Annotated in this window: 217 protein-coding genes (2 of these 217 running past the window's edge); 127 read left to right on the top strand and 90 right to left on the bottom strand. The window is 72.3% G+C overall.

Annotated elements, in window-relative coordinates; genetic code table 11:
* The 3 genes from rlmN to ACULK2_RS17035 form a co-directional block, all read right to left on the bottom strand.
* Positions 1-895, bottom strand: the 5' portion of a protein-coding gene (rlmN, locus tag ACULK2_RS17045; protein ID WP_445967945.1) for a dual-specificity RNA methyltransferase RlmN. Its footprint begins 416 nt before the window's first position; only the first 895 of its 1,311 coding nucleotides appear in the window; it begins with the start codon at positions 893-895; its stop codon lies off the left edge, out of view.
* 46 nt (positions 896-941) lie between these two features.
* Positions 942-1,502 (bottom strand): hypothetical protein, encoded by a 561-nt coding sequence (locus tag ACULK2_RS17040; RefSeq protein ID WP_445967946.1) that lies wholly within the window; start codon positions 1,500-1,502, stop codon positions 942-944.
* A 513-nt stretch (positions 1,503-2,015) separates the two neighbouring features.
* The gene (locus tag ACULK2_RS17035) at positions 2,016-2,918 is read right to left on the bottom strand and encodes a putative endonuclease domain-containing protein (protein WP_445967947.1); all 903 of its coding nucleotides are present in this window, start codon (positions 2,916-2,918) and stop codon (positions 2,016-2,018) included.
* A 528-nt stretch (positions 2,919-3,446) separates the two neighbouring features.
* Between ACULK2_RS17035 and dnaK the strand changes: the two genes are divergently transcribed.
* The 5 genes from dnaK (at position 3,447) to ACULK2_RS17010 (ending at position 8,421) form a co-directional block, all read left to right on the top strand.
* A complete protein-coding gene (gene dnaK / locus ACULK2_RS17030; RefSeq protein ID WP_445967948.1) occupies positions 3,447-5,327 on the top strand; it encodes a molecular chaperone DnaK in 1,881 nt (626 codons plus the stop codon).
* Positions 5,328-5,329: 2 nt separating this feature from the next.
* Complete coding sequence (locus tag ACULK2_RS17025) at positions 5,330-5,992, top strand: nucleotide exchange factor GrpE (protein WP_445967949.1); 663 nt, start codon at positions 5,330-5,332, stop codon at positions 5,990-5,992.
* Between the two features lie 92 nt (positions 5,993-6,084).
* Positions 6,085-7,086 carry a DnaJ C-terminal domain-containing protein gene (locus ACULK2_RS17020; protein WP_445967950.1) on the top strand — a complete coding sequence of 334 codons (1,002 nt, stop codon included), beginning with the start codon at positions 6,085-6,087 and terminating at the stop codon, positions 7,084-7,086.
* Positions 7,086-7,508, top strand: a complete 423-nt coding sequence (locus ACULK2_RS17015; protein WP_445967951.1) for a heat shock protein transcriptional repressor HspR — start codon at positions 7,086-7,088, stop codon at positions 7,506-7,508. The genes ACULK2_RS17020 and ACULK2_RS17015 overlap by 1 nt, the downstream gene beginning before the upstream one ends.
* A 130-nt stretch (positions 7,509-7,638) precedes the next feature.
* A complete protein-coding gene (locus ACULK2_RS17010) occupies positions 7,639-8,421 on the top strand; it encodes an EAL domain-containing protein (protein WP_445967952.1) in 783 nt (260 codons plus the stop codon).
* On the opposite strand, the gene ACULK2_RS17005 is transcribed toward ACULK2_RS17010, so the two are convergent.
* The 4 genes from ACULK2_RS17005 to ACULK2_RS16990 all read right to left on the bottom strand — a co-directional run bounded on the left by ACULK2_RS17005 (position 8,406) and on the right by ACULK2_RS16990 (position 10,955).
* The gene (locus tag ACULK2_RS17005; RefSeq protein WP_445967953.1) at positions 8,406-8,684 is read right to left on the bottom strand and encodes a hypothetical protein; all 279 of its coding nucleotides are present in this window, start codon (positions 8,682-8,684) and stop codon (positions 8,406-8,408) included. The two genes, ACULK2_RS17010 and ACULK2_RS17005, sit on opposite strands and share 16 nt — an antisense overlap.
* A gap of 75 nt (positions 8,685-8,759) precedes the next feature.
* A complete protein-coding gene (locus ACULK2_RS17000; RefSeq protein ID WP_445967954.1) occupies positions 8,760-9,074 on the bottom strand; it encodes a DUF7882 family protein in 315 nt (104 codons plus the stop codon).
* A 46-nt stretch (positions 9,075-9,120) separates the two neighbouring features.
* Positions 9,121-9,423 carry a DUF7882 family protein gene (locus ACULK2_RS16995; RefSeq protein ID WP_445967955.1) on the bottom strand — a complete coding sequence of 101 codons (303 nt, stop codon included), beginning with the start codon at positions 9,421-9,423 and terminating at the stop codon, positions 9,121-9,123.
* An 80-nt stretch (positions 9,424-9,503) separates the two neighbouring features.
* Entirely contained in the window at positions 9,504-10,955 is a 1,452-nt protein-coding gene (locus ACULK2_RS16990; protein ID WP_445967956.1) for a GGDEF domain-containing protein, read from the bottom strand.
* Between the two features lie 337 nt (positions 10,956-11,292).
* Between ACULK2_RS16990 and arsA the strand changes: the two genes are divergently transcribed.
* The gene (arsA, locus tag ACULK2_RS16985; protein WP_445967957.1) at positions 11,293-13,056 is read left to right on the top strand and encodes an arsenical pump-driving ATPase; all 1,764 of its coding nucleotides are present in this window, start codon (positions 11,293-11,295) and stop codon (positions 13,054-13,056) included.
* A 69-nt stretch (positions 13,057-13,125) separates the two neighbouring features.
* Here the strand turns inward: arsA and ACULK2_RS16980 are convergent, their stop codons facing one another.
* The 4 genes from ACULK2_RS16980 to ACULK2_RS16965 all read right to left on the bottom strand — a co-directional run bounded on the left by ACULK2_RS16980 (position 13,126) and on the right by ACULK2_RS16965 (position 16,657).
* Complete coding sequence (locus tag ACULK2_RS16980) at positions 13,126-13,791, bottom strand: arsenate reductase ArsC (protein WP_445967958.1); 666 nt, start codon at positions 13,789-13,791, stop codon at positions 13,126-13,128.
* Complete coding sequence (locus ACULK2_RS16975) at positions 13,788-14,204, bottom strand: arsenate reductase ArsC (protein ID WP_445967959.1); 417 nt, start codon at positions 14,202-14,204, stop codon at positions 13,788-13,790. The genes ACULK2_RS16980 and ACULK2_RS16975 overlap by 4 nt, the downstream gene beginning before the upstream one ends.
* 81 nt (positions 14,205-14,285) lie before the next feature.
* Positions 14,286-15,179, bottom strand: a complete 894-nt coding sequence (locus ACULK2_RS16970; protein WP_445967960.1) for a metalloregulator ArsR/SmtB family transcription factor — start codon at positions 15,177-15,179, stop codon at positions 14,286-14,288.
* A 161-nt stretch (positions 15,180-15,340) separates the two neighbouring features.
* Positions 15,341-16,657, bottom strand: coding sequence for an FAD-dependent oxidoreductase (locus tag ACULK2_RS16965; RefSeq protein WP_445967961.1), 1,317 nt, complete (start codon positions 16,655-16,657; stop codon positions 15,341-15,343).
* A 90-nt stretch (positions 16,658-16,747) separates the two neighbouring features.
* Between ACULK2_RS16965 and ACULK2_RS16960 the strand changes: the two genes are divergently transcribed.
* Entirely contained in the window at positions 16,748-17,125 is a 378-nt protein-coding gene (locus ACULK2_RS16960; RefSeq protein WP_445967962.1) for an ArsR/SmtB family transcription factor, read from the top strand.
* 39 nt (positions 17,126-17,164) lie between these two features.
* On the opposite strand, the gene ACULK2_RS16955 is transcribed toward ACULK2_RS16960, so the two are convergent.
* Both ACULK2_RS16955 and ACULK2_RS16950 read right to left on the bottom strand, forming a co-directional pair.
* Positions 17,165-17,953, bottom strand: a complete 789-nt coding sequence (locus ACULK2_RS16955) for a hypothetical protein (protein WP_445967963.1) — start codon at positions 17,951-17,953, stop codon at positions 17,165-17,167.
* A 79-nt stretch (positions 17,954-18,032) separates the two neighbouring features.
* On the bottom strand, positions 18,033-21,179 hold the full coding sequence (locus tag ACULK2_RS16950; RefSeq protein ID WP_445967964.1) for a hypothetical protein: 3,147 nt from the start codon (positions 21,177-21,179) through the stop codon (positions 18,033-18,035).
* 188 nt (positions 21,180-21,367) lie between these two features.
* Between ACULK2_RS16950 and ACULK2_RS16945 the strand changes: the two genes are divergently transcribed.
* From ACULK2_RS16945 to ACULK2_RS16915, 7 genes are all read left to right on the top strand, one after another.
* On the top strand, positions 21,368-22,750 hold the full coding sequence (locus tag ACULK2_RS16945) for an ion channel protein (protein WP_445967965.1): 1,383 nt from the start codon (positions 21,368-21,370) through the stop codon (positions 22,748-22,750).
* Positions 22,751-22,758: 8 nt separating this feature from the next.
* On the top strand, positions 22,759-23,892 hold the full coding sequence (locus ACULK2_RS16940) for a class I SAM-dependent methyltransferase (protein WP_445967966.1): 1,134 nt from the start codon (positions 22,759-22,761) through the stop codon (positions 23,890-23,892).
* A gap of 69 nt (positions 23,893-23,961) precedes the next feature.
* Positions 23,962-26,631, top strand: coding sequence for an adenylate/guanylate cyclase domain-containing protein (locus tag ACULK2_RS16935; protein WP_445967967.1), 2,670 nt, complete (start codon positions 23,962-23,964; stop codon positions 26,629-26,631).
* 70 nt (positions 26,632-26,701) lie between these two features.
* Positions 26,702-26,998 carry an ATP-dependent Clp protease adapter ClpS gene (gene clpS / locus ACULK2_RS16930; RefSeq protein ID WP_445967968.1) on the top strand — a complete coding sequence of 99 codons (297 nt, stop codon included), beginning with the start codon at positions 26,702-26,704 and terminating at the stop codon, positions 26,996-26,998.
* On the top strand, positions 26,995-27,492 hold the full coding sequence (locus tag ACULK2_RS16925; protein WP_445967969.1) for a DUF2017 family protein: 498 nt from the start codon (positions 26,995-26,997) through the stop codon (positions 27,490-27,492). Before clpS ends, ACULK2_RS16925 begins: the two co-directional genes overlap by 4 nt.
* Positions 27,493-27,598: 106 nt before the next feature.
* Entirely contained in the window at positions 27,599-28,006 is a 408-nt protein-coding gene (locus ACULK2_RS16920; protein ID WP_445967970.1) for a DUF7144 family membrane protein, read from the top strand.
* A 124-nt stretch (positions 28,007-28,130) separates the two neighbouring features.
* Positions 28,131-29,258: a hypothetical protein gene (locus tag ACULK2_RS16915; RefSeq protein WP_445967971.1), complete on the top strand. Its 1,128-nt coding sequence runs from the start codon at positions 28,131-28,133 to the stop codon at positions 29,256-29,258.
* Positions 29,259-29,308: 50 nt separating this feature from the next.
* On the opposite strand, the gene ACULK2_RS16910 is transcribed toward ACULK2_RS16915, so the two are convergent.
* Positions 29,309-29,704 (bottom strand): SHOCT domain-containing protein, encoded by a 396-nt coding sequence (locus ACULK2_RS16910; RefSeq protein ID WP_445967972.1) that lies wholly within the window; start codon positions 29,702-29,704, stop codon positions 29,309-29,311.
* A gap of 182 nt (positions 29,705-29,886) precedes the next feature.
* Between ACULK2_RS16910 and ACULK2_RS16905 the strand changes: the two genes are divergently transcribed.
* The 10 genes from ACULK2_RS16905 to ACULK2_RS16860 all read left to right on the top strand — a co-directional run bounded on the left by ACULK2_RS16905 (position 29,887) and on the right by ACULK2_RS16860 (position 39,987).
* Positions 29,887-30,318 (top strand): DUF6325 family protein, encoded by a 432-nt coding sequence (locus ACULK2_RS16905; protein WP_445967973.1) that lies wholly within the window; start codon positions 29,887-29,889, stop codon positions 30,316-30,318.
* Between the two features lie 8 nt (positions 30,319-30,326).
* The gene (locus ACULK2_RS16900) at positions 30,327-30,671 is read left to right on the top strand and encodes an SHOCT domain-containing protein (RefSeq protein ID WP_445967974.1); all 345 of its coding nucleotides are present in this window, start codon (positions 30,327-30,329) and stop codon (positions 30,669-30,671) included.
* Positions 30,672-30,680: 9 nt separating this feature from the next.
* Positions 30,681-31,304 (top strand): hypothetical protein, encoded by a 624-nt coding sequence (locus tag ACULK2_RS16895; RefSeq protein ID WP_445967975.1) that lies wholly within the window; start codon positions 30,681-30,683, stop codon positions 31,302-31,304.
* A 4-nt stretch (positions 31,305-31,308) separates the two neighbouring features.
* Positions 31,309-33,057 (top strand): SulP family inorganic anion transporter, encoded by a 1,749-nt coding sequence (locus tag ACULK2_RS16890; protein WP_445967976.1) that lies wholly within the window; start codon positions 31,309-31,311, stop codon positions 33,055-33,057.
* Positions 33,038-33,709 (top strand): GAP family protein, encoded by a 672-nt coding sequence (locus ACULK2_RS16885; protein WP_445967977.1) that lies wholly within the window; start codon positions 33,038-33,040, stop codon positions 33,707-33,709. The genes ACULK2_RS16890 and ACULK2_RS16885 overlap by 20 nt, the downstream gene beginning before the upstream one ends.
* A 58-nt stretch (positions 33,710-33,767) precedes the next feature.
* Entirely contained in the window at positions 33,768-35,642 is a 1,875-nt protein-coding gene (locus tag ACULK2_RS16880; RefSeq protein WP_445967978.1) for an alkyl/aryl-sulfatase, read from the top strand.
* Between the two features lie 35 nt (positions 35,643-35,677).
* Complete coding sequence (locus ACULK2_RS16875) at positions 35,678-36,838, top strand: AI-2E family transporter (RefSeq protein WP_445967979.1); 1,161 nt, start codon at positions 35,678-35,680, stop codon at positions 36,836-36,838.
* Positions 36,839-36,899: 61 nt separating this feature from the next.
* On the top strand, positions 36,900-38,048 hold the full coding sequence (locus ACULK2_RS16870) for a type III polyketide synthase (RefSeq protein WP_445967980.1): 1,149 nt from the start codon (positions 36,900-36,902) through the stop codon (positions 38,046-38,048).
* 3 nt (positions 38,049-38,051) lie between these two features.
* Positions 38,052-38,813, top strand: a complete 762-nt coding sequence (locus ACULK2_RS16865; protein ID WP_445967981.1) for a methyltransferase — start codon at positions 38,052-38,054, stop codon at positions 38,811-38,813.
* Positions 38,806-39,987 (top strand): FAD-dependent oxidoreductase, encoded by a 1,182-nt coding sequence (locus ACULK2_RS16860; RefSeq protein ID WP_445967982.1) that lies wholly within the window; start codon positions 38,806-38,808, stop codon positions 39,985-39,987. Before ACULK2_RS16865 ends, ACULK2_RS16860 begins: the two co-directional genes overlap by 8 nt.
* A 22-nt stretch (positions 39,988-40,009) precedes the next feature.
* On the opposite strand, the gene ACULK2_RS16855 is transcribed toward ACULK2_RS16860, so the two are convergent.
* Positions 40,010-40,519 carry a nitroreductase family deazaflavin-dependent oxidoreductase gene (locus ACULK2_RS16855; protein WP_445967983.1) on the bottom strand — a complete coding sequence of 170 codons (510 nt, stop codon included), beginning with the start codon at positions 40,517-40,519 and terminating at the stop codon, positions 40,010-40,012.
* A gap of 169 nt (positions 40,520-40,688) precedes the next feature.
* On the opposite strand from ACULK2_RS16855, the gene ACULK2_RS16850 reads away from it, so the two are divergent.
* Positions 40,689-42,908 (top strand): ATP-dependent Clp protease ATP-binding subunit, encoded by a 2,220-nt coding sequence (locus tag ACULK2_RS16850; RefSeq protein WP_445967984.1) that lies wholly within the window; start codon positions 40,689-40,691, stop codon positions 42,906-42,908.
* On the opposite strand, the gene ACULK2_RS16845 is transcribed toward ACULK2_RS16850, so the two are convergent.
* Positions 42,895-44,208, bottom strand: coding sequence for an MFS transporter (locus ACULK2_RS16845; RefSeq protein ID WP_445968220.1), 1,314 nt, complete (start codon positions 44,206-44,208; stop codon positions 42,895-42,897). The two genes, ACULK2_RS16850 and ACULK2_RS16845, sit on opposite strands and share 14 nt — an antisense overlap.
* 104 nt (positions 44,209-44,312) lie before the next feature.
* Here ACULK2_RS16845 and ACULK2_RS16840 point away from each other — a divergent pair, with 104 nt between their 5' ends.
* Positions 44,313-45,869: a carboxylesterase/lipase family protein gene (locus ACULK2_RS16840; protein WP_445967985.1), complete on the top strand. Its 1,557-nt coding sequence runs from the start codon at positions 44,313-44,315 to the stop codon at positions 45,867-45,869.
* 100 nt (positions 45,870-45,969) lie between these two features.
* The gene (locus ACULK2_RS16835; protein WP_445967986.1) at positions 45,970-47,019 is read left to right on the top strand and encodes a zinc-dependent alcohol dehydrogenase family protein; all 1,050 of its coding nucleotides are present in this window, start codon (positions 45,970-45,972) and stop codon (positions 47,017-47,019) included.
* Between the two features lie 77 nt (positions 47,020-47,096).
* Here the strand turns inward: ACULK2_RS16835 and ACULK2_RS16830 are convergent, their stop codons facing one another.
* The gene (locus ACULK2_RS16830; RefSeq protein ID WP_445967987.1) at positions 47,097-47,684 is read right to left on the bottom strand and encodes a nitroreductase family protein; all 588 of its coding nucleotides are present in this window, start codon (positions 47,682-47,684) and stop codon (positions 47,097-47,099) included.
* 1 nt (position 47,685) lies between these two features.
* Between ACULK2_RS16830 and ACULK2_RS16825 the strand changes: the two genes are divergently transcribed.
* Entirely contained in the window at positions 47,686-48,288 is a 603-nt protein-coding gene (locus ACULK2_RS16825; protein WP_445967988.1) for a cell wall-binding repeat-containing protein, read from the top strand.
* A 70-nt stretch (positions 48,289-48,358) separates the two neighbouring features.
* On the opposite strand, the gene ACULK2_RS16820 is transcribed toward ACULK2_RS16825, so the two are convergent.
* Positions 48,359-49,450: a threonine aldolase family protein gene (locus tag ACULK2_RS16820; RefSeq protein WP_445967989.1), complete on the bottom strand. Its 1,092-nt coding sequence runs from the start codon at positions 49,448-49,450 to the stop codon at positions 48,359-48,361.
* A 192-nt stretch (positions 49,451-49,642) separates the two neighbouring features.
* On the opposite strand from ACULK2_RS16820, the gene ACULK2_RS16815 reads away from it, so the two are divergent.
* The gene (locus tag ACULK2_RS16815; protein WP_445968221.1) at positions 49,643-50,983 is read left to right on the top strand and encodes an MFS transporter; all 1,341 of its coding nucleotides are present in this window, start codon (positions 49,643-49,645) and stop codon (positions 50,981-50,983) included.
* A gap of 4 nt (positions 50,984-50,987) precedes the next feature.
* Here the strand turns inward: ACULK2_RS16815 and ACULK2_RS16810 are convergent, their stop codons facing one another.
* From ACULK2_RS16810 to ACULK2_RS16800, 3 genes are read right to left on the bottom strand one after another with little or no spacing between them, the layout of a single operon-like run.
* Positions 50,988-51,548, bottom strand: coding sequence for a dihydrofolate reductase family protein (locus ACULK2_RS16810; RefSeq protein WP_445967990.1), 561 nt, complete (start codon positions 51,546-51,548; stop codon positions 50,988-50,990).
* The gene (locus tag ACULK2_RS16805; RefSeq protein ID WP_445967991.1) at positions 51,548-52,012 is read right to left on the bottom strand and encodes an SRPBCC family protein; all 465 of its coding nucleotides are present in this window, start codon (positions 52,010-52,012) and stop codon (positions 51,548-51,550) included. Before ACULK2_RS16805 ends, ACULK2_RS16810 begins: the two co-directional genes overlap by 1 nt.
* Positions 52,009-52,347 carry an ArsR/SmtB family transcription factor gene (locus tag ACULK2_RS16800; RefSeq protein ID WP_445967992.1) on the bottom strand — a complete coding sequence of 113 codons (339 nt, stop codon included), beginning with the start codon at positions 52,345-52,347 and terminating at the stop codon, positions 52,009-52,011. Before ACULK2_RS16800 ends, ACULK2_RS16805 begins: the two co-directional genes overlap by 4 nt.
* A gap of 262 nt (positions 52,348-52,609) precedes the next feature.
* On the opposite strand from ACULK2_RS16800, the gene ACULK2_RS16795 reads away from it, so the two are divergent.
* The 3 genes from ACULK2_RS16795 to ACULK2_RS16785 all read left to right on the top strand — a co-directional run bounded on the left by ACULK2_RS16795 (position 52,610) and on the right by ACULK2_RS16785 (position 56,456).
* Positions 52,610-53,629 carry an extracellular solute-binding protein gene (locus ACULK2_RS16795; RefSeq protein ID WP_445967993.1) on the top strand — a complete coding sequence of 340 codons (1,020 nt, stop codon included), beginning with the start codon at positions 52,610-52,612 and terminating at the stop codon, positions 53,627-53,629.
* A 74-nt stretch (positions 53,630-53,703) separates the two neighbouring features.
* Positions 53,704-55,311 carry an ABC transporter permease gene (locus ACULK2_RS16790; RefSeq protein ID WP_445967994.1) on the top strand — a complete coding sequence of 536 codons (1,608 nt, stop codon included), beginning with the start codon at positions 53,704-53,706 and terminating at the stop codon, positions 55,309-55,311.
* Entirely contained in the window at positions 55,308-56,456 is a 1,149-nt protein-coding gene (locus ACULK2_RS16785) for an ABC transporter ATP-binding protein (protein WP_445967995.1), read from the top strand. Before ACULK2_RS16790 ends, ACULK2_RS16785 begins: the two co-directional genes overlap by 4 nt.
* A 20-nt stretch (positions 56,457-56,476) precedes the next feature.
* Here the strand turns inward: ACULK2_RS16785 and ACULK2_RS16780 are convergent, their stop codons facing one another.
* The 3 genes from ACULK2_RS16780 to ACULK2_RS16770 form a co-directional block, all read right to left on the bottom strand.
* The gene (locus ACULK2_RS16780; RefSeq protein WP_445967996.1) at positions 56,477-56,869 is read right to left on the bottom strand and encodes a phage holin family protein; all 393 of its coding nucleotides are present in this window, start codon (positions 56,867-56,869) and stop codon (positions 56,477-56,479) included.
* Positions 56,870-57,066: 197 nt separating this feature from the next.
* The gene (locus tag ACULK2_RS16775; protein WP_445967997.1) at positions 57,067-59,829 is read right to left on the bottom strand and encodes a PQQ-dependent sugar dehydrogenase; all 2,763 of its coding nucleotides are present in this window, start codon (positions 59,827-59,829) and stop codon (positions 57,067-57,069) included.
* Between the two features lie 100 nt (positions 59,830-59,929).
* Positions 59,930-61,072: a sugar phosphate isomerase/epimerase family protein gene (locus ACULK2_RS16770; RefSeq protein WP_445967998.1), complete on the bottom strand. Its 1,143-nt coding sequence runs from the start codon at positions 61,070-61,072 to the stop codon at positions 59,930-59,932.
* A gap of 366 nt (positions 61,073-61,438) precedes the next feature.
* Here ACULK2_RS16770 and ACULK2_RS16765 point away from each other — a divergent pair, with 366 nt between their 5' ends.
* Positions 61,439-62,746, top strand: a complete 1,308-nt coding sequence (locus ACULK2_RS16765; protein WP_445968222.1) for an MFS transporter — start codon at positions 61,439-61,441, stop codon at positions 62,744-62,746.
* 60 nt (positions 62,747-62,806) lie between these two features.
* Positions 62,807-64,207: an FAD-binding oxidoreductase gene (locus ACULK2_RS16760; protein WP_445967999.1), complete on the top strand. Its 1,401-nt coding sequence runs from the start codon at positions 62,807-62,809 to the stop codon at positions 64,205-64,207.
* A 16-nt stretch (positions 64,208-64,223) separates the two neighbouring features.
* Here ACULK2_RS16760 and ACULK2_RS16755 read toward each other — a convergent pair whose 3' ends face one another.
* Both ACULK2_RS16755 and ACULK2_RS16750 read right to left on the bottom strand, forming a co-directional pair.
* Entirely contained in the window at positions 64,224-65,039 is an 816-nt protein-coding gene (locus ACULK2_RS16755) for an alpha/beta fold hydrolase (protein WP_445968000.1), read from the bottom strand.
* A 50-nt stretch (positions 65,040-65,089) separates the two neighbouring features.
* Positions 65,090-65,932 (bottom strand): PIG-L deacetylase family protein, encoded by an 843-nt coding sequence (locus ACULK2_RS16750; RefSeq protein WP_445968001.1) that lies wholly within the window; start codon positions 65,930-65,932, stop codon positions 65,090-65,092.
* A 222-nt stretch (positions 65,933-66,154) separates the two neighbouring features.
* Here ACULK2_RS16750 and ACULK2_RS16745 point away from each other — a divergent pair, with 222 nt between their 5' ends.
* Positions 66,155-66,643, top strand: a complete 489-nt coding sequence (locus ACULK2_RS16745) for a hypothetical protein (RefSeq protein ID WP_445968002.1) — start codon at positions 66,155-66,157, stop codon at positions 66,641-66,643.
* 14 nt (positions 66,644-66,657) lie between these two features.
* Here the strand turns inward: ACULK2_RS16745 and ACULK2_RS16740 are convergent, their stop codons facing one another.
* Positions 66,658-67,317: an SDR family NAD(P)-dependent oxidoreductase gene (locus ACULK2_RS16740; RefSeq protein WP_445968003.1), complete on the bottom strand. Its 660-nt coding sequence runs from the start codon at positions 67,315-67,317 to the stop codon at positions 66,658-66,660.
* A gap of 102 nt (positions 67,318-67,419) precedes the next feature.
* The gene (locus tag ACULK2_RS16735; protein ID WP_445968004.1) at positions 67,420-68,883 is read right to left on the bottom strand and encodes a DUF6421 family protein; all 1,464 of its coding nucleotides are present in this window, start codon (positions 68,881-68,883) and stop codon (positions 67,420-67,422) included.
* A 335-nt stretch (positions 68,884-69,218) separates the two neighbouring features.
* Here ACULK2_RS16735 and ACULK2_RS16730 point away from each other — a divergent pair, with 335 nt between their 5' ends.
* From ACULK2_RS16730 to ACULK2_RS16715, 4 genes are all read left to right on the top strand, one after another.
* A complete protein-coding gene (locus ACULK2_RS16730) occupies positions 69,219-69,809 on the top strand; it encodes a hypothetical protein (protein ID WP_445968005.1) in 591 nt (196 codons plus the stop codon).
* 119 nt (positions 69,810-69,928) lie between these two features.
* Positions 69,929-71,500, top strand: a complete 1,572-nt coding sequence (locus ACULK2_RS16725; protein WP_445968006.1) for a polysaccharide deacetylase family protein — start codon at positions 69,929-69,931, stop codon at positions 71,498-71,500.
* Positions 71,501-71,651: 151 nt separating this feature from the next.
* Entirely contained in the window at positions 71,652-72,116 is a 465-nt protein-coding gene (locus ACULK2_RS16720; protein WP_445968007.1) for an LpqB family beta-propeller domain-containing protein, read from the top strand.
* The gene (locus ACULK2_RS16715) at positions 72,074-73,798 is read left to right on the top strand and encodes a DUF5671 domain-containing protein (RefSeq protein ID WP_445968008.1); all 1,725 of its coding nucleotides are present in this window, start codon (positions 72,074-72,076) and stop codon (positions 73,796-73,798) included. The genes ACULK2_RS16720 and ACULK2_RS16715 overlap by 43 nt, the downstream gene beginning before the upstream one ends.
* Positions 73,799-73,885: 87 nt before the next feature.
* Here the strand turns inward: ACULK2_RS16715 and ACULK2_RS16710 are convergent, their stop codons facing one another.
* The 4 genes from ACULK2_RS16710 to ACULK2_RS16695 all read right to left on the bottom strand — a co-directional run bounded on the left by ACULK2_RS16710 (position 73,886) and on the right by ACULK2_RS16695 (position 77,504).
* A complete protein-coding gene (locus ACULK2_RS16710) occupies positions 73,886-74,899 on the bottom strand; it encodes an ABC transporter permease (RefSeq protein ID WP_445968009.1) in 1,014 nt (337 codons plus the stop codon).
* A gap of 34 nt (positions 74,900-74,933) precedes the next feature.
* Positions 74,934-75,959 (bottom strand): aliphatic sulfonate ABC transporter substrate-binding protein, encoded by a 1,026-nt coding sequence (locus ACULK2_RS16705; protein WP_445968010.1) that lies wholly within the window; start codon positions 75,957-75,959, stop codon positions 74,934-74,936.
* 68 nt (positions 75,960-76,027) lie between these two features.
* A complete protein-coding gene (locus ACULK2_RS16700) occupies positions 76,028-76,906 on the bottom strand; it encodes an ABC transporter ATP-binding protein (RefSeq protein WP_445968011.1) in 879 nt (292 codons plus the stop codon).
* 127 nt (positions 76,907-77,033) lie between these two features.
* Complete coding sequence (locus ACULK2_RS16695) at positions 77,034-77,504, bottom strand: GNAT family N-acetyltransferase (protein WP_445968012.1); 471 nt, start codon at positions 77,502-77,504, stop codon at positions 77,034-77,036.
* 68 nt (positions 77,505-77,572) lie between these two features.
* Between ACULK2_RS16695 and ACULK2_RS16690 the strand changes: the two genes are divergently transcribed.
* On the top strand, positions 77,573-78,409 hold the full coding sequence (locus ACULK2_RS16690; protein WP_445968013.1) for an SDR family NAD(P)-dependent oxidoreductase: 837 nt from the start codon (positions 77,573-77,575) through the stop codon (positions 78,407-78,409).
* Between the two features lie 33 nt (positions 78,410-78,442).
* Here ACULK2_RS16690 and ACULK2_RS16685 read toward each other — a convergent pair whose 3' ends face one another.
* The 5 genes from ACULK2_RS16685 to ACULK2_RS16665 form a co-directional block, all read right to left on the bottom strand.
* Positions 78,443-78,913, bottom strand: coding sequence for a hypothetical protein (locus ACULK2_RS16685; protein WP_445968014.1), 471 nt, complete (start codon positions 78,911-78,913; stop codon positions 78,443-78,445).
* Positions 78,910-80,181 (bottom strand): serine/threonine-protein kinase, encoded by a 1,272-nt coding sequence (locus tag ACULK2_RS16680; RefSeq protein WP_445968015.1) that lies wholly within the window; start codon positions 80,179-80,181, stop codon positions 78,910-78,912. The genes ACULK2_RS16685 and ACULK2_RS16680 overlap by 4 nt, the downstream gene beginning before the upstream one ends.
* A gap of 66 nt (positions 80,182-80,247) precedes the next feature.
* A complete protein-coding gene (locus ACULK2_RS16675) occupies positions 80,248-81,096 on the bottom strand; it encodes an exodeoxyribonuclease III (RefSeq protein WP_445968016.1) in 849 nt (282 codons plus the stop codon).
* A 51-nt stretch (positions 81,097-81,147) separates the two neighbouring features.
* Complete coding sequence (locus ACULK2_RS16670) at positions 81,148-81,672, bottom strand: DUF6328 family protein (RefSeq protein ID WP_445968017.1); 525 nt, start codon at positions 81,670-81,672, stop codon at positions 81,148-81,150.
* Between the two features lie 95 nt (positions 81,673-81,767).
* Complete coding sequence (locus ACULK2_RS16665; RefSeq protein WP_445968018.1) at positions 81,768-82,136, bottom strand: hypothetical protein; 369 nt, start codon at positions 82,134-82,136, stop codon at positions 81,768-81,770.
* Positions 82,137-82,237: 101 nt separating this feature from the next.
* Here ACULK2_RS16665 and cofE (ACULK2_RS16660) point away from each other — a divergent pair, with 101 nt between their 5' ends.
* The 6 genes from cofE (ACULK2_RS16660) to fgd all read left to right on the top strand — a co-directional run bounded on the left by cofE (ACULK2_RS16660) (position 82,238) and on the right by fgd (position 87,663).
* Positions 82,238-83,020, top strand: coding sequence for a coenzyme F420-0:L-glutamate ligase (gene cofE, locus ACULK2_RS16660; RefSeq protein WP_445968019.1), 783 nt, complete (start codon positions 82,238-82,240; stop codon positions 83,018-83,020).
* 103 nt (positions 83,021-83,123) lie between these two features.
* Positions 83,124-83,897, top strand: coding sequence for a GntR family transcriptional regulator (locus ACULK2_RS16655; RefSeq protein WP_445968020.1), 774 nt, complete (start codon positions 83,124-83,126; stop codon positions 83,895-83,897).
* A 169-nt stretch (positions 83,898-84,066) separates the two neighbouring features.
* Entirely contained in the window at positions 84,067-85,038 is a 972-nt protein-coding gene (locus ACULK2_RS16650; RefSeq protein WP_501045001.1) for a TIGR03557 family F420-dependent LLM class oxidoreductase, read from the top strand.
* Complete coding sequence (cofE, locus tag ACULK2_RS16645; RefSeq protein WP_445968022.1) at positions 85,035-85,886, top strand: coenzyme F420-0:L-glutamate ligase; 852 nt, start codon at positions 85,035-85,037, stop codon at positions 85,884-85,886. The genes ACULK2_RS16650 and cofE (ACULK2_RS16645) overlap by 4 nt, the downstream gene beginning before the upstream one ends.
* Entirely contained in the window at positions 85,883-86,641 is a 759-nt protein-coding gene (gene cofC, locus ACULK2_RS16640; RefSeq protein WP_445968023.1) for a 2-phospho-L-lactate guanylyltransferase, read from the top strand. The genes cofE (ACULK2_RS16645) and cofC overlap by 4 nt, the downstream gene beginning before the upstream one ends.
* A complete protein-coding gene (gene fgd, locus ACULK2_RS16635) occupies positions 86,638-87,663 on the top strand; it encodes a glucose-6-phosphate dehydrogenase (coenzyme-F420) (RefSeq protein WP_445968024.1) in 1,026 nt (341 codons plus the stop codon). The genes cofC and fgd overlap by 4 nt, the downstream gene beginning before the upstream one ends.
* A 72-nt stretch (positions 87,664-87,735) precedes the next feature.
* Here the strand turns inward: fgd and ggt are convergent, their stop codons facing one another.
* Positions 87,736-89,580: a gamma-glutamyltransferase gene (ggt, locus tag ACULK2_RS16630; protein ID WP_445968025.1), complete on the bottom strand. Its 1,845-nt coding sequence runs from the start codon at positions 89,578-89,580 to the stop codon at positions 87,736-87,738.
* Positions 89,581-89,800: 220 nt separating this feature from the next.
* Here ggt and ACULK2_RS16625 point away from each other — a divergent pair, with 220 nt between their 5' ends.
* From ACULK2_RS16625 to ACULK2_RS16615, 3 genes are read left to right on the top strand one after another with little or no spacing between them, the layout of a single operon-like run.
* On the top strand, positions 89,801-91,030 hold the full coding sequence (locus ACULK2_RS16625; RefSeq protein WP_501044938.1) for a LolA family protein: 1,230 nt from the start codon (positions 89,801-89,803) through the stop codon (positions 91,028-91,030).
* 10 nt (positions 91,031-91,040) lie between these two features.
* Positions 91,041-92,003: an ABC transporter ATP-binding protein gene (locus ACULK2_RS16620; protein WP_445968027.1), complete on the top strand. Its 963-nt coding sequence runs from the start codon at positions 91,041-91,043 to the stop codon at positions 92,001-92,003.
* Positions 91,990-92,883 carry an ABC transporter permease gene (locus ACULK2_RS16615; RefSeq protein WP_445968028.1) on the top strand — a complete coding sequence of 298 codons (894 nt, stop codon included), beginning with the start codon at positions 91,990-91,992 and terminating at the stop codon, positions 92,881-92,883. The genes ACULK2_RS16620 and ACULK2_RS16615 overlap by 14 nt, the downstream gene beginning before the upstream one ends.
* Positions 92,884-92,928: 45 nt before the next feature.
* Here the strand turns inward: ACULK2_RS16615 and ACULK2_RS16610 are convergent, their stop codons facing one another.
* From ACULK2_RS16610 to ACULK2_RS16590, 5 genes are read right to left on the bottom strand one after another with little or no spacing between them, the layout of a single operon-like run.
* The gene (locus ACULK2_RS16610) at positions 92,929-93,555 is read right to left on the bottom strand and encodes an MSMEG_1061 family FMN-dependent PPOX-type flavoprotein (RefSeq protein ID WP_445968029.1); all 627 of its coding nucleotides are present in this window, start codon (positions 93,553-93,555) and stop codon (positions 92,929-92,931) included.
* Entirely contained in the window at positions 93,552-94,049 is a 498-nt protein-coding gene (locus ACULK2_RS16605) for a nucleoside/nucleotide kinase family protein (protein ID WP_445968030.1), read from the bottom strand. Before ACULK2_RS16605 ends, ACULK2_RS16610 begins: the two co-directional genes overlap by 4 nt.
* Before the next feature lie 53 nt (positions 94,050-94,102).
* A complete protein-coding gene (locus ACULK2_RS16600) occupies positions 94,103-94,966 on the bottom strand; it encodes an ATP-binding cassette domain-containing protein (protein WP_445968031.1) in 864 nt (287 codons plus the stop codon).
* The gene (locus tag ACULK2_RS16595; protein WP_445968032.1) at positions 94,963-96,051 is read right to left on the bottom strand and encodes a putative F420-0 ABC transporter permease subunit; all 1,089 of its coding nucleotides are present in this window, start codon (positions 96,049-96,051) and stop codon (positions 94,963-94,965) included. Before ACULK2_RS16595 ends, ACULK2_RS16600 begins: the two co-directional genes overlap by 4 nt.
* A 25-nt stretch (positions 96,052-96,076) precedes the next feature.
* Positions 96,077-97,099, bottom strand: coding sequence for a putative F420-0 ABC transporter substrate-binding protein (locus tag ACULK2_RS16590; RefSeq protein ID WP_445968033.1), 1,023 nt, complete (start codon positions 97,097-97,099; stop codon positions 96,077-96,079).
* A 236-nt stretch (positions 97,100-97,335) separates the two neighbouring features.
* Here ACULK2_RS16590 and ACULK2_RS16585 point away from each other — a divergent pair, with 236 nt between their 5' ends.
* The 11 genes from ACULK2_RS16585 to ACULK2_RS16535 all read left to right on the top strand — a co-directional run bounded on the left by ACULK2_RS16585 (position 97,336) and on the right by ACULK2_RS16535 (position 107,270).
* Entirely contained in the window at positions 97,336-98,286 is a 951-nt protein-coding gene (locus tag ACULK2_RS16585; protein WP_445968034.1) for an alpha/beta hydrolase, read from the top strand.
* Positions 98,283-99,695 carry a dihydroorotase gene (locus tag ACULK2_RS16580; RefSeq protein WP_445968035.1) on the top strand — a complete coding sequence of 471 codons (1,413 nt, stop codon included), beginning with the start codon at positions 98,283-98,285 and terminating at the stop codon, positions 99,693-99,695. The genes ACULK2_RS16585 and ACULK2_RS16580 overlap by 4 nt, the downstream gene beginning before the upstream one ends.
* A gap of 2 nt (positions 99,696-99,697) precedes the next feature.
* The gene (locus ACULK2_RS16575; RefSeq protein WP_445968036.1) at positions 99,698-100,705 is read left to right on the top strand and encodes an LLM class flavin-dependent oxidoreductase; all 1,008 of its coding nucleotides are present in this window, start codon (positions 99,698-99,700) and stop codon (positions 100,703-100,705) included.
* Between the two features lie 38 nt (positions 100,706-100,743).
* A complete protein-coding gene (locus ACULK2_RS16570; RefSeq protein WP_445968037.1) occupies positions 100,744-101,580 on the top strand; it encodes an ABC transporter ATP-binding protein in 837 nt (278 codons plus the stop codon).
* Complete coding sequence (locus ACULK2_RS16565) at positions 101,577-102,410, top strand: ABC transporter permease (RefSeq protein WP_445968038.1); 834 nt, start codon at positions 101,577-101,579, stop codon at positions 102,408-102,410. The genes ACULK2_RS16570 and ACULK2_RS16565 overlap by 4 nt, the downstream gene beginning before the upstream one ends.
* Positions 102,407-103,246, top strand: a complete 840-nt coding sequence (locus tag ACULK2_RS16560; protein WP_445968039.1) for an ABC transporter permease — start codon at positions 102,407-102,409, stop codon at positions 103,244-103,246. The genes ACULK2_RS16565 and ACULK2_RS16560 overlap by 4 nt, the downstream gene beginning before the upstream one ends.
* A gap of 10 nt (positions 103,247-103,256) precedes the next feature.
* Positions 103,257-103,691, top strand: a complete 435-nt coding sequence (locus ACULK2_RS16555) for a RidA family protein (protein WP_445968040.1) — start codon at positions 103,257-103,259, stop codon at positions 103,689-103,691.
* A gap of 354 nt (positions 103,692-104,045) precedes the next feature.
* Positions 104,046-104,264, top strand: coding sequence for a hypothetical protein (locus tag ACULK2_RS16550; protein ID WP_501044937.1), 219 nt, complete (start codon positions 104,046-104,048; stop codon positions 104,262-104,264).
* Positions 104,261-104,605, top strand: a complete 345-nt coding sequence (locus tag ACULK2_RS16545) for a type II toxin-antitoxin system PemK/MazF family toxin (protein WP_445968042.1) — start codon at positions 104,261-104,263, stop codon at positions 104,603-104,605. The genes ACULK2_RS16550 and ACULK2_RS16545 overlap by 4 nt, the downstream gene beginning before the upstream one ends.
* Before the next feature lie 291 nt (positions 104,606-104,896).
* A complete protein-coding gene (locus tag ACULK2_RS16540) occupies positions 104,897-105,643 on the top strand; it encodes a leucine-rich repeat domain-containing protein (RefSeq protein WP_445968043.1) in 747 nt (248 codons plus the stop codon).
* A 235-nt stretch (positions 105,644-105,878) separates the two neighbouring features.
* Complete coding sequence (locus ACULK2_RS16535; protein WP_445968044.1) at positions 105,879-107,270, top strand: DUF1254 domain-containing protein; 1,392 nt, start codon at positions 105,879-105,881, stop codon at positions 107,268-107,270.
* Between the two features lie 63 nt (positions 107,271-107,333).
* Here the strand turns inward: ACULK2_RS16535 and arfB are convergent, their stop codons facing one another.
* Together arfB and ACULK2_RS16525 are read right to left on the bottom strand one after the other, a co-directional pair.
* Entirely contained in the window at positions 107,334-107,771 is a 438-nt protein-coding gene (gene arfB, locus ACULK2_RS16530) for an alternative ribosome rescue aminoacyl-tRNA hydrolase ArfB (protein ID WP_445968045.1), read from the bottom strand.
* A gap of 116 nt (positions 107,772-107,887) precedes the next feature.
* Positions 107,888-108,976 carry an ABC transporter substrate-binding protein gene (locus tag ACULK2_RS16525; RefSeq protein WP_445968046.1) on the bottom strand — a complete coding sequence of 363 codons (1,089 nt, stop codon included), beginning with the start codon at positions 108,974-108,976 and terminating at the stop codon, positions 107,888-107,890.
* Between the two features lie 231 nt (positions 108,977-109,207).
* Between ACULK2_RS16525 and ACULK2_RS16520 the strand changes: the two genes are divergently transcribed.
* From ACULK2_RS16520 to ACULK2_RS16495, 6 genes are read left to right on the top strand one after another with little or no spacing between them, the layout of a single operon-like run.
* Positions 109,208-110,239: an alcohol dehydrogenase catalytic domain-containing protein gene (locus ACULK2_RS16520; protein WP_445968047.1), complete on the top strand. Its 1,032-nt coding sequence runs from the start codon at positions 109,208-109,210 to the stop codon at positions 110,237-110,239.
* On the top strand, positions 110,229-110,825 hold the full coding sequence (locus ACULK2_RS16515) for an OsmC family protein (protein WP_445968048.1): 597 nt from the start codon (positions 110,229-110,231) through the stop codon (positions 110,823-110,825). The genes ACULK2_RS16520 and ACULK2_RS16515 overlap by 11 nt, the downstream gene beginning before the upstream one ends.
* The gene (locus ACULK2_RS16510) at positions 110,822-112,084 is read left to right on the top strand and encodes a CaiB/BaiF CoA transferase family protein (protein ID WP_445968049.1); all 1,263 of its coding nucleotides are present in this window, start codon (positions 110,822-110,824) and stop codon (positions 112,082-112,084) included. Before ACULK2_RS16515 ends, ACULK2_RS16510 begins: the two co-directional genes overlap by 4 nt.
* Complete coding sequence (locus ACULK2_RS16505) at positions 112,081-112,944, top strand: amidohydrolase family protein (RefSeq protein WP_445968050.1); 864 nt, start codon at positions 112,081-112,083, stop codon at positions 112,942-112,944. Before ACULK2_RS16510 ends, ACULK2_RS16505 begins: the two co-directional genes overlap by 4 nt.
* 7 nt (positions 112,945-112,951) lie before the next feature.
* The gene (locus ACULK2_RS16500) at positions 112,952-113,794 is read left to right on the top strand and encodes a DODA-type extradiol aromatic ring-opening family dioxygenase (protein WP_445968051.1); all 843 of its coding nucleotides are present in this window, start codon (positions 112,952-112,954) and stop codon (positions 113,792-113,794) included.
* Entirely contained in the window at positions 113,791-114,138 is a 348-nt protein-coding gene (locus ACULK2_RS16495; protein ID WP_445968052.1) for a hypothetical protein, read from the top strand. Before ACULK2_RS16500 ends, ACULK2_RS16495 begins: the two co-directional genes overlap by 4 nt.
* 87 nt (positions 114,139-114,225) lie before the next feature.
* Here the strand turns inward: ACULK2_RS16495 and kynU are convergent, their stop codons facing one another.
* The 9 genes from kynU to ACULK2_RS16450 are packed head-to-tail and all read right to left on the bottom strand — an operon-like array spanning position 114,226 to position 122,664.
* On the bottom strand, positions 114,226-115,500 hold the full coding sequence (gene kynU / locus ACULK2_RS16490; RefSeq protein WP_445968053.1) for a kynureninase: 1,275 nt from the start codon (positions 115,498-115,500) through the stop codon (positions 114,226-114,228).
* A 37-nt stretch (positions 115,501-115,537) separates the two neighbouring features.
* On the bottom strand, positions 115,538-116,530 hold the full coding sequence (locus ACULK2_RS16485; RefSeq protein WP_445968054.1) for an amidohydrolase family protein: 993 nt from the start codon (positions 116,528-116,530) through the stop codon (positions 115,538-115,540).
* A 5-nt stretch (positions 116,531-116,535) separates the two neighbouring features.
* On the bottom strand, positions 116,536-117,060 hold the full coding sequence (locus tag ACULK2_RS16480; protein WP_445968055.1) for a 3-hydroxyanthranilate 3,4-dioxygenase: 525 nt from the start codon (positions 117,058-117,060) through the stop codon (positions 116,536-116,538).
* Positions 117,057-117,506 carry a RidA family protein gene (locus tag ACULK2_RS16475; RefSeq protein WP_445968056.1) on the bottom strand — a complete coding sequence of 150 codons (450 nt, stop codon included), beginning with the start codon at positions 117,504-117,506 and terminating at the stop codon, positions 117,057-117,059. The genes ACULK2_RS16480 and ACULK2_RS16475 overlap by 4 nt, the downstream gene beginning before the upstream one ends.
* On the bottom strand, positions 117,503-118,330 hold the full coding sequence (locus ACULK2_RS16470) for a 2-keto-4-pentenoate hydratase (RefSeq protein ID WP_445968057.1): 828 nt from the start codon (positions 118,328-118,330) through the stop codon (positions 117,503-117,505). The genes ACULK2_RS16475 and ACULK2_RS16470 overlap by 4 nt, the downstream gene beginning before the upstream one ends.
* Positions 118,327-119,385, bottom strand: coding sequence for a 4-hydroxy-2-oxovalerate aldolase (dmpG, locus tag ACULK2_RS16465; protein WP_445968058.1), 1,059 nt, complete (start codon positions 119,383-119,385; stop codon positions 118,327-118,329). Before dmpG ends, ACULK2_RS16470 begins: the two co-directional genes overlap by 4 nt.
* The gene (locus tag ACULK2_RS16460) at positions 119,382-120,323 is read right to left on the bottom strand and encodes an acetaldehyde dehydrogenase (acetylating) (RefSeq protein ID WP_445968059.1); all 942 of its coding nucleotides are present in this window, start codon (positions 120,321-120,323) and stop codon (positions 119,382-119,384) included. Before ACULK2_RS16460 ends, dmpG begins: the two co-directional genes overlap by 4 nt.
* Positions 120,320-121,138 carry a 2-keto-4-pentenoate hydratase gene (locus ACULK2_RS16455; RefSeq protein WP_445968060.1) on the bottom strand — a complete coding sequence of 273 codons (819 nt, stop codon included), beginning with the start codon at positions 121,136-121,138 and terminating at the stop codon, positions 120,320-120,322. Before ACULK2_RS16455 ends, ACULK2_RS16460 begins: the two co-directional genes overlap by 4 nt.
* Positions 121,139-121,149: 11 nt before the next feature.
* Positions 121,150-122,664 carry a 2-hydroxymuconic semialdehyde dehydrogenase gene (locus tag ACULK2_RS16450; protein WP_445968061.1) on the bottom strand — a complete coding sequence of 505 codons (1,515 nt, stop codon included), beginning with the start codon at positions 122,662-122,664 and terminating at the stop codon, positions 121,150-121,152.
* Between the two features lie 82 nt (positions 122,665-122,746).
* Here ACULK2_RS16450 and ACULK2_RS16445 point away from each other — a divergent pair, with 82 nt between their 5' ends.
* The 7 genes from ACULK2_RS16445 (at position 122,747) to ACULK2_RS16415 (ending at position 132,043) form a co-directional block, all read left to right on the top strand.
* A complete protein-coding gene (locus ACULK2_RS16445) occupies positions 122,747-123,715 on the top strand; it encodes a LysR substrate-binding domain-containing protein (protein ID WP_445968062.1) in 969 nt (322 codons plus the stop codon).
* Positions 123,716-123,850: 135 nt separating this feature from the next.
* Positions 123,851-125,455 (top strand): LVIVD repeat-containing protein, encoded by a 1,605-nt coding sequence (locus ACULK2_RS16440; RefSeq protein WP_445968063.1) that lies wholly within the window; start codon positions 123,851-123,853, stop codon positions 125,453-125,455.
* A gap of 27 nt (positions 125,456-125,482) precedes the next feature.
* On the top strand, positions 125,483-127,009 hold the full coding sequence (locus tag ACULK2_RS16435) for a DHA2 family efflux MFS transporter permease subunit (RefSeq protein ID WP_445968064.1): 1,527 nt from the start codon (positions 125,483-125,485) through the stop codon (positions 127,007-127,009).
* A gap of 82 nt (positions 127,010-127,091) precedes the next feature.
* Positions 127,092-128,303 (top strand): ABC transporter ATP-binding protein, encoded by a 1,212-nt coding sequence (locus ACULK2_RS16430; RefSeq protein ID WP_445968065.1) that lies wholly within the window; start codon positions 127,092-127,094, stop codon positions 128,301-128,303.
* Positions 128,304-128,380: 77 nt separating this feature from the next.
* The gene (locus ACULK2_RS16425; RefSeq protein WP_445968066.1) at positions 128,381-129,526 is read left to right on the top strand and encodes a hypothetical protein; all 1,146 of its coding nucleotides are present in this window, start codon (positions 128,381-128,383) and stop codon (positions 129,524-129,526) included.
* Between the two features lie 3 nt (positions 129,527-129,529).
* A complete protein-coding gene (locus ACULK2_RS16420) occupies positions 129,530-131,458 on the top strand; it encodes an ABC transporter permease (RefSeq protein ID WP_445968067.1) in 1,929 nt (642 codons plus the stop codon).
* Positions 131,459-131,575: 117 nt separating this feature from the next.
* Positions 131,576-132,043 (top strand): hypothetical protein, encoded by a 468-nt coding sequence (locus ACULK2_RS16415; protein WP_445968068.1) that lies wholly within the window; start codon positions 131,576-131,578, stop codon positions 132,041-132,043.
* Between the two features lie 43 nt (positions 132,044-132,086).
* Here ACULK2_RS16415 and cofD read toward each other — a convergent pair whose 3' ends face one another.
* Together cofD and ACULK2_RS16405 are read right to left on the bottom strand one after the other, a co-directional pair.
* Positions 132,087-133,163: a 2-phospho-L-lactate transferase gene (gene cofD, locus ACULK2_RS16410; protein ID WP_445968069.1), complete on the bottom strand. Its 1,077-nt coding sequence runs from the start codon at positions 133,161-133,163 to the stop codon at positions 132,087-132,089.
* Between the two features lie 45 nt (positions 133,164-133,208).
* The gene (locus tag ACULK2_RS16405; protein WP_445968070.1) at positions 133,209-134,198 is read right to left on the bottom strand and encodes a zinc-binding alcohol dehydrogenase family protein; all 990 of its coding nucleotides are present in this window, start codon (positions 134,196-134,198) and stop codon (positions 133,209-133,211) included.
* An 84-nt stretch (positions 134,199-134,282) separates the two neighbouring features.
* On the opposite strand from ACULK2_RS16405, the gene ACULK2_RS16400 reads away from it, so the two are divergent.
* The 3 genes from ACULK2_RS16400 to ACULK2_RS16390 all read left to right on the top strand — a co-directional run bounded on the left by ACULK2_RS16400 (position 134,283) and on the right by ACULK2_RS16390 (position 137,970).
* Positions 134,283-134,930: a phosphoribosyltransferase gene (locus tag ACULK2_RS16400; RefSeq protein ID WP_445968071.1), complete on the top strand. Its 648-nt coding sequence runs from the start codon at positions 134,283-134,285 to the stop codon at positions 134,928-134,930.
* A 10-nt stretch (positions 134,931-134,940) separates the two neighbouring features.
* Positions 134,941-135,810, top strand: a complete 870-nt coding sequence (locus ACULK2_RS16395) for an LLM class flavin-dependent oxidoreductase (RefSeq protein WP_445968072.1) — start codon at positions 134,941-134,943, stop codon at positions 135,808-135,810.
* 99 nt (positions 135,811-135,909) lie between these two features.
* Positions 135,910-137,970 carry an elongation factor G gene (locus tag ACULK2_RS16390; RefSeq protein ID WP_445968073.1) on the top strand — a complete coding sequence of 687 codons (2,061 nt, stop codon included), beginning with the start codon at positions 135,910-135,912 and terminating at the stop codon, positions 137,968-137,970.
* A 135-nt stretch (positions 137,971-138,105) separates the two neighbouring features.
* Here ACULK2_RS16390 and ACULK2_RS16385 read toward each other — a convergent pair whose 3' ends face one another.
* Positions 138,106-139,506, bottom strand: a complete 1,401-nt coding sequence (locus ACULK2_RS16385; RefSeq protein ID WP_445968074.1) for an aminotransferase class I/II-fold pyridoxal phosphate-dependent enzyme — start codon at positions 139,504-139,506, stop codon at positions 138,106-138,108.
* 271 nt (positions 139,507-139,777) lie between these two features.
* Here ACULK2_RS16385 and ACULK2_RS16380 point away from each other — a divergent pair, with 271 nt between their 5' ends.
* From ACULK2_RS16380 to ACULK2_RS16340, 9 genes are all read left to right on the top strand, one after another.
* A complete protein-coding gene (locus ACULK2_RS16380) occupies positions 139,778-140,626 on the top strand; it encodes a nitrilase-related carbon-nitrogen hydrolase (RefSeq protein WP_445968075.1) in 849 nt (282 codons plus the stop codon).
* A 23-nt stretch (positions 140,627-140,649) separates the two neighbouring features.
* Positions 140,650-142,113 carry a dihydropyrimidinase gene (hydA, locus tag ACULK2_RS16375; protein WP_445968076.1) on the top strand — a complete coding sequence of 488 codons (1,464 nt, stop codon included), beginning with the start codon at positions 140,650-140,652 and terminating at the stop codon, positions 142,111-142,113.
* A 35-nt stretch (positions 142,114-142,148) separates the two neighbouring features.
* Positions 142,149-143,165, top strand: coding sequence for a TIGR03842 family LLM class F420-dependent oxidoreductase (locus tag ACULK2_RS16370; RefSeq protein WP_445968077.1), 1,017 nt, complete (start codon positions 142,149-142,151; stop codon positions 143,163-143,165).
* Entirely contained in the window at positions 143,162-144,148 is a 987-nt protein-coding gene (locus ACULK2_RS16365) for an ABC transporter permease (protein WP_445968078.1), read from the top strand. The genes ACULK2_RS16370 and ACULK2_RS16365 overlap by 4 nt, the downstream gene beginning before the upstream one ends.
* The gene (locus tag ACULK2_RS16360) at positions 144,145-145,041 is read left to right on the top strand and encodes an ABC transporter ATP-binding protein (protein ID WP_445968079.1); all 897 of its coding nucleotides are present in this window, start codon (positions 144,145-144,147) and stop codon (positions 145,039-145,041) included. Before ACULK2_RS16365 ends, ACULK2_RS16360 begins: the two co-directional genes overlap by 4 nt.
* Positions 145,041-145,853 (top strand): ABC transporter permease, encoded by an 813-nt coding sequence (locus ACULK2_RS16355; protein WP_445968080.1) that lies wholly within the window; start codon positions 145,041-145,043, stop codon positions 145,851-145,853. The genes ACULK2_RS16360 and ACULK2_RS16355 overlap by 1 nt, the downstream gene beginning before the upstream one ends.
* A gap of 160 nt (positions 145,854-146,013) precedes the next feature.
* Entirely contained in the window at positions 146,014-147,165 is a 1,152-nt protein-coding gene (locus ACULK2_RS16350; RefSeq protein ID WP_445968081.1) for an ABC transporter substrate-binding protein, read from the top strand.
* 87 nt (positions 147,166-147,252) lie between these two features.
* The gene (locus tag ACULK2_RS16345) at positions 147,253-148,572 is read left to right on the top strand and encodes an aspartate aminotransferase family protein (protein ID WP_445968082.1); all 1,320 of its coding nucleotides are present in this window, start codon (positions 147,253-147,255) and stop codon (positions 148,570-148,572) included.
* 89 nt (positions 148,573-148,661) lie between these two features.
* A complete protein-coding gene (locus ACULK2_RS16340; RefSeq protein WP_445968083.1) occupies positions 148,662-150,197 on the top strand; it encodes a CoA-acylating methylmalonate-semialdehyde dehydrogenase in 1,536 nt (511 codons plus the stop codon).
* A gap of 14 nt (positions 150,198-150,211) precedes the next feature.
* On the opposite strand, the gene ACULK2_RS16335 is transcribed toward ACULK2_RS16340, so the two are convergent.
* The 3 genes from ACULK2_RS16335 to ACULK2_RS16325 are packed head-to-tail and all read right to left on the bottom strand — an operon-like array spanning position 150,212 to position 153,979.
* Positions 150,212-150,676 (bottom strand): CinA family protein, encoded by a 465-nt coding sequence (locus tag ACULK2_RS16335; protein ID WP_445968084.1) that lies wholly within the window; start codon positions 150,674-150,676, stop codon positions 150,212-150,214.
* A gap of 54 nt (positions 150,677-150,730) precedes the next feature.
* Positions 150,731-151,555: an enoyl-CoA hydratase/isomerase family protein gene (locus ACULK2_RS16330; RefSeq protein WP_445968085.1), complete on the bottom strand. Its 825-nt coding sequence runs from the start codon at positions 151,553-151,555 to the stop codon at positions 150,731-150,733.
* Between the two features lie 57 nt (positions 151,556-151,612).
* A complete protein-coding gene (locus ACULK2_RS16325) occupies positions 151,613-153,979 on the bottom strand; it encodes a sulfatase-like hydrolase/transferase (RefSeq protein ID WP_445968086.1) in 2,367 nt (788 codons plus the stop codon).
* 183 nt (positions 153,980-154,162) lie between these two features.
* Between ACULK2_RS16325 and ACULK2_RS16320 the strand changes: the two genes are divergently transcribed.
* Entirely contained in the window at positions 154,163-154,621 is a 459-nt protein-coding gene (locus tag ACULK2_RS16320) for a DUF6325 family protein (protein ID WP_445968087.1), read from the top strand.
* A 318-nt stretch (positions 154,622-154,939) separates the two neighbouring features.
* On the top strand, positions 154,940-155,326 hold the full coding sequence (locus ACULK2_RS16315; protein WP_445968088.1) for an SHOCT domain-containing protein: 387 nt from the start codon (positions 154,940-154,942) through the stop codon (positions 155,324-155,326).
* Between the two features lie 45 nt (positions 155,327-155,371).
* Here the strand turns inward: ACULK2_RS16315 and ACULK2_RS16310 are convergent, their stop codons facing one another.
* Positions 155,372-156,319 carry a LysR family transcriptional regulator gene (locus ACULK2_RS16310; RefSeq protein WP_445968089.1) on the bottom strand — a complete coding sequence of 316 codons (948 nt, stop codon included), beginning with the start codon at positions 156,317-156,319 and terminating at the stop codon, positions 155,372-155,374.
* Positions 156,320-156,457: 138 nt separating this feature from the next.
* On the opposite strand from ACULK2_RS16310, the gene ACULK2_RS16305 reads away from it, so the two are divergent.
* The 9 genes from ACULK2_RS16305 (at position 156,458) to ACULK2_RS16265 (ending at position 166,235) form a co-directional block, all read left to right on the top strand.
* On the top strand, positions 156,458-156,580 hold the full coding sequence (locus ACULK2_RS16305) for a hypothetical protein (RefSeq protein ID WP_445968090.1): 123 nt from the start codon (positions 156,458-156,460) through the stop codon (positions 156,578-156,580).
* A 201-nt stretch (positions 156,581-156,781) separates the two neighbouring features.
* Positions 156,782-158,191 (top strand): threonine/serine exporter family protein, encoded by a 1,410-nt coding sequence (locus ACULK2_RS16300; RefSeq protein WP_445968091.1) that lies wholly within the window; start codon positions 156,782-156,784, stop codon positions 158,189-158,191.
* 78 nt (positions 158,192-158,269) lie between these two features.
* Entirely contained in the window at positions 158,270-159,679 is a 1,410-nt protein-coding gene (locus ACULK2_RS16295) for a threonine/serine exporter family protein (RefSeq protein ID WP_445968092.1), read from the top strand.
* A 9-nt stretch (positions 159,680-159,688) separates the two neighbouring features.
* Positions 159,689-160,258, top strand: coding sequence for an orotate phosphoribosyltransferase (gene pyrE / locus ACULK2_RS16290; RefSeq protein WP_445968093.1), 570 nt, complete (start codon positions 159,689-159,691; stop codon positions 160,256-160,258).
* Positions 160,255-163,344, top strand: coding sequence for a septum formation family protein (locus ACULK2_RS16285; protein ID WP_445968094.1), 3,090 nt, complete (start codon positions 160,255-160,257; stop codon positions 163,342-163,344). Before pyrE ends, ACULK2_RS16285 begins: the two co-directional genes overlap by 4 nt.
* Positions 163,341-164,279 carry a ribokinase gene (locus ACULK2_RS16280; protein WP_445968095.1) on the top strand — a complete coding sequence of 313 codons (939 nt, stop codon included), beginning with the start codon at positions 163,341-163,343 and terminating at the stop codon, positions 164,277-164,279. The genes ACULK2_RS16285 and ACULK2_RS16280 overlap by 4 nt, the downstream gene beginning before the upstream one ends.
* The gene (locus tag ACULK2_RS16275) at positions 164,276-165,223 is read left to right on the top strand and encodes a nucleoside hydrolase (RefSeq protein ID WP_445968096.1); all 948 of its coding nucleotides are present in this window, start codon (positions 164,276-164,278) and stop codon (positions 165,221-165,223) included. Before ACULK2_RS16280 ends, ACULK2_RS16275 begins: the two co-directional genes overlap by 4 nt.
* 9 nt (positions 165,224-165,232) lie before the next feature.
* Positions 165,233-165,490 carry a hypothetical protein gene (locus ACULK2_RS16270; RefSeq protein ID WP_445968097.1) on the top strand — a complete coding sequence of 86 codons (258 nt, stop codon included), beginning with the start codon at positions 165,233-165,235 and terminating at the stop codon, positions 165,488-165,490.
* A 34-nt stretch (positions 165,491-165,524) separates the two neighbouring features.
* Entirely contained in the window at positions 165,525-166,235 is a 711-nt protein-coding gene (locus tag ACULK2_RS16265) for an NUDIX hydrolase (protein ID WP_445968098.1), read from the top strand.
* Positions 166,236-166,256: 21 nt separating this feature from the next.
* Here the strand turns inward: ACULK2_RS16265 and ACULK2_RS16260 are convergent, their stop codons facing one another.
* The 7 genes from ACULK2_RS16260 to ACULK2_RS16230 form a co-directional block, all read right to left on the bottom strand.
* Positions 166,257-167,054: an HAD-IIA family hydrolase gene (locus ACULK2_RS16260; RefSeq protein ID WP_445968099.1), complete on the bottom strand. Its 798-nt coding sequence runs from the start codon at positions 167,052-167,054 to the stop codon at positions 166,257-166,259.
* Between the two features lie 112 nt (positions 167,055-167,166).
* Entirely contained in the window at positions 167,167-167,595 is a 429-nt protein-coding gene (locus tag ACULK2_RS16255) for a UBP-type zinc finger domain-containing protein (protein ID WP_445968100.1), read from the bottom strand.
* Positions 167,592-169,235 carry an FAD-dependent oxidoreductase gene (locus tag ACULK2_RS16250; protein ID WP_445968101.1) on the bottom strand — a complete coding sequence of 548 codons (1,644 nt, stop codon included), beginning with the start codon at positions 169,233-169,235 and terminating at the stop codon, positions 167,592-167,594. The genes ACULK2_RS16255 and ACULK2_RS16250 overlap by 4 nt, the downstream gene beginning before the upstream one ends.
* Positions 169,236-169,306: 71 nt before the next feature.
* On the bottom strand, positions 169,307-169,645 hold the full coding sequence (locus ACULK2_RS16245) for a hypothetical protein (protein WP_445968102.1): 339 nt from the start codon (positions 169,643-169,645) through the stop codon (positions 169,307-169,309).
* A complete protein-coding gene (locus ACULK2_RS16240; protein WP_445968103.1) occupies positions 169,642-170,613 on the bottom strand; it encodes an MvdC/MvdD family ATP grasp protein in 972 nt (323 codons plus the stop codon). The genes ACULK2_RS16245 and ACULK2_RS16240 overlap by 4 nt, the downstream gene beginning before the upstream one ends.
* A 2-nt stretch (positions 170,614-170,615) precedes the next feature.
* On the bottom strand, positions 170,616-171,941 hold the full coding sequence (locus ACULK2_RS16235) for a M12 family metallopeptidase (protein ID WP_445968104.1): 1,326 nt from the start codon (positions 171,939-171,941) through the stop codon (positions 170,616-170,618).
* Between the two features lie 124 nt (positions 171,942-172,065).
* Positions 172,066-172,725, bottom strand: a complete 660-nt coding sequence (locus ACULK2_RS16230; protein ID WP_445968105.1) for a metal-dependent transcriptional regulator — start codon at positions 172,723-172,725, stop codon at positions 172,066-172,068.
* Positions 172,726-172,891: 166 nt separating this feature from the next.
* On the opposite strand from ACULK2_RS16230, the gene ACULK2_RS16225 reads away from it, so the two are divergent.
* Positions 172,892-175,417: a rhamnogalacturonan lyase gene (locus ACULK2_RS16225; protein ID WP_445968106.1), complete on the top strand. Its 2,526-nt coding sequence runs from the start codon at positions 172,892-172,894 to the stop codon at positions 175,415-175,417.
* 111 nt (positions 175,418-175,528) lie between these two features.
* Here the strand turns inward: ACULK2_RS16225 and ACULK2_RS16220 are convergent, their stop codons facing one another.
* From ACULK2_RS16220 to ACULK2_RS16210, 3 genes are read right to left on the bottom strand one after another with little or no spacing between them, the layout of a single operon-like run.
* On the bottom strand, positions 175,529-176,434 hold the full coding sequence (locus tag ACULK2_RS16220) for a metal ABC transporter permease (protein ID WP_445968107.1): 906 nt from the start codon (positions 176,432-176,434) through the stop codon (positions 175,529-175,531).
* A 2-nt stretch (positions 176,435-176,436) separates the two neighbouring features.
* Positions 176,437-177,210 (bottom strand): metal ABC transporter ATP-binding protein, encoded by a 774-nt coding sequence (locus ACULK2_RS16215; RefSeq protein WP_445968108.1) that lies wholly within the window; start codon positions 177,208-177,210, stop codon positions 176,437-176,439.
* The gene (locus tag ACULK2_RS16210) at positions 177,207-178,133 is read right to left on the bottom strand and encodes a metal ABC transporter substrate-binding protein (RefSeq protein ID WP_445968109.1); all 927 of its coding nucleotides are present in this window, start codon (positions 178,131-178,133) and stop codon (positions 177,207-177,209) included. The genes ACULK2_RS16215 and ACULK2_RS16210 overlap by 4 nt, the downstream gene beginning before the upstream one ends.
* 159 nt (positions 178,134-178,292) lie before the next feature.
* Between ACULK2_RS16210 and ACULK2_RS16205 the strand changes: the two genes are divergently transcribed.
* The 5 genes from ACULK2_RS16205 (at position 178,293) to ACULK2_RS16185 (ending at position 181,611) form a co-directional block, all read left to right on the top strand.
* Complete coding sequence (locus tag ACULK2_RS16205) at positions 178,293-178,604, top strand: hypothetical protein (RefSeq protein WP_445968110.1); 312 nt, start codon at positions 178,293-178,295, stop codon at positions 178,602-178,604.
* 175 nt (positions 178,605-178,779) lie between these two features.
* Entirely contained in the window at positions 178,780-179,385 is a 606-nt protein-coding gene (locus tag ACULK2_RS16200) for a TrmH family RNA methyltransferase (protein WP_445968223.1), read from the top strand.
* A gap of 137 nt (positions 179,386-179,522) precedes the next feature.
* Positions 179,523-180,155, top strand: a complete 633-nt coding sequence (locus ACULK2_RS16195) for a TetR/AcrR family transcriptional regulator (protein ID WP_445968111.1) — start codon at positions 179,523-179,525, stop codon at positions 180,153-180,155.
* A gap of 54 nt (positions 180,156-180,209) precedes the next feature.
* Positions 180,210-181,226, top strand: coding sequence for a magnesium and cobalt transport protein CorA (locus ACULK2_RS16190; protein WP_445968112.1), 1,017 nt, complete (start codon positions 180,210-180,212; stop codon positions 181,224-181,226).
* Between the two features lie 16 nt (positions 181,227-181,242).
* Complete coding sequence (locus ACULK2_RS16185; protein ID WP_445968113.1) at positions 181,243-181,611, top strand: nuclear transport factor 2 family protein; 369 nt, start codon at positions 181,243-181,245, stop codon at positions 181,609-181,611.
* 30 nt (positions 181,612-181,641) lie between these two features.
* Here ACULK2_RS16185 and cls read toward each other — a convergent pair whose 3' ends face one another.
* Positions 181,642-183,117, bottom strand: coding sequence for a cardiolipin synthase (cls, locus tag ACULK2_RS16180; RefSeq protein ID WP_445968114.1), 1,476 nt, complete (start codon positions 183,115-183,117; stop codon positions 181,642-181,644).
* Between the two features lie 225 nt (positions 183,118-183,342).
* Positions 183,343-184,770, bottom strand: a complete 1,428-nt coding sequence (gene argG, locus ACULK2_RS16175; protein WP_445968115.1) for an argininosuccinate synthase — start codon at positions 184,768-184,770, stop codon at positions 183,343-183,345.
* A gap of 235 nt (positions 184,771-185,005) precedes the next feature.
* On the opposite strand from argG, the gene ACULK2_RS16170 reads away from it, so the two are divergent.
* Positions 185,006-186,448, top strand: coding sequence for a S8 family peptidase (locus ACULK2_RS16170; protein ID WP_445968116.1), 1,443 nt, complete (start codon positions 185,006-185,008; stop codon positions 186,446-186,448).
* A gap of 95 nt (positions 186,449-186,543) precedes the next feature.
* On the opposite strand, the gene ACULK2_RS16165 is transcribed toward ACULK2_RS16170, so the two are convergent.
* Both ACULK2_RS16165 and ACULK2_RS16160 read right to left on the bottom strand, forming a co-directional pair.
* The gene (locus ACULK2_RS16165) at positions 186,544-186,768 is read right to left on the bottom strand and encodes a helix-turn-helix domain-containing protein (protein ID WP_445968117.1); all 225 of its coding nucleotides are present in this window, start codon (positions 186,766-186,768) and stop codon (positions 186,544-186,546) included.
* Positions 186,768-187,265, bottom strand: coding sequence for a DUF2975 domain-containing protein (locus ACULK2_RS16160; RefSeq protein WP_445968118.1), 498 nt, complete (start codon positions 187,263-187,265; stop codon positions 186,768-186,770). Before ACULK2_RS16160 ends, ACULK2_RS16165 begins: the two co-directional genes overlap by 1 nt.
* Before the next feature lie 172 nt (positions 187,266-187,437).
* Here ACULK2_RS16160 and ACULK2_RS16155 point away from each other — a divergent pair, with 172 nt between their 5' ends.
* From ACULK2_RS16155 to ACULK2_RS16145, 3 genes are read left to right on the top strand one after another with little or no spacing between them, the layout of a single operon-like run.
* Positions 187,438-188,325, top strand: a complete 888-nt coding sequence (locus ACULK2_RS16155) for an NAD(P)H-hydrate epimerase (protein WP_445968119.1) — start codon at positions 187,438-187,440, stop codon at positions 188,323-188,325.
* A gap of 2 nt (positions 188,326-188,327) precedes the next feature.
* Entirely contained in the window at positions 188,328-188,867 is a 540-nt protein-coding gene (locus tag ACULK2_RS16150; RefSeq protein ID WP_445968120.1) for a DUF3151 family protein, read from the top strand.
* Between the two features lies 1 nt (position 188,868).
* Positions 188,869-190,155, top strand: coding sequence for an adenylosuccinate synthase (locus tag ACULK2_RS16145; RefSeq protein ID WP_445968121.1), 1,287 nt, complete (start codon positions 188,869-188,871; stop codon positions 190,153-190,155).
* An 81-nt stretch (positions 190,156-190,236) separates the two neighbouring features.
* Here the strand turns inward: ACULK2_RS16145 and ACULK2_RS16140 are convergent, their stop codons facing one another.
* Positions 190,237-190,458 carry a hypothetical protein gene (locus tag ACULK2_RS16140; protein WP_445968122.1) on the bottom strand — a complete coding sequence of 74 codons (222 nt, stop codon included), beginning with the start codon at positions 190,456-190,458 and terminating at the stop codon, positions 190,237-190,239.
* A 187-nt stretch (positions 190,459-190,645) separates the two neighbouring features.
* Here ACULK2_RS16140 and ACULK2_RS16135 point away from each other — a divergent pair, with 187 nt between their 5' ends.
* Entirely contained in the window at positions 190,646-191,254 is a 609-nt protein-coding gene (locus ACULK2_RS16135) for a GNAT family N-acetyltransferase (protein ID WP_445968123.1), read from the top strand.
* A gap of 13 nt (positions 191,255-191,267) precedes the next feature.
* Here ACULK2_RS16135 and ACULK2_RS16130 read toward each other — a convergent pair whose 3' ends face one another.
* The 4 genes from ACULK2_RS16130 to ACULK2_RS16115 form a co-directional block, all read right to left on the bottom strand.
* Positions 191,268-192,734, bottom strand: coding sequence for a sodium/solute symporter (locus ACULK2_RS16130; RefSeq protein WP_445968124.1), 1,467 nt, complete (start codon positions 192,732-192,734; stop codon positions 191,268-191,270).
* Positions 192,731-193,099, bottom strand: a complete 369-nt coding sequence (locus ACULK2_RS16125; RefSeq protein ID WP_445968125.1) for a DUF485 domain-containing protein — start codon at positions 193,097-193,099, stop codon at positions 192,731-192,733. The genes ACULK2_RS16130 and ACULK2_RS16125 overlap by 4 nt, the downstream gene beginning before the upstream one ends.
* Positions 193,100-193,185: 86 nt before the next feature.
* Entirely contained in the window at positions 193,186-193,923 is a 738-nt protein-coding gene (locus ACULK2_RS16120) for a LytR/AlgR family response regulator transcription factor (protein WP_445968126.1), read from the bottom strand.
* Complete coding sequence (locus ACULK2_RS16115; protein WP_445968127.1) at positions 193,920-195,152, bottom strand: sensor histidine kinase; 1,233 nt, start codon at positions 195,150-195,152, stop codon at positions 193,920-193,922. Before ACULK2_RS16115 ends, ACULK2_RS16120 begins: the two co-directional genes overlap by 4 nt.
* Before the next feature lie 180 nt (positions 195,153-195,332).
* Here ACULK2_RS16115 and ACULK2_RS16110 point away from each other — a divergent pair, with 180 nt between their 5' ends.
* Both ACULK2_RS16110 and ACULK2_RS16105 read left to right on the top strand, forming a co-directional pair.
* Positions 195,333-195,707 (top strand): DUF485 domain-containing protein, encoded by a 375-nt coding sequence (locus ACULK2_RS16110; protein WP_445968128.1) that lies wholly within the window; start codon positions 195,333-195,335, stop codon positions 195,705-195,707.
* Positions 195,707-197,320 (top strand): monocarboxylic acid transporter, encoded by a 1,614-nt coding sequence (locus tag ACULK2_RS16105; protein ID WP_445968129.1) that lies wholly within the window; start codon positions 195,707-195,709, stop codon positions 197,318-197,320. The genes ACULK2_RS16110 and ACULK2_RS16105 overlap by 1 nt, the downstream gene beginning before the upstream one ends.
* Before the next feature lie 185 nt (positions 197,321-197,505).
* On the opposite strand, the gene lpdA is transcribed toward ACULK2_RS16105, so the two are convergent.
* Positions 197,506-198,906 carry a dihydrolipoyl dehydrogenase gene (gene lpdA / locus ACULK2_RS16100; protein ID WP_445968130.1) on the bottom strand — a complete coding sequence of 467 codons (1,401 nt, stop codon included), beginning with the start codon at positions 198,904-198,906 and terminating at the stop codon, positions 197,506-197,508.
* A gap of 128 nt (positions 198,907-199,034) precedes the next feature.
* Between lpdA and ACULK2_RS16095 the strand changes: the two genes are divergently transcribed.
* The 12 genes from ACULK2_RS16095 to ACULK2_RS16040 all read left to right on the top strand — a co-directional run bounded on the left by ACULK2_RS16095 (position 199,035) and on the right by ACULK2_RS16040 (position 209,502).
* Positions 199,035-200,054, top strand: a complete 1,020-nt coding sequence (locus ACULK2_RS16095) for a DMT family transporter (RefSeq protein ID WP_445968131.1) — start codon at positions 199,035-199,037, stop codon at positions 200,052-200,054.
* A 66-nt stretch (positions 200,055-200,120) separates the two neighbouring features.
* Entirely contained in the window at positions 200,121-201,584 is a 1,464-nt protein-coding gene (locus tag ACULK2_RS16090; protein ID WP_445968132.1) for an amidase, read from the top strand.
* Between the two features lie 119 nt (positions 201,585-201,703).
* The gene (locus ACULK2_RS16085) at positions 201,704-202,063 is read left to right on the top strand and encodes a GntR family transcriptional regulator (RefSeq protein ID WP_445968133.1); all 360 of its coding nucleotides are present in this window, start codon (positions 201,704-201,706) and stop codon (positions 202,061-202,063) included.
* Positions 202,060-202,977 carry an ABC transporter ATP-binding protein gene (locus ACULK2_RS16080; RefSeq protein ID WP_445968134.1) on the top strand — a complete coding sequence of 306 codons (918 nt, stop codon included), beginning with the start codon at positions 202,060-202,062 and terminating at the stop codon, positions 202,975-202,977. The genes ACULK2_RS16085 and ACULK2_RS16080 overlap by 4 nt, the downstream gene beginning before the upstream one ends.
* The gene (locus tag ACULK2_RS16075; RefSeq protein ID WP_445968135.1) at positions 202,974-203,747 is read left to right on the top strand and encodes a hypothetical protein; all 774 of its coding nucleotides are present in this window, start codon (positions 202,974-202,976) and stop codon (positions 203,745-203,747) included. The genes ACULK2_RS16080 and ACULK2_RS16075 overlap by 4 nt, the downstream gene beginning before the upstream one ends.
* A gap of 187 nt (positions 203,748-203,934) precedes the next feature.
* Positions 203,935-204,144: a heavy-metal-associated domain-containing protein gene (locus ACULK2_RS16070; RefSeq protein ID WP_445968136.1), complete on the top strand. Its 210-nt coding sequence runs from the start codon at positions 203,935-203,937 to the stop codon at positions 204,142-204,144.
* Positions 204,145-204,146: 2 nt separating this feature from the next.
* Positions 204,147-205,172, top strand: a complete 1,026-nt coding sequence (locus tag ACULK2_RS16065; protein ID WP_445968137.1) for a DUF8832 domain-containing protein — start codon at positions 204,147-204,149, stop codon at positions 205,170-205,172.
* Entirely contained in the window at positions 205,169-207,493 is a 2,325-nt protein-coding gene (locus ACULK2_RS16060) for a heavy metal translocating P-type ATPase (protein WP_445968138.1), read from the top strand. The genes ACULK2_RS16065 and ACULK2_RS16060 overlap by 4 nt, the downstream gene beginning before the upstream one ends.
* A gap of 44 nt (positions 207,494-207,537) precedes the next feature.
* A complete protein-coding gene (locus ACULK2_RS16055; protein WP_445968139.1) occupies positions 207,538-207,900 on the top strand; it encodes a chorismate mutase in 363 nt (120 codons plus the stop codon).
* Entirely contained in the window at positions 207,897-208,862 is a 966-nt protein-coding gene (locus ACULK2_RS16050; RefSeq protein ID WP_445968140.1) for an SDR family NAD(P)-dependent oxidoreductase, read from the top strand. The genes ACULK2_RS16055 and ACULK2_RS16050 overlap by 4 nt, the downstream gene beginning before the upstream one ends.
* 44 nt (positions 208,863-208,906) lie before the next feature.
* Complete coding sequence (locus ACULK2_RS16045; RefSeq protein WP_445968141.1) at positions 208,907-209,059, top strand: hypothetical protein; 153 nt, start codon at positions 208,907-208,909, stop codon at positions 209,057-209,059.
* 23 nt (positions 209,060-209,082) lie between these two features.
* Positions 209,083-209,502: a pilus assembly protein CpaE gene (locus ACULK2_RS16040; protein WP_445968142.1), complete on the top strand. Its 420-nt coding sequence runs from the start codon at positions 209,083-209,085 to the stop codon at positions 209,500-209,502.
* Between the two features lie 46 nt (positions 209,503-209,548).
* On the opposite strand, the gene ACULK2_RS16035 is transcribed toward ACULK2_RS16040, so the two are convergent.
* Positions 209,549-209,932, bottom strand: coding sequence for an SHOCT domain-containing protein (locus tag ACULK2_RS16035; RefSeq protein ID WP_445968143.1), 384 nt, complete (start codon positions 209,930-209,932; stop codon positions 209,549-209,551).
* Positions 209,933-210,069: 137 nt separating this feature from the next.
* On the opposite strand from ACULK2_RS16035, the gene ACULK2_RS16030 reads away from it, so the two are divergent.
* Entirely contained in the window at positions 210,070-210,612 is a 543-nt protein-coding gene (locus tag ACULK2_RS16030; protein ID WP_445968144.1) for a hypothetical protein, read from the top strand.
* A gap of 12 nt (positions 210,613-210,624) precedes the next feature.
* On the opposite strand, the gene ACULK2_RS16025 is transcribed toward ACULK2_RS16030, so the two are convergent.
* The 4 genes from ACULK2_RS16025 to ACULK2_RS16010 all read right to left on the bottom strand — a co-directional run bounded on the left by ACULK2_RS16025 (position 210,625) and on the right by ACULK2_RS16010 (position 213,476).
* Entirely contained in the window at positions 210,625-211,221 is a 597-nt protein-coding gene (locus ACULK2_RS16025) for a TetR/AcrR family transcriptional regulator (RefSeq protein ID WP_445968145.1), read from the bottom strand.
* A complete protein-coding gene (locus ACULK2_RS16020) occupies positions 211,196-212,050 on the bottom strand; it encodes a redoxin domain-containing protein (RefSeq protein WP_445968146.1) in 855 nt (284 codons plus the stop codon). Before ACULK2_RS16020 ends, ACULK2_RS16025 begins: the two co-directional genes overlap by 26 nt.
* A 120-nt stretch (positions 212,051-212,170) precedes the next feature.
* Entirely contained in the window at positions 212,171-212,440 is a 270-nt protein-coding gene (locus ACULK2_RS16015; RefSeq protein WP_445968147.1) for a hypothetical protein, read from the bottom strand.
* A 10-nt stretch (positions 212,441-212,450) separates the two neighbouring features.
* Positions 212,451-213,476: an NUDIX domain-containing protein gene (locus ACULK2_RS16010; protein WP_445968148.1), complete on the bottom strand. Its 1,026-nt coding sequence runs from the start codon at positions 213,474-213,476 to the stop codon at positions 212,451-212,453.
* Positions 213,477-213,686: 210 nt separating this feature from the next.
* Between ACULK2_RS16010 and erm the strand changes: the two genes are divergently transcribed.
* Positions 213,687-214,499, top strand: coding sequence for a 23S ribosomal RNA methyltransferase Erm (erm, locus tag ACULK2_RS16005; RefSeq protein WP_445968149.1), 813 nt, complete (start codon positions 213,687-213,689; stop codon positions 214,497-214,499).
* A gap of 79 nt (positions 214,500-214,578) precedes the next feature.
* Here the strand turns inward: erm and purL are convergent, their stop codons facing one another.
* Both purL and ACULK2_RS15995 read right to left on the bottom strand, forming a co-directional pair.
* Complete coding sequence (gene purL, locus ACULK2_RS16000; RefSeq protein WP_445968224.1) at positions 214,579-216,873, bottom strand: phosphoribosylformylglycinamidine synthase subunit PurL; 2,295 nt, start codon at positions 216,871-216,873, stop codon at positions 214,579-214,581.
* A gap of 171 nt (positions 216,874-217,044) precedes the next feature.
* Positions 217,045-217,860 (bottom strand): shikimate 5-dehydrogenase, encoded by an 816-nt coding sequence (locus tag ACULK2_RS15995; protein ID WP_445968150.1) that lies wholly within the window; start codon positions 217,858-217,860, stop codon positions 217,045-217,047.
* A 296-nt stretch (positions 217,861-218,156) separates the two neighbouring features.
* On the opposite strand from ACULK2_RS15995, the gene ACULK2_RS15990 reads away from it, so the two are divergent.
* Positions 218,157-221,357 carry a carbohydrate binding domain-containing protein gene (locus ACULK2_RS15990; RefSeq protein ID WP_445968151.1) on the top strand — a complete coding sequence of 1,067 codons (3,201 nt, stop codon included), beginning with the start codon at positions 218,157-218,159 and terminating at the stop codon, positions 221,355-221,357.
* 89 nt (positions 221,358-221,446) lie between these two features.
* On the opposite strand, the gene ACULK2_RS15985 is transcribed toward ACULK2_RS15990, so the two are convergent.
* On the bottom strand, positions 221,447-221,998 hold the full coding sequence (locus tag ACULK2_RS15985; RefSeq protein ID WP_445968152.1) for a DUF3817 domain-containing protein: 552 nt from the start codon (positions 221,996-221,998) through the stop codon (positions 221,447-221,449).
* Between the two features lie 79 nt (positions 221,999-222,077).
* Between ACULK2_RS15985 and ACULK2_RS15980 the strand changes: the two genes are divergently transcribed.
* The 3 genes from ACULK2_RS15980 (at position 222,078) to ACULK2_RS15970 (ending at position 224,086) form a co-directional block, all read left to right on the top strand.
* Positions 222,078-222,653, top strand: coding sequence for a hypothetical protein (locus ACULK2_RS15980; protein ID WP_445968153.1), 576 nt, complete (start codon positions 222,078-222,080; stop codon positions 222,651-222,653).
* Between the two features lie 60 nt (positions 222,654-222,713).
* Positions 222,714-223,247, top strand: a complete 534-nt coding sequence (locus ACULK2_RS15975; protein ID WP_445968154.1) for an adenine phosphoribosyltransferase — start codon at positions 222,714-222,716, stop codon at positions 223,245-223,247.
* 104 nt (positions 223,248-223,351) lie between these two features.
* Complete coding sequence (locus tag ACULK2_RS15970; RefSeq protein WP_445968155.1) at positions 223,352-224,086, top strand: flavodoxin family protein; 735 nt, start codon at positions 223,352-223,354, stop codon at positions 224,084-224,086.
* A 15-nt stretch (positions 224,087-224,101) separates the two neighbouring features.
* Here ACULK2_RS15970 and ACULK2_RS15965 read toward each other — a convergent pair whose 3' ends face one another.
* Positions 224,102-224,494, bottom strand: partial view of a formylglycine-generating enzyme family protein gene (locus ACULK2_RS15965; protein ID WP_445968156.1) — the end only. It continues 516 nt past the right edge of the window; 393 of the gene's 909 nt are visible here — the last part of the coding sequence; its start codon lies beyond the right edge, outside the window; the stop codon is at positions 224,102-224,104.

Genomic DNA, 224,494 nt, shown 5'->3' with positions numbered 1-224,494 from the left:
GGCTGAGCGCGAAGGTCACGGGGATGTGCTCCTCGGCGAGCTTGCGGATGGCGGGCACGAGGCCCACCGTCGAGACGGTGATGTTGCGCGCCGACATGCCGAGGCCGTTCGGGGCGGGCGCCGCCATGGTGCGCACGGCGCGCATCAGCCGCGCGTAGTTCGCGAGCGGCTCGCCCATGCCCATGAAGACGATGTTCGACACGCGCTCGGGCGTGCCGTCGTCGGCCCGCTTGCCGTGCAGCGCGCCGGACGCGATGACCCGGTTCGCCTCGACGACCTGCGCGAGGATCTCGGCGGCCGACATGTTGCGCGTGAGGCCGGCCTGGCCGGTGGCGCAGAACGGGCAGTTCATGCCGCAGCCGGCCTGGCTCGACACGCACAGGGTGATTCGGCCCGGATAGCGCATGAGCACCGACTCCACGAGCGCGCCGTCGTGCAGCTTCCAGAGGAACTTGATCGTGTCGCCGCGGTCGGTCTCGAGCCGCTTCACCTCGGTGAGGAGCGGCGGAAGGAGCCCGGCGACGAGCTCGTCACGGCCCTCCGCGGGGAGGTCCGTCATCTCGGCGGGGTCGCTCGTCCAGCGCGTGAACCAGTGACGCGCGACCTGCTTGAGCCGGAACGCCGGCATGCCGAGCTCCTCGGCCTTCGCCTTCCATTCCTCGGGGGCGAGGTCGGCGAGGTGGGCCGGCGGCTTGCCGCGCTTGGGCGACGCGAACTGCAGCAGGGGGCGCCCCTCGGCGTCCTTCGCCTGCTGCCAGCCCTCGGTCTTCGGGCGCACCTGACGGGGCGTGGTCGAGCGGATGCCGCTTCCGCTCGTCTCGCGGACCGCGCCGCCGAGCGGGGTCGCCGCGGCCTCCGCGGGGCGTGCGGGGGTCTCGGGCGCGTCGGTCGGCATGAGCCCAAGGGTACGCGCCGGGTCCGAGCGTCGGCTGGACGGGCGCTCAGCTCGTCGGGCGCAGGAATTCCGCGTAGATCGGCGTGCTGACGTAGACCAGGGTTCCGGCGTCGATGACGACGACGGGGCTGATGCCGTTCGCTTCGTCGGGCTGCCCACGGTAGCCGCCCGGCACCGGGTCGTCGCTCGGCGTGTAGCCGGCCGCCTCGAGCTGCGACAGCCACTCCTGCTCGTCGTCGCCGACCGCGATCTGCGCCACGTCCACCACGTTGTCGGTGTTCGGCTCGCCCCACGAGCAGACCAGACCGCCCTCGTCGGCGATCGCGAGGGCGACCGGGTCGAACAGGGTTGCGGCCCGCGCCTCGAGCCCATCGGCCTCGAGCTTCGCGTAGGCGGCGGGCGTGAGCACCGTCTCGCAGGTCGCCGGGATCGTGGTCGAGTCGGCCGTCGGCTCGTCGCTCGGCGAATCGGCGGGCGCAGTCGAAGCGCTCGCGGATTCCGGCGAGGCCGACGGGGCGGGGTCCCCGCCGGTGCATCCGACGAGACCGAGCACGAACAGGGCGGCGAGGACCGGCGCGACGGTGCGCGGGTGCGTGAGGCGGGTCATCCGCCCAGCGTACGGCGACGGGAACGCCCGGGCGGGTCGTTCCGCACAGCGACCGGCCCGCGCACCCGATGCCGTGCCCCGGCGCGGGCGTCGTCCAGTCGGCCGGCGGCTTCGCCTGGTCGTGCAGCCAGATCTGGAAGAACTCGTCGAGGTCCTCGCCGGAGACCTCCTCGGGCCGCCGCGCCGGCCGCGCCGGCCGCGCCGGCCGCACCGGCCGCTCCCAGTGCCAGCCTCGCGACCGCGATCCCGCCGACCCATCTCCTGCTCGACCTCATCGCTGCCGCTCCCCTCGCGCCGCCCCTCGCTCCGCCCCTCGCTCCGCCCCTCGCGCCGCCCCTGCTCCGCCCCTGCGCCGCCAGCCTCCCGCCCGTCGCGCAGCTCGAGATGCCACCTGTGCACGGTGTCGCGGCGTCGCGCCGTGCACAGGTGGCATTTCGATCGGGGCTCGGGCGCGCAAGCGGGGCTCGGGCGCGCAAGCGGGGCACACGGCGCGCGGGGCGCCGCGGTCGACGGTCAGGCGTCGCGCTCGCCCGTCCATCCGCGTGAGCGGAGCGCGCGTCCGAGTTGCGCGAGTGCGCGCTGCGGCGGGAGCATCCGGCCGATCCGGACCACGATCCAACCGTCGGCCGCGAGGTCGTTCAAGCGCTCCACGTCTCGGTGGAACTGCCGGTCGTCGAGGCGATGCTGCTCGCCGTCGTACTCCAGGAGGACGCGATACGGGCGGAACACGAGATCGCCGTGCACCGTCCAGCCCGAGCCCAGCTCGATGGGGGCGTTCAGCTCGGGTTCGGGGAAGCCGGCCCTCACGACCCGCAACCGGAGCAGCGATTCGCGCCGCGACGCCGATCCGGGGCGGACCTCGGCGAGGGCTTCGCGCAACCGGACCGCGCCGCGTCGAGACCCATGCCTCCGGACCGCGAGCCGAAGTTCCTCCGGCGTCGCGAGCGGCCGACGCCAGCCGACGAGTCGGTCGCCCGCGGCGATGAGGTCGTCTGCGCTGAGCGAAGCAGCCAGCTGACACCAGGCGTCCGCCGGAGCGACGAGGCGGACACCCCGGTGCTCAGCGGTCGGGATGCCGGTGCCCAGGCGGTGCCCGACGACGTCGCGCATGCGGGGCTCGCGGTGCGGCGCGGGGACCGCGACGTGCAACGGAAGGAGTCCGCGCCCGGGGAGCGGCAGACCCCAGAGCCGTGCGGCGGTCGCATGGCTGAACACATGCCCCGGAGCCATCCGCTCTGCGTAGGCGAGGCAGAGCTCGTCGAGCGTCTCGGTCCCGGCAGGCGCGCGCACCGCACGGAACGGGATCTCCAGGTCTCGCGCCCGGAGGCGGACACGCGAGACGCCGAGCTCGGCGGCCCGATGCACGTGGAACGGTCGGCCGACGATCGCGGGAGGGAGGGGCGACGGGGACTTCACGCGGTCAGCCTCCCGGTGGGGCACCGCAGGATGTCGCGGCACGACCGGACGAGTCGTGCGACCCGTCGGCGGCCGTCGTGTGCAGGACGGCTCGGCGAACGCGCACCCCCGCCTCCGCGGCATCCGCCCGCGCGCCCGCCCGGCCCAGCCGCCCCCGCCCCGCCCCGCCGCCACCCCCGCCCCGCCCAGCCGCGCCGGTCCTACACCGAGATGCCAGCTGCGGCGGAGAAGGAGGGCCCGGACGCATGCAGAGGTGGCATCTCGATCGATGGGGCGAGGGGAAGGAGTGGAACGGAGAGGAGAAGGGGGAGGTGGTTGGGCGCCGGAATACTGTGAGCCGACCGAGAGTTGAGTCGAGTAGGCTCAAGTTCAGCTGTTCCGACTTGACATCGATTCGGGCGCGCTCGACACTTGAGTCGGCGAGGCTCAAGTCTCGCCGAGCTACGGACTTCGGCCGCGGGCGGGCACCGCCGGGCCGATCGCCGGAGGGCGACTACCGCGAGACCCCCGGCAGAAGGAGAGACACACATGTCACGTGCAGTCGGAATCGACCTGGGCACCACGAACTCGGTCGTCAGCGTCCTCGAGGGCGGCGAGCCCGTCGTCATCGCGAACGCCGAGGGCTTCCGCACCACCCCGTCGGTGGTCGCGTTCACGAAGGACGGCGAGGTGCTCGTCGGCGAGACCGCCAAGCGCCAGGCCGTGACCAACGTCGACCGCACCATCTCGTCGGTCAAGCGCCACATGGGCACCGACTGGAAGTCGGCGGCCATCGACGGCAAGGAGTACACGCCGCAGGAGATCTCGGCGCGCATCCTCCAGAAGCTCAAGCGCGACGCCGAGCAGTACCTCGGCGACACCGTGACCGACGCGGTCATCACCGTGCCGGCGTACTTCAACGACGCAGAGCGGCAGGCCACGAAGGAGGCCGGAGAGATCGCGGGCCTCAACGTCCTGCGCATCATCAACGAGCCCACGGCCGCCGCGCTCGCGTACGGCCTCGACAAGGGCAAGGAGGACGAGCTCATCCTCGTCTTCGACCTCGGTGGCGGCACCTTCGACGTCTCGCTCCTCGAGGTGGGCAAGGACGACGACTTCTCGACCATCCAGGTCCGCGCGACGGCCGGCGACAACCGCCTCGGCGGCGACGACTGGGACCAGCGCATCGTCGAGCACCTCATCAAGCGGTTCAAGGACTCGACGGGCGTCGACGTGTCGAAGGACAAGATCGCCCTCCAGCGCCTGAAGGAGGCCGCCGAGCAGGCCAAGAAGGAGCTGAGCTCGAGCATGAGCACCAGCATCCAGCTGCCCTACCTCTCGCTCACCGAGAACGGCCCGGCCAACCTCGACGAGACGCTCACGCGCGCGCAGTTCGAGAACATGACCACCGACCTGCTCGACCGCACGAAGAAGCCCTTCGAGGACGTGATCCGCGAGGCCGGCATCAAGCTGTCCGACATCGCCCACGTCGTGCTCGTCGGCGGCTCGACCCGCATGCCCGCCGTCTCCGAGCTCGTCAAGAAGGAGACCGGCAAGGAGCCCAACAAGGGCGTGAACCCCGACGAGGTCGTCGCCGTCGGCGCCGCCCTCCAGGCGGGCGTCCTCAAGGGCGAGCGCAAGGACGTGCTGCTCATCGACGTCACCCCCCTGAGCCTCGGCATCGAGACCAAGGGCGGCATCATGACCAAGCTCATCGAGCGCAACACCGCCATCCCCACCAAGCGGAGCGAGACCTTCACGACCGCCGACGACAACCAGCCGTCGGTCGCGATCCAGGTCTTCCAGGGCGAGCGCGAGTTCACCCGCGACAACAAGCCGCTCGGCACGTTCGAGCTGACGGGCATCGCCCCGGCGCCCCGCGGCATCCCGCAGATCGAGGTCACGTTCGACATCGACGCCAACGGCATCGTGCACGTGTCGGCGAAGGACAAGGGCACCGGCAAGGAGCAGTCGATGACGATCTCGGGCGGCTCGGCGCTGCCCAAGGAGGACGTCGAGCGCATGGTCCGCGACGCCGAGGAGCACGCAGCCGAGGACAAGAAGCGCCGCGAGTCCGCCGAGACCCGCAACCAGGCCGAGCAGCTCGCCTACTCGGTCGAGAAGCTCATCAAGGACAACGACGACAAGCTCCCCGCCGACGTCAAGTCGGAGGTCCAGGGCGACGTCGACGCGTTGAAGTCGGCCCTCGCCGGCGACGACGACGACGCGGTGAAGTCGGCGTTCGAGAAGCTCTCGCAGTCGCAGGGCAAGCTCGGCGAGGCGATCTACTCGCAGGGCCAGCAGGCGGATGCCACGGCCGGCGCCAACCCCGGCGAGGACGCGAACGCGTCGGGCGCCGAGGGTGCCGAGTCCTCCGATGAGGACGTGGTCGACGCCGAGGTCATCGACGACGAGGACGAGAAGAAGTAACCATGGCCGACGAGAACCAGAACCACGACGAGCCGATCATCCGGGACAAGCGGCGGATCGACCCCGAGACGGGTGAGGTTCGCAAGGCGCCCGAGGGGGCGGATGCGTCCGCTCCCGCGGGGGCGCCCGGTGCGACGGATGCCGCGGCATCCGCTTCACCGGACGCAGCCGACGCCGACACGGTCGCCGAGGGCGACGAGGAGCTGACGGTCGACGACATCCTCAACGCGGCGCAGGCCGAGGTCGAGGATCCGTCGGCGGAGCACCTCGCCGACCTCAAGCGGGTGACGGCGGAGTACGCCAACTACCGCAAGCGCACCGAGGCGAATCGCGAGGTGGAGCGGGAGCGCGCGATCGGCGCGGCGGTCGCGGTGCTGCTGCCGGTGCTCGACGACCTCGACCGGGCCGAGAAGCACGGCGACCTCGACGGGGACACCCCGTTCGCGACGATCGCGGCGAAGCTGCGCGCCTCGGTGGAGAAGCTGGGCCTCGCCAAGTTCGGCGAGGTCGGCGAGCCCTTCGACCCGCAGCGCCACGAGGCGATCTTCCAGCAGCACTCCGACGAGATCGAGGTCGACACGGTCGCCGACGTCGTGGAGACCGGGTACCTGCTCGGCGGCACGCTGCTGCGCGCGGCCAAGGTCGTCGTCAAGACGCCCGCGTGACGCACGGCGGCCGGCCCGCGGCATCCGGTCATCGACCGGACGCTGCGGGTCGGCCGCTCATCACCCGCTAGATTTCGAGGGAGGAGGCGCCGATGGCCAGCCAGGATTGGTTCGACAAGGACTTCTACGCCACGCTCGGCGTCTCGAAGGACGCCAGCGACGCCGACATCAAGAAGGCGTACCGCAAGCTCGCGCGCAAATACCACCCCGACCAGAACCCGGGGGATGCCGCGGCCGAGGCGAAGTTCAAGGAGATCAGCGAGGCGAACTCCGTGCTCTCCGATCCCGAGGAGCGCAAGGAGTACGACGCGGTCCGCGCCATGGGCGGCGGCGCCCGCTTCACGGCGCCGGGCGGTGCCGGCGCAGGCGGCTTCGAGGACGTCTTCGGCGGCATGTTCGGCCAGCAGGGCGGCGGCACCCGCTACACATTCCGCCAGGGCGGCGCGCCCGGCGGCGACTACGACGACCTGCTCGGCGGGCTCTTCGGCGGCGGCCGCTTCGGCCAGCCGACCGGCGGCTACCGCGGCTACGGCGGCCCGACGAAGGGCCGCGACGTGACCGCGTCGACCACGCTCGACTTCATCACCGCGACCAAGGGCGACCGCATCACGCTGCAGACCGCCGAGGGCCGCGAGATCAGCGTGAACGTGCCCGCGGGCGTCGCCGACGGCCAGAAGATCCGCCTGCGCGGCAAGGGGCACCCGTCGCCCGACGGTGGCGAGGCCGGCGACATCGTGCTCACGGTGAAGGTGCGCAAGCACCCGGTGTTCGAGCGCGACGGCCTGAACCTCCGCGTCACGGTGCCCGTCACCTATGCGGAGGCCGCGCTCGGCGCGACCATCCAGGTGCCCACCCTCGGCGGCGAGCCGGTGAAGCTGCGTGTCGCGCCCGGCACCCCGAGCGGGCGCGTGCTGCGCGTCAAGGGTCGCGGCGTCGAGACAAGGAAGGGCACGGGCGACCTGCTCGCGGTCGTCCAGGTCGCGGTGCCGGCGCACCTGTCGAAGGACGCGGAGGAGAAGCTCCGCGAGTTCTCGGGCCTGCTGCCCGACGAGGACCCCCGCGAGGACCTCCTCGCCAAGGCCCGGAGCGCCTGATGCAGGTCGATGGCGAGAGCCCGCTGTTCGTCATCTCGGTCGCGGCCGAGCTGGCGGGCATGCACCCGCAGACGCTCCGCCAGTACGACCGCATGGGACTCGTCTCCCCGAAGCGGACCGCCGGCAAGTCCCGTCGCTACTCGATGCGGGACGTCGCGCAGCTCCGTGAGATCCAGCAGCTCTCGAGCGAGGGCGTGAGCCTCGAGGGCATCCGCCGCGTGCTCGGGCTCGAGAATGAGGTGAACGAGTTGCGCGTGCGCGTGCGGGAACTCGAACGCGCGCTCGCCGACGAGATGCTGAACCGCCCGGGCCGCCGCGTGTTCGCAGCCGGCTCCGAGGGCGAGGTCGTCACGCTCCGGTCGGGCACGCGCGTGCGGCGCGAGAACGCGGTCGTGGTGTGGCGACCGCTCGAGCGGGGCTGACACCGGGCGCGCGCCGATCCCACTGCAGCGGGATTATACAGATCTCGATCCTGATGCCAAGCGCTTTGACCGATTCCGGATACCGTGGGCAGAATGCTCAGGTCCCCATCCGGGGCGGGGAAGGTGCGACATGCGATCCGAGCAGTGGGTGATCCGCGAGTTGCCGCGCGCGGCGGCCCGCGGTGAGATCGCCGCCGTCTTCCAGTCCCAGGTCGATGCGACGAGTGGCGACACCGCGGCGCTCGAGGCGCTGAGCCGCTGGTACCACCCCGAGCGCGGCGTCATCCCTCCTCAGGACTTCATCCCCATCGCGGAGGAGAGCCGGTCGATGGACGCCCTCGGCGACGCGATGCTCCGGGCGGCGTGCCGGTACGGTGCCGCCCTCCTCGCAGCCGATCGGCGCATCGAGATCGCCGTGAACGTCGCGGCCGTCCAGCTCGCGAACGCCGGTTTCGCCGACGGAGTGCTGCGCCGGCTCGGCGAGTTCGCGCACCCTCCGGCACTCCTCACGCTCGAGCTCACGGAGTCCCGTCCGTCGCCGGCATCCGCCACCGATGAGCTCCACCGGCTGCGCGCGCTCGGCCTCGGGATCTCGCTGGACGACGTCCGGACCGTGGACGAGGCCGAGTTCCGAGCTCGAGGCCTGCCGATCAGCGAGGTCAAGGTCGATCGCTCGGTGATCGAGCGCCTCCCGGAGGACGACGAGGTCGCCGCCGCACTGGTCGCGTACGCCCGGCGACACGGCCTGCGTTCGGTCGCCGAGGGGGTCGAGAACGAACGGCAGTGGGACGCGGTCCGGCGCCTCGGCTTCGATCGCGCGCAGGGCTTCCTGTTCGGGCGTCCGATTCGGCCCGAGCAGATGTCCGAGCGCCTCGCCGCCGAGGCCGCCGGTCCGGGTCAGAGGGAACTGTAGGGGTCCGGGAAGGTCTCGTCGGGGCCGCCGCTCGAGCCCGACCCGGTGCCGGGGCCCTCGCCCTCGCCGATGTCGAGCTGCGTCCAGGTGACGGGCATGCCCGGCGAGAAGAGGATGTCGACGCCCGGGCCGCCGCGCAGCGGCGGGATGTTGACGTAGCCGCCGCCGGCCTTGACGGCCTCCAGGACCTTCGCACGCAGCTCGTCGACGGGGTCGGGGAGGAAGTAGTCCTTGCCGTCGACGGTCAGACGATGGATCAGCACGATGTGTCTCCGTTCTGTGGGAGGTGGGAGGTGGGAGGTGGTCGGGGAATCGGCGCCGGAACCGAACCGGGCGGATCAGCTGGGTGCGCCCTCGGCCGGTTCCGGCACCCAGTGCAGGCCGGCGCGGCTGTTCGCGCTGTCCATGAGCACTTCGAGCCAGACCCGATTGAGCTGCGGCGCGCGATTGCCGCTGAACCGGAAATGCACCTGCGCGGAGGGGCTGATCCAGATCGCGCTGCGACCGCTGCCGCGCTCGACCCCGTGGCTCCAGGTGAACATGAACTGCTCCCCCCGTTGCAGCTTCGCCGCGATGACGAACTGGAGGTGCGCGAGTGTGCGGTCCTCGATCTCGAACTCGGAGATGCGCGGACCGTAGATCAGCGTGCCCATGCCATTCCTCTCGATGTCAGCCGGTGCGGGGGCGTGCGGTGCGGCGTCATGCGCCCGTGTCCGGTTCGGGGAGCAGTCGGAGCCCGCCGGCCGAGTTGGCGGCCTTGGTCAGCAGTTCCAGCCATTGCGGGTTGAGCTCGGGGACCTCCGCCTGCTCGAACTGGAACGTCATCGGGATCGTCGGACTGCACCAGACCGACGTCCGGGGTGATGCGGCCTCCTCGTCGACCCAGGTGAACGCGAAGTGCTCACCGCGTCGAAGCTTCGACCAGATCACCACCTGCAGGTGCGCGAGCGTCCGGTCGTCGAACGCCGCCGAGAGCTTGGAGTCGTACTCCAGGGTTCCCATGTCGCCTCCTTCCTCAGGCATCGGGTGCACGGGTGTGCAGGGCACCGACGGGGTGGGTCGGCGCCGGATCGTCTCGGCTGCTACGCCGAGACCGAGGTCACGCGATTGCGACCCGTCCGCTTCGAGACGTACATCGCCTCGTCGGCCAGGTGCAGGAGCCGGTCGGTCTCCACCGGTCCGGACCGGAGTCCGGGATCCCACGTCGCGACGCCGATGCTCGCGGCCACGGCGTACCTCGCCGGGAGGCTCCGCAGCGGCCGCTCGACCTCGAGCCTGAACCGCTCCGCGAGCACCCCAGCGGACGTCGCATCCGCGTTCCGGCACACGACCACGAACTCGTCCCCACCGTACCGGGCGACCAGGTCGGACGCCCGGGCCGCATGGCGCAGCCGCCCGGCGACCTCGACGAGGACGTCGTCCCCGAGCCGGTGGCCGAGTTCGTCGTTGATCGGCTTGAAGCCGTCGAGGTCGATGAACACGACCGAGAGGGGTCGCCCGTCGCGTTCGGCGCCCGAGATCTCGGCGTCGAGTCGCTCCTCGAGCAGCTTCCGGTTGCCGAGTCCCGTGAGCTGGTCGTGGAGCGCCCGGTGCGCGAGCTCGTCCTGGAGCCGGACCCGACGGAGCACCTGGGCGGCGTGGCGCGCGATCGCGGCCTCGACGGCGAGGGTCTCGGCGTCGAAGTCCTGGTCGCGATCGTAGAAGCACAGGAGGATGCCCTTCGTTCCCGTGGCGCCGCGGAGCGGGGCGATGCTGAGCGCGGAGAGGTGCTGCTCCCGCATCGCGGAGCCGAGGTCGGGGGCGATCGCGTCCGCCTGCTCGAGCCGTTCGACGGTGACGATCTCACCGGTCTCGATCGCCTGCGACACGAGACCGACGATCGCGGTCGAGAGCAGCGGGTCGACCTGCACGCCGTCGGCGATCACCCCGGTCTCCTGATTGCCGTTCAGCAGCAGCACGGCCGCGCCGACCGCGAGGAGGCCGGTCCGCGCGCGCGAGATGAGGGCCTCGGCGAGCTCCTGCTCGTTCATGGCGAGGCCGAAGGCGATCGAGGCGTCCTGGAGGAGTCGCACCCGTGCCTCGGACGCCTCCGCCTGCCGGCGGGCCAGGAGGAGCTGGCGTTCGCGTTCCTGCCGCTCGGTGGCGTCGAACACGGCCGTCCGGATCTCCTCCTGCCGTCCGTCCTCGGCGGGTACGCGGATGGCGTTCACGAGCACGGGAAGGTCGCGTCCGTCGGCGCACCGGATCGACAGGGCGACCTCACGCGCCTCGCCGGACTGCTCGAGCACCGTGGCGTAGCGCGTCTCGTAGAACAGCTGGCCGGCCGTCGCGAGCAGGTCGACGAATCGGGATCCCACCAGCTCCGCGGCGCAGCGCCCGGTCCAGGCCTCGAGCGTGCCGTTCACGCGGGTGATGACGCCGTCGGGCGTCGTGGTGAGGTAGCCGCAGGGGGCGACGTGGAAGAGATCGGCGTACGACGAGTCCAGTTCGCGAGCGCCGCCGCCGATCGAGGTCTGCGTGTCGGAGATCGTCATCGGACGCGTCCGAGCGACCGTGCCGGTCGAGGGATGACCCGGGCGTGCACCGCAACGGCGTCGCCGCGGCATGCGGGCGTACTGAAGCTCATGCGGACCCCCAGGTGATCGGGTCGGCGCGAACGCCGGCGAGGTTTCGGTCGCGCAGAAGCGAACGCTGCACGTCGGTTCAGTGACTCTATCCGGCCCGCAGCATCAGGCCCGTATTCTTCCGGATCGAGTCAAGAGGGGTTGACCCGAGCCATGCTCGCGTGTAGTGGATCGGAGCGGTGAGACCGAGGTCCCGATGTCGGCGTCCCGGGTGCGTCAGGATCGTCGAGGATCCGAAGGAGGTCGCATGCGGTTCCTCGAGGATGCACCACGATTCCTGTTCTTCACTGGGAAGGGCGGCGTGGGCAAGACCTCCGTCGCCTGCGCGGCGGCGGTGGCGCTGGCGGATGCCGGGAGGCACGTCCTCCTCGTGAGCACCGATCCCGCCTCGAACATCGGCGAGGTGTTCGGGGCGACGATCGGGAACGTGGTCACCGCGATCGCGTCCGTGCCGCGGCTGTCGGCCCTCGAGATCGATCCCGAGCAGGCCGCGGAGGCGTATCGGCAGCGCATCCTCAGCCCGTTGCGGCACGCGATGCCGGACTCCGAACTCGAGGGCGTCCGTGAGAGCCTGTCCGGCTCGTGCACGACCGAGATCGCCTCGTTCGATCAGTTCACCGACCTGCTCCTCGATGGCGGCGAGGCGGCCGGCTTCGACCACGTCGTCTTCGACACGGCGCCGACCGGCCACACCATCAGGCTCCTCCAGCTGCCCGGATCCTGGAGCGAGTTCCTCACCGCTGGCGGCGATGCATCGTGTCTGGGGCCGCTCTCCGGCCTGGAGCGCCACACGGCGACGTACGCGAACGCCGTGGACGTGCTCACCGACCCCGATCGCACGAGACTCGTCCTCGTCACCCGTGCCCAGCGATCCTCGCTCGCCGAGCTCGAGCGCACCTTCGGCGAACTCGGCGAGATCGGGATGACGGGAGGGTACGTCGTGGTGAACGGCGTGCTTCCCGCTGACGCCGGCGACGAGCCGCTCGCATCGATGGTTCGGCGTCGCGAGGCGGAGGCGATCGCGGCCCTCCCGCCCCGCATCGCGGCGCTGCCCCGGGATGTGATCGACCTGCAGGCCGAGAACATCGTCGGCGTCGACGCCGTGCGGGCCCTGTTCGCCGGCGAGGGCCGTCGCTCCGCCGGCCGCGCCAGCCGGATGGGCGGCACCGCCCCGCAGCCGCCGCCGCAGTACCCGCCCTTGTCCTCTCTCGTCGACGAGATCGAACGCGACGGTCACGGTCTCGTGCTCTGCATGGGAAAGGGTGGTGTCGGCAAGACGACGATCGCCGCGGCGATCGCGGTCCGGTTGGCCGATCGTGGCCACTCGGTCCTGCTCACGACGACGGATCCCGCGGCCCACCTCACGCGGACCATGGACGGCGGGACCATGCCGAACCTCGCGGTCGAGCGCATCGATCCGGATGCCGCGGTGCGGGCCTATCGCGAACGGGTCATGGCCACGAAGGGGAAGGCGCTCGACGACGACGGGCGTGCGGCGCTCGCCGAGGACCTGATGTCGCCGTGCAACGACGAGGTCGCGGTGTTCCACGAGTTCTCCCGTGCGATCTCGGAGGCGCGCCGCCGGTTCGTGGTCGTCGACACCGCACCGACCGGTCACACCCTGCTCCTGCTGGACGCCACCGGCTCGTACCACCGCGAGATCGCACGTCAGATGGGTGGCGCCACGGGGTTCATCACGCCGCTCATGCGTCTGCAGGATCCGGGGCTGACCAAGGTCGTGCTGGTCACCTCGCCGGAGACCACGCCGGTCCTCGAGGCCGAGCGACTCGCCGCCGACCTCGAGCGAGCCGGCATCCACCCGTGGGCGTGGGTGGTCGACGGTTCCATCGCCGCGGCCGGCCCGCAGTCCCCGTTCCTCCGACGACGTGCTGCGAACGAGCTCGCGCAGATCGCCCGGGTGGGCGGCATCGCGAAGCGCATGGCGCTCGTCCCGTTGCTGGCCGAGGCGCCGGTGGGCGTGCCTCGTCTCGCGGCCTTGACGGTCGGCTGATCAGGTGAGCGCCTCGACGGCCCGCGCCTCTCCCGGTCCGTCCGGCTCATCGCGATCGCGGATCGGCCATCACTGCGCCGGGACGTTCGCCGCCGCAGGCGCGATCTCGGCGAGCAGCCGCTCGACGTGGTCGCGGATGTCGTCGCGCACCCGTCGGACGCCGTCGAGGTCGAGGCCGGCGGGGTCCTCGAGGTGCCAGTCGAGGTACCGCTTGCCGGGGTAGACCGGGCAGGCGTCGCCGCAGCCCATGGTGATGACCGCGTCGGCGGCGCGCACGACGTCGTCGGTCAGCGGCTTCGGGAACTCCTCGCCGAGGTCGATGCCCTGCTCGGTCATGACCTCGACGACCGAGGGCAGGATGGCGCCCCCCGGCTCAGAACCGGCCGAGCGGACGTGCACGCGGCCGCCGCCGAGCTCGCGCATGAGCGCCGCCGCCATCTGCGAGCGCCCCGAGTTCTGCACGCACACGAACAGCACCTCGGGCACGGCCTTGGGGATCGCGCCCTTCGCCTGCGCCAGCGCGGTGAGCCGCTCGTTCGCGAACCGGTAGGCGAGGCTCGGCAGGTGCACCGTGATCTTCGCGGTGCGGAGGAGCCCGGCGTACGACTCGAAGACCACGCGCTCGACGGTCTCGGCGTTCACGATGCCGTCGAAGTGCGCCGCGAGCCGCTCGGCGCTGCGGTGCAGCACCTCGTGCGGGTCGTCGAGGGCGGCCTGGCCGGTGCGGGCGGTCATGCGCGGGCCGCCTCCGGGAGGATCTCGCCGAGCAGTTCCTCGATGCGGCGGCGGATCTCGTCGCGGATGGGGCGCACGGCCTCGATGCCCTGGCCGGCCGGGTCGTCGAGCTCCCAGTCCTCGTAGCGCTTGCCCGGGAAGATCGGGCAGGCGTCGCCGCAGCCCATCGTGATCACGACGTCGGATTCGCGCACGGCCTCGGTGGTGAGCACCTTGGGCGTGTTGCCGGCGATGTCGATGCCCTCCTCGGCCATAACCTGCACGGCGACGGGATTGATCTCGTCCTTCGGTGCGGAGCCGGCCGAGAGCACCTCGACGCGGTCGCCGCCGAACTCGCGCAGGTAGCCGGCGGCCATCTGCGAGCGGCCCGCGTTGTGCACGCACACGAACAGGACGGTGGGCTTGTCGGACATGGTGACCTCTTTCGCTCGATCTCCCCAAAGCATAGATCGTAATCTATGCGTTGTCGAGCGGATGCCGCGGGCTCGCCGCCCTCAGGCGAGGCTCGCGATGAGCTCGCGCACCCGGCGATCGATGTCGTCGCGGATGCCGCGGACGTCCGAGAGCGGACGGCCGACCGGATCGTCGAGTTCCCAGTCCTCGTAGCGCTTGCCCGGGTAGACCGGGCAGGCGTCGCCGCAGCCCATCGTGATCACGACGTCGGCGGCACGGACGACCTCGTCGGTCAGCGGCTTGGGGTACGCGCCGCCGACGGGCACGCCGATCTCGTCGAGCACCCCGACGACGGCGGGCGACACGGCATCGGCGGGCTCGGAGCCGGCCGTGCGCACATGCACGCGATCGCCCGCGAGGTGCCGCAGGATCGCTGCGGCCATCTGCGACCGCCCGGCGTTCTGCACGCACACGAAGAGCACCTCGGGCGTGGTCGAACCGGCCCCCCTGCCCTGCGCCGCGAGTGCGGCGAGGCGCTCGGCGGCGAAGCCCGCCGCACGTGACGTGAACCGCGTCGACACCCCGCTGCGCTCGGCGAGCAGGTCGCGGCTCTCGCGCACGTAGCGCTCGACGGTCTCGCGGCCGAAGGTGCCCGCGAAGCGGGCGGCGAGGTCGTCGACCACGCGCTCGATCGCCGCCTGGTCGGGCGCCGACACGGGTGCGCCGAGGAGCTCGGTGACGCGGTCGAGCCGATCGGGGGCGATCGAGTACCAGGCGCGGCGCCCCTCGGGCTCGCGCACGAGCAGGCCATCGTCGAGCAGCGCCTTCGCGTGGTGCGACACCGTCGGCTGCCGGAGCCCGAGCTCGTCGGCGAGCGCGGTCACGGTGGCGCGACCGTCGGGGCTCGCCAGGATGAGCGCGAGCATGCGCGCGCGCGTCGGGTCGGCGATCAGCGCGAGGCCGCCGGCCGCGGCATCCGTCCCGCCCATCTGCATAGACGTCAGTCTATGCGAGCGCGGTGCGCCGAACCCCGGTGCAGGAGAATCCGCGCGATGCGCCCCCAGGCCGGGCCGTCCACCGGATGCTCATGCACGCGTCGAGCTGGGCGACGCCGCGGCTGGCAGGCGGGCAGGCGGGCAGGCGGCAGGCGGGCGGATCAGCAGCAGCCGCTCGACCCGTCGAGGCTCGTCGAGCACACCCCCGTGGCCGGCAGCGCGAGCTGCACGTTCGCCGCGCCGGCGGTGTCGCCCGCGAGCCACGCCGCGATCGAGCGGACCTGCTCGTACCCGGTCGCGAGGAGGAACGTCGGCGCCCGGCCGTAGCTCTTCATGCCGGCGAGGAAGAAGCCGTCCTCGGGCTGGCGCAGCTCGGCGAAGCCGTGCGGCTCGACGGTGCCGCACGAGTGCACGTTCGGGTCGATGAGCGGTGCGAGGCGCCTCGGCGCCTCGACCACGTCGTCGAGCTCGAGGCGGACCTCGCGCAGCATGCCGAGGTCGGGCCGGAAGCCCGTGGCGTTCACCACGACGTCGGCCTCGTGCTCGACGAGTTCGCCGCCGCGCGAGCCGACCATGCGGACCCCGCCGTCGGCGGCCCGGCCGAGCCGGACGATCTCGAACCGGTCGAGCACGTCGATGCGTCCGGCCGCGACGAGGTCGTCGACGCGACGCCCGATCGAGGCGCGCGCGGCGAGCCCGTCGTCCTCCGAGGTCGTCACGCGCACGGCGGTGGCGTTGCGGATCGCCCACGTGACGCGGGTCCCAGGCACCTCGCGCGCGAGCGCGGCGAGGGCGAGCAGGGTGTTCGCGGCGGAGTGCCCGGCGCCGACCACGGTCACGCGGCGGCCCGCGAAGCGGGCGCGGTCGGCGCCGAGCACGTCGGGCAGCGCGTGCGTCACCGAGTCGGCGACCTCGTCGAGCCCGAGCGGGTCGAGGCCGCTCGAGCCGAGCGGGTTCGGGGTGCGCCAGGTTCCCGACGCGTCGATGACGGCGCGCGCCGCGACATCCTGCACCGCACCGGATGCCTCGCGCACGCGCAGCACGAACGGCGTCGCCGCCCGCCCCGCGGTCCGGGTGCGGTCCATGCCCTCGCGCCCGACGGCGGTGACGTCGACCCCGAGGCGGATGCGCGACGCGATCGGTTCGAGCGCGGCGAGCGGCTCGAGGTACTGCTCGACGAGCTCGGCACCGGTGGGCAGGCCGTCCTCGGTGGGGTGCTGCCATCCGGACGCCTCGAGCAGTCGCCGCGAGGCGGGGTCGACGAGCATGCGCCACGGCGAGAAGAGGCGGATGTGGCCCCACTCGCGGATGCTCGCGCCGACCCGGTCGCCGGCCTCGAAGACGAGGACGTCGATGCCGCGCTCGATGAGGTTCGCCGCGGCGGCGAGCCCGATCGGGCCGGCGCCGATGATCGCGACGGGCAGCGTGTCGAGGCGCTCGGAGCGCGTCGCGGGGCGGGTGAGGTCGAGCAGGGTCATGTCGGGCCTTTCCGGAATATCGAAGTTCGTCGATGCCCAGTGTCGTCCCATCCATCGAAGTTTGTCAATATTCAGGATAGGATCGATCACATGAGGACCTTGGAGCTCACTCCCGTCGCCACCGGCGTCGGCCCGTCCACGGGCGCGAGCGGCGGCGCCTGCTGCAGCCCGCTCGTCACCGAGCCGATGGACGCCGAGCGCGCCGATCAGCTCGCCGCCTCGTTCAAGGCCCTCTCCGATCCCACGCGACTGCGACTGCTGTCGATCGTCGCGAAGTCGGAGGGCGAGGAGGCGTGCGTGTGCGACCTCATCGAGCCCGTCGGCCTGAGTCAGCCGACCGTCTCGCACCACCTGAAGATCCTCACGACGGCGGGGTTCCTCGAGCGCAGCAAGCGCGGCACGTGGGCCTACTACAGGCTCGTGCCTGGCGCCCTCGACCGGATGTCGCAGCTCCTCGCCGACGCCTGACGCCTGACGCCCGACGCGTGCGGCGCGCGACAGGCCGGCTCAGCGACCCCAGGCCGACGCGGGCGCCGCGACGACGGGCACGGGGGACGTCGACCACCACGCGCCGTTGCCGTAGTGGCTCGACGCCCAGGGCGATGCCCAGATCGCCCGCGCAGTGGCATCCGCCGACGTGCCGGCCTCGAGGCCCGCGACGATGCCCGCGTAGAACGAGCGCTTCTCCAGGTTGGAGGCCGCGTACTCGGCGGCCGTGACGAGCGTGTCGTAGCTGCCGAGCCCGCTGCCCCCGCCGGAGCCGTACCCGTTGTTCAGCGGGTTGTTTCGGTTCCACCAGTTGTCGGGCCCGTTCTCCTCGCGCATCCACTCGACCATGAGCCGCACGTTCTCGTCGGTGAGCGGCCAGTCGCCGAAGACCAGCACGAGCTTCGCCCAGTCGTAGTTCGTCCCGGAGTCCACGAGCGTCTCGGGCCCGGTCGTCGTCGAGTAGCCCTCGCGCGAGACGCTGGCGGGCGCGATGTCGCCATCGACCTCGACCGCCTGGACGTCGCCGGCGAACGGCGAGAGCGAGGTGACGGACGCCTCGGCGACCGGCAGCTCGGCGCGGGGGAGCGGTGCGAGCGCGAGCGTCGAGAGCAGGCCGGCGACGGCGAGGGTGGCGCCCGGTGCGGCACCGATCCGGCGGCGAGGGCGGGCGGATGCCGCAGCCCGGCGCGGCGAGGGCGGCGCGACCCGAGGACCGGATGCCGCGGCGCGGCGTCCCGACGGCGCAGACGACGGACGCCGCGTGGTCGATCCCCTCGCCGCGCGGCGCTCCCCCGGTGCTCCCGCCATGCCTCGCATTCGGGGGCCGAACCTACCAAACGAGGCTGATGGCCGCCACCGGGTCGCGCGGCCGGGCGCGAGCTGTCGCTCAGTCCTCGGTGAGCGAGCGGAGCGTGTGGAGGTTCGGCACCTCCGTGGTCGACGGCTGCGTCTGCACGAGCATCGCCCGGTCGAGGCTCTCGATGCTGAACCCGCTCAACGCCCAGCCGAGCGGCGGCATCACGGCCGGCACCGTGGAGGGTGCGACGATGACCTCCAGGCCCGGCAGGCATCCGTCGTTGGCGCAGTCCTGCACCTCCTCGATGACGGCCGCGCCCGCGCGGTCCTCCTCGCCGATCGTGACGAACGCCGCCGTCGCGCGCTGACGCAGCGCCTGCTCGGTGCTCGCCTTGGTCAGCGCCGGGTACCCCACGAGCGGCACGAGCGGCTCCGCGGTCACGTCCTCGAGGCTGCGCCGGAGGTCGTAGCCCGCCGAGTTCCTGAGGTACACGAGGATCGGCACGATCGGATCCGCGTTCGGGTGCTGCCGGTTCCACGCCGCGATGCGATCGGCGATGACCGGTGCCAGGTCGGCGGCCGTGCCGAGGCCCGTCGGTTCGGCGTACCCGCCGTCGACGAGCTGCATGCTCGCGTCACCGCAGACGCTCTCGCCGGGCATGCGTGCGGCCGGCGTGATCACCGCGAAGCGCGCGGAGAGCATCGCGGCGGTCGCCCAGTCCATCTCCGAGAAGCACGCGGACGCCACGGGGAGGCTCGCGGCCGGCGCCGTCGCGGGCATCTCGCAGCCGACGCTCGGGTCGGCCTCGACGGCGGCTGCGGCGGCCTCCGCGTCGGCGTCGGGCGCCGCTCCGGCGGCGCCGGATGTCGAGGGCGGCGCGGGCGACGGCCCGGCCTCTGTGGTGAGCCCGTTCGAGACGAGCACCTTGCACTTCGAGCGGATGTCGGTGGAGTTCAGCACCGGGATCCCGACGCGACCCGGCTCATCGAGTGCCACGGTCTCCTCGAGGCCGTTGACGGAGTCGACCCAGATCCCCTCGATGAGGGACGCCCGGTCCCGCCACGCCCATTCGCCCGCCACGTTCGACGGCATCCGCAGCCCGGTCACCGAGGCGACCAGGTCGCCCACCAGCAGCGAGGCGGCGCCGGTGCCCACGGCGTCGGGACCGGCCAGCGCCTCGAGCTCCTTCGCGCTGCGACGCTCGGTCGCGGCGACGGCCAGCCCGACCGAGCCGCCGCTGACCCCGCTCGAGGCGAGCACCGAGGCCGACATGCAGTCCGCGTCGTCGACCGGGCCGCGGAGCTGGTCGAGCGCCCGGGCGGTCCAGTACGCCGCGCGGATGCCGCCGCCCTCGGCGACGACCACGAGGGCGGGCGTGAACTCCGCGTCGCCGACGCGGGCGGTGCAACCGGACGTCGCGAGCTGGTCGAGTCGGTCATCGACCTGGTCCTCGAACGACGTGTCGGCCTCCCGCGCCGCAGCGGCGTCGCCGCCGTTCGCGACCGCACCGGTGCGCGTGCCGTGCAGGCCCGGGTCGTCCGCACCGATCACGGGCGCGATGATCGCCCAGATCAACGGGATCGTGATGGCGAGCGTCAGCACCGGGTCGGCGCGGAGTCGGAGGAACCGGAAGACGGGCGCCGGTGGATGGTCCTGCAGCACGACCGTGAACGCACCGAGCACCGCGCCCCACGCGGTGAGCAGCAGCACCGCGAGCGCCGGCGCCCCGAACAGCGCCGCGGTCTGCACGGGCAGGAGGCCGATCAACGCCAGGAACGCGAGGCCGGCGACGAACCCGAGCACGATCACCATGAGGTGGATGCGCCGCCGCCGCGGCACGCCGGCGTCCGCATCCACGCGGACGGTCGGATCGAGGAGCAGCGGGACGTGCCACCTCCACCGCAGCAGCCACGGCGAGCCGACCGCCATGGCGAGCCCGAGCAGCAGGAGGACGACGGAGAACGGGTAGGTCAGTCCGCTCTCGTACCGGAGCTGACCGGCGAACACGGGCGCCGTGAACGATCGCACGAGGCCGAGTCCCGCGATCACCGGGATGGCGACGGCGATCGCGTCTCCCGTCAGCCACGCCCAGCGGGCGCGGTCGAGGCGGTCCGGCCGCGGAGTGATGCGCCACCCGGCATCCCACCACAGCAGCCAGGTGAGCATGACGAGCGCGGGCACCGCCAGGAACGCGATCGCCGCCCACCCCGGAAGCCAGGCCCCGGTCAGCCACCCGGTCGATCCCCAGAGCACGAGCCAGACGATGATCGGGGCGAGCCACCACAGCGCGTGCTTCCGGTGCGGCTCCACCTTCGTCACGTCGAATCCACGGACGCCTGAGGCCAGCGCGCGCGTGCGCGCCCGTCCGAGGGCCCATGCGCACAGCACGGCGATCGCGATCGCGATGAGGCCCCACGCCATGTGCAGCCCGGCCGTCGGATCCAGGTCGACCTGCGCCCACCGGCGCTGCAGGTCGGGCAGCTGGTCGAGCACGCCCTCGGTCGGGATGCACGTGAGGACCGCGAGCGCGAGGACGAGCACGGTCGAGAGGCGATGCAGCCAGAGCGCCTGCGCGAGACGGCGCACGGCGGTCCAGATCACCCGCCGCGCGAGCGCGTCCCGGAGGACGAAGATCCCGAGCAGCACCACGAGCGCGCACTTGAGCGTGCCGAGCACCGCCTCGGTGATCGCGATCGGCCCGAGCGGTGCCAGCAGGCCGGCCTGGTCGGCGGGGACCGGCGCTCCGCCGAACACGAGCAGCAGCGCGCCCCCGAGCAGCACGACGAACTCGGCGGCTTCGACGCCGAGCAGCACGATGAGGGCCGTGCGCGCGTACCGGCGCGGATCCTCGTCCCCCATCCGGGAGATGAGGCGCCTCGCCAACCAGAAGTACGCGGCGATGAGCGCCAGGTCGATGAGGATCGACGCGATGATCCATCCGCCGATCGAGCCGCGGCTCGCGCTCGACGCCCACTCGGCCCAGCTCTCCCGGGAGAGCAGCGCGAGGGGGCCGATCGTGCCGTTGAGCGACGCGCTGCGCCCCGACGCGCTCAGGGCGCCCGCGATGAGCCGGTCGATCTCGGCGAGCGCGATGATGGCCGCGAGCGCGACGGCCACCGCGACGATGGCGCGCAGCGCGCGCGGGCGCCTGGACCTCACCCAGCGCTTCAGCGACGCCGCGGCCCGCGCCTGCGCGGCCACGGTCGACGCCGAGGCGGGTTCGACGATCACGGCCATGGTCCCCCCTCCCGGCCTGGGCGTGACGATAGTCCTGCGACGGATGGCGCGCCGCGCCCCGTTCGGGGGCGAAATCCGCATCGCGGGCCGGGCCGCAGCGCCCTATCGTGGGCGGAGGGTCGTCGCCCGGGGGCGGGCGAGCACGACCTCGAGGTCGCGGGAGAGGCCCGCGCAGTGGGGGAGCGGCGATGAGCGAGCCATCCGACGAGGCCATGCCGGCGCCGACGCCGGCGCAGCTGGCGCTGCTGGCGGTGCCCGCGATCGTGATCGGCGTGCTGTCGGCCCTCGTGCTTCGCCTGCTCGACGTCAGCGCGGGCGCGCTGGAGGACCTCGTCTGGACCACGGTGCCGGAGGCGCTCGGCATCGCGCCCGACGGGTGGTGGATCGTCGTCGTCCTGACGGCGACGGGTCTCGCCGTCGGCGTCTGCCTGCAGTTGCTCCCGGGCCACGGCGGCCCGGACACCGCGACGACGGAGCTCGTCGAGCCGCCGCTCCGGCTCCGTGTGCTGCCCGGACTCGCCGTCGTGACCGCGCTGGGCCTGGCCGGCGGGGTGAGCCTCGGGCCGGAGAACCCGATCATCGCGATCAACGTCGCACTCGCCGTGGCCGTGCTCGGGAGGTTCATGCCGCGCGTCGGCGCGAAGCTCGCGATGCTCATGGCCGGCGCGGGCACGATCGGCGCGCTGTTCGGCTCGCCCGTCGCCGCGGCGCTGCTGTTCACGGGCATCCTCGCCGCGGTGCGCGGGGGCGGTGCGCTCTGGGACAAGCTGTTCCTGCCGCTGGCTTCGGCGGCGGCTGCGGCGCTCACGATGCACCTGCTCGGCGCGCCGCCGCTCGAGTTCCAGATCCCGCTCGAGGCGCTGGAGCCCATCGACCTGCTCTGGGGAACGCTCATCGCGATCGCCGCCGTGATCGTCGGGCTCGCCGCGACGTACCTCTTCCCACTGGTGCACCGCGCGTTCCACGGCCTGCGGCACCCGATCCTCATCGCCACCGCGGGCGGGTTCGTCCTCGGGCTGCTCGGCCTGCTCGGCGGACCGATCACCCTCTTCAAGGGTCTCGACCAGATGGGCGAACTCCTGGAGAACCCGGACGACTACGACGCGCCGACCCTCGCGCTCATCGTGGGGGTGAAGATCCTCGCGCTCCTCGTGGCGGCGAGCGCGGCGTTCCGCGGCGGCCGCGTCTTCCCCGCCGCCTTCATCGGCGTCGCATTCGGCATGCTCGGGCACGCGCTGTTCCCCGACATCCCGCTCGCGTTCGCCGTCGCGTGCGCCCTGCTCGGGATCCTGCTCGTCGTGACGCGCGACGGCTGGCTCGCGCTCTTCCTCGCGGTGGCCGTGTCGGGCGACATCTCGCTGCTGTCGTGGCTGTGCGCGATCGTGCTGCCGACGTGGCTGCTCGTCTCGAAGGCGCCGGAGTTCCGGATCACGTCGCGAGCGCCGGCCGGGGGGTCGCCGGCCGCACCCGACACCCAACCGGCCGCGACGCCCGCGCCGGCCGCGACGCCCGACGCGGCAGCGCCCGACCGCGACGACCCCGCGGACGCACCGCGCGACGACCGCGGGTAGGGTTCGGGGTGGATCTCGACGCCCTCCGCCGGCACCCCGACCTCGAGGCGCCGGGCCTGGCCGCCGCGGATGCCGCGGACCGCCTGATCCTCGACGAGTCGGCGCCCGCGCTCGCCGAGGCGGCCTCCGTCCCGGCCGCGGTCGTCGTGGTCGACGACGCCTACGGCGCGCTCGCGCTCGGCGCCGTCGCGGCCGGAGCACGGGACGTGCGCGTGCACCAGGACCCGATCACCGGCGAGCGCGCGCTCGCCGAGAACGCGGTCCGGCTCGGCATCCCCGACGCGGACCGTCCACGCAGCCTTCCGCTCGCGCCCGAGCTCGTGGAGGGCGCCCGGATCGTCCTCATGCGCCTCCCCCGTTCGCTCGACCGGCTCGACGAGGTCGCCGGTCTCATCGCGCGGCACGCCGCGCCCGACGTCCGCGTCGTCGCCGGAGGTCGCATCAAGCACATGTCGGTCGCGATGAACGACGTGCTCGGCCGGTGGTTCGACCGCGTCGACGTCTCGCACGCGCGGCAGAAGTCGCGCGTGCTCGTCGCGACGGCGCCGTCGGCCGAAGGGGGCGCCACGATCGCGTCGTGGCCGCGGGCGGCGCGCGACGACGCGCTCGATCTCGAGGTCGTCGCCCACGGCGGCGTGTTCGCGGGCGCGACGGTCGACATCGGCACCCGCTTCCTGCTCGGCGTGCTCGGCGATGCGGTGCCGGACGCCCCGACCGCCGTGGATCTCGCGTGCGGCTCGGGCGTGGTCGCCGCCTGGCTCGCTCGCGAGCGCCCGGGGCTCGTGGTGCGCGCCTCGGACCGGAGTGCGGCGGCCGCGGCATCCGCTCGTCTCACCGCCGTCGCGAACGGCGTCGCCGAGCGCGTCGAGGTGACCCGCGCCGACGGTCTCGAGCACCTGCCCGACGCGAGCGAACGTCTCGTCGTGCTGAACCCGCCGTTCCACTCGGATGCCGCCGTCCACACGGGCATCGCCACGCACCTGTTCGGCGAGGCCGCGCGCGTGCTCGCTCCCGGCGGCGAGCTCTGGTGCGTCTGGAACTCGCACCTGCGCTACCGCCCGCTGCTCGAGCACATCGTCGGGCCCACCCGCCAGATCGCCCGCAACCCGAAGTTCACCGTCACCGCCTCCACCCGCCGCTGACGCCCGGGGCGGGTCGCGCGCCCGGAACTGGGGCGTGCGGGAGCGCCGCGAACCTGTCAGGCTCGGAGGGTGACCACCACGGCCGCGACGAGCCGTCGTCGTCTCCCGACGGGGACGGTCACCTTCCTGTTCACGGATGTCGAGGGGTCGACCCGTCTCGTCGAGGCTGCCGCCGAGCGCTGGCCCGCGCTGCTCGAGGAGCACGACCGAATCGTGCGCGACGCGATCACCGGGTGCGGCGGCACGGTGGTCAAGACCGAGGGCGACGGCTTCTTCGCCGCCTTCGCGTCCGCCGTCGACGCGGTGGCCGCAGCGGTCGCCGCCCAGCGCGCGATCGCCGGCCACGTGTGGCCCGAGGGCCTCGCGCCCAAGGTCCGCATGGGGCTCCATACGGGCCTCGGCCTGCTCGGTGGCGACGACTACATCGGGCTGGACGTCCACCGCGCATCCCGGATCACGGCCACCGCGCACGGCGGGCAGGTCGTGCTCTCGGCCGCGACCGCCGCGCTCGTCGAGCACGAACTGCCCGGCGGGGTCGCGCTGCGCGACCTCGGGCGGCACCACCTGCGCGACCTCTCGCAGCCCGAGCGGATCTTCCAGCTCGACGTCGACGGCCTCGCCAGGAGCTTCCCCGCATTGCGGTCGCTCGAGGTCGTGCGGAACAACCTGCCGTCGCAGGTCACGCACTTCGTGGGCCGCCGGCGCGAGTGCGCACGCGTGCGCGAACTCCTGGAGTCCTCGCGGGTCGTGACCATCACGGGCACGGGCGGAACGGGCAAGACTCGCCTCGCCCTCCAGGTCGGCGCCGAGTTCGGCGACCGGTTCCGCGACGGCGTGTGCTTCGTCGACCTGGCGCCACTCGACGACCCCGACGTGGTGCCGTCGCAGGTGCTGCGCTCGCTCGGCGAGGACTCGGCTCCGGGGAACCGGCCGCCGCGCGACGCGCTGCTCGACCGGATGGCCGACCGCGAGGTGCTGATGATCCTCGACAACTTCGAGCAGGTCATCGCCGCGGCATCCCTCGTCGCCGACCTGGTGACGGCGTCGCCGAGGTCGCGCTTCCTCGTCACCTCCCGAGGGCCGTTGCGGATCGCCGCCGAGCAGGAGATGCCGCTCGAGCCGATGGAACTCCCGGACCGGCGCGATCCCGCTCGCGTGACGCAGGCGGACGCGGTCGCACTGTTCGTCGACCGGGCGACGGCCGTGCGCCCCGACTTCGCGGTGACGCCCGAGAACGCCGCCGCGGTGTCCGACCTCGTGCGCGGGCTCGACGGCCTCCCGCTCGCGATCGAGCTCGTCGCGTCGCGCGTACGACTGCTGCCGGTCCCCGAGATCCTCGCGCGACTCGATCCGGCGAGGCCCGGTACCGGGTCGATCGACCTGCCGGAGCGCCAGCGGACGATCGAGGGGGCGATCGCGTGGAGCCACGACCTCCTCGACCCGCCCGTCCAGGAGCTCTTCGCACGACTCGGGGTGTTCGCCGGCGGCGCCGACCTCGAGCAGATCGAGCGCGTCTGCGGCGACGTCGGCATCGACCTGCTGAGCGGGCTCTCCGAGCTCGTCGACCAGGGCCTGCTGCGCCAGGTCTCGGCGCCCGGCGGCTGGGCGCGCTTCCGAACGTTGCACGTGATCCGCGAGGTCGCCCTGCTGAAGCTCGAGGCGAGCGGCGAGGCGGCGGCGATCCACCGCCGTCACCTCGAGGCGTACGCCGACTGGGCCGAGGAGGTCGCCGCGCACGTCATGGGGGAGGACCGCTCGGAGTGGCTCGACCGGTTCGACGCCGACCACGACAACGTGCGCACCGCGCTCGACTGGGCGGCCGTCCACGGCGAGACCGACTTCGCGCTGCGGCTGGCCGCCGCGTCGTGGCGGTTCTGGCAGTCCCGCGGTCACCTCCACGAGGGCCGCAGCCGACTCGAGACCGTGGTGTCGTTGCCGGGCGGCGAGCCCCGGCACCGCGCCCTGGCACTCGAGGCGCTCGGCGGCGTGTACTGGTGGCAGGGCGAGATCGACCGGTGCATCGCGCCCTACCGTGAGGCGCTCGTGATCCAGCGCGAGCTCGGCGATCCCGCCGAGATCGCCAACGCGATCTACAACTCGGCCATCGGGCAGTCCGTGGCGGCGGTGACGGCGGGCGTCACCGACGAGGTCCGCCGTGAGGTGTTCGGCCTCTACGACGAGGGCGAGGCGATCTACCGGCGGCTCGGCGATGAGAACGGGCTCGGCAACATCACCTGGGGGCGCGGGCTCGCGGTCTCCGACCTCGATGACGACATCCCGCGCGCGCTCGAGCTCTTCAACGAGAGCATCGAGCACTACCGGCGCGCCGGCAACGAGTTCGGCATGGGCTGGGGCATGTTCGAGGTCGCCATCTTCAGCGCCCGGCTCGACGACATCGATACGTCGTGGGTCTACCTCGAGCAGGGACTCGAGCTCTTCACCCGTCACCGGGACGTCTCGGCCGTCGTGCTGTTCCTCTCGCTCGCGGCCGCGCTCGCGCAGGCCGCCGGAGACGACGAGCGCGCGGCGCGCCTCGCCGGGGCGGTGCGCGGCCTCCGCAACTCGTCCGGCGCGAAGATCGTGGACCACGAGATGACGCGCATCCGCGGGCTCTCGATCGATGAGCTCGATCCGACGCGCGAGGACCTGGCGCCGCTCTACCGGGCGGGCCTGAAGATGGACCTGTCGCAGGCCGTCGCGTACGCCCTCGGTCGCGACCCCACGGCCGACGCCGGGTGACGGCGCGGGCGCCGTGCGTCCTGACGAAGGGGGACGTGCGAGCGGGCCGGGAGCGTGTCAGTCTGGGATCGTGACGTCCACCATCGAGCAGCTCGACGCCGACCTCGTCACCGACGAGGCCGTGCGGCCCGACCTGCCCTGGCAGACCATCGTGTGGGACGACCCGGTGAACCTCATGACCTACGTCACCTACGTCTTCCGCAGCTACTTCGGCTACCCCCGCGAGGATGCAGAGCGGCTCATGCTGCAGGTCCACAACGAGGGGCGGGCGGTCGTGGCATCCGGCAACCGCGAGGCCATGGAGCGGCACGTGCACGCCATGCACGGATACGGCCTGCAGGCCACCGTCTCGAGGGTCGAGCCGTGATCGTCGCCGGACGCGAGGGGGGCGCCGACGGCGTGCGGATCGTGCTGGAGACCGAGGAGGCGATGCTCCTCTCCGAGCTCGCCGACCAGGTCGACTCGGTGCTGCTGCTCGGCGGCGACGACGATCCGGCGCTCGGCCGGCTGTTCCCCTCTGCGTACCCCGACGACCAGGAGGCCGCGAACGACTTCACGCGCTACACGCGCGACAGCCTGGTCGACGGCAAGCGGCAGGCCGCCCAGTCGGTCCGCGACGCGACCGCGACCGAGCGCGACGCGGGTCTCGTCGAGATCGAGCTCGACCAGGCGGAGGCGTGGGGCTGGCTCACCTTCCTCACCGACCTGCGGCTGATCCTCGCCGAGCGCGTCGGCGTGACGGACCCCGACGAGGCCCAGCCGGCCGACGACGAACGCGACGACTACCTGCGCGCCGCCTACGAGTGGGCGGGCATCGTGCAGGGATCGATGCTCGAGGTGCTCGACCCCATCGGGCGGTAGCGGATGCCGCGGGGCGACGGGCCGAAAGTCCCGTCGCCGCCTCCTCCGGGAGGGGACGATGCGCGTGAGCACGCCCATCGGGGGGCGTGCCGGAGGGAGGCGTGCCATGTCCGACACGAATGTCACCGGCTGGGTCGGCTGGGGCTGGTTCGCCGGGGTGATGATCATCATCTCCGGCGCGATCGGCTCCATCTACGGGCTCATCGCGATCCTGCTGCCGGACAACACGTACTTCCTGAAGCCGTCCGACGGCGAGCTGCTGATCCTCGACGCCGCGGGCTGGGGATGGCTGCACCTCTTCCTCGGGATCTTCCTCATCCTGGTCGGCATCGCCCTGCTCGCCGGCGCCGGCTGGGCCCGGGTCGTGGCGATCATCCTGGCGGCGTTCAGCGCGCTGGCGAACCTCATGGTGCTGCCGCTCCAGCCCTGGTGGTCGGCCATCGTCATCGCGGTGGACATCTTCGTGATCTACGCGCTGACCGTTCACGGCAGGGAACTCGCCGTCAAGCGCTGACACGCCGAACGGCCCCGAGAGGCCCATGCTCGACCCCGCGGCGCTCGGACTGGCAGTCTGGGTGCCGCGGGTCCGGCGCCTGCGCCGTGGAACGGCGCGACGGGTCCCGCTGAGCGGAGGAGCGATGTCCCAGCCGTCGTCGATCTCGGGGATCCTGCGGGAGCCCACGCGGACGACCGAGTCCACCGAGTCATCCGCGCTGATCATCGGCGCGCTCGTGTTCGTGATCGCGGCGCCCGTCGGCCTGATCATGTTCTGGGGGCGGAACCTGCCGATCGCCGGACCGGGCTCGCTCGGCACGATCGTCGCGATCGGTTCGGCGATCGTGGCGATCCTCGCGTTCGTCGCCGGTCGGGTCCTGCTGAAGCGCCGCTTCGGTCCGGCGCCCGCTGATCCGACGATCGAGGATGCCGCGGCCACGCGCAGCGCGACCGGCCCGCGCGGCGCGGAGGCACCGCCCCTGCGCTGGTTCGACGTGCTCGCCCTGTCGCTCGCGCACGCCGTGATCGCACTGCTCGGCTGGACGGGGCTCGCCGACGTGCTCGAGCAGAGCTTCCTCGGCGCGGAGGTCTTCCCCATCCCGGGCGCGCTCCTGTTCGGCGTGGCGCTGGCGCTGACCGCCTACATCTGCTTCCTGTCGTCGGTGCGGATGACGCCGATGCTGCTGTCGATCGTGCTCGCCGCGTTCCTGGTGGTCGGCGTCATCACCGCCATGCTCAGCTCGAGCGATCCGCTGTGGTGGGAGAAGAACCTCAGCGCCCTCGGCATGACCGACGACGTGTCGGCGCTCGCGTTCAACCTCACGCTCATCATCGCCGGCGCGATCGTGACGATCGTCGCCAGGTACGCCACCGCCGGGCTCCCGGCGACGACCGACCGCGATCGGCGCGGCCGCGACTTCGTCCGCTACGGTCTCGTGGCCATCGGGATCCTGCTCGCGTGCGTCGGCATCTTCCCCGTCGACGAGTTCTTCGCCGTGCACAACACGGTCGCGACGGGAATGGCCGTGGTCTACGCGGTGATCGTGATCGGCCTCCCGCGCTTCCTGCCCTCGATGCCACGCGTCTTCGTGATGCTCGGCTGGGTCTACGTCGGCGTGATCGTCGTGCTGGGCGTGTTCTTCGCGATCGGCTACTACAACCTGACCGCGGTCGAACTCGTGGCCGGGCTGCTCATCTTCAGCTGGATCATCCTGTTCCTCCGGAACACCGGCACGGTCGGAGCGAGACGGGTCGTGGCGGTCACCGCCTGAGACGACGAACGGCCGGGCCCCGCGGGTGCCCGGCCGTTCGCGATGCCGTGTCAGACGCTGAGGGCCTTGGCCTTGATGGCCTCGTACTCCTGCGCGGTGATGGTGCCCGCGTCGAGCAGCGCCTTCGCCTTGGCGATCTCGTCGGACGGGCTCGCCGCCCCGCCCGCCGTCTGGCGGATGTACGCCTCGGTCGCCGCCTGCGCCTCGGACGCCTGCTTCGCGGAGCGCCTGGCCATGCCGTCACCGCGCGCGATGAGGTAGATGAGCGCCGTGAGGAAGGGCAGGAAGACCAGGAAGATGATCCAGACCGCCTTCCACCAGCCGTTGAGCTGGTGGTCGCGGAACAGGTCGCCGATGATCGCGAACAGCGCGAAGAGGTAGGCGATGAATGCGAAGCTCCAGAAGAAGATCCACACGAAGCTCCAGAAGTTGTCCCAGAAGTCCACGGGGGTGCGCCTTTCCAGTCGTTGACGGGGACGCCGGATGTCGCCCCCGAGCGTCACCCTAGCGGCGTGGGAGGCCGGAGCGGGATGAATTCACGCGAAACGCGTGAACTTCCGCCGTACGTCCGTATCGGCTCTGGCGCCGTGCGACGGACGCCCATAGGGTTCTCGACGAGGGGGTAACAATGGCTGCATTCGAATACGGTCCGGTCGACGTCTACGTCGTGAGTTTCGAGGGCGATCGCCTCGACACGGCGACGGCGACTGCGCTGGGTGAACTCATGGTCGGCGACGAGATCCGGTTGCTCGACCTGTTGATCGTCTCGCGGGGCGACGGCGGCGAGGTCACGGTCCGCGAGTACGAGGAGTTCCGCGACGAGGCCGGGTTCACGGTCGTCGAGCTCGAGGCGTCCGGCGTCATCGGCGACGAGGACATCGACGAGCTGGCCGACACGATCCCGCCGGGCACGTCCGGGGCGATCATGGCGGTGGAGCTGCTGTGGGCGAAGAAGCTCGCGTCGGCGTTCGCCGAGTCGGGCGGCGAGGTGCTGCAGGTCGAGCGGATCCCCGCGTCGGTCGTGAACGAGGTGCTCGCCGAGGCGAGCGACGAGGAGTAGGGGGAATCATGCCGATTCGGAGGATGGGACGACCCGGGCTGATCGGGATGGCCGCGCGCACCGCGGTGGTCGCGGGCACCGCGACCGCGGTGAGCGGCAACGTCGCTCGTCGTCAGCAGGCGAGGGCTGCCGACCAGCAGGCCGAGCAGCAGGCTGCGGCGCAGCAGCAGTGGGAGGCCGAGCAGTACCAGGCCCAGCAGGCGGCGGCGCAGCAGGCGCCTCCTCCGCCCGCGCCGGCGGCCGGCGGTGGCGTCGATGTCGTCGCCGAGCTGCAGAAGCTCGCGACGCTGAAGGAGCAGGGCATCCTGAGCGACGCCGAGTTCGCGGCGGCGAAGGCGAAGCTGCTCGGCTGAGGCGCGTCCGTGGGGGAAGAGGAGTCGCACCCCGGGTGGAGGCGCGCGACCGAGATCGTCGGCGTCTTCCTGCTCTCCGTCGTCGCCGTGCTGACGGCGTGGTGCGGGTTCCAGGCCTCGAAGTGGGGCGGCGAGATGTCGATCGCCTTCAGCCAGGCCTCCAGCGCGCGCATCCAGGCGGCGAGCGCCGAGGGCGAGGTGCGGTCGGCCGAGGCGTTCGACCTGACGATCTACGCGGCCTACGTCGAGGCCGTCGGCAACGGCAACGAGGAGCTCGCGGAGTACATCCGCGCACGGTTCACGCCCGAGTTCGAGGTGGCCTACATCGAGTGGGTCGCCGACGGCGAGGTCGAGCGGGCACCGTTCGCGCGCGAGGAGTACGTGCCCGAGGGCACGTTCGAGGCGAAGGAACTGAGCGATCGCGCGGACGAGAAGTTCGCCCTGGCGCTCGAGAACAACCAGCGCGGCGACAACTACTCGCTGCTGACCGTGCTGTTCGCGCTCGTGCTCTTCCTCACCGCGATGTCGCAGCGCGAGATCGCGCCCTGGGTGGCACGAACCCTGCTCGGGCTCGCCTTCGTCGTCACCGTGGTCGGCATCGTCATCATGGCGACCTTCCCGATCCGGATCTGATCGGATGACCACTCGCCGCACCGCCTCCGGCGCGCCCCGCGCGCCGCGTGCGCGCCCGTTCGCCGGCCTGAACCGCGGGAACCTCGTCCGCGAGCTCGGCGCCGGCGTGACGCTGCTCGCCATCGCGGTGCCGCTGAACATCGGCTACGCGCAGATCGCGGGGCTCCCGCCGACGGCGGGCCTCTACGCGCTCGTGGTCCCGTCGATCGTGTTCGCGCTGACGGCCTCGTCGCGGCAGCTCGTCGCGTCACCGGATGCCGCGGCATCCGCCCTCGTGGCGTCGTCGATCGGCGGCCTCGCCGTCGCCGGGAGCGCCGACTACGCGACGATGGCGCTCGCCCAGGCGATCATCTGCGGCGTCGTGTTCCTGCTGTGCGCGGTGTTCAGGCTCGGCTTCCTCGCGAGCTTCCTGTCGAAGCCCGTGCTCGTCGGGTTCATCGGCGGACTGGCACTCGACATCCTCGTCAGCCAGCTCGCGAAGATGCTCGGCGTGCCGATCGACTCGGGCAGGGAGTTCGTCGACAAGGTCGCGGAGCTGGCCGGCAACCTCGGCGAGGCCGATCTCTGGTCGGCGGTGATCGCGATCGCGTCGGTGCTCGTCCTCGTCATCGGCCGACGCGTGGCGCGGCTCGTGCCGTGGGCGCTCGTCGTGCTCGTGTGCTCGACGATCGCGGTCGTGCTGCTCGACCTCGACGACGCCGGGGTCGACGTGCTGGGGGAGGTGCCCGCCGGGCCGCCCGTGCTGACGTGGCCGATCCTCGACTGGGCGACCTGGGGCGCGCTCGTGCCCTCCGCGCTCGCGCTGGTGCTCGTGACCATCGCCGAAGGGCTCCTCGTCGCCCGGGCCTACGCCGAGCGCCACGGCTACCGCGACGAGCCGAACCGCGACCTCTTCGCGTTCGGGCTCGGCAACCTCGCGGCGGGAGCGAGCGGCGGGTACGTCGTGGGCGCCTCGGCGTCGCGCACCGCGGCGGTCGACCTCGCGGGGTCGCGCACGCAACTGCCGGCCGTCGTGGCGGCCATCGGCACGCTGCTCCTGCTGCTCTTCGGCACGGCGGTCCTCGCCGACATCCCGTCGCCCGCGATCGGCGCCGTCGTCGCCGTCGCGGTCGCCCCGCTCCTCGGCATCCGCGACTTCCGCCAGCTGTGGCGCACCTCCCCGTTCGAGTTCTGGATCGCCGTGATCTGCTTCGCGGCGACGCTGTTCATCGGAGCCATCCCCGGCATCCTGGTCGCGTTCGTGCTCGCGCTCGTGAACCTCGCCCGCCGGGCCGCGCGGCCCGCGCTCGACGTGCTCGCCGACGACGGCGAGCCCGCGGACTCGCTGCTCGACCCTGCACCGAAGGGCAGCGTCACCGCCCCCGGGGTGGTCGTGCTGCGTCTCGCGGCGCCGCTCTTCTTCGCCAACGCCGCGTCGTTCGTCGATGCCGCGAAGCGAGCGGTGACGGATGCCTCGGAGCCGGTGCACCGCCTGGTGCTCGACGCCGAGGCGATCACGGATCTCGACGTGACCGGCGCCGAGGCGTTCGCCTCGCTCCGCGACTGGCTGCGCGAGCGGGACGTCGCGCTCTCGATGAGCCGCATGCGTCCGGGAGTGCGGGCCGTGTTCGGGCGGTTCGGACTGCTCGACGGCGTCGAGGTGCACCCGACCAACCGGGAAGCGCTGGCGGCCGCCGCCACCCCCGCGACCGCGGCGCCCGCCCCGGTCGCACCGGACGACGAGGAGGACGCCCATGGGCCAGACGATCGGTGACATCCTGCCCCTCGCGGTGGGCATCGCGATCAGCCCGATCCCGATCATCGCCGCCATCCTGATGCTGCTCTCGCCGAAGGCGCGCGTGACGAGCGTCGGGTTCCTCGGCGGGTGGGTGCTGGGCATCGCGGTCGCGGCGACGGTGTTCACCCTGCTGTCGTCGGTGCTGCCCGAGGGCGACGAGGATGCCTCGAAGCCCGTCACCGCCGTCATGCAGCTCCTGCTCGGGGCCGGCCTGCTGTTCCTCGCCCTCCGCCAGTGGCGAAGCCGCCCCGCACCCGGCGAGGAGCCGCCGCTGCCGAAGTGGATGGCCGGCATCGACGCCATGACCGCCCGCCGGGCGTTCGGGCTCGGCTTCCTGCTCGCGGCGGTCAATCCGAAGAACCTCCTGCTCGGTGCGGCGGCGGGCCTCGCCGTCGGTTCGGCGGGGCTCGACCTGGGTTCCGTCGTCGTCGTGCTCCTGGTGTTCACCGTGATCGCCGCGGCATCCGTCGCCGTGCCGGTGATCGCCTACCTCGTGGCATCCGACCGCATGGCGGCCCCGCTCGAGCGACTCCGCGGCTGGCTCGTGCACAACAACGCGACCGTCATGGCCGTGCTCCTGCTCGTGATCGGCGTCGTGCTGATCGGCAAGGGCATCGGCAACCTCTGACCTCGGCGCCGCGAGACGGCGCCGGAACGACCATCCCGGAATGGAAGGAATGCACCACATGTCGAACAACGACGCCACCGAGACGATCCGCGAACAGCAGCGGGAACTGGCCGACGCCCTGCCGTTCGCCGACCGGCGGGACTTCGAGGCCGCGGAGCGCGGGTTCGTCGCCGCGCTGGACCCGAGCGAGATCCGCGACGCGGACGGGAACGTCGTCTGGGACGCGAACGAGTTCGCCTTCATCACGGGCGACGCGCCCGACACGGTGAACCCGAGCCTCTGGCGGCAGTCGACGCTCGTGTCGAAGCAGGGCCTGTTCGAGGTGACCGAGGGCATCTACCAGGCCCGCGGACTCGACCTCTCGAACGTCAGCTTCATCGAGGGCGACACGGGCGTCATCGTGATCGACCCCCTCATCTCGAAGGAGACCGCGGCCGCCGCGCTCGCGCTGTACCGCGAGCACCGGGGCGACCGGCCGGTCGTCGCGGTGATCTTCACGCACAGCCACATCGACCACTTCGGCGGCGTGCTCGGGATCGTGGACCCCGAGGACGTCCGACCCGACCGGGTGCAGGTCGTCGCGCCCGTCGGGATCGTCGGCGAGGCCGTGGCCGAGAACGTGTACGCGGGAACGGCGATGGGTCGCCGCGCCGGGTACATGTACGGCGCGGCGCTGGAGCGCGGCCCGCGCGGCGCGGTCGGCGCCGGCCTCGGCCAGTCGACCTCGACCGGCCACCCGGGCATCGTGGTGCCGACGCTCGAGATCCGCAGCACGGGCGAGACCCACGTGATCGACGGCGTCGAGATCGAGTTCCAGATGGCGCCGGGCACCGAGGCGCCGGCGGAGATGCACTTCCTGTTCCCCGGGAAGCGCGCGCTGTGCATGGCCGAGAACGCCACGCACAACCTGCACAACCTGCTGACCCTGCGCGGCGCGCTCGTCCGCGATCCGCACGTGTGGTCGAAGTACCTCACCGAGGCCATCGAGCGGTTCGGCGACCGTGCCGACGTCGTGTTCGCCTCGCACCACTGGCCCACCTGGGGCTCCGACGAGATCCGCGAGTTCCTCGGCCTGCAGCGCGACCTCTACGCGTACCTGCACGACCAGACGCTGCGCATGCTGAACCGCGGCATGACCGGCGCCGAGATCGCCGAGGAGATCCAGCTGCCGCCGGCGCTCGAGAACGCCTGGCACGCGCGCGGCTACTACGGTTCGGTCAGCCACAACGTCAAGGCCATCTACCAGCGCTACATGGGCTGGTTCGACGGCAACCCCGCCCGCCTCTGGCCGCACCCGCCCAAGGCGCAGGCCGAGCGGTACGTCGCCGCGATCGGCGGGGTCGACCGGGTCGTCGAGCTCGCTCGCGAGGCGTTCGACGCGGGCGACTTCCGGTGGGCGGCGACGCTGCTCGACCACGCCGTCTTCGCCGAGAGCGACCATGCCGCGGCCCGGGCGCTGTACGCCGACACGCTCGAACAGCTCGCCTACGGCGCCGAGAACGGCACCTGGCGCAACTTCTTCCTCTCGGGGGCCACCGAACTCCGCGGTGAGAACTTCGGCACGCCGACCTCGACGGCGGCACCCGAGATCCTCGCCCAGCTCACGCCCGAGCAGCTCCTCGACGCGATCGCGATCACCGTGGACGGGCCGCGCGCATGGGACCTCGACCTCGCGCTCGACCTGACGTTCGCCGACCTCGGGCGGAACTACCGCGTGACGCTCCGCAACGGCGTGCTCGTCTACGTCGAGAAGCCCGCCGACGAGTCGACCGCGCAGGCGACGGTCTCGCTCGCCAAGCCCCGAATGCTCGCCCTCCTCGGGGGCGACCGCGAGAGCCCGGGGATCGAGAAGTCCGGCGACGACACGGTGCTCGACCGGCTGATGTCGGTGCTGCAGCCGGGCGACCCGTCCTTCGACATCGTCGTGCCGTGACCGTCCGACGGGAGGCGCCGCCTATCGTGGGGTCCGTGACCGAGCAGGCGCTTCCCGTCCCCGCGTCCGGCGGCCCGAGCGCACGCGGGAGCGTGACCGTCATCGCCGTGCTGCTCGTGCTCGTCGCACTCTGGTTCGCGCGCGAACTCGTCGCTCCGCTCGCGCTCGCGCTGGTGCTCGTCGTGATCGTGCACCCGATCCGCCATCCGCTCGAGCGCCGCGGCTGGCCGCGCTGGGCGGCGACCACCGTCGTCATCGCGGTCGCCTACCTGATCCTCGCGGTCCTCGCGGCGCTGCTCGTCTTCGCCGGTGTGCAGTTCGCCGACCTCGTGGTCGACGTCGTCGACGAGCTGCAGGCCGCCGTGGCATCCGTCACCGGCGCCCTCGCCGCGGCGGGCCTCGGGGACCAGCTGGCGGACGCCACGGCATCCGCGCTCGACCCGTCCGCGCTGCTCGACCTCGCGCAGGGCCTCGGCGGGTGGCTGATCGCGTTCCTGACGGCTGCCTTCTTCGTGCTCGCCTACGTGATCTTCATGGCCGCCGACGCGGCACGGTACCGGCGTGCCGAACAGGCGTTCGGCACGGGCATCCGCCCGCGGCTGGATCGCGTCCGGGCCCTGAACTCGTCGGTGCGGCGGTACTACGTCGTCAATGCGACCTTCGGAGCGATCGTCGCGGTCCTCGACGGGCTCGCACTCTGGGCGCTCGGCATCCCCATCCCCGCGGTGTGGGCGATCCTCGCGTTCGTCACGAACTTCATCCCCAACATCGGGTTCGTGCTGGGGCTCATCCCGCCGGCCGTGCTCGCGTTCGTCGTCGGCGGGGTGCCGCTGCTCCTCGCCGTGATCGCGATCTACTCGGTCGTGAACGTCGTGCTGCAGGTGCTCGTTCAGCCGAAGTTCGTCAGCGACGCGGTCGACCTCTCGCTCACGCTGAGCTTCTTCTCGGTCGTGTTCTGGACCTTCGTGATCGGCCCGCTCGGCGCCATCCTGTCCATCCCGCTCACCCTGACGGCACGCGAGGCGTTGCTCGGGGATCGAGACGGCTGGTTGCGCTGGTTGTCGGGCAACGCGGCGATCGGCGCGCCGTCGGATGCGCCGCCCGGCACGGTCGGCGCGCCGGCTTCGGGGTCGGCGGGAACCGGCCAGCCTGAGCCTCCGCCGGGAGCTCTGGATCACGACCGCCCCGCCGGTTAGTCTGCAAGCGGGGAGAGGGGGCACCCATGCCGCAGCGACCGAACGATCAGAGGACGGCCGGATGAGCGCGGGGGTGCACCTCAGGGGCCTCTCGACCGCGGTGCCCGTCACCGAACTCCCACAGCCCGCCGTCCGCGACGTGTTCGCGGCGCAGCCCGGGCTCAATCGGCTCGCGCAGCGCATCATCACGACCTCGTTCGACGTGTCGGGCATCGAGCGTCGGTACACCGTGCTCGAAGAGCTCACGTTCGACGACCTGGGCGACCAGCCCGTGTTCTTCGATCGCGCCACGGGCGACCTGCTCCTGCCGGGCACCAAGGCGCGCAACGAGATCTACGCTGTCGAGGCCACGAAGATGTACCTCGAGGCGGGCCGGCGCGCCATCGCCGCGACGCCCGGCATCGAGGCATCCGACATCACCCATGTCGTGACCGTCTCGTGCACCGGGTTCTACGCGCCGGGCCCCGACTACATGCTGGTGCGCGACCTCGGCCTCGGCCCGGCCGTGCAGCGCTACCACCTCGGATTCATGGGCTGCTACGCGTCGATGCCCGCGCTGCGGACCGCGGCGCAGTTCTGCGTCGCCGACCCCGACGCGGTCGTCCTCGTCGTGAGCGTCGAGCTCTGCACGCTGCACCTGCGCTCGTCGAACGATCCCGACACCATCGTCGCGTCGTCGCTCTTCGCCGACGGGGCCGGCGCCGGCATCGTGACCGCGCGCCCGCTCGAGGAGGGCGAGCGCGCGTTCGCGCTCGACCGCTTCGAGACCCGCATCACCCCCGTCGGCGAGGGCGACATGGCCTGGAAGATCGGCGACCACGGCTTCGAGATGGTCCTCTCGAACGCGGTGCCCGCGATCATCGACGACCACATCACGGGCGCCCTCGAGCCGCTGTTCTCGCCCGACGACGACCTCGCCGAGGCGTTGGCGACGGATGCCGCGGGCGACGCGGTCGCGCACTGGGCCATCCACCCCGGCGGTCGCAGCATCCTCGACAAGGTCGAGTCGCGACTCAGCCTGAGCGAGCCGCAGCTCGAGCCCGCACGCGAGACGCTCCGCGACTTCGGCAACATGTCGAGCGCGACGGTGCTGTTCGTGCTCCGCAACATCCTCGACCGTTCATCGTCGCAGGACGGCGACCGGGTCGCCGCGATGGCGTTCGGCCCGGGACTCACCGTCGAGTCCGCCCTGATGACCGTGAAGGGGTGACGGATGCCGCGAGCCGATGCCCGCGAACCGGGGCTGCTGCGCGCGCTCGCCACGCTCGACCACCGCGATGTCGACTCCCGGGAACTGATGGACGACCCTGCCGCCGACCCGGACGCCCTCGCGCGCACGTTCCGCCGGTTCGGCATCGTGAACCGCATCGTGTCGCGTCCCGCGGCGGTGTACGAGGAGTGGGTGCGGCCGAGGCTCGCGACGACGCACCGCGCCCGCCTGCTCGACGTCGGTGCGGGCGGTGGCGACCTGCCCTTCCGCATCCTGGAGCTCGCGCGCCGCGACGGGCTGCGGCTCGAGGTCGTGGCGATCGACCCCGACGAGCGCGCCGTGCGCGCCGCCGGCCGCTTCGCCGCGCCGGGGCTCGAGTTCCGCGTCGCGACGACGGCCGACCTCGTCGCCGACGGCGAGACCTTCGACGTCGTCTGGTCGAACCACGTGCTGCACCACCTCGGCGCCGCCGAGCTCGGGGCGCTCCTCGCCGACACCGAGCGGCTCGTCGCACCGGGCGGAATCGGCGTGCACGGCGACATCGAGCGCAGTCGCGGCGCCTACCTCGCGTTCTGGGCGGCGACGCTGCCGTTCGCGTGGAACGTGTTCGCGGGCTCGTTCATCCGCCCCGACGGGCTCACCTCGATCCGGCGCAGCCACACCGCGCCCGAGCTGGCGCGGGCCATCCCGCGCGGTTGGCGCGTCAAGCGCGGTTTCCCGTCGCGGCTCGAACTCGTCTGGGGGAGCGAGATCCCGGATGAGTGAGGTCAGGGGCGCACCGACCGCACCGGTCGCCGACCGCCCGATGCACGACGTGGTCGTGGTCGGCGGCGGCGCCGTCGGATTGCTGCTCGCCTGCCTGCTGTCACGGCGCGGGCTCGACGCGGTGGTGCTCGAGCGCCGCCCTGCGGCCGACCCGCTCGCGACGCCCTCGCGGGCGATCGGCATCCATCCGCCGGGGCTCCGCGCCCTCGCCGCCGCGGGCATCGGCGACGAGGTGCGCCGCCGGGCCGTCGTCATCCGCGACGGCCGGGTCACGTGCGACGGGCGGACGCTCGGCAGGCTGCGGTTCCCGCGCTCCGGGCTCGTGCACTCGCTGCCGCAGCGCGAGGTCGAGGCGCTGCTCGAGGAGCGGATCGACGGTGCCCGGACCGTCTCGATGCGCCGCGGGGTCGAGGTCACCGGGCTCACCGACCGCGGCACGCACCTCGTGGTGCACGCGCGCGACGGCGAGCAGCGCGTGGACGTCCCGGCGCGCTACGCGGTGGGTGCCGACGGCGTGCGCAGCGGCATCCGCTCGCTCATCGGCGCCGACTGGAAGCCCCGCCGCGGCCGCGCCTCGTACGTGATGTGCGACACCCGCGACGACACGGGCGCGCCCGAGACGGCGCTGCTGCACTTCGAACCTGCCGGCGTCGTCGAGTCGTTCCCGATGCCCGGCGGGCGGCGGCGGTGGGTCGCGCGCGTCCGGCGCGAGCCGACCGAGCTCGACGCCGCCACGGTCGCGACCGTCGTCGAGGCGCGCACGGGTTCGACGTTCGACACGGATGCCGCGACCGCGCCGACCGCGTTCGAGGCCGCGCAGCACGTCGCCCACCCGATGGCCGCGGGCCGCGTGGCGCTCGTCGGCGACGCCGCGCACGAGATCAGCCCGATCGGCGGGCAGGGCATGAACCTCGGATGGAGCGACGCCGTGCACCTCGACCGGGAGCTCGCCGCTGCGCTCGCCGCGGCCGCGCCGATCGACGTGTTCGCCGCCTACGACCGGTCGCGGCGGGCGGCCGCGCTCCGCGCGACCCGGCAGGCCGCGTTCAACATGCGCATGGGCGCGCCCGCCACCGGCCTGCGGCTGCGCTCCCGGAACGCCGCGGTGCGCGTGCTCGGGCTGCCCGGGCTGCGCGGCGTGCTGGGCCGGGCGTTCACGATGCAGTGGCTGTGACGCCCCGCGGCATCCGTTCGTGTCAGGCGGCGGTGCCGTCGTCGGCGGTTGCGGTCGGCTCCGCCTCGTCCGCCGCCGGCGCGCCCGCCGTCTCCGCCTCGAACGGCGTGAGCACGAAGATCGGGATCTCGCGGTCGGTCCTGGCCTGGTAGCCGTCGTAGTCGGGCCAGACCTCGGTGGCGCGCGACCACCAGGCGTCCTTCTCGGAGCCTGTGACCTCGCGCGCCAGGTAGTCGCGCTTGACGTCGCGGTCCTGCAGCTCGACGTGGGGTTGCTGCTTCATGTTGAAGTACCAGGCGGGGTGCTCGGGCTCGCCGCCCTGCGACGCGACGACGGCGTACTCGCCCTCGTGCTCGATGCGCATGAGCGCGGTCTTGCGCAGCTTCCCGCTCTTCGCGCCGACCGTGGTCAGCACGATGACGGGCCGGCCGCGCAGCGAGTTCGCCTCGCGCCCTCCCGTCGCCTCGTACGTCTCGGCCTGGTCGCGCGCCCACTTCGATGTGCTCGGCGCGTAGTCGCCCTGCAGCGGCATCCGTTCCTCCTCGTTCGGGTCCGTCGTTCCACGGTAACGTGCGCCGTCGGCCCCCGATTCCCGGAGCGCGGGGACCGGCGAGGGCGCGGCCGATCGGGCACGGGATCGGAATACTGCTCGCGGCGACGAAGTTGAGCGTAGTAGACTCAACTTTGTCGAAAGGAGCCCCGTGGCCAACATGCAGGGCGCGCCGAGCTCGCAGGAGGAGCAGAAGTCGGCGCTCGAACAGTACGGCGTCAACCTCACCGAGATCGCCCGCCAGGGCAAGCTCGACCCCGTGATCGGCCGCGACGCCGAGATCCGCCGGGTCAGCCAGGTGCTCACGCGGCGCACCAAGAACAACCCCGTGCTCATCGGCGAGCCGGGCGTCGGCAAGACCGCCGTCGTCGAGGGCCTCGCACAGCGCATCGTGGCCGGCGACGTCGCCGACTCCCTGAAGGACAAGCAGCTCGTCGCGCTCGACATCTCCGCACTCGTCGCCGGTGCCATGTACCGCGGGCAGTTCGAGGAGCGGCTGAAGGCCGTCCTGAAGGAGATCAACGACGCCGAGGGCCGCATCATCACGTTCGTCGACGAGCTGCACCTGCTCATGGGCGCCGGTGGCGGCGAGGGCTCCGTCGCGGCGTCCAACATGCTGAAGCCCATGCTGGCCCGCGGCGAGCTGCGCCTCATCGGCGCGACCACGCTCGACGAGTACCGCGAGTACATCGAGAAGGACGCCGCGCTCGAGCGCCGCTTCCAGCAGGTGTTCGTGGGCGAGCCCAGCGTCGAGGACACGGTCGCGATCCTCCGCGGGCTCAAGGGCCGGTACGAGGCCCACCACGGCGTCACGATCACCGACGCCGCGCTCGTCGCCGCGGCCGCGCTGTCGAACCGCTACATCTCCGCCCGGCAGCTGCCCGACAAGGCGATCGACCTGATCGACGAGGCCATGAGCCGCCTCAAGATGGAGATCGACTCGAGCCCCGTCGAGATCGACCAGCTCAAGCGCCAGGTCGACCGCATGCGGCTCGAGGAGCTCGCCCTGAAGAAGGAGAAGGACGAGGCGTCGAAGGAGCGCCTCGAGCGCCTGCACGAGTCGCTGCTCGAGAACGAACGCGAGCTCGCCGCGCTCGAAGAGCGCTGGTCGAGGGAGCGGATGTCGCTGAACCGCGTCGGCGAACTGAAGAAGCAGCTCGACGAGGCGATCACCCAGCGCGACCGCGCGATGCGCGAGGCCGACTACGCCACGGCGTCCAAGCTCGAGTACGAGACCATCGCGCAGCTGCAGCGCGACCTCGAGGCCGCCGAGCAGGCCGAGCAGGCGCCCGACGAGCCGCGCATGGTCAACGAGCAGGTCACCGAGGAGGACATCGCCGCCGTCATCGCCCAGTGGACGGGGATCCCCGTGGGCCGCCTGATGCAGGGCGAGACCGAGAAGCTGCTGCATCTCGAGCAGGAGCTCGGCCGCCGCGTGATCGGCCAGCGCCGGGCCGTCGAGGCGGTCGCCGACGCCGTGCGCCGTGCGCGCGCCGGCGTCTCCGACCCCGACCGGCCGACGGGCTCGTTCCTGTTCCTCGGCCCGACCGGCGTGGGCAAGACCGAGCTCGCGAAGGCGCTCGCCGCGGTGCTCTTCGACGACGAGCACGCCATGGTGCGCATCGACATGTCGGAGTACGGCGAGAAGCACACCGTCTCGCGCCTCGTCGGCGCCCCTCCCGGCTACATCGGCTACGAGCAGGGCGGCCAGCTCACCGAGGCCGTGCGGCGCCGGCCGTACTCGGTGATCCTGCTCGACGAGGTCGAGAAGGCGCACCCCGAGGTCTTCGACGTGCTGCTCCAGGTGCTCGATGACGGGCGGCTGACGGATGGCCAGGGCCGCACGGTCGACTTCCGGAACGTGATCCTCGTGCTCACCTCCAATCTCGGCTCGCAGTTCCTCATCGACCCGACGCTGTCGTGGAGCGAGAAGGAGCAGGCGGTGATGGCCGCGGTGCGGCAGGCGTTCAAGCCCGAGTTCGTGAACCGGCTCGACGACCTCGTCGTGTTCTCGGCGCTCACGCAGGAGGAGCTCGGCGAGATCGTCAACCTCTCGATCGACCGGCTCACCGCGCGGCTGCACGAGCGTCGCCTCGAGCTCGGCGTCACGCCGGATGCGCGGACCTGGCTCTCCGAGCGCGGCTACGACCCGCTCTACGGCGCGCGTCCGCTGCGCCGGCTCATCCAGACCGAGGTCGCCGACCGGCTCGCGCGGGCGCTGCTCGCGGGCGAGATCCGCGACGGCGACACGGTCGTGGTCGCGCTCGGCGACGACGGCGAGCACCTGGCCGTCACGCGTGCGCCCGAGCCCGGCGACGTGCCGGAGGGCGGCGACCACGACGTGATCGACGCCGAGATCATCGAGGAGTAGGCGGTTCCGGAAGCTCCGTCGCGGCCCCGGCTCCCGACGCGGTCGCCGGGGCCGCAGCCTCGACCACGCCGTTCGCGGTCGGCGGGACGCGGCGTTCCAGTGCGATCGCGAGCACGGCGATCGCGGCGCAGCCGGCGACCATCGTCGCGATGTACCCGGCGTTCCAGCCCTGGTCGAGCAGCAGGCCGGCGGCGATCGGGCCGGTGATCGCGCCACCCTGGAAGGCCGCCGCGTTGACCGCGTTCACGCGGCCTCGGTTCCGGTCGGTCGCGAGGTCGTTGTACATCGCGGGGACGGTCGGCTGCAGCATGGTCTCGCCGAAGGCGAAGACGCCCATGAACGCCAGCACGCCGATCGCGGCGGCGAGCGAGCCGGGCAGCAGCCCGGTCGCGCCGAGGATCAGCCACGAAATCGCCCAGACGAGCGCCATGACCTGCATGACGCGGGTTCGGCGATGCCCGGCGATGAGCTTGAGGACGGCGAACTGGAGCAGCACGATCACCGCCGTGTTGACCGCGAACGAGAAGCCGACGACCTGCGTGGAGACCCCGGACACCTGCCGGGCGAACGCGGGGAAGCCGGCCTCCATCTGGCCGTAGCCGATGAACATCGCGATGAACGTGAGCAGGGTCAGCCAGAGGATGGCCGGACGGCGGAGGATCGCCCGGTAGCTCACCGCCTCGCCGTCGTCGCCGGACGGCCCCTCGTCGGTGCCCTGCGTGCGGACGTGGCGGAGCGGACCGAGCAGCAGCGCCATCGGGATGAGCTGGCTCGCCGCGTCGGCCAGGAAGATCGTCGTGAACGTCGCCGGTTCGTCGACGTCGACGTAGAAGCCGCCGATGATGCCGCCGACGCCGATGCCCAGGTTGACCAGGGCGAAGTTGATCCCGAAGTACTGCTGGCGGACCTCGCCGTCGACGACCGTGGCGATGAGGGCGTTGAACCCCGGCCAGGAGACGCCGAAGTTCACGCCCATGAGCGCGAGCGCCACCGCCGCCACCGCCGGGTGCGTCGCGTACGCGAGCAGCGCGCAGCCCGCGATCATCGCCGTGAGGCCGACGAGGAGCACCGAACGTGCGCCGTAGCGGTCGATGAGCGTGCCGCCGGGCCCCGTCACGACGAGCGCGGTGACCGCGATGATGCTCATCAGCGCGCCCGACAGCGCGAGGTCGAACCCCCGTACCTCGTGCAGGTAGATGATCGTGAAGGGCAGCGTCAGCCCGCGGCCAAGGGTCTGGATGGCGACGGTCGACAACAGCCATCGCCCCTCGGTCGGGAGCGCGCGCCAGAAGGTCGCCATGCCGGTCACCAGTGCAGTCTGCCCCAGCCCGCCGACACGCCGCGACCGGCCGGGCCGCGGCATCCGCCACCGTCCGTTCACCCGGGCGACCTAGCTTCGAGGGCATGCCGGTGGGGGTGCGGACGGACGACGACCTCGTGGTCGAACTGGACGGCGGTGCGGTCCGCGGGCGGCGGCGGCGCGGCACTCGGCAGTGGCGGGGCATCCCGTACGCCGCAGCGCCGACCGGTGAGCGGCGGTTCCGCGCCCCGGTCCGCGCCGAGCCCTGGGATGGCATCCGCGATGCCGCGGCGTTCGGCCCGGTCGCGCCGCAGCACCGCCGGGGCCAGTTCCTCGGCGCCGCCGAACACCTCACCCGGAGCGAGGACTGCCTCGACCTCAACGTCACCGCCCCGGACCACGCCCGCGACGGCGACCTCAGTCCGGTGATGGTGTTCGTCCACGGCGGCGCCTACAGCGTGGGGTCGGCCGCCGAGTACCCCAGGCAGGGCGAGCGGATGGCGCGCGAGCACGGCGTCGTCTACGTCGGGATCGACTACCGGCTCGGTGCGCTCGGCTGGCTCGACCTGCGCGCCTACTCGCGGCCGGGGCATCCGATCGAGGTGAACCTCGGCCTTCGCGACCAGGTCGCCGCGCTGGAGTGGGTGCATCGCAACATCAGGGCGTTCGGCGGCGACCCCGGCCGCGTCACGCTCTTCGGCGAGTCGTCCGGCGGCAATTCGGTGACGACCCTGCTCACGGTACCGGCGGCCGAGGGGCTCTTCGCGCGGGCGATCGCGCAGAGCTCGCCCGCGAACGCGGTCTACCCGCCGGAGGTCGCCCAGCGGTGGGCGGCGGAGTACGTGCGCATCCTCGCGCGGCTCGTCGACGACGACGACCTCGACAGCGAATCGCCCGAGGACGCCGCGGCGATGCTGCGGTCGACCGACCCGATGCGCCTCGCCGACGCGACGACCGAGCTCACCGTTCGCACGCCCGACGAGAACCCGGGCACCATCGCGCTCGCGCCCGTCATCGACGGCGACTTCCTCCCGCACCGGCCGCTCGACGCCTTCCGTGACGGGCTCGCGCAGCGCGTGCCCCTCATCATCGGGACGAACGACCGCGAGGGCTCGCTGTTCGAGGGGCGCATCGACATCCTGCCGACGACCAAGCCGCGCATCCGCGCCATCTTCGCCAATACCCGCAAGAAGGCGCGGAAGGCGATAACGGCGCGCTACCCGGGCCTGCCCGAGCGCCGCGCCGCGGCCGACTTCGCGGGCGACTTCACGTTCTGGTTCCCGAGCGTCAAGGTCGCCGAGCGGCACTCCCGGTACGCCCCGACCTGGTGCTACCGGTTCGACGCGGCCCCGCGGATGCCCCGACTCCTCGGCCTCGACGCGACGCACGGTCTCGAGCTCTTCGCCCTGTTCGAGAAGTTCGACACCCCCGTCGGCGCCGGGCTCACGCTGCTCGGCGGGCGGCGGATGTTCCGTGCGGTCGGGCGGCGGATGCAGGCGCACTGGACCGGCTTCGCGGCATCCGGAGCCCCCGGTGGCGACTGGCCCCGCTACGACGAGGCGCACCGTCGCACGCTCGTGTTCGACGGCGTCGACCGGATCGTCGCCGATCCGCGCCGGAGGAAGCGCCTCGCGTGGCAGGAGTTCGTGCCGCACGTGTAGGCGCGAGCGCGGGGCGCTCGGCTCGACGCCCCTTCGGGCGGCGCGACGGCAGGGGTCGACGGATGCCGCGGCGCGACGAGGCGCGCGTAGGCTCGGAGGCATGCTCGCCACCGTGATCCACGCCGCCAGGGACATCCGCGTCGAAGAGGTGCCCGATCCCGAACTCTCGACCGGCGGCGACGCCATCGTGCGCGTCGTGGCCGCATGCGTCTGCGGCTCCGACCTCTGGCCGTACCGCGGCGTCACGCCGACGCACGAGCCGCACCGCATCGGGCACGAGTTCGTCGGCGTCGTCGAGTCGGTCGGGCCGGAGGTCTCCCAGGTGAAGCCGGGGGACTTCGTGATCGCTCCCTTCTACGTCTGCGACGGCACGTGCGCGAACTGCCGCAACGGCGTGAGCACGTCGTGCCTCGCGGGCAGCTGGTGGGGCGGCGAGGACCGCGTCGGCGGGGTCGCCGACGGCGGCCAGGGCGAGCGCGTTCGCGTGCCCCTCGCCGACGGCACGCTCTTCGTCGTGCCCGGGCCGGTGGCGGACGACGAGATCCCCGGCCTGCTCACCCTGTCCGACGTGATGGGCACCGGGCACCACGCCGCCGTCTCGGCGGGCGTCGGCCCGGGCGACTCGGTCGCGGTCGTCGGCGACGGCGCCGTCGGGCTCTGCGCGATCATCGCCGCGAAGCGCCTCGGCGCGACGACGATCATCGCGATGTCGCGCCAGGCCGACCGGCAGGCGCTCGCGCGCGAGTTCGGAGCGACGCACGTCGTCGAGGAGCGCGGAGACGAGGGCATCGCCCGGGTGAAGGAGCTCACGGGCGGCATCGGCGCCGACCGCGTGCTCGAGTGCGTCGGCACCAAGGAGTCCATGGACCAGGCGCTGCGCTCGGCCCGCCTCGGCGGCATGGTCGGCTACGTCGGCGCGCCGAACGGCGGGCCCGAGCTGCCCGTGCGCCCCATGTTCAACCGCAACGTCGGCGTGAACGGCGGCGTCGCACCGGTGCGCGGGTACATCGGCGAGCTCCTGCCCGACGTGCGCTCCGGCGCCATCCGCCCGGGTCTCGTCTTCGATCTCGAACTGCCGTTGGCGGACGCCGCCGAGGCCTACGCCGCGATGGACGAGCGCCGCGCCGTCAAGGTGCTGCTGCGGCCGTAGGCACGCCGGGCGGTGACGGGAGAACGGGGCGGATGCCGCGGCTCGCGACATCCGCCCCGTTCTCGAAGCTCGGCAGGTCAGGCCGCGGCGATGACGATCTCGTCGAGCGGCTTCCGGCTGCGCGGGGCGACCTCGCGCTCGCGCAGCGGCTCGGGGAGGGCCGACGCGTCGCCGACCTTGCCGATCGCGGTGACCGAGACGACGTCGAGGCCGGCGCGCAGGCCGAACACCTCGGCGAGGCGGACCGCGTCGAAGCCGCCCATCTGGTGGGTGTGCAGGCCGTCGTGCTGCGCCTGCAGCGACATGTAGGCGACGGCCTGGCCGAGGTCGTACTTCGCCCACGGGCGCGCGGCGCCGGCCTCGTCGACGGTCTCGGCGACGTTCACCACGAGCGCCGCGGCCGAGTCGGCCCAGGCCTGGTTGAAGCCCATGAGCGCGTCGTGGATCGCGGTGAACGCCTCGCTGCCGCGCCGGGCGACGATGAAGCGCCAGGGCTGGACGTTGTTCGCCGACGGCGCCCAGCGGGCGGCCTCGAGCAGGGTGCGCAGGCTCTCCTCGGAGAGCTCGGCGGTGGGGTCGTAGGCGCGGGGGCTCCAGCGCTCCACGAGGGGAGCGATGAGCGGGGCGTCGGTGGGGACGTGGCGCGAGGTGTCGACGAGGGTCATGATGACGGTGCCTTCCGAGTGGTTCCTGTTCTGTCGGGACACCGTCGTCCCGGTGCATTACAACGCATGGAACCTGCGGGTATTCCGTGCGCCCACGTCGCTCGCCGCGGCGGCACTCGCAGCTGCGCACGGTGCACCGCTGCTCGCGGTCGCGTCGGACGACGTTCCGGCGGCGACGGCGGCTGAACTCGATCGCCTGGGCGCCCGGCGGATCGTCGTGATCGGGACGGCCGACGCCGTCTCCGACTCCGTCGTGGATGCGCTCGGCGCGTTCACCACGGGAACCGTCGAGCGGCTGGACGCCGCCGGCCGCCTCGGCACCGTCGCCGCGATCTCGGCCGACGGTTGGCCGACCGGTGCGGACGCCGTCTACGTGGTCAACGGATCGGACAAGGCGGCGCTCGCCGCCGGAGCGGCACTGTCCGCGTCGGCCGGGGCTCCGCTGCTGGCCGTGAAGCGGTCGTCGGTGACATCCGAGATCCGGGCAGAGATCGAACGGCTCGCGCCGGCTCGCGTGGTGGTGCTGGGCGACACCAACGCGGTCGACGGCTCGGTGCTCGCCGAGCTCTCGGGGCTCGTAGGAGCGGCCGCGGCCGGATCCTGACGACGGACGCCGCGGGGCTCCCGTCGGAGTTCCCGCGGCGTTCGAGGCGTTCGCGTGGCGGGTCGGACAGCTACGCCGCCGCGCGCGCCAGTTCCTCGCGGATGCCGGCGACGAAGGCGTCGATGTCGCCCTCGGTCGTGTCGAACGAGCACATCCAGCGCACCTCGTTGCGTGCGGCGTCCCAGTCGTAGAACTTGAAGCCGCGCTCGCGCAGGCGGTCGGCGACGCCCGCAGGCAGCACCGCGAAGACGCCGTTCGACTGGGTCTCCTGCGTGAACGACAGGCCGGGCAGCTCGCCCGCGGCGATGCCGGCGTCGAGCGCGTCGCGAAGGCGCCGGGCCATGGCGTTCGAGTGCGACGCGTTGCGCAGGTACAGGTCGCCGTCGAGCAGGGCGATGAGCTGTGCCGACACGAAGCGCATCTTCGACGACAGCTGCATGTTGAGCTTGCGCAGGTACTTCAGGCCCTCGGATGCCTCGGGGTTCAGCACCACGATGGCCTCGCCGAGCAGCGCTCCGTTCTTGGTGCCGCCGAAGCTCAGCACGTCGACGCCCGCGTCGCGCGTGAAGGCGCGGAGCGGCAGCCCGAGTGACGCGGCCGCGTTCGAGATGCGCGCGCCGTCCATGTGCAGCTTCATGCCGCGCTCGTGCGCGTGGTCGGCGAGCGCTCGGATCTCCTCCGCGGAGTACGCCGTGCCCAGCTCGGTGGTCTGCGTGATCGACACCACGAGCGGCTGCGCACGGTGCTCGTCGCCCCAGCCCCACGCCTCGCGGTCCACGAGCTCCGGCGTCAGCTTGCCGTCATCCGTCGGCACGGTCAGCAGCTTGATGCCGCCGACCCGCTCGGGCGCACCGCCCTCGTCGACGTTGATGTGCGCGGTCGACGCCGCGATGACCGCGCCCCAGCGCGGCAGCATGGACTGCAGGGCGGTGACGTTCGCGCCCGTGCCGTTGAACACCGGGTACACCTCGACCGGGTCGCCGAACTGGCGCGCGAACACCTCGTGCAGGTGCCCGGTGTAGTCGTCGTCGCCGTAGGCGACCTGGTGCCCGCCGTTCGCGCCGGCGATCGCGGCGAGCACCTCGGGGTGCACGCCGGAGTAGTTGTCGGAGGCGAAGCCGCGGAAGGCGGTGTCGTGCAGGGGCTGGAACTCAGGGGTCACCGGACGATTCTCCCAGACGCGCGGCGGCGGTCGCCGGCACCGTCGATCGGGGTCTACCGGATGTCGGTGGCCCGACGTACGCTCACCCTCATGTCCGAGAGGGTCGACCGGGCCGCGGAGCGTGCGGCGGGGGAGTCGAGCGAGGCGGGCGCCGCGTCGCCGCCGGGCGCCGTCGAACCGCCGCCGAACGGCATGCGCACGTTCATCCAGGTGCTCGTCAACACCGCGCTGGCGAACGTCACCACGAGCTTCCTGTGGTTCGCACTGACGTTCTGGGTGTACCTCGAGACGCGGTCGGTGCTCGCGACGGGCATCATCGGCGGCGCCTACATGCTGCTCATCGCGTTCTTCGCGATGCTGTTCGGAACGATCGTCGACCGGCATCGCAAGTTGCGGGTCATGCGGTTCTCGAGCCTCGTCACGCTCGGCTCGTTCCTGGTGGCCGCGGTCATCTACCTGCTCCAACCGGAATCCGCGCTCGTCGACCTCGGCGGCCCGTGGTTCTGGGCGTTCTCCGGCATCATCCTGTTCGGCTCGGTGGTCGAGCACATGCGCAACATCGCGCTGTCGACGACCGTGACCCTGCTCGTCCCCGTCGAACGCCACGCCAACGCCAACGGACTCGTGGGCACGGTGCAGGGCGTGGCGTTCATCGTGACGAGCGTGTTCAGCGGGCTCGCCATCGGGTTCCTGGGAATGGGGTGGACCCTCGCCATCGCGATCGCGCTGACGCTCGTCGCGCTCGTCCACCTGTTCTTCCTGCGCGTCCCGGAGGAGCGCCCGGAGCGCGAGGGCGACCGTGAACCCGTGATCGACGTGCGCGGCAGCATCAGCGCCATCCGCGTCGTGCCCGGACTGTTCGCCCTCATCATCTTCGCGACGTTCAACAACCTGATCGGCGGCGTCTACATGGCGCTCATGGATCCGTACGGCCTCACGATCTTCGCCGTCGAGGTCTGGGGCATCGTCCTCGGGGTCACGGCGACCGGGTTCATCATCGGCGGAGCGGTGATCGCGAAGTTCGGCCTCGGGCGGAACCCGATCCGTACGATGCTCCTCGTGATCGTCGCCATGGGCGTGCTCGGCGCGGCGTTCACGATCCGCGAGCAGTGGTGGCTCTACGCGGCGGGCATCTGGCTCTACATGTGCCTCATCCCGGTCGTCGAGGCATCGGAGCAGACCGTCATCCAGAAGGTCGTGCCGTTCCGCCGACAGGGCCGTGTCTTCGGCTTCGCGGCCGCGGTCGAGGCGGCAGCCGCGCCCATCACGGCCTTCCTCATCGCACCGATCGCCGAGTTCTGGATCATCCCGTACATGGAGGGCGACTCCGGGCAGGCGACCTGGGGCTGGCTGCTCGGCGACGGCGACGCACGCGGCATCGCGCTCGTCTTCCTCTTCGCCGGCCTCGCGATGGTCGTGCTCGCGCTCATCGCGTTCACGACGAAGTCGTACCGGCTGCTGTCGGCCGTCTATGCCGATACGGAGTCGTCCGTGCCCGCCGCCGAGCCCGTCGCGCCCGAGTCGACGGCCTGACGACTCAGCGCAACCGGTAGTGCAGGCTCACGTGGCCGGTCGGATGCGTGTACGCGTGGTGGAGTTCGAGCGCGTGCTGCCCGAGACCTGCGGGCGTGAAGGAACGGCCCGAACCGATGAGCACGGGGACGATGCGCAGTCGCACCTCGTCGACCAGGCCCGCCGAGAGCAGGGCATCGGCGAGCTCGAGGCTGCCCCAGAGCACGACGGCGGCGAATCGCCCCTTCAACCGGGCGACGGATGCCGCGGCATCCCCTCGCAGGACCTCGATCTCGCCGTCACCCCACGGCGCCCGGTCCAGCGTGTTGGAGACGACGTGCTTCGGAAGACGGGCGATGGGCTCGGCCACCGCCTCGACGGAAGGATCGACGTCCGGCCAGTACGCCGCGAACATGCGATACGTGTTCGCGCCGAGGAGGATCGCGTCGACGCCCTCCAGGAACGCGAGCTGATCGTGGTCGGTGGACTCGAGGCCGGGGACGGCCTCGAAGAACGCGATCCCGCCGTCGGCGTCGGCGGCGTACCCGTCGGCGGAGACGATCTGCTCGACGATGAGCCGGCCCATCAGCGCACCTGTGCCGCGAGCTGCTCGCCGAGCAGGTCGAACGCCGAATCCCAGCCGTCGTACACGTTCGCGTCGCCGGGTCGCCCGGGGAAGCCGCGCAGGTGGAACAGCATCTCGGTCCGGTCGTCGTCGAGTTCGCGCAGGTCGACGGTGACGACCGGCGCAGTCTCGTCGGGCTCGCCGGGCGACGCCCAGGTGAAGACGAGCCGCCGCGGCGGCACCACCTCGCGGTAGACGCCCACGGTCGGGTACTCCGTGCCGTCGGCCGGGTTCACCATCGTGTAGGCGTACCGGCCGCCGGGGCGGGCGTCGACCGCGACGCTGCCGTCCTTGATGACGATGTCGCGCGGATGCCACCACTCGGCGGCGTCGGCCGATTCGGTCCAGGCTCGCCACACGAGTTCGCGCGGGGCGTCGAAGACGCGCGTGATCGTGAACTGCGCGTCGGGGCTGCGGTCGTTCATCGGGTCTCCCCCTTCATCCGGCGGAGTTGCTCGTCGAGCAGGTCGAACCGGTCGTTCCACTCGCCGCGATGGCGCTCGACCCAGTCGGACGCCTCGTCGAGGGGCTCCGTCCGCAGGGTGCACGTCCGCCACTGGGCCGTGGCGGTTCGCTCGATCAGTCCGGCGCGCTCCAGCACCGCGAGGTGCTGCGAGATCGCCGGACGGCTCATCGTGAACGGCTCCGCCAGTTCGCCGACCGTCGCGGGACCGCGATGCAGGCGCGAGAGCATCGCGCGCCTGGTCGGGTCCGCGAGGGCGCGGAACACGAGGCTGAGCTCGTCCGAGGGATCGGCCACGTAAGCAACTCCTTAATTAATGATGTGCTTAACCATAGGCCGGCGACCCGGTCCGGTCAAGGGCGAGCAGGAGTGCATGAAGACCCGGTCGATGCCGTTCAGACGGGCGCATTCGGCCGGATCTTCGTGCACCCGAGCGGGACGCAGTCGTGCGGCCGGCGTGACGCACCGAGTAGGCCGCGAAGCAAGGTGAGGCTAAGCTGAGTTCGCCCGCATTCGACGGGCCCTCACCTTTCCACCGATCGTTGGAGCCAGTACGCCAATGCGCGCACGACGCGGAATCGTCCTCGCCGGAGCCGGCCTCGCGGCCGCGACCCTCGCCCTGACCGGCTGCACCGCGCCGGCCGACGACGGAGAGACCCTCACCGTCTACGTCGGACGCGACGAAGGCCTCGTCGGTCCGCTCATCGACCGGTTCGAGGAGGAGACCGGCATCACCGTCGAGGCGCGCTACGCCGCGACGCCCGAGCTCACGGCGCTGCTCCTCGAGGAGGGCGACCGCACGCCCGCCGACGTCTTCCTCTCGCAGGACGCGGGCGCGCTCGGCGCGCTCGCCGACGCCGACCTCCTGAGCGAGATCCCGTCCGACCTCGCCGAGCTGATCCCCGACGGATTCACGTCGCAGGACGACTCGTGGATCGGCGTCACCGGTCGCGCTCGCGTCATCGCCTACGACGGCGAGCAGCTCACGGAGGACCAGGTTCCCGACACGGTCGACGTGCTCACCGGCGAGGAGTGGTCCGGCGAGGTCGCCTTCGCGCCCGGCAACGCCAGCTTCCAGTCGTTCATCACCGCGCTGCGCGTGCTCGAGGGCGAGGAGGCCGCGGCCGCCTGGGTCGAGGGCATGGCCGCGAACGACCCCGAGCTCACCGAGAACAACCTCGCTTCGCTCGACCTCGTGAACACGGGCCAGGCGCAGCTCGGCCTCATCAACCACTACTACTGGTTCCGCCAGGCGGCGGAGGTCGGCGCCGACAACATGCGCGCCCAGCTGAAGTTCCTCCCGGGCGACCCCGGCGGCATCGTGAACGTCACGGGCGCCGCCATCCTCGACGGCGCGGAGGACGACGAGGCCGCGCGCACGTTCGTCGAGTTCCTGGTGTCCGAGCAGGCGCAGCGGTACTTCGTCGAGGAGACCTTCGAGTACCCACTGCTGCCCGGCGTCGACGCCCCCGAGGGCCTGCCCGCGATCGACACGCTCGTGAACCCCGGGCTCGACCTCAGCGACCTCGACTCGGTCGGCGAGTCCCAGCAGCTGCTCGCCGACAACGGCCTGATCTGAGCCGAGGGCGAGCGGATGCCACGGCCGGCGGCCCCGGCAGGAACCCGGGCCCGCACGCCTACGCTTGACCTGAGATGACCGATCGAGTCGCGACCGCGAGCCCCCGCCGTCCGTGGGGGCTCATCGCGGCATCCCTCGTGGCCGTCGCGCTCGCCGCGATCCCGGTCATCCACCTCGTGGTCCGCGTGCTCTCCGCCGACGCCGGCGAGATCGCGGGCGTGTTCGACCGGCCGCGGATCCCGCTGCTCGTCGGCAACTCGGTGCTGCTCGCGGCATCCGTCACCCTGACCGCGGTCGCACTCGGCGTGCCGAGCGCGTTCCTGCTGGCGCGCGCGCGCCTGCGCTGGCGCGGCGCATGGGCCGTGCTCGCGGCGCTCCCGCTCGCGATGCCGTCGTACCTCGCGGCGTACGGATGGCTCGCCTGGCAGCCGTCGATGCGGGGTTTCTGGGCCGCGTGGCTCGTGCTCAGCTTCGTGTCGGTCCCGTACGTCACGCTCCCCGTCGCGGCGGCGCTGCGGATCGGCAGCACCGGACTCGACGACGTCGCCCGCACGCTGGGGCGCGGCCCCCTCGGGTCGTTCATGCTCGGCACGTGGCCGCAGATCCGCCCGGCGGTGCTCGCGGGGGCGCTGCTCGTGTGCCTGTACACGCTGAGCGACTTCGGCGGCGTCGCGCTGTTCCGCTTCCCGGTGCTGACGACCGCGATCCAGCAGGCGTACTCGGCGAGCTTCAGCCGTGACGAGGCCGCGGTGCTCGCGGTGCTCCTCGTCGCCCTGGCGCTGCTCGTCGTGATCGGCGAGCAGGTCGCGCGCGGGCGCGCGGCACGCCGCATCCAGGCCGCGCCGGCGGTGGGGCGGCGACGGATGGTCCGGCTCGGGCCGTGGACCGCGCCCGCCCTGTTCCTGCTCGCGCTCGTGCCCGTGGTGGCGGTCGTCGTCCCGGTGACCGTGCTGCTCTCGCGAGTGCTGACCGCCGAGACGCTGCAGGCGTTCGACGTGGCGAACCTCGCGCAGGCGATCGGCAACACCGTGCTCCTGTCGGCCGGCGGCGCGATCGTCGCGGTCGCACTGGCGCTGCCGATCGGAGTGCTGGCCGCGCGGCATCGGGGGCGGATGGTGCGCGGCATCGAGTCCGCGGGGTACCTCGCGCTCGGGCTGCCGGGCATCGTCGTCGGCCTCTCCCTCGTGTTCTTCTCTCTCAGCGTCGTGCCGGCCCTGTACCAGACGGCGCTCGTGCTCGCCTTCGGCTACGGGATCCTCTTCATGCCGAAGGCGATCGGCTCGATCCGAGCGGCGACCGGACAGGTGCCGACCTCGCTCGAGGACGTCTCGCGCACGCTCGGCAACTCCCGCGCGCGCACGTGGTGGTCGGTGACGGCGCGCCTCGCGCGACCGGGCATCTTCGCCGCCGCGCTGCTCGCCGCGGTGTCGGCGATGAAGGAGCTGCCGGCGACGCTCATGCTGCGCCCGACGGGCACCGACACGCTCGCCGTCGAGCTCTGGCAGCGCACGGACATCTCGGCGTACGGCGCCGCCGCGCCCTACGCGGTCGCGCTGCTGCTGGTCGCGGCGGTGCCCGCGTTCCTGCTCTCCGACGTCCGGGCCGGGCGCGAGGCGACCCGGGAGGCGATCGCGCCGCAGCCCGTGGCCTCGGGCGAGGCGACCAGGGAGGTCATCGGATGAGCCGGCTGGAGGTGCGCGACCTCACGGTCGGCTACGAGGGCGGCCCCGTGCTGCACGCCGTCGACGTCGAGGTGCCGCACGGCGAGCTGCTCGCGATCGTCGGGCCGAGCGGGTGCGGCAAGACGACGCTGCTTCGCACCATCGCCGGCCTGCTCCGTGCCCAGTCCGGCGAGATCCGCATCGGGCAGCGGATGGTGACGACGCACGGCATCCACCTCGCCCCCGAGAAGCGTCGCATCGGCTGGGTGCCGCAGGACGCCGCGCTCTTCCCGCACCTCACGGTCGCCGAGAACGTGGCGTTCGGCATGCTCGCCGGCCGCGGCTCGGCGCGCGCCGCACGCCGCGCGGCGACGTCCGACGAGGTGCGACGCCTGCTCGACCTCGTCGACCTCGCGCCGCTCGCGGATCGCGCGCCCGGCCAGCTCTCGGGCGGGCAGGCGCAGCGCGTCGCCCTCGCCCGGGCCCTCGCCGCCGCCCCCGAGCTCGTGCTCCTCGACGAGCCCTTCGGCGCGCTCGACCCGATGCTGCGCGCCGACCTCCGCGCCGCGGTGCGCGAGCTGCTGCGCGCCGAGGGCGTCACCGGCATCCTCGTGACGCACGACCAGGCCGAAGCGCTCTCGGTGGCCGACCGCGTGGCGGTCATGCGCGGCGGCGAGGTGCTGCAGCTCGGCACGCCGGAGGAGGTCTACCGGACGCCCGCGACGCCGTGGGTCGCCGGGTTCGTCGGCGACGCCGTCTTCCTCTCCGGGGTGCTCCACGGCGACGAGGTCGCGACGGCCATCGGCCGGCTCCGGGCGGTGCCCGTGGCGGATGCCGCGGGGCTCGCGCCCGACGACGGAGCCGAGGTGACGGTGCTCGTGCGCCCGGAGGAACTGCACGTGGAGCGCGCGGACGCGGCATCCGCAGCCCCCGCCCCGGCCGACCGGGCTGCCGCAGCCGTCGGTGCCGGGCCCGTCGCCGCCGTGCTCGACGCGGTCGTCGCCGACGTCGAGTACACCGGCCACGACGCCATGCTCGCGCTCGCGCTCGCCGACGGCCCGCGCCTGCGGGCGCGGGTGACCGCGTCGGGCGTGGTGCCGCGCGGCACCGAGGTGCGGGTGTCGGTCGACGGCCCCGTGCTGGCCTACCGCCCCGAGCCGGCCTGAGCCGACGCCGCGCCTGCCGGTCAGGACGCGGCGCGGCGGTCCTCGACCCGGCCCTTGAGCCACCAGAGGCCGAGCAGCCAGGTGCCGAGCGCCGTGATGATCCACATGATGAGGGTTGCGAGGATCCAGGTCACGATCCCGTCCACGCGGATGCCGTTCGGGAAGAGCGACGCGATGAGGAGCGCCACGAACGTCGACACCAGGCCGATGCCGCCGAGGATCGCCGAGGCGTACTGCCGGGCCACGTTGAAGATGAACGGCGCGAGGATCGCCTGCGCGATCGTGAACACGAGCACCGCCACGATGAACCCGGCGGCGTCGATGTGGAAGTCCGGGAGGATCCAGGATGTGACGAGCAGCCCGACGGCCGCCGTGACGAGCGAGATCGCGATGTTGATCAGGAAGCGGATCATGGGCGAAGGCTATCGCCGCGCGGGCCTTGCGAGACAGAGCCGGACGGCCCGCCGCGAGCATGGGAACGGGCCGTGCTCCGTCAGGAGCACGGCCCGATCCGTTCTTGGTGCGGCCGGCGGATCCCGCCAAGGTCGTTGTCCGACCGCACCGGTCTGCGACGCGGCGGCGGGGGACGAGCCCCGCCGCCGCGAGGGTGTCACTCGAGCTCGGCGATCACCGCCTCGGCCGCCCGGATGATGAGCGCCGCCGCATCGGCGTCGGTGCGCACCCGCTGGGGGGTCTTGTCCGCGATGAACTGGAGCCCGGCGATCGCCGCCGCCGTGTCGCCCGCCTCGAGCGCCGCGTCGACCTCGTCGAGCACGTCGCCGAAGGACGCCTCCACGCCGCGGAGGATGCGGTCGTCGTCGACGAGTGCGCCGAGCAGGGCGCGGACGTCGTCGGCGGAGGTCGTGAACACGAACTGGTCGAGGGCGACCCCGCCCGTCGAGGTCACGACCACGCGACCGGTGCCCTCGGGCACGGTCACGAGCGGCACCGAGACATCCGCCCAGCCCTCGGAGTCGACCGCGAAGGTCGCGAAGGCCTCGGATTCGGCGTCACCCCAGTGCAGCGACACCTCGCCCTCGCCCGCGGCCCGGACGGTGGCGCCCGTGATGCCGCCGAACTCGACCGGCTGGTACGCGATCCACTCGCCGGCGTCGAGTCCGGCCAGGTGGCGGAAGCCCGCCGCCGACTCGTCGTCGACGACCGTGAGGTCGCCGCTGCGGGCGTCGTTGTGCTCGGCCTGCAGTGCACGCGGGTTGAGCAGCGTGACGTCGTCACCGGTCAACGCGGGAGCGGTGTCGGTGCCGGCGTCGGTGTACGAGGCTCCGATCTGGGCGTAGATGTTCTCGGTCTCGCCGTGTCCGGCCTCGAGTGCCATCTCGACGGTGGCGGTGCAGCCGTTGCCCGTGAACAGCGGGTGCGTGTGCGTGTTGTCGTGGCCGAGGCCGTAGCTCCACAGCACGCGCTCGCAGTCGATCTCCTCGTCGGGGTCCGTCACGCGGATCTCGAGCTCGACCTCGTCGCCCCAGTCGGCGAACGAGCCGTTCGCCGGGGTGAGGATCTCGACCACGGGCGCCGTGTTGCCGACCGTGATGGTGACCGAGGCGAGGCTCACGCGGCCGCCTTCGTCGGTGACCCGCACGCGGGCCTGGTACTGGCCGTCCTCGGCGTAGGTGTGCGACGCCGTCGCCTCACCGTCCTCGAACGTGCCGGTGCCCTCGAAGTCCCACGCGAAGCTCAGCGCCAGGCCGTCGGGGTGGCTGGACTCCGACGCGTCGAACTCGACCTCGAGCGGACCGTCGCCCGAGGTGACGGAGGCGTCGAGGATGACGCGCGGACCCTTGGTGCCCTCGACGTAGTCGACCCGGTAGAGGCCGGCGTCGGCGTTCGGGCGGAAGAACCCGTCGCCGTAGTCGAGCACGTAGAGCGAACCGTCGGAACCGAACTCGAAGTCGATCACGTTGTCCCACGGCGGCATGCCCGCCGCGTTCAGCGACGCGTTCGGGAGGAAGTCCTCGATCTTCGTGACGGGTCCGTCACCGGTCTCCTGGGAGAAGGCGAAGACGCGGTCGCGCGAGAACTCGGCCATGAAGGTCTTGCCGTCCCAGTACTTCGGGAACTTCGTCTCCGAGGGGTTCTCCTCGTCGTACACGTAGGTCGGTCCGCCCATCGGGGCCTGGCCGCCCGAGCCGAACTCCGGCCAGGGCTGGTGCTCGGGACGGTCGCCGTACCAGAGCTGCGGCTCGGTCGCCGTCGGGAGCTGGTCCAGGCCGGTGTTGTAGACGCTCGTGTTGATGAGCGTTCCCTCGCAGTCGAACCATTCGCCCTGGGTCGCGGTCTCGAAGTCCCAGTCGTTGTAGTCGGCATTCGGGCCGTGGCAGTACGGCCACCCGCCGTTGATCGCCGTGGTCGTGGACTGCCACTCGACGTAGCCCATCGGTCCGCGCAGCTCGTTCGCCGTGCCCGCGTCGGGGCCGTAGTCGCCCCACGTGACGGCACCGGTGACCGTGTTGAAGTCCATGCGGAAGGGGTTGCGGACACCCATCACGAAGATCTCGGGTCGCGTCTCCGCCGTGCCCGGCGCGAACAGGTTCCCCTCGGGGATCGTGTAGCTGCCGTCATCCTGCACGTCGATCCGCAGGATCTTGCCGCGCAGGTCGTTCGTGTTGCCCGCACCGCGCCGCGCGTCGAAGCCGGGGTTGTACCCGGGGCGGTCGTTGTTCGGCGCGTAGCCGCTCGCACCGGGCGTGCTGGCCGGCGTGTTGTCGCCGGTCGAGAGCAGCAGGTTGCCCTCGTCGTCGAAGGCGACGTCGCCGCCGACGTGACAGCACTGCCCGCGCTGGACCTCGACGCGGATGATGTCCTGCTGCGTCGACAGGTCGAGCGACGAGCTCTCGGCGTCCCACTTGAACCGGCTGAGCTGGTTGTAGCCCTTCCACTGGTCCCAGTACGACGCGTCGGCGCCCGCGGGAAGCGTGTTGGGCGCCGAGCCGACCGGCGTCGTCGCCGGGTAGGGCGCGTCCATCTCACGCGGTGCGTAGTAGAGGTAGACCCAGCTGTTCTCCTCGAAGTCCGGGTCGAGGGTCACGGTCTGCAGGCCGTCCTCGGAGTTCGAGTAGACGTCGATCGTGTTGACCGTCGTCGTCGTGCCCTGCGCGGGGTCGGTGAGGCGGACCTGGCCGTTCCGCGTCGTGTGCAGGACCCGTGAGTCGGGGAGGACCGCGAGATCGATCGGCTCTCCGACGCCCTGGGTGCCGGCGAGCCTGACGCGCTCGTAGTTGGCCCAGGTCGTGGCGGAGACCTCGTCACCGTGGTCTTCGCCGTCGTGGGCGGCAGCGGGCCCGGCGACGATGACGGATGCCGCGACGGCGGCTCCGATCACCAGGGTCGCGAGGCGCGAACGTGCGATGTGCATGGATGTGCTCCAGTCAACGAATGGAAGGAGGTTCGGCGGGATCCATGTGGTGCCGGGCCGCGCGGGGGGTTCTGGTCACCCGCGCGGCCCGGGGCTCGCGTCAGCCGCGGAGGGCGGCGAGGTTCTGGTACGAGGAGGCGGCGTTCTCGAGCGACATCGTCGGCGACGACATGGGCACGCTCGAGGCGTTGTCCTGCTCGTACATGGCGTTGTGGTAGCCCTTCGCGCCGATCCGCTGGAAGAACGTCGTGTAGTCGATGTCCCCCGCGCCGAACGGCACGATCGAGTAGCCGGCGGCGCTGTCGTTCTTCGCGCCGTCCTTGGCGTGGAAGAGCGGGAACCGCGTGGTCTGCTCGGCGACCAGTCCGGCCGGGTCGAACCAATCGTCGACGACCGACCCGTCCGGCGCCGTGAAGCTCTGGTACCGGTGCTGGGCGACGTGCGCCCAGTAGACGTCCATCTCGAGGTAGACGTAGTTCGGGTCGGTGTTCTGGAGGAACCACTCGAGGCGGCGAAGGCCGCTCGAGCGCGTGGGGTTGCCCGATGCGTCGAGCGGGCCGCTGTCGAGCAGGAAGCTGTAGGCCTGGTCGTGGTTGTGCGTGTACAGCTTCAGGCCGTGCGACGCCGCGCGCTCGCCGAAGGTGTTCCAGACCTCGGCCGCGGTCTGCCAGTCGGCGAGGTAGGAGCTCCGGGTCGGGTCGTTGCCGGTGCCGATGTGACCGAATCCGAGGATGTTGGCGATCTCGCACTGCGCGTCGAACTGCGCGAGCGTGGCGTCGGTGACGACGCTCGGGATCGAACCGTGGTTGCCCTCGGCCTCGAGCCCGTTGTCGTCGAGCCAGGTGCGCAGCAGGTGGGCGCCGTCGACGCTGTTGAGGTTGCCGCCCTCGGCGTTGGCGTTCTGGTTGTAGCCGGCGAACTCGATCTGCTTGTAGCCCTGGCGCGCCAGCTCCTCGAGGACCTGCTTGAAGCCCGAGGGCAGGCCCGGGTTCGTCAGCGGGTTGCGGCTGATCGCGTCGCGGACCGTGTAGAGGATGATGCCCCGCTTGCCGGGCGGGACGAGCACCCCGTTGCCGCCCGTTGCCGCGGTCGCGGCGTGGGCGTGCGTGTGGCCGCCGGCCAGGCCCACCGCGGCGGCGGCGGCCATGCCCGTCGTGGCGGCGAGCAGTTGCCGGCGCGTGAGACCCAGCCGGGTCCCGAGGAGCCGGGCGTCGTGCTCGGCCTGTTCCGTCAGTTCATCCATGATGCTCCCTTGCACTGAACCGTTTCCTGAGGTCGGGCCGGAGGCCCGCGACGCGGTGGGACCGCGCCGGATGCGGAGGTCGACCATCTGCCACTCTTCGCACCGTTGCTCGTGAGTTGGCGTCCACGAACTTTTTCGGACACTACGGCATTTGTCTTCGCGCGGTCAAGCAAAAGAATCCGTCTGGCGCGCGGCTTTTAACGTCGCACGGCAAAAGAACCGCGAATGGGGGGTGTGCGGTCATGCGAACCCGGACTGTGGCGCGGCGCGCACCCGCACGGCATGATGGAGCCCGTGGGGAGCCAGAGGCGTTCGGCCGAGGCCGCCGCCGATTCCGGCGATGACGGCGGACGCGCCGCGCGCCGGGTGCAGGGCACCTACTACACCCTGACCCTCGGCAACACGCTCGCCGCCTCGTTCATCTGGGGCATCAACACGCTGTTCCTGCTCGACGCGGGCCTCACGAACCTCGAGGCGTTCGCCGCGAACGCGTTCTTCAGCCTCGGCATGTTCATCTTCGAGATCCCGACCGGTGTCGTGGCCGACACCGTCGGTCGTCGCGCGTCGTACCTGCTCGGCACGGTGACCCTCGCGGCCACGACGGCGATGTACTGGATGCTCTGGGTGTGGCAGTCGCCGTTCTGGGCGTGGGCCGTCGTGTCGGTGCTCCTGGGACTCGGCTTCACGTTCTTCTCCGGCGCCGTGGACGCGTGGCTCGTCGACGCGCTGCAGGCGACGGGATACACGGGCAGCCTCGAGGCGGTCTTCGGCCGGGCGGTCGTCGTGGGCAACGTCGCCATGCTGGGCGGCTCCGTGCTCGGCGGCGTGATCGCGCAGCTGTCGAACCTGGGAGTGCCGTTCCTCATCCGTGCCGGGATCCTCGTCGTGATGTTCGTCGTCGCCGCGGTGCTCATGCACGACCTCGGCTTCACCCCCGAGCGCGGCCTCGGCCCCGTGAAGGCGACCCGCGAGGTGCTCCGCGCCTCCGTGAAGTACGGCCTCGGCCGGCGCCCGGTGCGCTGGCTCATGTTCACCACCCCCTTCACCACCGGCGTCGGCTTCTACGCGTTCTACGCGCTCCAGCCGTACCTGCTCGAGCTCTGGGGGGACGAGGGCGCGTACTCGATCGCAGGGCTCGCGGCGGCGCTCCTCTCCGGGGCGGGGATCGTCGGCGGCTTCCTCGCGCCCGTCGTCCGCCGTCGCTTCCGCAAGCGGACGTCGGTGATCCTCCTCGCGACCATCCTCAGCACGGTCGTGCTCCTGCTGCTCGGGCTCGTCGCGAACTTCTGGGTGGCGGTCGTGCTCATCGCGTTCTGGGGCGTGGCCTCGTCGATCGACGACCCCGTGCATCGCGCCTACCTCAACGACATGATCCCGTCGAGGCAGCGGGCGACGGTGCTCTCGTTCGACTCGCTGCTCGGCAGCGCGGGCGGTGCGGCGATCCAGCCTGCGCTCGGCCGCGCGGCCGACCTCGGCGGATACGGCTTCTCGCTCCTGTGCAGCGGCGCGGTCCAGCTGCTCGCAGCGCCGTTCGTGCTCCTCAGCCGGGCCGAGCACGACCCCGCCGACACCGCGATCGCGGTCGCGTCCGGGGAGGACGGCACGACGGCGGGGGCCGCCGAGGGCTCCGACGACGGTCCTGCGACGGATGCCACGCTGCCGCCGACCACGTGATGACCCGACCCGTCGCGGTCGGAGCCGGCCGAACCCGACCCACCTGAGGAGCCGCACCCGATGCCCCACTCCCCCGCCGCGCCCGCCGACGCCCTCGCCGACCTGCGGGGCACGATCGCGCCGGACCGCCTGCTCACCGAGCCGGCCGATCTCGGCCGCTACGCGCACGACGACGCCGAGTGGGCCGAATTCGCCGACCCGGTCGCCGTGGTGCTCGCCCAGTCCGTCGACGACGTCGCCGCCGCGGTGCGCGCGGCCGCGGCATCCGGCCTGAAGGTCGTCCCGCGCGGCGCCGGGACCGGGCTCTCCGGCGGTGCGAACGCGATGCCCGGCTCGATCGTCGTCTCCCTCGAGCGGATGACGCGGATCGTCGAGATCGACGCCGACGAACGACTCGTCGTCGCCGAGGCGGGCGTGCTCAACGACGACCTGCGCCGGGCCGTCGCCGCGCACGGCCTCTGGTATCCGCCGGACCCCGCGAGCTACCGGATCTCGACGATCGGCGGCAACGCCGCGACGAACGCGGGCGGCATCTGCTGCGTGAAGTACGGCGTCACGCGCGACTACGTGCTCGGCATGACGGTCGTCCTCGCCGACGGCGAGGTCGTTCGGCTCGGACGGCGCACGGCGAAGGGCGTCACGGGCTACGACCTCACGGCGCTCATGGTCGGGTCGGAGGGCACGCTCGGCATCATCGTCGAGCTCACGCTCAAGCTCCTGCCGCTCGGCGGCCGCGAGGACCGCGCGATCGTCGGCTCGTTCGACTCGCTCGAGGCCGCGGGCGAGGCGGTGGCCGCCATCAGCGCGGCCGGCGTCGTGCCGTCCGCCCTCGAACTCATCGACCGCACCTGCATCGAGGCGGTCGACGCCTGGAAGTCGCTCGGCCTGCCGCACGGCGTCGAGGCGATGCTGCTCGCCCGCGTCGACGAGGTGGGCGCGGCCGGCGAGTCGCTCGCCGCGGCGGTGGCCGAGCGGATGTCGCGGGCCGGCGCCCTGACCGTGGAGCGCGGAGCCTCGACCGACGAGGCGGACCGGCTCTTCCTCGCACGCCGGCTCGCCTACCCCGCACTGGAACGGCTCGGGCCGGTGCTCACCGAGGACATCTGCGTGCCGCGCGGGCGTGTGCCCGAGATGCTCGCACGCATCCAGGCGAGCGCCCGCGACCACGACGTCGTGATCGCGAACATCGCGCACGCCGGCGACGGCAACCTGCACCCGCTGATCATCGCGCCCGAGGGCGACGACGCCGCGAAGGGGCGGGCGAAGCGCGCGTTCGACCGCATCGTCGACGACTGCCGCGCGCTCGGCGGCACGGTCACGGGCGAGCACGGGGTCGGTCTGCTGAAGCTGCCGGGTGCGGCGCATGAACTGAGCCCGCGGGTGGTCGACCTGCACCGGGCGGTCAAGCTGGCGCTCGACCCGAACGGCGTGCTGAACCCGGGCAAGGCGTTCCCGGCCTGAGCGGCGCGCCCCCGACTCAGGGCGTGCGCTGCAGTCGCTCGAGCAGGATCCGGTTGAACATGAGCGGCTGCTCGATGTTCGCGGCGTGCCCGTCGCGCGGGATCACGACCGATTCGGCCAGCGGGTTCAGCGCGGCTGCGGCCGCCGCGTGATCGGCCGGCCACAGCTCGCTCTCGGCCCCCGCGACGAACAGCACGGGCACGTCGCACGCCGCGACGACCGGCCGCCAGTCGCGCTTCGCGTGGTCGTCGAGCAGGGCCAGCTCGGCCTCGGTGAACGCGGGCGCGCCGCCGCGCGGCACGTCGAGCGACGTGAGCAGTCGCCCGATGCGCACGAGGCCCTTCGACTTCGCGGGGAACCGGCCCGGGTCGGGGATGCCCGTGGCGAAGAAGGTGTCGCGGTTGCCCGCGTCGTAGTCGTAGAACCCGTGCGGCCAGTCGTCGGCGTTCGCCATGCACGGCGTCTGGTCCACGATCACGAGGTCGCGGATGCGGTCGGTGCCGCGCTCGGCGATGAGCGCCCAGATCGCGTTCCCGCCCATCGACTGGCCCACGAGGGTCGCGTCGCTGAGGTCGAGCCCCTCGAGCAGGTCCAGGATGTCGCGTCCGTGCCGTTCCATCGTCGGCTCGCGGTCGCCCGGCTCGGACTTCCCGTGGCCGCGCCGGTCGAGCGCGATGACGCGGTACCCGGCCCGGGCGAGGGGCTTCACCTGGTACCGCCAGCTCGTCGCGGGCGCCTTGAACCCCGCGACCAGGACCACCGGCCGCCCGCTCGGGTCGCCGTACTCGAGGTAGTTCAGCCGGGTGCCGTCGGATGCGATGAGGTCGACCATGCTCCGCCCCCTTCCGCATCGTGTGGATGCACCCTATCGGGTGCGGGACGTCAGGCGAGCGGCTCGGCCCCGAGATCGCGCACGTGGTAGAACTCGTGGTCCCAGAGCGCGTAGACGAGCCAGGTCGGCAGGATGTACGACGCGGGCATGAAGTCGCGCTGCGAGGCGTGGATCTGCCACCCCTCGAACTTCTTGCCGACCTCGGCGGGCATCGCGTACTCCGGGTTCGGCTGGTTGGCGACGACGAAGGCGCCGGTCTCGCCGCCGAAGGTCGTGAGCGCCTTCGCGGGGCTGATCGTGTAGACGAGGTGGTCCGGCCCGCTGTACGAGCCTCCGGAGGCCTCGAGCTCGGCGATGGCGAGTTCGGTGACGCGGCCCATCTCCATGTGGTCGGCGTGCCCGGTCGCGCCGCTCTCGGGCCAGAAGGCGACCACGACGTCGGGCCGGAACTCGCGCATCACGCCGGCGACGCGCTCGACGAGCTCGTCCTCGTCCTCCTCCGGAAGGCCGCCGTCGGGGTAGTCCCAGACCTCGTGCTCGTCGACGCCGAGGTTGAAGCTGTTCCTCAGCGCCTCGGCCGCGCGGACCGTGCCGAGGTCCTCCTGCCGCGCGACCACGGGCACCTGGTGCCCGGCCTCGCCGCGGGTGGCGGTGATCATCGCCGTCTCGGCCCCCTCCTGCGCGGCGCGCCAGAACAGGCCGTTGACCGTCTGCTCGTCGTCGGGGTGGGCGAAGACGCCGAGCACGCGCTCACCGCCGAGCTCGCCGACGACCGAGTCGACGCCGCGGGCCGTCGGCTCGTGGAACAGGTCGCGACCCGCCCAGTAGGCGGCGCCGATCGAGGCGACGACGACGGCGGAGACGGTGATGAGCGCGACGGTGCGCTTGCGCATGGGCGGGACTCTCGTTCGGGTGGCCGTGGGGAGCGGCGCTGCAGGGGGTGCGCGGGAATGCTACCCGCACGCGCGTCGAATCCCGAATCGCGCTCGGGCGCCGGTCGTCGGCACGGCATCGACGATTCACCGGCGATCCATAGCCGACGCACACGCATCGCCCGTAAGGTCGGTCGAGTCCGAACCGACGCGCCGCGTCGCCCCCATGAAACCGAGGTCCCCATGCCCGCGCCCCGCCGTTCCATCTCACTCGCCGCACTGGTCATCCCGCCGGCCGCGCTCCTCGCGTCCGTCGCGGTCCTCGTGCTCGGCATCTGGATGACGATCGCGGAGAACGACGCGCTCGTCGCCGCCCTGAACAGCCCGGATGCCACGGCCGCCGACGTCTACGGCGGGCAGTCGCGTGTCGTGGTGGCCGGTGCCGTCCTCACCGCGGGCATCCTCGCGGTCGTGATCTCGCTCGCGACCGTCGCGGTCACCGGCACCATCCGGGCGTTCGCGCCGCGCCTCGCGCCGGCCGCGGCGCCGGCGAGCGACCAGGAGGCGGACGGCTTCGGCGACATCGACGACCTCGACACCGACGATCTCGACATCGACGACCTCGACACCGACGATCTCGACACCGACGATCTCGACACCGAGGCGGACCTCGACGGCGTCGAGGCCGTGCCCCGGCCCGCGCACCCGGCCGACGCCGCCGACCCGCGCTGAGGGCGGAGCCGGCGTCAGCCGGCCAGCGTCGTGATGCGCCCGTTCAACTCCGGCACCGCGGCATCCGTCGACCACAGGGCGACCACCTCGTCGGCGAGCCGCTGCTCGAGACCGGCGAGCGCCTTCACGCGGAACGTCACGGCCGCGGCCGGCGCCTCGGCCTTGGCGAAGCCGTCGGCGAGCGAGCGCATCCACGACTCGCTGGCGGCCTTGATCGCCGTGTAGTTCGCGCCGCCCGCGGTCGGCTTCTCGACGGTCGTCGACGAGACGATCGCGACGCGTCCGGCGCTCGAGGCGACGAGGTCGTCCCAGAACACGCGGCTGGCATGGCGGAGCGACGTGAGCGAGCGCTCGAGCAGGCGGTAGTCCTCCTCGGTCTGGCCGGGGATGCCGCCGCCGCCGCGCCATCCGCCCACGAGGTGCACGAGGCCGTCGATGTCGCCGACCTTCGCGTGCACGCGCATGGCGAGCTCGAGCACGTCGTCGCCGTCGGTGAGGTCGGCGCGTTCGCCGACGACGCCCGGGATCTCGACCTCGAGCTCGTCGAGGCGGCCCTGGTGGGTGCCGACGACGACCACCGTCGCGCCCCCCTCGACGAGCGCGCGAGCGACGGCGCGGCCCGAGGCGCTCGTGGCGCCGGCGATGACGATGACCTTGTCCTGCAGGGTGTTCACGGTAGGGGATCCTCTCATGCGTCGCGGTGCGCGCGCTGCGCGCTCCTCGACCACCGGCGCCGGGCACGGTGGTCGAGGAGGCCGCGGCCGAATCGGGACCCGTCAGGCGTCGGCGGCGGTGATGCCCACCGTCGACTCGATGACCGGCTTCATCTTCTTGTCGAGCGCCTCGAAGAACATCGAGAGCGGGAACTCGTCGTCCATCACGAGGTCGGTGTAGCCCTTCGGCGGCCCGGCGAGCACCTCGCGCGGCAGTCCCTCGGCCCAGACCGAGGCCGGGTTCGGCGTGAGCACGCCCCGCACGAGCTCGTACGCGGCGAGCCAGTGCGCGGTCTTCGGCCGGTCGATCGACTTCCAGTAGAGCTCGTCGATCGCGTCCCCGAGCTCGACGACGGCGTCGGGCACCGCGGCCCAGTCGAAGGTGAGCTTCACGTCGGTCCAGTCGAGCACGTGCTTCTGGTGCAGCCACGCGAACAGCAGCTGGCCGCCGAGCCCGTCGTAGTTGCGCACCCGCGACCCCGTGATCGCGAACCGGAAGATCCGGTCGAAGATCACGGCGTACTGCACGAGCTTCGCGTGCTCGAGCAGTTGCTCGTCGATCGCGTCGAGCTCGTCGCCGCGATCGACCCGTGCGCGGAGGCCGCGCTCGATCGTCACCGACTCGCGGAACGCGGTGAGGTCGCAGCGCAGTTCCTCGAGCGAGTAGAGGAAGAACGGCATCCGCTGCTTGATCATGAACGGGTCGAACGGCAGGTCGCCGCGCATGTGCGTGCGGTCGTGGATGATGTCCCACATCACGAACGTGCGCTCGGCGAGCTCCTGGTCGTCGAGCAGCGACGCCGCGTCATCGGGCAGCTCCAGCTTGGTGATCTCGGATGCCGCGCGGACGACCCGGCGGTACCGGGCGGCCTCGCGGTCCTGGAAGATCGCACCCCACGTGAACGGCGGGATCTCTCGCATCGCGACGGTCTCGGGGAACAGCACCGCCGAGTTGGTGTCGTAGCCGGGCGTGAAGTCGACCAGCCGCAGGCTCACGAACAGCTTGTTGCCGTAGTCGCCCGCCTCGAGGGCGGCGATGAACTCGGGCCAGATCGTCTCGACCACGAGCGCCTCGACGTGCCGATCGGACGAGCCGTTCTGCGTGTACATCGGGAACACCACGAGGTGCCTGATGCCGTCGACGCGGTGCAGCTGCGGCTGGAACTCCAGGAGCGAGTCGAGGAAGTCGGGCACGCCGAGCCCCTCGGCCTGCCACTTCCGGAAGTCGGCCTGCAGCGCATCGAGGTACGCGGCCTCGTGCGGGAAGCGCGGTGCGAGCGCGGCCACCGACTCGACGATGGCGTCGACGAGGTCGGATGCCTCGCGGTGATCGGACGCCTCGGGGACCGAGCCGTCCTTCACCTGCAGGGACTGCAGGGACGTGGCCGACTCCTTGAGGCGGAGCCAGGCGGCGTCGTGCTCGACGCCGTCGGCGAGGGCGATGAGCTCGGGGGTGATCTCGATGCGGGCCTCGTCCTCGAGGACCTCGGGTTCGCCAACGATCGTCTGGACACTGCTCTGTGACATCGGAAACCTCCGTTCCTCGTGGGTCGGGCCGCCAGAAGCGGCGTCGCGTGGCGCGGCGGATCCGCGCGCCTTCCAAGGCTACGGGCGAGGGCTCCGCGATTGATTGCGGTCGGGCGCGGGAATGTTGCGTGCCCGAGCCGATCGGCGCGCACTTCCTGCGGTGATCGGCGCGCACGATTCGTCCATCCGGAGCGGCTCGGCGACGCCTTGTACTGAGGAAACCTCGGGAAAACCGGGCGGCGATCCGCGGGGACCCACGGATCCGGGCCGGTCGTCGCCTTCGTAGCGTGATCGTCATCCCGACAGATGGCCCGATCGATGGAAGGAATGGAGCCATGAACAAGAGGACGGCGGCCACGGTGATCGTCACCGGGTCGCTCGCACTGCTGATCGGCGGTGGAACGGCGTCCGCAGCATGGGGCGGTCCGGTCCGAGAGGACCGCGTCCCGTCGGCCGTGGGCCTTGCCCGGGGGCACGTCGTCATCCGAGACGACCTCTCGCCCGCCGTGGCGCAGGGACCGATCTCGGCCGCCGTGGAGCGTGCCGCATCTGCGCCGGAGTTCAGCGCCGACGCGCTGCGCGAACTGCACTCGGCGACGCGGCCGAGCGCCGCGGTCCCGTTCAGCACCGACGCGCTGCGCGAACTGCACTCGGTCGCGGTCCCGGCAGCGGCGTCGTCGTTCAGCGCAGAGGCCCGTCGCGAGCTGCACTCGCAGGCGACCGCGACGAGCAGCGCCGACCTGCAGGGCACGCGGCTCTCCGAGCTCGCCGAGGCGATGCGCTCCTCATCGGCGAACGCCGCGACGATGCAGGGTCAGCGGCTCACCGCCCACGCCGACGCGATGCGCGAGCTGCACTCCGGGGCTCCGGCGACGGAGTCGCCCGCGAGCGACGACGACCTCTCCCCGCTGGGGAGCGGCCGATGAGCCCGGGTCGTCAGCGCACCGACGACGGGCGCGGCAGGTCGGATCGGCCGCCGCGCCCGTTCGCGTCGCGCCCGGCCGTGCGCCGTCGCGCGCCGGGCGTCAGCGCGTAACCTGATCGGGTGAGGGCGGCCACGGTGCGACGCCGACGGACGCGGGGCGCGTTCGCGATCGCCGCCGCGGCGACCCTCCTGCTCGGCCTCGCGGGGTGCGATTCCGCACTCCGAGCCCCCACGACCGATTCCTCCGTGACCCCCGGCACGGCACCGCCCTCCGCGACGCCGACGCACGCCCCGGGCGTCGAGGGCGCGCTGCCCGGTCCGCGCATGGTCCCGGGCCCGGTCGCGCTCGGCGCCGACCGGGTCTCCGCCCTCGTTCCCCGGATCGCGGCGATGCGCACCGAGGGGTTCGTCGCGAGCGCGCGATGGGCGATCCCCCCGGGCGCGAGCGCGTTCGGCGAGGCGCTCACCGCCCGCGTCGCGGCGGCGCTGCGGGGGTACGCCGACGAGCACGGTGTCGCGTGGTCGCCCGGCGTCGACCTCGTGGCGGGCGGCGCGAGCGCGCCGTGCGCGGGCGGGAGCACGTTCTCCGCGAGTCCGACCCGGCTGACCGTCGACTGCACGATCGTGCTGGCCTCCGGCACCGTCGTCGCCGAACGCATCGTCGTCCTCCGGGCGGCGGCCGGCGCGGCGACGCAGGTCGTCCGCGAGGTCTGGTACGCGGATGCCGCCGGCGGCGCGCCGCATGACGGCGCCGCGCTCTACGCCGACGGGGCCGAGGCGAGAGTGCTTTCCCTCGTCGCCGAGGCGCTCCGATCCGCCGGACGCATGGCCGCCGGCGAGGACCCGTTCGCCGGGCTGTCTCGCGAGGCCGCTCGAGCGGCGCTCGCCGATTCGGCGGCCGGGGACGCGGGCGTGGTCGTGACGCTCGTGGTCGCGGGCGGGACGGGGTCGCGGCCGGTGTCGGCACACCTGCCGTGGCGCCTGCTCGCCCCGTTCCTCTCCGAGACGGGAACGGGCGTTCGCGACGCGGCGGTCTCGGGTGCGGCGTACGCGCCGCCGACGGGACCGGCCGCGGCCGACCCCGTCGACTGCGCCCTCCTCGCGTGCGTCTCGCTGACGTTCGACGACGGGCCGAGCTCGCTCACCCCGGCCCTGCTCGATGTCCTCGACCGCGATCGCGTGCCTGCGACGTTCTACGTCCAGGGTGCGTCGGTGGTGAGGAATCCCGAGCCCACGGTGCGGGCGGCAGCGGCCGGCCACGAGGTCGCCAACCACACGTGGGCGCACCCGAACCTCACGAGACTGACGGACGACGAGGTCCGCGACGAGGTGCGCCGGACGCAGGAGGCGATCGAGCAGGCGACCGGCGTGCGGGCGACGAGCCTTCGGCCGCCGTACGGTGCGTCGAACGCGAAGGTCCGCGAACTCGTCCGGCTGCCCTTCGTCGTGTGGGACGTCGACACCCGCGACTGGCAGGACCCGGGCGTCGAGGTCGTGATCGAGCGCGCGGTGGGCGGCGCATCGCGCGGCAGCATCGTCCTCATGCACGACACGCACGAGGCGACGGTCCAGGCGGTGCCGTCCATCATCGCCGGACTCCGGGCGAGGGGCTTCGCGCTCGCGAGCGTGACCGGGCAGTTCTCCGGCTCGCTCCCCGGTGCCGGCGCGCTCGTGAGTCACGGCCCGCGCTGACGACCTCGGCGAGCGCTTCCGAGGTGCCCCGTTCGGCGGGCGGGCACGGGCCGACGAGCCGCACGGGACGGCGCCGGGGGCCGTCCGACACGATCGACCCGCGTGACCTTCGGTCCGCCGCGGGGTGCGGGCGCCGCGGCAGGATACGAGCATGGCCGCCCCGCGCTCGAGACCCGACCGTACGCTCATCGTCATCCTCGCCGTGCTCGCGGCGCTCGTGATCGTCGCGCTCGTCGTGGTGTTCACGCGCGGGGAGCCCGAGCAACTCGACGAGTCGACGCCGGAGGGCGTCGTGCAGCAGTACTCGTCGGCGCTCATCGAGGGGGACGAGGCCGCGGCGATGGAGTACCTCGTGCCGGACCTCGCGGACGACTGCGTCCGCATGACGCTCGGCGACCCCGCCGGCATCCGCGTCACGCTCGTGGACACGACCGAGCGCGACGATACCGCAGACGTCGAGGTGCTCATCGTCACCACCTACGGAGACGGACCGTTCGGCTCGTCGGAGTACGAGGAACGCGGCGTCTTCGACCTCGTGCTCGTCGACGGCGACTGGCGCATCGAGAACGCGCCATGGCCGCTGACCATCTGCGACCCGACGGCGGTGAAGCCGTGAGCGGCTCGCCGGGTGCCGCACCGGCGACCGTCCCACCGGTCCCCACCCGACCCGGCGGTTCGGCGCAGGGCGCCGTGCGCCGGCTCATCGTCTTCGTCCTGCTCTTCGTGCTCGTCACGATCACCGCGATCGGCGTCAGCGGCCTGCTCGAGCGCGTGATCGACGTCGGGCGACCGCTCGCGGGCGGAGGCACCGACGAGCTCGCGCTGCAACTCGCCTTCGCCCTCATCGGGGGACCGCTCGCGGCGCTGCTGTGGTGGGCCTCGTGGGGGCGCCTCGCGGAGCCGGCCGAGCGCGACTCCGTCGCGTGGGGACTGTACCTGGCCGCCATGCTCACCGTCGCGCTCGTGAGCGCGACCACCGCGATCGCGGGGAGCCTCACGACCCTCGTCGACGGCGAGTGGGACCCCGCCGGACTCGCCGTGGGTCTCGTGTGGGCCCTGGTCTGGCTCTGGCACCGATGGATGCTGGGTCACCCCGTGAAGGGTCCGACGCGCCTACGCGGGGTGCCGCTCGTGATCGGCGCCGCGTACGGCCTGATCGTCGGTGCGGGCGGAGCCGTCACCGCCCTTGGTACGGTGTTCGACGCCGCGATCCGCGGTGCCCTGGAGACCCCCATCGTCGGCCGCGACCTGTGGGCCCGGGCGGCGCTGAGCGCGCTGGCGTGGTCGGTCGTCGGCGTGGTGGTCTGGTGGTGGCACTGGGTGCACGACGGCGTGCGTCGCATCCCCACCGCCTTCGCGGCGGTCGCGCTGGTCGTGGTCGGCGTGCTCGGCGGCGGTGCGGCGATGCTCGGCGGCATCGGCACGGCGCTGTTCGTCGGTCTCCGCCTGGCGTTCGACCCGAGCGAGCCGCCGAGTGCGATCGTCGCGCCGCTCGGCACGGCGGTCGCCGCCGCCGGAGTCGGCGCGCTCGTGTGGCTCGTGCACGCCCGCATCGCCGCGGCGCACTCCGACGGCACGCGCCGCGCGGCCGTGCTCGTGATGTCGGGCCTCGGCCTGGTCGCGGCCGCGTCCGGCATCGGCGTCGTCGTGAACGCGCTCCTCGCCGAGCTCGCCGCGCCGATCGCGTCGTCGGGCAACCGCGCGCTGCTCCTCGGCGGCATCGCCGCGATCGTGGTCGGCGGGCCGACCTGGTGGGCGAACTGGAGGCCGCTGCGACGGCCCGACCCCGCCGACGCCGCCGACGTCGGCCGCCGCGTCTACCTGATCGCCGTCTTCGGCGCGAGCGCGGTCGTCGCGGTCATCACGCTCCTCGTGATCGGCTACCGCGTCTTCGAGTTCGTGCTCGACCCGCCGAGCGTCGCCACGTTGGTCGACCGCGTCCGCGCGCCGCTCGGCCTGCTCGTCGCGACCGCGCTCGTGTCGGCCTACCACTTCGCGGTCTGGCGCCGCGATCGGGTCATGATCGCCGAGACCGGGGTGGTGCCGACGCGCCGCATCGATCGCGTCGTGCTCGTCGCCGCGGGCGACACGCGCGCGATCGAGCGCGCGATCGCCGAGGCGACCGGCGCGGGCGTCATCGTGTGGCGGCCCGCGGTCGAGCCCGTCGCCGGGGCCGGGGCCGCGGTCGTGCCGACGGCCGAAGCGGTCGCCGCGGCGCTCGACGGCGTCGTGGCGCGCCGTGCGCTGGTGCTCGTCGGCCCCGGCGACCGCGTCGAGGCGGTCCCGCTCGCCGAGTGAGCCCGAGGACGGATGCCGCGGCATCCGTCGCGCCGACCGTACCGCCGCCGCGCTCAGCCCGCGCGGCCCACGCCCGGCCCGCCCGGCTCACGCCCAGCGGCGCACCGCCCAGCGCTCGAGCAGCCCGACGAGCGCGTCGCTCAGCTTGCCGAGCACGGCGAGCAGGATGATCGCGAGGAAGATCCGGTCGATGCGGCCCGTGTTGCCCGAATCGCTCAGCAGGAAGCCGAGGCCCATCGACGACGCGATGAGCTCGGCGGCGACGAGGAACAGCCAGGCCTGCGCGAGGGCGAGCCGCAGCGCCGCGATGACCGACGGCACGACGGCGGGCAGCTGCACGGTCGCGAAGAGCGTCGGGCCGCGCAGTCCGAACGCGCGGCCGGCCTCGAGGAGGCGCTTGTCGACGTGCCGGAGGGATGCGGCGACGATCGTGTAGACGGGGAAGAACGCCCCGATGGCGATGAGGATCACCTTGGAGTCCTCGCCGATGCCGAACCAGAGGATGAGCAGCGGCACCCAGGCGAGCGACGGCACCGCGCGCACCGCTCCGAGCGTCGGCGAGAACAGCACGTCGCCGAGCCGGGAGAGGCCGACGACCGCGCCCGCGAGGAGCCCGAACAGCGCGCCGAACGCGAAGCCGATGAAGACGCGCTGCGTCGAGATCGCGACGTAGAGTCCGAGCAGCCCGCGCTCGGCGAGGTCGACCGCGGCGAGCCACACCATCTCGGGGCTCGGCAGCTGCGAGACCGGCACCGCGCCGGAGGTCGAGACGAGCTGCCAGGCGGCGAGCAGGGCGAGGGGGATGAGCGCGCCGCCGACGATGCGGAACCAGCGGCGCGAGGTCAGCGGGCGCCGGTCGTCGCGCCCGGCCCGCTGGGCTCCCCCACCCGCTCGGCCGCGGCGGCGAGGGGCGACGGATGCCGCGGCGCGCCGGTCCCCGTCGCCCGCGGGCCGGGCGTCGACGCCGGCCGGCCCCGTGGCATCCGCCGTCGCCACCGGGCGACCGCCGACCACGACGGGTGCCGCGAAGGCCGACCCGACCGACCCGTCGGGCAGGCCCGAGCGTTCCGTGTCCGTCGTCCTCGCGGCATCCGTCGTCATGGTCTGCTCCTGCTTCGAGAACCGGCGCCGCCGGTTACTTCGCGAACCGCTCGGGGTCCGCCTGCGTGACGAACGAGTCGTCGATGAGGGTCGAGAGGGCCTCGTCGACCTGGTCCTGCGAGGCGACGTCGCCGAGCTCGACGAACACCGGGCCGATCTTCTCGAGCAGCGCGACCTGCGCGTCGCCGGGGACCGGGTCGACGTCGAGGTTCGAGCGCTCGAGGATCACCTTCGAGGCGATGGCCTCGTCGAGGCCGGCGACCTCGGCGAGGATCGCAGCGGTCTCCTCGGGGTTCTCGGCGGCCCACGCGCGGGCGCGCTCGTACGCGTCGACGACGAGCTGCGCGAGCGCGGGCTTCTCCTCGAGGAAGGACTCGGTCGCGTTCAGGAAGCCGTAGCTGTTGAAGTCGACGTTGCGGTAGATGAGCGTCGCGCCCGCCTCTTCGGCGCCGGCCATGATCGGGTCGAGACCCGCCCACGCGTCGACGGCGCCGTTCTGGAGCGCGGCCCAGCCGTCGGCGTGCTGGAGGTTCTCCACCGTGATGTCGTCGGGGGTCAGGCCCTCGGCCTCGAGCGTCTGCAGGAGGAAGAAGTACGGGTCGGTGCCCTTTGTCGCCGCGACGGTCTTGCCCTCGAGGTCGGCGACCTCGTCGATCTCGCTGCCCGGCCCGGCCACGATCGCCGACCACTCGGGCTGCGAGTAGATGTCGATCGTCCGGATGGGCGAGCCGTTGGCGCGTGCGAGGAGGGCGGCCGAGCCGGCCGTCGAGCCGACGTCGATCGCGCCCGCGCGGAGCGCCTCGTTGGCCTTGTTCGAACCGGCCGACTGGACCCAGGTGACCTCGAGGCCCTCGTCCTCGAGCCAGCCCTGGTCCTTGATGATGAGGCTCAGCGGGTTGTAGGTCGCGAAGTCGATGTTCAGCGCCTGGCCCTCGAGCGAGTCGCCCTCGGCGACGGCCTCTGCGGGCTGGTTCTCGCCGGCGACGCAGCCGGACAGCAGCAGGGCGGTCGCGGCGGCGCCGGCGACGAGCGCGGTGCGGAAGACGGTGGTGCGGGACACGGGTGGCTCCTTCTGGGTGGGATGGTGCGGCGTCGACGGCGAAGCTGTGGTCGGGCCGTCGCCGCCCGTCAGTACGGGTAGTGGGGGATGGTCGTGGTGGCCTGGATGCCGCGTGCGGCACCGTGCCGGTCGATGCCGAGGCCGTCGAGCAGGCGGCCGCGGAGCTCGGCGAGCTCGGCCGAACCGCGGTCGCGCGGGCGGTGGCCCGGCACGACGACGGTCTGGCGGATGCCGGCTCCCGGCGCGTCGCCGTCGGTGCCGAGCAGCACGATCCGGTCGGCCAGCTGCAGGGCCTCGTCGACGTCGTGCGTGACGAGCAGCACGGTGGTCGGCTCGGCCGCGTGCACGTCGAGCAGGAGGTCCTGCATCTTCAGGCGCGTGAGCGCATCGAGCGCGCCGAACGGCTCGTCGAGCAGCAGCACCTCGGGATTGCGCGCGAGGGCGCGGGCGAGCGACGCGCGCTGCGCCATCCCGCCGGAGACCTCGTGCGGGCGGTGCCCGGCGAACTCGGCGAGGCCGACGAGCTCGAGGAGGCGGGCGACCTGCGCGCGCCCGTCGCGTCGCGCAGTGCCGCGCGGCAGGCCGAGCGCGACGTTCCGCTCGATGCTCCGCCACGGCAGCAGGCGCGGCTCCTGGAAGCCGACCGCGCAGCGCACGTCGTACGGGCGCACCGGGGCGTCGTCGATCGCGACCTCGCCGGAGGACGGGTGGTCGAGGCCCGCGACGATCCGCAGCAACGTCGACTTGCCGCATCCGCTCGGCCCGAGGATGGCGACGATCTCGCCGGCGGCCACGTCGAGGTCGACGCCGCGCAGCACGTCGCGGGTGCCGCCGTCGGGCGCCGTGAACGCGCGCCCGACGTCGCGCAGCGCGACCGGAGCCGCGGGCGCGGCGGTCGCATCACCGGCGGAGGCGGCTCCGGCGGGTGCGGCGGGTGCGGTCGTCATGTCGTGCTCCGGATGGTGGCGGGCGGATGCTCGACGCTAACCGGAACGCGTTCTCCGCCGTCGCGCGCGCGAAGCACGACGTAACACCCGGGCGACACGGAGCGTCACACGGGATCCGGTGCGAGGTTCAGAGCGGCTTGGCCATGTGCAGCGAGGCGACCTCGTAGCCGAGCCCCTCGTAGAGGGCGATCGCGCCGTCGTTGTATCCGAAGACGTTCAGCATGAGCCGCGACGCCCCGTGCTCGCGCGCGACCTCCTCGCCGAGCAGCATCGCGCGCCGGGCGATGCCGCGCCTGCGGAAGGCGGGATGGACCTCGAGGTCCCAGATCCACCAGAGCTCGCCGCGTTCGTTCCAGGGCCCGAGCCAGAGCCATCCGGCTTCGTCGTCGCCGGCCCGGATCGCGTGCAGCAGCTGTCCCTCGACGAGCCGGCCGTCCGGGAAGAAGCGCTCCTCCGACGCGCGGCGCCCCGCGGCCGCCTCCTCGGGGGTGTCGCCGGCCTCCAGCCGGGCCTGCTCGTAGTGGGCCATCGCCGCAGGGAGCCAGGCGGCCACCTCGTCATCGGTCATCCGGACGAGCCGCACGTCGGGTTCGGTCATACGGGGATTCTGCCCCGCGCGCCCGCCGGCGGTGCGGCGAGGCTCGCGGGGTTGCCAGAATGATCCGCATGGCGAGAACCGTTCGGGGCGCGAACCTCCTGATCACCGGTGCTGCAGGCGGCATGGGCCGCATGTACGCCGAGCGTGCCGTGGCAGAGGGCGCGGCATCCGTCGTGCTCTGGGATCGCGCCGCCTCGGCGCTCGCGCGCACCGCCGACGAGGTCGGACAGCAGGCGCGGGGGCGCACGCGCGTGCGCTCGTACGTCGTCGACGTCGCCGAGCCCGGCGGGATCGCGAAGGCCGCCCACAAGGTCCGGCGCGAGGTGGGCGACCCGGACGTCCTGATCAACAACGCCGGCATAGTCCGCGGCAACCGCTACTTCTGGGAGAGCCACGCGGGCGACGACGTCCGGCCCACGATGCTCGTCAACGCGCTCGCGCCGATGTACGTCGCGCACGAGTTCCTGCCCGCGATGATCCGCTCCGGCCGCGCGGCGCGGATCGTCAACATCGGCAGCGCAGCCGGCACGCTCGCCAACCCGCGCATGGCGGTGTACGCCGCGTCGAAGGCCGCGCTCAACGGGTGGAGCGACTCACTGCGCCTCGAGCTCCGCCAGGCCGGGCACCATCACGTCGCCGTGACGACGGTCACGCCGTCGTACATCGCCACGGGCATGTTCCGCGGCGCACGCGGACCGTTGCTGGCGCCCATCCTCGAGCCCGAGTACGTGGTCGACCGGGTGTGGCGCTCCATGCTCGACGGCCGCGCCCTGGTCGAACTGCCCCGGAGCGTGCGACTGTCGCGGGCCCTGCGCGGTCTGCTGCCGACCCGGGTGTTCGACCGCGTCGTCGGGCAGGGGTTCGGGGTGTACCGCTCGATGGAGGGGTTCCGCGGCCGCGACTGAGCGTTCGCCGCGACCAGGTGGGGGCCGAGCGACTCAGTCGTCGCTCTTGCCCTTGTCGTCGCTCTTGCCCTTGTCGTCGCTCTTGCCCTTGTCCTCGCTGTTGCCCCTGCCGCTGTTGTCCGAGTCGTCGTCTCCGTCGTCGTCGGCGTCGTCGTCCGGGTCCTCGACCGGCGCGGAGGGCGGGGTCGGCGTCGACGCGGCGATCGCCGCCTCGAGGTCGGCCCGCACGAGGGCGATCGCCTCGGTGATGGCCGCCGCGCGGTCCGCATCGAGGCTGCCGTCGGCGGCCGCCGCGTCGACCTCGGCCTGCAGCGTGTCGAGTCGCGCGAGCGCGTCGGCGAAGTCGCCGGCCGACGATGACTCGGCGATCGAGACGACCTGCGACCGGAAGCCGGTCGCGTCCTCGTTCGAGGCCTCCGGCCCCGGTGCGCAGCCGGCGAGTCCCCCGGCGAGGGCGATGGTGACGGATGCCGCGGCCACCGCGCGGCGCAGGCGAGCGGTCATGGCGACACCGCCTCCTCCAACTGGTCGAGATGCACGCCGAGGTCGCCCTCGACGCTCGGCATCGGCGCTTCGGACGGCGTCGTCGGCGTGGACTCCGCCGGGGTGCCGCCGCCCGCGAGTGCGCCCACGGTGACCGGGATGACGATGGCCGCACCGACGACGACCGCGGCCGCCGAGAGGCCGAGGACCAGGCGTCGCGGCAGCCGGCGCCGCTCGCCGCCGTCCTGCGGTGCGGTCGACGGTGCGGGTGCCGCGCCGACTCCCGTGAGCACGCGCGTGGCCGCCGTGGCGTCGTCCGGTTGCGCTCCGACGTCCGTCCGCGTGGCGGGGAGGATGCGGGTGTCGTCCTCGGCCGCCGGCGGGTGCAGGAGTGCGGTGGTCGCGCCGGTCGAGGCGTGCGACTGCTCGTCGATCCCGAGCGACTCGGTGGCGAGCGCCACGTCGAGCGCCGACGGCCGGTCGGCGGGGTCGCGCGCGGTCATCGCGGCCAGGAGCTCACGCCACTGGGCGGGCAGGTCGCCGGGGATCTCGGGGTCGCGCACGAGGCGCGCGCTCGCCGACTCCAGCGCCGGCCCGGGGAACGGCTGCCGGCCCGTGAGCGACTCGAGCACGAGCAGCCCCAGCGCGTACACGTCGGCGCTGCTGCCGACCGCCTCGCCCCTGACCTGCTCGGGACTGAGATAGCCGGGCGTGCCGATGATGCGGCCCGTGGCGGTCAGCCGCGACTCGTCGAGCAGGCGTGCGATGCCGAAGTCGGCGAGCTTCGCGTTCCACCGGCGGGTCGGCAGGTGGGCGGATGCGAGCAGGACGTTCGCGGGCTTCACGTCGCGGTGCACGATGCCGCGCGAGTGGATGACGTGGAGGCCCTCGGCGAGGTCGGCCAGCATGCGCGCCGTGTCGCGGCGGGGGATCGGTCCCCGCTCGAGAACCTTGCGGAGATCCTCGCCCTCGACGAGCTCCATCACGAGGAACTCGCGCCGCGTGGCACGATCCTGCGCCGCGTCGTAGAGCGTGACGAGCGCGGGGTGCGTGAGGCTGGCGAGGAGCGCCGTCTCGGAGCGACGGCGGTCGGCGTCGTCGATGCCCTCGGTCGAGGCCGTGAAGACCTTGACGGCGACGCGTCGCCCGAGTGCGAGGTCGTCGGCGCGGTATACGGCGGCCATGCCGCCCCGGCCGATCAGGCCGTCGACCCGGTACCGATCGTCGAGGATCGACCCGACGACCGGGTCGGTCGCCGCGCCCGCGACCTCTTCCGTGGGGGAGTCCATCCCACGAAGGGTAGCCCGTCAGCCTGAACGCCAGAACGGGGTTGCGGACGACCGCCGACGGGACCTTCAGCCGAAGATCATCGGCAGGTCGTCGTCGTCGTCCTCCGAGGCGCCGCGATCGAGTTCCACGAGCACGGGCACGTGGTCGCTCGGCGCATCGCCCTTGCGCTCGTTGCGGTGGATCGAGGCATCCGTCACCTGGTCGGCGAACGCCGGCGACCCCAGGACGAAGTCGATGCGCAGGCCCTCGTTCCGCGGGAACCGCAGCTGCTTGTAGTCCCAGTAGGTGTACCCGGTCGGGACGATCGGTCGGACCACGTCGGTCATCCCGGCCTCCTCGAGCGCGCGGAACGCGGCGCGCTCGGGCGGGGAGACGTGCGTGGTGACGCCCTCGATGACCGTCGGGTCGCCGTTGTCCTCGTCGAGCGGCGCGATGTTGAAGTCGCCCATGAGCGCGAACGGGCGCTCGGGGCGACCGGTCGTCTCGGCGCGGGCGAGGTCGGCGAGCGCGGCGAGCCAGTCGAGCTTGTACGTGTAATGCGGGTCGCCGAGCGAGCGGCCGTTCGGCACGTAGAGGCTCCAGAGGCGGATGCCGTCGACCGTCGCGCCGATCGCGCGCGCCTCCTTCGGGAGGTCGGGCCCTTCCTGTCCCTTGAGGAAGCCGGGCATGCCGGGGAACTCGGTCTCGACCTCGGCGATCGGCAGGCGGCTCGCGATCGCGACGCCGTTCCACTGGTTCAGGCCGTGGAGCGCGACGTCGTACCCGGCCTGCTCGAACGCCTCGTGCGGGAACTGATCGGCCCTGCACTTGATCTCCTGCATCGCCAGCACGTCGACGTCCTCGCGGACCATCCAGTCGACCACCCGGCCGTGGCGGGTGCGGATCGAGTTGACGTTCCAGGTGGCGATGCGCATGGATTCCAGCCTAGGGTCGCCCGCCGACCCCGGATGCGCGCTCGCCCCGGGTCAGGCCGCCTGCGGGTCGCGAGGCTCGCGCTTGCCGATGCGGGGCACCACGATCCAGAAGATCAGCAGCAGCACGAGCGCCACGCTGCCCGCCGTGTACCCCGCCTCCCGGCTGACCGTGACATCGAAGATCAGCATCGCGACGCCGGCGGAGACGAGTGACACCACGACGAGCAGGCTGAGCAGCAGGCCGTTCGCGATGCGCACGACGCGCTCCTTCTGCTTCTGCCCGCTGAGCTGTCGATGCAGGATCACGGGCGCCAGGCCGAGCATCGTCGAGGTGGTCGCGAGCACGACGAGGATGAGGTAGATGGTGACCTCGCGCTGCTCGAGTTCCGCGAACTTCGGCTGGAACGCCACCGCGAGCAGGAAGCCCGTGATGAGCTGCGTGCCCGTCATGACGACCCGGAGCTCCTGCAGGATGTCGTTCCACTTGCGGTCGAGGCGCTCGCCGGGAGTCTCGTCGCGGTACTCCTCGGGATTCCCGTCCTCTGACAGCTGCTCTCGTGCCGGATCGTACGCCATGCGTGGATGCTACTGCCGGGCCATTCGGCGCCGCAGGCCCTTGTGCCCGGGCACGGCCGTGGTGCAGGCCTCCGGCGCGCACCGCGCGTCGCGGCTCAGCCGTTCGGCTGCACGCCGCTCGCGGCGATCGCCGCCCCCAGCACGAACGCCCCGACCATGAGCACCATGCCGACGAGCGGGATCCAGAACGCGATGCGCCTGAGGACCAGCAGGATCACCGCGCCGACGAGCGCGATCACCGCCACGCCGATCGGCAGGATCATCGCCACGAGCATGCCCGTGGCGATCAGGTCGGTGTCGCACGTCGACGACGCGCCGCACGAGTCGCCCGCGAAGGCGAGGAAGAACGAGAAGAACAGCAGCAGCAACGCCAGGCCCGCCATGACCACCAGCATCGCGATGGTGAGCACGAGGTCCCACACGATGACCGGACGCTTCACCGGCGCGGCGACGACCTCGGACATCACACCCCTCCCCGGCGCGCACCCCCGTGCGCCCGACCGAAGTCTGACAGCGGCGGGGGCTGCTGCCAAGATGTGAGGAGAGCCGAGCGGAGGGCGGGGACGTGAGGTACAGCATCGAAGGCGTCGAGGGCCTTCCCGAGATCACGGTCGGCGCCGACCTGGCCGAGCTGATCGTCGGCGCGGTCGACGAGCCGCTCGCCGACGGCGACATCCTCGTCGTGACGTCGAAGATCGTCTCGAAGGCCGAGGGCCGCGTCGTCCGGGCCGACGACCGGGAGCAGGCGATCACCGACGAGACCGTCCGCGTCGTCGCGACCCGGCAGACGGGCGACTCCACCACCCGCATCGTCGAGAACCGCCTCGGCATCGTCGGCGCCGCGGCCGGCGTCGACGCCTCGAACGCGCCGGAGGGGACCGTGCTGCTCCTCCCGGTCGACCCCGACGCCTCCGCGCGGGCGCTGGCCACCGGAATCCGGGCGCTCACGGGCGCGCGCGTGGGCGTGCTCCTCTCCGACACGCTGGGCCGGCCCTGGCGCGAGGGCCAGACCGACATCGCGATCGGCGCGGCCGGCGTGCACGTCTTCGACGACCTCCGGGGGCGGTCGGATGCCTCGGGGAAGCCGCTCGCGGTGACCATGCCGTGCGTGGCCGACGAACTGGCCGGCGCGGCGGAGCTCGTCAAGGGCAAGTCCGCAGGAGTGCCCGTGGCGGTCGTGCGCGGGCTCGGCCGGTTCGTCGGCGACCTCGACCTGCCGGGAGCGCGATCGATCGTGCGGCCCGCCGACCGCGACATGTTCCGGCAGGGCGCCGAGGAGGCCTACGACGAGGGCTACCGCGCGGGCTTCGACGAGGCGCAGGCCGAGGGGCCGCTGCGCACGCAGTGACGCCCCCGGCGCCCGCTCGGCGAACCTGCTCGATCTCGCCTGCGGCGATTTCTGGATCCAAGATGCAGACTTCACCGTGATCTTTCCGATACATTCGGGATCCATGACGGCAGGCGACAGCAACGGCGAGCGTGAGATCACCGACGTGGATGCGACCCGCGACCCGGAATCCGCGCTGGCCCGACTCGCCGGGCGTCACGCCGTCGGGTATCGGTCGGTGGGCGTGATGGCCTACGACATCATCCGCGAGGCGATCCTCGACGGGACCCTCCCTCCGGGCCACAAGCTGCGACAGGAGACGCTCGCGGAGCTGATCGGCGTCTCCCGGCTGCCGGTGCGATCGGCGCTGATCCAGCTCGAGTCCGACGGTCTCGTCGAGTTCCACGACCGACGCGGCGCCGTCGTCAAGTCGCTCTCGGTCGAGCAGGCGAGAGAGGTCTACCAGCTGCGCATCCTGCTGGAGACCGACGCGCTCCGGCAGTCGATGGCCGACATGACCGACCAGCGCCTCGCGCGTCTGCGCGAACTCGGTCGCGTCGCCGACGCGAAGCAGGAGGGCGGCGACTTCGTCGATGCCAGGACCGCGTTCTACGCCGAGCTCTACGACGCGGCACGCCGGCCGATCCAGTGGGAGCTCATCGAGCAGCTCCGGCTGAAGGTCGGGCGGTACATGCTGGGGTGGCGGCTCGTCGGCGACGACACGCACCATCATTCGCACGACGAGCTGACGGACGCGGTCGCCGCGGGTGAGGTCGGGCCCGCCGTGCGCCTGCTGCAGCATCACCTCGAAGGGGTGCGCGACGGCGTGCTCGAGATGCTCGAGGCGGAGTCGCCCGCCCAGGCCGCCCCGGCTCGTCGTCGGCGACCGCGGAGCTGAGACGGTCGGCTCCACGCATCCGCACGTTACGCTTGCATTCTGGATCCAGTATCCGAAATAATGGGCGAGCGGGGGGTGGACCCGCCGTTCGGGCCGACCGGCCCCGAATGACACCACTGCGACGACGCGTCAGGATGGAGGGGTGTCAGTGCACATCGGCTACGCCGCGATGCTCGAGCAGTTCCCTCCATCCGACGCGGTCGCCTACGCGGAACTGGCGGAGCGGCACGGCTTCTCGGGCACCATGGCGACCGATCACTTCCAGCCGTGGTTGCCGCAGCAGGGCCAGTCGGCGCACGTCTGGAGCGTGCTCGGTGCGATCGGCGCGCGGACGCGCGGCGATTTCGGTCCCGGGGTCACGACGCCGACCTTCCGCACGCACCCCGCCGTGGTCGCCCAGGCCAGCGCGACGCTCGCCTCGATGTACCCGGACCGGCACTGGCTGGGGATCGGATCCGGCGAGGCGCTCAACGAACACGTCGTCGGCGAGTACTGGCCCGAGGCCCACGAGCGCATCGCGCGCATGTTCGAGGCCGTCGAGGTCATCCGCAAGCTGTTCGCCGCGTCGATCGCCGGGCGCGAGGTCCGGCACCACGGCCCCCACTTCCGGATGGAGACCACTCGGCTCTGGACCATGCCGCCGGTCGCGCCCCAGGTGCTCGTCGCGACCGCGGGCCCCGTCACGGCGCGACGTGCGGGCAAGGCGGCCGACGGGCTGATCACCACGGGAGGTCCGTACGAGCGGCTGGCGGCGCTGGTCGCCCGGTTCGCCGAAGGGGCGCGCGAGTCGGGCCGCGACGCGAGCGCGATGCCGCGCGTCCTGCAGCTCCACGTGTCGTGGGCCGAGACCGACGCCGAGGCGATGCGCAACGCCCTGACCGAATGGCCGATCGGCGGGATGCGGTTCTCGCGCAGCGACATCCGGTCGCCCTTCGAGTTCGAGCAGCTCGCGCGCAGCGTGCGCCCCGAGGACTTCGAGGGTCGGATGCTCGTGTCCGCCGACCCCGACGTTCACCGTGCGCATCTCCAGCGGCACCTCGACCTGGGGTTCGACCGGATCTACCTCCACAACGTCGGCCGCAACCAGGAGCGGTTCCTCGAGGTGTTCGGGCGCGACGTGCTTCCGGGACTGCGGGCATGACCCGGAACGCACGAGCCTTCGCAGTGCGGGTGCTCGAGGGGATCGGCGAGATCCGGCAGGGCGACGACCTCGTCGAGGTCATCCTCGCCGCCGCCGGCGGCACGCTCGCCGACGGCGACATCCTCGTCGTCACCTCGAAGGTGGTCTCGAAGGCCGAGGGCCGGATCGTCCGCGCGGCCGATCGCGAACGGGCCATCAGCGACCAGACGGTGAGGGTGGTCGCGACCCGGGTGCACGAGGGCGGCGTCACCCGCATCGTCGAGAACCGGCTCGGCATCGTGGCCGCCGCCGCGGGCGTCGACGCGAGCAACACCGAGGAGGGCACCGTGCTGCTCCTCCCCGAGGACCCCGACGCGTCCGCCCGTGTCATCGCCGAGGGCCTGCGTTCGCGCACCGGCCGGCGAGTCGGCGTGGTCCTCAGCGACACGCTCGGCCGCCCATGGCGCGAAGGCCAGACCGACGTCGCGATCGGCGCGGCCGGCGTGCACGTGTTCGATGATCTCCGAGGCACGACGGATGCAGCGGGAAAGCCGCTCTCGGTCACCATGCCGTGCACCGCCGACGAGCTCGCCGCGGCGGGCGACCTCGTCAAGGGCAAGGCGAGCGGATGCCCCGTGGCCGTCGTCTCGGGCCTTGGGCACCTCGTCGGACCGCTCGACCTCCCCGGCGCCCGTTCGATCGTCCGGCCGCCGGAGCGCGACCTGTTCCGCCTCGGCGCCGATGAGGCGATGGCGCAGGGGATGACCGCCGGCCGGACCGCCGGCTACTCGGCAGGTCGATCGATCGGCTTCGCGGAGGGGTTCGCCGCGGCCCTCGCGGCCGCCGAGCGGGAGCGGGTGCGCCCGTGACGGGCCGCGCGGATGCCTCGGGCTGGACCGTCGTCGTCCCCGTGAAGTCGCTCGCGGGCGCCAAGACCCGGCTCGCGCCCGAGCTCGGGCCCGCGGAGCGGGCGGCGCTCGCCCGGGCGTTCGCGCTCGACACGATCGACGCCGCGCGCGCGTCCCGGGCCGTGCGGCGCGTCGTGGTCGTGACCGACGAGCCCGCGATCGAGCTCGCGCTGCGCGGCGTCGACGGGGTCGAGGTCGCGCCCGAGTTCGGTCCGCGCGGCCTCGCCGCCGCGATCGCGCACGGCATCGCCGTCGCCCGTGCCGAGATCTCATCCGGCACGGCCGTGCTGCTCGGCGACCTGCCGGCGCTCGCCCCGGGCGACCTCGATGCGGCGCTCGAGGCGGCGTCGCGGCATCCGCTCGCCTTCGCCGCCGACGCCGAGGGAACGGGCACCACGCTCGCGACCGCGCTCGCCGGGGTGCCGTTCGTCGCCCACTTCGGGCCGGGCTCTGCCGCACGGCACCGTGCGGCCGGCTTCACCGACCTCGTCGTCGTGCACTCCCGGGCGATCGCGCCGAGCCTCCGACGCGACGTCGACACGGCCGCCGAGCTCGACGAGGCCGGCGCACTCGGGACGGGCGTGCGCACGGCCGCGGTGCTGCGGGCGCTCGGCGCTCTCCCGGACGTCGCGCCGCGACATCCGCTCGACCCATCGACCGCGCCCCCGGGCGCCGCAACCGCGCCCCATGGCGCAGACAGGAAGGCAGCATCGTGACCCTGACCCTCGGATACAAGGCCAGCGCCGAGCAGTTCGACCCCCGCGAGCTCGTCGAGATCGCCGTCGCGGCCGAGGCGCACGGCATGGAGTCCGTCTGGACGAGCGACCACTTCCAGCCGTGGCGCCACACGGGCGGGCACGCGCCGTTCTCGCTGACCTGGATGGCGGCGGTCGGCGAGCGCACGTCGAACGTCAAGATCGGCACGAGCGTGATGACGCCCACGTTCCGGTACAACCCGGCCGTGCTCGCGCAGGCGTTCGCGTCGCTCGGCGTGCTCTACCCGGATCGCGTCGTCGCGGGCTTCGGCACCGGCGAGGCGCTCAACGAGATCGCGACCGGCTTCCAGGGTGCTGGCGAGCAGCAGTGGCCCGAGTTCCGCGAACGCTACGCGCGCCTGCGCGAGGCCGTTCGACTCATGCGCGCCCTGTGGAACGGGGAGCGGGTGAACTTCGAGGGCGAGTACTACTCGACGCACGACGCGTCGATCTACGACCGACCGGATGGCGGTGTGCCGATCTACATCGCCGCCGGCGGGCCGCAGGTCGCGAAGTACGCCGGCCGAGCCGGCGACGGCTTCATCTGCACCTCGGGCAAGGGCGCCGGGCTCTACGTCGACCAGCTCATGCCGGCCGTGAAGGAGGGCCTCGAGGCCCGGAACGACGGTCTCGCGTTCGACGGGTACGACCGCATGATCGAGATCAAGCTGTCGTACGAGGAGGACGAGGACGACGCACTCGACAACTGCCGGTTCTGGTCGCCGCTGTCGCTCTCGAAGCAGCAGAAGCACGACATCACCGACCCGGTCGAGATGGAGCAGGCCGCCGACGCGCTGCCCATCGAGGAGATCGCAGGGCGCTGGATCGTCGGCACCGACCCCGACCAGGTCGTCGCCGAGATCGGGCAGTACGTGGAGTGGGGCTTCAACCACCTCGTGTTCCACGCGCCCGGACACGACCAGCGGCGGTTCCTCGAGCTGTTCGAGCGCGACCTCGCGCCGAGGCTGCGGGCGCTGGGGTAGTCCGGTCGCGCCGGTGGTCGAGCCGGACGCTTCGCGCCCGACCCGACCACCGGCGGCCGGCCCGGGCCGGGCTCACCCGGCCGGCTCGAGCACCAGCCCCGTTCCGCCGCCGCGTCGCTCGGGCTCGGCCGCGGCGATCATGAGGCCGTCGGCAGCCACCTCGATCGTCGCCGCCGCGCCGATCTCCCCGGTCGGGGTGATCAGGTGACCGTAGGGAGCCAGGTCGTCGGCGTACTCCGCGATGAAGTCGGCCTCGGCGAGGACCGCGGCGGTGTTGCGCTGCGTCGCGCGCGGTGCGGCCACCGCCTCGGGCATCGTCATGCCCAGGTCGATGCGGTTCAGCAGGATCTGCACGACCGTCGTGATGATGGTCGATCCGCCGGGCGAGCCGAGGACGTAGCGGACGTCGCCGCCGTCGAGCACGATCGTCGGCGACATCGACGAGCGCGGTCGCTTGCCGGGCTCGACGATGTTCGGGTCGTCGGGGTTCGGCACGAAGCTGAAGTCGGTCAGCTCGTTGTTGAGGAGGAACCCGCGGCCCGGCACGGTCATGCCCGATCCGCCCGTCTGCTCGATCGTGAGCGTGTAGGCGACGGCGTCGCCCCACCGGTCGACGACCGAGAGGTGCGTGGTCGAGACGCCCTGGTCGACGGATGCCGCGGCCGCAGCGACCTCGCAGCCGGTCGCGTCGAGGTCGCCCGGTGCGACCGGCTTGACCGACGCCTGCTCGGGGTCGATCTCGCAGGCCCGCGAGTCGGCGAACCCCTGGCTGAGCAGCGTCTCGGTCGGAACGTCGACGAACGCGGGGTCGCCGACGTACGCGTTGCGGTCGGCGAACGCGTGCGCGGTCGACTCGAGGTACAGGTGCAGCGCCTGCCCCACGTCATCCGCCGACGGCTCGAAGTTCTCGAGGATGTTCAGCGACTCGCCCACGGTCGTGCCGCCCGACGACGACGGCGCCATGCCGTAGACGTCGAGGCCGCGGTACTCGACGTGCGTCGGGTCCTGCAGGAGCGTCTCGTAGTCGGCGAGGTCGTCGGCGGTCATGAAGCCCGGGTAGGCGGGCAGCATCGCGTCGTCGGTCGTGATCGGTTCCTGCACGAGCTCCGAGATCTCGCCGGCGATCGCGCCCTCGTAGAACGCGTCGGTGCCGCGCAGCGCGATCTCGCGGAGCGTCCTCGCCAGGTCGGGGTTGCGGAACGTCGAGCCGACCACGGGCAGCTCGCCGTCGGGCAGGAACAGCTCCGCAGTCGCCGGGAACTGCGCGAACCGCGCCTGGTTCGCCTCGGTCTGCGCCCGGAACGTCTCGTCGACCGTGAACCCGCGCGTGGCGAGCAGGATCGACGGCTTCAGCATCTCCTTCAGCGACTCGGTGCCGAACTCCTCGAGCGCGGCCTCCCAGGTCGCGAGCGTGCCGGGCACACCGACCGAGAGCCCGGACGAAACGGCGTTCGAGAAGGAGTACGGCGCCCCGGTCGCGGGATCGATGAACGCGTCGCTCTCCATCAGGGCCGGCGCCGTCTCGCGCCCGTCGATCGTCCGCACCTCCCCGGTGGCGGCGTCGAAGTGCACGAAGTACCCGCCACCGCCGATGCCGGCGCTGTACGGCTCCGTGACGCCGAGCGCTGCGGCCGTCGCGACGGCGGCATCCGCGGCGTTGCCGCCCTTGCGCAGGACCTCGAGGCCGACGCGGCTGGCCTCCGCGTCGACGGATGACACGGCTCCGCCGTATCCGCTCGAGGTCGCGGGCGACGGCGGCGCGGGCCGGCCCGCGTCGGCCGGCGGCCCCGGCGGAGCCGTGGGCGGGGCGGCCGCGGCGGGCGCGCCGATGGCGAGTGCGCCGGCCGCGGCGATGGCGACCGCGATGGTGAGACCGGTGCGCCGGAGTGTGGTGCGTGAGCGGACGTCGGTGTCCATGGTTCCCCCCGAACTGGTTACAGACGAATGCTGCCAACGCTAGACCCGCGACACGACACCGGGCTAGGGGGTTGCGACGAATCGCCGGGTGATCCCGCTGCCTGCGAGTTCGCTCCGCACCGGCCCGCGCCCCGCGGAGCGGGCGTAGCCTGAGGGCATGAGCCCACGCCGCACCGGGCCTACCCGAGTCCGAGCCCGCACCCTCGTCCCTGCGGTCGGGGTGCCCGTCGCGGTCGCGATCGCGGTGCTCGTGCCGATGCAGGCGAACGCCACCGTGGACCTTCCCGACCTCACCGCCGAGGAACTCCTCGAGTTCGCGCACTCGAGCGACGTCGACACGCTCTCGGGGACCGTCGAGCAGCGCTCCGAGCTCGGGCTCCCCGACCTCGCGGCGCTCATGGGGGGCTCCGACGACGAGAACTCCGAGGGCGCGGACACGGATGCCGCGGCATCCGACGCCCTCGCCGACCTCGTGTCGCTCGCCACCGGGAGTTTCGACGCGAACGTCTACCTCGACGGCGACTCGGCTCGGCTGCAGGTCCTCGACCGCATGGCCGAGCGGAACGTGTACGTGAACCCCGGTGTGGCGTGGTTCGTCGACTCCGAATCGCAGACGGCGACCCGGCTGAGCGTCGCCGCCGACGCCGACGTCGAGGGCCTCGAGGCCGAGCTCGACCGCCTCGCTGCCGAGGCGAGGGCCCAGGCGGAGGCCGAGCTTCCCGACGGCGAGCAGCTGCCGACCCCCCAGCAGCTGCTCGACCGCGCGCTCGATCGGCTCGACGAGACCACTGAGGTCTCGGTCGGGGCCGACGGGCGCGTCGCCGGCCGCGACGCCTACGAGCTGGTGCTCGAGCCGCGCACCGACGAGACGCTCGTCGGCGAGATCCGGATCGCGGTCGACGGCGAGAACGGGGCGGCCCTGGCGGCATCCGTCACCGCCCGCGGCGCCGATGCGCCCGCATTCGAGGTCGGTTTCACCGAGGTCTCGTTCGCGGCGCCCGATCCGTCGGTGTTCGCATTCGAGCCGAGCGACGCGTACACCCTCGAGGAGGAGGAGCTGCCGCTGCCGACGGTGGAGGAGCTCCGGCAGTGGGCGGCGGATGCCGAGGCCCGTGCCGCCGAGGGCGAGACGGATGGCGCGCCCGAACTGCCGCACCCGACGGTGCACGGCGAGGGCTGGGCGACCGTCGTGGAGATCGATGCGGCGACCGCCGCGAAGCTCATGGCCGAGCACCGCGCGGGCGACGCCGACGGCGTGGCACCGGCGACGGAGCCGCCGTTCACCGAGGGCGAGGCGCTCGGCCTGCTCGAGGTGCTGACCACGCCCGTCGACGGCGGGCGCGCGCTCCAGACCTCGCTGCTCTCCCTGATGCTCACCGACGACGGTCGCGCGCTCGCCGGCTCGGTCCCGGTCGACACGCTCGTCGGATACGCCGAGTCGGGCCGCTGACGGGCCGCCGGTGAGCGACCTCGCGATCCAGACGAACGGGCTCACGAAGCGCTTCCGCGCGCAGACGGCGGTCGACGGCATCGACCTCGCGGTGCCCCGCGGGTCGGTGTTCGGGTTCCTCGGGCCGAACGGGTCGGGCAAGACCACGACGATCCGCATGCTGCTGGGGCTCGTCGGCGCGACATCCGGAACCGCCCGCGTGCTCGGCACCGACATGCCGAAGGGGCTCGACGACGTGCTGCCGCATGTCGGAGCGCTCGTCGAAGGACCGGCGTTCGCGCCGTTCCTCTCGGGCGCGGCGAACCTCGCGCGATTCGACGCGGCCGACCGGTACGCGCCGCGGTCGACGCGTGCCGACCGCGTGGCCGACGCGCTCGAGCGCGTCGGCCTCTCGCACGCCGCGCGGAAGAAGGCCGGCGCGTACTCGCTCGGCATGAAGCAGCGCCTCGGGCTCGCCAACGCCCTGCTCATGCCGCGCGACCTGCTCGTGCTCGACGAGCCGACGAACGGCCTCGACCCGCAGGGCACGCGCGAGGTCCGGTCGCTGATCCGCTCGTTCGCGGCCGACGGCACGACCGTGTTCGTCTCGAGTCACCTGCTCGCCGAGGTCGAGCAGCTCTGCACCCACGTCGGCGTGATGAGCGCCGGTCGCCTGGTCGCCCAGGGCACGCTCGACGAGTTCCGGCGTTCGGGCGCGGCGCGCGTCGAGGTGGTCACGCCCGACCCCGGCGCGGCACGCGCGGTCCTCGCGCGGTTGGGCCTGACGGCGGATGCCGACGCCGCGCCCGACGCCGCAGCCGATGTCGACACCCTCGTGACCGCGGATCTCGGCGAGCACCCGCCCGACGCCGAGGCCGTCGTGGCGGCGCTCGTGCGCGACGGCGTGCGCGTCCGCGGATTCGCGGTGCGACGCACGAGCCTCGAGCAGCGGTTCGTCGAGCTCACGGGGGAGGGGTTCGATGTCGTCGCGTGAGGCCGCGACCGCCGCGACCGTCGTCGTCGCCCCCACGAGCGGTGGACCGACGGCCGAGCGCGGCGGCGGGCTCGCCTCGCTCCTCGCCTCCGAGACGGCGACCCTCTTCCGCCGGTGGCGCACCTGGGCGATGCTCGCGGCGCTCGCGCTCATCCCGATCCTCATCGCCGTCGCCATCCGCCTCGCCGGCCCGTCGGGCCCGGGCCGGGGGCCGGCGTTCCTCGACCAGGTCGCCGCCAACGGCCTGTTCGTCGGCGTGACCGCGCTCGTCGTCGCGACGCCCCTGTTCCTGCCGCTCACCGTCGCGGTCGTGTCGGGCGACACGATCGCGGGCGAGGCGAGCCTCGGCACCCTGCGCTACCTGCTCATCGCCCCCGCCGGCCGCCTGCGGCTGCTCGTCGTGAAGTACGCCGTCGCGGCGGTCTTCTGCGTCGCGGCGGCGCTCACGGTCGTCGTCGTCGGCACGCTCATCGGGTGGGCGCTGTTCCCCGTCGGGCCCGTCACCCTGCTCTCCGGCGGCGAGATCCCGGTCGGCGAGGGGCTCGCGCGCCTGCTCGCGATCGGCGCGTACGTCGCCGTCTCGATGCTCGGCCTCTCGGCGATCGGGCTCTTCGCCTCGACGCTCACGGTCGTGCCGGTCGGGGCGATGGCCGCGACCGCGATCCTCGCCGTGGTCGCGCAGATCGTCGGCGCGATCCCCCAGCTCGAGTGGGTGCACCCGTTCCTGTTCAGCGACCGCTGGTTCGACTTCGCCGACCTGCTCCGCTCACCGCCGTCGTGGGACTCGTTCGTCGACAACGCGCTGCTGCAGGCCGCGTGGATCGCGGTGTTCGGCGTGCTCGCAGCCTGGCGCTTCGCGACGCGCGACGTCCTGTCGTAGCGGCCGCGGGTCGCCGTGCGGCGCTCCCGTGCGCCGCGGCGCGCGTCATCCGTACATGCGCTCGGCGTACGCGGGGCCGTAGTACTCGTCGAGCTCGGCGACATCCGCCTCGGGCCGTTCGAGCGTCTTGGCGATGAGCGCGCGCCGGCGGACGGCGTCGGGCGCCCAGGTCTCGGGCTTCCACGCCTGCGAACGCAGGAACGCCTTCGAGCAGTGGAAGAACACCTCGTCGACGTCGACGAGGAGCGCGAGTGCCGGGCGGTGGCCCTTCACGACCATCTCGTCGAGGAACGGCGCGTCGCGCACGATCGTGGCGCGCCCGTTGATGCGAAGGGTGTCGCCGCGCCCGGGCACGACGAAGACGAGGCCGACGTGCGGGTTCCGCAGGACATTGTGGAAGCCGTCGGCGCGCCGGTTGCCGGGGCGCTCGGGAATCGCGATCGTCGTGTCGTCGAGCACGACCGCGAAGCCCGCGGGGTCGCCCTTGGGCGACACGTCGAGGTCGCCGTGCTCGTCGCTCGTCGCGACGAAGGCGAGGGATGCCGCCGCCAGCCATTCCCGGTCGATCTCGCCGAGCCGGCGCCGCGTCTTCTCGGCAGCGGCCCGGGTCGGCTCGCCGAGGATCGCCTCGAGCTCCTCGGCCGTGGTCACGGGGATGCCGCGGGCGCTCATGCCCGGGCCTCCGGGGTCGCGGCACGGCGCTCGCCGATGTTCGGCGGCAGCTTGCAGAGGTCGTAGAAGTAGCGCGTCGGCGCGGACTCGTCGGTGAGGTCGACGATCACGTTCGTGCCGGAGTGCGGGAGTTCGTCGCCCGCGAGCGTCCAGACCGTGAAGTGCCAGATGCCGCGCACGGCGTCGTTCAGGAGCCGGCGGCCGTCGACGACGAGCACGGCGTCCTCGCCGTCCGCGCCGGCGAGTGCGCCGGTGCGGAACGGTTCGACGGTGTCGGCGCGGAGCGCGGCCTCGTCGACGTCGCCGACGGAGACGCGGGCGACCTGCTGCCCGCGGTCGGCGAGGACGGCGGCGAGGTCGTCGGCGAAGCGCGCGGCGGGTGCCGCGGATCCGCCCTCGACGGCGACGAGCCGCCGGGCGCGCCACGAGTTGTGCAGGAACTCCTCTGCGACGGACTCGAGCAGTGCTCGGCGGTCCTCGGTCACCTGTGCCATGGTGGCCACGCTACGCCGACGCCGGCACCGCGGCATCCGCTCGTCTCGAGGGCCTACTCGGTCGCCGGCACGGGCACCGCCGCATCCGCGGGCGCGAACGCGAGCAGGGGTCGACCCGTCGACGGATGGCGCAGCACGCTGGCCTCGACGCCCCACACCGTGCGGATGAGCCGCGGCTCGAGCACGTCGGCCGGGTCGCCCGCGGCGACCACGACGCCGTTCGCGAGCACGACGACGTGGTCGGCGTACGACGCGGCGAGCGACAGGTCGTGCAGCGCGGCGAGGACGCTGAGCCCGTCGTCGGCGAGGCGGCGCAGCAGCGCGAGCGTGCCGAGCTGCGCGCGGATGTCGAGGTGGTTCGTGGGCTCGTCGAGGAGCAGCAGCTCGGGCTCCTGCGCGAGCGCACGAGCGAGGTTCACCCGCTGTCGCTCGCCGCCCGAGAGCTCGTCGTAGCGGCGGCCGGCGAAGCCGGCGGCGCCGGCGGCGTCGAGCGCGTGCGCCACGATCTCGCGGTCCCGGACGGAGTCGCCGCCCCAGGCCGACTGGTGCGGGATGCGCCCGAGGCCGACCACGTGCTCGACGCTGAGGCCGTCGGGGGCCTGCGCGTCCTGCTCGACGAGCGCGATGCGCCGCGCGCGCTCGCGGCGGCGGAGCGAGACGAGATCGTCGCCGTCGAGCGTGAGCGCGGCGACGTCGGGCGACTCGACGCCGGCGACGAGGTGCAGCAGGGTCGACTTGCCGGCCCCGTTCGGGCCGAGGAGCGCCCCGACGGCGCCGCGCGGGACCGTGATGTCGACGCCGTCGACGACGAGCCGCGAGCCGCGCGCGAACGAGACGCGCGAGCCCTCGAGCCCGGCGCCGGGGCGCGGCGTGCCGGGCCGCGATGCGCTCCGCGCCATCCGCTCGCCGCCGCTCACGAGACCCTCCGCGCGCGCAGCAGGAGGGCCGCGAACACCGGCCCGCCGACGAGCGCCGTGAGGATGCCGACGGGCAGCTCGCGCGGGTCGAACAGCGTGCGCGCGCCCGTGTCGACCCAGACGAGGAAGATCGCGCCCGCGAGCGCCGACAGCGGCAACAGCGCGCGGTGGCGTGAGCCGACGACGAGCCGCACGGCGTGCGGCAGGATCAGCCCGACGAACCCGATCGCGCCGCTCACCGCCACGAGTGCGCCCGTGAGCAGCGCGGTCGCGACGAGCAGCAGCGTCCGCGTGCGCGCGACGTGCACCCCGAGGGCGGATGCCGCGGTGTCGCCGAACGCGAACGCGTCGAGCGTGCGCCCCGTCGTGACGAGCGGCAGCCCGACGACCGCGACCGCCGCGCCGGCGAGCGCCGCGGCGGGCCATCCCGCGCCGGCCAGCGAACCGAGCAGCCAGTTGAGGATCTCGCGGTAGCTGTCGGTCGTGGCGCTCCAGAAGATGACGAGGCTCGTCACCGCGCCGAACACGGCCGACACGGCGAGCCCGGCCAGCACCGTCGTGGTCGGGCTGAGGCCGCCGGCCGCGCGCGCGAGGCCGAGCGTCGCGGCGAGAGCCGCCAGCGCGCCGGCGAACGCGGCGATCGGGAGGGCGACGGCCACCCCGAGCACGAGCACGATCACCGCACCGACGGAGGCGCCCGACGACAGGCCGAGCAGGTACGGGTCGGCGAGCGGATTGCGGGTGAGCGCCTGCATCACGACGCCGCAGATCGCGAGGCCCGCGCCGACGGCCGCGGCGGTGAGCACTCGCGGCATCCGCAGCTCCCACACGATGGCGTCGCGGAGCGGCGCGAGCGTCGGCTCCCCGAACCCGAGGTGCGCGGCGATCGACGCGAGCACGTCGCCGGGCGCGAGTCCCGCCGGCCCGATGGTCACGGCGAGCACGACGGATGCCGCGAGCAGCGCGACGAGCGCGACGCCGACGCCGACCGCGGTCGCCGTGCGGGTGCGCGCGGGTGCGGGTGCGCCCGGCTCGCGGGGCGCCCGCGTCGCGGCATCCGCTCGCCCGCTCGCCTGTACCGTCATGGCTCCACTCCCTCCGACTCGCGCCTCAGAACGCCCCGAGCTGCTCCACGATCGAGGCGACGGCGTCGACGTTCCGGACGCCCGCCTCGGTCGACGGGAAGTCGACGACCACGTATCGACCCTGCTGCACCGCGGGCATGGCGGCCGTCGCGGGGTTCGCCTCGAGCCGTTCGATCTTCGACTCCGCGGTGTTCCAGGCGGCATCGACCAGCACGATCACATCGGGGTCCGCGTCGACGACGGCCTCCCACGAGAGCGAGGTCCAGGTGTCGTGCACGTCGGCCGCGACGTTCGTCAGGCCCGCGGCCTCCATGATCATCTGCGGTGCGCCGATGCCGGCGCCGACGAACGGCTGGTCGTCGCCCGAGGAGTACCAGAGGGCGGTCAGCCCGTCGTCGTTCGGCTCGATCGCCTCGAGCGCGGCGCGCTGCTCGGCGACGAGGTCGGTCGCGGCATCCGTCGCACCGAAGATCTCGCCGGCCTCGGCGAAGTCGGCGAAGACGCCGTCGAAGGTGAGCGGGTCGGGCATGTAGCCCTCGGCCTTGCAGGCGGCCGGCGCGACGTAGGTGTGCACGCCGAGCTGCTCGAGCGTTCCGCGGTCGCCCGCGCCCTCGGCGGAGAGGTTCGACTCCCATCCGGCGAACACGAGGTCGGGCTCGGCGGCGAGGGTGGTCTCCTGCGAGGGCACCTTGTCGGACAGGATGTCGATGCCCGCCGCCGCGTCGGCGAACTCGTCGGGAACGGGTCCGTCGGTGAACGCGGCGCCGACGATGCGGTCCTCGAGGCCGAGCGCGAGCATGAGCTCGAGCGTCGACGACTTGATCGTGACGACGCGTTCGGGGGCGGCGTCGAAGGTCACCTCGGTGCCGCAGTTGTCGACGGTGACGGGGAAGCCGGACGGTGCGTCGCCCGTCTCGCCGGCGGAGTCGGCTGCGCCGTCGGCGTTCGCCGTCGACGCGCAGGCGACGAGCAGGGCGACGGATGCTGCGGCGGCGAGCGGCGCGAGGGCGCGGGCGGCGCGGGTGCGGGGATTCGTGAACCTGGGCATGGGGACCTCCGGGACGGTGTGCGTGCGTGATCCGACGAACGTCGGCGACTCGCGGCCCAATCCCGGGCCGGCCCGACCGGTCAATCCGAACCGGCGGTCACTCGTCATCATTCCACGCGATGGAATTCGATTCAATACTGGATTCTGGATCCAAGATGCGGCATGATCCAGATCACGGGTGCAGGAATCCACCCGAACCACGCGTCGCAGCGTTCACACGGAAGGACGTCGCATCCATGCAGACGACACCGATCGAGTTCTCCAGCGAGGGAGACCGCCTCGCCGGGCTCTGGCGCACCCCCGACGGCCCCGGACCGCACCGTGCGATCGTCCAGGGCCCCGGCTGGCTCGGGCTCAAGGACGCCAAGCTCTACGTCCGCTACCACGAGGCGCTCGTCGCCGCCGGCTTCGGCGTGCTCGTCTTCGACTACCGCGGCTTCGGCGACTCCGGCGGCGACCGCGGCATCCTCTCGCCGGCGCGCCAGCTGCAGGACCTCGTCAACGCCGTCACCTACCTGACGACGCGCGACGACGTCGACGCCGACGCGATCGGCGTGTTCGGCACCGGCGGCACCGGCGGCGGGAATGCCGTGCTGCTCGCCGACGCCGACCCGCGCGTGAAGGCCGCGGTCAGCCAGGTCCCCGTCGCCGACGGCACCGACTGGCTGCACCGCATGCGCCAGGAGCACGAGTGGCTCGCCTTCCTCGCCGCGCTCGAGGAGGACCGCCGCCTGCGTGTCACGACCGGCACGGGCCGCCTCGTGCACCCGCGCGAGGAGATCATGGTGCCCACGCCCGAGCGTCGGGCGACCACGATCAAGGCCGACGTCGACGACCGCATCCCGAGCGCCATCCCGCTGTCGTGCGCCGAGGAGATCCTCGCGTACCGGCCCATCGACGCGGCGTCCCGCCTCACCACCCCGCTGCTCGTCATCGGGGTCGAGGGCGACGCCACCACGCCGACCGACCACGCCGAGCGGCTGTACGCGGCCGCACGCGGCCCCAAGCAGCTCGTCATGCAGCGGCACACCACGCACTACGCCGCGTACGACCGCTACTGGGAGCAGACCACCCCGCTGATCGTCGACTGGCTCGACCGCTACGTGCGCCCGAGCCACGTCGACGTCCGCACCACCCGCTCGCCCGGCCAGGGCGAGTCGATCGACCGCATGGAGGCACCGCAGTGACCATCGACCTGAGAATCGCCGGGGGGATCGTCGTGACCCCGTCCGGCCCGACCGCCGCCGACCTGCTCGTCGACGACGGGCGCGTCGCCGGCCTCGTCGCGCCGGGCGTCGCCGTCGAGGCCGAGCGCACGATCGACGCGACCGGGCGCCTGGTCCTGCCCGGCATGGTCGACGTCCACGTGCACACCCGCGAGCCCGGCTACGAGCACAAGGACGACATCCTGACGACCACGCGCCAGGCCGCCGCCGGAGGCGTCACGACCATCTTCGGCATGCCCAACCTGAACCCGCCGACCGTCGACGTCGAGACCCTCACCGACGTCTTCGAGCGGTACGCGGCGACGTCGATCGTCGACTGGAACCACAACCCGGCGCCGACGAAGTTCGACGACATCGTGCCGATGGCCAAGATGGGCATCAACGCCTACAAGATCTACATGGTCGTCGACACCGGCCGAACCTACCCGCACCCGGCCGGCACGGGGATCCACGACCACGGCCACCTGCTGCAGATCATGGACCGCATCGCCGGCACCGGGAAGCGCTTCATCGTGCACCCGCACGACCAGGCGCTGATGGACTACATCGAGGGCGAGGTGCTCGCGCGCGGCGAGAACACGCCGCAGGGCTACGCCTCGGCGTACGCCGCTCGCGAGGGCGTCATCTGGGACACCGCGATCGACGTGATCCTGCGGCTCGCCGAGGCATCCGGATGCCCCGTGCACATCGCGCACATCCAGACCCGCCGCTCCATCGAGGCCGTGCGGCGCGCCAAGGCGGCCGGTATCGACGTGACGTGCGAGGTCAACCACTGGGCGCCGTTCCTCTCCACCTGGAACGACATCGAGACCCTCGGCCCGTACGCGCTGTCGTACTGGGTGCCCGACGAGAACCGCACCGCGATCTGGGAGGGCATGCGTGACGGCACGATCGACATCGCGAGCTCCGACCACGCCCCGCACACCCGCGAGGAGAAGGAGATCGGCTGGACCGAGATGTGGAGCGCCCACACCGGCACGCCGGGCATCCAGTACTACTACGAGCTCATGCTCGACGCCGTGAACCGCGGCGAGCTGACCCTCGAGCGCGCGGTCGACATGGTCGCCCGCATCCCGGCAGAGAAGTTCGGGCTCTCGGGCGTGAAGGGCAGCCTCGAGGTCGGCGCCGACGCCGACATCGTGATCGCCGACATGCAGCACGAGTGGACGATCACGAACGACGACGTGCTGTCGAAGATCGGCTGGACGCCGTACGACGGCCGCACCATCAGCACCCGGATCGAGCGCACCCTGGTGCGCGGCCGGGACGTCTACGCCGACGGCGCCGTCGTCGGCGAACCCGGATACGGGAAGCTCGCGGCCGCTCCGGCCGAACTCGCGGCCGAGACGGCCGGAACGGAAGGGAACTGACCATGGCGATGAAGTTCGGACTGCTGCTGCCCCACTTCGGCGAGGAAGCCAGCCGCGAGAAGCTGCTCGAAGGCTCGAAGCTCGCCGAGCAGATGGGCTTCGACTCGGTGTGGGTGCGCGATCACCTGGTGTTCGAGCCGCACGGCGAGATGGAGAAGCCCAACCGCACCTTCTACGACGCGCTCACCACGCTGACCGCGATCGGCGCGGTCACCGAGAAGCTCGAGCTCGGCACCGGTTCGCTCATCCCGTTCCGGCACCCGCTCCTCACCGCGCTCATGGCCGGCACGATCACGCAGCTCGTCGGGCCGCGTCTCATCCTCGGATTCGGCGCCGGAACGTTCGACCACGAGTTCGAGGCGATCGGCTGGGGCGACCTCGACCGCGTCGAGGCGGTGCGCTCCAACGCCGAGATCCTGAAGCGCGTGTTCACCGAGAACGACGTCACCTACGACGACGGGATCTTCTCGTTCGAGAACGTCACGATCGAGCCCAAGCCGGTCGGCGGGCGGGTGCCGTTCTGGTACTGCGGCGCGACGCCGCGCTCGGCGCGCCTGGCCGCCGAGTACGCCGACGGCTGGATGCCCGGGCGCATCTCGCTCGCGACGATGGAGAAGCGCATCGCGACCATGCGCGACATGACGGATGCCTCGGGCCGCCCGATGCCGACCGTCGCCGTCATCCCGCCCACCTCCATCGAGGAGACCCGCGAGGAGGCGCTGAAGCACGTGAACATCCCCGGGCTGCTGGCGTGGGCGAACAAGGCCAAGTTCGCGGTCAAGCCGCCCTCGGGTAGGTTCGAGACCGTCGAGGACCTGGCGGGCCAGCTCATCGTCGGCGACCCCGACGAGGCCGTGGAGGAACTCAAGAAGTTCGAGGCCATCGGCACCGAGCACCTGGTCTTCGACTTCCGGTTCAAGTTCGACCGCTTCTTCGAGCAGATCGAGCTGCTCGGCACCGAGGTCCTGCCGAAGATGCGGGAGCACGCCGCCGAACCGGCCCTGACGTGAGCGACGGAGCTCCCGTGAGCGTGGAAGAGGGTACTGCGATGACGACGACGACCATCGAGCCGGCCGGAGGCGAGGCATCCGCTGCCCCGCTGATCTCGGTGCGCGACCTGACCGTGAGCTACGACGTGGCCCGGACGGGTTCGAAGCTCATCGCGATCGAGGGCGTCGATCTCGACGTGCGCGAGGGCGAGTTCGTGACCGTGCTCGGCCCGTCGGGGTGCGGCAAGACGACGTTCATGAACGTGATCGCCGGGCTCGTGAAGCCCACGGGCGGGGAGGTGCTCGTGGCCGGTCAGCCGGTGACGGGCCCCGGGCCCGACCGGGCGGTCGTGTTCCAGGACTACGCGCTGCTGCCCTGGCGCACGGTGTTCGACAACGTGCGGTTCGGCCTCGAGATGCAGAAGGCGCTGAAGGGCAGCGGATGGCGCGACCGCGTGCAGGAGGCGATCGAGCTCGTCGGACTCGCGGGCTTCGAGCAGTCGTACCCCCGCGAGCTCTCCGGCGGCATGCAGCAGCGCGTCGGGCTCGCCCGCGCGATCGTGGCGCAGCCGCGGATCCTGCTCATGGACGAACCGCTCGGCGCGGTCGACGCCCTCACCCGCGAGGTCATGCGTGAGGAGATCGAGAAGCTCATCGCCGCGACCGGCAAGACGGTCCTGTTCATCACCCACTCGATCGAGGAGGCGATCCTGCTCGGCGACCGCATCGTCGTGTTCAAGAGCCACCCCGGTGCGATCAAGGAGGTCATCCAGACCGGGCTCGAGCGTCCGCGCTCGGAGCGCAGCGTCCAGAGCGACCCGCGCTTCCTCGAGCTGCGCGACCACCTGTGGGAGGCGCTGCAGGGCGAGGCGACGGCGGCGGCGGTCTCGAAATGAGCGCCTTCCTCGCTTCGGGGCCGAACCTCGGGCGCGGCGGCGTCGCGGGCTGGCTCGCCGGGCTGAGCGCGCGCGGCAAGGCGTTCGTGCTGGCCGGCGAGGTCGTCGTGATGCTCATCCTCTGGGAACTCGTGGTGGGCGTGCTCGGCTGGATCAACCCGGTGTTCTTCCCGCCGCCCTCGGCGATCTGGCAGGGCTTCGTGGAGCTGGTCCAGAGCGGCGCGCTCGCGGCGAACCTCCCGGTGTCGATCCAGGCGTGGCTGACCGGCTTCGCGATCGCCGTGGCCATCGGCATCCCGGTGGGGCTGCTCATGGGGTCGGTGCTCGCGGTCGACCGCATCGTCGGGCCGATCGCCTGGACGATCTACGCGACACCCGCGATCGCCTACCAGCCGCTCGCGAAGGCGTGGTTCGGCTTCGGCATCGGCCCGGTGATCTTCCTCGTCACCATCAGCGCGTTGTTCCCGATCCTGCTGAACATCGCGGCGGGGATGCGCACCACGAACCAGTCGATCATCAGCGCGGGGCGCGTGTACGGGGCGAACCGGTTGCAGCTCTATCGCTCGGTCTTCCTGCCGTCGACCGTGCCGTTCCTGTTCGCCGGCCTCCGGCAGGCCGTCGTGCTCGCGACGATCGGCATGGTCGTGGCGGAGCTCGCGGGCTCGGCCGCGGGCATGGGTGCGCTCATCATCCGCGCCGCCAACACGTACCAGACCGACCAGGCCTTCGCGGCGATCGCCGTCGTGGTGGTGTGGAGCGTCGGGATGACCCAGGTGGTGACCCTCGTGGAACGCTGGGTCGCCCCGTGGACGAGGAAGGGCCGACGATGACCGTCACGTCAGCGACCGGCACCAACCGGATCGTGCGCCCGCGCCGTGTGGTGCGCGCCGGCGAGGCCAAGTGGGGGCTGCTGCTGCTCGCAGTGGTGGCCGGCATCCTGCTCATCTGGGAGGCGGCGGTCAGCTGGTTCCAGCTCGTGCCGGCCGCGTTCCTGCCGCCGCCCTCCGAGATCATCGTCGCCTTCGTGCGCCTGCTCGGCGAACCCGAGTTCTGGGCGGCGTTCGCCTACAGCATGACCAACGTGCTCATCGGGCTCACGATGGCGATCGTCGTCGGCGTGGTCGTCGGCCTCGCGGTCGGCTGGTCGCCGGTGCTGAGATTCACCGTGGCGCCGTTCCTCTGGCTGCTCTACTCGACGCCCAAGGTGGCGCTGGCGCCGCTCTTCATCCTGATCCTCGGGCTCGGCAACGAGTCGAAGATCGCCCTGGTGTTCCTGCTCGCGGTGTTCCCCATCATCCTCAACACGATGGAGGGTGCCGTCACGGTCAGCCCGTCGCTCGTCAACGCGGGCCGCGTGTTCGGCGTGAACGGCATCTTCCTGGGCTGGAAGGTGATCTTCCCGGCGACGCTGCCGTACAGCCTGTCGGGCATCCAGCGCGGCGCCGCGCTCGGGTTCACGGGCGAGGTGCTGGGCGAGTTCCTCGGCGGCACCGGTGGCCTCGGGCACCTGCTCGAGTTCGCGGCGTACCAGTTCATGATGGCCGAGGCCATCGCGATGGTGATCGTCATGGTGATCATCGCGAACCTCACCCTGTGGCTGATCTCGACGCTGCGGCGCCGGCTCGCGCCCTGGTACGACGACCGCAAGATCGTCGGGGCGTCGTAGGAGGCCGCGCATGCACAAGCGGATCATCGAGCCCGTCGGGGTGTACCCGCCGACGGCCGACTTCAGCCAGGCCATCCGCGTCTCCGGCGGCGACCTCGTCTTCGTGAGCGGCATCATCGGCATGCGGCCGGACGGCACCATGCCCGACGGCACGCGGGAGCAGGTCGAGCTCGCCTTCGCGAACCTGGCCCGGGTGCTGGACGCCGCGGGCGCGACCCCCGCGGACGTCGTCAAGGTGAACGTCTTCGTCCGCGACGACTTCCGGCTCGTGCGCGACGACGTTCGCGAGATCCGCGCCCGCTACTTCACGCACGACTTCCCCGTGTCGACGCTCGTGCAGGTCGCCGGCTTCGCCGGCCCCGAGTACCGCTTCGAGATCGAGGCGATCGCGGCCGTTCCCACCCGAGCGGATGCCGCGGCGCCGGCCGCCGCCCCCGGCGGCTGACGCCGCATCCGCCTCACAGACCGCCGGCCCCCGTTTCATGCGCGATGACGGGGGCCGGCTGCCGACCTGCCCGCACCTGCCCCGCTGTCGCGGAGAGGGAGTCCTCATCGGGCGGAATGTCCGGCGGCTGGATCGGCGACGGGTTCGTTTCATCGGCCGTCGCGGCGTCCGAAGGCGTCCGCGGGGAGCGCTGGGACTTCGCCCACGTGTGCGGTGACTCGCGGTACGGCGACGATGGCACTACGACGACGTTGCGGGAGGACTGCCCGATCAAAGGAGTGACGCCACCGAATCGTTGAGGGATGGTGCGTGAGCAGCGGGCGGTATACTTCGAGTATGACTACGACGATCAAGGTGAGCGACGAGCTCCGCGACCGGCTCAAGGAACAGGCCGCGCGCGACGGGCTCACACTCGGCGCGCACCTTGCTCATCTTGCGGATGCCGAAGACCGCCGCTGGCGACTGAGCAGGTTGAAGGCGGCGATCGCACGAACCGGTGCCATGGATTCCGAATCGCACGCGGCGGAGTCCGCCGACTGGGAGCGAACCGAACTGGCTGACGCCGACTCGTGACCGACCTCGAGATCGCCCCGGGCGTGATCGCCTGGGCTGCACTCGAGCCGGTTCGCGGCCGCGAGCAGGGCGGGCACCGCCCCGTCCTGGTCGTCGCATCCGACGGCTACCTCGACGCGGTCACCACGCTGGTGATCGTGCTGCCCATCACGACGACCGACCGCGGGTGGCCCAACCACATCCGCGTCGACGGACCCGGCGGGCTCGACCGGCCGTCCTGGATCATGACGGAGCAGCCGCGCACCCTCTCACGCGAGCGCCTCACGGGAGTCGCCGGCGAGATATCGATGGACTGCCTCGCATCGGTCCGCTCCTGGCTCGGTGACTTCCTCGACCTCTGAGAACCCACAGATCTCGATCCCGCGCGATGTCCTGTTGGCCGCCGGCGCACCGCCGGACGCTCAGGACAGACACGGAAACAGCGCGCTGTGGGTGGCCGAGTCAACTCGAATGGGCGCCGTGAGGTCATCCGCGCCCTGCTCGATCACGGGGCGGATCCTGAGTTGGAGAACAACCACGGCACCACGCCCCGAGCAGCTGCGTCTTCGATCGCGAACTACGACGTGGCGACTCACTTCGATTGACACCGTCCCACTGAGGGGTCGCTGGCGGACGTGCTGCAAGATGTTCGGGTGGCAACCTTCTTCAGGCGTCGACGGGAGGCGCTTTGGCGTGTCGAGCAGTATCGAGGTCAACGCTCGATCGAGGTTCACGCCACACAGTTGGACGCGCACGGGGTCACGAAACGCAGCGCGCAGAAGCGGATCCTGGCCGAGTGGGTCGAATTCCTCGGCGAGTCGACCACTCGCATCACGGACCTGAATCTCGCCTGTCGAGTACCGCAGGATCTCCTCGACGCAACCGGCGGGCAACCTCAGTTGGAGTCGCTCGCGGTGAAGTGGGGCCCGTACACGGACCTGCATGCGTTGTCTTCGATGAAGGCGCTGCGCACGTTGTCGCTCGGCGGTGCCCGCGCGGTCACCGATCTTCGACCGCTGGCGACGCTTGGCAAGCTCCAGACGCTGGTGGTCGACCAGCCCTTCGCGCTCAGCAACCCGGAGGTGATCGGTCAGCTTCAGTCGCTCGAGTACCTTGCTTTCGGCAACGGCCACCTGGGTTCGGACCGCACGCTCGACGTGTCCGACCTCGAATGGATCGGGCAGCTTCCGAATCTCCGAACCCTGCACCTTCCGGGGACCCGACTCCCGGCCGAACAGCTTGCGACGCTTGCAGCTCTTCCCGAGCTGGTAGAGCTGCGCATCCCACTACGCCGCGCGTACAGGAAGACGGTGTTCGACCTCGCACCCGGCAACACGGCGTTCGCGGACCTCGCGCGGGAGTACGAAGGGCTTGAGGAGCTCCGGGCGAATTGGCGGTAGGTCCCCTCGGCACAGCTGCGCACCGCGCCCCCGACCTACCATGCCGGAACGAGCGTGACGGAGCCGAGGCCTCGGTGACTTCCTCGACCTCTGACGGCCACCGGGACCTCGGCCGACCGCGATCCGTGCGTTGCGCGCGAGCCACGTGCGCGTCGTTCTGAAGCGAGACGCTGGGGCTGGGTAGCGTAGCGGTAGTGCCTCGCTCGCCGGGTGAAGCCTGATCGGAAGGTCGATGATGAGCGAGAGACTTCCCGGGCGGTTGGCCGCCGTCGAGATCGAGAACGACATCCCGAGCCGCAGCTCGCTACCGACGATCTTCGACGAACTCGACTTCCAGCTGGCGTGCCAGGCCTACCTGTGGGCGTTGCCGCTCGTGTCGTACGCGCAGTGGAAGACGCAGCACTACGGGGTGTTCGGCGCCACCGGCAGCGACCTGGTCCGCTACCTGAGCTATCGCGACCGTCTCGGCCTGATCACGGCCAACGCCACGACGCCGTACATCCTGAACTTCTTCGACCTCTCCGAGAGCGGCCCGCTCGTGATCGAGATGCCCGCCGGCCCGACGGCGGGCGGCGTGTCGGACTTCTGGCAGCGCGAGGTCGGGGCGATGGGCGAGATGGGTCCCGATCGCGGCGAGGGCGGCAAGTACCTCATCCTCGCGCCCGGCGTCGACGAGCCGGCGGAGCTGGCGGCGGACTACCGGGTCCTGCGGTCGTCCGGGGTCAACATCATGTTCGGCTTCCGCACCCTCGACCCTGATCCGGCGCGCGCCGACGCGCTGGTGCGGAGCGTGCGGATCTACCCGTACGCCGCACGGGAGAACCCGGCTCCGACGCGCATCATCTCGCCCGACGGGCGCCCGTGGACCGGAGACCAGCCGCGGGGCCTCGAGTACTGGAGGGTGCTGCACGGCATCTACCAGGCCGAGGTCATCGAGGAGCGAGACCGCTTCTACCTGGCCATGCTCAGGCAGCTCGGCATACGGAAGGGCACGCCGTTCGCCCCGGATGCGCGACTCGCCCGCATCCTGGAGCAGGGCGCCGCGGCGGGCGAGCTGATGGCTCAGGCCAACACCTTCGCGAAGCGGTTCGAGCAGGGCCCGTATTGGCCCGATCGCGTGTGGGAACAGGCCATCGTGCTCGACGATTCCGCCCAGCGCGGCGACGGCTACGACGAGTTGTTCGAACGCGCGTCCTGGTTCTACGAGGCGGTCAGCTTCTCCGAGGCGATGAAGAGCCGGACCCCCGGGGTCGGCCAGGCGTATCTCGGCTCCTACACGGACGGGGCAGGAGAGTGGCTCGACGGAGGCCGGGACTACACCCTGCACGTGCCCGCGGACGTGCCGGCGAAACTGTTCTGGTCGGCCACCGTCTACGACGTCGCGACCCGATGCCTGATCGACAACGAACAGCAACGCGGCGATCGCGGCTCACGCGACCCCGAGCTGGTCGCCAACGGCGATGGCTCGGTGGACCTCCGCTTCGGCCCGTCCGCGCCCCCGGACGGCGAGTCGAACTGGGTGCAGACCATCCCCGGCACGCACTGGTTCTCCTACTTCCGCCTCTACGGCCCGCTCGAGCCGTACTTCGACCGCAGCTGGAAGCTCGGCGACATCACTCCCGTATGAGCAGCTCCCGTCGAGGGGGTCGGGAGCGTGACCGGCGGATGACGCCCTCCAGCGGTCGGGGCTTCAATCGCCCGGTGGGCGACGCAGTCTCTTGACGTCGGTCCGCCGCCGCTTCGCCGCCAAGCGACGTTCCTTCGCACCGCGACTCGGACGGGTCGGTCGTCGCGACGGTGGCGGCGGCCGCAGGGCGTCGGCCACGACGGCGGCGAGCCGAGCCCGCGCAGCATCCCTGTTGCGGAGTTGCGAGCGGTGCTCGGATGCGGTGATCGCGAGCGCTCCGTCGACGAGGCGACCGCTCAGGCGCTCGAGGAGCCGTTCCCGCTGGAGCGGGGTGATGGCGGCCGAGCCTGCCACGTCCCACACGAGTTCCGCCCGGGAGTCGGCGGTGTTCACGCCTTGCCCGCCGGGACCGGATGACCGCGAGAACCGCCAGGACAGCTCGGACTCGGGGATGGTGAGTCCGGGGTCGATCCGAAGGCCGGGGCGGTGGGCAGCGGGCATGGAACCATCATGCTCGTAGGTGCGGCACGCGGCGGGCCCCCACCGTCATGCGCTGCGGCGAGGGCCCGTCGCGGTGCCGGCCCGGGGCACCGCAGGTTCAGGGGATCAGGGGTGGATCAGGGGTAGGGGAGCGTCTCCGGACCCGAGTTGTCGAGGCCGAGCAGCTCCTGCGCCTTCTCGAGGTAGACGAGCTGCGACTCGTCGAACTCGATCGGCTCGAGCGACTGCGTCTCGACGGTGGTGTCCCAGGCCTCGGTGTCGAAGTAGAGGTTCTGGCACGCGAGGTGCCCGTCGAGCACCCAGGGGCTGTCGGATCCGCGCAGGGCCTCGACGTCGAAGTCGTTGGCCTCGTAGATGTCGAGCACCTCGTCGGCGTTCGCGGGGAACTCGCCCGGGGCTGGCGCGGTCACGAATTCGACCGCCTTCAACGTCGCCCGCAGGAAGCGCACGAGCGTGTTCGGGTTCTCCTCGACGTACCCGGAGCCGGCCACCATGACGTCGTTCGCCCAGTTCCGGAGCGCTTCGACCGGGAAGTCCGCCCCGTGCTCCTCGAGCGCGGGCCGGTCGTCGCCGTAGAACGGCTGCAGGGTGATGCGGTCGTTCACGAAGAACTCGGTCCACGACTCCGAGCCGGGGCCGGGGTAGACGATCTCGACGTTCACGCCCTCGAGGTCCCAGCCCTCCTCGGCAAGCACGCGGGCCCGCTGGAACTCGGCCGGGTCGCCGGGGGTGCCCGCGAGCACGATCGACGTGCCCTCCAGGTCCTCGACCGACTCGATGTCGGGCTGCACGGCGAAGTCGAAGTTCTGCCGGCAGTAGTGACCGGACAGCAGGTCGACGTCGACGCCGCCTCGGATCGCCTCGATCACCGTGCCGGTCGACTCCACACCGACATCCGCACTGCCGGATGCCACGGCCGCCGTCACGTTGTCGGCGGTGATGACCTCGACGCTGAGGCCCTCCTCCTCGTAGTAGCCGAGGTCGGTGGCCAGCACGTACATCGAGTACATGGTGATGTCGGGGAAGGGGATGGCCACTGTGATCTCGGTGTCCTCGGGCTCGCCGGGCTCGCCATCGGCGATCTCGACGGGCTCGCTGTCGCTGCCTCCGGCTGCGTCGCCGGCGGTGGCGCAGCCGGTCAGCAGTGCGAACACTGCCAGCCCGGCGGCCGCGGCGAGGCCGGAGCGGGGGATGGATCTGCGCATGACTCTCCATTCTTGGCGGGTTGACTCGCGGTCGGCGTCCCGCGGAGAGCGGAGCCTCTCGCGAATTGGTGGATACGGTATCCAATTTGTGCGCACCTGTCCATGCTTTTCTGCGCTTCGAGTTCGGGAGACGATGATCTCGAACCGGGGTCTGGACGAAGCACTGGATTTTTGGATACGGTATCCAAAGCAGCGGCCCGGATGCCGCGACGAACGGGAAACGAGGCGAACGTGCGTGCAGCCCTCCTCCAGGCCCACGGCCTCGACGGATTGGACGTCGCACGCATCGCCGCGCCCGCGCCGGGTCCCGGCGAGGTCCTCATCCGCGTCGAGACGGTCGGGGTGAACCAGCTCGACCTCAACGTGATCGCCGGCCGGGGTCCCGGCGCCGCGGCGAAACTCCCTCGCGTCCTCGGCATCGACCCGGCCGGCGAGATCGTCGAGCTCGGCCCGGGCGTCGACCCCGCACGTCTGGGCGAACCGGTCGTCGTGAAGCCCAACATCCCGTGCGGCGGATGCGCCGCGTGTCGAGCCGGCCGCGAGTCGCAGTGCCCCGCGCAGTCGGTCGTCGGCGTGCACCGCGACGGCGGCGCGGCCGAGTACGCGGTCGTGCCCGCCCGGGTCGCCTTCGATCGCACCGGACTGGATGCCGCCACGGCGACCGCCGCGGTCCACAGCCTGCCGATCGTGCTGAACGCGTTCGATGCCGCGGGCGTCCGCGCCGGCGACCGCCTGCTGGTGACGGGTGCGGGCGGCACCCTGGGTCGCGCCGCCGTCGAGTACGGCGTGCACCTCGGTGCCGACGTGACCGCTGCGTCGAGGCATCCGCTCGACGACGTTCCCGCAGGGGTGCACGCCGTGGCCACCGGCCCGGATGCCGATCTCGCCCGCGCCCTCGAACGCGCGGCGGCGGGTCGCGGTTCCGGCGGCGAGCGGTTCGACGCGGTCGTCGACGTGAGCGGCAGCGCCGCGCTGCTCGGCCGGGCGGTCGACGCACTGGGCTGGGGCGGGCGCGCGGCGTTCTGCGCGGCATCCGTCGACACGCGGCTCGTGATCGACGCCCGCGACTTCTACCTCTCGCGCAAGCGCCTGGTCGGCGTCGCGAGCGCCGACCTCGACCACGTGCGGCGCGCGCTCGACCTCGTGCGCGGCGGCGCCGTGCGGCCCCGCATCGGCGCGCGATACCCGCTCGACGACGTGCGCCGCGCCTACCGCGAGTTCCCCACCACGACCCCCGGCAAGGTGATCATCGATGTCCGCTGAACTGATCGACCGACCCCGCCTGCGCGCCTCGCTGCAGCGCATCGCCGACCGCACCCGGGCCGACGCGGCATCCGCTCGCATGCGCCCCTGGGTCGCCGCCCGGCTCGAGGGCGACGTCGCCTCGATCTCGGAGTTCGAGCAGTACGGCACGCGCTACGCGTTCCGGTCCGACGAGTCCGCCGAACGCGGCGGCCACGATTCCGCCCCGAGCCCCATGCGGTACCTGCTGAGCTCGATCGCGTTCTGCATGCTCGGCTGGTGCGCCAAGACGTGGGCGGCGGAGGATGTCGCGGTGCGCTCGCTCGAGACCGAGGTCCGCACGTGCCTCGACCTGCGCGGCGAGCACCTCGTCGACGGCGCGCCCGCCCACCCGCTGTGGTTCGTGGTCGAGGTGCGGATCGACGACGACGCCTCGCCCGAGCAGGCCGTCGCGCTCGCCCGCGAGGCCGCGCGGCGCTGCCCGACCACCTCCCTCGTGTCGAAGGCCGTGCCGCTGCACCTCGTGCTGGTGCAGCGGGGCTGGACCGTCCTCGACACCCGCCCCGACGACCTCAGGAACGAGCACCGAGAGGAGCAGACCCGATGAGTCCCCACCCCGCGCCGTCCGGATCCACGCCCGAGGCCGGCGCCGGCGGCCCGCTGGCCGGCATCCGCGTCGTCGAGCTCGGCCAGTACATCTCCGGGCCGTACGCGGCGAAGCTGCTCGCCGACCTCGGGGCCGAGGTCGTCAAGGTCGAGGCGCCCGACGGAGACCCGATGCGGCGCTGGGAGGGCAGCGGCGCGATGAGCCCTCAGTTCGCGGCCTACAACCGGGGCAAGCGAGCGATCCGGCTCGACCTCAAGACGCCGGACGGCCTTGCGGCGCTCCTCGCCCTCGCCCGCGACGCCGACGTGCTCATCGAGAACTTCCGGCCCGGCGTCGCGGCCCGGCTCGGCTTCGGCCCCGATGTGCTGCGCGAGGTCAACCCGGGGCTCATCACGTGCTCGATCACCGGCTTCGGGCCGGCCGGGCCGTATGCCGCGCGGCCCGCCTACGACACCGTCATCTCGGCGGTGGGCGCCATGTACAGCCAGGTCGTGCCCGCCGACACGCTGCGCCCGCTCGGGCCGGCGTTCTCCGACCTGCTCTCCGGCATGTCGGCGACGCAGGCCGTGCTCGCGGCGCTCCATGCCCGCGAGGCCCGCGGCGAGGGCGAGCACATCGACGTGTCCATGGTCGGCTCGCTCATCGACTTCCTCATCGAGGCCGCGTCGACCTACCTCGAGACCGGCCAGGTCGCCGGACCCGACTCGCGGCCGCGGCGCGCGCAGGCGTACGCCTGCGTCGGTTCCGACGGGAAGGCGTTCGTCATCCACATGTCGGTGCCCGAGAAGTTCTGGACCGGCCTGCTCGAGGTGCTCGAACGCCCCGACCTCGCCGACGACCCCCGCTTCGCCACTCGCGAGGGGCGCGTGCGGAACTACGACGCCCTCGACGCCGAGCTCAAGGCGATCACCGAGCGGATGCCGCGGCAGCACTGGCTCGACCGGCTCGCCGCCCACGACATCCCGCACGGTCCGCTGAACACCGTGGCCGACCTGTTCGACGACCCGCAGGTCGCCTCGATGGGCCTCGTGGAGGAGATCGTCGGTCACGACGGCACGCCGCTCCGCGTCCCGGCCCCGAGCACCCGGTTCCACGGGAGCGGGCGACCCGCGCTGCGGGCCGCGCCTCGGCTCGGGGAGGGCGACGCCGACGTGCTCGCCCGCGCCGCGGCATCCGTCACCGCACCCGAAGCGGCGCTCGCACCCGAACCGACCACCGGACCCGAACCGACCACCGCACCCGAAGGGAACCGCGCATGAACCGGATGGACGACCTCGTCGCCATCGACGTGCACACGCACCCGCAGACCGAGGAGTTCCTCGCCGCGATGGGCAGGCGTCACCAGCAGATGGCGAAGCACTTCGGGCGCGAGCGCCCCGTCGTGTCCTTCGCCGAGCAGGCCGACCAGTACCGCGACCGGAGGATGATGGCCGTCATCGTGAACTCCGACTCCGAGACGACGTCGGGCATCCCAGGAGCGCCGAACGACCTGCTCGGGAAGGCGCAGGCCGACCACCCCGACGTGTTCCTCGCGTTCGCGGGCATCGACCCGTGGAAGGGCGAGGCGGCGATCGCGGAGATCCGTCGCATGCACGCGGAGTACGGCATCAGGGGCGTCGGCGAGCTCAACCCGTCGCGGCAGAAGTTCCTCGCGAACGACCGCCGCTTCTTCCCGATCTGGGAGACCTGCGCCGAGCTCGGGCTCGTCGTGATGTTCCACTCGGGCTTCCCCGGTGCCGGTGCCGGCACCCCGGGGGGCGGCGGCTACCGCCTCGAGAACGCCCGGCCCGTGCCGTACATCGACGACGTCGCCGCCGAGTTCCCCGAGCTGAGGATCATCAGTGCGCACCCCGCCTGGCCCTGGCATCTCGAGAACCTCGCGATGGTCTGGCACAAGTCGAACGTGTACCTCGACCTGTCGGGCTGGGCGCCGAAGTACCTGCCGCCCGAGGTCGTACGGTACGCCGACTCGCTCATCACCGACCGCGTCCTGTTCGGTTCCGACTGGCCCGTGATGACCGCCGACCGCTGGATGGACGAGTTCGCCGAGCTGCCGTTCAAGGACGAGTCCAGGCGGAAGATCCTGCTCGACAACGCTCGCGTGCTCTTCGGGATCTGAGGCGACGATGGCGAAGCTCGTGCTCGCGGCCGCGACGCCGCACAACCCGCTCCTCTGGCGCGCCATGCGCGACCCGATGCCCGACGACCTCGTCGGCGTCGCCGGCAACTTCGCCCGCATCCGCGACGAGATCCGCGACCTCGGCGTCGACGTGCTCGTGGTCGTCGGCACCGACCACATCCGCCAGTTCTTCTTCGACCACGCGCCCGCGTTCGTGGTCGGCAAGGCCGCGCAGTACCACGGCACCTACGAGAACGAGGTCCGCACGTTCGGCATGGAGTACGTCGAGCTCACCGGCCACCCCGAGCTCGCGGAGCGGATCGCCGGCCGCGAGCTGCTGCCCGAGGCGATCGACTTCGCGGTGAGCCACGAGTGGCGCCTCGACCACGGGTTCGTGATCCCGCTGCAGTACCTGCGGCCCGATCTCGACCTGCCCATCGTGCCCATCCACACCAACGCGACCCTGCCCCCGCTGCCCTCGCCCCGCCGCTTCGCCGTGCTCGGCGAGCACCTGCGCGAGACGATCGACGCCTGGGAGTCCGACGCGCGCGTCGCGCTCGTCACCTCGGGGCACATGGCGACGGACGTCGGCGGGCCGAGGCAGTTCGCCGGGTCGCCCGACCCCGGGTTCGACGCCGAGGCCGTCGCCTGGATGCGCGATGGCGACCTCGAGGGCGCCATCCGCGGATGCCGCTTCGACCGCGTCATGGCCGCGGGGAACGTCACCTACCAGTACGTGAACGTGATCACCGCGCTCGCCGCGATGGGCGGGCGGCCCGCCGACCTCGCCGAGGCGACCGAGTCGCGGTTCGCATCGAGCCCGTTCTTCATGTGGAGGGACCCGTCATGACGAAGTACATGCTCGACAAGTTCATGCGCGCCGTCGAGATGAGCGACGATGCGGTCGCCCGCTACGTCGCCGACCCGGCCGGGTTCGTCGACTCGTGGCTCGCCGGCGGGGCGACGCCCGACCGGCCGACGGACGACCGGGCGCTCACCGCGGAGGAGCGCGATGCGTTCGCGACGGTGGACCACGAGGCGCTCTACGCGCTCGGCGCGCACCCGTACCTGCTCTGGCACTTCATCGAGGCCGCGCACACCCACGAGTTCGGCGACGGCTTCGGCTGGCGCGACCTCGTCGAGAGGTACCGGGCGGATGTCGCGCCCCACGGCCACGTGGACTACATCCCCTGACCGCACGGCGAGGAGGCTGACCGCACGGCGAGGAGGGGGCCGCGTGCGATGCACGCGGCCCCCTCCCCATCAGGCGATGGCGGCGCCTCAGGTGACCGCGCCGCGACGCGCGAACCGCGCCTCCCGCCAGACCTCGGTCGAGAGGATGTCCTCGAGCGCGTCGACCGCGTCCCACACGTCGGCGTGCGAGACGTAGAGCGGGGCGAAGCCGAAGCGCATGAGGTCGGGTGCGCGGAAGTCGCCGATGACGCCGCGCTCGATGAGCGCCTGCATCACCGCGAAGCCGTCCTCGACCCGCAGCGCGACCTGGCTGCCGCGCCGCGCCGACTGCCGCGGGGTGACGACCTCCACCCCCCACGGCGCCAGCCTGGCGTCGACGAGCGCGATGAACAGCTCCGTCAGCCGCAGGCTCTTCTCGCGGATCGCGTCGAGGTCGACCTCGCCCCAGATGTCGAGGCTCGCCTCGAGCGCCGCCGTCGACAGCAGTTGCGGGGTGCCCACGCGGAAGCGGGTGATCCCCTCGGCCGGGGCGTACCCGAGCTCGAAGTCGAACGGGCGCGCGTGGCCGTGCCATCCGGTGAGTGCCGGCCGCGCGGCGGCCTGGTGCCGCTCGGCGACCCAGATGAACGACGGCGCGCCGGGCCCGCCGTTGAGGTACTTGTAGGTGCAGCCGATCGCGAAGTCGGCGCCGGCCCCGTTCAGGTCGACCGGTACCGCGCCGGCACTGTGGCAGAGGTCCCAGAGCATGAGGGCGCCTGCGGCCTGCACCTGGCGGGTGACCTCGGCGAGGTCGCGCATCCGTCCGGTGCGGTAGTCGACGTGCGTGAGCACGACCACGGCCACGTCGTCGTCGAGCACGTCGTCGAGGCTCGGGCCGTCGTCGTGGATCAGGCGGCGCTCGAGCGGCTCGCTGCCGCCCAGCAGCTCCTGCACGGCCTCGAGCATGTACAGGTCGGTCGGGAAGTTGCCCCGCTCGGAGACCACGACCCGGCGGTCCTGGCGCATCCGCACGGCCGCCACCGCGGTCTGGAACAGGCTCGCCGACGTCGAGTCGCCCAGCACCACCTCGCCGGGTGCGGCTCCGATGAGGGGGGCGATCCGGTCGCCGAGCGCGACGGGCTTCGCGAACCAGCCGGCGTCGTTCCAGCTGCGGATGAGGCCGGCGCCCCATTCCTCGGTGATCACCCGATCGACGTGGGCGGCCGTGTGCCTCGGCAGGGCGCCGAGCGAGTTGCCGTCGAGGTAGATCACGCCGTCCGGCAGCGCGAATCGGTCGCGGAAGGGGGCGAGCGGGTCGGTGGCGTCGAGCGCCGCGCACACCGCCCGGTCGATCGAGTGGCTGACGGGGGTTCCGGTGCTCATGCGGGTGCTGCCTTCGGGTGCGGTGGGGGTACGGATGTCAGAGTGCCAGGAAGCGGCGGGCGTTGCCGTGTCGGATCAGGTCCTTCTCGGCGTCGTCGAGGAAGTCGGCCCGGTGCACGACCGCGCCCACCGGGCGCTCGCCGAGCGGATACGGGTAGTCGCTGCCGACCATGACCCGACGGGCGCCGAGGGTGTCGACGAGGACGCGGAGGGCCGCCGGTTCGAAGACGACCGAGTCGACGCTGAACCGGTCGAGGTATCCGGAGGGCGGCAGCTCGCTCACGCCGATCAGGTCGGGTCGTCGATGCCACGCGTTCTCGAACCGCCCCAGCCAGAACGCGAACGACCCGCCGCCGTGGGCGAAGGCGAGCCGGAGCGTCGGGGGCACCCGGTCGAAGACGCCCCCGAGCATCATCGCGATGATCGACAGGTGCGTCTCGGCGGGCATGCCGGTCAGCCAGCGGGCCATCCAGCGGTCCAGTCGCGGCGAGCCCGCCATGTCCCACGGGTGCACGAACACGGGCACGCCGCGATCCGCGCAGTGCTGCAGGAACATGACGATGCCCTCGTGGTCGAGGTCGAGGTCGCCGACGTGGTTGCCGATCTCGACGCCCACGTGCCCGGATGCCACGGCGCGGTCCACCTCGGCGCAGGCGGCGTCCGGATCCTGCAGGGGCACCTGGGCGAACGGCAGCAGCCGATCGCGTGCCGGCTCGCAGATCTCCAGGGCGAGGTCGTTGAAGATGCGCGCGACCTTCACCGCCTCGTCGCCCGGCCTGTCGTAGCAGAAGAACACCGGGGTGGGGGAGACGACCTGGATGTCGACGCCGTCGGCGTCCATGTCGGAGAGGCGGGCCTCGGCATCCCAGCAGTCGGCGCCGATGCGGCGGAACTCGGCCGTGCCGAGCATGATCATCGCGTGGCGTTCGGAGTCGACCCGCAACGACGGCCAGATGCCCGGCCCGACCCGCGTGGACAGGTCGGGCCAGGCACTCGGCACGTAGTGCGTGTGGACGTCGATCGTGCCCACCCGGGTCAGCCCTTGCCGGGGTGGACCGCGCCGCAGTTCGGGCAGGTGCGGCCGTCCTCGCTCTCGTAGAACTCGCGGAAGACGGGCGGGAGGTCCTCCACGATGTCGCGGACCTGGAGCTCGACCTCGTGCACCTTCGTGTCGCAGTTCGGGCAGAACCACGCGAACCTCTCGAGGGTGCCCTCCTCGCGGATGCGCTCGATGACGATGCCGATCGAGCCGGCCTCGGGGCGCTGGGGCGAGTGGTAGACGTTGCCGGGAAGCAGCCACATCTCGCCCTCGCGGATGTCGATGCGCTGCGGGCCGTCCTCGGTCATGACGTTGACGTGCATGTCACCGCGGTACTGGTAGAACCACTCCTCGTACGGGTCGAAGTGGTAGTCGGTGCGCTGGTTCGGCCCGCCGACGACCTGCACGATGAAGTCGCCGATCGGCTCCCAGGCCTGCTTGTTGTTCACCGGCGGCTTCAGCAGGTGCTCGTGCTCCTCGATCCACGCGGCGAAGTCGATGACGGGTGGCATGGTGCTCATTTCTCCTCCTGGAGTTCGGCGGGTGCCGGGTCGGGGCGCCTCGCGATCGCCTGGATCTCGATGCGCAGGTGCGGGTGCGGCAGGGCGTGCACGGCGACGGTGGTGCGTGCCGGGCCCGACTCGTCGAAGTACTCCGCCCAGACGGCGTTGTACCCGGCGAAGTCGTTCATGTCGACGAGGTAGCTCGTGGCCTGGACGAGGTCGTCGAGGCGGCATCCGGCCTCCGCGAGGATGTCGCGCAGGTTCTCGATGACCGCGCGGGTCTGCACGGCGATGTCGAGCCGGGTCGTGCCCAGCTCGTCGACCTCGGCGCCGGCGATCGTGTCGTCGGGCCGACGGCTCGAGGTGCCCGACACGAAGACGAGGTCGCCGGACACCCTCGCGTGGGGGAAGCGTCCGCGGGGCGTCGCCTTCCCTTCCACGAGGACGGATCGCATGCCGGTCATCGTGCCGCCTCCTCGGCGTGGACGTGCAGCGAGACCCTGCCGAGCCCGGCGACCTCGGCCTCGACCAGCCCGTGCCGGGGAAGGGGAACCGCGACCGTCGCCGCTCCGGCCAGCAGCACCATGCCCGGCTCGAGCGCGAAGCCGTGCCGGCGGGCGAGCCGCCGAGCGGCCGCGATCGCCCGCGCGGGATCGCCGAGGATCGCCGCGGTCGAGCCGGTCTCGGCGAGGCGGCCGTCGAGTTCGAGCGACACCGCGCGGTTCTCGAGCGCGCCGGCCTCCGCGGGGCGGCGCCATGGCCCGATGGCGAAGGCGGCGGCCGAGGCGTTGTCGGCGACGACGTCGTCGAGGCTGAACCGGAAGTCGCGGTAGCGGGAGTCGATCACCTCGAGTGCGGGCGCCACGGCCGTGATCCCGACGGCGAGGTCGCGCTCATCCTCGCCATCCGGCCCGAGGAGGTACGCGATCTCGGGCTCGACGCGCGGGTGGATGGCCGTGCCCGGGTCGTAGCGGCCCCCGTCGTCGATGCGCATCGCGTCGGTGAGCGAGCCGAGGATGACGTCGTCGACGCCCATCTGCCGCGCCTTCGCCCGGCTCGTGAATCCGAGCTTCACTCCGACGATGCGCTCCCCTCGTGCGGTGCGGCGAGCGACGAGCGCATGCTGGGTCGCGTACGCGGAGTCGAGTCCCGTCGATGCGGTCGGCGAGCGCCGGGCGATGGGGGATGCGGTGCGCTGCGCCTGGTCGAGCGCGGCGGCACCGGCCTCGACGGCGAACCGGTCGACGTCGACGGCGTGCGCCGCCGCGGCCTGCTGCTTCGCGGTCATGCGTCCTCCTCCGGTCCGTCCGTCGCGCGGCCGGCCGCGCGGACGGCGGCGAGGTCGAGGGCGACGTCGACGATCATGTCCTCCTGGCCGCCGACCATCCGCCGGCGGCCCAGTTCGACCAGGATGTCGCGGGCATCGAGCCCGTGGCGGTCGGCGGCCCGCTCGGCATGGAGCAGGAAGCTCGAGTAGACCCCGGCGTACCCGAGGGTCAACGTCTCACGATCGACGCGCACGGGCCGCCGCTGCAGGGGGCGGACGAGCTCCTCGGCTGCATCCTGGAGCGCGAAGAGATCGCACCCGTGCTGCCAGCCGAGCAGGTCGGCGACGGCGACGAACGGCTCGATCGGGCAGTTGCCGGCACCGGCGCCCTGGCCCGCGAGCGACGCGTCCACGCGATCCGCGCCGTGCTCGACCGCGGTGACGCTGTTCGCGACGCTCAGCGAGAGGTTCTCGTGCGCGTGGATGCCGATCTCGGTGGCCGGACCGAGCACCTCGCGATACGCGTCGACCCGTTCGGCGACGTCGCGCATCGTGAGCCGTCCGCCCGAGTCGGTGACGTACACGCAGTGCGCTCCGTACGACTCCATGAGCCTCGCCTGCTCGGCGAGTCCTCGGGGGTCGTTCATGTGGCTCATCATCAGGAACCCGGAGACGTCCATGCCGTGCTCGCGGGCCCAGCCGATGTGCTGGGCGGCCACGTCGGCCTCGGTGCAGTGGGTGGCGACCCGCACGCTCCGGACGCCGAGGTCGCGGGCCCGGGCGAGGTCGTCGATCGTCCCGATGCCCGGCAGGATCAGCGTGGTCAGCCGCGCACGCTCGACCACCGAGGCGGCCGCCTCGATCCAGCGGTCGTCCGTGTTCGCGCCGTGGCCGTACGCCACGCTGGAGCCGCCGAGGCCGTCGCCGTGCGCGACCTCGATGGCGTCCACGCCGGCGGCGTCGAGGGCGGCTGCGATCGTGCGGACCTCGTCGAGCGTGTAGCGGTGCCCGATGGCGTGCATGCCGTCGCGCAGGGTGACGTCCTGCACGTAGACGCGTGGCGGCGTGGCGGTCATGCGACCACCTCCGCTCGCGCGGCGACGAGGCGTTCGGCGGTGCGCAGCGCCGCCGACGTCATGATGTCGAGGTTCCCCGCGTACTCCGGGAGGTAGTGGCCGGCTCCCGCGACCTCGAGGAGGATGGTGATCCGCGTGCCGCGGAAGGGGCGGCCGAGCGCCGGGACGAACGCCTCGTCCACGGCCTCGAACTGCACCTCCTGCTTGAGGCGGTATCCGCCCACGTAGTCCTGCACCTCGGCGACCGTCGCCGCGACGGAATGCCGCACCCCCGCTTCGTCGAGGGGGTGGCCGGCTGCGTCCTCGACCAGGCAGAAGACCGTGTCCCGCATGATGAGCGGCGGGTCGGCGGGGTTGAGGACGATGATCGCCTTGCCCCGCTCGGCGCCGCCGATCACCTCGATCGCCCGCGCGGTGGTCTGCGTGAACTCGTCGATGTTCGCACGGGTGCCGGGCCCCGCCGACCTGGACGCGATCGAGGCGACGATCTCGGCGTACGCGACGGGCGCCACGCGGGAGACGGCCGCGACCATCGGCACGGTGGCCTGGCCGCCGCACGTGACCAGGTTGACGTTGGTCGCACCGAGGTGCTCGTCGAGGTTGACGACCGGGATCACGTACGGGCCGATCGCGGCGGGCGTCAGGTCCACCATGATGCGGCCGTGCGCCCGGATCACCCGGTCGTTGCGGAGGTGGGCGCTCGCCGAGGTCGCGTCGAACACGAGATCGACGCCCGCGAACTCCGGCATCCGCACGAGCCCGTCGACACCCTCGTGCGTCGTGGCCACGCCGAGCCGTCGAGCCCTCGCCAGGCCGTCCGAGTCGGGATCGATGCCCGCCATCCCGCGGACGTGAAGGGTCTCCGAGAGCCGCGCGACCTTGATCAGGAGATCGGTGCCGATGTTGCCCGAGCCGATGACGGCGACGCCGGTGCTCATGCCGCACCGCCCATCGCGAGGGTCGGTTCGTCCGCCCGCACCAGGTCGGCGCGCACCTCGCCGAGGCCCTCGAGCCTCGCGCGGTGGACGCCGGACTCCGCCGCGACCATCGGCCCCAGGGCGCCCGAGAGCACGACCTCGCCCGCGCGGAGCGGCCTCCCGTGCCGGGCGACCGCCCTGGCGAGCCACGCGACCGCCGTGACCGGGCTGCCGAGGCACGCGGCGCCGGAGCCCGTCGAGACCGGCTCGCCGTCGCGGTCGAGCCGCATGCCGACGGCGGCGAGGTCGAGTCCGTCCAGTCGGCGAGGGGTCGTGCCGAGGACGACGGCCCCGCTCGAGGCGTTGTCGGCGATCGTGTCGGCGATGCGGATGTCCCATCCGGCGATCCGGGAGTCGACGACCTCGATCGCGGGAAGCACGAATTCCGTGGCACGGAGGACGTCGGCGACGTGCGTCGTGGGGGAGTCGAGGTCGCGCCCGAGCACGAACGCGACCTCGGCCTCCACGCGGGGCTGGAGGAAGCGGGCGAGGTCGAGCGGTTCGCGGTCGGCGACGACCATGTCGTCGAGCAGCACCCCGTAGTCCGGGGTGTGCACGCCGAACTGCGCCTGCACCGCGGGCGAGGTGAGGCCGATCTTCCGGCCGACGATCCGCCGGCCCTCGGTGAGGCGTCGCGCGATGCCGAGCGCCTGCACGGCGTAGGCGGCGTCCTGGTCCGCTCCGATGAGGTCGCGCACCGGCGCGCAGGCGATGCGCGCGCACGCCGCCGCGCGGAGACGCGCCTCGGCCGCGTGCACCGGATCGAGCTGTGCCATCCGCTCGCCGCTCACAGCTGCACGCACACGTTCGTGGGCTCGGTGTAGAACTCGAGCGAGTGGCGCCCGCCCTCCCTGCCGATGCCCGACAGCCCGACGCCGCCGAAGGGGCTGCGCAGGTCGCGGAGGTACCAGGTGTTGACCCAGGACATCCCGACCCGCATCCGCTGCGCGACGCGATGGCCGCGCGTCAGGTCCGTGGTCCACGTGACGGCGGCGAGGCCGTAGTCGGTGTCGTTGGCCAGCGCGACGGCCTCCTCCTCGGTGTCGAACGGGATCAGGGCGGCGACCGGGCCGAAGATCTCCTCTCGCACCGTCCGGTGCGAGTTGTCGAGCCCGGTCCACAGCGTCGGCTCGATCCAGGACCCGCCGTCCAGGTCGCCGCCGAGGCTCGGTACTCCGCCGCCCGCCAGCACCGTCGCGCCCTCCTCGAGGGCGAGGTCGAGGTACGAACGCACCTTCTGGCGATGCGCCTGGGAGATCAGCGGACCGGTGGTGGTCGCGGCATCCTGGGGTCGGCCGAGGCGCAGGCGCCTGGCCTGCTCGGCGAGCGCCGATGCGACGTCGTCGAAGACCGAGCGCTCGACGTAGATGCGTTCGGTGCAGAGGCACACCTGACCGGTGTTGAGGAACGTCGAGCGGGCGAGCCCCGCGGTCGCGAGTTCCAGGTCGGCATCGGCGAAGACCACGGCCGCGTTCTTGCCGCCGAGCTCGAACGAGACCGGGCGCACCCGGGGCGAGACGGCCCGCATGATGGCCGAGCCGGTCGACGTCTCGCCGGTGAACGTCACGCCGTCGATGCCCGGATGCCGCGTGAGCGCCTCGCCGGCGGATCCGGCGCCGAACCCGTGCACGACGTTGACGACGCCCTCGGGCACCCCCGCCTCGGCGAGGATCTCGGCGAGCAGCGCCGCGGACGACGGCGTCTCCTCGGAGGGCTTCACCACCACGGTGTTCCCGGACGCGAGTGCGGGGGCGAGCTTCCAGGTGAGCAGGAGGAGCGGCAGGTTCCAGGGGACGATCACGGCGACGACGCCGAGTGGCTTGCGCACCGCGTAGTTGAGCGCGTTCCTGCCGTCGGGGAGTTCGGTCAGGTAGGAGTCGAGGCCGGCGCCGGCGACGGTGTCGGCGAAGGAGCGGAAGTTCGCGGCGGCCCGCGCGACGTCGAGGTCGCGCGCGAGGGTCTCGGGCTTGCCGGTGTCGCCGACCTCGGCGGCGACGAGGTCCTCGGCGTGTCGCTCGACCGCGTCGGCGATACGGCGCAGCACGCGTGCGCGCTCGGCGATGCTCGTCCGCCCCCATGGCCCCTCGAACGCCGCGCGAGCCGCGGCCACGGCGAGGTCGACCTGTTCCGGGCCCGCCTCGTGCACGCGGGCGACGAGCGAGCCGTCGACCGGGTCGAACTTGTCGAACGTGCGGACGCCGTCGACGGCGACGCCGCCGATGAGGTTCTGGATCGTACGCGTGGTCCGGCCCGGCGCCGGGAACTGGCTCGTCGCCGTCGACGGAGTGGTCTGGGTGGGCATGGCCTCAGGCTAGGAAGGTCGAACGATGCCGACAAATGCCCACTTGATGCGCTGCCATGCCCGCGCGGCTATAGTTCGCCGCATGGCCACCGATCGCCTCCTGGATGGCCGGCTCAAGATCCGGCACCTCGTCCTCGTCACCACCATCGCCGACGAGGGCACCCTCGTCCGAGCCGCCGAGTCGCTCCACATCACCCAGCCGGTGGTGACCCGCGGCCTCCGCGAGGTCGAGGAGGTGCTCGGCGTGCCGCTGTTCGAGCGGATGCCGCGCGGGGTCGCCCCCACGCCCTACGGGAACTCGTTCATCGAGCGCGCCCGATCGGTGCTCGCCGAGCTGCGCGCCGCCGGCGAAGAGGTGCGACTGATGCAGTCGGGGCAGCTCGGCACGGTCACGGTGGGCACGCACCTCGCCGGCTCGAACCTGCTGCTGCCGCGAGCGATCGCCGCACTCAAGGTCGAGCACCCCAAGCTGACGGTGATCGTGCGCGAGGGCACGCCCGACGCACTCCAGCAGTGGCTCCTCGCGGGCGATCTCGACTTCACGGTCGGCAGGCTCTCGCCGACCGTGCCGGCGCGGCTCGAGCAGGAGCGACTGCACCAGGAGCCGATCCGCCTGGTGGCCCGGGCGGGCCACCCGGTGCTCGGCGGCACGCGCGCGACGTCGCTCGCGTCGCTCATCGCCTACCCGTGGATCTTCCCCGTGGCGCAGACGGCGCTGCGAGCGGAGCTCGAGGCGGTGTTCTTCCACGAGGGCCTGCCCCTGCCGGCGGATCGCGTCGAGTGCACCTCGATGCTGACCCTGCGCAACCTCCTCGTCTCGACCGACGTCATCGCCGCCCTGCCGATGTTCATCGCCGTCGACGACCGTGACCTGCGGATCCTCCCCACCCCGCTCAGCTCGATCCGGCGGTCGGTGGGGGTCACCATGCCGAAGGACCGCGCGCCGTCGCCCGCCGCGGCGGAACTGCTTGCGCACCTGCGCGAGCAGGGGGCGCGTCTCGCCGAACTCGAACGCGAGTACGCGCAGGAGGAGCCTCGCCCCCTGGCCTGATATGTCCAAACGGTCATGGCTCCGAGCCGGATAGATATTGGACAGCATCGGTCGGCCTCGTGACGCTGAGAGGGACGACGCCCCAGCTGGGGGTCGCCGAACTCAGCTCACACCCCTGCCGATCCTGGAGGCGAAATGGCCGGCTCTCCGTACGTTCCCGACGCGAAGAAGTACGACCCCGCGGACTTCGAGCGGGTCGCAGGCGAACCGGCCGACCCCGAGCCCGGGAGCTGGGGAATGCAGCCGGACGGATCGTTCCTGCCGCCGGAGTCGACGCCCTCGGTGCCTCGTGACGTGTTCATCGACTGGCCCGGCCAGCTCCCGTACCGCGACCCCGAGACCTACCGCCTGAACACCACCGCGGAGGCGTTCTACCCCATCGTGGTCAACACGAGCCACACCTGGCAGGCGGTCTACGACTGGGACGGCCGGCGCTACATGCTCCACTACGGCGGCGGCAACCGCTGGAACGTGTACGACATCACCGACCCGCGCGCCCTCGTCGTCGTCGACGAGGAGACGCTCCCGTGGAGCGGCCCGAGCTTCGGTGCGGTGACGATCCAGTGGAACGAGAAGCTCGGCACGCACATCGCGATCCAGGCCAACGAGACCCCGCGCTACTTCCTCCAAGGGCGCGTCGCCAACAAGTGGACCGACCCGACCGTGGAGGGTCAGCTCCTCGAGTGGGAGGGCCTCCGCGGATTCCGGGTGTTCGAGGTGAACGGCCCGACCCCCCGTGACTGGACGCTGCTCACCGAGGTCTCGACCGACCCGAACCACGGACCGGACGAGGTCCAGGAGGGCAACGGCGTCCTGGACCTCCCCGTGTACTACGGGGACCGCTACCTGTTCGTCGCGACCGCGCCGGACAACACGTTCACCAACCAGCCGTACCGGACCACGCTCTGGGCCGGCGGACACGCCGCGTACGACGTGTCCGATCCCGCACATCCGGTCCACCTCTCGACGTGGTGGGTGCCCGGCACGCGCGTCGGCGAGGAGGAGGATTCGCCGTACCTCGCCGGCAACCCGCGCTGGAACAACAAGACGTCGTGGTTCGGCTCGCGCATGGGGATCTTCATGCCCCGGTCGGTCGAATCCGGATGGCGCTACGGCTACGCCGCGCAGGGCGGGCAGGGCTTCTTCGTGCTCGACGTGTCCGATCCGGCGAACATCCACCACGTCGGATGGTGCGACCTGCCGGTGAGCGTCGCCGGAACCGAGGGCGACAACGTCGACACCACCCAGGTCGAGGAGACCGGCTACGTCTACGTGTCGGGGTACCCGATGAACACGGACTGCTACGAGCCGGCCAAGGAGGTCTACCAGGTCGACGTCAGCGACCCGACGCAGCCGAGGGCGGTCCGGACGCTGCCTCGCCCGACCCCGCCCGCGGAGGCGCCGTTCACCGACTGGGCGCAGCGGCGCGGTTCCTTCGGGCCGAAGCGCTCGGGCTACTTCATCAACACGGGCACGCCGCACGGCGGGGTCATCCCGTACGCGTTCTACGCCGCCGGTCTCCAGATCTTCGACGTCAGGGACCCGGAGGATCCGAAGGTCGGGGCCTACTTCGTGCCGCCGATGGGGCTCAAGGACGACGACGACCTCGCGGCCCCGGTGCACGGCATCTTCGTGGAGTGGGATCGCAACCTGATCTGGGTGTTCGCCAACCACGGCATCTACGCGGTGTCGACCCCGCTCCTCGGCGAGCCGCTCGTCGGTCTCCCGGCCGCGGACTGACCGGCACGACCAGTGCGGAGCACGAACATGGACCGGACCGTACGACCGTGGCCCGCCCTGTGGGCGCTCGTCATGGGGTTCTTCATGATCCTCGTCGACACGACGATCGTCACCATCGCCAACCCGGCGATCCTGCGGGATCTCGACGCCGACCTCACGGCGGCCGTCTGGGTGACGAGCGCCTACCTGCTCGCGTACGCGGTGCCGCTGCTGATCACCGGCCGCCTCGGCGACCGCTTCGGACCGCGGCGGGTCTACCTGATCGGCCTGGTGGTCTTCACGCTCGCCTCGCTCTGGTGCGGGTTCTCGGGCGACATCGGCATGCTGATCGCAGCTCGCGCGGTGCAGGGGCTCGGTGCGTCGCTCATGACGCCGCAGACGATGGCGGTCATCACGCGCGTCTTCCCGCCGCAGCAGCGCGGTGCGGCGATGGGCCTCTGGGGCGCCGTCGCGGGTGTCGCGATGCTCGTCGGGCCCGTCCTCGGGGGCGTCCTCGTCGACGCCCTCGGATGGGAGTGGGTCTTCCTGGTGAACGTGCCGTTCGGCGTCGTCGCGTTCCTCCTCGCCTGGCGGTTCGTGCCGCGGCTCGAGACGCACGTGCGCCGCTTCGACTGGCTCGGCGTCGTGCTGAGCGCGGTCGGCATGTTCCTCGTGGTCTTCGGCATCCAGGAGGGCGAGACGTTCGACTGGGGCACCGTCGTGGGCCCGATCACGGTGTGGGGGCTGATCATCGCCGGCGTCGTGACGCTCGCGGTGTTCGTCGCCTGGCAGGCGCTCAATCGTGCCGAGCCGCTCCTGCCGCTCGCGCTGTTCCGCGACCGCAACTTCGCACTCTCCAATGTCGCGATCTCGTTCGTCGGCCTCGGGGTCGTGGCGATGCCGTTGCCGCTCGCGTTCTACTTCCAGGTCGCCCGCGGGCTCACCCCGACCGAGGGGGCGCTCATGCTCGTGCCCATGGCCGTGGTGTCGGGCGTCCTGGCCCCCTTCGTCGGGAGGCTCGGAGATCGGGTCGATCCGAAGTGGATCGCGTTCGCCGGACTCTCGACCGTGGCGCTGGCCCTCGGCTGGTACATCGTGCTCATGACCCCGGAGGTCGAGCTCTGGCTGCTGCTGCCGCCGTCGGCGCTCCTCGGGTTCGGCATGTCGGGGGTCTTCGCGCCGCTGGCGTCGACGGCGACGCGGAACCTGTCGCCCGCGCGTGCGGGCGCCGGTGCCGGCGTCTACACGATGACCCGGCAGGTCGGATCCGTCCTCGGTTCGGCGGCGATCGCCGCGCTCATGAACGCGCGTCTCGCGGCCGAGCTGCCGGGATCGGGCGCGGAGGCGGTCCGGCCGGCTGACGGCGGGTCGGCGGCCGGACTCCCTCCGTCACTCGCCGAAGGGTTCACCGCGGCGATGTCGCAGTCCCTGTGGCTCGCGGTCGCAGCGTTCGCGCTCTGCGCGGTCGCCGTGCTGTTCTTCTCCCGGCCGCAGGTCACGGTCGCGTGGAGCGAGGAGAAGGCGGGTCCGCGGGACCGGGAGCGCGCTCCCGAGGAAGCCCTCCGCGCACCCTGAGGCCCGACCGAGTGAGTCCGCCCGTTCACCTGCCGAATTCCAACTGGATCCAGAATACAGATTGCTCCGAGGAGGGCCGTCGATGACGACGTCATACCAACCCAGCCGGCCGGTGGCGCGGCCGAACGATCCCTCCGTTCCGGTCGGGAGCAGCCGAGCCGAGACCGATGCCGGCCTCGTCCTCGGCGGCGGCCGACTGGTCGTGGACGAGCTCGAGAAGCACTACGAGCTCGACGGCGGCGAGGTCCCGGTCGTCAAGGGCGTCACCTTCACGATCGAGCCGGGGATGTTCTACTCGCTGCTCGGGCCGTCAGGCTGCGGGAAGACGACCACCCTTCGGTGCGTGGCCGGGCTGGAGACGAGCAACGGCGGGCGGATCACCCTCAACGGCCGGGTGCTGTCGACCGCGACCCAGCACGTGTCGCCGGACAAGCGCGACGTCGGGATGGTGTTCCAGAACTACGCGATCTGGCCGCACATGTCGGTGTTCGCCAACGCGGTCTTCCCCCTGCAGGTGGCATCCGGACGGCTGCCGAAGAAGGAAGCGCGGAAGCGGGCGATGGAGGCGCTCGAACTCGTCCGGCTCGACGGGTTCGCCGACCGGCCGGCCACGGCGCTGTCGGGCGGGCAGCAGCAGCGACTGGCCCTGGCCCGTGCGCTCGCGCATCGACCCCGCCTGCTCCTGCTCGACGAGCCGCTGAGCAACCTCGACGCGAAGCTGCGCGACACCATGCGCAACGAGCTGCGCAGCCTCCAGCAGCGTCTCGGCATCACGGCGCTCTACGTCACGCACGACCAGTCGGAGGCGCTGTCGATGTCGGATCGCGTCGCGGTGATGAACCAGGGCCGCATCGTGCAGGAGGCGACGCCGCGCGAGCTGTACTTCCAGCCGGCGGACCGCTTCGTGGCCGACTTCGTCGGGCGGGTCAACATGATCCCGGCGGTCGTCCGGGGCCGGGACGCGAACGGCGAGGCCCTGGTCGAGGCGTACGGCGCACGTCTCGTCACGCCATGTCCGACGGACGCGCGGACGGGCGACGACGTCACCGTCACGTTCCGGCCCGAGAGCGTCCGCTGGCACGAGGTCGCACCCGATCGTCCGAACGTGCTGCCCGCCCGGGTGGTTCGGGTCGAGTTCCTCGGCGAGATCGTCGAGTACGAGGCCGAGATCTCGAGCGCCGGATCGGCCGTCGGGCGGATCGTCGCTCGAGGCGCCCCCATGAACGCGCCGGCGACGGGCAGCGCCATCCACATCGAGCTCGCGCCGAGCGCCTGCCGCGTCCTGACGGCATAGCGACACCCATCCCCCAGAAGAGACAGATCCACGTCAGAGAGGACCTTCGGATCATGAACGCACGCACAGTACGAGGAGTGCCCATCGCCCTCGCGGCAGCAGGGATGCTGCTGCTCAGCTCATGCAGTTCCCCGCAGGCCGCGGTGCCGGCCGCGGTCGACCCCGAGGGCGGGGCCGCACCGGCCGCCGCCTGCGACGCCGTCGAAGTCGGCGCGATCACCCGCTGCGAGAACTTCTACGAGGACTTCTGGCCGGAGATCGACCGGCAGATGGACGCGCTCTACGAGACCGCCAGGGAGACCGACGGCGGGCGCCTCGTGATCTGGGACTGGTACGAACTCGCCCCCGAGGTGATCGCGCAGTTCAACGAGCGCTACCCGGACCTGACCATCGAGACCCGCGGCCTCACCTACAACCTCTCCTCGGCCGTCATCTCCGCCGAGGCGACCGGCGCACGCAACACCGACGTCCTGTCCGGCTCGCTCGTGTCGGCGGCCGCGATGACCGACGAGGGCTACTGGGCGGAGGTCGACTGGACGCAGTTCGGCGTCCCGGAGGAGTTCCTCACGATCGGTGCGCCCGAGATGCTGCCCGACAGCGTCAACGGTTCGTTGATGCAGTACAACCTCGACCAGGTCGAGGTGCCCGCGACGCTCGACGGACTCCTGGACCCGGCCTACCGGGGCAAGGTCTCGATCGCCAACTACAACCCGATCGTCTTCTCCGGCTACGGCATGGCCGAGGGCGAGGAGGCCATGGTCGACCTGATCGGCGAGCTCACGTCGTCCGGGAACCTGGTCGTGCTCGAGGACCAGAACTCGCCGCTGTCGAGCGGCGACGTCCCGGTCGCGCTGAACCAGACCCTGTTCAACCCGAACCCCAGCCTCGCGGTCGCGCCGTTCGAGCACTCGGGCGTCTTCGCGCAGTTCTCGGGCGTGAACTCCGACGCGGAGAACCCGTCGGGGGCCATGCTCTGGTCGCTCTGGAACGCGTTCGATCCCGAGTGGCTCGAGCTCCGGATGACCGACGAGCAGTTCTCGACCACGCAGGTCCCGTACGCGGGCCTTCCCACCTCGCTCTTCGAGCAGGCCACGGGCCTGATGAAGACGAACGCCGATGCGCTCCTGTCCGGCCTCGAGAACGGATCGGGCACCGAGACCGTCGAGACCCGCGACGAGTGGATCGCCATGATCACCGCCGCCGACGAAGCCCTGAACGGCTAGCCGATGTCGAAGGCAGGACGGACCACGAGGGCCGAGCGGGCTCGGCCGACGGGAATGAAGGTCGCGACGGTCATCGCCGGGACGGTGATCGTCCTCCTCCTCGCGATCCCGCTGGCGGTGCAGGTCATCACGGCCTTCCGTGGTCCGTTCCTGCCGTTCGGCGTCTCCTCCGCGAAATGGTCGGTCGACAACTTCAGGACGCTGTGGGAGCTCCGCGAGGACTTCTGGGCGGTGCTCGGGTCGACGGCGGCGTTCGTGGGCGGCTCGACGGTGCTCTCGCTCCTGATCGCGTTCGCACTCGCCTGGGTGACGGTGCGCACGGACGCGCCGTTCCGGCGCGTGATCTCCGTGCTCGTCATCGTGCCGTTCATCATCCCGCCGATCGTCAAGGCGCAGGCCTACCTGCTGATGCTCTCGCCCCAGTCGGGCGTGCTGAACCAGCTCCTCCACGCCGTGCCCGGCATGGAGGGCGTGACCATCGATCCGTACGCCTTCTCGACGATGATCGTGATCCAGTCCCTGACGAACGTGACCTTCCCGTACCTGATGATCGTGCCGATCCTCACCAACATGGACGGTTCGCTCGAGGAGTCGGCGCGCGTCTCCGGGGCGTCATGGGCCCGCACGCTCCGGCGCGTCACGCTGCCGATGCTCTGGCCGGGGCTGCTCGGCGTGACCGTCCTGACCTTCATCCTCGGGCTCGGCAGCCTCGAGATCCCGCTGCTCTTCGGGCAGCAGTCGGGCCAGTCGATCTTCGCCCTCAAGCTCTGGACGCTCATCAGCGCCGACGCCGGCGAGCTCCCGCAGTACGGGCTCGCGGCCGCGTGGGGCTGCGTCTTCCTGGTGATCACGACGATCGCGTTCCTGGTGTACCTCCGCGCGACGAGGGACGCCGAGCGGCGAGCCTCCGTCTCCGGCAAGGGGTTCCGGCCGACGACCATGAAGCTCGGCCTCTGGCGCATCCCCGCGCTGGCCGCGATCGCCGTCTTCGTCCTCCTCACGGCGATCCTGCCGCTGTTCGCGCTGCTCTGGTCGGCCATCACGCCGTACCCGATCGCGTTCTCCTTCCCGGCGCTCGTCGAGCAGACCCACTTCACGGCGTTCGGCGAGGTGCTGGGCGACGCGGAGTTCTGGGCCTCGCTCGGCCGCACCCTGGTCATCGCCGGCGGAAGCGCGACCATCGCCAGCGTGGCGGCGACCGTGCTCGCCTACGGCATCGCCCGCAGCCGGTCGACCGTCTGGACGCGGAGCATGGACCTGTTCGCGTCATCGTCCGTGGCCATCCCCACGGTCATCGCGGGATTCGCGATGTTCCTGACCTTCATGGTGATCAACCCGGTCATCCCGATCGCGGGGACCGTCATCGCCCTCATCATCGCCTATTCGTACCGGGTCTCGATCGCCTACCGTTCCGGCTACAGCGCGACGCTGCAGATCAGGCGTGAATTGGAGGAGGCGGCCCAGGTGAGCGGTGCCAGCCAGATCGAGGGCTTCCGACGGATCGTGGTGCCGCTCCTGATGCCGACCGTGTTCGCCGTGTGGATCCAGGTGTTCATCCTCGGCACCAACGAATTCACGCTGCCCGCGTTCCTGGCGACGCCGGAATCCCGGCCGCTGTCGGTCTACATGTACGCGATGATCAACCCGAGGTCGGCCCAGCTCTACGCGCCGGACCAGGGCGCGGCGATGGCGCTGATCTTCACCCTCCTCGTGTTCCTGATCGGCTACGGCCTGCAATGGGCGGTGTCGCTGCGCGCGATCGGTCGCGCACGACGGCGTCGCCCGGGCGAGGGCGTGGAGACCGGCGTCGGCGTGGGGCTGCTTCCGAGCGACGCGGCAGGGGTCGTGCCGGCCCCCGTCGCCGACGCGCCCGACGCGTCCGACGCGCCCGAGGCGCCCGGCGGGCCGGAGCGGGTGATCGCCCGGGCGTAATCCCCTCGTAAGCGGACGGTAAGCGCACCGTCAGCGCCGCCCCATGGCCGCGCCGACGGCATCCGCCTTGACTGCTGGAGGGCCGTCGGACGGCGGTCCGAACGGAAGGGGAACCTCATGCACACCACCCGCATCCGCCCGATCCTCGGCGTGCTCGCCGCAGGCGCGCTCGCCGTCGGAGGCGCGCTCGCCGGCGCCGCCCCCGCGAACGCCGCGGGCGTCACCGGAGCCGCGTTCTACGTGGACGGCGCGGCATACCGCACGGTCGGCACGCCGACCGACCTCTCCGGCACGGGAGCCCCCGACGGGTCGTTCCAGCCGATCTACGCGTTCCCGGAGGGGACGCAGATGAACGTGTCGACCGCGGCACCCGGCGACCCGGGCTACCGCGGCGGTCGCTGGATGGTCTACGAGCTGCTCCTGCCGAACGGGTACGCGGCCGCGGTCGCGTCGGGCGACCTCGACGGCGACGACGTCCTCGACTCGGACGAGGAGCTGTGGGCCGCCGAGGCCGCGGGCGACCTCGCCGTGGGCGGCGTGCTCCGGAGCTTCGTCTGCCCCGTGATCCCGCTGCCTCGAGGCTGAGGTCGCGTCGTCCGCGGCGCGTGGCCGCGTCGGGCCGATGGGGTCAGACGCCGTCGCGCGCCGCGAGCGCGAGGTCGATCGCGGCGCCCGCGAGGGCGGCGGACGTGTCGAGGTCGCGCATCCAGAGCGGGGCGGATGCCGCGGCGAACCCGTCGGCGATGAGACCCGGCACCGCTGCGGCATCCGTCTCGTCGAGGAGCCAGCCGTCGAGCAGGCCGGTCGCCGACGGGTCGACGTCGGCCGCGCGGCGCGCCCCGTAGTGGCGCGCGACGGCCGCGGCATCCGTCTCGACGCCGATGGCCGACAGGCACGCGTCGGCCATGCCGCGGACGACCCGGCCGCCGATGATCGGCGAGACGCCGACGACGGGCGCGGATGTCGCGGCGAGCGCCTCCCGCAGGCCCGGGATCGACAGGATCGTGCCGATCGAGACGACCGGGTTCGACGGCGCGAGGAGCACGACGTCGGCGTCGACGATCGCCGCCTCGACGCCCGGCGCGGCCAGGGCGACCGCGAGATCGCGCTGCTCGAAGCCCAGGGCGGGGATCGCAGCGCGGTGCCGGGTCCACCACTCCTGGAAGTGCAGCTCGTCGCGGCCCTCGGCGTCGGGGTGCGCCGGGTCGATGCGCACGTGCGTGTCGACCTCGGTGTCGGTCGCCGGGATCAGGCGCACGCCGAGGCGCCAGCGCCGCTGCAGGCGCTCGGCGACCTCGGACGGGGTGAGCCCGTCGCGCAGCCACGAGGTGCGGGCGAGGTGCGTGCCGAGGTCGAGGTCGCCGAGCGTGAACCACGGCCAGCCGACGCCCCACTCGCGGAGCTCCGCGGCGACGCGCTCGGTCTCGCCGGCCCGGCCCCAGCCGCGTTCGGCGTCGTTGACGCCCGCGAGCGCGTAGAGCAGCGAGTCGAAGTCGGGCATGAGGCGGACGCCGGAGAGCCACAGGTCGTCGCCGGTGTTCACGACCACCGTGATCTCGGCGGAGCTCGCCGCGGTGCCGTCGGCCGCGGGTTCGGCGCCGGCTGGACCGTCGGCTCCTGCCGGCCACCGTCGCGCGGCCTCCTCGCGCACGCCGCGCACGAATCGCGCGCCTCCGACTCCGCCCGCGAGCACCGTGATCTTCACCGTCCCACGGTACCCGCGTCCCGCCGGCGCCGGGGGCGGGCCCGGTCAGGCCTCGCGGACGAGCACGAGGCTGCCCGACGCGCGGCCGGACCGCAGGTCGTCCGCCGCGGCATCCGCCCGGTCGAAGGCGTACGGCGTCGCCGTGGGCGCGATGCCGAGGCGCAGCGCCAGCCGGAGGAACTCGTCGCCGTCGGCGCGGGTGTTCGCGGTGACCGTCCGCAGGTCGCGCTCGAGGAAGAGGTGGTCGGCGTAGCTCATCGCGGGGACCTCGGTCATGTGGATGCCGGCGAGCACGACCGTGCCGCCTCGGATCGTCGCCTCGAGGGCGATCGGGACGAGGCCGCCGGCGGGGGCGAACACGATCGCGGCGTCGAGCGGCTCGGGCGGGGCCTCCCGCTCGTCGCCGACGAACTCGAGCCCGAGCTCGTGCGCGAGCCGCCGGTTCGCCTCGCCGCGGGTCATCGCGACGACGCTCGCGCCGGCCGCCATCGCGAGCCGCGCCGTGAGGTGGGCGCTCGACCCGAACCCGTAGAGCCCGAGCCGCCCGCCGGGCGGCAGGTTCGCCCGGCGGAGCGCCCGGTAGCCGATGATCCCCGCGCAGAGCAGCGGCGCGACGGCGATCGGGTCGGCGCCCGCGGGCAGCTCGTACGCGAACGCCTCCGGCACCGTCGCGAAGCGCGCGTAGCCGCCGTCGGCGTCCCACCCGGTGAAGCGCGCGTCGGGGCAGAGGTTCTCACGGCCCGACCGGCACCACCGGCAGGCGCCGCAGGTCGAGCGCAGCCACGCGATGCCGACGAGGTCGCCGACGCCCGCGCGTCGCACGTCGGACCCGGTCGCGACGACGCGGCCGACGACCTGGTGGCCCGGGACGACCGGGCTCCGATGCGGCCCGAGCTCCCCGTCGATCACGTGCAGGTCGGTGCGGCAGACTCCGCAGGCCGCGACCTCGACGACGAGCTCGTCGGCGCCGGGCTCGGGCTCGGGGAGCGTGGTCGCGCTGAGGCGCCCGTCGCCGCGCGTGGTCCAGGCATCCATCCGGCCAGCATGACACCGGACGCACCGGTGACGCGGGGACCAACGGCCTCGCGCCGACTCGGCGAGCGCGCGCATGCTGGTGGCATGTTCCGTGACCGCGCCGACGCGGCGGCCGAGCTCCTCGGCCGGCTGGACGGCTACCGCGACGAGGACGTCGTCGTCCTCGGGCTGCCGCGCGGCGGCGTGCCGGTCGCGGCGGTCGTCGCCGAGGGGCTCGGTGCGCCGCTCGACGTCATCGTCGTCCGCAAGCTCGGCATCCCCGGCCAGTCCGAGGTCGCGATGGGCGCCATCGGCGAGGGCGGCGTCCGGGTGGTCGACGACGAGCTCGTGCGTCGTGCGCGCGTGTCCGATCGGCGCTTCGCGGAGGTCGAGCGGCAGGAGCAGCAGACGCTCGAGCGGAGGGTCGCGCAGCTGCGCGGCGCGCACGCGCCCGAACCGCTCGAGGGTCGCATCGCGCTCATCGTCGACGACGGCCTCGCGACGGGCGCGACCGCCGAGGCCGCGTGCGAGGTGGCCCGCTCCCGCGGCGCGAGCCGCGTCATCCTGGCCGTGCCGGTGGCGCCGAAGGATGCCGCGCGGCGGGTGCCGTCGGCCGACGACGTCGTCGCGGTCGAGGTGCCCGACTGGTTCATGGCGGTCGGGCAGGCGTACGCCGACTTCCGGCAGACGACGGACGAGGAGGTCGTCGCGCTGCTCGAGGCGGCGCACGACCGGATGGGCGGACCGGCGTAGCGTGGCCTCCATGCCCGACTACGGCCGCCCCATCGAGTTCGGAACCTTCATCACGCCGTCGGCGCTCGACCCGGAACGCACCGTCGCACTCGCACTCGCGAGCGAACGGGCCGGGCTCGAGTTCGTCACGTTCCAGGACCACCCGTACCAGCCCAGGTTCCTCGACACGTGGACGCTCATGAGCTGGGTGGGGGCGCGCACGAGCCGCATCCGCATCTCGGCGAACGTGCACAACCTGCTGCTGCGTCCGCCGGCCGTGCTGGCGCGCGCCGCGGCATCCCTCGACCTGCTCACGGGCGGGCGCGTCGTGCTCGGCCTCGGCGCGGGCGGGTTCGCGCCCGCCGCGGTCGCGATGGGTGCGCCGAACCGCACCCCTGCCGAGCAGGTGGGTGCGCTCGGCGAGGCGATCGAGGTGATCCGCGAACTGCACGACACGGATGCCCCGGGCGGCGTGTTCCTCCACCAGGAGCATTACCCGATCCGCGGCGCCAAGCGCGGGCCCGCGCCCGTGCAGCGGCCGATGCCGATCTGGCTGGGCGTGCTGAAGCCCAGGGGGCTCCGGCTCGTCGGCTCCGCCGCCGACGGCTGGCTGCCGTCGCTCGGGCGGCTCGAGCACGGGCCCGACTCGCTCGACGCGGGCCACGCGATCATCGACGAGGCCGCGCGGGCCGCGGGGCGCGAGCCCCGCGGCATCCGTCGCCTGCTCAACGTGGGGCCGCGCGACGCGCACCCGGACCTGCTCGCCGACCTCGCGACGCGGCACGGCGTCGACACGTTCCTCGTCGTCGGGGACGACGAGGCGCTGATCGACGAGCTCGATGCCCGGATCGTCCCCGAGACGCGCGCGCTCGTCGCGGAACGGCGCGCCGCGAGCGGCTGAGTCCGGCATCCCGGCAGGATCGGGACCTCCGCCCTCTGGACCTCGCGGCCTCGGCGCGCGACGATGGACGCACGGAACCGCATCGGCGCGGGAGGCCCCATGAACTCGGCATCGCCCCAGACCCACCGGACCGTCGCCCTCGTGGGCGCGTCGGGCTCGGGCAAGACCACCCTCGCGGAGGCGCTCCTGCATCGCGCCGGCGCGATCCCGCGAGCGGGATCCGTCGAGCAGGGGAACACCGTCTGCGACCACGAGCCCGAGGAGATCGCCCGTCACACGAGCCTCGGGCTCTCGCTCGCCCACCTCGACTGGACGGGCCCCGACGGCACGCCGTACGCGGTGACGCTCGCCGATACCCCGGGTCATCCGGACTTCGTGGGCGCGGTCGACGCCGCCCTCGCGGTGGCGGATGTCGCGCTCGTCGCCGTGAGCGCGGTCGACGGCGTCGTCGCGGGCACGCGGGCGGCATGGGATGCCGCCGAGGCGGCGGGCGTCCCGCGGGTCGTCGTCGTCACCCAGGAGGACAAGGCCAGGGCCGACTTCCGGGGCGCGCTCGCGCAGCTCCGCGCCGAGTTCGGCGACCACCTGTGGGCGCTCGAGCTGCCGATCGGGGAGGAGGCGGCGTTCCGGGCGATCGCGGACGTGCTGAGCGAGGAGGCCCACGTCTACGACGTCGACGGCACGCACCACGACGAGCCGCTGCCGCCGGAGGCCGAGGCCGAGGAGCACGCGATGCACGTCGAGGTGACCGAGGACATCGTCTCGCACGACGACGCGCAGCTCGAGGCGTACCTCGACGGCGACGAGCCGTCGGCCGCCGAGCTCGAGCGGACCTTCGCGCGCGAGGTCGCCGCCGGGGAGGCGGTGCCGGTGCTCGTGTGCTCGGGGGTGACCGGAACGGGCGTCGACCGCGTCGCGGACCTGGTCTGCGAACTCACGCCCGCCGCGACCGAACGCGACGGGCGCATCCTCGTCGGGGAGGGGTCGGGCGGATCGGAGCTGAAGGTCGCGCCGAACGAGGCGGGCGACACGCTCGTCCACGTCTTCCGCACGGTCGCCGACCCGTTCGTCGGCCAGGTGTCGATGCTCAAGGTGCTCTCCGGCACGCTCCGCACCGGAGACAAGCTGCGGAACGCGACGACCGGTGCCGACGAGCGGATCCACGGCCTGTTCCGGCTGCGCGGTGCCGAGCACGTGACCGCGGGAACGCTGGCGGCGGGCGAGGTCGGCGCGGTCGCGAAGCTCACCGGCTCGCCGTCGAGCTCGCTCCTGTGGTCGCGCCCCACGGGCACCGCCCGGCCGGCGCCGACGCCGCCGCGTCCGCCGGTGTACGCGGTCGCGCTCGAGCCGGCATCCCAGTCGGACGACGAGAAGCTCCCCGTCGCGCTCGCGCGGCTCACGGCGGAGGACCCGACGCTCGTGGTCGACCGGGCGGGGGAGCACACCGTGCTGCGGGGGCTCGGCGACACCCACGTCGCGGTCGCGGTCGAGCGCCTCGCGCGCATCTTCGGCGTCAAGGTCGCCACGAGCTCCGCGCCGGTCGCCTACCGCGAGACGATCGCGGGCTCGGCCTCGGTGGAGGGCAAGCTCAAGAAGCAGTCGGGCGGGCACGGCCAGTTCGCGGTCGTCCAGCTCACGGTGTCGCCGCTGCCACCCGGGGACGGGTTCGAGTTCGTCGACTCGGTCACCGGCGGCGCGGTGCCGCGCCAGTACATCACCGCGGTCGAGAAGGGCGCGCGGGACGCGCTGGCGTCGGGCGGGCCGCAGGGGCACCCCGTCGTCGACGTGCGCGTCGAGCTCACCGATGGCAAGACGCACTCGGTCGACTCATCGGACATGGCGTTCCGCACGGCCGCCTCGATCGGGGTGAAGGCGGCGCTCGCCGAGGCGGGGACGGTGCTCCTCGAGCCCGTGTCGAGCGTGACCGTCACGGTGCCGAGCGAGCTGCAGGGTGCGGTGCTCACCGACCTGTCGGGTCGTCGAGGGCGGGTCAGCGCGACCGAGGCGGCGCGCGACGGCCGGGCGCGGGTCGTCGCGCACGTGCCCGAGGCCGAGCTCACGCGGTACGTGCTCGACCTGCGCTCGATCACGGCCGGGCAGGCGGAGCTCACGATCACGCCGGACCACTACGCGAAGGCGCCGAGCACGGCGCGCGCCTGAGGCGCGTCGCCCGCGGCTCGTCACGTCCGAGTGCGATTTCTGCGGTGGAGTGCGCTTCGATCCGCACTCCACCGCAGAAATCGCACTCGAGTGGCGGTGATGGGCGGCGGCGGTGGCGGGCGCCCGGGGCAGGGATCAGTAGCCGCCGGCGGCGAGGTGGTGCCCTGCGACGGCGAGGGCGGACGCCACCGCGACGGCGTCGCCGCGCACGGCCCCCACGGTCACGCGCACGAACTCGCCGGGTTGTGCGCGCTCGGCCGCCCCCGGCACCGGCGACCCGTTCGCCGCCGCGAGGAACGGCGTGCCGCCCGCGACGCGGATCCCCGCCGCCGCGAGCTGCACGAGCGTCGACCGCTCCGACACGACGGGCATCCAGAGGTTGATCCCGTCGGCGTGCATGACCGGCACGCCCCGCGCGCGGAGCGCGTCGCCGAGCGCGCGCTGGCGCGTGTAGTACGCGCGGCGCGCCTCGGCGACGGCGTCGATGGCCGCGCCATCCGTCAGCAGGTCGAGCAGGAGCGACTGGAGCATGCGCGACGTCCAGCCGGGCCCGAGCATGCGTCGTGCCATGATCCGGCCCACGAGGTCGCGCGGCCCGCCGACGGCGGCGATGCGCAGGTCGGGGCCGTGCGACTTCGAGAAGCTGCGCACGTGCACGACGCGGTCGGGCAGGTGGGTGCCGAGCGTGACGTCGCCCTCGGTCGAGATGAGGCCCGAGTGGTCGTCCTCGACGACGACCAGGTCGAGCCCGTGCTCGTCGACGGCCGAGCGGATGGCGCCCGCCAGCGCCGCGGCACGCGACGGCGTCATCGACGCTCCCGTCGGGTTCTGGGCCCGCGGCTGCAGCAGGATGGCGCTGGGACGGCGCCGGAGCGCCGCGGCGAGTCCGTCCGGCGACATGCCGTGCTCGTCGATCGCGACGGGCACCGCCTCGGCGCCGAGCAGGTCGAGGAGGTCGAGGAACGGCGGGAAGCCGGGGTGCTCGACGACCACGCGATCGCCGAACCGGACGACCTGCTCGAGCGTCCGCGAGATGGCGTCGAGCGCGCCGTCGACGACGACGATGGCCTCGGTCTCGCTCGGCCACGAGTCGCGCAGCACCGCGGCGAGCGCAGGCAGCACGGGCTCCGCCTGGTAGCTGCCGACGTCGGCGCGCGCCGACACCCGCGAGAGCGCGGGTCCGAGCGGCGGCAGCAGCATCGGGTCGGGCGTGCCTCGTGACAGGTCGAGCCGGACCGGGTCGTCGGGCGCCGCCATCCCGCGCATTCGGACGGCGGGGCCGGCCGCGGCATCCCGCCGCACGAAGCTGCCCGCTCGACCGCGCGACTCGATGAGGCCGGCGCGTGCGAGCGCCTGCCAGGCCTGGCTGATCGTCGCCGGGCTGACGCCGAGCGTCGCGGCGAGTTCGCGCACGGTGGGCAGGCGAACGCCCGCCTCGAGGTCCCCGCTGTTCACGAGCCGCGCGAGGTCCGCGGCGATGCCGCGCGGGGTCGTGTCGGCGAAGGCCGCGAGCGCTGTCAGCTCCGAGACATCCACTCGAATACCTGATCGCACCATTGCCTCCTCACGAAGCAAGGGACAGGATGTTTAACCACCACGTCACAGAGCGAAACAAAAGGGAAATGTTCAAGCCGAAGAATAACAGAACGGGTCGGAGGCCCGATCTGGCAAGCCCCGCCGGTCCCCAGCCGGCGTCGATTCTCGGCACCACTGCTCGGCGTCCCCGCGCGCACGGCAGGCACTAGCGCACCACGCGCCCGCGCCCGCCGGGCGGACGGCAACGACGCCGACCGACTCAGGAGGCACCATGACGATCGTTCGAGCGGCCATCACCCAGACCAAGTGGACGGGTGACAAGGAGTCGATGCTCGACAAGCACGAGCAGTTCGCGCGCGATGCCAAGGAGCAGGGCGCCCAGGTGATCTGCTTCCAGGAACTGTTCTACGGTCCGTACTTCGGCATCACCGAGGACGTGAAGTACTACGACTTCGCCGAACCGGCCGACGGCCCGATCGTGCAGCGCTTCGCCGCGCTCGCCAAGGAGCTCGGCATGGTCATGGTCCTCCCGATCTACGAGGAGGAGCAGCCCGGCGTCTACTACAACACCGCGGTCGTCGTCGACGCCGACGGCACGATCCTCGGCTCGTACCGCAAGCACCACATCCCGAACCTCGACAAGTTCTGGGAGAAGTTCTACTTCCGCCCCGGCAACCTCGGCTACCCGGTCTTCCAGACCGCCGTCGGCCCGATCGGCGTGTACATCTGCTACGACCGGCACTTCCCCGAAGGATGGCGCGAGCTCGGCCTCAACGGCGCCCAGATCGTGTTCAATCCCAACGCGACCAAGCCCGGCCTCTCCAACCGCCTCTGGGAGATCGAGCAGCCGGCCGCGGCCGCCGCGAACGGCTACTTCATCGGCGCCGCCAACCGCGTGGGGCTGGAGGACAACGAGTACGGCGAGCTCGCCGTGGACTTCTACGGCAAGAGCCAGTTCGTCGACCCGCAGGGCAACATCGTCGGCGACTACGGCTCGGAGGAGCACGAGGAGGTCGTCGTCCGCGACCTCGACATGGACATGATCCGCAACGTGCGCAACGCCTGGCAGTTCTACCGCGACCGCCGGCCCGACTCGTACACGTCCATCCCGAAGCCGTAACCGACGACGCCAAGGAGCGAAGCATGGCCACCACCCTCATCTCCGGCGGCACCGTGGTGAGCGCCACCGGCCGCGCCGCGGCCGACGTGCTCGTCGACGGCGAGAAGATCGTCGCCGTCCTGCAGCCCGGCAGCGAACTGCTGGGCACGGATGTCGCGGCATCCGTCGACCGCGTCATCGACGCCACCGGGAAGTACGTGATCCCGGGCGGTATCGACGCCCACACCCACATGCAGCTGCCGTTCGGCGGCACCGAGGCATCCGACACCTTCGAGTCGGGCACCATCGCCGCCGCGCACGGCGGCACGACCTCGATCATCGACTTCGCGGTGCAGACGTACGGCCAGCGCCTCGAAGACGGATTGGCGGCCTGGCACGAGAAGGCCGGCGGCAACTGCGCCATCGACTACGGCTTCCACCAGATCGTCGGCGACGTCAACGAGGCGTCCCTCGAGGCCATGCGGAAGCTGCCCGACGAGGGCGTCACGAGCTTCAAGATGTTCATGGCCTACCCGGGCGTCTTCTACTCGGATGACGCGCAGATCCTGAAGGCCATGCAGGTGTCGCGCGACACGGGCATGCTCACGATGATGCACGCCGAGAACGGCCCCGCGATCGACGTGCTCGCCCAGCAGTTGATCGACCAGGGGAAGACGGACCCGTACTACCACGGCATCGCCCGCGCGTGGGAGATGGAGGAGGAGGCCACCCACCGCGCGATCATGCTCGCGAAGCTCACCGGCGCGCCGCTCTACGTCGTGCACGTGTCGGCGAAGCAGGCGGTCGAGCAGCTCGCGTGGGCGCGCGACAAGGGACAGAACGTCTACGGCGAGACGTGCCCGCAGTACCTCTACCTCTCGCTCGAGGACCAGCTCGGCGCGAAGAGCGACGAGTGGGGTGCGTTCGAGGGCGCGAAGTGGGTGTGCTCGACGCCGCTCCGCTCGCGCGCCGAGGGCCACCAGGACTCGATGTGGCAGGCGCTCCGCACCAACGACCTGCAGATGGTCTCGACCGACCACTGCCCGTTCTGCATGAAGGACCAGAAGGAGCTCGGCCTCGGCGACTTCCGGAAGATCCCGAACGGCATCGGCTCGATCGAGCACCGCATGGACCTCATGTACCAGGGCGTCGTGACCGGCGAGATCACGCTCGAGCGCTGGGTCGAGCTCACGTCGACCACGCCCGCGCGCATGTTCGGGCTCTACGGGCAGAAGGGCGTGATCCAGCCCGGCGCCGACGCCGACATCGTCGTCTACGACCCGAACGGGCACACCTCGATCGGCCTCGATCTGGATCCATCCGGGAACCCTACGGGCCGGGCCCACCACATGAACATGGACTACTCCGCGTGGGAGGGCTACGAGATCGACGGCAAGGTCGACACGGTCATGAGCCGGGGCAGGGTCGTCGTCGAGGACGACGCCTACGTCGGCGCCAAGGGCGACGGGCGCTACCTCAAGCGCGGCCTGAGCCAGTACCTCATCTGACCATCCCGACCCGACAGAACAGAAGGGAGCAGCGGATGGAATTCGGAGCGGTCCTCCAGACCAACCCCCCGGCATCGCGGACCATCCAGCTCGCGAAGCTCGCCGAGGTGCACGGCTTCAGCCACGTGTGGACGTTCGACTCGCACATCCTCTGGCAGGAGCCCTACGTCATCTACAGCCAGATCCTCGCGCAGACCCAGCGCATCAAGGTCGGCCCGTTCGTGACGAACCCCGCGACGCGCGACTGGACGGTCACGGCCTCCGTCTTCGCGACGCTCAACGAGATGTTCGGCAACCGCACCGTGTGCGGCATCGGCCGCGGCGACTCGGCGGTGCGGGTCACGAACGGCAAGCCGACGACGATGACCGAGCTGCGCGAGTCGATCCACGTGATCCGCGAGCTCGGCAACTCGCGGTCCGTCGACTACCACGGCTCGAACATCCGCTTCCCGTGGAGCAGGGGATCCGAGCTCGAGGTGTGGGTCGCCGCGTACGGGCCCATGGCGCTGCGCGTGGCCGGCGAGGTGGGCGACGGGTTCATCCTGCAGCTCGCCGACCTCGACATCGCCGAGTGGATGATCACGACCGTGCGGGATGCCGCGGAGAAGGTCGGGCGCGACCCGATGTCGGTGAAGTTCTGCGTGGCCGCGCCCATGTACATCGGCGAGGACTGGTCGCACATGCGCGACCAGTGCCGCTGGTTCGGCGGCATGGTCGGCAACCACGTCGCCGACATCGTCGCGAAGTACGGCATGCACGGCACCGTGCCCGACGCGCTCACCGACTACATCCGCGGGCGCCAGGACTACGACTACAACGAGCACGGCCGCGCGGGCAACACGCACACCGAGTTCGTGCCCGACGAGATCGTCGAGCGGTTCTGCGTGCTCGGGTCCGCGGAGCAGCACATCCAGAAGCTGAAGGCGCTCGCCGAGCTCGGCGTCGACCAGTTCGCCGGCTACCTCCAGCACGACAACAAGGAGGAGACGCTGCGGGTCTACGGCGAGACCGTGATCCCCGCGCTCTCCGAGCACGTCGCGGCGAAGTCATGACCGACCTGCGCGAGCGCGAGATCGAGCCGGCGGCGGATGCCGTGCCCGGCGGTGTGCCCGGCGGCATCCGCCGGGCCGGTCGCGCCGGTCGTCCCGGCCGCTCGCGCCACGCGGGCCGCACCGCTGCCGCCTGGGCCTGGGGCCTCGCCGGCATCGTCGTCATCGCGCTGATCTGGGAGGCGTACAAGGCGCTCGCGCCCGCCGACGGCGTGGTGGTCGGCGAGACGCGGATCCTCCCGCGCAGCACCGACCTCGCGATGCCGCACGTGTGGGACATGTTCGCGCGCCTCGGCGAGCCGGTCACGAGCGCGCCGACGGCGCAGCCGCTCTGGGCCGTCGTGCTCCTCGCCGCGCTCACCACGCTCGGCATCGCCGCGGCCGGATGGCTCGTGGGCGTCGTGGTCGGCATCGGACTCGCCCTGGTCATGCAGCGATGGCGGATCGCGGAGTGGGGCCTGCTGCCGTGGATCGTGCTCAGCCAGACCGTGCCGCTCATCGCGTTCGCGCCGGTCGTGAAGAGCTGGGGTTCGCGCGTCGAGATCGGCTCGTTCGAGTGGCAGGACTGGATGTCGGTCGCGCTCATCGCGAGCTACCTCGCCTTCTTCCCCATCGCGATCGGCGCGCTCAAGGGGCTGCAGTCGCCCGACCGCATCCACACCGAGCTCATGCAGACCTACGCGGCCGGCTACTGGCAGACGCTCGCCAAGCTGCGGTTCCCGGCCGCGGTGCCGTACCTGCTCCCGGCCCTCCGCCTCGGCGCGGCGAACGCCGTGATCGGCGCGGTCGTCGCCGAGGTGTCGACGGGCCTGCAGGGCGGCATCGGCCGCATCCTCATCCAGTTCGCCGGACAGGCCTCGGGCGATCCGGCGAAGGCCTGGGGCCCGATCTTCGGCGCGATCCTGCTCGGCCTCGTCGCCGCGGGCTCGGTCGCCGTCCTCGGCGTCATCCTGAAGAACTACCGACGAACGGAGGAGTCCGCATGACGGATGCCACCCCCGCCAACCCGTCCTCGGTCCCGGCGGCACCGGCTCCCGCGGCCCAGGCCCCGGCGGCGACCGGCCCCGCGGCCGTCGAGGTGCGCGGCGTCGACAAGGTCTTCGACACCCGCACCGGCCAGGTGCAGGCGCTCGAGGGCATCGACCTCGAGATCGCGCCCGGCGAGTTCGTGTCGCTGATCGGCCCGAGCGGGTGCGGCAAGTCCACCCTCATGCGCCTCATCGCCGACCTCGACGACCCGACCGGCGGCACGCTCACCGTGTTCGGCAAGTCCGCCCGCCAGGCCCGGCTCGACCAGGACTACGGCATCGCGTTCCAGCAGGCCGGCCTATTGCCGTGGCGCACGGTCGCCGCGAACGTCGCGCTGCCGCTCGAGCTGCACGGAGCGGCATCCGCCGACCGGCGCGACCGCGTCGCGCGCCTGCTCGACATGGTCGGCCTCTCGGACTTCGCCGACCGCTACCCCGACCAGCTCTCCGGCGGCATGCAGCAGCGCGTCGCGATCGCGCGGGCGCTCGCCGAGCAGCCCCGGCTGCTGCTCATGGACGAGCCGTTCGGCGCGCTCGACGAGATGACGCGCGAGAAGATGCAGACCGAGCTCGTGCGCATCTCGGCCGAGACCGGCGCGGCCGTCGTCTTCGTCACGCATTCGATCCCCGAGGCCGTGTTCCTCTCCGACCGGGTCGTCGTCATGTCGCCGCGGCCCGGCCGCATCCAGGAGGTCGTGCCCATGCGCCTCGGCGCCGAGGCGGCACGCGCCGCCCGCACCGAGGAACTCCGCGAGGAGCGCTCGTTCTTCGACATGGTCACCGCCGTCCGCGAGGCGCTGCACGGCGGCTCGCCCGTGGCATCCGGTCCGCGCGGAGTGGAGACCCGCTGATGAGCGCCGCGACCGTCGGACGCCCGGGCCGCATGAGCCCGCGCACCGAGGCGACGCTGCGCGTCGTGGCGCCGATCGCGGTCGGGCTCCTCGTGCTCGGCGCATGGCAGTTCCTCGTCACCGTCGTCGGAGTCTCCGACTACCTGCTGCCGAGCCCGGCGTCGATCGTCGAGGAGTTCGTCGCGTTCTTCCCGTCCACCGTGTCCGCGACGCTCATCACGGGGACCAACGCGCTCATCGGCCTCGTCGTCGGCACGCTGCTCGGCATCGCGCTCGCCGCGGTCGCCGCCCGCTGGAAGGTCGCGGACCGCATGAGCGCGCCGGTCGTCGCCGCGCTCGCCGTCGTCCCGATCGTCGCCCTGGCCCCGGTGCTCAACTCGATGTTCGGCGCCGACAGCCAGTTCGGCCGCCAGGCGATCGCCGCGCTCGCGTCGTTCGTGCCCGTGTTCATCAACACGCTGCGGGGCTTCCGGCAGACCACGCCCGTGCACCGGGACCTCATGAAGGCGTACGCGGCGAGTCCGCAGCAGGTGCTGCGGACGCTCACCCTCCCGACGGCCGTGCCCTTCGTGCTCACCGGCATCCGCATCGCCTCGTCGCTCGCCGTGATCTCGGCCCTCGTCGCCGAGTACTTCGGCGGCCCGCGTGGCGGGCTCGGGTCGCTCATCTCGACGTCGGCCGCCTCGAGCGCGTATGCGCGGGCGTGGGCCTACGTGCTCGCGTCGATCGTGCTCGGCCTCGTCTTCTACCTCGCGACCCTGGCACTCGAGCGGCTCGTGCTGCGCCGCGGCCCCGGCGGAGGTGCGCGATGAGGCGCGCCCGGCCGGCCACGCGGCATCCCATCGCCCGGAACGCCGCCACTGCGGCCCGGCACCGACGTCCCCGCAGGGCAGGGGATGGCACCACCGCACCACCCGGCACCACCGCACCACCCGGCACCACCGCACGCACCGAGAACACGGAAGGACTGACATGAAGCACAGCACACGCCGCGGATTCGCGGCCGGAGCATTCGCCGTCACGGCGGCACTGCTCCTCGCGGCCTGCTCGGCAGGCGGCGACTCCGGCGACGGCGCCGACGCGGGGTCGGACGGCGACCTCACGCCCGTCAAGCTCCAGCTCCAGTGGCTCCCGCAGGGCCAGTTCGCCGGCTACTTCGCGGCCGTCGAGAACGGCTACTTCGAGGAGGAGGGACTGGAGGTCGAGATCATCCCGTCGGGCGGCGACATCGTCCCGCAGGACGCGCTCGCCAACGGCGACGTCGACTACGCCATCGCGTGGGTTCCCAAGGTGCTCGGCTCGATCGAGCAGGGCGCCAACCTCACCAACATCGCGCAGATCTTCCAGCGTTCGGGCACCCTGCAGGTGTCGTGGGCAGACTCCGACATCTCGTCGGTGGCCGACTTCGAGGGCAAGAAGATCGGCTCGTGGGGCTTCGGCAACGAGTGGGAGATCTTCGCGGCCATGGCCGCCGAGGGCCTCGACTCGTCGACGGTCGAGATCATCACGCAGGACTTCAACATGAACGCGTTCCTGCAGGGCGACATCGATGCGGCGCAGGCCATGACCTACAACGAGTACGCGCAGCTGCTCGAGACGGTCGACCCCGACACGGGTGAGCTGTACACCGAGGACGACTTCAACGTCATCAGCTACCAGGACACCGTCGGCGCGATGCTGCAGGACGCGATCTGGGCCGACACGGAGCGCCTCGAGAGCGACGAGGAGTACCAGGAGACGACGGTCGCGTTCCTCAAGGCCGTCATCAAGGGCTGGGCGTTCGCCCGCGACAACCCCGAGGAGGCGTCGGAGATCACGATCGCGGCCGGTTCCGGCTGGGGCCCGAGCCACGAGCTGTGGATGGTCAACGAGACCAACAAGCTCATCTGGCCGGCACCGGACGGCATCGGCATGATCGACGAGGCGGCCTGGGACCAGACCGTCGAGGGCGCGCTGTCGGCCGTGAACGAGTCGGGCGCCAGCCCGATCACCGAGGAGCCGCCGGCCTCCGCGTGGACGAACGAGTACATCGAGCAGGCCATCGAGGAGCTCGGCGACGAGGTCGACACGACCGGCGAGTCCTTCGAGCCCATCGAGGTCACCCTCACCGAGGGCGGACAGTAACGACGACGGATGCTGCGGGGCCGGCGCGTCCCGGCCGGCCCCGCAGCATCCGCCCCACGACGACGAACGCAGGAAGGCAGCGACGCCATGACCGAGAACCTGACCGCCGACCTCGACGCACTCGCGCGCGAGCTCGACGCCGCCCACGTCTTCCACTCCTGGTCGGCGCAGGGCAGTCCGCCGCAGCTCGTCGTCGCGAGCGGCCGCGGCACGCGCGTCTGGGACCATTCGGGCCGGGAGTACCTCGACTTCTCCAGCCAGCTGGTGAACGTCAACATCGGGCACCAGCACCCGGCGGTGGTCTCCGCGATCCGCGAGCAGGCCGAGCTCCTCGCGACCATCGGCCCGCCCACGGTGAACCTCGCGCGCGGCGAGGCCGCGAAGCGGATCACCGAGCGTGCTCCGGATGGCATGAGCAAGGTCTTCTTCACCAACGGCGGCGCCGACGCCAACGAGAACGCGATCCGGATGGCGCGGCTGCACACCGGCCGCGACAAGGTGCTGTCGACCTACCGGTCCTACCACGGCAACACCGGGGCGGCCATCGTGTCGACCGGCGACTGGCGGCGCATCCCGAACGAGTACGCGCGCGGGCACGTGCACTTCTTCGGTCCGTTCCTCTACCGCTCCGAGTTCTGGGCGTCGACGCCGGAGGAGGAGTCGGAGCGCGCCCTGCAGCACCTGCGTCGCGTGATCGAGGCCGAGGGTCCGGCGTCCATCGCGGCCGTGCTGCTCGAGACCGTTCCGGGCACTGCGGGCGTGCTCGTGCCGCCGCCCGGCTACCTCGCCGGCGTCCGCGCGCTGTGCGACCGGCACGGCATCCTGCTGATCCTCGACGAGGTGATGTGCGGCTTCGGCCGGACCGGACGATGGTTCGCGTTCGACGGGTACGACGTGCGGCCCGACCTCATCAGCTTCGCCAAGGGCGTGAACTCCGGCTACGTGCCCGTTGGCGGTGTCGTCATCTCCGACGAGATCGCCGCCGACTTCGACGAGCAGGTCTTCCCCGGCGGGCTCACGTACTCGGGGCATCCGCTCGCGATGGCCTCGATCGTCGGCGCGCTCGACGCCATGGAGTCCGAGGGCATCGTCGACCACGCGCGCCGCGTCGGCGCCGAGTCGATCGCGCCGGCGCTCACCGAGCTCGCCGGGAAGCACGCCGTCATCGGCGAGGTGCGCGGCGAGGGCGTCTTCTGGGCGCTCGACCTCGTCGCCGACCCCGAGACGCGCGAGCCGCTGCCGGCCGCCGAGGTCGGCCGCATCAAGGGGGCGCTCATCGAGCGCGGACTCCTCCCGTTCGTCGCCGAGAACCGCATCCACGTCGTGCCGCCCTGCGTCGTCACCGCCGCCGAGGTCGAGGAGGCCGCGGCGATCTACGACGAGGTGCTCGGCACCGTCGCCGTGTGAGACGGATGCCGCGGCATCCGTCCGGGGCGCCGCGGCAGCCACCACCCCACGAACACGACCCGGACACTCGATTCGGAAGGAACGAGACCATGACCGACACCCAGACCGCCCCCAGCGCCGAGGGCACCGCGACCGCCGAGGTCGTCGAGCACTGGATCGACGGGGCGCCCGCATCGGGCGACTCGGAGCGCACCGGGCCCGTCTACAACCCCGCGCACGGCGTCGAGCAGCGCCGCGTGCGCTTCGCGACGACCGACGACGTGGATGCCGCGGTGCAGGCCGCGGCTCGCGCGTTCCCCGCCTGGCGCGACGCATCGATCGCCAAGCGCCAGCAGGTGATGTTCCGCTTCCGCGAGCTGCTCGCGTCGCGGACCGAGGAGCTCGCAGCCATCCTCACGAGCGAGCACGGCAAGGTCACCGCCGATGCGCTCGGCGAGATCGCCCGCGGCCTCGAGGTCGTCGAGCTCGCGTGCGCGATGCCCGCATACACGAAGGGCGAGTACTCCGAGAACGTCTCGACCGGCATCGACGTCTACTCGCTGCGGCAGCCGCTCGGCGTCGTGGGCATCATCAGCCCGTTCAACTTCCCGGCGATGGTGCCGCTGTGGTTCTTCCCGCTCGCGATCGCGACGGGCAACACGGTCGTGCTGAAGCCGTCGGAGAAGGACCCGTCGGCCTCGGTGTGGCTCGCGCGCCTCTTCCAGGAGGCAGGCCTGCCCGACGGCGTGTTCAACGTCGTGCACGGCGACAAGGTCGCGGTCGACGCGCTGCTCGAGCACCCCGCGGTCCGCTCGATCTCGTTCGTCGGCTCGACCCCGATCGCGAGGTACATCTACGCGACGGCGACCGCGAACGGCAAGCGCGTGCAGGCGCTCGGCGGCGCGAAGAACCACATGCTCGTGCTGCCCGACGCCGACCTCGACCTCGCGGCCGACGCCGCCGTGAACGCGGGCTTCGGCTCGGCGGGCGAGCGCTGCATGGCGATCTCCGCGGTGATCGCGGTCGACTCGATCGCCGACGAGCTCGTGTCGAAGATCAGCGAGCGGATGTCTCGGCTCGTCACCGGCGACGGCACCCGCGGCTGCGACATGGGTCCGCTCATCACGCGCGAGCACCGGGACAAGGTCGCCGGGTACCTCGACGTGGCCGGCGAGGACGGGGCATCCGTCGTCGTGGACGGCCGCGACCCCGATGTGGACGGCGAACCCGACGGGTTCTGGATGGGACCGACGCTCATCGACAAGGTGCCGACGTCGTCGGCCGTCTACCGGGACGAGATCTTCGGCCCGGTGCTCTCGGTCGTGCGCGTCGACGGCTACGAGGACGGGCTCGAGCTCATCAACTCGTCGCGCTACGGCAACGGCACGGCGATCTTCACGAACGACGGCGGTGCCGCCCGGCGCTTCCAGCGCGAGGTGACGGTCGGCATGGTCGGCATCAACGTGCCGATCCCCGTGCCCGTGGCCTACCACTCGTTCGGCGGCTGGAAGGACTCGCTGTTCGGCGACGCGAAGGCCTACGGCCCGCGCGGCTTCGACTTCTTCACGCAGGAGAAGGCGATCACGTCGCGCTGGCTCGACCCGAGCCACGGCGGGCTGAACCTCGGCTTCCCGCAGCACGACTGAGCGCGCCGCGCGCCTCAGGTGAGCGCGCTCCGCACGAGTTCGAGCGCCGCGCGCACGGTCTGCTCGACGACGGCCGACGGGTCGCCGTCGAAGCGCCACACGGCCTCCGTGACGTCGTCGCCCGCGGTGACGGCGGCGTAGACCGTGCCGGGCGGCAGCCCCTCCTCGGGGTCGGGGCCGCCGACGCCGGTCACCGCGACGGCGACGTCGGCGGCGAGCAGGCGGGCGACGCCCGTCGCGAGCTCGCGCGCGCACTGGGGCGTGAGCACCGAGGTCGCCGTCACCCCGAGCACGTCGCGCTTGACCCGCTCGGCGTACGCGACCACACCGCCCGCGAACCACTCGGAGGCCCGCTCCCCGCGCCCGAACGCACTCGAGATCGCGCCCGAGGTGAGCGACTCCGCGGCCGCGACGAGGATGCCGCGCTGCCGCGCGAGGGCGGCGATCTCCGTGGTCAGTTGATCGAGGTCGTGGGACATGCCTCCATCCTGCTGATGGGGTGCGGCGGTGTCACCCGGTTGACGGCGGGCGGGTCAGCCGCGCGAGGACCCACCCGCGAAGCGCGCGATACGGGTCTGCGCCTCGGGGGTCGCGAACGCGACGCCGATCGTCGCCGCCTCGTCGTCGAGCGACGCCCGGAACGAGCGGCCGCGACCCGCGTGCACGAGCCGCTTCGCCTGGCCGAACGCGTACGTCGCACCGGCGAGCCATCCGTTCGCGATCTCGCGCGCCCGCGCGTCGAGCGCGTCCGCTGCGACGACCTCGGCGACGAGGCCCCAGTCGAGGGCCTCGGCGGCCGACAGCGTGCGCGAGGTCAGCGTGAGCTCGAGCGCACGTCGCGTGCCGACCGCCTCGGGGAGGAGCGTGCTCACCCCGCAGTCCGGCGTGAGGCCGACGTCGCTGTAGCGACTCGCGAAGGTCGCGCGCTCCGACGCCACGATCACGTCGGCCACGAGCATGAACCCGAGGCCGCCGCCGGCGACGGGGCCCTGGACGGCCGCGACGATCGGCTTCGTGCTCTCGCGGAGCACCCGGTGGCCCTCGTGGATGCGGTCGGCGAGCTCGCGGACGAGTCCGGCCGGCCCGTCGTCGACGGCGCCCGCATCGTCGGCGGGACCGGAGCCCGCCGCCGTCCGCGCGAGCTCCGACATCGCGACCACGTCGCCGCCCGCGCAGAACGCCCGCCCGACCGCGTCGAAGAGCACCGCGCCGATGTCGTCGCGCTCGGCGATCTCGTGCGCGAGGTCGCGCCACCGCGCGATCGCCGCCGGATCGACGGCGTTCAGCCGTTCGGGTCGGTTCAGCGTGAGGTGCGCGAGGCCGTCGCGCACGTCGAACAGGATCACGTCGTCGGGCATGGACGGATGCTACCCCGGGGCCGGGCGTGCCCGGTGCCGGGGCGGCATCCGCTCACCTCACTGGCGGGCCATGGCGATGCGCAGCCGTTCGTCGGGGTCGATGAAGTGGTCGTGCGAGTCGTCGCCGGCGTCGATCTGCACCCAGTTGATCCGGCCGCGGAACCGGCTGGTCGAGACCGTGTAGTCCGGGCTCACGGTCGTGCCCGACTCGTAGCCGACGTCGGTCGTCTCGTCGGCCGAGAAGATCATGGGCTGCGTCGCCCCGACCCGCCCGGTCCCGGCAGCCTCCCCGTCGTAGTAGAGCGTGACGTCGCCGCCCTTGGCGAGCCCGCCCCCGTCGTAGGCGAACTCCATCCGGACCTGATGCACCCCGGACGGCACGGGCCGGTCGGCGGTCGTCGCGAACGACTGGATGCCGAGGACGTTGTAGACGAACTTCGCCGCCCCGCCCGAGACGTAGAGGCTCCATCCGCCGAACCGGCCGCCCTGCGCGACGATCACGCCCTCGGCACCCGCCTCCGGCACCTCGACCTCGGCGGTCACCGAGAACGAGCGGTTCTTGATGCTCACCACGCTGTGCTCGGAGAGTCGGCCCATTCCGGGGAAGAGCAGCTGCGAGTCGCCCCGGATGAGCGTCGGCCGGCCGGCGAGGACCGGGTCGAGGCGATCGCCCGTGCGGTCGTCCAACGGCACGACGTTGTACTTGACGGCCTCGATGAGCCACAGCCGCTGAAGTTCGTGGAGACGTTGCGGGTCGTCGGCGGCGAGGTCGCGCGCCTGGCTGTAGTCGCTGCTGCCGTCGTAGAGCTCCCATACGTCGTCGTCGAAGGCCGGCACGGTACCTCCGACGAGTTGCCACGGCGTCCGATGCTTCGTCACCGCGCTCCAGCCGCGGTGGTAGATGCCGCGGTTGCCGAACATCTCGAAGTACTGCAGGTCGTGGCGCTCGGGGGCGTCGGCGTCGTTGAACGCGTAGAGCATGCTCGTGCCCTCCATCGGCGACTGCTGCACGCCGTTGACCACCGTCGGCTCGGGCAGGCCGGCCGCCTCGAGGACGGTCGGCGCCACGTCGATGCAGTGCGTGAACTGGCTCCGCAGCCCGCCCGGCTGCTCGATGCCGCCCGGCCAGCGCACGATCGTGCCGTTGCGCGTGCCGCCCCAGTGGGAGGCGACCTGCTTGGTCCACTGGAAGGGGGTGTCCATCGCCCACGCCCAGCCGACCGAGTAGTGGTTGTAGGACGACGGCGACCCGAACTCGTCCACCTTCGACCGCATGAACTCGGGTGTCTCGAGTGCGGCCATGCCGTTGAAGTTCGCCATCTCGTTGAACGCGCCGTTGAGGGTGCCCTCCGCCGAGGCGCCGTTGTCGCCGATGATGTAGTACACGATCGTGTCGTCGAGGACGCCGAGGTCCTCGATCGCGTCGATCAGGCGACCGACGTGATGGTCGGTGTGCTCGAGGAATCCCGCGTACACCTCCATCTCGCGCTCGAGCACGGGCTTGAGGTCGTCGGGCATGTCGTCCCATGCCGGGATCTCGTCGTGCCTGGGCGTGAGCTCCGCGTCGGCCGGGATGACACCCAGTTCCTTCTGCCGTGCGAACGTCTGCTCCCGCTGCGCGTCCCACCCGCGTGCGAACTCGCCCGTGTACCGGTCGGCCCACTCCTTCGGCACGTGGTGGGGCGCATGCGTGGCGCCGGGTGCGAAGTAGACGAAGAAGGGCTTGTCCGGCATCAGCGACTTCTGCGAGCGGATCCACCCGATCGCCCGATCGGCGAGGTCCTCGGTGAGGTGGTATCCCTCCTCCGGCGTCGCCGGGGGTTCGACCGGCGTGGTCCCGTCGTACAGCGCCGGATCCCACTGGTTGTTCTCGCCGCCGATGAACCCGTAGAACGTCTCGAAGCCGCCGCCGGCCGACGGCCAGGCGTCGAAGGGGCCCATGGGCGAGGACTGCCAGACGGGCACCTCGTGGCACTTGCCGAACTGGGCGGTCGAGTAGCCGTTGAGCTTCAGCGTCATGGCCAACGGAGCCTTGGTGTTCGGTCGCAGCGAGTTGTTGCCCGGGGCGCTGGTCGCCGTCTCGGTGATGCTTCCCATCCCGACCGAGTGATGGTTGCGACCGGTCAGCATGGCCTGCCGGGTCGGCGCGCAGAGCGCCGTCGTGTGGAAGCGGTTGAAGCGCAGGCCGCCCGCGGCGAGCCGCTCGGCCGTCGGCGTCCGGCACGGTCCGCCGAACGCGCTCGATGCGCCGAACCCGACGTCGTCGAGCAGCACGATGAGCACGTTCGGTGCACCCTCCGGTGGCAGCAGCGTCTCGATCGGCGGGTACGAGGTCGCCGGGTCCTTCGCGTCGTACGTCGTGAGTCCCGGCCTGGGCCGGTCCGGGATCGGCAGCATGGTGCGCGCGTGTCGGTCAGGTCGCATGAGATCCCCCTGGAAGCGTCCGTTCTCGGCGCGACCGCGACGGCCGGCCGAGCACAACCTAGCCAAGTCGGCGGTCCGCGGAATCATTCGATTTGGGTGATGCCGCGAGAGCACCCTGCGAAGAGTCTGAGATCGGTGCGGATCCGGCACCGGAGGATGAACGGGAGCAGGGGGCTGATCGAGATGACCGAGCAGGATCTGGACGCGCTGGGACCGGTCGACTTCCTCGTCATCGAGTTCCCCGCGGGGCATTCGACCTTCACCGGGGAGATCGCGGAGGAGCTGATGAAGCTCGTGGAGGCGGGGACGATCCGACTCATCGACGCGATCATCCTCATCAAGGACGAGGACGGCGCCGTGGACGCGATGGAGCTCTCCGACGCCGGGGAGCTCGGCCCGCTGGTCGAACTCGAGGCGCAGCTGGCGGAGCTCCTGGCGGCCGACGACGTCGTCAACCTGGCCGCGGCCATGGATCCGGGCAGCGTGGCAGGCGTCCTCGTGTACGAGAACCTCTGGGCCGCGCCGTTCGCCGCCGCGGCTCGACGGGCGGGAGGCCGCCTGATCGCCGACGGCCGGATCCCGATCCAGGACATCGTCGCCTCGATCGAGGCCGACGCAGAGCTCGAGGAGACGGGAGTCTGACATGCCGCTGAGGCCAGCACGAGTGGGACGGGTCGGCGTGGTCCGCGCCCCCGTCGCGAAGGCCGCGGTCGTGAGCGCCGCGGTACGGCCGGGTCCGGCCCCGGTGGCGAAGGCGGCCGTGGTGGGTGCCGCGGTGACGCCGGGACGTCGACGCCGGCGCATCTAGCGACCGCGGGAACGCCGCTCGCGTCGCCCTCCGGGCTTCCGCAGGACGGCCGGCGAATCATGCGGTTCGGGTGATGCGGCGCTCCCCGCCGCGCCGATACGTTCCGGGCAGATGGGCGCGACCCGCACCCCGTGATCGAAAGGCTCGCCGTCATGAACATCTGGGACTTCTTCGTCTGGCTCTTCTGGATCTACGTCCTGTTCGCCTGCATCTGGATCTTCATCAGCGTCTTCGTCGACATCTTCCGCGACCACTCGCTGAACGGCTGGGCGAAGGCGCTGTGGGTGCTGTTCCTCGTCTTCCTGCCGTTCCTGGCGGCCTTCATCTACCTGATCGCGCGTGGTCGTGGCATGGCCGAACGCAATGCGGCGCGCGGGCAGGCGGCGCAGGCCCAGGCCGACGACTACATCCGATCGGTCGCCAGCTCGGGCTCCGGTTCGGCCGCCGCCGAGATCGATTCGGCCAAGCGCCTGCTCGATGCCGGAACGATCACCCAGGCCGAGTTCGACGCGCTCAAGGCGAAGGCACTCGCCTCGTAGTCCCGGGCCCGGGCGGGCCGCCGGCACTGGTCGGTCCGCCCGTGTTCAGGCTCCGGCGGTCGACGGGATGTCGCGTGCGGCGTCGTCGTGCGACCGCTCGAGCCGTGCGGCCCGGTCGACCAGCACCTCGAGCACGGTGCGGACGGCGAGCCGCTCCGAGACATCCGGTCGCACCAGGGCGAAGATCTGCCGGACCGATGCGACGCCGCGGAGCGGCTTCAGCACGATCTCGGCGGGCACCGGGCCCGAGGTGTACCTCGGCACGAACGCGATGCCGAGCCCCGCCGCGATGAACGCCTCGACGATGCGCATGTCGCTGAAGCGCTGGCTCACCTCGACCCGCCGTCCGCCGGCCTGCTCGATCGCGTGGAGGATCCGCTCGAACGGGAAGCCGGGCGGCACGCCGAGCCAGGTCTCCTCGACGAGGTCGGCAGGCGTCACGTGCGAGCGGCCGGCGAGCCGGTGGTCGGCAGGCAGGCCGATGTCGAGCGGCTCGGTGAGGAGCGGGAGCGCGCGCAGGCCCCGGCCGCCCCACGGAAGCTCGCCGGGCATGGTGTGGGCGAGCACGATGTCGTACTCGTTCGTGAGGTCGGGGAACTCGGCCAGTTCGGGGTCGAGGTCGGTGGCGCGGACGACGAGGCCGGCGACCGAGCGGAGGTCGGCGAGCACCTGCGGCAGGAGGGTCGCGCCGACCGTCGGGAACGTCAGCAGGCTGACCTCGCCGCTCGGGTGGTTGCGGAACTCGTCCCAGAGGGCGGAGGCCCGCTCGAGGGCGATCGCGACCTCCGTCGCGCTGCGCGCGAGCGCATGCCCGGCGCTCGTGAGGACCACCCCGCGGCCGCTGCGTTCGGTGAGCGGCATGCCGGCCTCGCGCTCGAGCACCTTCAGCTGCTGCGACACGGCCGACGGGGTGCGCCCGGTCGCCTCGGCGACGGCAGTGACGCTGCCGCGTTCGGCGAGCTCGCGGAGGAGGTCGAGACGGCGCACATCCATGTAGCCATGCTACATCGTCAGTGAAGTTCTGTGAGATTGTGCTGAACGTTCCGAACCGGCACAATAGTGCATGTCGGACACGTGCAAGGGCGCACCCGGTCGCCCGACATTCCAACGAACTCCTCGAAAGGAACCGCCGTGTTCACCGTCTTCGCCATGCTCGCCGCCGCCTCGATCGCCGGAATCGCCGGCTCGATCGTCGTCACCGCCCGCGACGGATACCGTCGTCAGCCGCGCGAGACCTTCGCGCGCACCGTCTAGGTCGCGCGTCGCGGAGCCCGACGGGCTCCGAGCAGGGCCGCCGTGCGGGGGAGGGACACCCCGCAGGGCGGCCCTTCGTCCGTCTGCGCCGCCTGTCGACCCCTCGACATGCGATCGCGCCCGGGGATACGGTGACCGCACCGTCGGGGCGCGGGCGTCATCCGACGGCGCTCCCCCGGCCCGAACCCGAGGAGCGAGCGGATGCCGATCACCCCGACCCCACCGGACTCCGGCGAGCGGACGCAGACGCCCGCCGACCCGGCCCTGGTCCGGACCTTCCTGCTGGGCCTGGCCGAGGGCCTGACCGCGTCGGACGAGACGACCGATCGCACCCGGGCGGAGGTCGTCGCGATCGCGCGCGCCTACGGCGTCGATGACGTGGACGTCATCGTGCTGCCGACCATGGCGTTCGTCCAGACCGGCCGCGGTGAGACGGCGCGGATGTCGCTCACGTCGGTCCGGGCGACCTTCCGGTTCGACCAGGTCGCCGCGATGGCCGCGCTCGTCCGATCGGCGCGGACCGCCGAGATCAGTCCGGAGGACGGCATCCGCCGGCTCAACGAGATCGGCGCGATGCCGCCTTCGCGGCACTGGTTCATCCGCACGCTCGGGCACGCCCTCCTCGTCGCCGGTCTCGCACTCCTGATCGCTCCCGGCTGGCAGGCGGCCGTCGTCGGCTTCGGGCTCGGCGCGCTCATCGGCGTCGCGAAGCTCACGCGCTCGCAGACCCTCGGCCTGATCCTGCCGGTGGCCGCGTCCTTCGTCTGCGCGCTCATCGTCTTCCTCCTGGCGCCCGTCGTCGCGATCGGCGATCCGCTCCGCGTGCTCATCGCGCCGCTCGCGACCTTCCTCCCCGGTGCCATGCTCACCACCGGCGTCCGGGAGCTCGCGGCCGGGCAGATGGTCGCGGGGACCTCGCGGCTCGGCGCGGGCGTCGTCCAGCTGGCGCTGCTCGCGTTCGGCATCCTCGCGGCCGGCACGGTGGCGGGCGTCGGCGCGGACGACTACGTGCCCCGCGAGGTGCAGCAGACGCTGCCCTGGTGGGTCGCGGGCGTCGGCCTGGTGCTGTACGGGTTCGGCGTGTACCTGCAGTTCGCGGCGCCCGGCCGGACGTACGGATGGGTGCTCCTCGCGCTCGTCGTCGCATACGCCGCCCAGCAGCTCGGCGAGCTCCTCCTCGGGGCACCCGTCAGCGGGTTCTTCGGAGCGCTCGTCGTCACGCCGGTCGTGCTCCTGATCGAGGACCTGCGTCGAGGCGCCGTGCCGTCGCAGCTCACCTTCATGCCCGCGTTCTGGGTGCTCGTCCCGGGCGCGGCGAGCCTCATCGGCGTCACCGAGGGCGCAGTCGAGGAGTCGGCCGGCATCGACGACCTGTCGGCCGCATTCGTGGCGGTCATGTCGATCGCACTCGGCGTCTTCATCGGGTCGGCGCTGTACCGCTTCCTCCACCGCGGCGCGACCGGGATCGCCGACTTCCACGTCGACCTGCCCGCCTTCATGGGCTCGTCGGACGGCCCCGGGCGCTCGCGACTCTCCGGACCGGACCTCGGCGCACGACCCGGCCCCGGCCCCGAACCCGATCGGCGTACACCGCCCGACCCGAAGGACTGACCCCTCGCGCGTCGCGCCCCGTCGCGCTCCGCCTCGCGTCGTACCGTGTGCGCAGGACCAGCGATGGGAGGGGGACGGATGCCGGAGCTCGACGAGCGCGCCGTCCTGCGCCGGTTCCTGCTCGGACTCGCCGAGGGCATGAACGCCGCGGGCGAGGCGGTCGACCGGATCGGCGAGACCATGGAGGCCGTCGCCCGGGCCTACAGGCGCGACGACATCGACTTCATCGTGCTGCCGACCGTCATCATCGTCCAGGTCGGCGGCGCCGAGGACAGCCGCGTCGCGATCCGATCGGTCCGCGCGAACTTCCGGTTCGACCAGATCGCCGCGCTGTACCGGCTGATCGAGGACGCCCGACGCGCCGCCGTCCCGCCGGTCGACGGCATCCGCCGCCTGAACGAGATCGGCGCCATGCGCCCACGGCACGGATGGCTCGTCCGCACGTTCGGGCACGCCCTCCTCACCACGGGGCTGGCGCTCCTGCTCGCCCCGACGTGGGAGGGCGCGATCGTCGCGTTCGGGCTGGGCGCGCTCGTCGGGCTCGCCAAGCTCGTCCGCTCGCCGACGCTCCAGCTCGTCTTCCCGGTCTTCGCGGCGTTCGCGTGCGCGCTCGCCGTGTTCCTGCTCGCCCCGTACGTCGGCATCGGCGACCCGATCCGGCTGCTGATCGCCCCGCTGGCCACCTTCCTCCCCGGCGGCGCACTCACGACGGGAACCATGGAGCTCGCCGCGGGGCAGATGATCGCCGGCGCGACCCGACTGGTGTTCGGCATGGTCCAGCTCGCGCTCCTCTCGTTCGGGATCCTCGCCGCGGGCACCGTGGTCGGCGTCTCGGACGCCACCTACGCGCCGCTCGATCCGTCGTCCGGGCTCGCGTGGTGGGTCGCCCCGCTCGGCGTGCTCCTCTTCGCGTTCGGCAACTACCTGCACTTCTCCGCGCCGCCGGCGACGTTCGGCTGGGTGCTCCTCGCGGTCGCGGTCGCCTACGGCGGGCAGGTCGCCGGCGCGGCGCTCGTCGGCGCCACGGTGAGCGGCTTCATCGGTGCGGTCGCGATGACCCCGGTCGTGCTCTGGATCGCGAGCCTGCGACGCGGTGCCCCCTCGCAGCTGACGTTCCTCCCGGCGTTCTGGATCCTCGTCCCCGGTGCGGCCGGGCTCGCCGGGCTGACCGAGGCGGTCGGCACGGCGGCCGGGCTCGAGGACTTCGCGACGGCGCTCACCGCGGTCATGTCCATCGCACTCGGCGTGCTGATCGGGACTGCGTTCTACCGGGTCGTGCACCACGGGGCGGAGGAACTCGCCCAGTTCCATGTGGAGATGCCCGCTGCGCTGCAGGAGGAGGAGGACGCGCCCCTCTGGGCCCGCTTCGTTCCCGGCACCCCGCGGTCGTTCTGGCGCGGTCGACGGCGGCGCGACGCGACGCCGGACGAGGCCGGTGGAGGCCGCCCCGGAACTTCCGCACCTGCTTCTCAGGCGGCGGAGACTTAGAGTATTCGGGTGACTTCCCGGAATCCCCAGTCCGCCGAGGCCCGCCGACAGCTCATCGAGCACATCTCGAACGAGGCGGTGTTCCACGGCGACTTCACGCTGACCAGCGGCAAGCAGGCGTCGTACTACGTCGACCTGCGCAAGGTGAGCCTCGACCACCGCGTCGCGCCGCTCATCGGCCAGGTCATGCTCGACCTCATCGCGGAGGTTCCGGAGGTCGCAGCAGTCGGCGGCATGACGATGGGCGCCGACCCCATCGCGACCGCCGTGCTGCACCAGGGTGCTGCGCGCGGCCTCGCCTACGACGCGTTCGTCGTGCGCAAGGAGCCCAAGGACCACGGTCGGGGCAAGCAGGTCGAGGGCCCGGATGTCGCGGGCAAGCGCGTCATCGTGCTGGAGGACACCTCGACCACGGGCGGTTCTCCGCTGAAGGCCATCGAGGCGCTCCGCGCCGTCGGTGCCGAGATCGCGGCCGTCGCGGTCGTCGTCGACCGCGACACCGGTGCACGCGAGGTCATCGAAGCCGCGGGGGTCCCCTACCTCGCGGCCATCGGCTTGAAGGATCTGGGATTGTCATGACGGAACGCGACGGACGCTACGACGCGAGCGGATTCGACGACGACACCGACTGGCTGATGAGCCAGCTCGGCAGCGGTCGCCGACCCGACCTCGAGGGCCGCCGGGCCCCGGAGCTCCCCGTCGCACCCGCTCCCGAGCCGCCGCTCGCCGAGCCCGCACCGCAGTCGCGCCCGCGTCGTCGCAGCGAGGAATCGCTCGACTGGTTCTCGGTCGCCGAGCCCGCGGCGGAGGAGACGCCGACGCGCGCGCTCCCGGTCGTCGGCGAACCCATCGAGCGCAGCGCACCCGAGCCGGTCGACGCCCCGGCGCCGCCCGCGTGGAACCAGCCGGCCTGGAACCAGCCCGCCTGGAATCCGCCCGCGTGGAGCACTGCCCCCGCAGATCCCCCGCGCATCCCCGAACCGCCGGCCGATCCCCGGCTCGACTCGGTCGAACCTCCCGCAGGCATCGTGCCGCCCGCCTTCGCCGGGCACTCCGCGCCGCCACCCGGCCCGGTGACCCCGCCGGCGAACTTCGCCCTGACCTGGGGCGAGGCGTCGGAGCGCGAGCAGCCGATGGACACCGAGGAGGGCCTGCGCGCCGCCTTCGCGCGACTGGCCGACCCGTCGAGCATGTCGCCGCGGCTGCGCGAGCCGGAGCCGCAGCCCGAGCCGCGATTCGAGTCGCAGCCCGAGCCGCGATTCGAGTCGCAGGCGGAGGCGCCGGAGGACCAGGCGGGCGCCGAATCGCCGTTCGATGGATTCACGCCGCCCCCCGTCGCCCGGAGCTCCTTCACGCCCGTGGCTCCGACGTCGGCTTCGTCGGACGACTTCGCCGACGAACTGTGGTCCGCCCTCCACGAGGACGAGCCGGCGCCCGCGTCGGGCGCCCGCGCCGGTGACGCGTACGACGATGAGGGTGCGTTCGCCGATCGCGGTGCCTACGCGGATCAGGGCGCCTTCGCCGAGCAGCGCGGCTACGACCGTTCGGCCGCCTACGACGCCCGCGGCTACGACCGTCCGGGCGCCGACGCGGGCGGCTGGGACCGGACCGGCGACGACGCGACGGGGTGGAGCCGGGGTGACGCCGGCGACGCGTCGGGCGACGATGCGGCGTGGAGCCCGAGAGGCTACGACGGGGCCGGCCACGCGCAGCCCGACGTGGCCGGGCCCGGCTATGTCACGCCCGGCTACGTCGGCGATGTCGACCGGACCCCGTACGGCGAGGCCGGCCACGACCGGGGCGGAGACGGTCACGACGCGTTCGACCGGGACGGTCGCGACCCGCGCGACGACGAGCAGGGCGGGGACCGGGCCGGATACGACGGTGCCGCGTACGACCAGGCCGGCTACGACGGCGGCGCCTGGGACGCCGCCGGGTACGACCGTTCCGGCTACGACGACGGGTACGACGACGTCGGCGACCGGCCGCGCAGCGGGTACGACCCGGACGCCGGCGCCGAGGACGGCGGGTACGGCGACGATGAGGCCGACGACCTCCACCGCGCCTTCGGAGGCGGCTCGTACGACGAGCGGGCCGACGGCGACCGCGCCGGCGGCGGGTTCGGTCCCGACGCGTACGCGGACACCGGCGACTACGGCGACGACCGCTTCGGCGCGCAGGCGGAGGTGCCGGCGCACGACGACGGGTACGACCTCCGCGAGCTCTGGCGCGACGAGAGCGCGTCGGGCACCGGGTCCTGGTCGGACGAGCCGGCCGACTGGCGTGAAGACGTCGGCCGGCCGGCATCCGAACCCGACGACGAGGTTCGCTGGTACGCCGACGACCTCGCCGACCGTCGACGCGACGCCGACGTCGTGCCGCCCACGGCGGACGATTACGCAGACCCCTCCGCTCCGTGGCAGGCGGACGAGTCGCCCCGAGCGCGCGAGTTCGCGCAGTCGGGCTATCTGTGGAACCTGACCCCCGACCCGGCCGGCCGGGACCCGAAGGTGCCGATCGACGACGAGGACGATTCCGCCGCACCGGGTCCGCGCCGTGGGGCGGCGACCGGAGCCGGAGCCGCGGCCGCCTTCGCGGCCCGGCCGCCCGCCGACGTCGACGACGACCCGTTCGGTCTCGCTGCGCGCGACCGGCGCGGAGACGACGGTCCCCAGGCGTTCGACGACGAGACGCCGCACGACGATCGGTCCGCCTTCCCCGATGCGCCGGCGTTCGACGGGTGGGACGCCGCGGGCGTCGACGAGCGCACGACCGAGCGCCTCGCACGCGACGAGCAGGCCGCCGCCGACGGATCGGACGACGGCCTCGCCGCGCTCTTCGGTGGTGCGGGCTTCGGCGCGACCGGTCCGATGTCGGTGATCGACGCCTCCGCCGCCGCCGATCTCGAGCGCCCGCAGCCCCGCGACCCCGGCCTCGGCGCAGGTCGTGGATCGGACGACCCCTTCGCCGGCTGGAACGACGTCCGCGGCGACGCACGCACGACGCAGCCGCGCGGCGGGTACGGCGACCGCGACGGGTACGGCGACCGCGGCGGGTACGGCGGCGCGGGTGCGTCGTCCGCGACGCGCGACGACGACGAGGGTCGCGACCGGTCGCCCGTGAAGCTCCTGACCTGGGTGGCCGGCGGACTGGCGCTCGTGGTGCTGGTCGTCGCCGTGGTGACGTTCGGCATGCGCTTCCTCGCCCCGAGCGATGCCGGCACGGCCGCGCCGGTCGCGTCCGAGGAGCCCGTGGCCGCTCCGACCGCGCCCCAGCCCGCAGGCGTCCACTCGTGGCAGGCGCTCTTCGGCACCGAGTGCCTCGAGCCCTTCGAGGACGCGTGGGCCGACGAGTTCACGGTCGTCGACTGCGCGACGCCGCACACGGCGCAGCTCGCGTACCGCGGCACGTTCGCGGGCGACGAGGCGGCGGAGTTCCCCGGCGAGGAGGCGCTCGCCGCGCAGTCGCAGGAGCTCTGCGCCGCCGAGGGGATCATCGACCCGGCCACGGCGGCGGGCGTGGGCGAGCTGCAGATGCTGACCTCGTTCCCGGTGACCGCCGAGCAGTGGGATGCCGGCCAGCGGAGCTACTACTGCTTCGTCGAGCAGGTGAGCGGCGAGCCGCTGACGGTGAGCCTCGCGGGGGCGGGACCCGCCGCGCAGTGAGCGGGCTCGTCGTCTTCGGGTCGGTCAACGTCGACGCGACCAGCTACGTCGACGCGTTCCCCGAGCCCGGTGAGACGATCCACTCCAACGGGTACCGCGTCGCGCTCGGCGGCAAGGGAGCGAACCAGGCGATCGCCGCACACCGTTGCGGGGTCGGCGTGACGCTCGTCGCGCGCCTCGGGGACGATGCGGCGGCCGAGGTCGCGCGCGAGGCCTTCACCCGGTTCGGGCTGTCGCAGGACGCGGTGACCTCCGTCGCCGGCGCGCCGACCGGCGTGGCCCAGATCACGGTCGCCGGCGCGGGCGAGAACACCATCGTGGTGACGGCGGGGGCCAATTCGGCCCTCCGAGCCGACGACGTCGACGCGGAACGTGGCCGCATCGCGGCTGCGGAGGTCGCGCTGACGCAGGGCGAGCTCCCCGTTCCCGTGATCGAGGCGCTCGCTCGCGCCTGCGACGCGTCCGGCACCCGGTTCGTGCTCAACCTCGCCCCGCCCGTGCCCGTCCCGTCCACGGCCGTCGCGGTCGCCGACCCGCTGATCGTCAACGCCCACGAGGCACGGGCGCTCGGCCTGGGCTCCGGCCTGGGCGCCGACGCGACCGTCGACGCATGGCGGGATGCCGCGGCATCCGTCGTCGGCACGCTCGCCCGCTCGATCGTCGTGACCCTGGGCGAGCGGGGCGCGATCGCGGCGGACGCCCACGGGACGTACGCCGTCGCCGCGCCCGAGGTCGAGGCGATCGACACGACCGGTGCCGGGGATGCCGCGACCGGCGCCCTCGCCGCCGTGCTCGCCGAGGGGCGCACGCTGCCCGACGCGGTCCGTGTCGCCGTCGCTGCGGGCGCGATCGCGGTGCAGGCCCGCGGCACCGTCGACTCGTATGCCCCGCGCGAGGAGATCCTCGCCCTCGCCGACCGGACGGAGCTCCGATGACCGTTCCCGTGATCCTCGACTGCGACCCCGGGCACGACGACGTCTTCGCGCTGTGGCTCGCCGCGGGGCACCCCGCGCTCGAGCTGCTCGCCGTGACCACGGTCGGCGGCAACGTGCCGCTCGAGCACACGAGCCGGAACGCCCGCATCGCGCTGTCGGTCGCCGGCGTCACGGGCGTCCCGGTCGCGGCCGGCGCCGCAGGCCCGCTCGTCCGCGAACTCGTGACGGCCGAGTGGATCCACGGCGAGAACGGCCTCGGTGGGCCGGAGCTGCCCGACCCGGACTCCGGGCCGTCGCCGGTGCCGCTCGACCCCCGCGGCGCGACCGAGCTCATCGCGGACACGATCGCCGCGGCATCCGAGCCCGTCGCGATCATCGCGACCGGACCGATCACGAACGTCGCCGTGCTGCTGCGCGAGCGACCCGAGCTCGCACCGTCGATCCGCGAGGTCGTCTGGATGGGCGGCTCGACCGAGCGCGGCAATGCGACGCCCTACGCCGAGTTCAACGCCCGGGTCGATCCGGAGGCGCTCGACCTGGTGCTGCGGAGCGGCATCCGCTTCACGATGGTCGGACTGAACGTCACGCACCGCGCGCTCGTCACGACCCGCGTGCGCGAGCGCCTCGCCGCGATCGGCACCCGCACGGCGGGCTTCGGCGACGAGCTGCTCGAGTTCTTCTGCCGCACCAACGACGAGGTGTTCGGCATGCCCGACGGCCCGCTGCACGACCCGGTCGCGGTGGCCCTCCTCGCCGACCCCGGCGCGGTCGAGATCGTGCGGACGCGGCTGGACGTCGAGCTGGCGGGCGCCGAGACGATCGGCGCCACGAGCGTCGACCTCGACGGCATGCTCGCGCGCGAGCCCAATGCGTTCGTCGCGGTCGGGCTCGACGTCGAGCGGTTCTGGGCGGGCGTCGAGGCCGCCGTGGCACGGCTGGCCTGAGGAGCGCGCGTGGACTGGACCTTCTGGCTGGCCGGCGGCGTCATCGTCGTGCTCGTGATCGTGACGCAGGTCTTCCTCCACGAGAGCCGCTGGTCGCGCCGTCCGCGCGACGAGGATCCGATCGACGGCGACGACCGGTACGACGTGCGCCACGATGGCGACGTGCGCCACGACGGCGACGCGCGCCACGACGACGAGGCGCGCCACGACGACGACGTGCGGCGCGACCGCGACGGCGACGGCGACCCGCACGACGGCTCGCCCTGACCATGCCCCGCGCGGCGCGGGCTACGCTCGTCGGGTGACCTCCCGCGACGATGCCGCCCGATCGGCGCGTGCCCAGCTTGCGGCGCTCGTGGCCGACGAGCACCTGCGCGACCTCTGGCGCGACGCGCGCCCGCCGGAGGACCCCGAGGCGTCGCGCGCCGCCGCCGTGCTCGTGCTGTTCGGCGTGCTCGACGGACTGCCGAGCGACCACGTGGCGCAGGCCACCGCGGTCTCGCGGGACCTCGACGTGCTGCTGCTCGCACGTGCCGACACCCTTCGCTCGCACGCCGGGCAGATCGCCTTCCCTGGCGGCCGCGTCGAGCCGGGAGACTCCGGCCTGGTCGCCGCCGCGCTCCGCGAGGCGCGCGAGGAGACCGGCCTCGACCCCGCGGGCGTCGACGTGCTCGGAGAGCTGGATCCCATCCCGCTGGCGTACTCGCGGCACCTCGTGACGCCCGTGCTCGGCTGGTGGACCCGGCCGTCGCCCGTTCGCGCCGTCGACGTCGCCGAGTCGTCGGCCGTGTTCCGCACCCCGGTGGCCGACCTGCTCGATCCCGCGAACCGCCGCACCACCGTGCTCCGCCGCGACGGCGAGGAGTGGCGGGGGCCCGGCTTCCTGGTGGCGTCGGGCGGCGCCGACCGCCTCGTGTGGGGCTTCACGGCGATGGTGCTCGACGCGATGTTCGAGGCGCTGGGGTGGACCGAGCCCTGGGACCCGAGCCGCGAGCTCGACCTGGCGGTCTGAGTCCCCGCCCGCCCGCCGCCCCTACAGCTCGGTCTCGACCGGCTCGCTCGAGACGAGCTCGGCGACGCCCGAGAGGATCTCGTCGGGCCGGAACGGGTACTTCTCGATCTCGCGCCGGTCGCTGATGCCCGTGAGCACGAGCACGGTGTGCAGGCCGGCCTCGATGCCCGCGACGATGTCGGTGTCCATCCGGTCGCCGATCATCGCGGTGTGCTCGGAGTGCGCCCCGATCGTGTTCAGCGCCGACCGGAACATCATCGGGTTGGGCTTGCCGACGACGTAGGGCTCCTTGCCCGTGGCCTTGGTGATGAGCGCGGCGATCGCCCCGGTCGCCGGCAACGGTCCGTCGGCGCTCGGCCCCGTGGCATCCGGATTGGTCACGATGAACCGCGCGCCCGCGCCGATCAGCCGGATCGCCTTCGTGATCGCGTCGAACGAGTAGTTGCGGGTCTCGCCGACGACGACGAAGTCGGGGTCCGTCTCGGTCATGATGAAGCCCGCCTCGTGCAGGGCGGTCAGGATGCCGGCCTCGCCGATCACGAACGCCGACCCGCCGGGCACCTGCTGCTTGAGGAAGTCGGCGGTCGCGAGCGCGGAGGTCCAGATGCGCGCCTCGGGCACGTTGAGGCCCGATGCGCGCAGCCGCGCCGACAGGTCGCGCGCCGTGAAGATCGAGTTGTTCGTCAGCACGAGGTACGGGGTGCCCGCGTCCTCCCACTGCTGCAGCAGCTCGGCCGCGCCGGGCAGGGCATGGTTCTCGTGCACCAGCACGCCGTCCATGTCGGTCAGCCAGGCCTCGACCTCTTCACGCTTCGCCATGCGCCAAGCCTAGGCGTCGCGGATCACAGGGCGATGAACAGCGGATGCCGCGCGCGCGACGGTCACGTCCGTGCGCGAGGCGCCCCGGAGCACGCCGTCACCCCTCGCGGGCTCACTGGTGCAGCAGTTCCTCCCAGTTCTCCGGGACGTTGCCGTTCGGCCCCGGGCAGGACTGGTCCTCCGGCCGCCAGCGCGGCGGGGCGAGCGGCACGTGCCTCGCGCCGCGCTCCGCGGCGTAGTCCCAGAACCACTCCTCGCCGGGCTCGAACGACGCCGCGACCGGGTGGCCGGTCTCCTCGGCGTGGCGACGCGCGTGCTGCCCCGGCGACGCGTCGCAGCATCCGACGTGTCCGCACTCGACGCAGCGGCGCAGGTGCCACCACCAGCCGCCGAGGTCGAGGCACTCGGCGCAGCCGGTGCCCGAGGGCGGCGGGGCGAGGGCCGGGTCCGGGGCCTCGGGCGCCGCGGCTGCGCCCGGCGTGCCCCCGGTCGCCTCGGGCTCGGTCGCGTCGGGCTCGGTCGCGTCGGGCTTCGGATTCACGCGTACACCTCCATCGCTGCGAGCGCTCGGTGCACCGAGGCGACCGCGCTCGAACCTTCGCCGACGGCTGCGGCGACACGCTTCATCGAACCGCGGCGCACGTCGCCCGCGGCGAAGACACGCGGCACCGACGTCTCGAAGGGCAGCGGCATCCGGCCCGTCGAACGCCAGGCGTCGCCGAGCGCGAGCACGTCCGCTCCGGTGCGCACGAAGCCGTCGTCGTCGCGTTCGAGGTCGGCGAGCCAGTCCGTCGCCGGCACCGCGCCGATGAAGCAGAACAGGGCGCGGCACTCGACGGTCTCCTCGACGGCGCCGCCCAGCGTCACGCGCTCGAGCGTCTCGTCGCCGTGGAGTGCGGTCACCCGCGTGCCGGTGTGGACGTCGATGCGGGAGTCCTCGCGGATCCGGTCGACGAGGTAGCTCGACATGCGGTCGGCGAGGTCGTCGGAACGGACGACGAGGCGAACGCGGCATCCGCCCTGCGCCAGTGCCAGCGCCGCCTGCCCGGCCGAGTTCGCGCCGCCGACGACCACGACGTCGGAGCCGGACGCCTGCCGGACCTCGAGCGCGGTCGCGGCGTGGTGGATCCCGGCCCCCTCGAACTCGTCCCATCGCTCGAGCGGCAGCCCGCGATAGGCGACGCCCGTCGTGACGACGACCGCGCGGGCGCGCACGATCGCGCCGTCGGCGAGCAGCAGCCGGTGCGCTCCGCCGTCGGGGTCGAGCCGCACGACCGGGCACGGCGCCGCGATGCGCACGCCGAACTTGAACGCCTGCAGCGATGCCTGCGAGGTCAGCGCGTCGCCGCTCACGCCGAACGGGAAGCCGAGGTAGTTCTCGATGCGCGAGGTCGTCGCCGACTGGCCGCCGGGTGCGACGGCGTCGAGGAGCACCGTCCGCAGCCCCTCGGAGGCGCCGTAGATCGCGGCGGCGAGCCCGGCCGGGCCGGCTCCGACGACCGCGAGGTCGAACTCCGTGTCGTCCTCGGAGGTGTACGCGAGCCCCAGCATGTCGGCGACCTGACCGGCGGTGGCATTGCGGATGATCTCGCCCTGCACGATCGCGACCGGCAGGTCGTCGCGCGTGTACCCGTGCGACCAGATGTCGTGGTCGAGGTCCGGGTCGTCGACGTCGATCCAGGTGTGCACGAGCTCGAGCCGCTCGGCGTAGCGCCGGAGCGCCTGGGACTCGGGGGAGCGCGAGCCGACGAGCTTCAGCGTCCACGCCGCGGGGCCGTGGCGGAGCATCTCGCGGCGGGCCCACAGCGTGCGCAGCATGAGGTCGCAGAGCTCGTCGTCGTCGGCCATCATCTTCTGCAGCGCGTCGTGATCGATGCGGAGCACGCGCCCCGGCTCGGCGACGCGCGCGGTGAGGAACGCGCGCTGCCCGTTGAGCAGGCCGAGCTCGCCGACGAAGGTGCGCGGGCCGAGCAGCGCGAGCCGGGTCTCCTCGGTCCACCAGAGGGCCTCGCGCACGACCTCGACCTCGCCGGCCTCGACGAGGATCAGGTCGTACGTCCGGTCTCCGGCCCTGAAGAGGACGTCGCCCTCGGCGACGTCGTGCGGCACGCCGTAGCGCCTGAGGCGCTCCCATTGCGCATCAGTGAGTTCCGGGGTGATCTTCTCGCCGGCAGCGCCCATCCCACCATCCTCGCCGACGGAGGGCCGCAGCGGGAGGGGGAGCGGGAACTCTCGGCCGACACCCGGGCAGGTCAGATCCGGCGGACCGGGATGCGCCCCGCGTCGTCGGCCGCCCGGCCGAGCACGTCGGCCGGAATCGAGATCGTCGAGTACTGGTCGCCCGGGGCGAGCGAGCGGTCGCCGGAGTAGTCGACGTGCACTCGCACGATCGCTCCCGGCGGCACCTCGTCGACGTCGATCTCGAACGGGATCTCGGCGCCGGCGCGGATCGGGACCTCCGGGAGCTCGACCTCGGCGATGCGCGTCGATGCGGCGTCGGCCATGCCGGCATCCTCGAGGCTCACGTGCACGGTGGCCGTGCCGGCGGCCGCGTCGTCCCCGACGACGACCACCCCGAACCGCGTGCTCATGCGACCACCCTCTCACGCCGTCCCGGTGCGTCGCGACGGGCGAGTGCGCCGGCGACGGCGTCGGTGATCGGGAGGCCCGTCAGCTGCTCGACGAAGCGCCACAGCCCGGCCGGGTTGACCTCGAAGAACCGGTACTCGCCGTCGACGGTGCGCCGAAGGTCGATCGCGCCGTAGACGAGTCCGAGCCGCCCCATGAGGGCCCGCAGCGCAGCGACGAGGTCGTCGGGCAGCACGGCTCGACGGACCTCCGCCTGATCGAGCACCATCCGCATGTCGGACGGCAGGCTGGTGGCCGTGGCGTCGATCTCCGCGGCGTAGGCCTCGCCGTCGATCATCGTCACGCGGAGATCGACGCCGGCGACGTACTCCTGCAGGATCGTCGGTGCGAAACGCACCTGGTCGAGCCGTGCGACGTCGTCGGGCCCGAGACGATGCGTCTCGCGCCACGCCTCGGGCTGCGCCACGAACGCCTTCGTCACGACGCGGGCCGCTCCGAGCTCCTCGACGAACGCCCGGGCACGATCCGGCCGTCGCGTGACGATCGTGCGCGGCAGCGCGAGCCCGACGTCGGCGGCGATCTTCCACTGGAGCGGCTTGTGGTGCGCGGCCGTGTCGGCCGCCGGCGGGTTCACCCAGTCGAGGTGGAGCGAGGCGATCGCGCCGTCGAACACCTCGGCGGTCTCGGTGTGCACGAAGCCGATCGCGCTCGGATCGGTCACGGCGGGGTCGGGTTCCAGGGCGCGGAGCCGGCGCCACCAGCCCGCCGACGCCTGGGTGAGCGGAATCCCGCCCGCGGTCGTGTCGAGCACGATCGACGGGGGCTCATCGTCGTGGTAGGCGAGTTCGAGCGAGTCATCCCGGGCGAGGGCGCCCGAGTCGAGGACGACGACCTCCCGACCGTCGTCGAGCAGGCGCTCGACGACGGCCGAGATGTGATCGTCCCCGTGGTGTCCGACCACGAGGATCATCGTCAGACCCCCGCATCCCTCGCGAGATCGTCGGCCAGCGCGGCGAGCGTCTCGCGGACCGCGTCGAGCGCGGTCACGACCTCGGCGAGGGCGAGTGCCCGCGCCTCCGCGACCGCGGCGTCGTCCTCCGTCGGTTCCGCTGCGATGCCGCTCTGCGCCGCCACGAGGTCCTGGTAGCGACTGACGAAGTCGCTGCCACGACCGAGCACGAACGGCATGGCCGTCCCGACGGCGGGGTTCACGACCCGGCCGATTCCCGGAACGAGCGATCCCACGCGCTCGGCGATCGTGACCCCGATGTCCTCGCGGATCGTCGGGCCGATGGGGTCGCGCACCGGCTTGACCGGCTCGCGGAACGGTTCCTTGACGAGCTCCTTGAACCGCTCCTTGATGAAGCCCTTGTTGCCGGCGTCGCGGATCGGGTCCTTGACCGGTTCCTTGAAGACCTCCTTCTGGGTCCGCTTCGGCCACGCGAGTCCCGGGTACATCTGGCGCATCGCCGCGATGTCGCCGGCCGAGAGGCCGTCGCGCTGGCCCATCACGACGCCGGCGGGCAGCGGCACGAGCGCGTCGATGGTCGGCAGGCCGTTGCGGCTGAACGCGAGCGGCGAGTAGTGCATGATCGACCCGAAGTCGTACGCGCCCAGGTCGTCGCCGTCGCTGATGTGCTGGTTGAAGTTGTGCTCGCGCCCGGGCTCGATGTTCGCCCAGTTGATCCTGACGAAGCTGTCCCGGTCCTCCCGGGACTGCTCGTGCCACAGGCCGAGCGCGTGGCCGATCTCGTGGATGGTGCTCCCGACCGAGCATCCGGTCCCGAGCGTGATCGCCTGTCCTCCGCCGCGTCGTCCCACGAAGGAGGCGCATCCGCTGCCTCCGACGAAGCGGAGCCAGTCGGATTCGCCGGTCCGGACGACGAACCGGAACGGCGTCCGGGACTCCCAGTGCGCGATGGCGTTGGTCACTCGCGACGGGTTCGACAGCCCGCCGTCGATCTCGTACGGGATCGTCGCGCTCGGCCAGCGGAACTGCGCCCCGCTGATCCCGACGCCCATGGCGATCCCCTCGGGATCCGAGGTGAGGTGCGACACGTCCCGTGCCTGCGCCTCCTCGACCGATCCGATGAGGATGTCGCCCTCGACGACCGCCATGCCGTCGACCTCGGCCCACACGAGCGGCTTCGACGTGAAGCCGTAGCCGTCGACGAGCGCGACGCCCCCGATCGGGCCGGGCCCCTGCTCGCCGTGTTCGGACTTCGTCGTCGCCTTGCTCGACCTGGCGCGGCTTCCACCGCCCGCAGTCGAACCCGACGAACTCTTCTTCTCTGCCATGGTGCGTCCTTCCGCCCCTGGCGCCAGGAGGCGCCGGCTTCGGGCCCGGACCACCCGGGTCCGGCGCTCATGGTGCTCCGGCGAGGCCGGAGCGGCATCCGGGAGGACCCTGAAGCCGAGAAGGTCAGGCGGTGACCCAGATCCCGGACGCGGCGGCGCGCGGGATGGCGTGGGCGACGCCGTCGAGCGCGATGCCGACGGCCGCGGGAGCCGCGGCATCCGTCACCCGCAGTTCGCTGCCCGGGCCGACCCCGGCGGTCTCGAGTTCACGGAGCACCTCGGGGTCCCGGTCGCTGATCCGGATGACGCGGCCCACGTGCCCCGTCGGGGCCTCGTCGAGCCGCACCGCGGGCTCGCTCACGAGCGTCCCGTCGGCGCGGGGGATCGCGTCGCCGTGGGGATCGCGCTCGGGTCGGCCGAGCCGGTCGTCGATGGCCTCGAGCAGGCGGTCGGAGAGCGCGTGCTCGAGCACCTCGGCCTCGTCGTGCACCTCGTCCCACGCGTAGCCCATCTCGCGGACGAGCCAGGTCTCGATGAGCCGGTGACGGCGGACGACCGCGAGCGCCCGGGCGCGGCCCTCGTCGGTGAGGCGGATGGCGCCGTACGGGACGTGCTGCACGAGCCCCTGCGCAGCCATCTTCTTGACCATCTCGGTGACGGAGGAGGGTGCGACGCCGAGCGCGGCGGCGAGCCCGGAGGGCGTGATCGCCTCGGGCTGCCATTCGGTGTGGCCGTAGATCGTCTTGAGGTAGTCCTCGATCGCTGGGCTCGGGGTGGTCGGCATCGCGCCCACCCTACCCGCGCCCGCGTGCGAGCGAGGGTGCCGGTCGGAGGTCGGTGCTTGACCCGGCCCCCGTCCGGGGGTAGCCTCACTCGGGCACGGAAAGCGCTATCCCAACCGGACAGCTCAATCCCACCGACGGGCCCCACGCCCAGAGAAGGATTCGACGATGAATCTCGGACCCCATCCGTTCCGCGCAGCCCTGGCGGTCGCCGCCGCCGGGTGCCTGATCGCCGGCGTCGCGCAGACCGCGCACGCCGCGCCGCCCGACGCGGGACCGCCTGCGGGCGCCCCGCAGCTCGAGGCGCTCGACCGCGGCCTCGTGGCCGTCTCGACCGGCGAGGGCGTGTTCCTCAGCTGGCGCCTGCTCGGCTCCGAGGCGACGGGCGCCACCGACACCGGCATGGCCGGCCCCGACTTCGCCGTCTACCGCGACGGCGAGCGGATCGCGACCGTCACCGACAGCACGAACCTCGTCGACGCCGACGGCTCGGCCACCGCGGCGTACGCCGTGGCCCCGATCGTCGACGGCGTCGAGCTCGAGGCGAGCGCGGCGACCTCCGCGTGGGCCGACGGCCACCTCGACGTGCCGCTGCAGAAGCCCGCCGACGGCGTCACGCCGGTCGGCGAGCCGTTCACCTACTCGGCCAACGACGCCTCGGTCGCCGACGTCGACGGCGACGGCGCCTACGAGGTCCAGGTCAAGTGGGATCCGTCCAACTCGAAGGACGTCTCGCAGAAGGGCTACACGGGCACCGTCTACCTCGACACCTACGAGCTCGACGGCACGCTGCTGAACCGCATCGATCTCGGCGTGAACATCCGCGCCGGCGCCCACTACACGCAGTTCATGACGTACGACTTCGACGGCGACGGCCGCGCGGAGACGATGCTGAAGACCGCACCGGGCACGAAGTCGATCACCTACGACGCCCACGGGACGGCCGTGGCGGAGTCGTTCATCACGATGCCCGAGCCGGATGTCGCCGCCGGCTACTCGCACGAGGACGACTACCGGATGAGCGCGGACGACTACCGCGAGCATCTCGTCGAGATGTTCCTGGGCTGGAGCGAACACCCCGAGGTGGTCGCGGGCAACTGGCCTGCGACGCTCGAGGAGGCGTTCGGCATCCCGGTCGCGCACGAGTACCCGCTGTCCGAGCAGGGCGCCGAGGAGCTCGTCGCGTACTTCATCGACGTCTACGCGCCGTCGCGCAGCAGCCGCAACGACCTCACGACGTTCGAGGGCTTCATCGTCGACGGGCCCGAGTACCTCACGGTCTTCGACGGCGCGACCGGCGAGGAGCTGCAGACCATCGCCTACGAGCCCGGCCGCGGCGACGACGGCCTCATGTGGGGCGACTACGCGATGAGCCGCATCGAGCCCGGCAACCGCGTCGACCGCTTCCTCGCCGGCGTCGCCTACCTCGACGGCGAGCATCCGTCGGCCGTGTTCGCCCGCGGCTACTACACGCGCACGACCATGGTCGCGTACGACTGGGACGGCGAGGCGCTCAGCGAGCGGTTCTTCGTCGACTCCGGCCACGCACCCATGTCGAACCCCTTCAACGACTCGCCCCACGGCGTCGACGGCACCGACTCCGAGTACGGCGGCATCACGACGCAGGGCTTCCACTCGCTGAGCGCGGCCGACGTCGACGGCGACGGGAAGCACGAGATCGTCTACGGCGCCGCGACCATCGACGACGACGGCAGCGTGCTCTACAGCTCGTACGACGTGCTGCCCGAGGGCAGCGCCGCGCCCGGGACGCTCGCGCGCCTCGGCCACGGCGACGCGATGCATGTGACCGACATCGATCCGAACCGTCCCGGCCAGGAGATCTGGACGGTGCACGAGGGCGGCGCGTGGGCGCCGTACGGCTCGGTCATGCGCGACGCAGCGACGGGCGAGATCCTGTTCGGCTCGTACTCGGGTCGCGACACCGGCCGCGGCATGATCGGCGACGTCCGATCGGACGTCGCGGGCACCGAGGTCTGGGCGAGCATGCCCGGCGGCAGCGACGGCAGCGGACTGCTCAGCTCCGAGGGCGAGCAGCTCGAGACGTCGACGCCCGGCACGAACCAGTCGATCCGATGGGCGGCCGACCTCACGACGCAGATCGTGAACGGGAGCGGTGACGCGACGCCGACGATCGACGACTGGCAGCGCGGCAGGCTGCTCACCGCGGAGGGCACGCGCACGAACAACGGCACGAAGGGCAATCCGTCGCTCGTCGCCGACGTGCTCGGCGACTGGCGCGAGGAGCTCCTCGTCCGCACGGCCGATTCCACCGCCCTGCGCATCTTCACGAGCACCGAGGTCACCGGGCACAAGCTCACGACCCTCATGCACGACGCGCAGTACCGGGCCGAGGTCGCCCGCCAGAACACGACGTACAACCAGCCGTCGTACACCTCGTACCGCCTGGCGAGCGACATGGACTTCGCGGACGTGCCGGTGCTGACGACGCCGTCGACGCCGGTCGGCCCGACGTTCAAGGACCGCCCGGGCACCGACCACGACGAGGTGCAGATCCCGCACGACCCGGCGTTCGCGTACTACGTCGGCGGCGAGCTCGTCGAGAAGGGCAAGCTCGACGCCGAGGGCGAGGTCACCGTGGTGGCCGTGCCGAAGGCGTGGGTCTCGATCGCCGACGGTGCCGATGCCGAATGGACGGCCGCCTTCGACGACTGACCCCGCGATGCGGTGACGGATGCCGCGTGCCGCGCGCCGCGGCATCCGTCACCGCCCACGACCCCGCCCCGGGGGCGCGATCCGTGCCGCGCCCCCGGGGGCGGTTCCCGGTCAGGCGGGCTGTCGCGTCGCCTCGTCGGACGTGGAACCGGTGGCGCCGCGTCGCTTCCGGCGGGCGGCCGTCATCGTGCGGCCCACCACGCCGTGACGCGGGGCGAACAGGTACACCAGGGCGAACGCGACGCCCATGGTCAGCACGACCATGCCGCCGGACGCGGCGTCGAGGTAGTAGCTGGCGTAGATGCCGACGATCGCGCAGGCCGCGGCGATCACCGGGGCGATCACGAGCATCCGCGCGAACCGGTCGGTGAGCAGGTACGCCGTCGCCCCGGGGATGATGACCATCGCGACCACGAGCACGACGCCGACCGCCTGGAGCGCCACCACGACGGTGAGCGCGAGCAGCCCGAGCAGGAGCGCTCCGAGCGCCTTCGGGTTCAGCCCGATGGCGTGCGCATGGGTCGGATCGAACGCGTAGAGCGTGAGGTCGCGACGCTTCAGCACGAGGACGGCGAGCGTGAGGGCGCCCAGCACGAGCACCTGGACCAGGTCGGCCGAGCTCACGCCGAGCAGGTTGCCGAACAGGATGTGCCCGAGGTCGGTCTGGCTGGGCACGACCGAGATGAGCACGAGCCCGAGCGCGAACAGGGTCGTGAAGACCACGCCGATCGCGGCATCCTCCTTCACCCGGCTGGTCGACCGGACGAGGAAGATGAGCGCGACGGCGCCGAGGCCGAAGACGAGCGCGCCCACCGCGAAGGGGGTGGCCAGCAGGTAGGCGAGGACGACGCCCGGGAGCACGGCGTGCGACACCGCGTCGCCCATGAGCGACCATCCGATCAGCACGAGCCAGCAGCTGAGGACGCCGCAGACGATCGCAGCCGTGACGGTGACGAGGAAGGCGCGCTGCATGAAGTCGTAGCCGAGCGGCTCGAGCAGGAAATCGACGACGGACACGATCAGTCCTCCGTCCGGCCGGTGAGGTCGAGCCCGAACGCGCGGGCGAGCTGCTCGGGGCGCACCGCCTCGTCCGTCGCCCCGTGGAACAGCACGCGCCGGAGCAGCAGCACCGCCTCGTCGGCGAGGCGCGGCAGCGCCTCGAGGTCGTGCGACGAGACGAGCACCGTCGCGCCGCCCTCCGCGAGCTCGCGGAGCAGTTCGGTGATCGTCGCCTCGCTGCGCCGGTCGACGCCCGCGAACGGCTCGTCGAGCAGCAGCACGTCGGCGCCCTGCGCGAGACCGCGAGCGACGAAGGCGCGCTTGCGCTGGCCGCCCGACAGCGCGCCGATGCGACGGTCGGCGAGGTCGGTGAGCTCGACCCGGTCGAGCGCCTCGGCGACGGCCTCGCGATCGGCGGGCCTCGGACGGCGCGTGAAGCCCTGGAATCCGTAGCGCCCCATCATGACGACGTCGTGCACGCTGAGCGGGAAGGACCAGTCGACGTCCTCGCTCTGGGGCACGTACCCGACGACGCCGGCACGACGCGCCGCCCTCGGGGTGGCGCCCGCGATCGAGACGGACCCGCGGTCGGGCTTCACCGTGCCCATGATCGCCTTGAAGAGCGTGGACTTGCCCGATCCGTTCATGCCGATGAGGCCGCACACCGTCCCGGGCTGCAGCGTCAGGCTCACGTCCTCGAGGGCGAGCACGTCGCCGTAGTGCACGGTGAGGCCGTGCACCTCGAGCGCCGGCGCTCGGTGGTCGGCGGGGGCGGATGCCGCGGGGCCGCTCAACGTTCGCTCCCGGCGAGTCCGTCGGTGATGACGTCGACGTCGTGCCGCAGCAGGTCGAGGTAGGTGGGCACGGGCCCGTCCGCCCCGGAGAGCGAGTCGACGTAGAGCGTGCCGCCGAACGCGGCATCCGTCGCCTCGACGACCTGCTGCATCGCCTCGTCGGAGACGGTCGACTCGCAGAAGACCGACGGGACCCGCTGATCGTCGACGAACTCGATCGTGCGGGCGACCTGCTGGGGCGTGGCCTGCTGCTCGGCGTTCACGGCCCAGAGGTACTGCTCGGTGAGCCCCGCGTCGCGTGCGAGGTACGAGAAGGCGCCCTCGCACGTGACGAGCGCGCGCTCGTTCTCCGGCAGTGCCGAGAGGTCGGCCACGAGCTCGTCGTGCACGGCCTGCAACTCCGCGCGGTACGCCTCGCCGTTCGCGGCGAACTCGTCGGCATGCTCCGGATCGAGCTCGGCGAAGGCGTCGACCATGTTGTCGACGTACACCTGCGTGTTCAGCGCCGACATCCAGGCGTGCGGGTTCGGCAGTCCCTCGGCCTCGCCGTCGGCGATCGGCATGACCTCGACGCCGTCGCTGACCACCACGTGCGGCACGTCGAGGTCGGCGACGAACCGCTCGAACCATGCCTCGAGGTTGAGCCCGTTGTCGAGGATGAGGTCGGCCCGGGCGGCGCGCCGCAGGTCGCCGGGCGTCGGCTCGTAGCCGTGGATCTCGGCGCCGACCTTCGTGATCGACTCGACCCGCAGGTGATCGCCGGCGACCTCCTGCGCGATGTCGGCGAGCACCGTGAAGGTGGTCAGCACGACCGGGCGACCGTCGTCCTCCCCGTTCGCCCGCAGGCCGGAGCACCCGCCCAGTGCGAGGGCGGCGGCTGCTGCGGTGAACAGGCTCGTGACGACGACGACACGTTTCGGCATACCGAAATCGTAGCGGGTTTTCGGTATGCCGAAAGCGCCCCCTGTTCGGGGTGTTGCCGCCGTGAACCGGAGGAGTACCTTTCACTTCGGAGACGACCCGCACGCCCGTGGACCGGGCGCGATCCGAACCGAGGCCGTCGCATCAACCGGAGGTGGCACATGAAACGAGCGGTCATCGGGTGCGCGGTCGCGCTCGGACTCGTGCTCGGGGGCGGCGCGGGAGCGGCGTTCGCGGGCGAGTACAACGGCAAGGGCGAGGCGATACCCGGCGCGTACAAGGCGAGCTCGGAGTGCGCCTGGTCCGGTCGAGACGTACCCGACGACGTCGAGGGCAACCCGCCCGGCTTCGACGACGACGAGATCACCGGCGGCCACGTGCAGAGCTACGGCCAGATCGTGCGAGCCGGTGGCAAGGCCTTCGCGCCGAGCCCGGGCATCGCGTGCCGCGGCAACATCTCGTTCGAGGAATGACCTGATCGATCCGATCCGACGCGGGTCCGGCGGTGCCGGGCCCGCGTCGTCGCGTCCCGGCGCGGCGACTAGCGTGGTGCGGGTGAGCGATGAACGGGCGGATGGCGCCGGCGCGCCGGCCGCGTCGGGCGCGCCGGGCGCCGACGACCCCGCGCACGACGAGCCGCAGCTCCCGTTGCACGGCGTCGGGCCCTGGCCGGGCGGCCGCGAGGCCTGGCCCGACGACCCGCGATACGACCCCGAACTGCTCGAGCACGGCGATCGCCGGAACGTCGTCGACCGCTACCGGTACTGGTCGCTCGAGGCGATCGTCGCCGACCTCGACACCCGGCGGCATCCGTTCCACGTCGCGATCGAGAACTGGCAGCACGACCTCAACATCGGCTCGATCGTGCGCACCGCGAACGCGTTCGCGGCCGAGACCGTGCACATCATCGGCCGCCGCAGGTGGAACCGCCGCGGCGCCATGGTCACCGACCGCTACCAGCACCTGATGCACCATCCGGATGTCGCGGACTTCACCGCGTGGGCGGCGGCCGAGGGACTGCCGATCGTCGCGGTCGACAACGTCGAGGGCTCGGAGCCCGTCGACCGCGTCGAGCTGCCGGAGCGCTGCGTGCTGCTGTTCGGACAGGAGGGGCCGGGACTCAGCCCCGAGGCGATCGCGGCCGCGGATCGCGTGGTCGAGATCACGCAGTACGGATCCACCCGGTCGATCAACGCGAGCGCGGCCGCGGCGATCGTCATGCACGAGTGGGCGCGCCGGCACGCACGGCGCTGACGCGCTGCGCCGACGTGCCACGCCGGCGCGCTGCACCCGACCTGCCACGCCGGCGCGCTGCGCCGACGTGCGCCGCGTGCCGCGACATCCGTGACGCCCGCATTGGCCGCGCGGACAAGACGGCCTAGCATCGGGGGATGGCCACCCGACTCGACCCCGCCGAACGGCGCGAGCAGATCATCGCCGCGACGCTGCGCCTGGTCGCCCGCGACGGCTTCGCGCGCGTCACGCTCCGCGACGTCGCCGCCGAGGTCGGCGTGGTGCACGGTCTCATCCGCCACTACTTCGCGACGCGCGAGCAGCTCGTCGCCGCGGCGTTCGACGCCGCCGTGCTCGCGGAGGCCGCCGAGGACGAAGAGCTCGCGACCCGGCTCGAGCCGATCGCCGCGCTCGCCGACTGGCTCTCGACGACTCCGCGCGACCACTACTTCGTCTGGATCGACGCGTGGAGCGAGGCCCCGCGCAATCCCGAGCTGCACGCCTCGCTCACGCGCCATCACCGCGAGTCGGACGCCCGCCTCGCGGGCATCATCCGCCGCATCGTCGCCGCCGGCGACGGGACGAGTGCCGACCCCGACGCCGACGCGCGCATGCTGACCGCGCTCATCGACGGTGTCGCGGTGCAGCACCACGCGCTCGGGCTCATCGACGAGTCGGAGGCCGACCGCATCGCGTTCGCCGTCGCGGAGGCGCGGCTCGGGCTCGCGTCCGGGGTCCTCGTCCGCTCGCGCGCGACGCCCGACCGGAGTCGCTGGGCCGTCACGCACTGACGGAGGCGGCGCGCCATTCGCGTACCGCGGCGCCGCCGGGTCGAGACTGATCCCGTGCCGATCATCGACAATGCGGTGTACCGCGACGGGCGACGCGTCGCCACGCCGGCCTCGCTCGAGGAGACCTTCGAGACGCGAGAGCGCCACGGCGGCTTCGCCTGGATCGGCCTCTACCGGCCGACCGACGCCGAACTCGACGCCGTCGCCGTCGAGTTCGGCCTGCACCACCTCGCCGTCGAGGACGCACGGAAGGGGCACCAGCGACCCAAGGTCGAGCGCTACGGCCAGACGCTCTTCGCGGTCCTGAAGCCCGCGCGCTACCTCGACCACGTCGAGCAGGTGGAGTTCGGCGAGTTGCACGTGTTCGTCGGGCCGGGGTTCGCCATCACCATCCGGCACGCCGAGTCGCCCGACCTGGCGCGCGTGCGCAGCCGTCTCGAGGGGACGCCCGAGCTCCTCGCGCGCGGCCCCGAGGCCGTGCTGTACGCGGTGATCGACGAGGTCGTCGACGAGTACGCGCCCGTCGTGGCCGGCCTCGAGAACGACATCGACGAGATCGAGCAGCAGCTCTTCGACGGCGATCCCGCCGTGACGCGCCGCATCTACGACCTCGCGGCCGAGGTCATGGACTTCCAGCGCGCGACGAAGCCCATCGTCGGGATCCTCGAGGCGCTCGAGCGCGGCTTCGAGAAGTACGGCGTCGACCTGGAGCTGCAGCGCTACCTGCGCGACGCCGACGACCACGTGCTGCGCATCGTCGACCGCGGCGAGTCGTTCCGGCAGCTGCTGCAGAACGCGCTCGCCGTGCACTCGGCGCTCGTCACGCAGCGTCAGAACGAGGAGATGCAACGCCTCACCGAGACGAGCCTGAAGCAGAGCGAGGAGGTGAAGAAGATCTCCAGCTGGGCGGCGATCATCTTCGCGCCGACGCTCATCGCCTCGATCTACGGCATGAACTTCCGGTACATGCCCGAGCTCTTCTCGCCGCTCGGCTACCCGCTCGCGCTCATCGGCATGGCCGCGTTCGCGGCGGCGCTCTACGTGGTCTTCAAGCGGCGGAACTGGATGTAGGCGTAGCGTGGCGGTCATGACCGAGATCACCGACGATCTTCCCGCCCGGCTCCTGCACGAGGAGCACACCGGATGGCGCGCCATCCTCGACGGCCACGGCGGCGAGCACTACGCCCGCGCCATGACCCGCGACGCGCTCATGATCGTCGAGGGCGCCGTCCTCGGGCGGAACGACGTGATCGCGGCCTTCCGCAGCGCGCCGCCGTGGGATGCGTACGAGATCCACGAGCCGGCCATCGTGCGACTCGGCGACCGCGCCGGCATCCTCGCCTACCGCGCGACGGCACGGCGCGGCGACGAGGTCGCCGACCTCCGGATGTCGACGACCTACCTCTACGACGACGGCGCGTGGCACGTGGCTGCGCACCAGCAGACGCCGGCGTAGCGGCATCCGTCACCGCCGTCGCGCGGTCGGCTACTGCAGCGCCGACGTGAGCCGGGCGATGCCGTCGAGGAACGTCCGCGACGCGGGCTCGCGCTCCCACTCCTCGAGCGTGAGCTCGCGGCCGAGGTCGCGGTACCTCTGCTCGACCTCGCGCATGCCGGCGACGAACGGTGCACCGCGCACGAGCAGCGTGACCTCGAAGTTCAGCGCGAACGACCGGATGTCCATGTTGCTCGAGCCGATGACGGCGACGTCGTCGTCGATCGAGAGATGCTTCGCGTGCAGGATGTACGGCCCCGGGTAGAGCCAGATCCGGACCCCTGCGGTGAGCAGTGCGCGGTAGTACGAGCGTTGCGCATGCCAGACCCCGCCCTGGTCGCCGATCTCCGACACGAACAACTGGACGTCGAGCCCGCGGAGCTTCGCCGACGTGATCGCGTAGACCATCGCCTCGTCGGGCACGAAGTACGGGCTCGTGATGATGACGCGCTCCTGCGCCGAGTTCACCAGCGTGAGGAACTGCCTGAGGTTGTTCTCGCTCTCGAACGCCGGTCCGCTCGGCACGACCTGGCAGTCGAGCGCGTCGGCCGAGGTGTCGATCGGCAACTCGTCCGCCGGGACGTTCGCGTCCGCACCGAGCACCTCCCCCGTCTCGGCGTACCAGTCCGAGCGGAAGACCGCGTTGAGCTCGGCGACGGCCGGACCGGTGACCCTGGCCACGAGTTCCTGCCACATGAGCCCGCGCTTGCGGTTCTTCTCCGAGTCGTAGTCGCGGGAGATGAGGTTCTGCGACCCCGTGTGCCCGACCAGCCCGTCGACGACGACGATCTTGCGGTGGTTGCGGAGGTCGGGTCGCTGCCACTCGCCCTTGAACGGCCGCACCGGAAGCAGGTAGTGCCACTCGACGCCGATCCGGTCGAGCTCCTCGACGGTCGCCTTGTGCAATGGGACCTTCGACGACGCGATGTGGTCCATCAGCAGCCGCACGCGGACGCCCCGTCGCACGGCGTCCTCCATGGCCGCGAAGAAGCCGCGGGTCGTGTCGTCGAGCGCGACGATGAAGAACTCCACGTGGACGAAGCGCTTCGCGGTGGCGATGTCCGCCGCCATGGCGTCGATCGAGCCCTGGTAGTCGTCGATCAGGCTCGCGCGGTTGCCGGAGGTCGCGGGGAGGCCCGTCAGCCGGGTGTTCTGCGCGACCGTGGTGTCGAACCAGGCGGGCCAGGCGTCATGGTCGGCGATGAGGTCGACCTCGTCGGCCCGTTCCGCGATCATGCGGTCGGCCTCGGCCTGCCGCTCCATCCGTCGCTTCGGCAGTCGGATGTTGCCGATGACGAGGTACAGCAGGATGCCGACGAAGGGGATCAGGAAGATCGCGAGCAGCCAGGCCATCGCCGCTGTCGGCTTCCGATCGCGCGGGATGATGATCAGCGCCGTGATGCGGATCGCGAGGTCGACGAGGATCACGAGGCCGCCGACGACGGCGGCCCACTCCCCGCCGCTCATGCCCGGTCATCCTGACGGTCGATACGGTCGTGCATCGCGAAGCCTCCCCGAACGGTCGCGCAGTTCCGCAGCACGGAGCCCGTGCGTGCCGATGCCCGAGTATGGCACCGGCCGCACGGCCGTGTCAGCACCTTCGGCTCACTCGGCGGGCGGCTCGCCGGAGTTCTGCACGCCCGGCACGGCCGACGTCGCACCTCCGAGGGGGCGAGGCGCGACGAGAGCGCGTCAGTCGGTGCCGAGGTCGAACGCGGCGGCCTCGTTCGCGGCATCCGTCGCCGCATCGAGCGCCGTCTCGACCTCGCCCGCGGCGATCTCCGCCGCCCGGCCAGCGGCGATCTCGCCGACGAGCTGCGCGGTCGCGCCGCCCACGATGCCGAGCGCGGCGTACTGCTCGAGGCGCGCGCGCGAGTCGGCGATGTCGAGGTTGCGCATCGTCAGCTGGCCGATGCGGTCCTCCGGGCCGAACGCCTGGTCGCCGACGCGCTCCATGGACAGCTTGTCGGGGTGGTAGCTGAGCGCCGGGCCCTCGGTGTCCACGATCGTGTAGTCGTCGCCGCGGCGCAGGCGCAGCGTGACCTCGCCGGTGACGGCGGAGCCGACCCAGCGCTGGATGGACTCGCGGAGCATGAGCGACTGCGGGTCGAGCCAGCGGCCCTCGTACATGAGGCGACCGAGCCGACGGCCCTCGTTGTGGTAGTTCGCGACCGTGTCCTCGTTGTGCACCGCGTTGAGCAGCCGCTCGTACGTGATGTGCAGCAGCGCCATGCCCGGCGCCTCGTAGATGCCGCGCGACTTCGCCTCGATGATGCGGTTCTCGATCTGGTCGCTCATGCCGAGCCCGTGGCGTCCGCCGATGCGGTTGGCCTCGAGGACGAGCTCGACCGGGTCGTCGAACTCGACGCCGTTCAGCGCCACCGGCCGGCCCTGGTCGTACCGGACCGACACGTCCTCGGCTGCGATCGCGACCGACTCGTCCCAGAAGCGCACGCCCATGATGGGCTCGACGATCGTGACGCCCGCGTCGAGATCCTCCAGCTTCTTGGCCTCGTGGGTCGCTCCCCAGATGTTCGCATCGGTGGAGTACGCCTTCTCGACGCTCGCGCGGTAGGGCAGGTCGCGCGCCTGCATCCACTCGCTCATCTCCGTGCGGCCGCCGAGCTCGGTCACGAAGGCGCTGTCGAGCCAGGGCTTGTAGATGCGCAGGCGCGGGTTGGCCATGAGGCCGTAGCGGTAGAAGCGCTCGATGTCGTTGCCCTTGTAGGTCGAGCCGTCGCCCCAGATGTCGACGCCGTCCTCCATCATCGCTCGCACGAGCATCGTGCCCGTGACCGCACGGCCGAGCGGCGTGGTGTTGAAGTACGTCCTCCCGCCCGAGCGGATGTGGAACGCGCCGCACTGCAGCGCGACGAGGCCCTCCTCGACGAGCGCGGTCTTCACGTCGACCAGCCGGCTGATCTCGGCGCCGTACTCGAGCGCACGGCCGGGCACCGCCTCGACGTCGGGCTCGTCGGGCTGGCCGAGGTCGGCGGTGTAGGTGCAGGGGACGGCGCCCTTCTCGCGCATCCAGGCGACCGCCACGGAGGTGTCGAGACCCCCGGAGAAGGCGATGCCGACGCGCTCGCCGACGGGAAGGCTCGAGAGGACTTTCGACATGCCGACCAGCCTACTTGCGCGCATGCGCGCGCGACGACGCGGATGACGCGTGGTGCCCGGGTCCCGGCCGCACGCTTTCCGGAGAGGGCTATCCCCCGGTCGGGGGTCGTGGATAGGCTCGCCGGATCCGGCCACGCGGCACCACCGTCGCTGCGTCGCGTCGCATCCACTGGACCGGCCGTACCGTCGGCCGACTCGTCCGACGGGAACCTCCCTACACGAAAACGGAGACACCATGAGGAACCACAAGGTGATCGGCGCGGCATCCGCCGTCGCCCTGGCCGTGGGCCTGGTCGGGACGGCGTTCGTCGCCCCCGCCGCCGCGGCCGGCCCGGAGAGCACCTACCTCGTGCTCGCGCCGCAGGGCGCGAACACGACGGCCGCGGCGAAGCGCGTCGCGGCGGCCGGCGGCACCGTCGTCGCGAGCTACGACCAGATCGGCGTGCTCGTCGCGTCGTCGACGAACACCGCCTTCGAGACGGCCGTCCTCGGAGGTGGCGTCCAGTCGGTCGCCTCGACCGAGGGGCTCGGCACGACGCTCATCGAGGACGAGATCCTCGAGACCGTCGACTCGGCCGGCGTCGAGGCCACCGGCGACCCGACGGCGGAGCCGCTCTGGTCCAACCAGTGGGACATGGAGCAGATCGACGTGCCCGAGGCGCACGCCGTGACGACGGGTGACTCGTCGGTCGTCGTCGGCGTCCTCGACTCGGGCATCGACTGGACCCACCCCGACCTCGCGTCGCAGGTCGCGTTCGACCAGAGCGCCTCGTGCCTCGGCGGCGTCGTCGACACCGACCCGGCCGCGTGGAAGAACACGACCTCGTCGCACGGCACGCATGTCGCCGGCACGATCGCCGCGGCCATCAACGGCGTCGGCATCGCGGGCGTCGCACCGGGCGTCAAGGTCGCCTCGGTGAAGGTCGTGAGCGACGAGGGCTTCATCTACCCCGAGGCCGCGATCTGCGCCTACCTCTGGGCCGCCGATCACGGCATGCCGATCACGAACAACAGCTATTACATCGACCCGTGGGAGTTCAACTGCGTGAACGACCCGCGCCAGCGTCCGGTCTGGCAGGCCGTGCAGCGCGCTCTGAGCTACTCGCAGTCGAAGGGCACCCTCACGGTCGCGTCCGCCGGCAACAGCAACGTCGACCTCCAGCACAAGTTCATCGACGACGGCAGCCCGAACGACGGCAGCGGCGAGGTCGAGACGCGCGAGATCAACGGCGCGTGCCGGGACCTGCCGGCGGAGGCGCCCGGCGTCGTGACGGTCTCGGCCGTCGGCCCGACCGAGCAGAAGAGCTACTACTCGTCGTACGGCCAGGGCGTCGTCGACGTCACGGCGCCGGGCGGCGACACGCGCTTCCGCACCGGCGGGGCCTCGTCGACGATCACCGACGCGGTGCTCTCGACCGTCCCGGGCGGCTGGGGCTGGTCCCAGGGCACGTCGATGGCCGGGCCGCACGCGGCCGGCGTCGCGGCGCTCGCGCTCTCGGCGCACCCCGACATGAAGGTCGGCCAGCTCGCGTCGTTCCTCGAGCGCACCGCGACCGCGCTGGAGTGCCCGGAGGGCGTCTACGAGCCGCGCCCCGGCTACCCCGCGACCTGCACGGGAGGCGAGCGCAACGGCTTCTACGGAGCCGGCAACGTCAACGCGTTCAACGTGGTCCGGTGACCCGCTGACGCAGCGACCGTGAGGGGTCGGGTCCGTCCGGGCCCGGCCCCTCTTCGCCCCCCGGGGCGGCGTTCCGCCGCCGAGCCGTCGGCCGCTCAGCCGGATGGCATCGGCTCGTCGGGCACCCACTCGAGCAGGTCGCCGGGCTGGCAGCCGAGCACTCGGCACATCGCGTCGAGGGTGCTGAAACGCACCGCCTTCGCACGGCCGTTCTTCAATACGGCGACGTTGGCGGGCGTCAGGCCGACGCGATCCGCGAACTCGCCCACGCTCATCTTCCGCCTCGCCAGTTCCACGTCGACGCGCACGACGATCGGCATCAGATCACCTCTTCGAGGTCGCTGCGCATCGCGGCCGCCTGATGCAGGAGCGCGCGGAGCACGATCACGACGAGCACGACGACTCCGCCGATGAGCACCAGCCCGACGGGGAGGACGCCGTTGCCCGGGTCCCGCAGTTCCGGGGTCGTGAGGAACACCGTCATCAGCCACGCGGCGACCCCGACGAGCATCAGCCACGCCACGACGATGGTCCAGGCCAGGACGTCGACCCAGACGAAGGCCTTCTCGCTGAAGATCCGGTCGGCGCTGATCAGGCCGAGCAGCCGCCAGATGCACACGAGCACGACCTGCACGCACACGATCTCGAGGATCCCGAACGCGAGGAGGATCCAGGGCGCGGCGCCGAGTTCCGGCGCCTCCCGCGCCTGCTGCCCGAACTCGCCGGGCAGGCTCATGACCTGAGCGACGACGAGTCCGACGAAGACGAGCACGATGAGGACGCGGAGCGGGAGGATGACGCGATCGAGCGAGAGCATGTGTCGAATATCGCGCACTATCTATCGAATGTCAATCGATCCCGCTCGCGCATCGATCCTGTTCAGGAATTTCTCGGCGTGTCGCCGCACGCGACGGCGTGTCTCTCCTGAGAACGGACCGCTCCGGTCCTGAGAACGGTGCGGTGCGGATGCCACGGCGTAGGCTCGGCGCATGGACGTCGATGCCCGCGCGACCGGGCCGTCCCCTCGCCACGGCTACACGGCCGAGCAGGTGCGCGCCGCGGAGCGGCCGCTCCTCGAGGCCGGCGAACCGCTGATGCAGCGCGCGGCGCTCGCACTCGCCGATGAGATCTCGCGCCTGGTCGCGACCACGCCGCCGGCATCGAAGACGGCGACGGATGCCGCGGGCGCGGCGCTCGGCGGCACGATCGCCGCGACGGACAGGGCGGATGCCGCGGGCGCGGCCGCGCGCGACCGGCCGCTCGTCGTCGTGCTCGCCGGCTCCGGCGACAACGGCGGCGACGCGCTCTTCGCCGGCGCGCACCTCGCCGAGCGCGGCGCCGACGTGGGCATCGTGGCGACCGGGTCGCGCCTGCACGAGGAGGGCGGCGCGGCCGCGCACCGCGCCGGCGCGACGGACCTCGACCCGGACGCCGACCCGGCCGGGTTCGAGGCCGCGGTGCGCACGGCCGACGTGATCGTCGACGGCATCCTCGGGATCGGCGCGGCCGCGAGCCCCGCGCTGCGGGGTCGGAGCCGCGAGCTCGTCGCGCGCGTGCTCGAGCTGCTCGGACCCGAGTGGGCCGAGCGCACGGGCGCGGGCCCGCGCCATCCGCTCGTCGTCGCCGTGGACCTGCCGAGCGGGATCTCACCCGACGACGGCCGCGTGCCCGATCCCACGGTGCTGCCCGCAGACGTCACCGTGACCATGGGCGCGGTGAAGGCCGGGCTCCTCTTCGGTCCGGCGGTCGAGCTCGTCGGACGCGTGGTGCTCGTCGATCTCGGGCTCGGTCCCGCGCTCGCCGGGGTGCAGCCCGTCGTGCTCCCCGGGTGGCGGCACGATCTCCCGGAGCCCGGAAACCCCATGCGTTACGGTTGAGTGTGACTCAGGAACAGACGCGACCGGAGGCCGAGGCGGTGCTCGCCGACGAACCCGAGGTCAGGCGGGCCCTGAGCGAAGCCGACCGGGCGTCGGTCGCCGGAGTCGTCGCCGACCACCCGTCCTCGCCCCTCGCGTGGGCCGAGCTGGCCGACCAGGCGGACTCCGAGGGCCGCGCGCTCGACGCGTTCGCGTACGCCGTCGTCGCGGTCGACCTCGCCCGCGTCCAGCTCCAGGCGGACGGCTGGACGCCCGGCGAGCCCGTCGCCTGGTCCGAGGAGCCGAACCGTGCCTACCTGCGCGCGCTCGACGCCGAGCGACGCGCCGCCGGCCGGCTCGGGCTCGACGAGCGCGCCGCGCGCGCGGCATCCGACCTCGAAGCGGCCGACGCCGAGGCACCCGCGCGCATCGCGTCGGAGTTCACGCCGACGCAGGTCATCAGCGTCATCACGGATCCCCTGCCGCCCGTCCCGTCGCCCGAGGCGACTGCGGGCGACCCGTCCGACGAATCCGCCGCGCCGGGTGCGGCACGAGAGGACTGACATGCCCGCAGTCGTGCTGATCGGGGCACAATGGGGCGACGAGGGCAAGGGCAAGGCGACCGACCTGCTCTCCTCGCGCCTGGACTACGTGGTCAAGTTCAACGGCGGCAACAACGCCGGGCACACCGTCGTCGTCGGCGACGAGAAGTACGCCCTGCACCTGCTGCCCTCCGGCATCCTCACGCCCGGCGTCACGCCGGTGATCGCGAACGGCGTGGTCGTCGACATCGAGGTGCTCTTCGAGGAGATCGAAGGCCTCGAGTCGCGCGGCGTCGACACGTCGCAGCTGAAGATCTCGGCGAACGCGCACGTGATCACGCAGTACCACCGCACGCTCGACAAGGTCACCGAGCGCTTCCTCGGCAAGCGCCAGATCGGCACGACCGGCCGCGGCATCGGCCCGAGCTACGCCGACAAGATCAACCGCGTCGGCATCCGCATGCAGGACCTCTTCGACGAGAACATCCTGCGGCAGAAGGTCGAGGGCGCGCTCGACCAGAAGAACCACCTCCTCCTGAAGGTCTACAACCGTCGCGCGATCGGCGTCGACGAGGTCGTCGACGAGCTGCTCGGCTACGTCGAGCGGCTCCGCCCGATGGTCACCGACACCTCGCTCCTGCTGCACCGCGCGCTCGAGGCCGGCGAGACCGTGCTCTTCGAGGGCGGCCAGGCGACGATGCTCGACGTCGACCACGGCACCTACCCGTTCGTCACGTCGTCGAATGCGACCTCGGGCGGTGCCGTCACCGGGTCGGGCATCGCCCCCAACCGGATCGACCGCGTGATCGGCATCGTCAAGGCCTACACGACGCGCGTCGGGTCCGGGCCGTTCCCGACCGAGCTCTTCGACGAGTGGGGCGAGTTCCTCGCCGACCAGGGCCACGAGTTCGGCACGACCACCGGTCGCCGTCGTCGCACCGGATGGTACGACGCCCCGATCGCCCGCTACACCGCGCGCATCAACGGCGTGACCGACTTCGTGCTCACCAAGCTCGACGTGCTCACCGGCATCGACCGCATCCCGGTCGCGGTCGCGTACGACGTCGACGGCGTGATCATGGAGGAGGTCCCGGTCTCGCAGTCGGACTTCCACCACGCCAAGCCCGTCTACGAGGAGTTCCCCGGCTGGACCGAGGACATCTCGGGCGCGCGGGCGTTCGAGGACCTGCCCGCGAACGCGCAGAGCTACGTGCGCGAGCTCGAGGCGATGTCGGGCGCCCGGTTCTCGGCGATCGGCGTCGGTCCGGGCCGCGACGAGATCGTGCAGCTGCACGACCTGCTCGACTAGGCTCACCGGGGCCCGCGAGACACGACGAGGGGCGGATGCCACGCGGCATCCGCCCCTCGTATCGCGATCGTGCGGTCGGGCCTACGGCTCCGTGCCGATCGACTTGTCGATGTGGGCGCGCACCTCGTCGACCTTGGCGTCGTGCTCGTCCGGCGTGACCTTCTTCGCGGCGTCCGCGACGGCACCGAGGACCTTGTCGCTGATGTCCTCGGCCTGCTCGCTGTTCAACGCCTCGTCGATCTTGTCCTTGTTCTGCTCCACGAAGTCCTGTGCGTTCTTCGCGAGGTCGTCCAGCGCCCCCATCGCGTCCCCTCCTCGTTCGACGTCGGTGTCGTGCGGCGGCGAACCGCCGCGCACATGGTACGTCGGCTCGCACTCGTCCCGGAAGGAGTGCGCGACCGCTTCTCGGCGGACTCGCAGTCGCCGACTGTGCGACACTGGGCCGGTGCCCGCCGTCCGCCCACTGGTTCACACGCTCGAAGGCCGACACGTGGCGCTGACGCCGCTCGCCGAGCACGACATCCCGGCGCTCCGCGCGGCGATCGGCCGGCCCGAGGTGTTCGCCGGCGGCTTCGGCGGCGGCCCGTCCGGGTTCCCCGTCGATGAGGAGGCGTTCGAGCGGTTCGCGCGGGCGTCGTACACGCCCGCTGCCGACGCGATCCCGTTCGCGGTGCGCCTCCGCGGCGGGCCGGACGACGGCACGATCGTCGGTGCGACCAAGCTCGGCGACCTCGACCTGCCGAACGAGGCCGCGCACATCGGCTGGACGGGGTTCGATCCGCGGGTCTGGGGCACGGCCGTGAACCCCGAGGTCAAGCTGCTCATGCTCGGCCTCGCGTTCGATCACGGCTTCGGCCGGGTGCGGCTGCAGGCGGATGCGGTCAACGCGCGCTCCCGCGCGGCGATCGCGAAGCTCGGGGCGGGTTTCGAGGGCATCCAGCGTCGTGCGATGCGCCGACCCGACGGCTCGTGGCGCGACACCGCGGTGTACGCGATCCTCGTCGACGACTGGCCGGTGGTGCGGGCGGGCCTCGAGGAGCGCCTGGCCGCGTGGGAGAACCGGCCCGTGGAGCTGTCGGGGCCGGCCCGAGCCGGCTAGTCCGAGCGCTTTCTCAGCCCCGGTCGCGCTCCGGCAGGTGCAACCGCGCCAGGAACGCGTCGGTGCCACGCGGCATCCGTCGCCGGTCGGCACGCGAGACGAGCACGGTGACGAGCACCGCGATCGGCACCGTCCAGGCGGCCGGTTGCTCGACGAGGGGGCGGATGGCGGGCGCCGCCGCCGTGAGGAGGGCGCCGCCGAGGATCGCCGCTCCGGAGAGCGTCGCGCCGGTGGCCATGCCCGCGATGGCGCCGCGCGCCGTGAGGCCGCGCCACCAGATGCCGAGGATGAGCACCGGGCACAGCGTCGACGCGGTGAACGCGAACACCAGGCCGACGCTCCCCGCGAGGCCGGCGGACTCGGTCGCGAACGCGACCACGAGCGGCACGGCCGTCGACGCGAACGCCGCGATGCGGAAGCCGCGCACGCTGCCGCCGAGGAGGTCCTGCGAGATGACGCCCGCGACCGAGACCACGAGACCCGACGACGTCGAGAGGAACGCGGCGAACGCGCCGCCGATGACGAGCGCGGTGAGCAGGTCGCCCCACACCCCGGGCAGGAGCCGGTCGGGGAGGACGAGCACGAGCGCGTCTGCGTCGCCCGGCGTCGCGAGGTCGGGTGCGAAGGCCCGGCCCAGCAGGCCGAACAGCGTCGGGAACGCGTAGAACACCGACAGCAGCACGAGCACGATGACGGTCGTGCGCCGAGCGGCCGGGCCGTCGGGGTTCGTGTAGAAGCGCACGAGCACGTGCGGCAGGCCGAGCGTGCCGAGGAGCAGCGCGACCATGAGCGAGACGGTCCGGTACACATCGAGCGAGCCCGGCCCGTCGGCGGCCGGGAACGCCTCGGCCGGCGGCAGGGCTGGCTCGACCGCGCCGGTGACGAGGAGGAGCGCGACGACGGGCACGGCGATCGCCGCGAGCTTCAGCCAGAACTGGAACGCCTGCACGAACGTGATCGAGCGCATGCCGCCCGAGGCGACGACGATCGCGACGAGCGCGGCGACGGCGACCGAGCCGACCCAGCTCGGCAGGCCGGTGGTGATCCGCACCGTGAGCGCGGCGCCCTGCAGCTGCGGCACGATGTAGAGCCAGCCGATGACGACGACCAGCACGCTCGTGACGCGCCGCACGGCGAGGGACTCGAGCCGCGCCTCGGTGAAGTCGGGGATCGTGTAGGCGCCCGAGCGCCGGAGCGGCGCCGCGACGAACAGCAGCAGCATCAGGTACCCCGCCGTGTACCCGATCGGGAACCACATGCCGCCCGACCCGGTGAGCAGGATCAGCCCGGCGATGCCGAGGAACGACGCCGCCGAGAGGTACTCGCCGCCGATCGCCGACGCGTTCCACCACGGTCGCACGGTGCGGCTCGCGACGTAGAAGTCGCTCGTCGTGCGCGAGATCCGCAGCCCGTAGAAGCCGATCAGCACCGACGCGAGCGACACCGCGACGATCGCGGTGTAGCCGATCGCGGGGTTCACGCGTCCTCCGCGAGCGAGCGGTATCGGGCCTCGTTGCGCGACGCGGCCCGCACGTAGAGCGCTGCGACGCTGATCGCGAGCGGGTACACGCCGAAGCCGAGGAGCAGCCACGACACCGGCACGCCGGCGACGAACGTGCCGTCGAGCGCGGGCGCGAACGCGATGACGCCGACGAAGACGAGCGTCGCGAGCACGAAGCCGGCGGCGCAGATGAGCGCGAGTCGGAGCTGCGACCGGATCAGCGAGCGCACGTAGACCGAGTGGATGTCGGTCGGTCCGGTGTCGGTGCCGGGAGTGCGGGTGCGCGCGGCGGGGCGACGGTCGGATGCCGCGGGGCCGGCGGCGCCGCGTGCGGTGACGCGCACGCGGGGTGGTCTCGATGCGGGCGCTTCGCGTCCTGCTCGGCCACCCGCCTCTGCGGCCGGGTCCTCGGTGCCCGGCGGCCCCGCGCTCACGGGCGCGCCCGCGGCGTCGCCGCCTCGAGTCGTTCGCGGAGCCCGGGCAGCAGGCGTCGGCTGACCGGGAGCTCGGCCTGGCCGACCACGATCGTCGGCCGGTCGCCGCCGAGCCGGACGCGAGTGACGTGGGGGAGCGCGACGAGGTACGAGCGGTGCACGCGCACGAAGCCGGCATCCGCCCACTGCCGCTCGAGGTCGGACATGGGCACGCGCACGAGGTAGCTCGCCTCGTCGGTGTGCAGCCGCGCGTAGTCGCCCTGCGCCTGCACGTACCGCACGTCGTCGCGGCGGATCATGCGGGTCGTGCCGCCCAGCGTGACGGCGATCATCTCCGGGCGCCCGGGCGCGGCATCCGCCGCCTGGCTCTGCCCCATCGACTCGACGACCCGCGTGACCGAGCGATGCAGCCGGTCGGTGCGGACCGGCTTCAGCAGGTAGTCGACGGCGGCGAGGTCGAAGGCCTCGAGCGCGCCCTCCTCGTCGGCCGTGACGAACACGAACGCGGGCCGGCGCTCGAAGCGCTGCAGCGCGCGGGCGAGGTCGAAGCCCGAGAGGCCCGGCATGTGGATGTCGAGGAACGCCGCGTCGACCGGCTCGCGCGTGAGGATCCGGATGGCCTCGGCGCCGGAGGTCGCGCGGTGGATGACGCCGATCCGGGGATCCTGGCCGAGCAGGTACGCGAGCTCGTCCACTGCGGGCTGCTCGTCGTCGGCGATGAGGACCGAGATCACGGCACCAGTCTCCCATCGGGCTCGGCGGGCCGGCCGGGCCGGGCGTCGACGGATGCCGCGGAGCGACCGGGCTGCGACTTCGGCACGCTCATGCGGACCAGCGTGCCCGCGCCGATGTTCGTCTCCACGACGAGTCCGTGCTCGTCGCCGTACACCTGCCGGAGACGCGCGTCGACGTTGCGGAGGCCGACGTGCTCGCCCGGCGTGCCGCCCGCGAGCACCTCCGCGGCGACCTCGGGGTCGATGCCGACGCCGTCGTCCTCCACGGTGATCTCGGCGAACGCGCCGCGGTCCTCCGCGGTGATCGTGATGCGGCCGCCGCCCTCCTTGGCCTCGAGGCCGTGACGCACGGCGTTCTCGACGAGCGGCTGGATCGACAGGAACGGGATGACGGTCGAGAGCACCTCGGGGGCGACCTGCAGCGTCACCCGCAGCCGGTCGCCGAAGCGCGCACGCTCGAGCTTCAGGTAGGAGTCGATCGATCGCAGCTCCTCGGCGACGGTCGTGAAGTCGCCGTGACGGCGGAACGAGTACCGCGTGAAGTCGGCGAACTCGAGGACGAGCTCGCGCGCCTTCGCGGGGTCGGTGTTGATGAACGACGCGATCGCGTTCAGCGAGTTGTAGATGAAGTGCGGGCTGATCTGCGCGCGGAGCGCGCGCACCTCGAGCTCGGCGAGCGCCGCCCGCGACGCGTCGAGCTCGCCGAGCTCGACCTGCGCGGCGACCCACTCGGCGACCTCGCCCGTCGCGCGCACGAGCCCGGCGCGCACCCGCCCGGCGAAGGCGACGACCGCGCCGACCGCGACGCCGTCCGCGAGGATCGGCGCGGCCGCGGCATCCGCCTCACCCGACGGGGTCGGCACGCGCCGCTCGACCCGGGGTCGCCCGCTTCCGACGGCCTCCTCGGCGAGCCGCTCCGCGGCGGAGACGAGCGTCTCGTCGCCGTCGACCGCGACCGGGCCGCCCGTCATGACGAGCGCGAGCGTGTCGGCGCCGAGCAGCGCCCGGAGGTGGCGCGCCGCGCGCGCGGCATCCGCCTCGGTCATGTCGCCCCGCAGGTGCTTGGCCGCGCGCGATGCGAGGTGCAGCGTCTCGTAGGTCGCCCGTTCGGCATCGGTGCCGAGGTCCTTCGACTGCACCGCGAGGCGACGGAGCAGCACCACGACGCCCACCGCGAGCGCGCCCGCCACGACGCCGGCAGCGGCGGCGAGCAGCATCGACTCGGGCATGCACGTCACTGTAGCCGTCGTTCGTCGTCGCCCCGCGCCGTTCGTCGCACGGTCGGCGCCGCTCGCCGACGACGAGCGGTCGAGGCCCCCGGCGCGGCATCCGCGAGGTCAGCATGGACGCATTGCGACCGCAGCGGAGCGGGCCGAGCCCGTGCCGCATCCCCTCGAAGGAGAGACGCCATGGGCAACGACGCCCTGAGTGCGGAAGTCGACCTGAGTCATGTCGACTACCGCTCCGTTCAGCAATCCCCGGAGTTCCAGGAACTCCGCAGGACCCACCGCAGTTTCGTCTTCCCCGTCCTCACGGCGTGCCTGGTCTGGTACTTCGCCTACGTGCTGCTGGCCGTCTACGCGGTCGAGTTCATGTCGACCCGCGTGTTCGGCAGCGTCAACGTGGCGATGGTGCTCGGCCTCGCGCAGGTGGTCACCACCTTCGCCGTGACGATGTGGTACGTCCACTACGCCAACAAGCGGCTCGACCCGCGATCGGAGCAGATCCGCGAGGAGATCGAGACCGGCGTGTTCGGCGCCGAGTCCGAGGAGGTCGTGCGCTGATGTTCCGATTCGAAGCGGCCACCACCTCGCCGGGCGAGCCCTGGCTCAACATCGCCATCTTCGCCGCGTTCGTCGCGGTGACCATGGTCATCGTCTTCCGCGCCAGCCGGAACAACAAGACCGCGGCCGACTACTACGCGGCCGGGCGTTCGTTCACGGGCGGCCAGAACGGCTCGGCCATCGCCGGCGACTACCTCTCGGCGGCGTCGTTCCTCGGCATCGTCGGGGCGATCGCCCTGAACGGCTACGACGGGTTCCTCTACTCGATCGGCTTCCTCGTGGCCTGGCTCGTCGCGCTCCTGCTCGTCGCCGAGCTGCTGCGCAACACGGGCAAGTTCACGATGGCCGACGTGCTGTCGTTCCGGCTCAAGCAGCGCCCCGTCCGCATCGCGGCGGCGACCACCACGCTCGTCGTGTGCTTCTTCTACCTGCTCGCGCAGATGGCGGGCGCGGGCGGCCTCGTGTCGCTGCTCCTCGGGGTCGGCGACCAGGTCGGCCAGGCCGTCGTCATCACCGTGGTCGGCGCGCTCATGATCCTCTACGTGCTCGTCGGCGGCATGAAGGGCACGACCTGGGTGCAGATCATCAAGGCCGTGCTGCTCATCGCCGGCGCCGGCGTCATGACGGTGTGGGTGCTCGCGCTCAACGGGTTCGACTTCTCGGCGCTGCTCGACAAGGCCGTCGCCGTGGCGGAGAACCCCGCGATCCTCGACCCGGGCCTGAAGTACGGCGTCTCGGAGATCAGCAAGATCGACTTCGTCTCGCTCGGCCTCGCGCTCGTGCTCGGCACCGCGGCCCTCCCGCACGTGCTCATGCGCTTCTACACGGTCCCGACCGCGAAGGAGGCCCGCAAGTCGGTCGTCTGGGCGATCTGGCTCATCGGCATCTTCTACGTGTTCACGCTCGTGCTCGGCTACGGCGCGGCGGCCCTCGTCGGCCCCGCGGTCATCGCCGCCGCCCCGGGCGGACCCAACTCGGCGGCACCGCTGCTCGCGTTCGCGCTCGGCGGTCCGTTCCTGCTCGGCCTCATCTCGGCGATCGCGTTCGCGACGATCCTCGCGGTCGTGGCGGGCCTCACGATCACCGCGGCCGCCTCGTTCGCGCACGACATCTACGCGTCGGTCGTGAAGAAGGGCAAGCCCGAGCCGGGCGCCGAGGTCAAGGTCGCGCGTCGCACGGTGGTCATCATCGGCGTCGTCGCGATCGTCGGCGGCATCGGGGCGAACGGGCAGAACGTCGCGTTCCTCGTGGCGCTCGCGTTCGCGGTCGCCGCGTCGGCGAACCTGCCGACGATCGTCTACTCGCTGTTCTGGAAGGGCTTCACGACCAAGGGCGCCCTCTGGAGCATGTACGGCGGCCTGATCTCGGCGATCGTGCTGATCGTCTTCTCGCCGGTCGTCTCGGGCTCCGAGACGTCGATGCTCAAGACCGAGGCGATCGACTTCGCGATCTTCCCGCTGTCGAACCCGGGCATCGTCTCGATCCCGCTGGCCTTCCTCCTCGGATGGATCGTCAGCAAGCTCGACAAGACCGTCGAGAGCCCCGAGAAGCAGGCCGAGATGGAGGTCCGCTCGCTCACCGGCCTCGGTGCCGAGAAGGCGGTGAGCCACTAGGAGAGACTCCGGCGGCCGCTCCCGTCCGGGAAGCGGAGGCGGCCGCCGGGACGACTGCGACGGGGTGGGACCGCCTGCCCACGACCTCGTCGCCGGCACGACGGGGGCGGATGCCTCGGGCCTCGAGCCCGGCATCCGCCCCCGTTGCGCTGCATGCGCCGCGCCGCGCTACATGCCGCGCCGCGCTACATGTTGATCATGTGCCCCACGAGACCGTGGAACGCCTCCTGCAGGCCCTCCGAGAGGGTCGGGTGCGTGTGCACGTTGCGGGCGAGCTCGAGCGCGCCGAGGTCCCACTTCTGCGCGAGCGTGAGCTCGGGCAGCAGCTCCGAGGCATCCGGGCCGATGATGTGGCCGCCGAGCAGCTCGTAGTGGGCCTTGTCGGCCACGAGCTTCACGAAGCCCACCGGGTCGCCGAGGCCGTTCGCCTTGCCGTTCGCGGTGAACGGGAACTTCGCCACGATCACGTCGTGGCCCTCGTCCCGGGCCTGCTGCTCGGTGAGGCCGAACGACGCGACCTGCGGCGAGCAGAACGTGGCGCGCGGCATCATCCGGTAGTCGCCGAGCTCCATGGTCTCGGCGTCGGCGATGGTCTCGGCGGCGACGACGCCCTGCGCCTCGGCGACGTGCGCGAGCATGAGCTTCGCGGTGGCGTCGCCGATCGCGTAGATGTGCGGCACGTTCGTGCGCATCCGCTCGTCGATCGCGATGGCGCCGCGCTCGGTGAGCTGCACGCCGGTCGCGTCGAGCCCGAAGCCCTCGACGTTCGGCGCGAAGCCGACGGCCATGAGCACCTTGTCGACGACGAGCGAGCCGGGCTGCCCGTCGGATCCGGTGTACGTCACGGTGACCTGCGGTCCCTCGTCGGTGACGGTCTCGACCTTCGTCGAGGTGAGGATCGGCACGCCGAGGTTGCGGTACTGGCGCGTGATCTCCTTCGAGACCTCGGCGTCCTCGTTCGGCAGCGCGCGGTCGAGGAACTCGATCACCGTCACCTCCACGCCGTAGTTGCGCATGATGTACGCGAACTCCATGCCGATCGCGCCCGCGCCGACGATCGCGATCGATCGGGGCAGCTCGCGCGTCAGGATCTGCGACTCGTAGGTGACGACGTTCTCCGACAGCTCGACTCCGGGCAGCAGGCGCACCCTCGAGCCCGTCGCGATGATGGCGTTGTCGAAGGTCAGGTTCTCGACCGTGCCGTCGGCCTTCGCGACGTCGATCGCGTTGGGCCCCGTGAACGAGCCTCGGCCGTCGAACTCGGTGATGCCGTTCTTCTTCATGAGGAAGTGCACGCCCTTGACGTGCTTGTCCGACACCTGGCGGCTGCGGTCGAACGCGGCGCCGAAGTCGAAGTGCACGTCGCCGGAGATGCCGAAGGTCTGGGCCTGGGCGTGGAAGATGTGCGACAGCTCGGCGTTGCGCAGCAGCGCCTTCGAGGGGATGCAGCCGACGTTCAGGCACACGCCGCCCCAGTACCTCTCCTCGATCACGGCGACCTTGCGGCCGAGCTGGGCGGCGCGGATGGCGGCCACGTAGCCGCCGGGACCCGCACCGAGGACGATGACGTCGAAGTGGGTGGTCATGGCGCCCAGCCTAGGCGGGAGCCTCGAGAACGGCACGGGTGGCATCCGCCCTGCCAACGTTCGGCGGGTTCCGGACATCGCGTCGCCGCGCACTCCCGGCGGGACGGCGGGCGACGTAGCGTGACCGGGTGACCACACGATCCACCGGCTCGCCGACCGCATCGGCGGCGTCCCCCGCGACCGCCGCCGCCGCGGCATCCGCCACCGGCCCCGCCCCGCGCCGCGGCGGCGTCCGCACCTGGGTGCAGTTCCTCTCCGCGGGCCTCGTCTGGGGCGCGAGCTTCCTCTTCATGGCCGTCGCGCTGACCGGCATCTCGTTCACGCAGGTCGCATGGACGCGCACGGTGCTCGGCGGGCTCACGCTCGGCCTGGTGGTCCTCATCGCGCGCCCGCGCGTCGCGGGCGGTACCGTCCTCCCCCGGCAGCCGATCGTCTGGCTCCACTTCCTCGTGATCGGCGTGCTCGGATGCGTCATCCCGTTCCTGCTGTTCTCGTGGGCGCAGCAGTCGGTGACCTCGAGCCTCGCGTCGATCCTCAACGCGACGACGCCGATCATGACGGCCGTCGCGGCCACGCTCGCGTTCCGGGTCGAGAAGCTCGACGCGTCGCGCTGGCTCGGGGTGCTCGTCGGCATCGCCGGCGTCGTCGTCATCATCGCGCCCTGGGCCGCCGAGCTCGGCGGGAGCCTCGCGGGCCAGCTCGCGTGCCTCGGCGCGACCGCGTGCTACGGGATCATGTTCGGCTACACGCGTCGGTTCCTGAGCGGTCGGCCGATCGCCCAGACGACGTTCGCGTTCCTCCAGGTCGGCATGGGCGCCGCGGTCATGCTGCTGCTCACCCCGGTCCTCGCGGTCGGCCCGGTCGAACTCGACCTGCCCGTCGTGGCGAGCCTCGCCGTCCTCGGCATCCTCGGCACCGGCCTCGCGTACGTCTGGAACATCGGCGTCATCCGCGACTGGGGCCCCACGAACGCGTCGACCGTGACGTACGTCACGCCGGTCGTGGGCGTCGCGCTCGGCGTGCTCGTGCTCGGCGAGCCGATGTCGTGGAACGAGCCGGCGGGGGCTCTCGTCGTGATGGCCGGCATCCTGCTGGCGCAGGGCAGGGTCCGGATGCCGCTCGCGCGCCGGTCGGCGACGGCCGTGTGACGCGCGCCCGGGTTCAGTCCCGATCCGACCCTGTGCAGCCGCCCCGCGATGTGGTGAGGTGAGCAGGTGACGAGCGCCTCGCCATCCGCCCCCGACCCCGCCGCGCCGACCGTCGACGCGACCGCCTCGGCGGCGGACCTCGCGGCTGCCTACCGCGACGGCGCGACCACGCCCGTGGAGATCGCCGAGGACGCGCTCGCCCGCATCGCCCGATTCGAACCGGTCGTGAACGCGTTCTCCGACCACGATCCCGACGCGGTGCGGGCGGATGCCGCGGCGAGCGCGAAGCGCTTCGCCCGCGGTGCGCCGCTCGGCCCGCTCGACGGGGTGCCGGTCACGGTGAAGGAGAACATGCTGCGCGAGGGCGTCGCGGCCCGGTCGGGCTCCGCGGCATCCGCACCGGTCGTGCCCGACGTCGATTCGCCGATCGTCGCGCGACTGCGCGAGGCGGGCGCCGTCATCCTCGGCTCGACCACGATGCCCGACTGGGGCATGCTCTCCTCGGGCGTCTCGAGCCTGCACGGCGTCACGCGGAGCCCGCTCGATCCGGCGCTCACGGTCGGCGGATCGAGCGCCGGCGCCGGCGCGGCCGCGGCTGCCGGCATCGGACCGATCCACCTGGGCACCGACATCGGCGGCTCGATCCGGTTCCCCGCCGCCTGGCTCGGGCTCGTGGGGCTGAAGCCCAGCGCCGGGCGCGTGCCGATCGATCCGCCCTACCTCGGACGGGTCGGCGGTCCGATCGGGCGCCGTGTCGCCGACCTCGCCGCGGCCATGGCGGTCGTGACCCGGCCCGACGTGCGCGACCACACCGCGCTGCCGTACGAGGCGCTCGACTGGGTCGACCCGGGCATCGAGGTGCGGGGGCTCAGGATCGCGGTGCACACCGACGCCGGGGCGGGCCTGCCCGTCGACCCGGAGATCGCGGCCGCCGTGCGCGCCGCGGCCGAGCGGTTCGCCGCGGCCGGTGCCGAGGTCGTCGAGCTCTCGCCGTTCATGGACGACGGGCTGCTCGGCCAGGCCGACCGCTTCTGGCGCGTGCGGTTCCGTCGCACGTACGACGAGCTCGCGCCGGCCGCGCGCGCCCGCGTGCTGCCCTACATCGCGCGGTGGGTCGCACCGGGCGGCGAGGTCTCCGGTACGGCCGCGCTCGCCGCGTACGACGACGTCGGCGAGCTCCGCCACCGCACGGTGCTCGCGACCGCGCCGTTCGACGCCGTGCTCTCGCCCGTCGCGCCCATGGCCGCGTTCCCGGCCGAGCGCCCGATGCCGTGGGGCGAGGAGGACCTCGGCATGGCGCACATCGCGTTCACGGTGCCCTACAACATGTCGGGGCAGCCCGCCGTGAGCATCAATTCCGGCACGACCGCCGACGGTCGCGCGATCGCGCTGCAGGTCGCGGGCCCGCGGTTCGCGGATCTCCGGGTGCTCGCGCTCGCCGCGTGGTGGGAGCGGGAGCGGCCGGCGGACGCCGCGGCGCCTGCGGTCCCGTCCGGTCCGCCTGCGGGTCGCGGGCCCGCCTCGCGCTGACCTCGGGGGCGTCCGGCCGGGACGCGGGCACCGCATGTCGCGGCGAGCCTTGACATCCGGCCGAAAGGATGGTTGGTTACCTACTGAAGTAACTAACCAATGAACCGAAGCGAGCGCGAGTGGATGAATCCCGGCCGATCTTCCTGCAGATCGCGGAGCAGATCGAGAACGACATCGTCGACGGCACCGTCACCGAGGATGCCGCGATCCCGTCGATCAACGAGCTCGCCGCATTCCACCGCATCAACCCGGCCACCGCGCTCAAGGGCGTGAACCGGCTCGTCGAACAGGGGCTCGTGGCCAAGCGCCGCGGCGTCGGCATGTTCGTCGTGCCGGGCGCTCGCGCGCGCCTCATCGAGCGTCGCCGCGCCGAGTTCGCCGCCGAGTACCTCCGACCGCTGATCGTCGAGGCCGCGAAGCTCGGGATCGGCGTCGACGAGCTCGCGGGCATGCTCCGCGAGGAAAGGATCCTGACATGACCACCACCGTCGCCAGTGCGCGCGGGCTGACCAAGCGCTACGGGTCGTTCACCGCGATCGACGGCATCGACCTCTCGCTCGAGGAGGGCCGCATCTACGGCCTGCTGGGTCGCAACGGCGCCGGCAAGACCACCGTGATGCAGCTGCTCACCGGGCAGATCTTCCCGAACGGCGGCGAGCTCGAGGTGTTCGGGCGCCCGCCGGCCGAGCACGCCGACGTCCTGCGTCGGATGTGCTTCATCGCCGAGGCCCAGCGCTACCCGGAGGACTTCACGCCCGCGCACGTCTTCCGTGCCGCGCCGTGGTTCTTCGAGCACTGGGACGCCGCGTTCGCCGAGCGCCTCATCGCCGACTTCCGGCTTCCGCTCACGCGTCGCATCAAGAAGCTCTCACGGGGCCAGCTGAGCGCGGTCGGGGTGATCGTCGGGCTCGCCTCGCGCGCCCCACTGACGTTCTTCGACGAGCCGTACCTCGGCCTCGACGCCGTCGCGCGGCACGTCTTCTACGACCGGCTGCTGGAGGACTACGCCGCGCACCCACGGACCGTCGTGCTGTCGACGCACCTGATCGACGAGGTCGCCAACCTGCTCGAGCACGTGATCGTCATCGACCAGGGCCGCATCCTCCTCGATCGCGAGGCCGACGAGGTGCGCGGCAGCGCGACCACGGTCGCCGGAGCCCGCGCCGCGGTGGAGCAGTTCGTCGGCGACCGTCCGGTGATCGGCCGCGAAGCCATCGGCGGGCTGGCCTCCGTCACGATCGACGGCCGCCTCGATCGCGCCGAACGCGTGCGCGCCGCCGAGCTCGGCCTCGAGCTCGCGCCCGTCTCGCTGCAGCAGCTCATCGTCCACCTGACCGGCGCCGAACTCACGGGCACGCCGGAGTCCGAGTCCCCGAAGGAGGTCGCGGCATGACCGCCGTCACCACCGCATCCGTGCCCGTCGCGGAGTCGTCGAGCCGCGTCCGGCCGAGCGAGGTCCTGCGCATCGTGCGCCTGCACACCGTCAACCCGGCCATCTTCTTCGGGGTGCCGTGGCTGATCCTCGCCGGCGCGTGGGCGGTCACGATGGTCATCGCGCTCATCATCGCCGGGGCCGTCGGGCCGCTCTCCGAGACCGAGACCGGCTTCGAGTACAGCTGGGCCGTGCTGTCGCCGCAGTGGTACCTCATCGTCGTCGGCGTCCAGGCGATCTCGTACACGTTCCCGTTCGCGCTCGGCTTCGGCGCGACGCGCCGGGACTACTGGCTCGGCACCGGCCTCATGTTCGCGCTGGTCTCGGTGGTGAACGCCGCCGCGATCGCGACGCTGCTGCTCATCGAGCGGGCGACGAACGGCTGGTGGATCGGTGCGGGCATGTTCGACGCGCTCTGGTACGTCGGCGCCGACTGGGGCACGGCCTTCTTCTCGACCTTCGCCCTCCAGCTGCTGGTCCTGTTCATCGGCGCGGGCGTCACGACGGTCTACATGCGCTGGCGGATGCGCGGCATGATGACCGTGCTGTTCGGCGCCATCGCGCTGATCCTCGCGATCATCGCGCTGCTCACGTTCACCGAGTCGTGGGAGTCGCTCGGAGCGTGGCTGGCGTCGATCGGCGTGGCCGGCGTGTTCACCCTGGTCCTCGCGAAGGCGGTGGCCTGGGCGGTCGCGGGATTCCTCGTGATCCGGCGGGCCACGCCGCGATAGGCCTCGCCCCGCGTCCGGGCAGGGCGCGGCATCCGTTCGGGGGAGCGGATGTCGCGCCCTCGTCGTGTCGGCACGACCATCGTCCGAACCTTGCGGAATACCCCATGGGGGTATAACGTTCTGCGTGGAAGAGGTACCCCATCGGGGTACTCTCGAACACGATCCGATCCAGAACGAGGAGAACCCCATGACCGAGCGCGAGTACCAGGTGACCGGCATGACGTGCGGGCACTGCGAGATGTCGGTGCGCGAAGAGGTCGAGCAGCTGTCCGGCGTGACCGGCATCCAGGTCTCGGCCGCCTCCGGCACCCTCACCCTCTCCGCCCCCGCCGACCTCGACGACGACGGCGTCATCGCCGCGGTCGAGGAGGCCGGCTACTCCGCCGTGCGCGTCTGAGCATGCGCACGCCCGCACGACTGGCGCTGTTCACGGCGGGTGCGGCGGCGGTCTTCGCCGTCGCGCTCGCCGCGGCACCGCTCGTCATCCCGGCCGACGCATCGGCCGCATGGACCTCGAACGAGGACGATCACATGGACACCACCGAAGCCGGCCACGGCGAGCACGCCGCCGCCGACGCGCCGGCCGACGACGTGCGCGGCCTCTCGGTCTCGCACCGCGGCATCACGCTCACCGCGCTCGACGCGCCCGCCCGTGCGGGCGAGCCGGGCGAGATCTCCTTCATCCTCACGGATGCCGCGGGCGAACCGCTCACGGACTTCGAGATCGCGCACGACCGGCCGCTCCACCTCATCGTGGTGCGCACCGACGGCGCGCACTTCCGGCACGTGCACCCGGCCATGGCCGACGACGGCACCTGGCAGGTGCCGTTCGCCTTCGATGCCGCGGGCGCCTACCGCGTCTTCGCCGACTTCGCGCCGACCTCGATCGGCGAGACCGTCACGCTCACGAGCACCGTCGAGGTGGCCGGCGCGTTCACGCCCGAGCCGCGCACGACCGACGTCACGACGTCGACGGTCGAAGGCCTCGACGTCGAACTCGACGGCGCGCTCGTCGCCGGCGGCGAGAGCGAGCTCGTGTTCACCGTCACGCGCGACGGCGAGCCCGTGACCACGCTCGAGCCGTACCTCGGCGCGTACGGGCACCTCGTCGCGTTGCGGCAGGGCGACCTCGCGTACCTCCACGTGCACCCCATGGGCGAGCCCGGCGACGGCGTCACCGAGGCGGGGCCCGAGATCGCGTTCATGGCGACCGCGCCGACCGCGGGCCGGTACCTGCTCTACCTCGACGTGCAGGAGGGCGGCGTCGTCCGCTCGATCCCGTTCGTCGTGACCGCGACCACGGCGGGTGCAGATGGGGCGACGGATGCCGCGGGCGCCCGGTCGCACGACGAGACCGGCTCGCACGACGTTGCCGGGCACCGCGATGACGCGCCCGTCGACGCGCACGGGCAGGACCACCGATGACCGACCTCGCGACCGGATCGGCCGACCAGCGCGTCGTCGAGCTCGAGATCGGCGGCATGACCTGCGCCTCGTGCGCGATGCGCATCGAGAAGAAGCTGAACCGGCTCGAGGGCGTGAACGCGACCGTCAACTACGCGACCGAGAAGGCGCGCGTGTCCGCACCGGCCGGCGTCGACGAGGCCGAGCTCATCGCCACCGTCGAGGCCGCGGGGTACCGGGCCGAGCTGCCTCCGCCCCCGGCGCCGGCGGACCCGGCGACGGGCGACCACGCGGGAGGCGCGGGCGCGGGCAGCGCCGGCACGCCCGCCGAGACCCGCGCCGACGCGGAGCTCCGCTCCCTGCGCACGCGTCTCATCGCGTCGGTCGTGCTCTCGGTGCCGGTGATCCTCGTGTCGATGATCCCGGCGCTCCAGTTCACGTCCTGGCAGTGGGCGTCCCTCGCGCTCGCCGCGCCGGTCGTGACCTGGGCGGCGTGGCCGTTCCACCGTGCGGCGCTCGTCAACCTCCGCCACGGCGCCGCGACCATGGACACGCTCGTCTCGCTCGGCGTGACCGCCGCATTCCTCTGGTCGCTCTCCGCGCTCTTCCTCGGCACCGCCGGCGTGCCCGGCATGCAGCACGCGTTCGAGTTCACGGTCGCACCGAGCGACGGCGCCTCGAACCTCTACCTCGAGGTCGCCGCGGGCGTGACCATGTTCATCCTGCTCGGGCGCTACCTCGAGAGACGCTCCAAGCGCGCCGCGGGCGCGGCGCTCCGGGCGCTGCTCGAGCTCGGTGCGAAGGACGTCGCGGTGCTCCGCGACGGCGTCGAGACGCGGATCCCGGTCGAGCAGCTGACCGTGGGCGACGAGTTCGTCGTGCGCCCGGGCGAGAAGATCGCGACCGACGGGGTCGTGGCCGAGGGCCGGAGCGCGGTCGACGCGTCGCTCGTCACCGGCGAGTCGGTGCCGGTCGAGGTCGAGGCCGGCGACGCCGTCATCGGCGCGACCGTGAACGCGGGTGGACGCCTCGTCGTGCGCGCCACGCGCGTCGGCGCCGATACCCAGCTCGCGCAGATGGCCCGGCTCGTCGAGGACGCCCAGGCCGGCAAGGCCGAGGTGCAGCGCCTCGCCGACCGGGTGGCCGGCGTGTTCGTGCCCGTCGTAATCCTCATCGCCGTGGCGACGCTCGGCATGTGGCTCGGCGGCGGGTTCCCGCCCGCGGCCGCGTTCACCGCCGCGGTCGCGGTCCTCATCATCGCGTGCCCGTGCGCGCTCGGCCTCGCGACGCCCACGGCGCTGCTGGTCGGCACGGGCCGCGGAGCGCAGCTCGGCGTGCTCATCAAGGGCCCGGAGATCCTCGAGTCCACGCGCCGCGTCGACACGATCGTGCTCGACAAGACCGGCACGGTCACGAGCGGGCGGATGTCGCTCGCCGGCGTCCTGCCGGCGGACGGCATCGACGAGACCGAGCTGCTCCGCCTCGCAGGCGCCCTCGAGCACGCGTCCGAGCATCCCGTCGCCACGGCGATCGCGAGCGGCGCGACCGCGCGCGTCGGCGCCCTGCCGACGCCCGAGTCGTTCGAGAACCGGCCCGGGCTCGGCGTCCACGGCGTCGTCGACGGGCATCTCGTGCTGGTCGGGCGGCCCTCGCTGCTCGCCGAGTGGTCGATCGAGCCCGACGCCAGGGTCGCGGCATACGTCGTCGATGCCGAAGCCGAGGGGCGCACCGCGGTCGTCGTCGCGTGGGACGGCGCGGTGCGCGGCGCCCTCACGGTCGCCGACGCCGTGAAGCCCACGAGCGCCGACGCGATCGTCCGGCTCCGGGGTCTCGGCCTCGAGCCGATCCTGCTCACGGGCGACAACGAGACCGTCGCGCGCCGGGTCGCCGCCGAGGTCGGCATCGACCGGGTCATCGCCGAGGTGCTGCCCGCCGACAAGGTCGCCGTGGTCTCGCGCCTGCAGGGCGAGGGCCGCACGGTCGCGATGGTCGGCGACGGCGTGAACGACGCCGCCGCGCTCGCACAGGCCGACCTCGGGATCGCGATGGGCACCGGCAGCGACGTCGCCATCGAGGCGGCCGACCTGACGCTCGTGCGCGGCGACCTGCTCGCCGCGGTCGACGCGATCCGGCTCTCGCGGCGCACGCTGCGCGTCATCAGGGGCAACCTGTTCTGGGCGTTCGCGTACAACGTCGCGGCGATCCCGCTCGCGGCGCTCGGCCTGCTCAACCCGATGCTCGCCGGCGCGGCCATGGCGTTCTCCAGCGTGTTCGTCGTGGGCAACAGCCTGCGGCTCCGCGCGTTCCGCTCCGCGGTGCCGGCGTCCGGCCGGACGGGATGACGCGCGCGGTCCACCGGCCGCCGCGCGTCGCCTAGGGTCGAAGCATGAACGCCGAGACCCCCGACCGCGACGTTGCCGCGACCGGCGCAGCGACGAGTCCCGAGGAGCGCGACGCCGCGATCAGCCGGCTCCTCGGCATCCGCTCGAGCATCGACAACATCGACGCGGCGCTCATCCACCTGCTGGCCGAGCGGTTCAAGTTCACCCAGCAGGTCGGCCGCCTGAAGGCCGAGCACGGCCTCCCGCCGAGCGATCCCGACCGCGAGAAGCGGCAGATCGAGCGACTGCGCTCGCTCGCCGAGGATGCCCACCTCGATCCCGCCTTCGCCGAGAAGTGGTTCAACTTCGTCGTGGCCGAGGTGATCCGCCACCACGAGGAGATCGCCGACGGAGCGGACCGCCCGTGAACTGGTATCCCACCGCGGTGCCGCCGCAGGAGGGACGTCAGGTGCTCGTGACCGGTGCGAACGCCGGACTCGGGTTCTTCACGTCGGCGCGGCTCGCGCGCGCCGGGGCGCACGTCACGATGTCGGGCCGCAGCCCCGAACGCCTGGCCGCGGCGGTCGCCGCGATCAGGGCTCGGATGCCGCGCGCCGTCGTCGATACGCTCGTCATCGACACGTCGTCGCTCGACTCGGTCCGCGGTGGCGCGGACCGGCTGCTCGACCGTGCGCCGCTCGACGCGGTCGTGCTGAACGCCGGCATGGTGCACACGCCGTCCGAGCGTCGCGTGTCGGTCGACGGTCACGAGCTCGTGCTCGCGACGAACGTGCTCGGCCACTTCGCACTGCTCGCCGACGTCGTGCCGCACCTCGCGCGCGGCGCGCGCGTCGTCACGCTCGGCTCGCTCTCGACGCGGCTCTCGACGTTCCGCGTGGACGACCTCCAGCTCACCCGGTCGTACGACTCGTGGCGCGCGTACGCCCAGTCGAAGATCGCGGCCGCCTCGCTCGCGTTCGAGCTCGACCGGCGGTTGCGCCGCGCGGCGACGGATGCCGCGGAGGCGGTCGGCGCGGCATCCGTCACGCCTCGCGTGCACAGCATGGTCGCGCACCCGGGCTACTCGATCTCCGGGCGCACGCCGCGCGTGCCCGGCGTGAACCAGCCCGGCACGGCCGATCGGTTCGCGGACGCCCTGCAGGCCGCGTGGGCCCAGGGCAAGCACCGCGGTGCGGAGACAATCGTGCACGCGGTGACGGCCGCGGACGTCGAGGGCGGCCAGTTCTGGGGGCCGGCGTGGCTCGTCAAGGGTCCGCCCGCCCTGTCGACGCCGACGCGCACGAGCCGCGACGCGCGCATCGGCGCCCGCGTGTGGGCGTTCGCGGAGGACGCGATCGGCCGCTCCGTCGACCTCGGGGCGCGCTCGTGATCCGCGGGATGGTCTCGCGCTGGTGGTCGCAGCCGGGGGTCCGCATGAGGATCGCGCGGATCGTCGTCGTCATCGGCGCGGTGCTCGGCGTGTTCGGGGTGTTCAGCGGGCGCTACGGGTTCCTCTTCGCCGGGATCATCGTCGTCGGGCTGGGCGCGGGGTTGGGTCCCGCCCGCATCCGCAAGCGGCGCGAGTAGGCACGAGCCCGTATCGTGTCCGCATGATCAGCCGCGACCTCGCCCTGCAGTTGCGCGATGCCGGGCTCGTCTGGCATCCCGAGTCCGGCGACCGCTTCCAGCTCGACCTGCCGAGCGACGTCGAGGCCGAGGTCGAGGCCGACACCTTCACGGTGAGCGAGATGACGATCGAGACCCGCCGCTACCCGACCGGCACGATCCTCGCGTTCAACGGGACGACGGAGTGGGCGCTCGACTCCGTCGCGCTCGCCGACGCCGTGTGGTTGCCGCGCGAGGACCAGCTCCGCGAGCTGCTGCGCGCGACCTTCCGCGCCCTCCGGCGGCTGCCCGACGCGTACGAGGTCGCGGTCGAGCTCGCGGGGGAGGATCGCCGCTTCGAGCATCCGGATGCGGCGGAGGCGTACGGCATGGCGCTCCTCGCGCTCATCGCGCTCACCCGCTGATCGGGCGGCCGGCCCGGGTCGGTCGGATCGGGCCGGCCGTCCGGGCCTACTGCAGCGCCTTGGCCTTCAGCGCCTCGTACTCGGCGGACGTGATGGCCCCGCTGTCGAGCAGCTTCTTGGCCGACTCGATCTCCGCCGTCGCCGACTGGCCCGTTCCCGCGACGTTCCGGATGTACTGGGCCTGCTCCGCGCTCATCGCCTGCGCCCGCTCCATGTTGCGCTTGGTCATGCTGTCGCCGCGCGCGATCAGGTAGATGAACGCGGCGAGGAACGGCACGAAGACGAGGAAGATCACCCACAGCGCCTTCGCCCACCCGTTCAGCGTGTGGTCCCGGAAGATGTCGATGAAGACGGTGATGAAGATCCAGATGCAGGCCACGATGACGTAGAACCAGAAGATCCAGACGATGAAGTCCCAGAGCGTGTTCACGGTGCTTCCCTTCGGCGGTGGGGGGTGAAGGCCACTCCCGCGTGGCGCTGACGCTAGCCATTGCGCGACGGCCGGCGCGGGACCAAAGGCACATCCCGCGGCCCGGCGTCCGGGAGCGGGCCGAATAGGCTCGGGGCGTGGGTCGGACGGAAGCCGCCGCGGCAGTGGCACGGGCGCGTGAGGCGGTCGACCGAGCCGTGGACGTCCTGGCCGAGGCATCCGCTCGCACCGAGACGCTCGCCGAGTTCATGCCGGGGCGCCGAGTGCTCGGCATGCCGCGGGCGGCGCGCATGCGCGTCATCGGCGAGGTCTGGCGACTCGGCGTGCTGCTCCTCGACGCCGACGGAAGGCTGTACTCGACCGGGCGCGTGGTCCGCGCCGAGCGCGCGGTGCGAAGGAGCGTGCTCGCCGAGTCCGTCGCCGAGCAGCGGGCGTATCGCGCAGCCGCAGTGAAGGGCGGCATCGCCGAGGGCGAGACGGTCGTGTTCGACGCGGCGCCGCTCGAGCTCGAGGTCGAGGCGCTCGCCGCCGGGAAGGGCGCCCTCGCGCTCATGACCGCGCCGGACGGCATCGTCGTCGGCGTGCGGTGGAACCCGTCGTCCGCCGACGCGATGCTGCCCTTCGAGCCCTACCTCGCCGAGCGCGTCGACCTCCTCGCCCATCCGCCGCAGGGCGCGTGAGGCGCCGACCGTTCAGCCCGGGGCGCCGTCGAGCAGCGTCTCGAGTGCCGCACGCCGCAGCGCGTCGAGCCGGTCGCGGTCGACGCGCTCGCCGGCGAGCGCCCGGCTGAGCTCGACGCCCTGGAGGGCACCGATGAAGAGCTCGGCGCGCAGTTCGGCCGCCGGCCCGACCGAACCGGTCGCCTCGGCGACGAGCGGCACGACCGCGGCGGCGAGGCGCCCGCCGAGCTGCTCGCTGAACCGGCTGCCGAGGCCGGGGTTCGCGGTCGCGTCGCCGATGACGTAGCGCTGGATGCGCAGGCATCGCTCGTCGAAGACGACCTCCTGGAAGGCCGCCGCGGCGCGATCCAGGCGCTCGTCGGCGGCGCCGTCGGCCGAGACGGCCTCGTCGAACGGCGCGATCACGCGCGCGAGCTCGATGCCGAACGCGGCCTCGATGAGGCCGTCCCGCCCCCCGAAGAACCGGTAGATCGTCTGCTTCGACGCGGATGCCTCGCGCGCGACCTCGTCGATCGTGGCCTCGCCGAAGCCGCGCCGGAGGAACACCTCGAGCGCGGCCTCGGCGATGGCCCGCTTCCGGGCCTCACCGCGCGACGGCGATCCCCTCACGATCGATGACCTCCAGGAACGTGCTCGGCTCGGGCCGCACGCGGTGATCGGTGCTGTGGTGCACCCAGGCGACGCGGCCGTCGGCGTCGGTGATGACGACGGTCGGTACCACCGTATCCCCGTCGTCCTCGGCGTCCGGCGCGCGATCGGCCACGGCGATGCTGCGCCCGCCTCGCTGCGTGAGGTCGAGCAGCTCGGCCGCCCGTCCGGCGCGGTCGACGTAGAACGCCATGGGCACGTCGAACCGGCCAGCGAGCTCGACGGTGTCCTCAGCGGACTGCGGGCTGACGAAGGCGACCCGGACTCCGCGACGTTCGAGTTCGCGGTACTGCGCGGCGACCTCGCGCACCTGGGCCATGCAGAACGGGCACCAGTTGCCGCGGATGAAGAGGATGACGTGCGGGCCGTCGGCGAGCACCGCGCTCGTGACCGAATACCCCTCGGGGGTGTCGAGGGGGAACTCGGGGAGGGGCTGACCGACCTCGATCACCCCCGTGGGTCGATGCTGGCGGGTGATCCACCGGTCGTACCCGAACCACGAGGCGATCGGGACGGCGGCCACGGCTGCGGCGGGCCAGCCCGCGGTGAGCCCCGCGACCACGATCGCGGCTGCGCCGATCACCGGCACGGCGATGCGCTCGGCGCCGTTCCGCGTCGGCCCGGAGCGCATGAGGTGGACGAAGTGGCCGACGAACAGGGCTCCCGGCAGCGCGGCGACGAGCCACCACGGGGCGGTGGTCGCGACGGCGACGGCGACGGCGGTCGCGATCGAGGCGAGTGCGACGACGCCCGCGAGTTCGAGGGCGATGCGACGGAATCTGACGAGCATGGGATCTCCGATCATGAAGTGTACGTGTGCGTACACTTTCAACCGGTGCGCCGCAGCCGTATTCCCCGGTGGTGGGTTCGACTTCGGCGCGGGCCCGGCGAAGCCCCTCGTGGTCGTCGGTCAGCCCCGCGGACCCGTCCCGTTCCCGTCGCCGTCGTCCGCATCCGTGCGCGCCGGCCGTTGCTCCTGTTCGGCGATCGCCTCGATCACCGAGTCCTGGAGGCCGCGCTGCCCGGTGTGCAGCTCCTGGTAGGTCTCACCGGCGCCCATGATCGGGCCGAACGCCGCGCGAGCCCGCTGTCCGCGTGGTGCGCGGACGGCGCGGACGACCATGCCGATCACGAGGGCGGCGACGAACGCCGCGGTGAGCGCTCCGACGACGATCTCCACGGGCACCCCCTCAGAACCCGAACGCCGTCACGGCGGGCAGGCCTCCGTCGCGCCAGCCCTCGAGGGCGAACCGCTCGTGGTGCACCATCCGAGCGGGCAGGTCGTCGAGTGCGAACCACTCGAGCGCGCCCGCCTTGTCGGCCTCCTGCACCGACGGGATGCCGCGCCAGGCGCGGGTCGCGAAGAACACGTCGAGTCGCTGGTCGATCGGCAGGCCGGTCGGCGCCGTGCGGTGCATCGCCGTGACCGCCTCGAGGTCCTCCTCGTCGACCTCGACGCCGATCTCCTCGAGCGTCTCGCGGACCGCGCCCGCCATGAGCGTCTCGCCGGGATCGACGTGTCCGGCCGCCGATGCCGCCCACCAGCCGTCGTAGTACCCGGTGCCCTCGCGCAGCTGCAGCAGCACGCGGTCGCCGTCGACGAGGAACACGTACGCGGCGGGGATCAGCGCGAACGTGCCGTGCGCGGCGGCGTACGCGGCCGGGTACGTCTGCCGCGCGTCGTCGCTCGACGAGTGGTCCGCGTCGTCGCCGCCGTCGTTGCCCTCGTCGTCGCGGCCGCCGCTGCCCTCGTCGCCCGGCTCGAGGTACGCGGCGAGGTTCGCGAGCGACGAGGTGATGCCCTCGGCGTGGTCGCGAGCGCGGATGCCGCTCGGCACGTCGCGCGCCTCGACCTCGACGACCGTGCCGTCCTCCGTGCCGCTGAGGCGCCAGGTCATCCGCATCGTGCCGCGGACGGCGGCGTCCTCCGACTCGAAGTCGACGAACTGCTCGAGCAGCTCGCCGGGGACCACGCGCCCGATGCGGACCTCGGCGGCATCGGACCCCGCGTCCGTCTTGCCCGGCGCGGACGACGCATCGTCGTAGGTCAGGACGAGCCGGTACGAGCCGCCCGCGCGCAGGTCGAAGCGCTCGAAGCGCCCGCGCATGCCCTGTGGAGGAAGCCACGCGATCAGCGCCGCGCGATCGGTGAGCGCCCCGAACACGGTCTCGCGGTCGGCGTGGATCAGCAGGCTCGCGAAGTCGGTCCGGCTCATGCGGCGACCCTACCGGGTGCCCGTCGGCGGGCGCGTCTGCTAGCCTCGACGACCGTGTCATGCATGGCCTTCCAGATGATCATCCGGCCCCGCACCGCCTGAGGCGGAGCGACCGGCACATCTGACCCGATCCTCCGCCTCGGCCCTCGTCCAGGGCCGCGGTGCGGTTCGCCGTACCCGGCTGACGATTCCAGCCAGCGGAGCACCTCCATGCGATCGTCACGATCACGACACTCTTCTCCCGATCCGGCGCACCACGTCGGCGGCCGGCACGAGCTCGGGCAGAACTTCCTCATCGACCACGCCGTCATCCACCGGATGACCGCGCTCGCGTCGGCGACCCGTGGGCCCATCGTGGAACTCGGCGCCGGCGGGGGCGCGCTCACGCGTGAACTCGCGCGCCTCGGCCGGCAACTGACCGCGGTCGAGCTCGATCCCCGCCGTGCGGCCGCCCTGCGGCGCGAGCTCGGCGGCGCGGCCGACGTCGTCCAGGCCGACGTCCTGCGATGGCCCCTGCCGCGCGAGCCGCACTCGATCGTCGGCAACGTCCCGTTCCACCTCACCACGGCGATCCTCCGGAGGGTGCTCGCCGCCGATCGGTGGGGCAGCGCCATCCTGCTCACCCAGTGGGAGGTGGCGCGGCGTCGGTGCGGCGTGGGCGGCGCGAGCATGCTGACCGTCCAGGCCGCTCCGTGGTACCGCTTCACCCTCGACCGGCGCGTTCCGGCGCGCGCGTTCCGGCCGGTGCCGGCGGTCGACGGCGGCGTGTTCCGCATCGACCGCCGGCCCGAGCCGCTCGTGCCGAGGCCGGAGCGCGCCGGCTACGTGCGCTGGGTCGGGGACGTGTTCCAGGGGCGCGGCGCCGGCCTCGTCCAGGTGCTCGGGCGGACGAGGCGCCCGATCACCGCCGGTGAGGCGCGCCGGATACTCCGCGAACGCGGTGTCGACGCCCGGACCCCGCCGAGCCGTCTCGGAGTCGAGGACTGGGTCGAGCTGTGGCGCCTCGCTCGGCGTCGCCCGTGAACGACGACGCCGGCTGCGATCCGCGAACGGATCCGCAGCCGGCGCGGATCGTCGTCGGCGGGTGACGGCCTCGGTCGGGTCAGTGCCCGACGATCGGGCCGAACGCGTCGGCGAGCGGCGCGCGCTTCACGCCGCGGAGCTCGTCGACCGGCACGGTGAACGCGCCCTGCACCTCGAGCGAGCCTGACGCGGCATCCGTCACGCCGATGCGGCGCACCGGGTAGCCGCGGCCGTCGCAGAGGCCCCGGAACTTCACGTCGTCCTCGCGCGGCACGGTCACGATCACGCGGCCGGTCGACTCAGAGAACAGCGCGGTCGCGAGGTCGATGCCGGCGTCCTCCATCACCTCGCCGAGGAAGACGCGCGCGCCGACGCCGAAGCGGTCGACGCCCTCGGCCAGCGCGATGGCGAGCCCGCCGTCGGAGAGGTCGTGCGCGGAGTCGATGAGACCCTCGAGCGCCGCGGCGCGCAGCAGCTCGGCGAGGCGCTTCTCGCGGTCGAGGTCGACGAACGGCGGCACGCCGCCGAGGTGGTCGTGCACGACGCCCGCCCACGCCGAGCCGTCGAGCTCGTCGTACGTCTCGCCGAGCAGGTAGATGTTGTGGCCCTCGTCCTGCCAGCCCGACGGGATTCGGCGAGCGACATCGTCGATCACGCCGAGCACCGCGACGACCGGGGTCGGATGGATCGGCACGTCGCCGGTCTGGTTGTAGAAGCTGACGTTGCCGCCCGTGACGGGGATGCCGAGCTCGAGGCATCCGTCGGCCAGGCCCTCGACCGCCTCGGCGAACTGCCACATGACCTCGGGGTTCTCGGGGCTGCCGAAGTTCAGGCAGTCGGAGATGCCCATGGGCGTGGCGCCGGTCACGGCGACGTTGCGGTACGCCTCGGCGAGGGCGAGCTGCGCGCCGCGGCGCGGGTCGAGCTGGCAGTAGCGGCCGTTCGCGTCGGTCGCGACGGCCACGCCGAGACCCGACTCCTCGTCGACGCGGATCATGCCCGCGTCATCCGGCGCCGCCAGCGCGGTGTTGCCGAGCACGTAGTGGTCGTACTGGTTCGTGATCCACGCGGCATCCGCCTGGTTCGGCGAACCGACCAGCTGCAGGAACTGCGCGCGGAGGCCCTCGCCGTCGTCGTCGGCCGGGCGCGCGAGCGCGGCGGCGGTGTCGGCCTGCAGTGCGTCGAGGTAGGAGGGGTAGGTCATGGGCCGCTCGTAGACGGGGCCGTCGACGGCGACCGTGCGCGGGTCCACGTTCACGATCTCCTGGCCGCGCCACGTGATCGACAGACGACCCGTGTCGGTGACCTCGCCGAGCACGCTCGTCTCGACGTCCCACTTGTTCACGACCTCCATGAAGCCGGCGAGCTTCTCGGGGCGCACGATCGCCATCATGCGCTCCTGGCTCTCCGACATGAGGATCTCCTCCGGCGTGAGCGACGGGTCGCGCAGCAGCACGTCGTCGAGGACGATCGACATGCCGCCGTCGCCGTTGGCCGCGAGCTCGGAGGTCGCGCACGAGATGCCCGCCGCCCCGAGGTCCTGGATGCCCTCGACGAGGTCGCCCTTGAACAGCTCGAGGCAGCACTCGATGAGCACCTTCTCGGCGAACGGGTCGCCGACCTGCACCGCCGGGCGCTTCGTCGGGCCGCCCTCGGCGAAGGTGTCGGAGGCGAGGATCGAGGTGCCGCCGATGCCGTCGCCGCCCGTGCGCGCGCCGAACAGCACGACCCTGTTGCCGACGCCCTTCGCATTCGCGAGGTGGAGGTCCTCGTGACGGAGCACGCCCACCGCGAGTGCGTTCACGAGCGGGTTCTTCTGGTAGGTCGGGTCGAACCAGGTCTCGCCGCCGATGTTCGGCAGGCCGAGGCAGTTGCCGTAGAAGCTGATGCCGGCGACCACGCCGTGCACGACGCGGGCCGTGTCGGGGTCGTCGATGGCGCCGAACCGCAGCGCGTCCATGACGGCGACGGGGCGTGCGCCCATCGAGATGATGTCGCGCACGATGCCGCCGACGCCCGTCGCGGCGCCCTGGAACGGCTCGATGAAGCTGGGGTGGTTGTGCGACTCGATCTTGAAGGTGACCGCCCAGCCCTCGCCGATGTCGAGCACGCCGGCGTTCTCGCCGATGCCCACCATCAGGTGCTCCTTCATCTCGGGAGTCACCTTCTTGCCGAACTGGCGGAGGTGCACCTTGCTCGACTTGTACGATGCGTGCTCGCTCCACATGACGGAGTACATGGCGAGCTCGGCGGAGGTCGGGCGGCGTCCGAGGATGTTGCGGATGCGCTCGTACTCGTCGGGCTTCACGCCGAGCGCCGCGTACGGCTGCTCCTTCTCGGGCGTCGCCGCGGCGACCTCGACGGTGTCGAGCACCGGCCCGGCGGGGGTCGTGGCCTCGTCGTGGGCAGCGGTCGTGGCGGTGGTATCAGTGGTCACGAGTGGCGAGCTCCAAGGAAGGCGGCGAGCGGATGCCGCGGGGCGGATGCCGGACCCTGAGATTCTACCCGCGCTGCTCAGGTGAGCATGGCCGCGCGGCCCCTGGCGCTACTCGGCGCGGGAGAACGCCGCGGCGCGCTCGACCTGGTCGCGCGTGAGCGCGACGCCCGTGTAGCGCTCGAACTGGCGGGCGGCCTGCAGTGCGACGACCTCGGCGCCGGTGATGACCGGGGTGCCGGCGGCGCGGGCGGCCGCGATGAGCGGGGTCTCGGCCGGGAACGCGACGACGTCGACGACCGTCGAGGCGCGCTCGACGTACGCGTCGTCGAAGGCGAGCGCAGCGGCATCCGCCCCCTGCATGCCGAGCGGCGTCACGTTCACGATGACGTCGAAGGATGCCTCGGGCTCGTCGGCCGTCCACGCGTACCCGTACTTCGCCGCGAGCGCTGACCCGGCCGACGCATTGCGCGCGAGCACCGTGAGGTCGTCGAACCCGGCGCCGCGGAACGCCGCGACGACCGCCTTCGCCATGCCGCCCGAGCCGCGCACGACGACGCGCGCCGCCGGGTCGAGCCCGTGCTCGGTGATGAGCTGCGCGACCGCCTCGTAGTCGGTGTTGGATGCCGAGAGCCGGCCGCCGTCGTTCACGATCGTGTTGACCGACTCGATCGCGGCGGCCGACTCCTCCATGGCGTCGACGAGCCGGATCACGTCCTCCTTGAACGGCATGGACACCGAGCACCCGCGGAACCCGAGCGCCCGCATGCCTCGGATGGCGCCCTCGAGGTCGTCGGTCGTGAACGCCTTGTACATGAAGTTCAGGCCGAGCTCGACGTAGAGGAAGTTGTGGAATCGCGTGCCGAGGTTCGACGGGCGACCGGAGAGGGAGATGCAGACCTGCATGTCCTTGTTGAGGATCGGCATGCAGACATTCTCGTCGTACGGATCGATCGCGGCGCGGTCCGCACGATCCGCCCGGTCCCGCCGCGGATCGCGTTCGGGCGTCGAGCGAGTCGGCGGACCGAGGCGGCGGGATATGTTGTGAGAGCGCTCTCTTCCGACTGATTTCGGCGAGCGGTTTCCCGCCCGCCTCGACGCCGAACAGGACAGCAGGTCTCCGATCCCAGTGTCCACAAGGGGCTTGCGGGATTCGCCACAGCCTGCCTACCCTGTCCGGGACCGACTCGGTCGATCCCTTCACCTACTGCAATGGAGCACGAATGGACTCGAAGAAGAGAGCGCTCTCACGACGGGCGGCCGCGACGTTGGCGGCCGCGGCCGTGGTCGCCGCCCCGCTCGCCGCAGCCGCCCCGGCCTCCGCGGCCGGAAGCATCTCCGTGATCGCCGACTTCGAGGGCGGCGCACCCGACGGCTTCTTCTCGTACGGGTCGGCGGGCTTCGGCATCGTCGACATCGCCGCCGGAACCCCCGAGGCGAAGCCCGGCCAGACCGAGCCGACGAAGCTCCTCTCATACGGATGGGATGTCACGGCGCCGGGCTCGTTCGGCGGGGTCGGTCAGACCTTCGCCGCAGCGCGCGACGTCAGCGCGTTCGACGGCGTCACCCTCCTGGTCGACGGCTCGGGCAACGGCGCGGCGTACCAGGTCGAGCTCTTCGACGGCGGGGCGAACGCCGACGCATCCGAGCGGTTCGACGTCGACCTCGTCGACGACACCGACGGCTGGAAGGAGCTCCGCCTGCCCTGGTCGGCGTTCACCCGGGCGACCGACTTCCAGCCCGGGGGCGCGCCCGACGACGGACTCGGCCTCACGTCGGTCTGGGGGTATGCGATCCCCGCCGTCAACGGTGCCGACACGATCCGCGTCGACGACATCGCGGTCTACTCCGACACCGAGGTCACGCCCTCCGTCTCATTCGCGGCCGACGCGGCATCCGCCATCGAGGGCGACGAGATCGACGTGCAGGTGCGGCTCGACCTCGCCTCGACCTCGCCGGTCAGCGTCGATCTCGGCGCCGTGGACGGCACGGCGACGCTCGCCGACGCCGACTACGCCGACCCGTCGACGACGATCGAGTTCGCGCCCGGCGAGACGCTCAAGACCGTCCGGGTCGCCACGACCGCCGACGACGCCGAGGAGCAGAACGAGACCTTCGCGCTCGAGCTCTCGAACCCGTCGGGGGCGCAGCTCGGCTCGGTCGCGTCGTTCGAGGTCACGATCCTCGACGATGACGGCGCGGTCGTGGGGCCGCCGGACGGCCGGAAGACCGTCGTCGACGACCACGAGACGCCGCTCGTCGGCGGCACCGACGGCGACGGCATCCCCGTCGGCTGGTTCGGCGCGCAGGACCCGAACAGCAGCGTCGCCTTCGAGCGCACGGATGCCGCCCCCGCGCCCGTTCCCGGCGCCCCATCGCCCAACCACGTGCTGAAGGCCGATTTCTCCGTCTCCTCCTTCGGCGTCGTCGTGCGGAACTTCACGAACGAGGCCGCCGACGCGTGGACGACCGAGGACTGGTCGACCTACGAGGGCATCGGGTTCTGGATGTACGGCAACGGCTCGGGCACCGACCTGTTCCTCGACCTGCTCGACAACCGCAACCCGGGCTCGACGACCGACGACGCCGAGCGCTTCGTCGTCTCGTTCGCCGACGACTGGCGCGGATGGAAGTTCCTCACGTTCGACTTCGACGAGTTCCAGCGCAAGAACATCGGCAACGGCGCGCCGAACGACGGGCTGACGCTGACCGACATGCACGGGTACGCGTTCGGCTCGCTGCGGACGACCACGCCGCAGACCTTCCTCTACGACGACGTCCTGGTCTACGGCGAGGCCGAGCCGCCCGCCCTCGCGGTCGGGTTCGACCGCGCCGGGTACGAGGTCGAGGAGGGCGACACGCTCACCGGCGTCATCCGTCTGAACCGCGTCGCCGACACCGATGTGACCGTCGACTGGGCCTCCGGGGCGACCGAGGCGCGGACCGCGACCGAGGACCTCTCGGCGAGCGCCGACCGCGACTTCACTCCGGCGACCGGTACGGTCACGATCCCCGCAGGGGAGCGCGAGGCGACCATCGAGCTGCCGACGATCGACGACGACAAGCACGAGGTCGACGAGACGTTCGTCGTGCGGCTCTCCGACCCGCAGGGCGCCGAGTTCGGCTTCGTGCGCACCGCGACCGTGAGCATCCAGGACGACGACGCGGCCGACGCCGCGCTCGTCGACGACTTCGAGTCGACGCCCTGGCTGTGGGAGACGACCGGCAACGCCGAGCTCACCACCCGCGAGATCGCGGCCGGTGACGACGACGCCTACGCGGGCCAGAGCGCCTACGAGGGCGTCGCCGACTTCACCCACCGCGGGACGGCGACGATGACGCGCGAGTTCGCGGGCGGCCAGGACTGGTCGGACGCCGACGGCATCAGCTTCATGGTGAACGGCACCGGCAAGCCCACCCGCATCACGGTCGGCCTCCAGGACGACCCGGCGCCCGACGAGGGCCCGGACTCCTGGGAGCTCGCGTGGAGCGACGAGTTCGACGGCCCCGCAGGCTCGCCCGCGAACCCCGAGAACTGGACCTACGAGACCGGCGGCTGGGGCTGGGGCAATGACGAGCGCCAGTACTACACCGACAGCACCGACAACGCGTCGCTCGACGGCGACGGCAACCTCGTCATCACGGCCCGCGAGGTCGACCCGGCGACGACCGACCTGGAGTGCTGGTACGGGCCGTGCGAGGTGACCTCGGCGCGGCTCATCACCGAGCAGAAGCAGGAGTTCGAGTACGGACGCATCGAGTCGCGCGTGCAGCTGCCCGAGGGCACCGGCATCTGGCCGGCGGTCTGGTCGCTCGGCACCGACTTCCGCGAGGTCGGCTGGCCGCAGACGGGCGAGATCGACGTCATGGAGTACGTCGGCCGACTGCCGAACGAGGTCTTCGGCACGATCCACGGCCCGGGCTACTCGGGCGGTCAGTCGTACGGCGGCATCTACGACTTCGGCGAGCCCGTGCCCGACGGCTGGCACGAGTTCGCGGTCGAGTGGACGCCCGAGGAGATCGTCTGGGAGGTCGACGGGATCGTCTTCCACCAGGCCGACCCCGCGGACGTCGCGCCGAACGAGTGGGTCTTCGACCACCCGTTCTCGCTCATCACGAACATCGCGGTCGGCGGCAACTTCGGCGGCACGCCCGGAGACGACCTGGTGTTCCCGCAGTCGCTGACGGTCGACTACGTGCGCGTCTACCAGGCCCCCGACACGGCGGAACGGTTCACGGCGAGCGTCGTCGACCGGACGGCCGGATGGCACGAGGTGACGATCCCGTTCGACGCCTTCACGCGGGCCGACGAGCAGCCGGAGGGCGCGCCCGACGACGGGCTCACGCTGACCGACGTGCAGGGCTACTCCCTGACGTTCGCGGGCAGGGGCACGGTGTCGATCGACCGGGTCACGGTCGACTAGTCGATCGCGCCGCCGATGACGAGGGCGGGGCGGATGCCGCGGCATCCGCCCCGCCCTTCGTCGTGCCGGTCGAGTCGGTGGGCCGGAGCTCAGTCGCGGCCGCCGGGCGGGCCGATCAGGAGCAGGACGGTGAAGACCGCGGCGATGCCGAGCACGGCGAGCACGGTCAGCAGCAGGGGACGGGCGAGGAACCAGCGCAGCATCCGGTCGATCACCGAGCCGTCGGCGGGGTGGTCGGTCGCCTCGCGGCGCCATGGCCCCTCGAGCTTCCCGCGTCGCAGCAGCCACACCTCGAAGGGGATCGTCGCGTAGGGCACGATCGCGAACACGACGCCGAGCACGATCAGGCCGAACGGCCAGCGCTGGTTCACGCCGACGAGCGCCGCGGTGAAGGCGTACCCGAGGAAGACGAAGCCGTGGATCGAGCCGCCGACGAGCACCGCCCAGTCGAGGTCGAGCGTCGCGCGCATGATGAGCGCCGTGATCAGGATCGTCCACGTGATCGCCTCGGCGACCGCGAGCAGGCGGAACAGGCGCTTCGGCGTGAGGCCGGGCGCGACCGAGGTCACGGGGGTGGTCGCCGGGGCGGGGAGGACGGGCTCGGGCATGGCGGGGGCGTCGACGGGATCGGGAGAACTCACCGTTCAATCCTGCCGGACGGCACCGGACGACGGCATCGAACGAAAGGCGGATCGCGGCCGCCGGCGCTATGGTGAGGCCATGGGGGAGGTGGGGGACGACCGCCCGCCGGCGGCGCCGGACTCCCGCGGCCGCGGAGGCGCGGTCGACGTGGGCCGGAGGACCGCCGGGCTGATGCTGCGGGCGTACCGCAGCGAGTCGTCGATCTACGGCGTCGTGCTCGTCAGCGCGCTCATCGCGGTCGGATGGGACGACGACACCGACCTCGACGTGCTGCTGTTCACCCTGGGCGCCACGGCCGTGTTCTGGCTCGCCCACGTCTACGCCGGCACGATCGCGCGAGAGGAGGGCCCCGAGTCCGGTCGCCCCCGCTGGCAGGCCATCGCACGTGCGGTGCGCGAGTCGGCGTTCCGCTCGTCGGGCATCGTCCTCGCGATGATCGTGCCGATCGCGTTCCTGGCCACCGCGGTGTTCGGCTGGATGGACGAGTACGTCGCCTACTACCTGGCGCTGCTCGCCGGCACGGCGGTCCTCGCGGTGATCGGGTGGGCCGTCGCCGCCCGCCGAGGCGGATCGTGGGGATGGCACCTGCTCAGCGCGCTCGTGACGGCCAGCCTCGGCCTGCTCGTCATCTGGCTGAGCTCCCTGGTCCATTGAGCCGGATGGTGCGATCGGATGCGAAGATCCGGCCGACGCGGCCGGCAGTAGGGTGAACCGGTGAACGAAGCGCAGGTCCGGGAACTCGTCGAGTCGAAGATCGCGACGATCCCCGACTTCCCCGAGCCCGGCATCGTCTTCCGCGACCTCACGCCCGTGTTCGCCGACGGCCCGGCGTTCCACGCGTTGTCCGAGGCGCTGACCGTGCCGTTCGCGGGTCGGTTCGACCGCCTCGCCGGCTTGGAGGCGCGCGGGTTCCTGCTCGCCGGCGCCGCATCGGCGCTGTGCGGCGCGGGCGTGCTCCCGGTCCGCAAGGCGGGCAAGCTGCCGCGCGCCGTCTTCCGCGAGGAGTACGACCTCGAATACGGCACGGCGGCGTTCGAGGTGCACGAGGGCGAGGTGCCGCCGGGGTCTCGCGTGCTCATCATCGACGACGTGCTCGCGACGGGCGGCTCCGTCGAGGCCGCGTCGCGCCTGATCGAGCGGGCCGGATGGCGCGTGGCGGGCGTCTCGGTCGCGATCGAGCTCGACGGGCTCGGCGGGCGCGAGCGGCTCGGCGGGCGATACGAGATCCGGAGCCTGCTGCACTATTGACCCCGGCGTCGGCCGGGTGGGATCGGCTCGGGTCCCCGCGTAGGCGAGAACCCCTCGACCGGCAACCCCGTGGCATCCGCTCGCTTCGGGCGTAGGTTCGGATCATGGCAGCAGCACCCGACTTCAGCGACCTCAGCGCCGTCTACGTCAACTGCACGCTCAAGCGGTCACCCGAGGTGAGCAACACCCAGGGCCTCATGGACGCGAGCATCGCCCTGATGCGGCAGCACGGCGTCGCGGTGGAGACGTTCCGGTTCGTCGACCACGACGTCGCGACCGGCGTCCACCCCGACATGCGCGAGCACGGCTGGGCGGCCGATGCGTGGCCCGAGGAGATCTGGCCGAGCATCCGCGACGCCGACATCCTCGTCGTCGGCGGCCCGATCTGGCTCGGCGACAACTCGTCGGTCACCAAGCGGCTCATCGAGCGGCTCTACGCCATGTCCGGCGAGACGAACGACAAGGGCCAGTACGTGTTCTACGGCAAGGTCGGCGGCGCGATCATCACGGGCAACGAGGACGGCCTGAAGCACTGCGCGATGGACGTCCTGTTCTCGCTGCAGCACATCGGCTGCACGATCCCGCCGGCCGCCGATGCCGGATGGATCGGCGAGGCCGGCCCCGGCCCGAGCTACCTCGACGAGGGCTCGGGCGGCCCCGAGAACGACTTCACCAATCGGAACACGACGTTCATGACGTACAACCTCATGCACGTCGCGAAGCTGCTCAAGGACGCCGGCGGCATCCCCGCGATCGGCAACGTGCGCGACGAGTGGGACTCGGGCGAGCGGTGGGGGTACCGGCCGACGCCGGACGACCCCAACCCCGAGTACCGCTGAGCGAGTCGGACGCCCTCAGCCTGCGACGCTCGCGACGTCCCCCGCGCAGCGGAACCCGAGGTTCGTCGTCGACGAGTCCTCGGCCTGCGACGACCGCGCCGCCGGCCGGTACCGGCGGCAGTACTCGGGCGCGCACAGGTGCGACCCGCCCTTGGTCACGTGCAGCGCCCGCGAGGGCGCGACGCCGGCGAGCAGGTCGGTGCGCCGACCGCGGTCGACGGATGTCGCGCCGGGCGGCACATGCCGTGGCGTGAAGGCGTCGGAGGTCCACTCCCACACGTTGCCGATGACGTCGACGAGGCCGAAGCCGTTGGCCGGGTAGGACCCGACGGGCGAGGTGCCGCCCCAGCCGGTGCTCCGGTAGGGGAAGTCGCCCTGCCACGTGTTCGCCATGACGGCGCCGTCGGG

It is taken from the genome of Agromyces molybdatiresistens (assembly GCF_052748445.2).
The sequence above is the reverse complement of the archived record's forward strand: the minus strand, read 5'-3'. Positions and strand labels throughout refer to the sequence as shown.

What these genes read in the sequence shown, in the direction of transcription:
- ACULK2_RS16900 (WP_445967974.1), top strand. Translation starts at nt 30,327, where the DNA reads ATGCCGATTCGGAGGATGGGACGACCCGGGCTGATCGGGATGGCCGCG.
- ACULK2_RS16060 (WP_445968138.1), top strand. Translation starts at nt 205,169, where the DNA reads ATGACCGACCTCGCGACCGGATCGGCCGACCAGCGCGTCGTCGAGCTC.
- ACULK2_RS16495 (WP_445968052.1), top strand. Translation starts at nt 113,791, where the DNA reads ATGACGAAGTACATGCTCGACAAGTTCATGCGCGCCGTCGAGATGAGC.
- ACULK2_RS16885 (WP_445967977.1), top strand. Translation starts at nt 33,038, where the DNA reads ATGGGCCAGACGATCGGTGACATCCTGCCCCTCGCGGTGGGCATCGCG.
- ACULK2_RS16275 (WP_445968096.1), top strand. Translation starts at nt 164,276, where the DNA reads ATGACCGTTCCCGTGATCCTCGACTGCGACCCCGGGCACGACGACGTC.
- ACULK2_RS16075 (WP_445968135.1), top strand. Translation starts at nt 202,974, where the DNA reads ATGACCGCCGTCACCACCGCATCCGTGCCCGTCGCGGAGTCGTCGAGC.
- ACULK2_RS16330 (WP_445968085.1), bottom strand. Translation starts at nt 151,555, where the DNA reads ATGCCCGACGACGTGATCCTGTTCGACGTGCGCGACGGCCTCGCGCAC.
- ACULK2_RS17020 (WP_445967950.1), top strand. Translation starts at nt 6,085, where the DNA reads ATGGCCAGCCAGGATTGGTTCGACAAGGACTTCTACGCCACGCTCGGC.
- ACULK2_RS16680 (WP_445968015.1), bottom strand. Translation starts at nt 80,181, where the DNA reads ATGGACTCCCCCACGGAAGAGGTCGCGGGCGCGGCGACCGACCCGGTC.
- ACULK2_RS16970 (WP_445967960.1), bottom strand. Translation starts at nt 15,179, where the DNA reads ATGCAGATGGGCGGGACGGATGCCGCGGCCGGCGGCCTCGCGCTGATC.
- argG (WP_445968115.1), bottom strand. Translation starts at nt 184,770, where the DNA reads ATGTCGAAAGTCCTCTCGAGCCTTCCCGTCGGCGAGCGCGTCGGCATC.
- ACULK2_RS16325 (WP_445968086.1), bottom strand. Translation starts at nt 153,979, where the DNA reads ATGCGACCTGACCGACACGCGCGCACCATGCTGCCGATCCCGGACCGG.
- ACULK2_RS16845 (WP_445968220.1), bottom strand. Translation starts at nt 44,208, where the DNA reads ATGGCGACCTTCTGGCGCGCGCTCCCGACCGAGGGGCGATGGCTGTTG.
- ACULK2_RS16345 (WP_445968082.1), top strand. Translation starts at nt 147,253, where the DNA reads ATGACCGAGAACCTGACCGCCGACCTCGACGCACTCGCGCGCGAGCTC.
- ACULK2_RS16775 (WP_445967997.1), bottom strand. Translation starts at nt 59,829, where the DNA reads ATGCACATCGCACGTTCGCGCCTCGCGACCCTGGTGATCGGAGCCGCC.
- ACULK2_RS16890 (WP_445967976.1), top strand. Translation starts at nt 31,309, where the DNA reads ATGACCACTCGCCGCACCGCCTCCGGCGCGCCCCGCGCGCCGCGTGCG.
- ACULK2_RS16535 (WP_445968044.1), top strand. Translation starts at nt 105,879, where the DNA reads ATGAGCGAGAGACTTCCCGGGCGGTTGGCCGCCGTCGAGATCGAGAAC.
- ACULK2_RS16155 (WP_445968119.1), top strand. Translation starts at nt 187,438, where the DNA reads ATGGACGTCGATGCCCGCGCGACCGGGCCGTCCCCTCGCCACGGCTAC.
- ACULK2_RS16655 (WP_445968020.1), top strand. Translation starts at nt 83,124, where the DNA reads ATGACGGCAGGCGACAGCAACGGCGAGCGTGAGATCACCGACGTGGAT.
- ACULK2_RS16790 (WP_445967994.1), top strand. Translation starts at nt 53,704, where the DNA reads ATGACCGATCGAGTCGCGACCGCGAGCCCCCGCCGTCCGTGGGGGCTC.
- ACULK2_RS16865 (WP_445967981.1), top strand. Translation starts at nt 38,052, where the DNA reads ATGCCGCGAGCCGATGCCCGCGAACCGGGGCTGCTGCGCGCGCTCGCC.
- ACULK2_RS16285 (WP_445968094.1), top strand. Translation starts at nt 160,255, where the DNA reads ATGACGGAACGCGACGGACGCTACGACGCGAGCGGATTCGACGACGAC.
- ACULK2_RS16500 (WP_445968051.1), top strand. Translation starts at nt 112,952, where the DNA reads ATGGCGAAGCTCGTGCTCGCGGCCGCGACGCCGCACAACCCGCTCCTC.
- ACULK2_RS16080 (WP_445968134.1), top strand. Translation starts at nt 202,060, where the DNA reads ATGACCACCACCGTCGCCAGTGCGCGCGGGCTGACCAAGCGCTACGGG.
- ACULK2_RS16735 (WP_445968004.1), bottom strand. Translation starts at nt 68,883, where the DNA reads ATGTCACAGAGCAGTGTCCAGACGATCGTTGGCGAACCCGAGGTCCTC.
- ACULK2_RS15970 (WP_445968155.1), top strand. Translation starts at nt 223,352, where the DNA reads ATGGCAGCAGCACCCGACTTCAGCGACCTCAGCGCCGTCTACGTCAAC.
- ACULK2_RS16415 (WP_445968068.1), top strand. Translation starts at nt 131,576, where the DNA reads ATGCACACCACCCGCATCCGCCCGATCCTCGGCGTGCTCGCCGCAGGC.
- cls (WP_445968114.1), bottom strand. Translation starts at nt 183,117, where the DNA reads ATGAGCGGCGGGGAGTGGGCCGCCGTCGTCGGCGGCCTCGTGATCCTC.
- ACULK2_RS16795 (WP_445967993.1), top strand. Translation starts at nt 52,610, where the DNA reads ATGCGCGCACGACGCGGAATCGTCCTCGCCGGAGCCGGCCTCGCGGCC.
- ACULK2_RS16235 (WP_445968104.1), bottom strand. Translation starts at nt 171,941, where the DNA reads ATGGCAGAGAAGAAGAGTTCGTCGGGTTCGACTGCGGGCGGTGGAAGC.
- ACULK2_RS16835 (WP_445967986.1), top strand. Translation starts at nt 45,970, where the DNA reads ATGCTCGCCACCGTGATCCACGCCGCCAGGGACATCCGCGTCGAAGAG.
- ACULK2_RS16915 (WP_445967971.1), top strand. Translation starts at nt 28,131, where the DNA reads ATGTCCCAGCCGTCGTCGATCTCGGGGATCCTGCGGGAGCCCACGCGG.
- ACULK2_RS16965 (WP_445967961.1), bottom strand. Translation starts at nt 16,657, where the DNA reads ATGACCCTGCTCGACCTCACCCGCCCCGCGACGCGCTCCGAGCGCCTC.
- ACULK2_RS16525 (WP_445968046.1), bottom strand. Translation starts at nt 108,976, where the DNA reads ATGCGCAGATCCATCCCCCGCTCCGGCCTCGCCGCGGCCGCCGGGCTG.
- ACULK2_RS16380 (WP_445968075.1), top strand. Translation starts at nt 139,778, where the DNA reads ATGACGATCGTTCGAGCGGCCATCACCCAGACCAAGTGGACGGGTGAC.
- ACULK2_RS16040 (WP_445968142.1), top strand. Translation starts at nt 209,083, where the DNA reads ATGATCAGCCGCGACCTCGCCCTGCAGTTGCGCGATGCCGGGCTCGTC.
- ACULK2_RS16010 (WP_445968148.1), bottom strand. Translation starts at nt 213,476, where the DNA reads ATGAGCCGGACCGACTTCGCGAGCCTGCTGATCCACGCCGACCGCGAG.
- ACULK2_RS16475 (WP_445968056.1), bottom strand. Translation starts at nt 117,506, where the DNA reads ATGACCGGCATGCGATCCGTCCTCGTGGAAGGGAAGGCGACGCCCCGC.
- ACULK2_RS16445 (WP_445968062.1), top strand. Translation starts at nt 122,747, where the DNA reads ATGGCCACCGATCGCCTCCTGGATGGCCGGCTCAAGATCCGGCACCTC.
- ACULK2_RS16825 (WP_445967988.1), top strand. Translation starts at nt 47,686, where the DNA reads ATGACGGTGCCTTCCGAGTGGTTCCTGTTCTGTCGGGACACCGTCGTC.
- lpdA (WP_445968130.1), bottom strand. Translation starts at nt 198,906, where the DNA reads ATGACCACCCACTTCGACGTCATCGTCCTCGGTGCGGGTCCCGGCGGC.
- ACULK2_RS16070 (WP_445968136.1), top strand. Translation starts at nt 203,935, where the DNA reads ATGACCGAGCGCGAGTACCAGGTGACCGGCATGACGTGCGGGCACTGC.
- ACULK2_RS16430 (WP_445968065.1), top strand. Translation starts at nt 127,092, where the DNA reads ATGACGACGTCATACCAACCCAGCCGGCCGGTGGCGCGGCCGAACGAT.
- ACULK2_RS16310 (WP_445968089.1), bottom strand. Translation starts at nt 156,319, where the DNA reads ATGGATGTGCGCCGTCTCGACCTCCTCCGCGAGCTCGCCGAACGCGGC.
- erm (WP_445968149.1), top strand. Translation starts at nt 213,687, where the DNA reads ATGCGATCGTCACGATCACGACACTCTTCTCCCGATCCGGCGCACCAC.
- ACULK2_RS16610 (WP_445968029.1), bottom strand. Translation starts at nt 93,555, where the DNA reads ATGAGCGCCCGCGGCATCCCCGTGACCACGGCCGAGGAGCTCGAGGCG.
- ACULK2_RS16055 (WP_445968139.1), top strand. Translation starts at nt 207,538, where the DNA reads ATGAACGCCGAGACCCCCGACCGCGACGTTGCCGCGACCGGCGCAGCG.
- ACULK2_RS16575 (WP_445968036.1), top strand. Translation starts at nt 99,698, where the DNA reads ATGGCGATGAAGTTCGGACTGCTGCTGCCCCACTTCGGCGAGGAAGCC.
- ACULK2_RS16665 (WP_445968018.1), bottom strand. Translation starts at nt 82,136, where the DNA reads ATGTCCGAGGTCGTCGCCGCGCCGGTGAAGCGTCCGGTCATCGTGTGG.
- ACULK2_RS16810 (WP_445967990.1), bottom strand. Translation starts at nt 51,548, where the DNA reads ATGGGCCGGCTCATCGTCGAGCAGATCGTCTCCGCCGACGGGTACGCC.
- ACULK2_RS16515 (WP_445968048.1), top strand. Translation starts at nt 110,229, where the DNA reads ATGTCCGCTGAACTGATCGACCGACCCCGCCTGCGCGCCTCGCTGCAG.
- ACULK2_RS16245 (WP_445968102.1), bottom strand. Translation starts at nt 169,645, where the DNA reads ATGAGCACGCGGTTCGGGGTGGTCGTCGTCGGGGACGACGCGGCCGCC.
- ACULK2_RS17040 (WP_445967946.1), bottom strand. Translation starts at nt 1,502, where the DNA reads ATGACCCGCCTCACGCACCCGCGCACCGTCGCGCCGGTCCTCGCCGCC.
- ACULK2_RS16295 (WP_445968092.1), top strand. Translation starts at nt 158,270, where the DNA reads ATGCCGGAGCTCGACGAGCGCGCCGTCCTGCGCCGGTTCCTGCTCGGA.
- ACULK2_RS16695 (WP_445968012.1), bottom strand. Translation starts at nt 77,504, where the DNA reads ATGACCGAACCCGACGTGCGGCTCGTCCGGATGACCGATGACGAGGTG.
- ACULK2_RS16470 (WP_445968057.1), bottom strand. Translation starts at nt 118,330, where the DNA reads ATGACCGCGAAGCAGCAGGCCGCGGCGGCGCACGCCGTCGACGTCGAC.
- ACULK2_RS16615 (WP_445968028.1), top strand. Translation starts at nt 91,990, where the DNA reads ATGTCGTCGCGTGAGGCCGCGACCGCCGCGACCGTCGTCGTCGCCCCC.
- ACULK2_RS16710 (WP_445968009.1), bottom strand. Translation starts at nt 74,899, where the DNA reads ATGACGACGGATGCCGCGAGGACGACGGACACGGAACGCTCGGGCCTG.
- ACULK2_RS16830 (WP_445967987.1), bottom strand. Translation starts at nt 47,684, where the DNA reads ATGACCCTCGTCGACACCTCGCGCCACGTCCCCACCGACGCCCCGCTC.
- ACULK2_RS16595 (WP_445968032.1), bottom strand. Translation starts at nt 96,051, where the DNA reads ATGACGGTACAGGCGAGCGGGCGAGCGGATGCCGCGACGCGGGCGCCC.
- ACULK2_RS16815 (WP_445968221.1), top strand. Translation starts at nt 49,643, where the DNA reads ATGCGCACGTTCATCCAGGTGCTCGTCAACACCGCGCTGGCGAACGTC.
- ACULK2_RS16805 (WP_445967991.1), bottom strand. Translation starts at nt 52,012, where the DNA reads ATGAACGACCGCAGCCCCGACGCGCAGTTCACGATCACGCGCGTCTTC.
- ACULK2_RS16905 (WP_445967973.1), top strand. Translation starts at nt 29,887, where the DNA reads ATGGCTGCATTCGAATACGGTCCGGTCGACGTCTACGTCGTGAGTTTC.
- ACULK2_RS16585 (WP_445968034.1), top strand. Translation starts at nt 97,336, where the DNA reads ATGCAGACGACACCGATCGAGTTCTCCAGCGAGGGAGACCGCCTCGCC.
- ACULK2_RS16230 (WP_445968105.1), bottom strand. Translation starts at nt 172,725, where the DNA reads ATGCCGACCACCCCGAGCCCAGCGATCGAGGACTACCTCAAGACGATC.
- ACULK2_RS16755 (WP_445968000.1), bottom strand. Translation starts at nt 65,039, where the DNA reads ATGGTCGACCTCATCGCATCCGACGGCACCCGGCTGAACTACCTCGAG.
- ACULK2_RS16950 (WP_445967964.1), bottom strand. Translation starts at nt 21,179, where the DNA reads ATGGCCGTGATCGTCGAACCCGCCTCGGCGTCGACCGTGGCCGCGCAG.
- ACULK2_RS16720 (WP_445968007.1), top strand. Translation starts at nt 71,652, where the DNA reads ATGGCCGCCCCGCGCTCGAGACCCGACCGTACGCTCATCGTCATCCTC.
- ACULK2_RS16605 (WP_445968030.1), bottom strand. Translation starts at nt 94,049, where the DNA reads ATGGCACAGGTGACCGAGGACCGCCGAGCACTGCTCGAGTCCGTCGCA.
- ACULK2_RS16555 (WP_445968040.1), top strand. Translation starts at nt 103,257, where the DNA reads ATGCACAAGCGGATCATCGAGCCCGTCGGGGTGTACCCGCCGACGGCC.
- arsA (WP_445967957.1), top strand. Translation starts at nt 11,293, where the DNA reads ATGCGGTTCCTCGAGGATGCACCACGATTCCTGTTCTTCACTGGGAAG.
- ACULK2_RS16185 (WP_445968113.1), top strand. Translation starts at nt 181,243, where the DNA reads ATGACCGAGATCACCGACGATCTTCCCGCCCGGCTCCTGCACGAGGAG.
- ACULK2_RS16450 (WP_445968061.1), bottom strand. Translation starts at nt 122,664, where the DNA reads ATGCCCACCCAGACCACTCCGTCGACGGCGACGAGCCAGTTCCCGGCG.
- dnaK (WP_445967948.1), top strand. Translation starts at nt 3,447, where the DNA reads ATGTCACGTGCAGTCGGAATCGACCTGGGCACCACGAACTCGGTCGTC.
- ACULK2_RS16565 (WP_445968038.1), top strand. Translation starts at nt 101,577, where the DNA reads ATGAGCGCCTTCCTCGCTTCGGGGCCGAACCTCGGGCGCGGCGGCGTC.
- ACULK2_RS16715 (WP_445968008.1), top strand. Translation starts at nt 72,074, where the DNA reads ATGGCCGCTGACCATCTGCGACCCGACGGCGGTGAAGCCGTGAGCGGC.
- ACULK2_RS17010 (WP_445967952.1), top strand. Translation starts at nt 7,639, where the DNA reads ATGCGATCCGAGCAGTGGGTGATCCGCGAGTTGCCGCGCGCGGCGGCC.
- ACULK2_RS16395 (WP_445968072.1), top strand. Translation starts at nt 134,941, where the DNA reads ATGCCCGACTACGGCCGCCCCATCGAGTTCGGAACCTTCATCACGCCG.
- ACULK2_RS16760 (WP_445967999.1), top strand. Translation starts at nt 62,807, where the DNA reads ATGCCCCACTCCCCCGCCGCGCCCGCCGACGCCCTCGCCGACCTGCGG.
- ACULK2_RS16020 (WP_445968146.1), bottom strand. Translation starts at nt 212,050, where the DNA reads ATGCTCGTCAGATTCCGTCGCATCGCCCTCGAACTCGCGGGCGTCGTC.
- ACULK2_RS16590 (WP_445968033.1), bottom strand. Translation starts at nt 97,099, where the DNA reads ATGCCCAGGTTCACGAATCCCCGCACCCGCGCCGCCCGCGCCCTCGCG.
- ACULK2_RS16455 (WP_445968060.1), bottom strand. Translation starts at nt 121,138, where the DNA reads ATGGCACAGCTCGATCCGGTGCACGCGGCCGAGGCGCGTCTCCGCGCG.
- ACULK2_RS16105 (WP_445968129.1), top strand. Translation starts at nt 195,707, where the DNA reads ATGTTCCGATTCGAAGCGGCCACCACCTCGCCGGGCGAGCCCTGGCTC.
- ggt (WP_445968025.1), bottom strand. Translation starts at nt 89,580, where the DNA reads ATGGACACCGACGTCCGCTCACGCACCACACTCCGGCGCACCGGTCTC.
- ACULK2_RS16160 (WP_445968118.1), bottom strand. Translation starts at nt 187,265, where the DNA reads ATGCTCTCGCTCGATCGCGTCATCCTCCCGCTCCGCGTCCTCATCGTG.
- ACULK2_RS16700 (WP_445968011.1), bottom strand. Translation starts at nt 76,906, where the DNA reads ATGACGACCGCACCCGCCGCACCCGCCGGAGCCGCCTCCGCCGGTGAT.
- ACULK2_RS16065 (WP_445968137.1), top strand. Translation starts at nt 204,147, where the DNA reads ATGCGCACGCCCGCACGACTGGCGCTGTTCACGGCGGGTGCGGCGGCG.
- ACULK2_RS16250 (WP_445968101.1), bottom strand. Translation starts at nt 169,235, where the DNA reads ATGGGCGCTGCCGGCGAGAAGATCACCCCGGAACTCACTGATGCGCAA.
- ACULK2_RS16320 (WP_445968087.1), top strand. Translation starts at nt 154,163, where the DNA reads ATGACCGAGCAGGATCTGGACGCGCTGGGACCGGTCGACTTCCTCGTC.
- ACULK2_RS17000 (WP_445967954.1), bottom strand. Translation starts at nt 9,074, where the DNA reads ATGGGCACGCTGATCTACGGTCCGCGCATCTCCGAGTTCGAGATCGAG.
- ACULK2_RS16350 (WP_445968081.1), top strand. Translation starts at nt 146,014, where the DNA reads ATGAAGCACAGCACACGCCGCGGATTCGCGGCCGGAGCATTCGCCGTC.
- ACULK2_RS16995 (WP_445967955.1), bottom strand. Translation starts at nt 9,423, where the DNA reads ATGGGAACCCTGGAGTACGACTCCAAGCTCTCGGCGGCGTTCGACGAC.
- ACULK2_RS16240 (WP_445968103.1), bottom strand. Translation starts at nt 170,613, where the DNA reads ATGATCCTCGTGGTCGGACACCACGGGGACGATCACATCTCGGCCGTC.
- ACULK2_RS16370 (WP_445968077.1), top strand. Translation starts at nt 142,149, where the DNA reads ATGGAATTCGGAGCGGTCCTCCAGACCAACCCCCCGGCATCGCGGACC.
- ACULK2_RS16440 (WP_445968063.1), top strand. Translation starts at nt 123,851, where the DNA reads ATGGCCGGCTCTCCGTACGTTCCCGACGCGAAGAAGTACGACCCCGCG.
- ACULK2_RS16840 (WP_445967985.1), top strand. Translation starts at nt 44,313, where the DNA reads ATGCCGGTGGGGGTGCGGACGGACGACGACCTCGTGGTCGAACTGGAC.
- ACULK2_RS15995 (WP_445968150.1), bottom strand. Translation starts at nt 217,860, where the DNA reads ATGCCGATCCTCAACAAGGACATGCAGGTCTGCATCTCCCTCTCCGGT.
- ACULK2_RS16730 (WP_445968005.1), top strand. Translation starts at nt 69,219, where the DNA reads ATGAACAAGAGGACGGCGGCCACGGTGATCGTCACCGGGTCGCTCGCA.
- ACULK2_RS16870 (WP_445967980.1), top strand. Translation starts at nt 36,900, where the DNA reads ATGAGCGCGGGGGTGCACCTCAGGGGCCTCTCGACCGCGGTGCCCGTC.
- ACULK2_RS16435 (WP_445968064.1), top strand. Translation starts at nt 125,483, where the DNA reads ATGGACCGGACCGTACGACCGTGGCCCGCCCTGTGGGCGCTCGTCATG.
- arfB (WP_445968045.1), bottom strand. Translation starts at nt 107,771, where the DNA reads ATGCCCGCTGCCCACCGCCCCGGCCTTCGGATCGACCCCGGACTCACC.
- cofE (WP_445968022.1), top strand. Translation starts at nt 85,035, where the DNA reads ATGACCCGGAACGCACGAGCCTTCGCAGTGCGGGTGCTCGAGGGGATC.
- ACULK2_RS17025 (WP_445967949.1), top strand. Translation starts at nt 5,330, where the DNA reads ATGGCCGACGAGAACCAGAACCACGACGAGCCGATCATCCGGGACAAG.
- ACULK2_RS16140 (WP_445968122.1), bottom strand. Translation starts at nt 190,458, where the DNA reads ATGGGGGCGCTGGACGACCTCGCGAAGAACGCACAGGACTTCGTGGAG.
- dmpG (WP_445968058.1), bottom strand. Translation starts at nt 119,385, where the DNA reads ATGACCGCCACGCCGCCACGCGTCTACGTGCAGGACGTCACCCTGCGC.
- ACULK2_RS16420 (WP_445968067.1), top strand. Translation starts at nt 129,530, where the DNA reads ATGTCGAAGGCAGGACGGACCACGAGGGCCGAGCGGGCTCGGCCGACG.
- ACULK2_RS16570 (WP_445968037.1), top strand. Translation starts at nt 100,744, where the DNA reads ATGACGACGACGACCATCGAGCCGGCCGGAGGCGAGGCATCCGCTGCC.
- ACULK2_RS16460 (WP_445968059.1), bottom strand. Translation starts at nt 120,323, where the DNA reads ATGAGCACCGGCGTCGCCGTCATCGGCTCGGGCAACATCGGCACCGAT.
- ACULK2_RS16920 (WP_445967970.1), top strand. Translation starts at nt 27,599, where the DNA reads ATGTCCGACACGAATGTCACCGGCTGGGTCGGCTGGGGCTGGTTCGCC.
- ACULK2_RS15990 (WP_445968151.1), top strand. Translation starts at nt 218,157, where the DNA reads ATGGACTCGAAGAAGAGAGCGCTCTCACGACGGGCGGCCGCGACGTTG.
- ACULK2_RS16355 (WP_445968080.1), top strand. Translation starts at nt 145,041, where the DNA reads ATGAGCGCCGCGACCGTCGGACGCCCGGGCCGCATGAGCCCGCGCACC.
- ACULK2_RS16785 (WP_445967995.1), top strand. Translation starts at nt 55,308, where the DNA reads ATGAGCCGGCTGGAGGTGCGCGACCTCACGGTCGGCTACGAGGGCGGC.
- ACULK2_RS16690 (WP_445968013.1), top strand. Translation starts at nt 77,573, where the DNA reads ATGGCGAGAACCGTTCGGGGCGCGAACCTCCTGATCACCGGTGCTGCA.
- ACULK2_RS16145 (WP_445968121.1), top strand. Translation starts at nt 188,869, where the DNA reads ATGCCCGCAGTCGTGCTGATCGGGGCACAATGGGGCGACGAGGGCAAG.
- kynU (WP_445968053.1), bottom strand. Translation starts at nt 115,500, where the DNA reads ATGAGCACCGGAACCCCCGTCAGCCACTCGATCGACCGGGCGGTGTGC.
- ACULK2_RS16365 (WP_445968078.1), top strand. Translation starts at nt 143,162, where the DNA reads ATGACCGACCTGCGCGAGCGCGAGATCGAGCCGGCGGCGGATGCCGTG.
- ACULK2_RS16745 (WP_445968002.1), top strand. Translation starts at nt 66,155, where the DNA reads ATGCCCGCGCCCCGCCGTTCCATCTCACTCGCCGCACTGGTCATCCCG.
- ACULK2_RS16770 (WP_445967998.1), bottom strand. Translation starts at nt 61,072, where the DNA reads ATGGATGAACTGACGGAACAGGCCGAGCACGACGCCCGGCTCCTCGGG.
- ACULK2_RS16170 (WP_445968116.1), top strand. Translation starts at nt 185,006, where the DNA reads ATGAGGAACCACAAGGTGATCGGCGCGGCATCCGCCGTCGCCCTGGCC.
- ACULK2_RS16750 (WP_445968001.1), bottom strand. Translation starts at nt 65,932, where the DNA reads ATGCGCAAGCGCACCGTCGCGCTCATCACCGTCTCCGCCGTCGTCGTC.
- ACULK2_RS16505 (WP_445968050.1), top strand. Translation starts at nt 112,081, where the DNA reads ATGAACCGGATGGACGACCTCGTCGCCATCGACGTGCACACGCACCCG.
- ACULK2_RS16880 (WP_445967978.1), top strand. Translation starts at nt 33,768, where the DNA reads ATGTCGAACAACGACGCCACCGAGACGATCCGCGAACAGCAGCGGGAA.
- ACULK2_RS16260 (WP_445968099.1), bottom strand. Translation starts at nt 167,054, where the DNA reads ATGGCGAAGCGTGAAGAGGTCGAGGCCTGGCTGACCGACATGGACGGC.
- ACULK2_RS16945 (WP_445967965.1), top strand. Translation starts at nt 21,368, where the DNA reads ATGAGCGAGCCATCCGACGAGGCCATGCCGGCGCCGACGCCGGCGCAG.
- ACULK2_RS16780 (WP_445967996.1), bottom strand. Translation starts at nt 56,869, where the DNA reads ATGATCCGCTTCCTGATCAACATCGCGATCTCGCTCGTCACGGCGGCC.
- ACULK2_RS16975 (WP_445967959.1), bottom strand. Translation starts at nt 14,204, where the DNA reads ATGTCCGACAAGCCCACCGTCCTGTTCGTGTGCGTGCACAACGCGGGC.
- ACULK2_RS16560 (WP_445968039.1), top strand. Translation starts at nt 102,407, where the DNA reads ATGACCGTCACGTCAGCGACCGGCACCAACCGGATCGTGCGCCCGCGC.
- hydA (WP_445968076.1), top strand. Translation starts at nt 140,650, where the DNA reads ATGGCCACCACCCTCATCTCCGGCGGCACCGTGGTGAGCGCCACCGGC.
- ACULK2_RS16390 (WP_445968073.1), top strand. Translation starts at nt 135,910, where the DNA reads ATGAACTCGGCATCGCCCCAGACCCACCGGACCGTCGCCCTCGTGGGC.
- ACULK2_RS16510 (WP_445968049.1), top strand. Translation starts at nt 110,822, where the DNA reads ATGAGTCCCCACCCCGCGCCGTCCGGATCCACGCCCGAGGCCGGCGCC.
- ACULK2_RS16955 (WP_445967963.1), bottom strand. Translation starts at nt 17,953, where the DNA reads ATGGCGGGAGCACCGGGGGAGCGCCGCGCGGCGAGGGGATCGACCACG.
- ACULK2_RS15980 (WP_445968153.1), top strand. Translation starts at nt 222,078, where the DNA reads ATGGGGGAGGTGGGGGACGACCGCCCGCCGGCGGCGCCGGACTCCCGC.
- ACULK2_RS16480 (WP_445968055.1), bottom strand. Translation starts at nt 117,060, where the DNA reads ATGAGCACCATGCCACCCGTCATCGACTTCGCCGCGTGGATCGAGGAG.
- ACULK2_RS16855 (WP_445967983.1), bottom strand. Translation starts at nt 40,519, where the DNA reads ATGCCGCTGCAGGGCGACTACGCGCCGAGCACATCGAAGTGGGCGCGC.
- ACULK2_RS16650 (WP_501045001.1), top strand. Translation starts at nt 84,067, where the DNA reads ATGCTCGAGCAGTTCCCTCCATCCGACGCGGTCGCCTACGCGGAACTG.
- ACULK2_RS16960 (WP_445967962.1), top strand. Translation starts at nt 16,748, where the DNA reads ATGAGGACCTTGGAGCTCACTCCCGTCGCCACCGGCGTCGGCCCGTCC.
- ACULK2_RS16685 (WP_445968014.1), bottom strand. Translation starts at nt 78,913, where the DNA reads ATGACCGCTCGCCTGCGCCGCGCGGTGGCCGCGGCATCCGTCACCATC.
- ACULK2_RS16045 (WP_445968141.1), top strand. Translation starts at nt 208,907, where the DNA reads ATGAGGATCGCGCGGATCGTCGTCGTCATCGGCGCGGTGCTCGGCGTG.
- ACULK2_RS16335 (WP_445968084.1), bottom strand. Translation starts at nt 150,676, where the DNA reads ATGTCCCACGACCTCGATCAACTGACCACGGAGATCGCCGCCCTCGCG.
- ACULK2_RS16225 (WP_445968106.1), top strand. Translation starts at nt 172,892, where the DNA reads ATGAATCTCGGACCCCATCCGTTCCGCGCAGCCCTGGCGGTCGCCGCC.
- ACULK2_RS16115 (WP_445968127.1), bottom strand. Translation starts at nt 195,152, where the DNA reads ATGCCCGAGTCGATGCTGCTCGCCGCCGCTGCCGGCGTCGTGGCGGGC.
- ACULK2_RS16340 (WP_445968083.1), top strand. Translation starts at nt 148,662, where the DNA reads ATGACCGACACCCAGACCGCCCCCAGCGCCGAGGGCACCGCGACCGCC.
- ACULK2_RS16210 (WP_445968109.1), bottom strand. Translation starts at nt 178,133, where the DNA reads ATGCCGAAACGTGTCGTCGTCGTCACGAGCCTGTTCACCGCAGCAGCC.
- ACULK2_RS16205 (WP_445968110.1), top strand. Translation starts at nt 178,293, where the DNA reads ATGAAACGAGCGGTCATCGGGTGCGCGGTCGCGCTCGGACTCGTGCTC.
- ACULK2_RS16675 (WP_445968016.1), bottom strand. Translation starts at nt 81,096, where the DNA reads ATGCGCATCGCCACCTGGAACGTCAACTCGATCCGCACCCGCCACGGC.
- ACULK2_RS16300 (WP_445968091.1), top strand. Translation starts at nt 156,782, where the DNA reads ATGCCGATCACCCCGACCCCACCGGACTCCGGCGAGCGGACGCAGACG.
- ACULK2_RS17015 (WP_445967951.1), top strand. Translation starts at nt 7,086, where the DNA reads ATGCAGGTCGATGGCGAGAGCCCGCTGTTCGTCATCTCGGTCGCGGCC.
- ACULK2_RS16165 (WP_445968117.1), bottom strand. Translation starts at nt 186,768, where the DNA reads ATGCCGATCGTCGTGCGCGTCGACGTGGAACTGGCGAGGCGGAAGATG.
- ACULK2_RS16110 (WP_445968128.1), top strand. Translation starts at nt 195,333, where the DNA reads ATGGGCAACGACGCCCTGAGTGCGGAAGTCGACCTGAGTCATGTCGAC.
- ACULK2_RS16400 (WP_445968071.1), top strand. Translation starts at nt 134,283, where the DNA reads ATGTTCCGTGACCGCGCCGACGCGGCGGCCGAGCTCCTCGGCCGGCTG.
- ACULK2_RS16980 (WP_445967958.1), bottom strand. Translation starts at nt 13,791, where the DNA reads ATGACCGCCCGCACCGGCCAGGCCGCCCTCGACGACCCGCACGAGGTG.
- ACULK2_RS16670 (WP_445968017.1), bottom strand. Translation starts at nt 81,672, where the DNA reads ATGGCGTACGATCCGGCACGAGAGCAGCTGTCAGAGGACGGGAATCCC.
- ACULK2_RS16360 (WP_445968079.1), top strand. Translation starts at nt 144,145, where the DNA reads ATGACGGATGCCACCCCCGCCAACCCGTCCTCGGTCCCGGCGGCACCG.
- ACULK2_RS16990 (WP_445967956.1), bottom strand. Translation starts at nt 10,955, where the DNA reads ATGACGATCTCCGACACGCAGACCTCGATCGGCGGCGGCGCTCGCGAA.
- ACULK2_RS16405 (WP_445968070.1), bottom strand. Translation starts at nt 134,198, where the DNA reads ATGGATGCCTGGACCACGCGCGGCGACGGGCGCCTCAGCGCGACCACG.
- ACULK2_RS16195 (WP_445968111.1), top strand. Translation starts at nt 179,523, where the DNA reads ATGGCCACCCGACTCGACCCCGCCGAACGGCGCGAGCAGATCATCGCC.
- ACULK2_RS16315 (WP_445968088.1), top strand. Translation starts at nt 154,940, where the DNA reads ATGAACATCTGGGACTTCTTCGTCTGGCTCTTCTGGATCTACGTCCTG.
- ACULK2_RS16860 (WP_445967982.1), top strand. Translation starts at nt 38,806, where the DNA reads ATGAGTGAGGTCAGGGGCGCACCGACCGCACCGGTCGCCGACCGCCCG.